The 230,686-nt window shown below is 68.9% G+C and carries 198 protein-coding genes, 5 tRNA genes, 2 pseudogenes and 1 riboswitch (1 of these 206 cut by a window edge); of the genes and pseudogenes, 112 read left to right on the top strand and 93 right to left on the bottom strand.

Translation table 11 applies throughout. The annotated features are described in order from the left end of the window. The 5 genes from AB0J78_RS24115 to AB0J78_RS24095 form a co-directional block, all read left to right on the top strand. A protein-coding gene (locus tag AB0J78_RS24115; RefSeq protein WP_363792660.1) for a cell division protein FtsK crosses the window boundary here: on the top strand, positions 1-1,909 show its 3' portion. 212 nt of this gene lie to the left of the window's left edge; 1,909 of the gene's 2,121 nt are visible here — the last part of the coding sequence; its start codon lies off the left edge, out of view; it ends in the stop codon at positions 1,907-1,909. 109 nt (positions 1,910-2,018) lie between these two features. Then, positions 2,019-2,393, top strand: a complete 375-nt coding sequence (locus AB0J78_RS24110) for an SAV_915 family protein (protein ID WP_363792658.1) — start codon at positions 2,019-2,021, stop codon at positions 2,391-2,393. 13 nt (positions 2,394-2,406) lie between these two features. Further along, positions 2,407-2,694, top strand: coding sequence for a hypothetical protein (locus AB0J78_RS24105; protein ID WP_363792656.1), 288 nt, complete (start codon positions 2,407-2,409; stop codon positions 2,692-2,694). A gap of 38 nt (positions 2,695-2,732) precedes the next feature. Next, positions 2,733-3,971, top strand: coding sequence for a hypothetical protein (locus AB0J78_RS24100; protein WP_363792654.1), 1,239 nt, complete (start codon positions 2,733-2,735; stop codon positions 3,969-3,971). 94 nt (positions 3,972-4,065) lie between these two features. After that, positions 4,066-4,593, top strand: coding sequence for a hypothetical protein (locus AB0J78_RS24095; protein WP_363792652.1), 528 nt, complete (start codon positions 4,066-4,068; stop codon positions 4,591-4,593). Positions 4,594-4,824: 231 nt separating this feature from the next. Here the strand turns inward: AB0J78_RS24095 and AB0J78_RS24090 are convergent, their stop codons facing one another. Beyond that, positions 4,825-5,040, bottom strand: a complete 216-nt coding sequence (locus AB0J78_RS24090) for a hypothetical protein (protein ID WP_363792650.1) — start codon at positions 5,038-5,040, stop codon at positions 4,825-4,827. Continuing rightward, complete coding sequence (locus AB0J78_RS24085; protein WP_363792648.1) at positions 5,037-5,249, bottom strand: zinc finger protein; 213 nt, start codon at positions 5,247-5,249, stop codon at positions 5,037-5,039. The genes AB0J78_RS24090 and AB0J78_RS24085 overlap by 4 nt, the downstream gene beginning before the upstream one ends. 270 nt (positions 5,250-5,519) lie before the next feature. Here AB0J78_RS24085 and AB0J78_RS24080 point away from each other — a divergent pair, with 270 nt between their 5' ends. Beyond that, on the top strand, positions 5,520-6,620 hold the full coding sequence (locus tag AB0J78_RS24080) for a hypothetical protein (protein WP_363792646.1): 1,101 nt from the start codon (positions 5,520-5,522) through the stop codon (positions 6,618-6,620). Between the two features lie 629 nt (positions 6,621-7,249). Here AB0J78_RS24080 and AB0J78_RS24075 read toward each other — a convergent pair. From AB0J78_RS24075 to AB0J78_RS24040, 8 genes are all read right to left on the bottom strand, one after another. After that, positions 7,250-9,061, bottom strand: a complete 1,812-nt coding sequence (locus tag AB0J78_RS24075; protein WP_363792645.1) for a hypothetical protein — start codon at positions 9,059-9,061, stop codon at positions 7,250-7,252. Then, a complete protein-coding gene (locus AB0J78_RS24070; RefSeq protein ID WP_363792643.1) occupies positions 9,058-9,540 on the bottom strand; it encodes an ABC-three component system middle component 2 in 483 nt (160 codons plus the stop codon). The genes AB0J78_RS24075 and AB0J78_RS24070 overlap by 4 nt, the downstream gene beginning before the upstream one ends. Beyond that, positions 9,537-10,667, bottom strand: coding sequence for an ABC-three component system protein (locus AB0J78_RS24065; protein WP_363792641.1), 1,131 nt, complete (start codon positions 10,665-10,667; stop codon positions 9,537-9,539). The genes AB0J78_RS24070 and AB0J78_RS24065 overlap by 4 nt, the downstream gene beginning before the upstream one ends. A 301-nt stretch (positions 10,668-10,968) precedes the next feature. Continuing rightward, the gene (locus AB0J78_RS24060; protein ID WP_363792639.1) at positions 10,969-13,977 is read right to left on the bottom strand and encodes a type I restriction endonuclease; all 3,009 of its coding nucleotides are present in this window, start codon (positions 13,975-13,977) and stop codon (positions 10,969-10,971) included. Between the two features lie 134 nt (positions 13,978-14,111). Then, positions 14,112-15,293, bottom strand: coding sequence for a restriction endonuclease subunit S (locus AB0J78_RS24055; protein WP_363792637.1), 1,182 nt, complete (start codon positions 15,291-15,293; stop codon positions 14,112-14,114). 50 nt (positions 15,294-15,343) lie between these two features. Beyond that, positions 15,344-17,089, bottom strand: a complete 1,746-nt coding sequence (locus tag AB0J78_RS24050) for a class I SAM-dependent DNA methyltransferase (protein WP_363792635.1) — start codon at positions 17,087-17,089, stop codon at positions 15,344-15,346. Positions 17,090-18,160: 1,071 nt separating this feature from the next. After that, the gene (locus tag AB0J78_RS24045; RefSeq protein WP_363792633.1) at positions 18,161-19,102 is read right to left on the bottom strand and encodes a DMT family transporter; all 942 of its coding nucleotides are present in this window, start codon (positions 19,100-19,102) and stop codon (positions 18,161-18,163) included. 492 nt (positions 19,103-19,594) lie between these two features. Continuing rightward, on the bottom strand, positions 19,595-19,795 hold the full coding sequence (locus tag AB0J78_RS24040) for a cold-shock protein (protein WP_132621185.1): 201 nt from the start codon (positions 19,793-19,795) through the stop codon (positions 19,595-19,597). 355 nt (positions 19,796-20,150) lie between these two features. On the opposite strand from AB0J78_RS24040, the gene AB0J78_RS24035 reads away from it, so the two are divergent. Further along, complete coding sequence (locus AB0J78_RS24035) at positions 20,151-21,230, top strand: hypothetical protein (protein WP_363792631.1); 1,080 nt, start codon at positions 20,151-20,153, stop codon at positions 21,228-21,230. Positions 21,231-21,260: 30 nt separating this feature from the next. On the opposite strand, the gene AB0J78_RS24030 is transcribed toward AB0J78_RS24035, so the two are convergent. From AB0J78_RS24030 to AB0J78_RS24015, 4 genes are all read right to left on the bottom strand, one after another. Beyond that, entirely contained in the window at positions 21,261-21,959 is a 699-nt protein-coding gene (locus AB0J78_RS24030) for a class I SAM-dependent methyltransferase (RefSeq protein WP_363792629.1), read from the bottom strand. A 43-nt stretch (positions 21,960-22,002) separates the two neighbouring features. After that, positions 22,003-23,175: a 4-hydroxybenzoate 3-monooxygenase gene (gene pobA, locus AB0J78_RS24025; protein WP_363792627.1), complete on the bottom strand. Its 1,173-nt coding sequence runs from the start codon at positions 23,173-23,175 to the stop codon at positions 22,003-22,005. 169 nt (positions 23,176-23,344) lie between these two features. Beyond that, entirely contained in the window at positions 23,345-23,551 is a 207-nt protein-coding gene (locus AB0J78_RS24020) for a YbdD/YjiX family protein (RefSeq protein WP_132621189.1), read from the bottom strand. After that, the gene (locus AB0J78_RS24015) at positions 23,548-25,686 is read right to left on the bottom strand and encodes a carbon starvation CstA family protein (RefSeq protein ID WP_363792625.1); all 2,139 of its coding nucleotides are present in this window, start codon (positions 25,684-25,686) and stop codon (positions 23,548-23,550) included. The genes AB0J78_RS24020 and AB0J78_RS24015 overlap by 4 nt, the downstream gene beginning before the upstream one ends. A gap of 402 nt (positions 25,687-26,088) precedes the next feature. Here AB0J78_RS24015 and AB0J78_RS24010 point away from each other — a divergent pair, with 402 nt between their 5' ends. The 3 genes from AB0J78_RS24010 to AB0J78_RS24000 all read left to right on the top strand — a co-directional run bounded on the left by AB0J78_RS24010 (position 26,089) and on the right by AB0J78_RS24000 (position 28,357). Continuing rightward, complete coding sequence (locus AB0J78_RS24010; RefSeq protein WP_363792624.1) at positions 26,089-26,619, top strand: SigE family RNA polymerase sigma factor; 531 nt, start codon at positions 26,089-26,091, stop codon at positions 26,617-26,619. Continuing rightward, entirely contained in the window at positions 26,616-27,623 is a 1,008-nt protein-coding gene (locus tag AB0J78_RS24005; RefSeq protein WP_363792622.1) for a hypothetical protein, read from the top strand. The genes AB0J78_RS24010 and AB0J78_RS24005 overlap by 4 nt, the downstream gene beginning before the upstream one ends. A 131-nt stretch (positions 27,624-27,754) precedes the next feature. Then, on the top strand, positions 27,755-28,357 hold the full coding sequence (locus tag AB0J78_RS24000; protein ID WP_363792827.1) for a hypothetical protein: 603 nt from the start codon (positions 27,755-27,757) through the stop codon (positions 28,355-28,357). 92 nt (positions 28,358-28,449) lie between these two features. Here AB0J78_RS24000 and AB0J78_RS23995 read toward each other — a convergent pair whose 3' ends face one another. Continuing rightward, on the bottom strand, positions 28,450-29,694 hold the full coding sequence (locus AB0J78_RS23995) for a hypothetical protein (RefSeq protein ID WP_363792620.1): 1,245 nt from the start codon (positions 29,692-29,694) through the stop codon (positions 28,450-28,452). A 382-nt stretch (positions 29,695-30,076) separates the two neighbouring features. On the opposite strand from AB0J78_RS23995, the gene AB0J78_RS23990 reads away from it, so the two are divergent. Both AB0J78_RS23990 and AB0J78_RS23985 read left to right on the top strand, forming a co-directional pair. After that, complete coding sequence (locus AB0J78_RS23990; RefSeq protein WP_132621199.1) at positions 30,077-30,592, top strand: DUF3145 domain-containing protein; 516 nt, start codon at positions 30,077-30,079, stop codon at positions 30,590-30,592. Between the two features lie 60 nt (positions 30,593-30,652). After that, a complete protein-coding gene (locus AB0J78_RS23985; RefSeq protein WP_363792618.1) occupies positions 30,653-31,237 on the top strand; it encodes a hypothetical protein in 585 nt (194 codons plus the stop codon). 181 nt (positions 31,238-31,418) lie between these two features. Here AB0J78_RS23985 and AB0J78_RS23980 read toward each other — a convergent pair whose 3' ends face one another. The 5 genes from AB0J78_RS23980 to AB0J78_RS23960 all read right to left on the bottom strand — a co-directional run bounded on the left by AB0J78_RS23980 (position 31,419) and on the right by AB0J78_RS23960 (position 36,294). Next, on the bottom strand, positions 31,419-32,663 hold the full coding sequence (locus AB0J78_RS23980; RefSeq protein WP_363792616.1) for a beta-ketoacyl-[acyl-carrier-protein] synthase family protein: 1,245 nt from the start codon (positions 32,661-32,663) through the stop codon (positions 31,419-31,421). Next, the gene (locus AB0J78_RS23975) at positions 32,660-32,899 is read right to left on the bottom strand and encodes an acyl carrier protein (RefSeq protein ID WP_132680878.1); all 240 of its coding nucleotides are present in this window, start codon (positions 32,897-32,899) and stop codon (positions 32,660-32,662) included. Before AB0J78_RS23975 ends, AB0J78_RS23980 begins: the two co-directional genes overlap by 4 nt. 78 nt (positions 32,900-32,977) lie before the next feature. Continuing rightward, positions 32,978-33,958, bottom strand: a complete 981-nt coding sequence (locus tag AB0J78_RS23970) for a beta-ketoacyl-ACP synthase III (RefSeq protein WP_363792614.1) — start codon at positions 33,956-33,958, stop codon at positions 32,978-32,980. After that, positions 33,955-34,875 (bottom strand): ACP S-malonyltransferase, encoded by a 921-nt coding sequence (locus AB0J78_RS23965; RefSeq protein ID WP_363792613.1) that lies wholly within the window; start codon positions 34,873-34,875, stop codon positions 33,955-33,957. Before AB0J78_RS23965 ends, AB0J78_RS23970 begins: the two co-directional genes overlap by 4 nt. A 204-nt stretch (positions 34,876-35,079) precedes the next feature. Then, entirely contained in the window at positions 35,080-36,294 is a 1,215-nt protein-coding gene (locus AB0J78_RS23960) for a helix-turn-helix domain-containing protein (protein WP_363792611.1), read from the bottom strand. Between the two features lie 243 nt (positions 36,295-36,537). On the opposite strand from AB0J78_RS23960, the gene AB0J78_RS23955 reads away from it, so the two are divergent. Both AB0J78_RS23955 and AB0J78_RS23950 read left to right on the top strand, forming a co-directional pair. After that, entirely contained in the window at positions 36,538-37,287 is a 750-nt protein-coding gene (locus AB0J78_RS23955; RefSeq protein ID WP_363792609.1) for a hypothetical protein, read from the top strand. Positions 37,288-37,412: 125 nt separating this feature from the next. Beyond that, the gene (locus AB0J78_RS23950; RefSeq protein ID WP_363792607.1) at positions 37,413-38,276 is read left to right on the top strand and encodes an N-acetylmuramoyl-L-alanine amidase; all 864 of its coding nucleotides are present in this window, start codon (positions 37,413-37,415) and stop codon (positions 38,274-38,276) included. 55 nt (positions 38,277-38,331) lie between these two features. Here the strand turns inward: AB0J78_RS23950 and AB0J78_RS23945 are convergent, their stop codons facing one another. After that, on the bottom strand, positions 38,332-38,559 hold the full coding sequence (locus AB0J78_RS23945; RefSeq protein ID WP_093420858.1) for a DUF3263 domain-containing protein: 228 nt from the start codon (positions 38,557-38,559) through the stop codon (positions 38,332-38,334). A gap of 162 nt (positions 38,560-38,721) precedes the next feature. Further along, positions 38,722-38,849, top strand: a riboswitch (FMN riboswitch). 98 nt (positions 38,850-38,947) lie between these two features. Between AB0J78_RS23945 and AB0J78_RS23940 the strand changes: the two genes are divergently transcribed. Beyond that, positions 38,948-39,595, top strand: a complete 648-nt coding sequence (locus tag AB0J78_RS23940) for a nicotinamide mononucleotide transporter family protein (protein ID WP_363792605.1) — start codon at positions 38,948-38,950, stop codon at positions 39,593-39,595. Here AB0J78_RS23940 and AB0J78_RS23935 read toward each other — a convergent pair. Both AB0J78_RS23935 and aceE read right to left on the bottom strand, forming a co-directional pair. Further along, positions 39,582-40,625: an isocitrate/isopropylmalate family dehydrogenase gene (locus AB0J78_RS23935; RefSeq protein ID WP_363792603.1), complete on the bottom strand. Its 1,044-nt coding sequence runs from the start codon at positions 40,623-40,625 to the stop codon at positions 39,582-39,584. The genes AB0J78_RS23940 and AB0J78_RS23935 overlap by 14 nt on opposite strands. Positions 40,626-40,881: 256 nt before the next feature. Beyond that, positions 40,882-43,656 (bottom strand): pyruvate dehydrogenase (acetyl-transferring), homodimeric type, encoded by a 2,775-nt coding sequence (gene aceE / locus AB0J78_RS23930; RefSeq protein ID WP_363792601.1) that lies wholly within the window; start codon positions 43,654-43,656, stop codon positions 40,882-40,884. A gap of 302 nt (positions 43,657-43,958) precedes the next feature. Here aceE and AB0J78_RS23925 point away from each other — a divergent pair, with 302 nt between their 5' ends. From AB0J78_RS23925 to AB0J78_RS23915, 3 genes are all read left to right on the top strand, one after another. Next, a complete protein-coding gene (locus tag AB0J78_RS23925) occupies positions 43,959-44,393 on the top strand; it encodes a DUF3052 domain-containing protein (RefSeq protein WP_093420851.1) in 435 nt (144 codons plus the stop codon). 110 nt (positions 44,394-44,503) lie between these two features. Continuing rightward, the gene (locus AB0J78_RS23920; RefSeq protein ID WP_132627083.1) at positions 44,504-44,968 is read left to right on the top strand and encodes a peroxiredoxin; all 465 of its coding nucleotides are present in this window, start codon (positions 44,504-44,506) and stop codon (positions 44,966-44,968) included. Between the two features lie 94 nt (positions 44,969-45,062). Next, positions 45,063-45,137, top strand: a tRNA-Val gene (locus AB0J78_RS23915). A 559-nt stretch (positions 45,138-45,696) separates the two neighbouring features. On the opposite strand, the gene AB0J78_RS23910 is transcribed toward AB0J78_RS23915, so the two are convergent. After that, positions 45,697-48,480 carry an EAL domain-containing protein gene (locus tag AB0J78_RS23910; RefSeq protein WP_363792599.1) on the bottom strand — a complete coding sequence of 928 codons (2,784 nt, stop codon included), beginning with the start codon at positions 48,478-48,480 and terminating at the stop codon, positions 45,697-45,699. Positions 48,481-48,975: 495 nt separating this feature from the next. Here AB0J78_RS23910 and AB0J78_RS23905 point away from each other — a divergent pair, with 495 nt between their 5' ends. Further along, complete coding sequence (locus tag AB0J78_RS23905; RefSeq protein WP_363792597.1) at positions 48,976-50,136, top strand: beta-ketoacyl synthase N-terminal-like domain-containing protein; 1,161 nt, start codon at positions 48,976-48,978, stop codon at positions 50,134-50,136. Positions 50,137-50,314: 178 nt separating this feature from the next. Here the strand turns inward: AB0J78_RS23905 and AB0J78_RS23900 are convergent, their stop codons facing one another. The 5 genes from AB0J78_RS23900 to AB0J78_RS23880 all read right to left on the bottom strand — a co-directional run bounded on the left by AB0J78_RS23900 (position 50,315) and on the right by AB0J78_RS23880 (position 53,757). Further along, complete coding sequence (locus tag AB0J78_RS23900; protein WP_363792595.1) at positions 50,315-50,893, bottom strand: dihydrofolate reductase family protein; 579 nt, start codon at positions 50,891-50,893, stop codon at positions 50,315-50,317. A 76-nt stretch (positions 50,894-50,969) separates the two neighbouring features. Beyond that, positions 50,970-51,602 carry a LysE family translocator gene (locus AB0J78_RS23895; protein ID WP_363792593.1) on the bottom strand — a complete coding sequence of 211 codons (633 nt, stop codon included), beginning with the start codon at positions 51,600-51,602 and terminating at the stop codon, positions 50,970-50,972. Between the two features lie 170 nt (positions 51,603-51,772). Next, positions 51,773-52,267: a DUF1059 domain-containing protein gene (locus AB0J78_RS23890; RefSeq protein ID WP_363792591.1), complete on the bottom strand. Its 495-nt coding sequence runs from the start codon at positions 52,265-52,267 to the stop codon at positions 51,773-51,775. Positions 52,268-52,280: 13 nt separating this feature from the next. After that, positions 52,281-52,778 carry a methyltransferase domain-containing protein gene (locus AB0J78_RS23885; RefSeq protein WP_363792589.1) on the bottom strand — a complete coding sequence of 166 codons (498 nt, stop codon included), beginning with the start codon at positions 52,776-52,778 and terminating at the stop codon, positions 52,281-52,283. Continuing rightward, a complete protein-coding gene (locus tag AB0J78_RS23880) occupies positions 52,702-53,757 on the bottom strand; it encodes a DMT family transporter (RefSeq protein WP_363792587.1) in 1,056 nt (351 codons plus the stop codon). Before AB0J78_RS23880 ends, AB0J78_RS23885 begins: the two co-directional genes overlap by 77 nt. A 64-nt stretch (positions 53,758-53,821) precedes the next feature. Between AB0J78_RS23880 and AB0J78_RS23875 the strand changes: the two genes are divergently transcribed. From AB0J78_RS23875 to AB0J78_RS23855, 5 genes are all read left to right on the top strand, one after another. Continuing rightward, positions 53,822-54,397, top strand: coding sequence for a helix-turn-helix domain-containing protein (locus AB0J78_RS23875; protein ID WP_363792586.1), 576 nt, complete (start codon positions 53,822-53,824; stop codon positions 54,395-54,397). Between the two features lie 236 nt (positions 54,398-54,633). Continuing rightward, complete coding sequence (locus AB0J78_RS23870; RefSeq protein WP_363792584.1) at positions 54,634-55,032, top strand: hypothetical protein; 399 nt, start codon at positions 54,634-54,636, stop codon at positions 55,030-55,032. A 211-nt stretch (positions 55,033-55,243) separates the two neighbouring features. Beyond that, positions 55,244-56,047 carry a thioesterase family protein gene (locus AB0J78_RS23865; RefSeq protein WP_363792582.1) on the top strand — a complete coding sequence of 268 codons (804 nt, stop codon included), beginning with the start codon at positions 55,244-55,246 and terminating at the stop codon, positions 56,045-56,047. A 195-nt stretch (positions 56,048-56,242) separates the two neighbouring features. Next, complete coding sequence (locus AB0J78_RS23860) at positions 56,243-56,992, top strand: D-Ala-D-Ala carboxypeptidase family metallohydrolase (RefSeq protein WP_363792580.1); 750 nt, start codon at positions 56,243-56,245, stop codon at positions 56,990-56,992. A gap of 144 nt (positions 56,993-57,136) precedes the next feature. Further along, on the top strand, positions 57,137-58,342 hold the full coding sequence (locus AB0J78_RS23855) for an EAL domain-containing protein (protein ID WP_363792825.1): 1,206 nt from the start codon (positions 57,137-57,139) through the stop codon (positions 58,340-58,342). A 59-nt stretch (positions 58,343-58,401) separates the two neighbouring features. Here the strand turns inward: AB0J78_RS23855 and AB0J78_RS23850 are convergent, their stop codons facing one another. After that, complete coding sequence (locus AB0J78_RS23850; RefSeq protein ID WP_363792823.1) at positions 58,402-59,841, bottom strand: hypothetical protein; 1,440 nt, start codon at positions 59,839-59,841, stop codon at positions 58,402-58,404. Between the two features lie 174 nt (positions 59,842-60,015). Here AB0J78_RS23850 and AB0J78_RS23845 point away from each other — a divergent pair, with 174 nt between their 5' ends. Then, the gene (locus tag AB0J78_RS23845) at positions 60,016-60,624 is read left to right on the top strand and encodes a DUF305 domain-containing protein (RefSeq protein WP_363792578.1); all 609 of its coding nucleotides are present in this window, start codon (positions 60,016-60,018) and stop codon (positions 60,622-60,624) included. A gap of 109 nt (positions 60,625-60,733) precedes the next feature. Here AB0J78_RS23845 and AB0J78_RS23840 read toward each other — a convergent pair whose 3' ends face one another. From AB0J78_RS23840 to AB0J78_RS23820, 5 genes are all read right to left on the bottom strand, one after another. Then, on the bottom strand, positions 60,734-61,090 hold the full coding sequence (locus tag AB0J78_RS23840) for a GntR family transcriptional regulator (protein ID WP_363792576.1): 357 nt from the start codon (positions 61,088-61,090) through the stop codon (positions 60,734-60,736). Between the two features lie 265 nt (positions 61,091-61,355). Beyond that, positions 61,356-62,342, bottom strand: coding sequence for a methylmalonyl Co-A mutase-associated GTPase MeaB (gene meaB, locus AB0J78_RS23835; protein WP_363792574.1), 987 nt, complete (start codon positions 62,340-62,342; stop codon positions 61,356-61,358). Continuing rightward, complete coding sequence (scpA, locus tag AB0J78_RS23830; RefSeq protein WP_363792572.1) at positions 62,342-64,546, bottom strand: methylmalonyl-CoA mutase; 2,205 nt, start codon at positions 64,544-64,546, stop codon at positions 62,342-62,344. Before scpA ends, meaB begins: the two co-directional genes overlap by 1 nt. After that, positions 64,543-66,411, bottom strand: a complete 1,869-nt coding sequence (gene mutA / locus AB0J78_RS23825) for a methylmalonyl-CoA mutase small subunit (protein ID WP_363792570.1) — start codon at positions 66,409-66,411, stop codon at positions 64,543-64,545. Before mutA ends, scpA begins: the two co-directional genes overlap by 4 nt. Positions 66,412-66,621: 210 nt before the next feature. Then, the gene (locus tag AB0J78_RS23820; RefSeq protein WP_363792568.1) at positions 66,622-66,819 is read right to left on the bottom strand and encodes a hypothetical protein; all 198 of its coding nucleotides are present in this window, start codon (positions 66,817-66,819) and stop codon (positions 66,622-66,624) included. Between the two features lie 152 nt (positions 66,820-66,971). Here AB0J78_RS23820 and AB0J78_RS23815 point away from each other — a divergent pair, with 152 nt between their 5' ends. The 3 genes from AB0J78_RS23815 to AB0J78_RS23805 all read left to right on the top strand — a co-directional run bounded on the left by AB0J78_RS23815 (position 66,972) and on the right by AB0J78_RS23805 (position 70,705). Further along, complete coding sequence (locus tag AB0J78_RS23815; RefSeq protein WP_363792565.1) at positions 66,972-69,497, top strand: DUF3516 domain-containing protein; 2,526 nt, start codon at positions 66,972-66,974, stop codon at positions 69,495-69,497. Positions 69,498-69,568: 71 nt separating this feature from the next. Further along, on the top strand, positions 69,569-69,982 hold the full coding sequence (locus tag AB0J78_RS23810) for a universal stress protein (protein ID WP_363792563.1): 414 nt from the start codon (positions 69,569-69,571) through the stop codon (positions 69,980-69,982). A 138-nt stretch (positions 69,983-70,120) separates the two neighbouring features. Next, on the top strand, positions 70,121-70,705 hold the full coding sequence (locus AB0J78_RS23805) for a DUF1349 domain-containing protein (protein ID WP_363792561.1): 585 nt from the start codon (positions 70,121-70,123) through the stop codon (positions 70,703-70,705). Positions 70,706-70,715: 10 nt separating this feature from the next. Here the strand turns inward: AB0J78_RS23805 and AB0J78_RS23800 are convergent, their stop codons facing one another. From AB0J78_RS23800 to AB0J78_RS23775, 6 genes are all read right to left on the bottom strand, one after another. Next, positions 70,716-71,051, bottom strand: coding sequence for a YnfA family protein (locus AB0J78_RS23800; protein WP_363792558.1), 336 nt, complete (start codon positions 71,049-71,051; stop codon positions 70,716-70,718). 170 nt (positions 71,052-71,221) lie between these two features. Further along, complete coding sequence (locus AB0J78_RS23795; RefSeq protein WP_363792556.1) at positions 71,222-71,956, bottom strand: copper homeostasis protein CutC; 735 nt, start codon at positions 71,954-71,956, stop codon at positions 71,222-71,224. Then, a complete protein-coding gene (locus AB0J78_RS23790) occupies positions 71,953-73,650 on the bottom strand; it encodes a formate--tetrahydrofolate ligase (protein WP_363792554.1) in 1,698 nt (565 codons plus the stop codon). Before AB0J78_RS23790 ends, AB0J78_RS23795 begins: the two co-directional genes overlap by 4 nt. A gap of 25 nt (positions 73,651-73,675) precedes the next feature. Further along, on the bottom strand, positions 73,676-74,512 hold the full coding sequence (locus tag AB0J78_RS23785; RefSeq protein WP_363792552.1) for a methylenetetrahydrofolate reductase: 837 nt from the start codon (positions 74,510-74,512) through the stop codon (positions 73,676-73,678). 10 nt (positions 74,513-74,522) lie between these two features. Continuing rightward, positions 74,523-75,716 carry a glycine cleavage T C-terminal barrel domain-containing protein gene (locus AB0J78_RS23780; protein ID WP_363792550.1) on the bottom strand — a complete coding sequence of 398 codons (1,194 nt, stop codon included), beginning with the start codon at positions 75,714-75,716 and terminating at the stop codon, positions 74,523-74,525. A gap of 234 nt (positions 75,717-75,950) precedes the next feature. Beyond that, entirely contained in the window at positions 75,951-78,395 is a 2,445-nt protein-coding gene (locus tag AB0J78_RS23775; RefSeq protein ID WP_363792548.1) for an FAD-dependent oxidoreductase, read from the bottom strand. A gap of 211 nt (positions 78,396-78,606) precedes the next feature. Between AB0J78_RS23775 and AB0J78_RS23770 the strand changes: the two genes are divergently transcribed. From AB0J78_RS23770 to AB0J78_RS23750, 5 genes are all read left to right on the top strand, one after another. Beyond that, complete coding sequence (locus tag AB0J78_RS23770) at positions 78,607-79,821, top strand: sarcosine oxidase subunit beta family protein (RefSeq protein WP_363792547.1); 1,215 nt, start codon at positions 78,607-78,609, stop codon at positions 79,819-79,821. Between the two features lie 15 nt (positions 79,822-79,836). Continuing rightward, a complete protein-coding gene (locus AB0J78_RS23765; RefSeq protein WP_363792545.1) occupies positions 79,837-80,073 on the top strand; it encodes a sarcosine oxidase subunit delta in 237 nt (78 codons plus the stop codon). Beyond that, positions 80,073-82,808: a 2Fe-2S iron-sulfur cluster-binding protein gene (locus AB0J78_RS23760; protein ID WP_363792543.1), complete on the top strand. Its 2,736-nt coding sequence runs from the start codon at positions 80,073-80,075 to the stop codon at positions 82,806-82,808. Before AB0J78_RS23765 ends, AB0J78_RS23760 begins: the two co-directional genes overlap by 1 nt. Beyond that, positions 82,792-83,292 (top strand): sarcosine oxidase subunit gamma, encoded by a 501-nt coding sequence (locus tag AB0J78_RS23755; RefSeq protein ID WP_363792541.1) that lies wholly within the window; start codon positions 82,792-82,794, stop codon positions 83,290-83,292. The genes AB0J78_RS23760 and AB0J78_RS23755 overlap by 17 nt, the downstream gene beginning before the upstream one ends. A gap of 113 nt (positions 83,293-83,405) precedes the next feature. Continuing rightward, the gene (locus AB0J78_RS23750) at positions 83,406-84,164 is read left to right on the top strand and encodes an IclR family transcriptional regulator (RefSeq protein WP_363792539.1); all 759 of its coding nucleotides are present in this window, start codon (positions 83,406-83,408) and stop codon (positions 84,162-84,164) included. Here AB0J78_RS23750 and AB0J78_RS23745 read toward each other — a convergent pair. Beyond that, on the bottom strand, positions 84,147-85,712 hold the full coding sequence (locus AB0J78_RS23745; RefSeq protein WP_363792537.1) for a Na+/H+ antiporter: 1,566 nt from the start codon (positions 85,710-85,712) through the stop codon (positions 84,147-84,149). The genes AB0J78_RS23750 and AB0J78_RS23745 overlap by 18 nt on opposite strands. Positions 85,713-85,762: 50 nt before the next feature. Between AB0J78_RS23745 and AB0J78_RS23740 the strand changes: the two genes are divergently transcribed. Further along, positions 85,763-86,035 carry a UBP-type zinc finger domain-containing protein gene (locus AB0J78_RS23740; RefSeq protein WP_363792535.1) on the top strand — a complete coding sequence of 91 codons (273 nt, stop codon included), beginning with the start codon at positions 85,763-85,765 and terminating at the stop codon, positions 86,033-86,035. A gap of 4 nt (positions 86,036-86,039) precedes the next feature. On the opposite strand, the gene AB0J78_RS23735 is transcribed toward AB0J78_RS23740, so the two are convergent. Together AB0J78_RS23735 and AB0J78_RS23730 are read right to left on the bottom strand one after the other, a co-directional pair. After that, positions 86,040-87,542, bottom strand: coding sequence for an amino acid permease (locus tag AB0J78_RS23735; RefSeq protein WP_363792533.1), 1,503 nt, complete (start codon positions 87,540-87,542; stop codon positions 86,040-86,042). 101 nt (positions 87,543-87,643) lie between these two features. Beyond that, the gene (locus AB0J78_RS23730) at positions 87,644-88,027 is read right to left on the bottom strand and encodes a hypothetical protein (protein WP_363792531.1); all 384 of its coding nucleotides are present in this window, start codon (positions 88,025-88,027) and stop codon (positions 87,644-87,646) included. Between the two features lie 382 nt (positions 88,028-88,409). Here AB0J78_RS23730 and AB0J78_RS23725 point away from each other — a divergent pair, with 382 nt between their 5' ends. Next, complete coding sequence (locus tag AB0J78_RS23725) at positions 88,410-88,784, top strand: hypothetical protein (RefSeq protein WP_363792529.1); 375 nt, start codon at positions 88,410-88,412, stop codon at positions 88,782-88,784. On the opposite strand, the gene AB0J78_RS23720 is transcribed toward AB0J78_RS23725, so the two are convergent. After that, a complete protein-coding gene (locus AB0J78_RS23720; protein WP_363792527.1) occupies positions 88,732-89,511 on the bottom strand; it encodes a cupin domain-containing protein in 780 nt (259 codons plus the stop codon). The two genes, AB0J78_RS23725 and AB0J78_RS23720, sit on opposite strands and share 53 nt — an antisense overlap. A 94-nt stretch (positions 89,512-89,605) precedes the next feature. On the opposite strand from AB0J78_RS23720, the gene AB0J78_RS23715 reads away from it, so the two are divergent. Together AB0J78_RS23715 and AB0J78_RS23710 are read left to right on the top strand one after the other, a co-directional pair. Then, on the top strand, positions 89,606-90,553 hold the full coding sequence (locus tag AB0J78_RS23715) for a D-2-hydroxyacid dehydrogenase family protein (RefSeq protein ID WP_363792525.1): 948 nt from the start codon (positions 89,606-89,608) through the stop codon (positions 90,551-90,553). Between the two features lie 91 nt (positions 90,554-90,644). Continuing rightward, positions 90,645-91,958: an MFS transporter gene (locus AB0J78_RS23710; protein ID WP_363792523.1), complete on the top strand. Its 1,314-nt coding sequence runs from the start codon at positions 90,645-90,647 to the stop codon at positions 91,956-91,958. A gap of 192 nt (positions 91,959-92,150) precedes the next feature. On the opposite strand, the gene AB0J78_RS23705 is transcribed toward AB0J78_RS23710, so the two are convergent. Then, positions 92,151-93,197, bottom strand: a complete 1,047-nt coding sequence (locus tag AB0J78_RS23705; RefSeq protein ID WP_363792521.1) for an LLM class F420-dependent oxidoreductase — start codon at positions 93,195-93,197, stop codon at positions 92,151-92,153. 211 nt (positions 93,198-93,408) lie between these two features. On the opposite strand from AB0J78_RS23705, the gene AB0J78_RS23700 reads away from it, so the two are divergent. Genes AB0J78_RS23700 through AB0J78_RS23690 form a run of 3 tightly spaced genes read left to right on the top strand, consistent with a single transcriptional unit; the run spans position 93,409 to position 95,511 of the window. Further along, positions 93,409-94,365, top strand: a complete 957-nt coding sequence (locus tag AB0J78_RS23700) for an exopolyphosphatase (protein ID WP_363792519.1) — start codon at positions 93,409-93,411, stop codon at positions 94,363-94,365. 53 nt (positions 94,366-94,418) lie between these two features. Further along, complete coding sequence (locus AB0J78_RS23695) at positions 94,419-94,805, top strand: phage holin family protein (RefSeq protein ID WP_363792517.1); 387 nt, start codon at positions 94,419-94,421, stop codon at positions 94,803-94,805. A gap of 4 nt (positions 94,806-94,809) precedes the next feature. Then, positions 94,810-95,511: an ESX secretion-associated protein EspG gene (locus AB0J78_RS23690; protein ID WP_363792515.1), complete on the top strand. Its 702-nt coding sequence runs from the start codon at positions 94,810-94,812 to the stop codon at positions 95,509-95,511. A gap of 6 nt (positions 95,512-95,517) precedes the next feature. Here AB0J78_RS23690 and lhgO read toward each other — a convergent pair whose 3' ends face one another. Then, positions 95,518-96,711, bottom strand: a complete 1,194-nt coding sequence (lhgO, locus tag AB0J78_RS23685; protein ID WP_363792513.1) for an L-2-hydroxyglutarate oxidase — start codon at positions 96,709-96,711, stop codon at positions 95,518-95,520. A gap of 59 nt (positions 96,712-96,770) precedes the next feature. Between lhgO and AB0J78_RS23680 the strand changes: the two genes are divergently transcribed. From AB0J78_RS23680 to pip, 5 genes are all read left to right on the top strand, one after another. Then, positions 96,771-97,052, top strand: coding sequence for a hypothetical protein (locus AB0J78_RS23680; RefSeq protein WP_363792511.1), 282 nt, complete (start codon positions 96,771-96,773; stop codon positions 97,050-97,052). Further along, positions 97,049-99,325: a nitrate- and nitrite sensing domain-containing protein gene (locus tag AB0J78_RS23675; RefSeq protein ID WP_363792509.1), complete on the top strand. Its 2,277-nt coding sequence runs from the start codon at positions 97,049-97,051 to the stop codon at positions 99,323-99,325. Before AB0J78_RS23680 ends, AB0J78_RS23675 begins: the two co-directional genes overlap by 4 nt. A 28-nt stretch (positions 99,326-99,353) precedes the next feature. Next, positions 99,354-99,779: a roadblock/LC7 domain-containing protein gene (locus tag AB0J78_RS23670; RefSeq protein WP_363792507.1), complete on the top strand. Its 426-nt coding sequence runs from the start codon at positions 99,354-99,356 to the stop codon at positions 99,777-99,779. Positions 99,780-99,789: 10 nt separating this feature from the next. Continuing rightward, positions 99,790-100,161: a DUF742 domain-containing protein gene (locus AB0J78_RS23665; RefSeq protein WP_363792505.1), complete on the top strand. Its 372-nt coding sequence runs from the start codon at positions 99,790-99,792 to the stop codon at positions 100,159-100,161. 82 nt (positions 100,162-100,243) lie between these two features. Then, positions 100,244-101,200, top strand: coding sequence for a prolyl aminopeptidase (pip, locus tag AB0J78_RS23660; protein WP_363792504.1), 957 nt, complete (start codon positions 100,244-100,246; stop codon positions 101,198-101,200). A gap of 100 nt (positions 101,201-101,300) precedes the next feature. On the opposite strand, the gene AB0J78_RS23655 is transcribed toward pip, so the two are convergent. Next, entirely contained in the window at positions 101,301-101,786 is a 486-nt protein-coding gene (locus AB0J78_RS23655; protein ID WP_363792502.1) for a GNAT family N-acetyltransferase, read from the bottom strand. A gap of 82 nt (positions 101,787-101,868) precedes the next feature. Between AB0J78_RS23655 and AB0J78_RS23650 the strand changes: the two genes are divergently transcribed. Next, complete coding sequence (locus tag AB0J78_RS23650; RefSeq protein WP_363792500.1) at positions 101,869-102,225, top strand: VOC family protein; 357 nt, start codon at positions 101,869-101,871, stop codon at positions 102,223-102,225. 43 nt (positions 102,226-102,268) lie between these two features. Here AB0J78_RS23650 and AB0J78_RS23645 read toward each other — a convergent pair whose 3' ends face one another. Then, complete coding sequence (locus tag AB0J78_RS23645; RefSeq protein WP_363792498.1) at positions 102,269-103,174, bottom strand: SDR family NAD(P)-dependent oxidoreductase; 906 nt, start codon at positions 103,172-103,174, stop codon at positions 102,269-102,271. A gap of 128 nt (positions 103,175-103,302) precedes the next feature. Between AB0J78_RS23645 and AB0J78_RS23640 the strand changes: the two genes are divergently transcribed. After that, positions 103,303-104,175, top strand: coding sequence for a helix-turn-helix transcriptional regulator (locus AB0J78_RS23640; protein ID WP_363792496.1), 873 nt, complete (start codon positions 103,303-103,305; stop codon positions 104,173-104,175). Between the two features lie 56 nt (positions 104,176-104,231). Here the strand turns inward: AB0J78_RS23640 and AB0J78_RS23635 are convergent, their stop codons facing one another. The 5 genes and pseudogenes from AB0J78_RS23635 to AB0J78_RS23615 form a co-directional block, all read right to left on the bottom strand. Further along, positions 104,232-105,629: a hypothetical protein gene (locus AB0J78_RS23635; protein WP_363792494.1), complete on the bottom strand. Its 1,398-nt coding sequence runs from the start codon at positions 105,627-105,629 to the stop codon at positions 104,232-104,234. 117 nt (positions 105,630-105,746) lie between these two features. Continuing rightward, a complete protein-coding gene (locus tag AB0J78_RS23630) occupies positions 105,747-107,204 on the bottom strand; it encodes a hypothetical protein (RefSeq protein ID WP_363792492.1) in 1,458 nt (485 codons plus the stop codon). 205 nt (positions 107,205-107,409) lie between these two features. Beyond that, the gene (locus AB0J78_RS23625) at positions 107,410-108,903 is read right to left on the bottom strand and encodes a hypothetical protein (RefSeq protein WP_363792491.1); all 1,494 of its coding nucleotides are present in this window, start codon (positions 108,901-108,903) and stop codon (positions 107,410-107,412) included. Positions 108,904-109,548: 645 nt separating this feature from the next. Continuing rightward, complete coding sequence (locus AB0J78_RS23620; RefSeq protein WP_363792489.1) at positions 109,549-109,944, bottom strand: single-stranded DNA-binding protein; 396 nt, start codon at positions 109,942-109,944, stop codon at positions 109,549-109,551. 227 nt (positions 109,945-110,171) lie between these two features. Further along, positions 110,172-111,342 (bottom strand): annotated as a pseudogene (locus tag AB0J78_RS23615) (IS3 family transposase). Positions 111,343-111,518: 176 nt separating this feature from the next. On the opposite strand from AB0J78_RS23615, the gene AB0J78_RS23610 reads away from it, so the two are divergent. Further along, positions 111,519-112,310, top strand: a complete 792-nt coding sequence (locus AB0J78_RS23610; protein ID WP_363792487.1) for a transposase family protein — start codon at positions 111,519-111,521, stop codon at positions 112,308-112,310. 214 nt (positions 112,311-112,524) lie between these two features. Here AB0J78_RS23610 and AB0J78_RS23605 read toward each other — a convergent pair whose 3' ends face one another. Next, positions 112,525-113,640: a hypothetical protein gene (locus AB0J78_RS23605; protein WP_363792485.1), complete on the bottom strand. Its 1,116-nt coding sequence runs from the start codon at positions 113,638-113,640 to the stop codon at positions 112,525-112,527. A 385-nt stretch (positions 113,641-114,025) separates the two neighbouring features. Between AB0J78_RS23605 and AB0J78_RS23600 the strand changes: the two genes are divergently transcribed. Together AB0J78_RS23600 and AB0J78_RS23595 are read left to right on the top strand one after the other, a co-directional pair. Continuing rightward, positions 114,026-114,520 carry a Gmad2 immunoglobulin-like domain-containing protein gene (locus tag AB0J78_RS23600; RefSeq protein WP_363792483.1) on the top strand — a complete coding sequence of 165 codons (495 nt, stop codon included), beginning with the start codon at positions 114,026-114,028 and terminating at the stop codon, positions 114,518-114,520. A gap of 568 nt (positions 114,521-115,088) precedes the next feature. Further along, positions 115,089-115,601 (top strand): tyrosine-type recombinase/integrase, encoded by a 513-nt coding sequence (locus AB0J78_RS23595; RefSeq protein ID WP_363792481.1) that lies wholly within the window; start codon positions 115,089-115,091, stop codon positions 115,599-115,601. Positions 115,602-115,699: 98 nt separating this feature from the next. On the opposite strand, the gene AB0J78_RS23590 is transcribed toward AB0J78_RS23595, so the two are convergent. Beyond that, positions 115,700-115,771, bottom strand: a tRNA-Val gene (locus AB0J78_RS23590). 57 nt (positions 115,772-115,828) lie between these two features. Next, a complete protein-coding gene (locus tag AB0J78_RS23585; protein ID WP_363792821.1) occupies positions 115,829-116,218 on the bottom strand; it encodes a TIGR02611 family protein in 390 nt (129 codons plus the stop codon). A gap of 953 nt (positions 116,219-117,171) precedes the next feature. Between AB0J78_RS23585 and AB0J78_RS23580 the strand changes: the two genes are divergently transcribed. The 12 genes from AB0J78_RS23580 to AB0J78_RS23525 all read left to right on the top strand — a co-directional run bounded on the left by AB0J78_RS23580 (position 117,172) and on the right by AB0J78_RS23525 (position 125,851). Further along, a complete protein-coding gene (locus tag AB0J78_RS23580; protein WP_093412952.1) occupies positions 117,172-117,597 on the top strand; it encodes an SsgA family sporulation/cell division regulator in 426 nt (141 codons plus the stop codon). 135 nt (positions 117,598-117,732) lie between these two features. Continuing rightward, positions 117,733-117,805 (top strand) — tRNA-Gly (locus tag AB0J78_RS23575). Between the two features lie 46 nt (positions 117,806-117,851). Further along, a tRNA-Cys gene (locus tag AB0J78_RS23570) sits at positions 117,852-117,923 on the top strand. 1 nt (position 117,924) lies between these two features. Next, positions 117,925-117,999, top strand: a tRNA-Val gene (locus AB0J78_RS23565). A gap of 370 nt (positions 118,000-118,369) precedes the next feature. Further along, positions 118,370-119,374, top strand: coding sequence for a lysozyme (locus AB0J78_RS23560; protein WP_363792479.1), 1,005 nt, complete (start codon positions 118,370-118,372; stop codon positions 119,372-119,374). Positions 119,375-119,614: 240 nt separating this feature from the next. Continuing rightward, positions 119,615-120,202, top strand: coding sequence for a methyltransferase domain-containing protein (locus AB0J78_RS23555; RefSeq protein WP_363792477.1), 588 nt, complete (start codon positions 119,615-119,617; stop codon positions 120,200-120,202). A gap of 120 nt (positions 120,203-120,322) precedes the next feature. Further along, positions 120,323-120,778 (top strand): hypothetical protein, encoded by a 456-nt coding sequence (locus tag AB0J78_RS23550; RefSeq protein ID WP_363792475.1) that lies wholly within the window; start codon positions 120,323-120,325, stop codon positions 120,776-120,778. A gap of 102 nt (positions 120,779-120,880) precedes the next feature. Beyond that, positions 120,881-121,933, top strand: a complete 1,053-nt coding sequence (locus tag AB0J78_RS23545; protein ID WP_363792473.1) for a sulfite exporter TauE/SafE family protein — start codon at positions 120,881-120,883, stop codon at positions 121,931-121,933. A gap of 19 nt (positions 121,934-121,952) precedes the next feature. Next, a complete protein-coding gene (locus AB0J78_RS23540; protein ID WP_363792471.1) occupies positions 121,953-122,174 on the top strand; it encodes a heavy-metal-associated domain-containing protein in 222 nt (73 codons plus the stop codon). Positions 122,175-122,303: 129 nt separating this feature from the next. Continuing rightward, positions 122,304-122,513, top strand: a complete 210-nt coding sequence (locus AB0J78_RS23535; RefSeq protein ID WP_363792469.1) for a heavy metal-associated domain-containing protein — start codon at positions 122,304-122,306, stop codon at positions 122,511-122,513. Positions 122,514-122,567: 54 nt separating this feature from the next. Beyond that, positions 122,568-123,521, top strand: coding sequence for a hypothetical protein (locus AB0J78_RS23530; protein ID WP_363792467.1), 954 nt, complete (start codon positions 122,568-122,570; stop codon positions 123,519-123,521). Positions 123,522-123,535: 14 nt separating this feature from the next. Beyond that, on the top strand, positions 123,536-125,851 hold the full coding sequence (locus AB0J78_RS23525; protein WP_363792465.1) for a heavy metal translocating P-type ATPase: 2,316 nt from the start codon (positions 123,536-123,538) through the stop codon (positions 125,849-125,851). Positions 125,852-125,997: 146 nt separating this feature from the next. Here the strand turns inward: AB0J78_RS23525 and AB0J78_RS23520 are convergent, their stop codons facing one another. From AB0J78_RS23520 to AB0J78_RS23505, 4 genes are all read right to left on the bottom strand, one after another. Next, positions 125,998-128,496, bottom strand: coding sequence for an MFS transporter (locus AB0J78_RS23520; RefSeq protein ID WP_363792463.1), 2,499 nt, complete (start codon positions 128,494-128,496; stop codon positions 125,998-126,000). Then, a complete protein-coding gene (sbnA, locus tag AB0J78_RS23515; RefSeq protein WP_363792819.1) occupies positions 128,493-129,455 on the bottom strand; it encodes a 2,3-diaminopropionate biosynthesis protein SbnA in 963 nt (320 codons plus the stop codon). The genes AB0J78_RS23520 and sbnA overlap by 4 nt, the downstream gene beginning before the upstream one ends. Before the next feature lie 1,032 nt (positions 129,456-130,487). After that, complete coding sequence (locus AB0J78_RS23510) at positions 130,488-131,120, bottom strand: DUF305 domain-containing protein (RefSeq protein WP_363792461.1); 633 nt, start codon at positions 131,118-131,120, stop codon at positions 130,488-130,490. A gap of 73 nt (positions 131,121-131,193) precedes the next feature. Continuing rightward, a complete protein-coding gene (locus tag AB0J78_RS23505; protein ID WP_363792459.1) occupies positions 131,194-131,595 on the bottom strand; it encodes a hypothetical protein in 402 nt (133 codons plus the stop codon). Positions 131,596-131,758: 163 nt separating this feature from the next. Here AB0J78_RS23505 and AB0J78_RS23500 point away from each other — a divergent pair, with 163 nt between their 5' ends. Continuing rightward, positions 131,759-132,475: a VTT domain-containing protein gene (locus AB0J78_RS23500; RefSeq protein ID WP_363792457.1), complete on the top strand. Its 717-nt coding sequence runs from the start codon at positions 131,759-131,761 to the stop codon at positions 132,473-132,475. 258 nt (positions 132,476-132,733) lie between these two features. Continuing rightward, complete coding sequence (locus AB0J78_RS23495; RefSeq protein WP_363792455.1) at positions 132,734-133,567, top strand: aldo/keto reductase; 834 nt, start codon at positions 132,734-132,736, stop codon at positions 133,565-133,567. 63 nt (positions 133,568-133,630) lie between these two features. Here the strand turns inward: AB0J78_RS23495 and AB0J78_RS23490 are convergent, their stop codons facing one another. Next, positions 133,631-134,197 carry a TetR/AcrR family transcriptional regulator gene (locus AB0J78_RS23490; protein WP_363792452.1) on the bottom strand — a complete coding sequence of 189 codons (567 nt, stop codon included), beginning with the start codon at positions 134,195-134,197 and terminating at the stop codon, positions 133,631-133,633. A gap of 100 nt (positions 134,198-134,297) precedes the next feature. Here AB0J78_RS23490 and AB0J78_RS23485 point away from each other — a divergent pair, with 100 nt between their 5' ends. The 4 genes from AB0J78_RS23485 (at position 134,298) to AB0J78_RS23470 (ending at position 137,312) form a co-directional block, all read left to right on the top strand. Then, positions 134,298-134,459, top strand: a complete 162-nt coding sequence (locus tag AB0J78_RS23485; protein ID WP_363792450.1) for a hypothetical protein — start codon at positions 134,298-134,300, stop codon at positions 134,457-134,459. Next, positions 134,459-134,986: a DUF2269 domain-containing protein gene (locus tag AB0J78_RS23480; protein ID WP_363792448.1), complete on the top strand. Its 528-nt coding sequence runs from the start codon at positions 134,459-134,461 to the stop codon at positions 134,984-134,986. The genes AB0J78_RS23485 and AB0J78_RS23480 overlap by 1 nt, the downstream gene beginning before the upstream one ends. 268 nt (positions 134,987-135,254) lie before the next feature. After that, positions 135,255-135,929 carry a response regulator transcription factor gene (locus AB0J78_RS23475; RefSeq protein ID WP_363792446.1) on the top strand — a complete coding sequence of 225 codons (675 nt, stop codon included), beginning with the start codon at positions 135,255-135,257 and terminating at the stop codon, positions 135,927-135,929. Between the two features lie 3 nt (positions 135,930-135,932). Then, positions 135,933-137,312 carry a HAMP domain-containing sensor histidine kinase gene (locus AB0J78_RS23470; RefSeq protein WP_363792444.1) on the top strand — a complete coding sequence of 460 codons (1,380 nt, stop codon included), beginning with the start codon at positions 135,933-135,935 and terminating at the stop codon, positions 137,310-137,312. Here AB0J78_RS23470 and AB0J78_RS23465 read toward each other — a convergent pair. Both AB0J78_RS23465 and AB0J78_RS23460 read right to left on the bottom strand, forming a co-directional pair. Further along, entirely contained in the window at positions 137,291-138,247 is a 957-nt protein-coding gene (locus tag AB0J78_RS23465; protein WP_363792442.1) for a TAXI family TRAP transporter solute-binding subunit, read from the bottom strand. The genes AB0J78_RS23470 and AB0J78_RS23465 overlap by 22 nt on opposite strands. Before the next feature lie 31 nt (positions 138,248-138,278). Then, a complete protein-coding gene (locus AB0J78_RS23460; RefSeq protein WP_363792440.1) occupies positions 138,279-139,571 on the bottom strand; it encodes a dicarboxylate/amino acid:cation symporter in 1,293 nt (430 codons plus the stop codon). A 301-nt stretch (positions 139,572-139,872) separates the two neighbouring features. Here AB0J78_RS23460 and AB0J78_RS23455 point away from each other — a divergent pair, with 301 nt between their 5' ends. The 5 genes from AB0J78_RS23455 (at position 139,873) to AB0J78_RS23435 (ending at position 145,439) form a co-directional block, all read left to right on the top strand. After that, positions 139,873-141,276, top strand: a complete 1,404-nt coding sequence (locus tag AB0J78_RS23455) for an aspartate ammonia-lyase (RefSeq protein WP_363792438.1) — start codon at positions 139,873-139,875, stop codon at positions 141,274-141,276. Positions 141,277-141,391: 115 nt separating this feature from the next. Next, the gene (locus tag AB0J78_RS23450; protein ID WP_363792436.1) at positions 141,392-142,303 is read left to right on the top strand and encodes a glutaminase; all 912 of its coding nucleotides are present in this window, start codon (positions 141,392-141,394) and stop codon (positions 142,301-142,303) included. Positions 142,304-142,555: 252 nt separating this feature from the next. Beyond that, positions 142,556-142,855, top strand: coding sequence for a circadian clock KaiB family protein (locus AB0J78_RS23445; protein WP_363792434.1), 300 nt, complete (start codon positions 142,556-142,558; stop codon positions 142,853-142,855). A 3-nt stretch (positions 142,856-142,858) separates the two neighbouring features. After that, positions 142,859-144,358, top strand: coding sequence for a circadian clock protein KaiC (kaiC, locus tag AB0J78_RS23440; RefSeq protein ID WP_363792432.1), 1,500 nt, complete (start codon positions 142,859-142,861; stop codon positions 144,356-144,358). Between the two features lie 67 nt (positions 144,359-144,425). Then, positions 144,426-145,439 (top strand): PAS domain-containing sensor histidine kinase, encoded by a 1,014-nt coding sequence (locus tag AB0J78_RS23435; protein WP_363792430.1) that lies wholly within the window; start codon positions 144,426-144,428, stop codon positions 145,437-145,439. Positions 145,440-145,443: 4 nt separating this feature from the next. Here the strand turns inward: AB0J78_RS23435 and AB0J78_RS23430 are convergent, their stop codons facing one another. Together AB0J78_RS23430 and AB0J78_RS23425 are read right to left on the bottom strand one after the other, a co-directional pair. Next, on the bottom strand, positions 145,444-146,412 hold the full coding sequence (locus AB0J78_RS23430; RefSeq protein WP_363792428.1) for an ABC transporter substrate-binding protein: 969 nt from the start codon (positions 146,410-146,412) through the stop codon (positions 145,444-145,446). 15 nt (positions 146,413-146,427) lie between these two features. After that, the gene (locus AB0J78_RS23425; RefSeq protein ID WP_363792426.1) at positions 146,428-147,507 is read right to left on the bottom strand and encodes an LLM class flavin-dependent oxidoreductase; all 1,080 of its coding nucleotides are present in this window, start codon (positions 147,505-147,507) and stop codon (positions 146,428-146,430) included. Between the two features lie 113 nt (positions 147,508-147,620). On the opposite strand from AB0J78_RS23425, the gene AB0J78_RS23420 reads away from it, so the two are divergent. The 3 genes from AB0J78_RS23420 to AB0J78_RS23410 all read left to right on the top strand — a co-directional run bounded on the left by AB0J78_RS23420 (position 147,621) and on the right by AB0J78_RS23410 (position 149,556). Then, entirely contained in the window at positions 147,621-148,100 is a 480-nt protein-coding gene (locus AB0J78_RS23420) for a cupin domain-containing protein (protein WP_363792424.1), read from the top strand. Beyond that, the gene (locus tag AB0J78_RS23415) at positions 148,088-148,858 is read left to right on the top strand and encodes an IclR family transcriptional regulator (RefSeq protein WP_363792422.1); all 771 of its coding nucleotides are present in this window, start codon (positions 148,088-148,090) and stop codon (positions 148,856-148,858) included. Before AB0J78_RS23420 ends, AB0J78_RS23415 begins: the two co-directional genes overlap by 13 nt. Positions 148,859-149,019: 161 nt before the next feature. Further along, a complete protein-coding gene (locus AB0J78_RS23410) occupies positions 149,020-149,556 on the top strand; it encodes a sigma-70 family RNA polymerase sigma factor (protein WP_363792420.1) in 537 nt (178 codons plus the stop codon). Between the two features lie 4 nt (positions 149,557-149,560). Here AB0J78_RS23410 and AB0J78_RS23405 read toward each other — a convergent pair whose 3' ends face one another. After that, entirely contained in the window at positions 149,561-151,378 is a 1,818-nt protein-coding gene (locus AB0J78_RS23405; protein ID WP_363792418.1) for an Hsp70 family protein, read from the bottom strand. Positions 151,379-151,525: 147 nt separating this feature from the next. On the opposite strand from AB0J78_RS23405, the gene AB0J78_RS23400 reads away from it, so the two are divergent. Genes AB0J78_RS23400 through AB0J78_RS23390 form a run of 3 tightly spaced genes read left to right on the top strand, consistent with a single transcriptional unit; the run spans position 151,526 to position 154,556 of the window. Continuing rightward, positions 151,526-152,074: a hypothetical protein gene (locus tag AB0J78_RS23400; protein WP_363792417.1), complete on the top strand. Its 549-nt coding sequence runs from the start codon at positions 151,526-151,528 to the stop codon at positions 152,072-152,074. Then, positions 152,065-152,730, top strand: a complete 666-nt coding sequence (locus tag AB0J78_RS23395; RefSeq protein ID WP_363792415.1) for a response regulator transcription factor — start codon at positions 152,065-152,067, stop codon at positions 152,728-152,730. Before AB0J78_RS23400 ends, AB0J78_RS23395 begins: the two co-directional genes overlap by 10 nt. 2 nt (positions 152,731-152,732) lie before the next feature. Continuing rightward, positions 152,733-154,556 carry a hypothetical protein gene (locus AB0J78_RS23390; RefSeq protein ID WP_363792413.1) on the top strand — a complete coding sequence of 608 codons (1,824 nt, stop codon included), beginning with the start codon at positions 152,733-152,735 and terminating at the stop codon, positions 154,554-154,556. Here AB0J78_RS23390 and AB0J78_RS23385 read toward each other — a convergent pair. Further along, positions 154,534-155,481 carry an ATP-binding protein gene (locus AB0J78_RS23385; protein WP_363792411.1) on the bottom strand — a complete coding sequence of 316 codons (948 nt, stop codon included), beginning with the start codon at positions 155,479-155,481 and terminating at the stop codon, positions 154,534-154,536. The genes AB0J78_RS23390 and AB0J78_RS23385 overlap by 23 nt on opposite strands. 158 nt (positions 155,482-155,639) lie before the next feature. Here AB0J78_RS23385 and AB0J78_RS23380 point away from each other — a divergent pair, with 158 nt between their 5' ends. The 5 genes from AB0J78_RS23380 to AB0J78_RS23360 all read left to right on the top strand — a co-directional run bounded on the left by AB0J78_RS23380 (position 155,640) and on the right by AB0J78_RS23360 (position 160,936). After that, a complete protein-coding gene (locus tag AB0J78_RS23380) occupies positions 155,640-156,803 on the top strand; it encodes a 4-oxalomesaconate tautomerase (protein ID WP_363792409.1) in 1,164 nt (387 codons plus the stop codon). Continuing rightward, complete coding sequence (locus tag AB0J78_RS23375; RefSeq protein ID WP_363792407.1) at positions 156,800-157,822, top strand: amidohydrolase family protein; 1,023 nt, start codon at positions 156,800-156,802, stop codon at positions 157,820-157,822. The genes AB0J78_RS23380 and AB0J78_RS23375 overlap by 4 nt, the downstream gene beginning before the upstream one ends. Before the next feature lie 103 nt (positions 157,823-157,925). Next, entirely contained in the window at positions 157,926-158,609 is a 684-nt protein-coding gene (ligK, locus tag AB0J78_RS23370; protein ID WP_363792405.1) for a 4-carboxy-4-hydroxy-2-oxoadipate aldolase/oxaloacetate decarboxylase, read from the top strand. After that, positions 158,599-159,507, top strand: a complete 909-nt coding sequence (locus tag AB0J78_RS23365) for an amidohydrolase family protein (protein WP_363792403.1) — start codon at positions 158,599-158,601, stop codon at positions 159,505-159,507. The genes ligK and AB0J78_RS23365 overlap by 11 nt, the downstream gene beginning before the upstream one ends. A gap of 76 nt (positions 159,508-159,583) precedes the next feature. Further along, positions 159,584-160,936, top strand: coding sequence for an MFS transporter (locus tag AB0J78_RS23360; RefSeq protein WP_363792401.1), 1,353 nt, complete (start codon positions 159,584-159,586; stop codon positions 160,934-160,936). 12 nt (positions 160,937-160,948) lie between these two features. Here the strand turns inward: AB0J78_RS23360 and AB0J78_RS23355 are convergent, their stop codons facing one another. From AB0J78_RS23355 to AB0J78_RS23345, 3 genes are all read right to left on the bottom strand, one after another. Beyond that, positions 160,949-161,524: a thiamine pyrophosphate-dependent enzyme gene (locus AB0J78_RS23355; protein ID WP_363792399.1), complete on the bottom strand. Its 576-nt coding sequence runs from the start codon at positions 161,522-161,524 to the stop codon at positions 160,949-160,951. Continuing rightward, positions 161,524-162,066 (bottom strand): thiamine pyrophosphate-binding protein, encoded by a 543-nt coding sequence (locus tag AB0J78_RS23350; RefSeq protein WP_363792397.1) that lies wholly within the window; start codon positions 162,064-162,066, stop codon positions 161,524-161,526. Before AB0J78_RS23350 ends, AB0J78_RS23355 begins: the two co-directional genes overlap by 1 nt. Before the next feature lie 175 nt (positions 162,067-162,241). After that, positions 162,242-162,613 carry a metalloregulator ArsR/SmtB family transcription factor gene (locus tag AB0J78_RS23345; RefSeq protein WP_363792395.1) on the bottom strand — a complete coding sequence of 124 codons (372 nt, stop codon included), beginning with the start codon at positions 162,611-162,613 and terminating at the stop codon, positions 162,242-162,244. 454 nt (positions 162,614-163,067) lie between these two features. On the opposite strand from AB0J78_RS23345, the gene AB0J78_RS23340 reads away from it, so the two are divergent. Continuing rightward, entirely contained in the window at positions 163,068-164,282 is a 1,215-nt protein-coding gene (locus AB0J78_RS23340) for a S8 family peptidase (protein WP_363792393.1), read from the top strand. 48 nt (positions 164,283-164,330) lie between these two features. Here the strand turns inward: AB0J78_RS23340 and AB0J78_RS23335 are convergent, their stop codons facing one another. Then, a complete protein-coding gene (locus AB0J78_RS23335) occupies positions 164,331-165,239 on the bottom strand; it encodes a hydroxymethylglutaryl-CoA lyase (RefSeq protein ID WP_363792391.1) in 909 nt (302 codons plus the stop codon). A gap of 126 nt (positions 165,240-165,365) precedes the next feature. Here AB0J78_RS23335 and AB0J78_RS23330 point away from each other — a divergent pair, with 126 nt between their 5' ends. The 5 genes from AB0J78_RS23330 (at position 165,366) to AB0J78_RS23310 (ending at position 169,736) form a co-directional block, all read left to right on the top strand. After that, positions 165,366-166,025, top strand: coding sequence for a GntR family transcriptional regulator (locus AB0J78_RS23330; protein WP_363792389.1), 660 nt, complete (start codon positions 165,366-165,368; stop codon positions 166,023-166,025). Continuing rightward, on the top strand, positions 166,022-167,227 hold the full coding sequence (locus AB0J78_RS23325; protein WP_363792387.1) for a CoA transferase: 1,206 nt from the start codon (positions 166,022-166,024) through the stop codon (positions 167,225-167,227). The genes AB0J78_RS23330 and AB0J78_RS23325 overlap by 4 nt, the downstream gene beginning before the upstream one ends. Positions 167,228-167,391: 164 nt before the next feature. Beyond that, the gene (locus AB0J78_RS23320) at positions 167,392-167,586 is read left to right on the top strand and encodes a hypothetical protein (RefSeq protein WP_363792385.1); all 195 of its coding nucleotides are present in this window, start codon (positions 167,392-167,394) and stop codon (positions 167,584-167,586) included. Further along, the gene (locus tag AB0J78_RS23315) at positions 167,583-169,097 is read left to right on the top strand and encodes a sodium:solute symporter family protein (protein WP_363792383.1); all 1,515 of its coding nucleotides are present in this window, start codon (positions 167,583-167,585) and stop codon (positions 169,095-169,097) included. Before AB0J78_RS23320 ends, AB0J78_RS23315 begins: the two co-directional genes overlap by 4 nt. Before the next feature lie 84 nt (positions 169,098-169,181). After that, complete coding sequence (locus AB0J78_RS23310) at positions 169,182-169,736, top strand: ATP-binding protein (protein WP_363792381.1); 555 nt, start codon at positions 169,182-169,184, stop codon at positions 169,734-169,736. 54 nt (positions 169,737-169,790) lie between these two features. Here the strand turns inward: AB0J78_RS23310 and AB0J78_RS23305 are convergent, their stop codons facing one another. Further along, positions 169,791-170,681 carry a dienelactone hydrolase family protein gene (locus AB0J78_RS23305; protein ID WP_363792379.1) on the bottom strand — a complete coding sequence of 297 codons (891 nt, stop codon included), beginning with the start codon at positions 170,679-170,681 and terminating at the stop codon, positions 169,791-169,793. 186 nt (positions 170,682-170,867) lie between these two features. Between AB0J78_RS23305 and AB0J78_RS23300 the strand changes: the two genes are divergently transcribed. Then, a complete protein-coding gene (locus AB0J78_RS23300) occupies positions 170,868-171,455 on the top strand; it encodes a TetR/AcrR family transcriptional regulator (RefSeq protein ID WP_363792377.1) in 588 nt (195 codons plus the stop codon). Between the two features lie 79 nt (positions 171,456-171,534). Continuing rightward, a complete protein-coding gene (locus tag AB0J78_RS23295; RefSeq protein ID WP_363792375.1) occupies positions 171,535-172,971 on the top strand; it encodes a M28 family metallopeptidase in 1,437 nt (478 codons plus the stop codon). 87 nt (positions 172,972-173,058) lie between these two features. Here the strand turns inward: AB0J78_RS23295 and AB0J78_RS23290 are convergent, their stop codons facing one another. The 4 genes from AB0J78_RS23290 to AB0J78_RS23275 all read right to left on the bottom strand — a co-directional run bounded on the left by AB0J78_RS23290 (position 173,059) and on the right by AB0J78_RS23275 (position 177,374). Beyond that, positions 173,059-173,883 carry an SAM-dependent methyltransferase gene (locus AB0J78_RS23290; RefSeq protein ID WP_363792373.1) on the bottom strand — a complete coding sequence of 275 codons (825 nt, stop codon included), beginning with the start codon at positions 173,881-173,883 and terminating at the stop codon, positions 173,059-173,061. 74 nt (positions 173,884-173,957) lie between these two features. Further along, the gene (locus tag AB0J78_RS23285; RefSeq protein ID WP_363792371.1) at positions 173,958-175,436 is read right to left on the bottom strand and encodes a SulP family inorganic anion transporter; all 1,479 of its coding nucleotides are present in this window, start codon (positions 175,434-175,436) and stop codon (positions 173,958-173,960) included. A 296-nt stretch (positions 175,437-175,732) separates the two neighbouring features. After that, the gene (locus AB0J78_RS23280) at positions 175,733-176,935 is read right to left on the bottom strand and encodes an SPFH domain-containing protein (protein ID WP_363792369.1); all 1,203 of its coding nucleotides are present in this window, start codon (positions 176,933-176,935) and stop codon (positions 175,733-175,735) included. Positions 176,936-176,945: 10 nt separating this feature from the next. Further along, positions 176,946-177,374, bottom strand: coding sequence for an NfeD family protein (locus AB0J78_RS23275; protein WP_363792367.1), 429 nt, complete (start codon positions 177,372-177,374; stop codon positions 176,946-176,948). Positions 177,375-177,516: 142 nt separating this feature from the next. On the opposite strand from AB0J78_RS23275, the gene AB0J78_RS23270 reads away from it, so the two are divergent. Next, on the top strand, positions 177,517-177,771 hold the full coding sequence (locus tag AB0J78_RS23270) for a DUF3040 domain-containing protein (RefSeq protein ID WP_363792365.1): 255 nt from the start codon (positions 177,517-177,519) through the stop codon (positions 177,769-177,771). Positions 177,772-177,783: 12 nt separating this feature from the next. Here AB0J78_RS23270 and AB0J78_RS23265 read toward each other — a convergent pair whose 3' ends face one another. Beyond that, positions 177,784-178,905 (bottom strand): aromatic ring-hydroxylating dioxygenase subunit alpha, encoded by a 1,122-nt coding sequence (locus AB0J78_RS23265; RefSeq protein ID WP_363792363.1) that lies wholly within the window; start codon positions 178,903-178,905, stop codon positions 177,784-177,786. A 288-nt stretch (positions 178,906-179,193) separates the two neighbouring features. On the opposite strand from AB0J78_RS23265, the gene AB0J78_RS23260 reads away from it, so the two are divergent. After that, positions 179,194-179,535: a bifunctional 3-phenylpropionate/cinnamic acid dioxygenase ferredoxin subunit gene (locus tag AB0J78_RS23260; protein WP_363792361.1), complete on the top strand. Its 342-nt coding sequence runs from the start codon at positions 179,194-179,196 to the stop codon at positions 179,533-179,535. On the opposite strand, the pseudogene AB0J78_RS23255 reads toward AB0J78_RS23260, so the two are convergent. Together AB0J78_RS23255 and AB0J78_RS23250 are read right to left on the bottom strand one after the other, a co-directional pair. Beyond that, positions 179,536-180,009: pseudogene (locus AB0J78_RS23255) on the bottom strand (N-acetyltransferase family protein); the annotation flags it as partial. It abuts the gene before it with no gap. A 40-nt stretch (positions 180,010-180,049) separates the two neighbouring features. Beyond that, a complete protein-coding gene (locus AB0J78_RS23250) occupies positions 180,050-182,479 on the bottom strand; it encodes a PEP/pyruvate-binding domain-containing protein (protein WP_363792360.1) in 2,430 nt (809 codons plus the stop codon). 158 nt (positions 182,480-182,637) lie between these two features. Here AB0J78_RS23250 and AB0J78_RS23245 point away from each other — a divergent pair, with 158 nt between their 5' ends. Both AB0J78_RS23245 and AB0J78_RS23240 read left to right on the top strand, forming a co-directional pair. Then, positions 182,638-183,120: an Lrp/AsnC family transcriptional regulator gene (locus AB0J78_RS23245; RefSeq protein WP_363792358.1), complete on the top strand. Its 483-nt coding sequence runs from the start codon at positions 182,638-182,640 to the stop codon at positions 183,118-183,120. Positions 183,121-183,248: 128 nt separating this feature from the next. Then, positions 183,249-184,397: a PLP-dependent transferase gene (locus AB0J78_RS23240; RefSeq protein WP_363792356.1), complete on the top strand. Its 1,149-nt coding sequence runs from the start codon at positions 183,249-183,251 to the stop codon at positions 184,395-184,397. Between the two features lie 48 nt (positions 184,398-184,445). On the opposite strand, the gene AB0J78_RS23235 is transcribed toward AB0J78_RS23240, so the two are convergent. Together AB0J78_RS23235 and AB0J78_RS23230 are read right to left on the bottom strand one after the other, a co-directional pair. Further along, positions 184,446-184,835: a VOC family protein gene (locus tag AB0J78_RS23235; protein ID WP_363792354.1), complete on the bottom strand. Its 390-nt coding sequence runs from the start codon at positions 184,833-184,835 to the stop codon at positions 184,446-184,448. Further along, complete coding sequence (locus AB0J78_RS23230; protein ID WP_363792352.1) at positions 184,801-185,115, bottom strand: metalloregulator ArsR/SmtB family transcription factor; 315 nt, start codon at positions 185,113-185,115, stop codon at positions 184,801-184,803. The genes AB0J78_RS23235 and AB0J78_RS23230 overlap by 35 nt, the downstream gene beginning before the upstream one ends. Before the next feature lie 314 nt (positions 185,116-185,429). Between AB0J78_RS23230 and AB0J78_RS23225 the strand changes: the two genes are divergently transcribed. Beyond that, on the top strand, positions 185,430-186,206 hold the full coding sequence (locus AB0J78_RS23225; protein ID WP_363792350.1) for an adenylate/guanylate cyclase domain-containing protein: 777 nt from the start codon (positions 185,430-185,432) through the stop codon (positions 186,204-186,206). Positions 186,207-186,265: 59 nt separating this feature from the next. Then, the gene (locus AB0J78_RS23220) at positions 186,266-187,456 is read left to right on the top strand and encodes a glycosyltransferase (protein WP_363792348.1); all 1,191 of its coding nucleotides are present in this window, start codon (positions 186,266-186,268) and stop codon (positions 187,454-187,456) included. On the opposite strand, the gene AB0J78_RS23215 is transcribed toward AB0J78_RS23220, so the two are convergent. Continuing rightward, on the bottom strand, positions 187,453-188,232 hold the full coding sequence (locus AB0J78_RS23215; RefSeq protein WP_363792346.1) for an arylamine N-acetyltransferase: 780 nt from the start codon (positions 188,230-188,232) through the stop codon (positions 187,453-187,455). The two genes, AB0J78_RS23220 and AB0J78_RS23215, sit on opposite strands and share 4 nt — an antisense overlap. 42 nt (positions 188,233-188,274) lie before the next feature. Beyond that, positions 188,275-188,709 carry a MarR family transcriptional regulator gene (locus AB0J78_RS23210; RefSeq protein ID WP_363792344.1) on the bottom strand — a complete coding sequence of 145 codons (435 nt, stop codon included), beginning with the start codon at positions 188,707-188,709 and terminating at the stop codon, positions 188,275-188,277. Between the two features lie 65 nt (positions 188,710-188,774). Here AB0J78_RS23210 and AB0J78_RS23205 point away from each other — a divergent pair, with 65 nt between their 5' ends. The 4 genes from AB0J78_RS23205 (at position 188,775) to AB0J78_RS23190 (ending at position 193,414) form a co-directional block, all read left to right on the top strand. Further along, positions 188,775-189,410: a helix-turn-helix domain-containing protein gene (locus AB0J78_RS23205; RefSeq protein ID WP_363792342.1), complete on the top strand. Its 636-nt coding sequence runs from the start codon at positions 188,775-188,777 to the stop codon at positions 189,408-189,410. Continuing rightward, a complete protein-coding gene (locus tag AB0J78_RS23200; protein ID WP_363792340.1) occupies positions 189,407-191,011 on the top strand; it encodes an MDR family MFS transporter in 1,605 nt (534 codons plus the stop codon). The genes AB0J78_RS23205 and AB0J78_RS23200 overlap by 4 nt, the downstream gene beginning before the upstream one ends. Before the next feature lie 16 nt (positions 191,012-191,027). After that, entirely contained in the window at positions 191,028-191,993 is a 966-nt protein-coding gene (locus AB0J78_RS23195) for an alpha/beta hydrolase (RefSeq protein WP_363792338.1), read from the top strand. 416 nt (positions 191,994-192,409) lie between these two features. Then, the gene (locus AB0J78_RS23190) at positions 192,410-193,414 is read left to right on the top strand and encodes a LacI family DNA-binding transcriptional regulator (protein WP_363792336.1); all 1,005 of its coding nucleotides are present in this window, start codon (positions 192,410-192,412) and stop codon (positions 193,412-193,414) included. A 114-nt stretch (positions 193,415-193,528) separates the two neighbouring features. Here the strand turns inward: AB0J78_RS23190 and AB0J78_RS23185 are convergent, their stop codons facing one another. The 5 genes from AB0J78_RS23185 to AB0J78_RS23165 form a co-directional block, all read right to left on the bottom strand. Then, a complete protein-coding gene (locus tag AB0J78_RS23185; RefSeq protein WP_363792335.1) occupies positions 193,529-195,370 on the bottom strand; it encodes a hypothetical protein in 1,842 nt (613 codons plus the stop codon). Between the two features lie 299 nt (positions 195,371-195,669). Further along, positions 195,670-197,148: a helix-turn-helix domain-containing protein gene (locus tag AB0J78_RS23180; protein ID WP_363792333.1), complete on the bottom strand. Its 1,479-nt coding sequence runs from the start codon at positions 197,146-197,148 to the stop codon at positions 195,670-195,672. A 418-nt stretch (positions 197,149-197,566) separates the two neighbouring features. Continuing rightward, positions 197,567-198,256: a type 1 glutamine amidotransferase domain-containing protein gene (locus AB0J78_RS23175; protein WP_363792331.1), complete on the bottom strand. Its 690-nt coding sequence runs from the start codon at positions 198,254-198,256 to the stop codon at positions 197,567-197,569. 115 nt (positions 198,257-198,371) lie between these two features. Continuing rightward, positions 198,372-198,998, bottom strand: coding sequence for a nucleoside/nucleotide kinase family protein (locus tag AB0J78_RS23170; RefSeq protein WP_363792817.1), 627 nt, complete (start codon positions 198,996-198,998; stop codon positions 198,372-198,374). Further along, positions 198,998-200,377, bottom strand: a complete 1,380-nt coding sequence (locus AB0J78_RS23165; protein WP_363792329.1) for a sugar porter family MFS transporter — start codon at positions 200,375-200,377, stop codon at positions 198,998-199,000. Before AB0J78_RS23165 ends, AB0J78_RS23170 begins: the two co-directional genes overlap by 1 nt. A gap of 167 nt (positions 200,378-200,544) precedes the next feature. Here AB0J78_RS23165 and AB0J78_RS23160 point away from each other — a divergent pair, with 167 nt between their 5' ends. Continuing rightward, on the top strand, positions 200,545-201,540 hold the full coding sequence (locus AB0J78_RS23160; protein ID WP_363792327.1) for a LacI family DNA-binding transcriptional regulator: 996 nt from the start codon (positions 200,545-200,547) through the stop codon (positions 201,538-201,540). A 97-nt stretch (positions 201,541-201,637) separates the two neighbouring features. On the opposite strand, the gene AB0J78_RS23155 is transcribed toward AB0J78_RS23160, so the two are convergent. The 4 genes from AB0J78_RS23155 to eccCa all read right to left on the bottom strand — a co-directional run bounded on the left by AB0J78_RS23155 (position 201,638) and on the right by eccCa (position 210,722). Further along, positions 201,638-202,144, bottom strand: a complete 507-nt coding sequence (locus tag AB0J78_RS23155) for a sigma-70 family RNA polymerase sigma factor (RefSeq protein WP_363792325.1) — start codon at positions 202,142-202,144, stop codon at positions 201,638-201,640. 510 nt (positions 202,145-202,654) lie between these two features. Next, positions 202,655-205,498, bottom strand: a complete 2,844-nt coding sequence (locus AB0J78_RS23150; protein ID WP_363792323.1) for an AAA family ATPase — start codon at positions 205,496-205,498, stop codon at positions 202,655-202,657. A 146-nt stretch (positions 205,499-205,644) separates the two neighbouring features. Next, positions 205,645-206,799: a S8 family serine peptidase gene (locus AB0J78_RS23145; RefSeq protein ID WP_363792320.1), complete on the bottom strand. Its 1,155-nt coding sequence runs from the start codon at positions 206,797-206,799 to the stop codon at positions 205,645-205,647. Further along, entirely contained in the window at positions 206,796-210,722 is a 3,927-nt protein-coding gene (gene eccCa, locus AB0J78_RS23140) for a type VII secretion protein EccCa (protein WP_363792318.1), read from the bottom strand. Before eccCa ends, AB0J78_RS23145 begins: the two co-directional genes overlap by 4 nt. A gap of 295 nt (positions 210,723-211,017) precedes the next feature. On the opposite strand from eccCa, the gene eccD reads away from it, so the two are divergent. From eccD to AB0J78_RS23095, 9 genes are all read left to right on the top strand, one after another. Then, positions 211,018-212,439, top strand: a complete 1,422-nt coding sequence (gene eccD, locus AB0J78_RS23135) for a type VII secretion integral membrane protein EccD (RefSeq protein WP_363792316.1) — start codon at positions 211,018-211,020, stop codon at positions 212,437-212,439. 102 nt (positions 212,440-212,541) lie between these two features. After that, positions 212,542-213,969, top strand: coding sequence for a type VII secretion protein EccB (eccB, locus tag AB0J78_RS23130; protein ID WP_363792314.1), 1,428 nt, complete (start codon positions 212,542-212,544; stop codon positions 213,967-213,969). A gap of 66 nt (positions 213,970-214,035) precedes the next feature. After that, entirely contained in the window at positions 214,036-214,347 is a 312-nt protein-coding gene (locus AB0J78_RS23125) for a hypothetical protein (RefSeq protein ID WP_363792312.1), read from the top strand. Between the two features lie 233 nt (positions 214,348-214,580). Further along, complete coding sequence (locus tag AB0J78_RS23120) at positions 214,581-214,868, top strand: hypothetical protein (protein ID WP_363792310.1); 288 nt, start codon at positions 214,581-214,583, stop codon at positions 214,866-214,868. Between the two features lie 285 nt (positions 214,869-215,153). After that, on the top strand, positions 215,154-215,537 hold the full coding sequence (locus tag AB0J78_RS23115; protein WP_363792308.1) for a hypothetical protein: 384 nt from the start codon (positions 215,154-215,156) through the stop codon (positions 215,535-215,537). Positions 215,538-215,619: 82 nt separating this feature from the next. Next, positions 215,620-218,418 carry a hypothetical protein gene (locus AB0J78_RS23110; RefSeq protein ID WP_363792306.1) on the top strand — a complete coding sequence of 933 codons (2,799 nt, stop codon included), beginning with the start codon at positions 215,620-215,622 and terminating at the stop codon, positions 218,416-218,418. A gap of 170 nt (positions 218,419-218,588) precedes the next feature. Further along, entirely contained in the window at positions 218,589-219,026 is a 438-nt protein-coding gene (locus tag AB0J78_RS23105) for a YbaB/EbfC family nucleoid-associated protein (protein ID WP_363792304.1), read from the top strand. Further along, a complete protein-coding gene (locus AB0J78_RS23100) occupies positions 219,016-219,348 on the top strand; it encodes a hypothetical protein (RefSeq protein WP_363792302.1) in 333 nt (110 codons plus the stop codon). Before AB0J78_RS23105 ends, AB0J78_RS23100 begins: the two co-directional genes overlap by 11 nt. Before the next feature lie 71 nt (positions 219,349-219,419). Beyond that, a partial coding sequence (locus AB0J78_RS23095) for a hypothetical protein (protein WP_363792300.1) occupies positions 219,420-230,686 on the top strand: 11,267 nt, incomplete at its 3' end.

The raw sequence follows: 230,686 nt of genomic DNA, 5'->3' as shown, positions 1-230,686 counted from the left end.
CGTGTTGCTGTGGTCGCCGTGGTGGTTCGTGGGCGCAGTCGGACGTGGTGCAGTCGCGGTGTTCCTGACCTGGCGCAAGTGGGTCCGCGTGTACGACTACCGGGAAGCCGCGGAGCAGTCCGAGAAGCTCGCGGACAAGTTCATCGAGATCCGCGAACTCACCTTGTTCCGCTGGAAAGTCACCGGCATGACCGTGGTCGCGGTCGTTACGGCCGGAGCCGTCGTTTATCTGCTCTACGGCGGACGGGCGTTGTGGATCGCGGCGGCCGTCGTCGCGTTTGGGATGGCCGTGTTCGGTCGACGCAAGGACGGCGCTCCCGGCCGCACCCCGACGTTGTCCGGACCGCGCTCCCTCACGTGGATGATGGATCCGCAGATGCTCGTCGACGCGTTCCGCGACGCGAAGCTGATCGGCAAAGACGAGTCGCTGCGGCTCGTCGAGCGAGCCACTCACGATGGAGCGGGGTGGGCCGTGACGGTGGACCTCCCCGCGACTCGCAAGGCCGCCGACGTGATCAAGAACCGGGAAGCACTGGCGTCGGCTCTGGCGGTCGACGAGCTGCAGCTGATCGTCGAGCGAGTCCGCGGCCGTGGCGGGCACGCGGGACGGGTGTTCCTGTGGGTGGCCGACAGCGATCCGTACGCCGGTCCGCCGCTGCGGTTCCCGCTGCTCGATGTCGAGCGCTGGGATGCCTGGCAGCCGATCCCGTTCGGGCGGGACGCACGGAGTCGTCGGGTGGATATGCAGCTCGTGTGGACCTCGCTGCTGATCGGAGCGATTCCCAGACAAGGGAAGACGTTCGCGACCCGGCTACCTGCGGCGGGACTCATCCTCGACCCGCATGCGCGGCTGTACGTCTTCGACGGCAAAGGAGGTAAGGACTGGGAAGCCGCCGCGAACGTTGCGCACCGGTTCGTCTGCGGCGACGAGATCGAGCACGCCGAGACGATCCGGGACCACCTCGTCGAGCTGGTCGCGGAGGTCCAGGCACGCTACGCCCGAATGTCCGCGTTGGATGACGAGCTGTGCCCGGAATCCAAGATCACCCCAGCGATCTCGCGGGATCGCGATCTCGGGATGCCGATCACGGCCGTGATCATCGACGAGGTCCAGGTCTACTTGGAAAACCCTGCGAGGGAGGACGTAGGAGGCAAGAAGAGCACGCTCGGCGCTTACATCGCGGACCTGTTGACCTACCTCGCCCGTAAGGGGCCGGCGGTCGGCATCGTCGTCATCCTGGCGACGCAGCGGCCGGACTCAAACACGATCCCGTCCCGGCTCCGTGCGGTGCTGGGATCGCGGTTCGCCCTGCGGGTCATGGACTGGCGGGACTCGAACATCGTCCTCGGCGAGCAGATGAACACGCGCGGATTCGACGCGTCGACGCTGCTTCCGGGACACAAGGGAGTCGGGATCCTGCGTCCGGACGCCGACACCGACACGGGCGCGGACATGATCGCGAAGACGGTGCGGACGTACTTCATGGCCAACCCGGACTGGCGCACGATCTGCGAGCGTGGCCGCGCCCTGCGACAGGAAGCCGGAACGCTCACGGGCCACGCCGCGGGCGACGACGAACAGCGGGCCGTCGACCCGGCAGCCGTGCTGAAGGCGCTCGGCAGCGGCCTGGTGGCCTCGGAGGACCCCGCGACGATCCCGGAGCCACTGGCGTCGGTGCTCGACTACCTCGGTGACGACCTCGACAACCGCGAGTTCGTCCCGACCGCCGAACTCGTCGACGCCCTCGATGTCGAACCGACGATGTTCGGGCGGCAGATGGGTGACTGCGGTTGCCATCCTCGGCGCGGTCGAGCGGTATCTGAGGACGGGGCAGTTCGACAAATTCGCGGCTACTACACCGCTGATCTACGTACGGCCACAGCCGAAAATAGCGCCGAAGAAGAATGAAATTGGCGATGCTCTATAGGCGAGACCACATTTCGCCGATTTGGTTCCGGGTCTGACTGCACGTATGGGAGCCTCGGGCGAATCGCCAAGAGACGACGAGAGGTACTGCGTGCGCTACGGGGAAAAGAGGGAGCAAGATATTTTTGCCGCTCCTGACTCGGCGGCCATGTCGGGTGTAATCGGCGCAGACAATTCGGATATGGAGGACGAGCCCGACGAGGGCTCACGTCAGCAGGTATTCATTCCGTCCGAACGAGTTCAGGCCGGTAGCGCCGACGTGAAGCTGGAGCTGCGGCGTACCGAAGAAGATCAGCTGGCCTTGCTCTGCTACGAGTCGCTGGACCTGCTTCTCAGCGCATGTGGGAATCAGCAGCCCTGGGTTTCCGTCTATCGGCAACAGCTGGAGGAAGTTCAACGCACCACTTCGGCCGAGGTCGTGCTGTGGAATGCGTTGCTGCCGGAGGAAACCCGGAAGGACGACTGAGAGAGGACGAATCATGGGGGACAAGTTCTACGTAGACCCGGACAGTCTGACGGGTATCATCGGCTCCATGCGGCGTAGCAGCGATGCAATGGGCCGTGGCGCGGATAACCTGCCGAATCCGGCCGATGCGGGGGAGTCCACTGAGGCATCCGCGAAAGCCCTTGAGCTGCTGCTGGAACAAACCGCCGGAACGGTACACGCCGTCGATGAGCTCGTTGAGCGGGTGACGCAAGTCCGCGACGAGTACGTGACCGGCGACCACGCCGGCGCGGAACGAATCTCTCAGATCAACCCGAGCTAAAGACGATTGCGATCCGCCAAGCATTCACGGGAGGGCTCATGGGCGGCGTGAGCACGCGAGTTGAAGGAAGTCCGGAATCGCTGCGTGACACTGCGACCAAGTGCACGCAACTTGCTGATCTGCTGGACACCGAGGCCGCTTCGATACACCGCACATCGGGCGAGTCTGAGCATGCGTGGAAAGGTGACGCCGCCGATAAGGGGCGCACCTTCATCAAAGAATCAGCGAAAACGATCGACACGGTCGTGACGGCCGCGCGGAAGATCTCGGGTGCCCACGACCGGCTCGCCCAGGACCTCGACGGAGTGATCAGCCGGGTGAACCAGGCGCGGGAGTTGGCCCAGAAGGGGAAACTCGCCGTCACCAACGCTGAGATTCTGCCTCCTGGCCCAGAACCGGGACCTGCGCCGGCCGCGCCCCAAGGCCCGACCTCGAAGGAAGCATCGGGGCAGCACCAGAATGCGATGGCCGCACATGGTGCGGCTCTGGCCGATTTTCAGGCCAAGAAGAAGGCATTCGACGAGGCATCCGCGACGGTGGATCAAGCTCGGCAGGACGAACGCGACGCTCACCACCGCTTCCAAGAAGCTGTACGCGAATCGAGCACTCTCCTGGAGACCGTCAAGGGCGGGCTGCTATTCACCTCGCTCGGGATCATGCGGACCTTGGCCAGCAGCCCCAATGCCAACGTGGCGAAGTACAGCGACGAGGCCCGGAGACTCGGTCGCGCGGCGTCCGTGGCCAAGGCCATCGCTTCAAACCCGAACATGTCACCTGACCGGCGTGCAGTGGCTCGGATGATCTTCTTCGAGCGCGAGTTTCCCACCATGCGCGCCACCACCAACACGCTCAGCAGCTGGGCGATCGACCGGCATGTTCCCTTGCCGGACAGCGTGAAGGCCATGATCGCTGCTGCTCCTGGCGAGGAACTGGCGGCGAAGGGGTCGAATGGCTTCCTGCGCGGAGTGGGCTCGGTCGCCAAGGCGTTTCCCTACTCGGCCATTGCTCTCACCGGTGTGAGTACCAGCGTTTCGATCGCGAACGGGACACCGGCTGACAAGGCTGTCGTCTCGAACGTCAGCAGCACTGCTCTTTCCACCGGCGCGTTCGTGGGGGCCGAGGTCGGCTTGGTCGCCCTCGGCGTGGCAGGCGGTCCGGCTACCCTGGCCGCGATCGGTGCCGGTGTTGTCGTCTCGGCCGGCGTGAGCTGGTTCATGGACAACCACTACGACGACATGAAGAAGGGTGCCAGCGACCTCTGGCACGACATCACGTGATCGGACGGGTATGGATCGCACTGACCAGCTACCGCCCAAACCGGACCCGCAGACCGGGCAACCACGCCCGCCCGCCGCTCCGTTGGTGGAGAGCATGGGTAAGGAGCCCGACGAGCGGTCACGGGAGACCAACAGCAAGCGGAAGCCGAAACCGCCAGAAGGGCGTGGCCCGACCTTGGAGTGGTACCAGCCTCGTCGAGGGCCGGTCCTGATCTCCGCTGTCGTCGTCGCCATCGGAATCGTTGCGCTGGCCGCACTTCAGAACTGGACGATGCAAGGCCTGCTGGCGTGGTACGTGTGGCCGTGGCCTCTCGCCTTCGTTGCCATCATGTACTTCAAGTTCCGCGGCCGAGTGATCGCGGCTGGGGCGGACTGGTACTTCGACGGCAAGCACTGGGTCGATACCTACGATCTGAAGCAGGTCAAGGTGAACACAGGACCGGGGCGGCTCGATCTCGTGCTGAAGGACCGGTCGGAACGGATCGTTGTCACGACCTGCCTGGTGATCGAGTCGAACCGCAAACTCTGGGACCTCGTGTACAACGGCATCGCACACTCCGCCCAGGACCATCACGTGGAGACCAACCAGGCGGCCCGGCAGTACCTCCACCTGCCGTTGTGATGTGGCTGTCGGCTGGTGCACACCGGCAGCGCGTTTGATCGCGGACGGGTAGGTGTCACGGCGAGGGCGTAACCCGTCACCGACCTATGAACCCGTCCTCAGCGGCGGGACAGGCCGAAAAGGTCGCTGAACAGGGAAGACAAGAAATGGGACGGGTGGGACGGGTTACTACGAACCCGTCCCACCCGACCCGTTCGTGGTGTCGTCGCCAACCTGGAGAGGTTGGTGCGGTTACGTGTCCCGATCTGTCTCCGTGGCGCCGTCGATGACGTGCGGTGTCTGCTGCTGTTCCTCCCGAAGCAGCGCGATCACGGATTCGAGCAGGTCGATCACACAGGCAATGTCGACCTGGTTGGCTCGCCCAGCTCCGATCTCGAACGCGAGATCGTCGAGCAACCATTGAGTCTTGCGCAGCAACACCGCCAGAGCGGCCGAGCGGGTCGTCATGACTCGCTCGGCGCAAGCAGATGCGCACTCTCATTGCAGCTGACGCAGGTCTCCCACAACCACGCCAGTTCGCTTGGCTCGGCGACCTCGACGGACTGGCCGCACAGCGTCTCGATCTGCTCGGACACCGGATAGCGCCCAGTAAGTCGGCGGCGGTCGGTCGTCGCATGTCGCTTCCCCTCAGCGGGTGTCCAGCGAAACGGGTGCATGGCTGTCCCTGTACGTCGATGTCTGTTCGGTACGCACGCGGCCCGTGCCCGACTGGGGGCCATCGGCACGGCCACGCCCGGGCGTCCGGCGACGGCGCCGAAGCGCGGAGAGGGCGCCGCCGCCGGACTGACGTGTGACCAGCCGGCCAGCGGCGTGTCACACTGAAATAAGCGTCTCAACTAGCCAATATTGGTGGAACGACATCAACACGACATGCGAACGACGTGCATGAGCGGACGGGGGTAGACACGGTGCGACCGCCTCGTACGGTGCTCGAACAGAAGATCAGGGAACGACGCCAGACACTCGAAGAGTTCACCGAGTACGCGGAACGCTTCGCCCGCGAGCACGACGAACCCGGAACACTTAGCCTCCGCCACCTACAACGGCTGATCACAGGACGCGGACCCCACGGACAGCCGCTCGGACCAGTACGAGCGGTGACAGCACGCCTGCTCGAACGAATCTTTGAGCTGTCGATCGACGAACTGCTGTCACCGCCGCAGTGCGACGACGAGACCGCCGAACTACGACAGATGCTCGACGTCTCGCGTCGAATTGACGGGACTCTTTTGGAGCTTCTGCGCGGACAGCTCGACTCGATACGGCGCGTCGATCGGCAACTCGGCGCGATCGTGGCGCACGAGGAAGTCGCTACCAAAGCCAACCAAGTCGAGAAACTCTTCGCTCACAGCATGCCCGGACACACGCGCAAACAACTCGCCGTCATCCTCACCGAACTCCACACGCTCGCAGGCTGGCAAGCCCTCGACCTCGGCAAAATTCACTACTCATGGCAGCACTACGAACGAGCGAAACACGCGGCATGGGAAGCTGACGCCGAGTCGTACGTGATCCACACAGCAGCCGAGCAAGCCTTCGTACTTCTTGATCTCGGTGAAACTAAGAAGGCCATCGACTTGTTGCATGACAGCCGTAGGCGGGCGGATTCGAAATGCCCACCACTTCTCCGCTCCTGGCTCGCCGCCGCCAACGGAGAAGCTCTCGCCGCACTTAAGCAACGATCCCAGTGCCTCGGCGCGTTTGATACTGCCTCTGAACTTCTACCGAGCGAACCAGCGGACACCACCGGCCCATACGTGGCGCTCGACTCGGTACACCTCACCCGCTGGCGAGGGCACGCTCTCGCCCACCTCGCCGATCCGGCTGCAGTCGGCGTACTGTCGCACGCTCTGGACGAACTGGACATCAGCTTCACTCGCGCTGAAACTGCACTACGAGTCGACCTGGCAACAGCGCTGACAGCCATAGGCGACGAAGAAGCGGTACGAGCTGAAGCCATCCAAGCGAAACGTATGGCTGCTTCAATCGGTTCTGTACGACAGCAAAAACGACTTGCCTCGCTGTAGACGACTTTGTAACGCGGATCGGTAGGATCCTACGGAATGCCGCGTCACGAAATCGGTGCGCACGGCACCGAGCTTACGGTGGTTGCCAATTATATCGCCAAATTTGCGCGCTGAAATCCAACAGCCCAAGTGGGCGCAGTTGCGGTTAAACCCAACCCGGCGGCTGCGCATCCCTCGCATGTAGGAGTCACAGATCACAGCGAGCGTGCACGCCCCGAGACGTTACTCTCTTCTAATGCAGCCTAAGCCGAACCTCAAAGTCCTCGCGGTTTTGCAGCATGTGGAAGAAGTCAGTTTCAACGTCACGTAGACATGCCGGTATTTCGGCATCAGTCGTCCGACGTACTGTAAGTAGCTGCACCGATTCGAGTCCGAGGGCGTCGACGGCCTGCGAGATCGGTCGGGCCCCGGACCTGTCTGCACGCGACACGGGCCGAGGTGGTGGACAAGATCGTCCACCTGCAGCGGAGTTCCCACCTCGGGCCAGCCAAGATCGTCATGTACCGCATGGGACTGCGCGCCGGCCCTCTGCGACTAAATCAAAGCACGGGAGCCGGCGACCATACTCAAGGCCTCCGCCAGTACCTGGAAACCACCCCGCAGGGGCTATCGACGAAGCCGGACGACTTCTACACCGGGAAGAACCCGGTGCGATCGGATCCATCCGCGCTGAACGCGTAAACCGTGGCGTCACCCAAATTGGCCGGCGGATTGCCGTTCTCAACTACAATGACCTGACACGGATTGTCACTAAGGAGCCGATCGTAGAAATTCTCAACAACGTTCGCTGGAATTTCAATGTCGTTTTCGTGCGGTTCCCGGTACGTAAGGATCGGCGAGTCGAGCACAACGAACCCAGGGTGTGGCAAGCCTCGGACAGCCGAATACTGAGCAAGAGCAGTCGAAAATGCAGCATGGATCACCGACCGCATCCCCTTACCTCGGCTCGACCTAGGGCGCCCATCCACGGTAATCTCCGCCGTATTTTGATTGTAATTGATGCGGCTCGCTCCAGGAACATTCCACGAACGCAGAACACCCTGGATTGCGCTCTCGAATTCAACAATGTCAGCGGTTGGTATTTCATCGGGGCGAACCCGAGACTCCAACTCAGAAATATTTGACAACCCGTGCCTCAGCTCCTTGAGTCGCCTTATTTGGGCGTAGACAGCAAGGTCCGAGTGAATTTGAGCACGAGACGCCTGAACTTCATCCATATCCGTGTTTACCGGTTCCAGCAACTCGTCGATCTCGGCTACCTCGCGACGAACTGAGCTTAGTTCCTCCTGGAGGGAAGCGTGCTCTTCCTCAAGGATAGAAAGCTCTCCACGGAGGTCCCCAATAGTAAGAAGCAGATCGTGTTTCAGCTCACCGGTTTTTCGTTTCTCCACCGATACTGAATACTGCAGCCGCGTGTTCTCATTTATTCGGTGACTGGCATCCTGATACTCAGGGGCGGCACCGCAGAACGCACAAGTCCCCGTACGAAAATACCCAAGAAGATTTCCGGCTTCGGAAACCATTTCCAGGCGCGCAAGATCGGACTCATATTGATCGTGCAGCAAGTCGAAGCGGGAAACGAGTACCTGCACCTCACCAGCTCGGCCACGGTTTTCAGCCGCATCCTCCTCAAGCAGCCGAATTCGCTGCAACCGGATTGAACGTCGATCCACCAGATCTGAAGCGACGACAGAAATGCTCGCTTGAGCAGCGTCGAGACGTTCCAGCCTCGCCCGCAGCTCTGACTCGGATTCGCTGCTGGTTAGACTGTCTCCGGAATCCGCGATAACCTGATCCAGCAAGTCAAGCTTTCCTTTGCTGACACGCTTTTCCAGATCGCTCGTTCGTGAAACCCGTCCGGAATCATCGTCACCAGTAAGCATGTACCGGAACGCTGACCTCTCCGCCGTAGCACTAGTCTTCTGTCCACTAGTAAGAACTGGCGATGTTTGAGAAGCCATGCGCGTCTCATTTACGACGCTCAATGCGGCAAAGTACCGAAAGCTGAGCGATAGCGTTTCACCACGCTGGTTTTTCAGCAGGTTGCGCTGATCCGCCCCGACACAAGAAAGAAGATACCGGGACAGATTTTCGCTTTTTGCGCTATGCTTCACGGGAAGCGTCTTCGTTGGACGTTCGACATCGAGTGATCGGACGTCACCCTCATAGAGGTCGACCTGCTTACCACTCAACGATCGACAAAGAGTTACGGTCTGGTTCGACGGAAGGCGCATGCCAAGGAGCACGTGGCTGTAGCCGCTAGCTTCAGGAATGTCCTTCAGCTTGCTTGCGCCAAGCATGTAATCGATAGCTTCAACTATATACGACTTACCCGTATCTGAGGCGCCATAGATGACGGTCAGCTTCCGCCCGAATTCGACAACGGCCGACTGTTTGCCAGGTCCAACAAAAGTAAGGTGGAGCAACGTCATGGCATTCACGGGGCTGTTCCCTTCCAATATCCGGAAGCCTCGACGCTTCGTCCGTCGATCCAGTTTCGAGTGATTTGATTCATTCCGTCCCGAACGTCAGCTTCATCGATCTCAAGGATGGACGTCGTCCAAGCCGCGCGTTCTCTGAGCTGACCAACGTAGGGAGCTTCGAAGACATCGAGGAAACTGGTCGCCTTATCAGTCGCGGAGTAAACGAGCCCTCGTTCGGTCGCAAGCATTTCCGCTAGGTCGGCTCGCATCAAGACGGCGAGACCTTGATCTATGAGATGGCGACGCATTCCCAGTTCTCCAGGCCCAATGGGCAGCTCAGGATGAAGGCTAGGCGGCCCACCGTCGTGGTGACCGCTGTGCACCATGGCGTGATCGAGGTAGACGAGCTGAGCGACATCGAGGGAGTCGGGAAAACATTCAACCAAGAGGACCAAGGCCCGAATCCCGACTTCGATAGGACTGTTCAACGGATTCATAGTGGGTCCTCTTTGCACCACGTCAGTCGGCCGTCATTCGCGAGGTGATGACACAGACCTTTTCGGTCCTGGGCAGTCACATATGGTGCGAGGATATTACCCGAGTTCACTTTATACTCTGCGGCAGATTTTAGGACGTTCTGCAACCGCTCGAAGCCAAGTTCATATTCAAGCTCCTCGACTTCAACAACGGTTTCGTAGAGATCCTTTTCTACTGCCGTGTAGGTCTCATCCGGAACGCTCTCACGTGCGAATACCCGGAGCGCTTCAGCGCTATAAAACGCCTCCCGCTGACGTGTGAAGTGTCCCTGCAGCCGAGCATCGTCACGAACATCGCGAATGGTTTTCAATTGCAGACCGAATTTTTCGTTATAGACAGCAAGAAGTTTCTGCACATAAACTGCCTCGTGTTCGCGTTGGTCAGCCGGCGGCCCCTCAACTGCAGGACGTTCTTTGAGGGGTTTCGGAAAACGACGGGCATGGTGCGGAGTCGAGCTATGGAGGTCGAGAATCCACGCTATGTCCGGCGCCGCGAACATGGAAAAGTCAGTTTCCCGAGCCAAGGACTCGACCGCTGCGCGGTCACCAGGACTCAGGCCAGCGCCAAGCTTCTTTGCCCCTTCGTTGTTCCAGGCTTTAAAGAACTCCTTCTTTAAAGTCGCAGGGTTTGCCAGGTGGCGTGAAAGAGACGAGCTGATCCTCGGCGCCACAAAGATATAGCGACTTGGCAGCTCGTACACACCCTGGACCTTGGCCGCAAAGATCTTCACCATTTCTGGCCAGGCTTCTGAGGGGCGGAGCGGCTCGCTGTAATGTTTACATTGATAGCAGTGCCAGTCGCCGTTGGTTCCTTGCCTTGTTAGGCACGCAGCGACATCCGCCCCTCGGTCCCCGGACCCACCCATGCGTTGCACAAGAACATACGGCCACTGCAGAGCGCGGACCCACTCGACCGTGAATTCCTCCCACTCGTCGTCAGAGTAGTGGTAAAGATACTGCCGTGGAGTGAGTTGCGGAGCCCCCTGCATCGCGGGAGCAAGCAGGACCATTTGCGACGAGCAAGGCTCCGGGATCCCCTGGAAGACAGGCTCGGTGTCCTCATCCGCTACGTTTCCTGCCTCGACCATGTCCCCCAGCCTGATGTCCAGCAGCGAAAAATAAGCCCCTAACTTTTATCACATTTCCTATCGCGCTCGGAATCCGCCAGTTGGGTCAAATACGAACAGCCACGAAACAGCAAACCACGGACACGGAGGTTGTTGATCACGGAAACATTCGGACGGCTGAACATGTGGCGAAGCCTCCGCACTTCTGCCCTGAGTCGCATACCAGTTGCGCCAAATGGTCGGTTTCATCCGATTTACCTGCGCAGTTGGAAGTTTCGGGACGATAGGTGGAACTGCCTCGCCGGCACTGTCCCCGCTGGCGTTAGCCCTCCTGCTCTCCCGCCGACTGCTGATCACGCGCTGCCTCGTAGAAGGCGTCCGCAAGCGCCACGATAACGGCATTAATACCGGGCCCATCGCTGAAGAAGTAGTCAGCCATTGTGTTGTGGGCCTCTTGGTTCTCGGCGACCGTAGTCGTGACCGCCACCTGAAAATCAGGCGACTCCATGAACTGCTTCTTCGAGTTCACCTTGGTCTGCTTGACCAGGTCAGGGTTCTCCAGGAGCCCCGCGACGATTCCTTGCACGAACTCCCGCACCTGGGACTCGGCGAAAGATTCGGCTCCGAAGAGGTCATTCATCTTGTCGATGACGACCTGGAGCGCTACGTATTTCGGCTCCTTCTTCGCGCCGGTGCCCGCCGCGCTGATGCCTTTCAGCTCGCCGTCGCCGGTCAGTGAAATGTCGACAGTGCTGGCCTTGGTGTGCCTCACACCGACCAGGACGACGTCGGAGAGATCGACCTCGGCTGACCAGGCGGACTCGGCGATCACCCTCTCCAGCAGCCGCAGGAAGATCGATAGTTCCTCCAGGTACGGGTCGGCGTAGTCGACGATCTGACTCATGAAGTCGTAGAGCCGTACGTACGTGGAGACATCTTTGCGAAACAGGTCTAGGTCGTTCAGCGTGACCTTGTCGTCTTCCTCTTTTGCCCTGGCGTAGCGACGTTCGAACTCGTCTTTTGCTGGGCTGATCGCCGCCGAAAGGGCGTTGTTTCCCTTGCGTATGACCCACAACTTGGCGACCTCACGCACCTCGTCCATGCTGTAGATCCCGGCCTGCGCTAGCTTGGTGGCAAGGTGGACGACGACGTACGGGTCGGTCTCGGTCTCCAACGTCGCGTTCTTGAAGTACGGTTCGAAGGCTTCCTTGATGTCCTCGGCCTTGTTCGCGAAGTCCAGGACGAACGTCTTGCGCTTCTGCTCCCCACTTGCGGTGCGGTGCGTTCGGTTGAGCCGCGACAGCGTCTGCACTGCGGTGACGCCGGAGAGCTTCTTGTCGATGTACATAGCCGACAGCAGCGGCTGATCGAACCCGGTCTGGAATTTGTTCGCGACCAGCATGATTTTGTAGGTCTCACCCGCGAACGCTGCGGCCAGGTCGGATCCCGCACCGAGGTTCAAGTTGGCCTCGGTGAACTCGTCGTCCCTCACGGGCGCCGGCCCCCAGTCCGTACCCCACTCCTCGTTCTCGGCCATCGACACGGTTCCGGAGAAGGCAACAAGCGTCCGATAGTCGTATGCCGGGTCCTCGGCGGCGCGTTTGGCGATGTAAGCGTCGATGGCCTTCTTGTACTTCACCGCGGACTTGCGGGAGGAGGTGACGACCATCGCCTTCGCCTTGCCGTCGAGCAGGTACGCGACGTTGGTGTGAAAGTGCTCGACGATGATCTGGACCTTCTGGCCGATGTTCGTCGGGTGCAACTGCACCCACCGCATCAGGCCCTTGCGAGCGGCTGCCTCGTCAACCTCGTCCTCCGCGCTGGTCGCGTTGCCCGCGATCTGCAACGCGGTCTCGTAGGACTGGTAACCCTTCAGGACGTCGAGAATGTAGCCCTCCTCGATCGCCTGCTTCATCGAGTAGAGGTGGAACTCGACCGGCTTGCCGTCCGGACCCTTGCGGCCAAAGAGTTCGAGGGTCTTGTTCTTCGGGGTCGCGGTAAAAGCGAGGTAGGAGATGTTCGGCGACTCGGCCCGCTCGGTCATCTCCGCCGCCAGCATCGACTCGACGTCGACTTCGCCGCCGTCCTCGATCTCCTTGATCTCGTCGGCGGTGAGCACCTGCTTGAGTTTGGAGGAGATCTGTCCCGACTGCGACGAGTGTGCCTCGTCGGCGATGACCGCGAACTTCTTGCCCTTCAACCCGGAATGCGTCCGGATCTCGTCGAGGGCAAACGGGAACGTTTGCACCGTCACCGCGATGATCAGCTCACCGTTCTTCAACGCCTGCGCGAGAAGCCCGGACTTCGACTTCGCCCCCGCCTTCTTGACATCCTCGGGGCTGATCGTGGCCACGATCTTGCCGGAGCCGTCGATCTGCCGGATCGCCTCCTGCAACTGTCCGTCCAGGACTGTCCGGTCGACTACGACGATCACCGAGTCGAAGAGCTTTTCGTCGTCGACGTGCAGCCGCGCGAGCCGGTGCGCGGTCCAGGCGATCGTGTTGGTCTTCCCGGACCCGGCCGAGTGCTCGATCAGATATCGGTGCCCGACACCTTCCTCGGCGACCGCGGCCGCGAGGTTCGTGACTGCCTCCCACTGGTGGAACCGCGGGAACAGCATGCTCGTGCGTCGCACGGAAGTGCCGGTGGTGATGTCCCACTCGTCCTTGGTCTGCACGATCATCAGCCGGCCGATGATGTTCAGCCAGGTGTGCTTCTCCCAGACCCGCTCCCACAGGTACGCGGTCGCGGACTTCCCGTCCGCAGCGGGCGGATTCCCGGCCCCACCGTCGCAACCCGTATTGAACGGCAGGAAGTGCGTCTTCTCGCCCTCCAAGCGGGTCGTCATCGCCGCGAGGTCATTCGAGACCGCGAAGTGCACCAGTGCCCGACGCCCGAACGATAGCAGCGGCTCCGCGCGCCCGTTGGTCTGCGGGTTGCGGTGCTTGCGGTACTGGTTGATCGCCTCGTCGAGCGACTGCGTGAAGTCGGTCTTCAACTCCACGGTCGCCACCGGCAGCCCGTTGACGAAGAACACCAGGTCGATGCTGCGCTGGTCGGCGGTGGAGAAATGCACCTGCCGCATCACCCGCACCCGCATCGCGGCGTACTCGGCGTTCGTGGTCGCGTTCAGCGACGTCTCCGGCCAGAACTGCGCCATCTTCAACTTGCCGCCGCCGATGTAGTGCACACCGTTGCGGAGGATGTTGAGCGTTCCGCCGCCGTGTTCGAGGGGTTTGTTCAGGGCCGTGGTCAGCACGTCCAGGAACTTCGCTTGCGAACCGGCGGCTTTCAATGCCTTCTCGTACGCGGGCTTCTGCGTCGCCTCCAACCACGCGAACAGGTCATCCGGAAACAGGGCACGTTCGCGGTCGTAGCCGGTGTCGTCGGCCGAGTACAGCCAGCCGTGAGAGTGGAGGTACTCGCAGATCTCGGACTCGAAGACGAACTCGTTGTGATCGGCCATCAGGCAGCCTCCCGCACGTCGATCCGGCCGGTGACGGCAGCGGTGATCAGGGCCGACCGACGCTCCTTCGACAGCTCGATGAACCGCTCCGACTCTTCGATGAGCGTGTCGATCTTTGCGGTTTGCTCGTCCAAGTGGGCAGCAATCCGCCGTTGCTCGTCGAGTGCAGGCAGCCTCAACTCGATCTCGCGGAGCTTCTCACCGGTCAGGTGAACAAAGGACACGGAACTGTAGTGATTCGCGTAATAGTCAGACTCGTACAGCCGAAGCATCGACCAGTAGACGAATCGCGGGTCCGCACGGCCCCCAACTCGGAGCCTGTTGACCGTCTTCTGAAACGCGACTCCCGGCGCCGCGTCGAAGAGGAAACCGGGCCGCCCGACCGTCGCACCGCCTTCGATCAGGAGCACGTCCCCCGCGCGTAGGTCAAAGGTTGCCATCTCGTCGGCTGAGAACGGCATCTCGTTGAGGTCGACCAGATTCACAGACCCGTTAGCGCGCACATCCGCCGCGCGTACATACGGCCTGAGCTCGTCACCCTCTCGGATCGCGCGGCCCGCGTCGAGCATCTTGCCCAGACTTGTCTCGCCGATGTACTTGATCCGATAGCAGCCCCACGCGCCCGTCGGTTCCAATGACGACGAGAGCACGGCTGAGCGTCGCTCGCGGAGCATCTCGATCAGGCGCTGCTGCTCCTCGATGAGGGTGTCGATGCGGGCGGTCTCGCGGTCGAGGTAGTCGGCGATGGCGCGCTGCTCAGGAAGTGGTGGTCTCCGAAACCAGATGTCGCCGACCTGCCTGGCGTTGAGATTCGACTGTGTATTGCTCCGAACGTCCCGGAGCAAATCGTCCCGCATGTCAAGGAGCACATATCGCAGGAACCGCGAGTCGACCTTGTCGGGGTCGGGCGTGATCCCGAGAAGGGCTTGATTCCAAGTAGCGCTGATATCAAGAAACGCTACTTCTCCGACACTCGCATACATCGCGAATAGCAGGGTTCCCGGCTGGCCGATGGGCATGCTACGAGATTCGAGGGCGCCCGAGGATAGTGACTTTGCCGTTGCCGAGACGTGCTCGCGGCGGCTCATGTCGGCGATACTAACGAAGGGAGTTCCATTCGGATCGTCACCTTCAAGCCAGAAACCAGCCTCCTCTGTCGACGGCGTGGCACCAGCGATCATGGCCGTGTCCCACTTGATTCGCCCACGCTTCCAATAGGAAGGCACTGATGTCATGCTTCGACCTCCCGAAGAAGATCCATGATCTTCGCGACTTGCTTCTCTAGATCGGCGTCGATCTCAGCCAACGGCCGGGGTGTCACGTACTTGTAGAAGTGCCGGTTGAACGGGATTTCGTAGCCGACCTTGATTTTGGTCCAGTCGATCCAGGCGTCGGGGACGTGCGGCTTCACCTCGGTGTCGAAGTAGGCCTGGACGACGTCGTGCTTTCCGGCCTCGCCGGCGGTAGAGCCGCCGTAGGTGAAGGGCACGTTCTCGGTCTCGCGCTTCTTAGCGTCCGGCTTCCGTTTGCCCTTGCGGTCGGTGACTGGGTTGCCGTCGCCGTCAAGGAGTGGGCGTTCGACGGTGACGGTCCAGTAGCCAAACTCGTCGGCGCGCAGGACCTTGGAGGTGTCGGGGTCGGCGTCGGTATAGTCAGCGTAGAGCTGGACGATCTTCGCGCGATCGTCGCCGCTGATCTCGCGGTTCTTCGCGCCCAGGCTCTTGCGCATTTTGGTCCAGAACCCTGAGCCGTCAATGAGCTGGACGGTGCCCTTGCGGTCGGTATGTTTGGTGTTGTCGAGGATCCAGATGTAGGTGGCGATGCCGGTGTTGAAGAACATGCTGGTCGGCAGCGCGACGATCGCCTCGACGAGGTCGTTCTCCAACAGCCATTTGCGGATGTTCGACGGGCCGGACTCGGCGGCGCCGTTGAACAGCGGTGAGCCGTTCATGACGATCCCCGCCCGGCCGCCGCCGTCCTCGGGCTTGCGCATCTTGTGGGCCAGGTGCAGCAGGAACAGCATCTGCCCGTCAGAGGTGGAGGGGAGACCGGGCGCGAAGCGGCCGTATGGACCCGCGGATTCGCGCTCCTGCTTGACTGCCTTGGCGTACTGCTTCCAGTCCACGCCGTAGGGCGGATTAGACATGCAGAAGTCGAACTGGCGATCCTTGAACGCATCGTCGGTCAGGGTGTTGCCGAACGCGATGTTGGTTGCGTTGTGCCCCTTGGCGAGCAGGTCGGACTTGCAGATGGCGTAGGACTGCGGGTTGTACTCCTGGCCGTACAAGGTCAGGCTAGCGTCTGGGTTGTGATCGAGCAGGTGCTCCTCGGCGAGTGAGAGCATGCCGCCGGTGCCCGCAGTGGGGTCGTAGAGCGACCGGATGATTTCCGCCTCGGTGAGGTCGGCGTCCTTCTCCGCGAACAGCAGGTCGACCAGGAGCCGGATCGCGTCGCGTGGGGTGTAGTGGTCCCCGGAGGTCTCGTTCGCTGCCTCGTTGAACTTGCGGATGATGTACTCGAACGCATCACCCATATCCGAGTTCGACACGACGTCGGGATGCAGGTCGATGGCGCCGAAGGACTTGACGACCTCGCGCAGCAGGCCGGCCGCCTCCAGCGCGTCGATCTCTTCCTTGAATTTGAAGTACGTGAACACATCGACGTCGTCGGAGAAGCGGTCGATGTAGTCGGTGAGGTTGTCGGCGAGGCCGTCCGCGTCAGCGAGCAGGTTCGCGAACGAGTACTTCGAGGTGTTGTAGAACGAGCGGCCGGTAGCCTTGCGGACCTCGACCTTGAGCCGGTTCGGGTTGTCGAACTTCGCAGCCAGCTGCCGCACCGTCTCGCGGTCGGGTTCGAGGATGCAGTCCAGGCGACGCAGGATCGTCAGCGGCAGGATCACGTTGCCGTACTGGTTGGGGCGGTAAGGGCCCCGAAGCTGGTCGGCGATCGACCAGATGAAGCTACCGAGAGTGCTCACAACAATCCTTACGAAGATCAGCTAGACGACTGTCATCTTGCCGGAGACGGACGCCGCACGTCCGGCATTCAAGCATGGTCGGACTCAACACCCTATACGCACAGCCAACGCATCCCCACCGTCCGTAAGTGCATGGCCCATTCGGATTGCAGAGTGACAGGTCCTCAGGTCCCCGCGGTGACGCAGCGAGACGCGGTCCGGCGACAGCGTGGTCTGTGGACAGCCTCGTAGCCAGCTGCAACGGTCTTAGGGCCCTGCCAGTCAAGGCGACCTTTGTGTGACCTTGGCAGAGACACCGTATCGGGCTGTTGCACGGTTACAGCCTTCGAGGTTCGGCGTCTACTCGATGTACAAGCATCTTCGGGGGTTCTAATGAAATGCCCAATGTGCGGAGCGCCACTGGGAGCGTGCCGTCTGTGCGGTCGATACGGATGTCTGAACCCGAACTGCGGGAGTGGGCATAAGCACTAGCTCAGTCGTAGGCGCTGATCAGGTTGGTTTGTCAGGTTTGCAGATCGACCACAGGCTGGTGAGTACCTTCGCGGCCGGCACTTTCGTGCTTGCTTGAGTGGTTAGGGAAACTGCGGCTGGCATGGTCTGCTTCGGCGTGCTTCTGCGGGGTCGCCTGCCACCGCTGTGCCTGCGTGAAGCTGCCGACCTTCCGCTTGTGCCCGGCCTGGCTGGGCACGGCGACACCGATTTCGGGTGGATCGCTGGGTGCCGGACTGGGTGCGAACTCCTGCGAATGATGCCCGCTGGGGCATTCAGACGTACTCGGCACGCCCGATTTGCCCCTGTTTTACAACGGAGCGGTAACAGATGGCCGACTCATAATCCGTCAGGTCGTGGGTTCAAGTCCCACCTGCCCCACGTATTCGCAGGTGAAACATGTGGCGGGGAAAGGGCAGAGAGATCATCTCCACACTTTCCCCGCACTTCAATTCCCTCACCGCCTGATCTCCGATCCCGCGGCCTGGGTGGTCGAGACCTTCCTGCGCCCAAGCTGATCCGCGATGTCTCGGGTGGAAAGCCACCAGTCGCGCGAGATCGTTCGCGGGTCTCCGGGCTCAATCAGCAAAATCGCTCCGGGTGCGCCGCAGTCTTCTTCTGACGCCTCCAGCCGCCGTCGGGGCCGGGTTCTCGCCTGCTGCTGGCGGTCACCAGGTAGGCGCTGCCGAGCACGAGGGCGCATCCGAGGATCTGCAGGGCCGAGGGGACTTCTCCGAGCGCAACGGCGCCCAGCAGGAGCGCTCCGACAGGAGTGAGCAGCAGGAGGGCGGATCCCACCTCGACGCGCAACCGGGGGCTTCCCACGGCGACGAGCAGCCATCCGAGCACCTGGCCGCAGACGGCGGTCAGAGCCAGCCAGCCGAGCGGTCCCCAGCCCGGTGCCGCGTCGAAGCCGCCCCACATCGAGCCGACCACTGCCGCGAACACCGCGGCCGAGGCCATGATGATCGAGTAGGACTGAACCAGCGGCCGGTCGGGTCCACCGCGACGCAGCAAGAACAAGAAACCCGAGTAGCACAGCGCGGCCAGAACCGCGTGCACCGTGCCCGCCACCGGGGACGAGCCGGTCGCTCCGGTCTCGAAGACGCCGCCGGTCAGGAACGTGCCCGCGACGATCACCGGAAGGATCACGAGGAACCGGCGGCTGAGCGTTTCGCGGTCGATGACGACCGCCAGCAGGGGCACCATCACGACCTGTGCGTTGACCAGCACGGCGGACAGCCCCACGCCGACCTCGTAGATCGCCTGCGTCCACAGCAGGGCGTCGGCTGCGAACAGGGCCCCGGCCGTCGCAGCCCATGCTGTCTGAACAGGTGATATGCGTCCGCCAGAGGCGCGCTCGGCCAGTGCGAGCGGCGCCAGCAGCGGGAGCGCGAGGATGCATCGGAAGAACGACGCCGTCCCCGGCGAAGTGGCGGAGAGCGCCACGAACAGTCCGGAGGTGGCCACGCCGAGAGCTCCGACCGACGTCGCCAGCACCGGTCGAGACGGAGAAGCCGCCACGAGCCCTCCACCTCGACGGACGAGCCAGGAGAACATCGCCAAATGCTACGGGCGCCGCCCTCGACACCGCACCGCATTTTCGCCGTCTTCGGGGGCTCACCTGCTGGTGATCAGGGCGAGCAGCTCAACAGGATCGGACTGGAGACGCGAACCTGGGACAGGCGCAGTCGAATCGGGCCTCCGCGAGGCTGAGAGGCCTGTCGAGATCGAGCACCTCGAGGGTGCTTCGGCGCGTTCTACGCGGTGAAAGGGCTGCGGAGATCGAGCATTCCGGCTTCGCTGTGGTCGGCGACCGGTTGAGGTTGTTCTGCTTCGGCGGCGTGTTCTGGCTCGACGAACTGGACCGGGGCGATCTCGTCCGGAGCGGCCTGCCTGGGTGCCGGTGTCCCGGAGGACACGGGTGTTGCGGTGGTTATGAGAAACCTTCCTGATAGCAGCGCGCCGGCTGCTCGCCCGAAGGTGAGCAGCCGGCGGCGTTCATGCGTGCGAGGCTCAGACGCGAACCGAGCTGGCCTGCGGGCCCTTCGGGCCCTGGGTGACCTCGTAGGTGACCTGCTGGTCCTCTTCGAGGCTGCGGAACCCGCTGGCGTCGATGGCCGAGTAGTGGACGAAGACGTCCGGGCCACCGTCGTTGGGGGCGATGAAGCCGAAGCCCTTTTCAGCGTTGAACCACTTCACAGTTCCCTGTGCCATGTCTGTCTCCTCCTGGGAGCTGGAGCGTTTGACGGGAGCCCACACTTCGTGGGAGCCCGGGCCGGGGATCTCGAACGGCGGCTTTCCAGCTACAACCACGGACAAGCTGCTCGCTCGCATCAAATCCTGCGAGCGTGCGCAAACACGAACCCAGAAAAACAACGACCAGCGCCAAGCTTACACACCACCCGCGGCGGCCTCACCGGACATCAAGCTGTCCACTCGTTTGGGGGAACGCGGGAGGCCGTGAACAGGCTTTTCCGCTTCAGCGCAGACTGAAAAAATTCTCCCGCGCGCTGGAGCGGCTGCGAAAATTCCGCCTCGTGGAGGCGCGGCGGTCGCTACCGTCCCGGGTATGGGCTTCGCCGAGGAGTTGGTGGCGGCACCGCGGGGCCGGTGGCTGTGCTTCAGCGCGGCCTCAGGCGGGCGGTTGCCGACGCTCGACGTCGACGTGGAGGAGATCGTCGAGCGGGTGGACCCGCGTGAGATCGAGGCCCTGGCGGCCTTGAACGAGCTGGAACTGCTTGCGCGGCTCGCGGATTCGGCCGACAGGGCGATGTACTGGCAGGAGCCGTACGAGGTCGATCGGGCGTTGGCGTCGCCGCGCATCGCCCCGCTGCTGCTGCCCGCCGCGCGTGCGATCGCCGCAGCTCCGGCGGCGAGGTGGTGGTCCTCGGCGGTCGATCTCGACGCCCAGGTCCACGTGCGGATGCGGCCGGGCGGGGCACCCGCGGACCGGCCGGTGGCCGAGGTGCTGGCCGAGTGGCGGGCCGGTGTGGTCGAGGACGAACGTCGCGAGCGGCCGTCGGACGTGACCGCGCCCCTGAGCGGCTGCTGGTGGTCGTCGCCAGCAGGCGACTTCATCACCAGCACCCGTGCTCGGCCCGCTCCGCTCGGTCTGTGCCTCCAGGAGGACGGGCTCGGCTCGGAGTGGGCGTGGTGCCGGGAAGTCCGCTCGACACGGCGGCCCCGCGTCCACGAGATCACCGGGCCGGAGGCGTGGTGCGAGCTCGTGGAGCGCTACCCGCTCGAGGTCACCAGGTCCCGCAGGCACGACTGGTGGCGGGTCACCGGCTGGGCCGGCCGCTGGTTGATCCCCGACTGGGAAGCCGTGGCCGCCGACCACGACGCCGTGCACCTCACCTGCGCCGGCTACCTCACCACGGCGGGGCGGGCCCTCTCAGTCGGCGGCGCGCGCACCATGCTCGCGGGATGGGACCCCGACCAGACCTGCTGGTTGACCGACGACCTCGACATCGGCGAGCCCGTCTTCTGGCGCGGAACCCCCGGTGACCTCGCCACCTGGGCGCCCGCCGATCCCGACGAGCCCCTGCCCGAACCACCCGCACCACCACCGCTCCCACGAGGCCGTCGGTGGCGGTGGCGGGCGTTGCGGGCGCGCCCAGGACAGTCGGCCAGGTACTGGAAGGGCTGAGAACCGCAGCACCGCCGCATTCCTGACCCGCTAGGCGTCCTTGCGCCAGGTGTAGGCGGCTGAGAAGGGGTGGTTGCGGAAGCGCTCCCACTTGGGCTTGATCTTCAGCCAAACGTCGTCGATGACGTTCTCGTGCAGCTCGGCCAGCCGCCAGCCCGCGCCGAGGCCTGCTGCGATGTGGTCGCTGATCAGGTGCACGTTGGTGGCGATCGCGACCGGTTCGCCTTCGGCGTTGGTGTAGTGGGTGGGCATGCCCGAGGTCATGATGAAGTGCGGGTGGAACGTGACCAGCACGAACGCCGCCCCGGGCGCGGCCAGCCGGTGCGCCTCCGAGTAAAGCGGACGCAGGTCGTCCAGGTGCTCGTCGATCAGCGAGCAGATCACCAGTTCGTAGGCGCCGCCGGGAAGTCCGGTGGCCGTGGCGTCGGCCTCCTCCAGCCGCTCGTGCGCGCCGCGGCGGCGCGCCAGGTCCAGCATCTCCGGGGTGACGTCCACGCCGTCGATGTGCTCGACGCCGTGCTCCCGAAGCCACTGCCCGGTGCGGCCGGTGCCGCAGCCGAGGTCGGCGGCCCTGCTCACCGCCGACCACCTCGGCTCGGCCAGGCGCTCCAGCAGCGCCAGGTCCATCACGTCCTCGACGGTGTTCTCGTAGTCGGCGACCCACTCGCCGTATCCCGTCCGGACGTCGACCGTCCGGTATCCCCGCGCGTCAAAGCTCTCGAAATCCACTCGCCGAATTGTTCCGCCCGGGTGAACGGTGCGAAACCGATTTTCAGCGCAGCGGCATGCCGACGTAGTTCTCCGCCAGCGTCGTCGCCGCTGCCGTCGAGGAGCGCAGGTAGTCGAACTGGGAGCGCTGCAGGCGGCGCTCGAAGTCCTCGTCCGGGCCCTCGAAGCGGTGCGTCATCGACGTCATCCACCACGAGAAGTGCTGCACCCGCCAGACCCTTTCCAGGCACTTCGCCGAGTACTCGTCCAGCCCGGCGTCGCTGCCCGTGCGGTAGTGGTCGACGAGCGCCTCCGCGAGCCGGTCCACGTCGGCCACCGCCAGGTTGAGGCCCTTCGCGCCGGTCGGCGGCACGATGTGCGCCGAATCGCCCGCGAGGAAGAGCTTCCCGTGGCGCAGCGGCTCGGCCACGAAGCTGCGCATCGCGGTGACCGACCGGTCGATGATCGGGCCCTCCCGCAGCTTCCAGCCCGGAGCGGCCAGGCGCGCGTGCAGCTCGTCCCAGATGCGCGCGTCGGGCCAGTTCGCCAGCGTCTCGTCCGGCTCGCACTGCAGGTAGAAGCGGCTGATGTCGGCCGAACGCATGCTGTGCAGCGCGAACCCGCTCGCGTGGTTGGCGTAGATCAGCTCATCGGTGGAGGGTGCGATCTCGGCGAGGATGCCCAGCCAGCCGAACGGGTAGACCCGCTCGTAGACGCGGCGCACGTCCGGCGGGATGACGTCCCGGCACACCCCGTGGAAGCCGTCGCAGCCGGCGACGAAGTCCGCGTGCAGCACCTGCGCGCGGCCGTCGTGGGTGAAGGTCACGCTCGGGCTCTCGGTGGTCACGTCGTGCACCGCGACGTCGTCGACCTGGAACAGCACCTGACCGCCGTCGGCTCGCCGCCGCTCGTTGAGGTCCTTGACGACCTCCTGCTGGCCGTAGACGGTGATCGCGCGACCGGTGAGCTCGGTGAACGGGATGTGCAGCCGCTCGTCGTCGAACTGCATGTGCACGCCCTCGTGCCGGTCGCCCTCGCGCAGCATCCGCTCGCCCACGCCGACCTCCCGCAGCAGGTCGACCGTGCCCTGCTCCAGCACGCCCGCGCGGACCCGCTGCTGGACGTACTCCTGGCTTCGCCGCTCCAGCACGACCGAGTCGATGCCCTGCAGGTGCAGCAGGTGGGACAGCAGCAGACCGGCGGGACCACCGCCGACGATCGCGACCTGGGTGCGCAAGGTGGGGCCTCACTTCTTCGGGGACCACGGACAAGCATCACTGTCCGATCCGCGACCGCCCCTGAGGATGCCTCGCTACCGCTCAGTGGAAACCCGCTGACGGGGAATGTCCTCGCGAACGACGGAGGGCGGGAGTTCCCGGTGGAACTCCCGCCCTCTCGATCTCAGATCAGCAGCAGCGCGATCCGGGATCGATCTCCTTGCGGTCGATGTGGGCCCGCCAGAACTCGCGCTCGGACATCGGCTGCTCGGTGCCGTGGTGAGCGCGGTGGTGCTCCAGGTAGGTCTCGTAGGCCGTCTCGCCCACGACACCGCGCACGATCTGCCAGGCCGCGCGGACGGATCCGCGCAGCCTGGTCAGCGTCGTGCCGCTCAACTCCCGCCACTCCCGGAGGAAGCGAGCTCCTTCTGCTTCTGGCGTTCCTCGGCCGTGGGGATGAGGCCGGAAGGCGCCCACAGCTCCGACTTCACGTACTCGGCCTCGGTGCTGGGCAGCGGCTCGGTGGAGCGCAGGGCCTTGATCCAAACCCGGACCGCGTCCACCAGCACGATGATGATCAGCACCGCGAACAGCACGCTCAGCACGCCGTCCACAGTGGAGTTGACCACCACCTTCTGCATCTCCTCGACGGTGTCGGCCGTGCCCTTGCTGGTCTGCCCGGCGTCGAGCGCGGCCTGGTAGGAAGCTCGCTGGGCGAAGAACCCGATCTTGGCGTCGGACGAGAAGATCTTCTGCCAGCTCGCCGTCAGCGTCACCGCCGCGTCCCAGGCCAGCGGGATCAGCGTCACCCAGGCGTACTTGGCCTTGCCCGCCTTGATCAGCAGCGTCGTGGCCACGGCGAGCGCCACCGCAGCCAGCAGCTGGTTGGCGATGCCGAACAGCGGGAACAGCTGGTTGATGCCGCCCAGCGGGTCGTTCACGCCGGCCCACAGGAAGTAGCCCCACGCGCCGACGATGACCGCGCTGGCCAGCCAGTTGCCCGGCTTCCAGCTGACGTCGCCGAAGCGCTTCCAGACGTTGCCGACCGTGTCCTGCAGCATGAACCGGCCCACTCGGGTACCGGCGTCCACAGTGGTCAGGATGAACAGCGCCTCGAACATCACCGCGAAGTGGTACCAGAACGCCTTCATCGCGTCCCCGCCCATGACCTGCGAGAACACCTCGGACAGGCCCAGCGCCAGGGTCGGTGCGCCGCCGCTGCGGCCCACCAGCGTCTCCTCCTCGACCGCCGCCGCGGCAGCCGTTAGCTGCTCCGGGGTGACCTGGAAGCCGATGCCCGCCACCGCCTGCGACGCCGACTGCACGGTGTCGCCGAGCGCGCTGTCGGGCATGTTCATCGCGAAGTAGATGCCCGGATCGATGATGCAGGCCGCGGCCAGCGCCATGATCGCCACGAACGACTCGGTGAGCATGCCGCCGTAGCCGATGACCCGGATCTGCGATTCCTTCTCGATCATCTTCGGCGTGGTGCCCGAGGAGATCAGCGCGTGGAACCCGGACAGCGCACCGCAGGCGATCGTGATGAACACGAACGGGAACAGCGCACCGGAGAACACCGGCCCCTGACCGTTGAGCGCGAAGTCGGTGACCGCAGCGGTCTTCATCCCCGGCATCGCGACCAGGATCGACACCGCCAGCAGCACGATCACGCCGACCTTCATGAAGGTGCTCAGGTAGTCGCGCGGAGCCAGCAGCATCCACACCGGCAGCACCGAGGCGACGAAGCCGTAGATGATCAGCGCGAAGGTGACCTCGTTGCCGGAGAGGGTGAAGAACTCCGCCATGCCGGACTCGGCGACCCAACTGCCGCCCGCGATGCTCAGCAGCAGCAGCGCGATGCCGATCACCGACACCTCGACGATCTTGCCGGGCCGCAGGTATCGCAGGTAGAAGCCCATGAACAGGGCGATCGGGATCGTCATGCCGATGGAGAACGCGCCCCACGGCGAGCCCTTGAGCGCACCCACCACGACCAGCGCCAGCACCGCCAGCAGGATGATCATGATCGCGAGCACGGCGATCAGCGCCGCCACGCCGCCCACCGGGCCGATCTCCTCGCGGGCCATCTGGCCGAGGCTGCGGCCGTTGCGGCGGGTGGAGAAGAACAGGACCACCATGTCCTGCACGGCACCGGCGAAGATGACGCCGATGATGATCCAGATCGTGCCGGGCAGATAACCCATCTGCGCGGCCAGTACCGGACCCACCAGCGGACCGGCGCCCGCGATCGCGGCGAAGTGGTGGCCGAACAGCACCCGCCGGTCGGTCGGGTGGAAGTCGGCTCCGTTGTTGAGCCGCTCGGCCGGGGTCGCCCGCTCGTCGTCGGTCTTGAGGACCCGGTTTGTGATGAACCGGGCGTAGAACCGGTACGCGATGGCATAGGACGCCAGGGCTGCGAAGACCAGCCAGGCGGCCGAGATCTCCTCACCGCGCACCAGCGCGATCACACCCCAGCTGACCGCGCCGACCAACGCGACCAGCACCCAGATGGTGATTTCCTTGGGACTCATTCTGCGTTTCCGAGCCGATCCACCGCTCGGGGCCGTTGTCGTAGCCACCGTCTCGGACTCCAATCCTGCTGCGCGAGATGCGGTTGCACAGCAGTTCTAGAGCATCGGCTCGCGCGTCTGGAATGTCCAGCCTGTTGCGCGAGAGTAATCAGGATGTGAAGCGGCGGGCAGCCTGCTCGGGTGAGATCTCCGGAAAGCGGCATGTCGGCTTCCACTCCGGAGCCGGCGCCGCAGCCGATCTTGGTCCACTGGCGTGAAGTCGCCGGATGGCCTGATCAACGGCGCGCCGCGTCGGTAGAGTCGCCGCCGTTGATCACAGCCGATTCGGTAACGACCGGATTCCGGCCACAACCCAGAAGGGGGTCTCGGGCGTCGTGCACAGATGTGACGGTGTCGATCGCAATGCCTGTGACCGTCCGGCCGGGTGACGGGCTGGCGGCAATGGACGAGCTGACGAGCAAGCTGACCGACCTCTACCAGGAGCACTACGCGCAACTGCTGCGGATCGCGGTGCTGCTGGTGGACGACCGAGCCTCCGCCGAGGACATCGTGCAGGACGCCTACCTGCGGGTCTTCGATTCGCGGACCAGGCTGCGCGATCCCGACAAGGCGCTGGCCTTCCTGCGGCAGGCGGTGCTCAACCGGGCGAGATCGACGTTGCGCAGACGGCTGGTCGCCCGCAAGTACCTGCCGAAGCTGGCCGTGGCCGACAGCCTTCCCGACGACACCGGGCGCGGACTCGATCGCGCCGTCCTCGCCCAAGCCCTCGCGCGGTTGCCGCGGCGGCAGCGGGAGGCCATCGTGCTGCGCTACTACGCCGACCTGAGCGAACTCCGCACCGCCGAGGTGATGGGATGCAGCCAGGGGTCGGTGAAGTCCTACTGCTCGCGCGGGGTGGCCAGGCTGTCGGAGTTGCTGGGGGAGCGGGTGTGAACGAACTCGATCGCGACACCGAGCTGGTGCGCGCCCGGATGCACCGGGCCGTCGCCGATGTCGAACCCGCGCCGGACTCGTTGCCGCGGCTGCTGGCCGCGGCCCGGCGCCGTCGGGCGCCTTTCCGCCGACCGACTTTCCTGGTCGTCGCCGCAGCCGCGGTGGCGGCCGTCTTCATCGGCGTGGCACTGGGATTCCAGACGCCGGACCCGCAGCCGGTGAGCGTGCGGCCGGGCAACTACGTCGCCGCCGTGGGAGCCGGGGCGATCGCGTCGTTCGACGTGGCGTCCGGGCGCAGGCAGGACGACGTCGCCCAGGTGTCCGGTGGCGAGGTGACCGATCTGGCGGAGGACCAGGGCCGGGTGTTCGCGCTGGTGTCCACATCGGATGGTCATCGGGTCGTCGAGGTGACCGCCGACGGCGGGCAACGGGACCTCGACGAGGCCGGAGACGCGCGTGCGCTGACCTCGGCGGGCGGCCGGGTCGCCTACGCCGACGGCGACCGGATCGTGCTGTGGATCGGTGGCGACCGCCGGGAACTTCCGACCCCCGGGCTGCGGGTGATCGATCTCGCGCTGTCCGGTGACGGGCGGCTGGCAGTGCTCGCCGCACGCGGCGGACCGGCCGAACTCCTGATCACCGACCCGGATCCGACCACCGTCGACGCAGGTCGCGCGATCCCGACGGGCCCGTGCGGGCCGCTGGCCATCGCCGGAACTGGCCCGGACATCGCGGCCCTCGAACCCGCCGACTGCACCGCCCCGGGCCGCGCCCGGGTCGCGACCTACGCCGCCGACACCGGCCAGAAGCTGGCCGCGGGCGTGCCGTTCGCGACCCCGCCGCTCGACCCGGCGCACCCCGGCCTCTCCGCCGACCCCCAGGGCCGGGTCCTCGTCTCCGTCCCGGGCCGGGCCCAGTGGCTGGTCGACGGCACCGAAGTCCTGCAGATCCCGTTGCCCTGCGCGGCATCCGGGCCCTGCACCGCTCTCCCCGCAACCTTCTGACGACGCGTCATCCCCGCGCTTCACCCGAGCGGGCGAGACATGGGCGATGTGCTGGTCGGCGAGGAGGGGGTGGCTCATCCTCGGAAGATCGGCCGACGGTTGGGGTGGTTGTGCGGGGATTGCGGCGGTTGGTGCTCGTGGCTCTGGACCGGCCTAGGTGGCAGCAGTTCGTGGCCTGCTGCGTGTCGCTGTGGGCGCTGGCGTGGATCGTCGGTCAGTTCATCTCTCCCGCGCACGGACCGAGCGCGCTGGGCGTGCTCGGAGAGCTCGCCGCGCGCGTCGGGATGACCGGCGGCGGCTGGGCGGAGCGGGTCGCCGAGACCTGGCAGCACAGCGGCGGCGGACTCGCGATCTTCGGCGGGCTGCTGTGGGCGGCCACCACTGAGCGAGGTCAGCTCCCGGCCCTGCTCGGCTGGGTCGCGGTGATGCTGGGCGCCGAGCGGCTCGGTTACCGGCCCGCGATGCTGGTCGCGGTGGCGAGCATGGTCGGGTTCGTGGTGCTGCTGTGGATCACCGCGCAGATCTCCCGCCGCTTCCTCGACCGCACCACGTTGTTCCCGAACGACGTGATGCGAGCAGGTGTCACGGCCGCCGCCCTGTCGGCCGTGGTGCCGCTGTTCGCGCCGACGTTGTTCCTGGCCAGGCTCGGAAACCCCTACCTCACCAAGGGACCGCGTCCGGTGCCCGCGCAGCGGCTTGAGGAATCGCGCGTCCAGGACCCGGAGCGCTCCTGAGCCCGTTCAGGAATGAGGCGGCCGTTGTTTTCAGGTGTGGGATTCAGCTCGCACCGCTACCCGCACCGCCAAGCGAAGCAAGTCCTCAGCTGCTAGACGTCGAGCCGCAGGCCGCGTTCGGCCATCGCGCGCAGTTCCAGGTCATCGGGGTTGGAGGCCCGTTGCGACCACACGGCCTGCACGACCCGGACCTGGCTTCCGCGCTGCTCCACCGACTGCGCCGCGTCACCGAAGTCCCGCGGTGCCCCGGGCCAGCTCCGGCCCTGCGCGACGAGGTCGCTGATGCCGCCCGTTCCCGCGGACTCCAGCAGCCCTCGCAGCTCCGTCGCCGATCTCGGGTCCGCCAGATCAACCGCGGCGATCGAGACCGCCACCGACGAGGTGCCCAGGCGCGCCTCGAAGGCACCGCGCCGCAGGCTCCGGCACGACTGCTGCTGGAACCACCGCTGCACGTCCCCGTAGGCGTTCGGTCCGCAGGCGTTGCCCTGGTCGATCGCGTGCTGCGTGAACTCCACGCCGTCGACCCGCTGTACCGCCAGTTCGGGCGGGCTCGCCGAGGGCGACCCCAGCGTCAGGACGCCGAGCAGCGCGCACACCACCGCCACCGCGGCCACCGCGGCGAGCAGCTTGCCGCGCGGGAACGTCCGGGACTCCGCGGCCACGCGCTCGTGGTCGACGGGGCGGTCCTCGGAGTACTTCGGGATGAGCATCGTGTCGATGCTGGAGAGGTCGACCTCCGGCGACTCCGGAAAACCCTCCTCGACCAAGGTCTCTCCGGTCGCTTCAGCTCCCAGCACCCGGAGCAGGCCCAGCGCGGGCGCCGCTCCGCACGGGCTCTCGTAGGTCGCCAGCTCCCGCGCCGCCGACAGGATGGAGGTCGTGTTCGGCGAGACCACCCGGACGCCGCGGTGCAGGTCGGTCGTCGGCTGCATGACCTGCCCGACGTAGGGGCCGACCGCGACGACCGCGGCCACCGGCAGCGGTTCAAGCCCGCGGGTCTGCAGGCTGCGGGCCAGCGCGGCGGCCGATTCCAGCCCTTCCTGCGCCGGGTTGACCTTGCCCTCGGTGCGCAGCAGCGGCCAGCCGTCCACCGTCCACGGCGTGCCGACGGGGGCGTCGAGCTTCAGCGCCGGTTCCGGCAGGTCCACACCCAGCACCACGATCACCCCGCGCGGCAGCACGATCACCGCGTCCAGCGGGCGGGGGCTGCCCGGAGGGCGGCAGCCGAACACGGTGATGCCGCCGAGCACCGAACGGCCGGCGCCCCACGCGGCGATGGCCGCCCGGATGTCGGCGCCGACCTCGGTCGGTTCCGCTCCGAGCCGCACCAGGTGCATCAGGCCTCCTCGAGAGTTCCGGTGTGCCGGGTCCTTTCGGGCCGACCGGGAAGACGGTAGCGGGGCCGACCAGGCCACGTCCCTCGGATTGCGCATTAACCCGTTCGAGTGGTAATCGCCACTCGTCCGCCGAGGGGGCGTTGGTGCGTCCGAGGGACGTCGATCGTCCGGTGCGGCGCTGGGATCAGCGATTTCAGTGAATCACCGTCACCGAAGGACGAGTGGTCTCGGCTGGTACCGGGCTTCGTCGCAGATGGACGGTTGACGATCTCGCGGTGGCGGAGATCTCCACCGGCGATGCAGAATGGCGCCGCAGCTGGTGATCGTCGAGTTCGCGAGGTCGTAGGGGAAGACGTCCCTCGTCGAATAGCGGAGGTCAGCAGTGAGCACCCGTGGCAGCGACAGTGGCCTCACCTGCGGTGTGGTCTACATCCACTCGTCGCCGTCTGCGGTCTGCCCGCACGTCGAGTGGGCGATTTCCGGCGCACTCGGCACTCGGACGGAACTCCGCTGGACGGCGCAACCGGCAGCCCCAGGACAACTCCGCGCGGAGTGCACCTGGACAGGCGAGCCGGGTACTGGAGCACGCCTGGTGACCGCGCTGCGCGCGTGGCCCATGTTGCGCTTCGAAATCACCGAGGACCCCAGCCATGGGGTCGACGGGCAGCGGTTCTGCCACGCGCCCGGACTCGGCCTGTGGCGTGCCTGCACCAGCGCCAATGGTGACATCGTCGTGAGCGAAGATCAACTGCGCACGCTCGCGGCGAACGCCAAGGGCCCGGAGGCCTTCTCGCACCGAGTCGGCCAGCTGCTCGGCGCGGAGTGGGACGACGCCCTGGAGCCGTTCCGCCGCGCGGGCGACGGCGCACCGGTCACGGTGCTGCACCGCGTCGGTTGATTTCCGGCCGATCGCGGGGAAGGGCTCACCCGGCTGATCAGGTTGTGCGAAGCTGAGCCGGTGCGCTCTTGGCTGAAATGGGGGATTCCGCTCGCCGTCGTCGTGCTGCTCGCGGCGGGCGGCGGTGGAGTCCTGCTAGCCCAACAGGTCTACTACGGCGAGCGCGAGTCGCGTTCCCCGGGCATCGAGTCCGCACCGGGCGGCGTCGTCGTCGCGCAGCAGAAGGTGTCGCGCTCCGGCGTCGAGTACTCACCTGACGCCGCCGCGTACCCGGACCAGCGGATCATCGAGGGTCTGCTGGACAACTACTTCGACGGCATCAACCGCAGGAACTACGAGCTGTGGAAGTCCACGGTCCCGCCCAGCAAGTGGCGGGAGCTGCCCCTGAGCAAGTGGTTCGACGACTACGGCAGCACCACGGACTTCGACATCAAGGTGCACCGCATCGATCCCGGTCAGGACCGCTCCGCGCTGGTCATGCTGAGCTTCAAGAGCGACCAGGACATCGTTGACGCGCCGCCGCAGGCCAAGGCCCGCTGCGTGCAGTGGGACGTCGTCTACCCGGTCGTCGTCGACGAGGACGGCAACGCGGTCCTCGACATCAGCAAGCTGCCCAACAGCGCCACCGCCGTCCCCTGCGGGTGACGCCGGCGCCCCCGGGCGCGTGCCGGGAGTCCTGTTCAGAGGGTCCGCAGGAGTTCGAGTCGCGACGCCGTGCGCGCGGAACCTGCGATGAGTCCGAGCTCCGGGCGGTCTTCACCGGATCGCGCGGGAGGAAGCGGGCCGTGGCGGGGACGGGATTGTCACCCGTCCCCGCGGGCCGCGATCATGCCCTGGCGAAGGCGAGCGCGACGTTGTGCCCGCCGAAGCCGAAGGCGTTGTTGATGGCGGCGGTCTGCTCGACGTGACGCGGCTTGTCGGCCACCACGTCCAGCTCCACCTTGGGGTCGATGTTCTCGAGGTTCTGCGTCGCCGGGATGACGCCGTGGTGCAGCGAGAGGATCGTGACGATGCTCTCCACCGCACCGGCCCCGCCGACCAGGTGCCCGAGCGAACCCTTCGGAGCGGTCACCACCGTGCCGTCCCCGATGGCCTTGCGCACCGAGTTCGCCTCGCCCACGTCGCCGACCACCGTGGAGGTGGCGTGCGCGTTGACGTGCCCGATGTCGGAGGGCTGCAGATCGGCTGCGGCCAGCGCCTTGCGCATCGCCGCGACCTGGCCCAGACCGTCGGGGTGGCTACCGGTGATGTGGTACGCGTCGGAGGTGATGCCGGAGCCGGCCAGCCGGCCGTAGATCCGAGCACCGCGCGCCTTGGCGTGCTCGGCGCTCTCCAGGATCACCACACCGGCGCCCTCGCCCATCACGAACCCGTCGCGGTCCACGTCGAACGGGCGGGAGGCGCGCTCCGGCTCGTCGTTGCGGGTGCTCAGGGTCCGGGCCTGGGCGAAACCGGCGATCGTGACCGGGTGGATGCAGGACTCCGCACCACCGGCCACCACCACGTCGGCGTGTCCGTACCGGATCATCTCGGCGGCCTTGGCCAGGCCCTCGGCGCCGGACGCGCATGCCGAAGCCGGCGAGTGCACACCGGCGCGGGCGCGCACCTCCAGGCTGACCATGGCGGCCGGGCCGTTGGGCATCAGCATCGGGACGGTCAGCGGCGAAACCTTGCGCAGGCCACCCGCTTCCAGCTGGTCGTCCTGCTGCAGCAGGGTCAGCGGGCCGCCGATGCCGGTGCCCAGCGACACGCCGAGCCGATCCGGGTCGACCGGTTCGGACTCGTCCGTGGGCATCTCGAAGCCGGCATCCGCCCACGCCTCGCGGGCCGCGATGACCGCGATGGCCTCGCAGCGGTCCATCCGGCGCAGCTGCACGCGGGGCAGCACCTCGCTCGGATCGACCGCCAGCGGTGCGCCGATCTTGGCGGGCAGCTCGTAGGTGTCGAGCCATTCGGCCTCCAGGCGGCGGATGCCGCTGGCGCCGTTGAGCAACCCGTCCCAAGTGGACGCGACGTCACCGCCCAGCGGTGTCGTCGCGCCCAGCCCGGTGATGACGACTTCGGTGGTCATGCGTTCTTGGTGATGTAGTCCACCGCATCACCGACGGTCTTGAGGTTGGCCAGCTCGTCGTCCGGGATCTTGACGCCGAACTTGTCCTCGGCCTGCACGGCGATCTCCACCATGGACAGCGAGTCGATGTCCAGGTCGTCGACGAAGGACTTGTCGATGGTCACGTCGGCCGCGTCGACACCCGCGACCTCCTCGACGATGGTGGCGAGACCCTTGGTGATTTCTTCGTTCGACACTGGTTTTCCTTCCTGGTTCTTACGTCCCTACCGCTGGGTTGCGTCACCCGCGGTGGCTTTTCCGGTTGTGGAACGGCATCAGGGGCAGATGGCGACCTGGGCGGCGTAGGACAGCCCGGCACCGAAGCCCACGAGGAGCATCACGGCGCCGCTGGGGATCTCCCCGGCCGCCCGCATGTGGTCGATGGACAGCGGGATCGACGCCGATGACGTGTTGCCGGAGTAGACGATGTCACGCGCGACGACGAGGTCGTCGCGGGCACCCTTGCTCTGCAACTTCTTTCCGATGGCCTCGATGATGCGCAGGTTCGCCTGGTGCGGCACCAGCACGTCGATGTCGGAGAGCTGCAACCCGGCCGCCTCGACGGCCTCGATGGCCACCGGCGCGATCTGCGTGGTCGCCCACCGGAAGACCGACTGGCCCTCCTGGTGGATGTACTTGCCCTCGCGCAGGTAGATGGTGTCCACCAGGTCACCGGCGCTGCCGAGCACACCCGGTCCGAGCTGCGGCTCGTCGGACGCGCCGACCACGGTCGCACCGGCGCCGTCGGCGAAGATGATGAGGTTGGAGCGGTCTTCCCAGTCCATCCACTCCTGGAAGCGCTCGGAACCGATCACCAGCACGTTGCGGGCGGAACCGGCGCGCACCGCATCGGAGGCGGTGTTGAGGGCGTAGACGAAACCGGCGCAGGCGGCGTTGAGGTCGTAGGCGCTCTTGGCCTTGATGCCGATCTGGTCGGCGACCTGGGCCGCGGCGTTGGGGATCCCGCCGGGCATCGTGCAGGTGGCCACGATGACCTGGTCCACATCGGACGGCGTGAGGCCCGCGTCGGCGATCGCCTTGGCGCCGGACTCGACGGCCATGTTGACCACCGTCTGGTGCTCGTCGCCCATGCGGCGGTGGATGATGCCCACCCGCTGGCGGACCCACTCGTCGTTGGTGTCCACCAGCTTGGCCAGGTCGTCGTTGGTGACGATCCGGTTGCCCTGGGTGCTGCCGAAGCCCAGCAGCTTGGTTCCCGCGACGGCGGGCTTCGATGCGATGTGGGGCAGGCTCACGCGGCGCTCCCGAGCTGTTCGGCGACCTTGTCCAGGTCGGCAGGGGTCTTGAGGGCGATGGTCTGGACGCCCTTGAGCGCGCGACGCACCATGCCGGTCAGCGCACCGGCCGGGGGGAACTCCACGACGGCGTCCACACCGCGCTCGCCGAGCGCGGTCATGCAACTGTCCCAGCGCACCGGGCTGGTCACCTGGTTGACCAGGCGGCTCAGGATGTCGTCGGAGGACGAGACCACCGAGCCGTCCGCGTTGGACAGCAGCGGCAGCACCGCGTCGGTGGCTTCGACGCTCTCGGCGTGCTTCGCCAGGGTTTCCTGCGCGGACACCATGAAGCGGGTGTGGAAAGCGCCGGCGACCGGGAGCGGGCGGACCCGAGCGCCTTCCGGCGGCTCGGCGGCCAGTTGCTCCAGCGCGCCGGTCTTGCCGGCGGCGACGATCTGACCGCCGCCGTTGCGGTTGGCCGGGTCCAGGCCGAGGCGTTCCAGGGTCTCCAGCACGGTCTGCTCGTCACCGCCGAGCACCGCGGCCATGCCGGTCGGCTCCAGCGCGCAGGCAGCGGCCATCTCCCGGCCGCGCACCGCTGCCAGCGCCACGGCGTCGTCCGCGCTGAGCGCGCCCGCGACGGCCGCTGCGGCGAGCTCGCCGACGGAGTGGCCGGCGACCGGCGTGTCGGCGGGCACCTCGAAGCGGCGGCGCAGTTCTTCGGCTGCGATCAGCGACAGCGCCACGACCAGCGGCTGCGTGACCGAGGTGTCCTTGATCTCATCGGCCTCCGCGGTGGTGCCGAGTCTGATCAGGTCCAGGCCGGTGAGCTCCGACCAGCGTCCGAGGCGGTCCTCGACGCCGTCGAGCTCCAACCAAGGGTTGAACATCCCTGGGGCCTGAGACCCCTGTCCGGGGGCGAGAAGCGCGATCACTCTTGCTACTGAACACCCGGTGGCGGGATCGGGGTGATGCCGATGAGGACTAAGTCCTGCGCGCAAACTTGTGGAGTGTCTACAAGCGCCACCTGCGGCGGTCGGTCTTAACTGGGGAATCGTTGTTGGCCGTGTCCGGTCGGTGACAGCCCGGTGAACCCCACGCCACCGAATTCGCCCTGCGTTCGCGGTCTCGTCGCGAGCTCACCACAGCCCCCGGGCCTTGGCGAGCCGGCCGACCGCGAGCCCGACCCGCAGCACGTGGGCGTCGCGGGCGTTGGACGGGGTGCGCCCGGTCAGCTCGGCGACGCGGCGGAGTCGATATCGGACGGTGTTGGGGTGGACGTAGAGCTGGCGGGCGCAGTTCTCCAGCACGCCGCCGACCTCGAGGTAGGTGTCGACCGTCTCCATCAGCGCACCGCCCGCGTCGACCAGCGGCAGCACGATGCGCTCGACCAGCTGCCGCTCGGCTTCGGGGTCACCGGCCAGCGCGCGCTCGGGAAGCAGGTCGCCGGAGGGGACCGGGCGCGGCGCGGTCGGCCAGGCCACCACCGATCTCAACGCCGACATCGCGTCGGAGGCGGAGCGGTGCGCGTCGGCCAGGCTCGGCATGCTCGGTCCCGCCACCACCGGGCCCTCGCCGAACGCCTCGGTCAGCCCGATGGCGATCTGCTCGTTGTCGCGACCGTCGCCGGTACCGCCGAAGACGACCACGAGCCGCGTCCCCTGCACGCCCAGCAGCACCGCGCAGCCGACCCGGGCGGCGCGACTGCGCACCTGGTAGACGACGGTCGGCGGGTCGTCGGAGGGGGCGTTGCCGACCAGCACGGTGGCCTCGGAGGCGGGGTCCCAGCCCAGCGCGGCTGCCCGGGACAGCAGTGACTCCTCGGCGTCGCCGCGCACGATGCCGTCGACGACCAGCGCTTCGAGCCGGGCGTCCCACGCGCCGCGCGACTCGGCCGCGGCGGCGTAGGAGGTGGCGGCGGCGAAGGCGATCTCGCGGGTGTAGCGCAGGATCGACTCCAGCAGCACGAACCGCTCGTGCTCCTTCTCGGCGAGCTCCGGCAGCTGCTGCTCGAAGACGTCGATGGCGACGCGGACCAGTTCCAGGGTCTGGCGGAGGCTGACCCAGCGGGAGAGGTCGCGGGGCGCGTTGCGGAACGCCTCGGCGGTCAGCCGGATGGACTGGTTGGGGTCCTGCATCCAGGAGACGAAGTTGGAGACCCCGGTCTGGGTCACCAGCTGAACGCTCGCCCGCTGGTCGGCCGGAAGCCGCTGGAACCAGGGGAGTCGTTGCTCCATCGCGGTGATGCTGGCGCCGGCGAGCCCTCCGGACGCGCGTTCGAGCCGGCGCAGCGTCGCCGCGCACACTTGATCTTGTGTACCGGTGTCCCGCTCACCAGCGTCTTCGGTACTCATGCCGACAGAATCGCATGTCCGAGATCAGCGTGTTCGCGGGGAGCACGGAGAAGCGAGCAGCCTCACCCGGTGGGTATTCGTATTCATGGCGTAATTGAACTGGTCAAACAATTCAATCGAAAGAGCGACGAAAGTCGTCCGAACGTGGCGCCTGTCGGAGTTGCTGCGGAGTTGATGTTCGAGAACGATTTCCGAGACGCGAATTCGCCATTGATTTTCCGGTTTCACCGAGGAGCAAGGACTATGGGAGCTCTCCAGCAAGGATTGTCCGCGGCGTGGTCCGCGGTCGCCACCTTCGTGCCGAAACTCATCGTTTTCCTGATCATCCTGCTGGTCGGCTGGCTCATCGCCAAGGCCGTTTCCAAGGCTGTTCAGATGGTGCTCAACAAGCTGGGATTCAACAAACTCCTGGCGAAGTCCGGTTTGCACGACATGACGTCCGGGTCGGGAATCGACATCGGCGGGATCCTCGTCAAGCTGATCTACTACTTCATCCTGCTGATCTTCCTGCAGCTGGCGTTGAGCGCGTTCGGCCCGAACGCCGTGAAGGACCTCATCGACCAGGTCGTGCTGTTCCTGCCGCGGGTCGTCGTCGCCGTCATCCTGGTCCTGGTGGCCGGTGCGATCGGTCGCGCGGTCGGCGACCTGATCACCAGCTCGCTGGGCAACCGCTCGTTCGGCCCGATGCTCGGCAAGATCGCCTTCGGCTTCATCCTGGCGCTGGGCATCATCTCGGCGCTGAACCAGATCGGGATCGCGGTCACCGTGACGACCCCGGTGCTGGTCGCGGTCCTGGCCGCGGCCGCGGGCGTGGTCATCGTCGGTGTCGGTGGCGGCCTCATCCAGCCGATGCAGCAGCGCTGGAGCCGGTGGCTGGACAACGCCGAGTCGCAGTTCGGCGGCAAGGGCAACGCCGGGGACCAGGCCACCCAGCAGATGCCCGCTCCGGGACAGCCCGGACAAGGCCAGCAGGGTCACAGCGGAACCCTCTGACACGAGGTTGAGAGATCGGGGCTCACCCATCGGGTGGGTCCCGATTTTTCACGCTCTTGGCCGTTCCGGGCGGGTGCGGGGAACCGACACCATGGTTCGCGGGATCTCATTGGGGGTGATCACCGATGGCGCTACCTCTCGTGTGGCTCGCCGACGTGCTCCGGGCGGCCGGTCTGGCCGTCGTGGAGACGTCCGGCTGGAAGGAACGCACCGCCTCGGGCGTGCAGCCCACCGCAGCGGTCGGCGTGCTCGAACACCACACCGCGACTCCGGCCTCGTACGAGAACCCGGCTCCGAGCGTGCAGCTGTGCATCGATGGGCGCAGCGACCTCAAGGGGCCGCTGTGCCACGCGGTGATCGGCTTCGACGGCGTGGTCCACGTGATCGCCGCGGGTCGCGCCAACCACGCGGGCGAGGCCAAGGCCTCCGGGCCGAACCCGGCCGGCGACGGCAACACCCTCTACGTCGGGTTCGAGTGGGACTACCAGGGCGTCGATCAGGGGCCGAGCCCCGAGCAGCACGCCGCGGCGATCACCGCCACCGCCGCGGTGCTGCGTCACCTCGACCGGCCGCTCGAAGCGGCGCGGGGCCACAAGGAGACCAGCGTCACCGGCAAGATCGACCCGGGCTACGTCGACATGGACCGCTTTCGCGCTGACCTCGTGACCAAGGACCAGGAGGACGAGATGACCCCGGAACAGGACGCGATGCTGCGGCGCTTGGAGCACGAACTGCTGGGGCCGCGCGGCCCCGAGGGGCAGATCCAGGGGTGGCAGACCGCGCTCGGTCCGCGCACGATCGTCGCGATGCTGGTGGACCTGGTCAACAGAACGGCCGCGAACGACCAGCCCGCCGCACCGCAGGGAGCCGTCCAGGGGCCGGAGGCGATCAAGGCCGCCTTCGAAGCCATGCCTGCCGATCAAGCCGCGCCGCTGCTCGCCGAACTGGTCCGGATCCAGCAACAACGCCAACCGGCGCCGGGGGCTTGAGAACTCGGGGCGGTGCGGGCTGAGTCCCGCACCTGAAGCAGCGGCTTCGCAGCGCCTAGACCGCGCGGCGCCGTTGGGCGCGTTGGTCGCGCCGGTTGAGGAGGCGCTTCACCAGTGCGGGCTGCTGGGCTAAGGCTTCGGGCTCGTCCAGCAGGCGGTTGAGGCGCTGGTAGTAGCGGTTCGGGGAGAACCCGAAGCGCTCCTGGATGACCCGTTCCTTGTTGCCCTGGTACTGCCAGTGCTCCAGCTCGAAGGCGAGGATGGCGCGGTCGGTGTCGTTCATCCGGCGTTACCCCCTCGTTCAGCTTCGGACGATCAAGTCTAGGTGATCGGGGTACGGGTGTTCGATCGGCCATCAGTGGTGTCGGCCCGTTGTGATCCGACCCACGTCTCAAGCGCGGAACAGATCGACCGGCGCAGGATGTTGGCCAGTGCAGTACGAACTCGTGCGCTCCGGGGTCGGTGAAACTCCGAACCGGCGGTGAAAGTCCGCGAACCGGCACCTCGTGGGTGCCGGCCGATCCGGTGGAATTCCGGAACCGACGGTCAAAGTCCGGATGAGAGGCGCGCACGGGCCACCGCGGTGCGCGAAACCCGGCGGTTCACGCCGTGTTTCGCCGGTTCCGCGGTCGCCCGCGCACACCCCGGCGCACCCGGCGGGAGGAGCGGGCGTGCAAGCGGTGGCGGAATGGCTGCTCGGCAACGGGATCACCGTGCTGGGTCAGAAGATCTCCTGGGCCGAACTCGTGGGGCAGCTCTGCGCGCTCGCGGTGGTCTTCCTGGCGCAGCGGCGCTGGGTGGCGACCTGGCCGGTGCAGGTGTCGGCGACCGTGCTGCTGTTCGCGGTCTACGCCTCCGCCCACCTCGGCGGTCTGGCCGTCCGCCAGGTGGTGATCCTGCTGATCTCCGTCTACGGCTGGTGGGCCTGGAAGCGCCGCAGCGACCCGGTCTACGGCGTGGCGATCCGCAAGGCCACCGGTGTCGAACGGCTGGTGCTCGTCGGAGTTCTGGCCCTGGGCACCTCGGCGTTCGCGCTGCTGCTGAGCGCGCTGGACGCCTCGTGGGCGCCGTGGCCGGACGCCTGGATCTTCATCGGCACCGGTGTCGCGTTCTGGGCGCAGGGTCGGGGTCTGGTCGAGTTCTGGCTGGTCTGGCTCGCGGTCGACGCGGTCGGAGTGCCGCTGCAGATCGCCTCCGGCCTCTACTTCAGCGCCGCCATCTACCTGGTGTTCGCGGCCCTGGTCATCCACGGCTGGTGGAGCTGGACCCGCACAGCCCGAGCCCAGCGCGAACTACCCACCCCGATCACAAGCGGCTGAGGACCGCTGCTGTCACGCCCTGGGTGCCGCAGGTGGGGGTGCCGTTCGGGTTGAGGCGGACGGCGCCGTCGGCGTAGGCGGCCTCGACGGCGCCGGTGATGCGCTTCGCGGTGGCGGCGGCGCCCACGTGGTCGAGCAGCATCGCCGCGGTCAGCAGCTGCGACGTCGGGTTCGCCTCGTCCTTCCCGGCGATCGACGGGGCGCTGCCGTGCACGGGTTCGAAGTAGGCGGTGCGCTCGCCGATGTTGCCCGACGGGCACGTGCCGAGCCCGCCCACGGTCGCCGCGCCGAGGTCGCTGAGCATGTCGCCGACGAAGTTCTCGGTGACCAGCACGTCGAAGTGGCCGGGATCGGCGACGAGGTCGTGCGCGGCGGCGTCGGTGTAGCGGTGATCGGCTTCGACGTCGGGGTAGTCGGCGGCGATCTCGTCGAAGATGTCCCGGAAGAACGCGAAGCTGCGCAGCACGTTGCTCTTGTCCACGCAGGTCACCCGGCGAACTCCGTCGCCGGGGGCGCCGTCGCGCGTTCGCGCTGTCTCGAAGGCGAACCGCACGATCCGCTCGACGCCGACCCGCGTCATCAGCAGCTGGTCGCTGGCCGCCCGCTCGTTGCGCACTCCGGAGCCGCGCGAGAGGTACAGGCCCTCGGTGTTCTCCCTGACGATCACGTAGTCGATCGGGCTCGCCGAGTCCCGGACACCGGGCAGCAGCCGGACCGGGCGCACGTTGGCGTAGGTGTCGAGCCCGCCGCGCAGCACCCCGCCGAGCACCCCGGCCTCGGTCCCGTCGGGCTTGCGCACCTCCGGCAGCCCGACCGGTCCCTTGAGCACGGCGTCGTACTCGTTCCGGAACCGCTCCAGGGCCCCGGCTACCAGCGGTTCTCCGGTTTCGAGGTAGGTCTTGGCCCCGCCGGGTTCGCTGCCGAACTCCACCGTCAGCCCGTCCATCGACGCGGCGGCGGCCAGCACCTCCCGGGCGCTGTCCATCAGCTCGGGCCCGATCCCATCGCCATCGATGCACGCGATTCGCACCGCCCCACTCCACCACACGACGTCCCGGCGGATCTCCCTCCTGAAACCGGCTTCACAACCCGCCCACGGCACGACGCATCGCACCTCGTCCACGTGGAGTTCCGGACTTCAGTGGAAATCCGAGCCCCGAGTTCAGTGGAAATCCGACTCCCGATTCCACTGAAATCCGAGACCTCCAGGACGTCGGCACGACGAAGGCCCCGGTGACCACCGCGTTCCGAGCGGGGTATCCGGGGCCTTCGGGGAGCGACCGGGGTCAGGAGACTCCGGGGTCCGACGTCTGCGGGCCCGCGGCCTGGACGTCGTCGATGCGGTACTTGCGGGCGGCCTCGACCACCGTGGCCTTGTCGACCTGGCCCGTCCGGGCCAGCGCGGCCAGGGTCGCGACCACCGTGGACTCGGCGTCGACGAGGAACACCCGACGCGCCGCGGGACGGGTGTCGGAGAAGCCGAAGCCGTCCGCGCCGAGGCTGACCATCTCGCCCGGCACCCACGGGCGGATCAGGTCCGGCACCGCCCGCATCCAGTCGCTGACCGCAACCACGGGACCCTCGGCCTGCGACAGCGCGCGCGTCACGTACGGAACCTGCGGTTCGGCACCGGGGTTGAGCAGGTTGTGCCGGTCGACCTGCTCGGCCTCCCGGCGCAGCAGCGCCCACGACGTCGCCGACCACACGTCGGCCCGCACACCCCAGTCCTCGGCCAGCAGCCGCGCGGCCTTGAGGACCTCCGGCAGCAGCACGCCCGACCCCATCAGCTGGGCGCGCGGCCCGGACCCCGAAGGGGCCTGCTGATACCGGTAGAGCCCGCGCAACAGCCCGTCCACGTCCAGCTCGGACGGCTCCGCGGGCTGCTGGTACGGCTCGTTGTAGACGGTCAGGTAGTAGAAGACGTTCTCGGCGTTCTCGCCGAACATCCGCCGCAGACCGTCCTTGACGATGTGCGCCACCTCGAACGCCCACGCCGGGTCGTAGGCCACCACCGCCGGGTTCGTCGCGGCGATGAGCTGCGAGTGCCCGTCGGCGTGCTGCAGGCCCTCACCGGTCAGCGTCGTGCGGCCCGCCGTGGCACCGAGCACGAACCCGCGCGCCATCTGGTCGGCCGCCGCCCAGAACCCGTCACCGGTGCGCTGGAAGCCGAACATCGAGTAGAAGATGTAAACCGGGATCATCGGCTCGCCGTGCGTGGCGTAGCTGGTGCCCGCGGCGGTGAACGAGGCGGTCGAACCGGCCTCGTTGATGCCCTCGTGCATGATCTGCCCGGATTCGCTCTCCCGGTAGGCCAGCATCAGCTGGTAGTCCACCGGCGTGTAGAGCTGGCCCTGCGGGTTGTAGATCTTCTGCGACGGGAACATCGAGTCCATGCCGAAGGTCCGCGCCTCGTCGGGGATGATCGGCACGATCCGCGCCCCGATCTCGGCGTCCTTGGCCAGGTCCTTGAGCAGCCGGACGAACGCCATCGTGGTGGCGACCTCCTGCTTGCCGGAGCCCTTGCGGATCACCTCGTAGACCTTGTCGCCGGGCAGCACCAGCGGCTTGGACTTGGCCCGGCGCTCCGGCAGGTATCCGCCCAGCTGACGGCGGCGGTCCTGCAGGTACTGGACCTCCGGCGAGTCCTGACCGGGGTGGTAGTACGGCGGCTCGTAGGGGTCGAGCTGCTCGTCGGAGATCGGGATGCGCAGGCTGTCGCGGAACAGCTTGAGGTCGTCCAGCGTCAGCTTCTTCATCTGGTGCGTGGCGTTGCGGCCCTCGAAGTGCGGTCCGAGGCCGTAGCCCTTGATCGTCTTGGCCAGGATGACCGTCGGCTGCCCGTGGTGCTCGGTGGCCGCCTTGTAGGCCGCGTAGACCTTGCGGTAGTCGTGGCCGCCGCGCCGCAGACCCCAGATCTCGTCGTCGGTCAGGTGCTTGACCATCTCCTTGGTGCGCGGGTCGCGTCCGAAGAAGTGCTCGCGCACGAAGGCGCCGTCGTTGGCCTTGTAGGTCTGGTAGTCGCCGTCGGGCGTGGTGTTCATCAGGTTGACCAGCGCCCCGTCGCGGTCGGCGTGCAGCAGCGAGTCCCACTCGCGGCCCCACACGACCTTGATGACGTTCCAGCCCGCGCCGCGGAAGAACGCCTCCAGCTCCTGGATGATCTTGCCGTTGCCGCGCACCGGCCCGTCGAGCTGCTGCAGGTTGCAGTTGACCACGAAGGTCAGGTTGTCCAGGCCCTCGTTGGCCGCCACGTGCAGCAGACCGCGCGACTCGGGTTCGTTCATCTCGCCGTCGCCGAGGAACGCCCACACCCGCTGCTGCGAGGTGTCGGAGATGCCCCGGTCGTGCAGGTAGCGGTTGAACCGGGCCTGGAAGATCGCGTTCATCGGGCCCAGACCCATCGACACGGTCGGGAACTCCCAGAAGTCCGGCATCAGCCGCGGGTGCGGGTAGGACGGCAGACCGCCGCCGGCCCCGGCGTGCGAGTGCTCCTGGCGGAATCCGTCGAGCTGATGCTCGGTGAGCCTGCCCTCCAGGAACGCGCGCGCGTAGATGCCGGGGGAGGCGTGGCCCTGGATGTAGAGGTGGTCGCCGCCTCCGGGGTGGTCCTTGCCGCGGAAGAACCAGTTGAAGCCCACCTCGTAGAGGCTGGCCGAAGAGGCGAAGGACGAGATGTGCCCGCCGACGCCGATGCCGGGCCGCTGCGCGCGGTGCACCATCATCGCGGCGTTCCAGCGCATCAGCGCCCGGTAGCGGCGTTCGGTCTCCTCGTCACCGGGGAACCACGGTTCCTGCTCGGTGGGGATGGTGTTGACGTAGTCCGTGCTGGTCAGCGACGGGACGCCGACGCCGGTCTCGCGGGCGCGCTGGAGCAGCCGCAGCATGAGGTAGCGGGCGCGCTGCTGCCCGTTGGCCGACAGCACCGAATCGAAGGACTGCAACCACTCGTCGGTCTCCTGCGGATCGATGTCGGGCAGGTGGGAGGCGAGGCCCTCCCGGATCACCCGGACCCGCTGGGCGGAGACCGCGTCGTTGGTGGCGTCGTTGTTGAGCGCGGACAAGGGAACTCCTCGACTACGTCGGGATTCGTGGCAGGGTTTTTGGAGCCGGACGTGACGTCCGACACCGCTATCGTCCCTCATGTTCGGGCCTGATGGGCGCATCCGACACCCACGACGACGCACCGCAGGCTGTTGGTGCGAGCGATGCCGGTCTAGAGTCGGACCTCAACGCGTTGCTACGGCGTGTCGTGCGCCTAGCAGTTGCGCCGGTGGCGGTCCGCAGTGTTCGCTATCGGCCAGGTTTGAAAGTCGTGTGGGGCCAGATGGTCACCGCACCGGTGCATTGGAGGAGTGAGCAAACCGTGGTCGCCGCGGGAGACGCCGGTAAAGGCGAAGCCGACGTCGCCGAGAGGCTCGACATCGAGCCGGAGATGGTTGTCCAGGAAATCGGCTGGGACGAGGACGTCGACGACGACGTCCGGGCCTCGATCGAGGAGCGTTGCGGGAGCGATCTCCTCGACGAAGATGCCGACGAAGTGGTCGATGTCGTGTTGCTGTGGTGGCGCGAAGACGATGGCGACCTCACGGACACGCTTCTCGATGTGATGACGCCCCTGTCCGACGACGGGGTCATCTGGGTGATGACCCCCAAGACCGGCCGCGACGGATACGTCGAACCGGCCGACATCGCCGAGGCCGCCTCTACGGCGAACCTGGCACAGACCGCGAACGCAAGCGTCAGCGAAGGCTGGATGGGAACCCGGCTGGCATACCGCCGGGCCAAGGCCCGTCGCTGAGGCGGTTCGTGTTTCGAAACGTGGGCACCGATGTCGCCATCGGTGCCCACTTTCGCTGCGAAGTGTAGGTTCGGCCGGGACAAGGTCAAGTCGAACAGGAGGGTGCTCTCATGACTGTTGAGGTCGGTGCACAGGCGCCGGACTTCACGTTGCCCGACTACAACAAGGAAAAGGTCTCGCTGGCCGATTTCCGGGGCAAGAAGAACGTCCTGCTGGTCTTCTACCCGTTCGCCTTCAGCGGTGTCTGCGAGGGCGAGCTCTGCCAGGTCCGCGATGACCTGAGCGAGTTCCAGAACGACCAGGTGCAGGTCATCGGCGTTTCGGTGGACACGCCGTTCTCGCTGAAGGCGTGGGCCGAGCAGCAGGGCTACACCTTCCCGCTGCTGTCGGACTTCTGGCCGCACGGCGAGATCGCGAAGGCGTACGGCGTGTTCAACGACGCCGCCGGAATGGCCAACCGCGGCACGTTCCTCATCGACACCGAGGGCAAGGTCCGCTTCGCCGAGGTCAACCAGCCCGGCGAGGCCCGCGACCAGAACGTCTGGAAGAAGGCCGTGGCGGAACTGACCGCCTGACCTGCTCTTGGACGGGTCGACCGGCCACCGAGCCGGCCGCGACATCCCGGTAGTGTTACCGAGGTGTCCGACCGGCTCAGCCGTTCGACCACCAGGGCGCATAGCTCAGCGGAAGAGCACCTGCCTTACAAGCAGGGGGTCGTTGGTTCGAACCCAACTGCGCCCACCATCTGTGACCTGGTGTTCTGGAGATTCTTTCTCCTCAGATCGCGTCTTCATGGCCCCATTCATGGTGCGAACCGCTCTTGAACTTGGTCCATGGCCAGGTCGAGCACACGGCGCAAGCGCCCTCGGGGAGCGGTTGAAGAACTGCCGAGCGGAGCCCTGCGGGTCAAGGTCTACGCGGGCTTCGACTCCGTGACGAAACGCCGGCACTACCTTCGCGAGACGGTGCCGGTCGGACCGAACTCCGAGCGCGAAGCCGAGAAGGTCCTGACCCGGCTGCTGAACGAGGTCGACGAGCGCCGGAACCCGCGGACGAGTGCCCCAGTCAAGAAGCGGGCCATCGCAAGGGATCCCGAGCGGCGCGTCTGGTTTGAAAGGACACCAAGACCCACCAGCAGCGACGCGTCGCACTGGACCCGGTCACCGTCGGGCTCCTCAACGAGCACCGCGAACGCTGTTCCTCACGAGCCGCGGCTATCGGTATCGACGTCACGTCCAGTGGGTTTATCTTCTCGCACGTCCCGGACGCCTCCGCGATCCAGAAGCCCAGTTCAGGCTGTCTGCTACTCGGGTCCCGATTCGGCGGGGGGCGGCTCATCCCGCGGTGGGAAACAGGAGAAGGGGAGGAGTTCTTCGATCGGGGCGGGTTTGCCGAGGTAGTAGCCCTGGGCTTGGTCGCTGCCGAGGTCGCGAAGGAGCTCGAGTTGGTGGGCTGTTTCGATGCCTTCTGTCACGACGGTGAGCCCGAGGGTGTGGGCCATGGCGATGATGCTGGTGACGAGGACGTCGAGCTCGTCGGAGTCCTCGAGGCCGGTGATGAACGACCGGTCGATCTTGAGGCTATCGAAGGGGAGTCGCCGCAGCTGGGCCAGCGAGGAGTGCCCGGTGCCGAAGTCGTCGATGGCCAGTGACACTCCCAGCTCGCGGAGGGCGTGGAGCACGGGTGTTGCTGCCGCGGGGTCGCACATGATCGCGTTCTCGGTGAGCTCGAGGCACAGAGCGCGGGCCGGCAGGCCGGAATCCGCGAGCGCCTGCTGGACGGTGGCCTGCAGGCCGGGGTCTTCGAGTTGGCGTGGGGAGAGGTTCGCGTGCAGTCGGAGCTCGAGCCGGTGGCGCTCGCGCATGGCGGCGAGTTCGCGGACGGCCGTGCGCAGCATGTGCGCGCCGAGGGAGTTGATCAGGTCGCTTTCCTCAGCCAGCGGGATGAACTCCCCCGGCGAGACCGTGCCGTGCACCGGGTGCTGCCACCGCAGCAGGCCTTCTACTGCCACCGTGCGCTCGGTGCGCAGGTCGACGACGGGCTGGTAGGCCACCCAGAGCTGGTCTTGTGCCACGGCGTGGTGCAGGTCCTGCTCCAGGACCATGTGCCGCTGCACGCGCTGGCGGAGCTCAACGTCGAAGAACGCGTAGCGCCCGCCCCCTCTTGCCTTGGCCTTGTACATGGCCACGTCGGCATCGCGCAGGAGGTCCTGGCCGGCGCGGGTATCGGATGGGTGCGAGACCACGATCCCGATGCTGGCGCGGAGGTGCAGTTGCCTGCCCTGCGCGTGGATCGGCTCGGTGAGGGCGGCGAGTAGGCGTTGGCTGAGTTCACCGAGGGCGCCGCGGGTGTTCTCGTGTTGGGTGAGGACGACGAATTCGTCCCCGCCGAGGCGACCCACCAGAGCCTCGTCCCGGGTGGCCTGCACCAGGCGTTGCCCGACGGTGCGCAGCACGTCGTCGCCGACGACGTGGCCGAGGGAATCGTTGATGCGCTTGAAGTTGTCCAGGTCGAGGAACAGCAGAGCCAGTGGGCGCGTGGGCTGCCACAGGTGCCCGAGGCGGCGCAGCACCAGCGTGCGGTTGGCCAGCCCGGTCAGCGGGTCGTGGGTGGCCTCGTGCTCCAGGCGCTCCCGGGCGGCGCGCTTCTCGGTGACGTCGGTGAACGACGTGACCACCGCGTGCGGCGGCTGGTCGTGAGGGCCCAACAGACGGGTGGTGACCGACGTCCACACGCTGCGCCCGTCGGGCCGTTCGAGCCGGAGCACCCGTGCGGTCTGCGACACTCCGCTGCGCTGGGTCGACACCGTAGGGTGGGCTCGCAGCGGCTGCCCGGCCTCGTCGAACACCGACCAGGTCTCGGGCGCCGAGCCGACGATGGCCGAGCGGGGCGCGCCCAGGATCTGCTCGGCGGCGGGGTTCGCCGAGACGATGAGGCCGGTGGGGGCGACCACGAGGATGCCCTCGTTGAGCGCGTCGACGACGGTGGCGAAGTCCTGTTCGGCCCGGCGGCGCGCGGTCTCGTCGGCACACACCAGCACGAACCCGGAGTCCATCTTCGCGACCGAGAGCCGGATCACCAGGGCGGTACCGTCGCTGCGGCGGTGCCGCGCCTCGGTGACCCCACCCGCGGCCAGCAGCGCTTCGGGCTGCAGGGGGGCACCGACCAGCTCGGTGACGGGCCGGCCCAACGCCTGATCGGCGGGCACCCCGTACACGGTTTCGGCGGCGGGGTTCACGCTTGTGACCACGCCCTTGCGGTCGAGGGCGATGATCGCGTTGTTGACATGATCCACCAGGGCTGCTTGGTAGCGCAGGGTGGCCTCGGCCGCTTGTTCCCTCGTGACGTCGCGTCCGATGACCTGCACCGCCGGATGTCCCTCCCAGGTGATGCGCACCGCCACCAACTCCACCGGAACGGCGGTGCCGTCGAGGCGCTGCAGCTCGGCCCGCGCCCGCGGTGTGGCGGTGCCCGGGGTCGCCAGCGACTTGATCCGGTCGCGCATCGGGGGGATCGAGTCCGGAGCGACGAAGTCGGTCAGCGCGCGCCCGAGGAGCTGCGCGCTGGACTCGGCACCGAGGATGGTGCTCATGGCGGGGTTGGCGTACTTGATGACCTCGCCCTGATGCACGCAGATCGCATCGGGACTGAGCTCGACGAGCAGCCGGTACCGGCCGGCGAGATCGGTCAACGCCTGCCGGTCCCGATGCAGGGCGGTCACCTCGCGGACCAGCCCGACCAGGGCGCTGGGGTGTGGGTCACCGACAGGGCGGGCGTGGAAGTGGAGCACCCGCGTCTGCCCCTCCGCGGTGACCACGGGCTGCTCCAGGTCGAGGCCCTGGCCCTTCCCGGTCGTCCGCGCGGCCACGGTCCACGGCGCGAGGAGCTCCACCAAGCGAGCCCGTATCTCCTCCTCACCGGCGCTGGGCATGCCGAGGAGCGTCTCCATCCCGGCTGTCCAGGTGAGCTGATCCTCAGCGAAGTCGAACGTCCAGCTGACCGCGCCCTGCGCGGACAACGCCACCTCGAGGAGCTCGCGGTCGAAACCAGAACCGCCTGGGAGCCCGCCGTTCGGGTCAATCTCCATGAGCCATCCAAGGAAGACTTCGCGCCTGCGCTCGCCACCTGGGCCATTCGGCCCGTGGTGGCCCTAGCCCCCACGAACCGGCGCGAGCACTCCTGAGTGCTGTGCCGACGCCGCCCCCTTCACCCCAGGGGTCCCCATCAGAGCTGGTCATCAACCGTTCGTGGAGGTGGCGACGACAACCGGGACCGAGCGCGGGGATGACCGATCTTGCACGTGAAGCCAAATATGGACACGCAATGTAGCGGGCTAGAGGGTTCTCCGATTGATCTTCACGCAAAAGAGTGAAATCGGCGAGAGTGCAAACACAGCCGGTAGCCAATCGTGCTTCTGTTCTTCACTCTGGCGTGAGAGACCGGGGTTCTCCCGCAGGAACCACAGCGCTTCGATCCCAGCAACACCGCGGCAATGTCGATCGAGCTCAGCGAGCTGCGGCGACCCGGGGGTTGTCCGCCACCCGCAGGGTGCAGCGGTGATCGCAATCCGGAAGGACGAGCAATGATCGACCAGCACTGCGGAATCAACGGCATCGGAGCGGTGACCGGTTACGGCTGGGGGCGCGAATCCCTGTGGAACGGGTTGGCCACTGGTCAGGTGGCCGCTCACCTGGCCGAGGGGCACGGGCCGCACCGGGACCAAGCGGCGTGGGTGGCGACCGTTCCGGACGGCGGCGACGAGCTGGACGGGCCGAGTCGCTTCGCCAGGGCCATGCGAGCCGCCGGCCGCGAGGCGATCCTCGACGCCGAACGCCGGGGCTGGGAGCCCGGACGGCGGGTGGGGCTGCTGCACGCGGCCGTGCTCGGCGACGTGGAGCTGTGGCGGGACTTCTACGGCACGCGGGACGCGGACGTCTCGGTCCGCGACTACCTGGCGCTGATGCCGTCGACCCCGGTGTCGACGTTCATGCAGGAGTTCGGCTTCCACGGCCCGGCGATGAACATCTCGACAACGTGCGCCTCCGGCAATGCGGGCTTGATCACCGCGAAGGCATGGCTGGAGGCCGGCGTGGTGGACGACGTGATCCTCCTGGCCACCGACCTGTCCTCCGCGCCCGAAACCGTGCTGCACTTCAACCGGCTCGGGGTGGCGGTCACCGACACTGAGCCGCTGCAGGCGTGCAGACCGTTCCAGGAGGGCAGCAGGGGCTTCATCATGGGCGAGGCGTCGATCGGCATGGTGCTGTCGAACCGGTCGCCGAACCCGTACCTGCGGGTGCTCGGCGGCGCGATGTCGCACGACGCCCACCACGTCACTTCGGTGGATCCGGGTTTGGCCGAGCTGAGGCGGTGCTTCTCCGAAGCGCTGTCCAACGCCGGGGCAGAGCTATCGCAGGTGCGCTACCTCAACGCCCACGGGCCGGGGACCCAGCAGTGCGACCGCGCCGAAGCCACCGTGGCCGACGAGCTACTGCCCCCCGAGGCCGAGCTCTACTCGGTCAAACCCCTCGTGGGCCACTGCATGTCCGCAGCCTCAGCGGTGGAGATCACCGCGACCGCCCTGGGCTACGACCGCGGGCTTATCCCGGCCCCACCGCAGGTCGCCCCCGCCCACCCGCGACTGCTGAACGGCCCCACAACCCCCGCCGACGGCCTCACCCTGAAGTCTTCGCTCGGCATGGGCGGCCACAACTCCGCGGTCGTGCTAGCTCCGCCGGCCTAAACCACGGTTTCCGAGGACATGAACGTCGAGCACCGCAACCGGTGTATCGATGTTTGGAGCGAGGAGAACATCCGACGGTCCCGGTTTGCCGCGGATTAGGCGCTATGTGCGGGACCCGGTGTCACGTAGGAGGACCTTCTTGCGTGAGACCACCGGGAGCGACGGCCACGCACCGGGCTCAAGCGTGCAGTCGGGGTCGGTAGGTGAGTTCTTGGACGTGCTCGTCGAGGGTTCGGTGTTCGAGGAGTTCCAGGTCGAAGTCCGCCGCGTTCTTGAAGATCGGGTCCAGACCGGTGCGGCCGGTGATCACGGGGAAGTGCGTGACCTGAACGCGGTCGACGAGGCCGGCGGCCATCAGCGCGCGGTTCATCGAGAGGCTGCCGTGCGAGCGGAGCGGCACATCGGACTCCTCCTTGAGCCGGGCGACGACGTCGACGGCATCTCCTCTGGCGATCCGCGCGTCAGGCCAGTCGAGCGGTTCCTCCAGCGTGTTGGACACGACCGTCGCGGGCTTCTTCCTCATCAGCGTGACCCACGCGTCGCGCACGTCGGAATCCTCGTCGCTCGCGGCGAGCATCTGCGCGAACGCCCGGTACGTGTTCGCGCCGAAGACCATCCGCTGCTCGCCCTCGTGCAGGGCGCGCCGGTGGTCGAGGAGTTCGGGTCCCTGCTTTCCCCAGTAGCCGGTCCAGTCGCCTCCGGCGGCGCCGAAGCCGTCGAGGCTGGAGAAGACGTCGAACGTGTAGGTCGCAGTCATGATCCGTTCTCCCAGCGCAGTCGTCTCGCGTCTCGGAGATGAGGACCGGAGCCCGGCGCGAAACTCATCGCTCTCGTCAGTTCTGGATCGCCAGACCCGTGCCGAGGGTGATGAGGGCCGCGGCGGAGGCGCCGGTGATGGTCCGCTGGACCTTCCGGCGCTGCAGCCAGGCCTGGACCTGGCCGAGGACCGCGATCAGCAGGACGTACCAGGCCAGGGAGAGCAGGCAGAACAGCGCGGCGAGCAAGGTGTGCTGCGCCAGCGTCGGCATTCCCGGCAACGTGAACTGCGGGAACAGGGCGAGGTAGAAGGCGGCGACCTTCGGGTTGAGCAGGTTGCTGAGCAGGCCCTGCCGGAACGCGTGACGACTGGGGAGGTTCGGGCGGGCCGGCGCCTCCTCGGCACCTCGCGCCGGTGCGTCCCTGCGGATGAGGCTGATCAGCGCGCGAACGCCCAGGTAGATCAGGTACGCCGCGCCCGCGAGGCGAATGACGTTGTAGAGCGGTCCGGAGGCTTGCAGCAGTGCGGTCAGGCCCGCGACCGCGGCCGCGGCGAGGATCGTGTTGCCCGTCATGATCCCGGTGGCGGTGGCGATCGCCGCCGATCGTCCGGCGACGGCGGCGTTGCGCAGCAGCAACGCCAGATCGGGTCCGGGAACGATGATCACGGCCAAGCACGCTCCGACGAACGCCAGCAACTGCCCCGACACCCCGCACCTCCTCGTCTCCACCGCCGGTCAGGCGTTGGCGATGAGATCGTCCAACGGACCGCGGTGGTCGGGCGAGGCGGGGTCCCGCAGCCGGCGGCGGACTCACCGAGCGGGTGCGGCAGACCAACGCGCCTGGCACCCGAAGTGGGGGCCAGGCGCGTTCGATTCGCTCAGAGCGCTTCGGCGCGGACGACGTCGAGGTTGTGGAACGTCGGTTCGCCTTCGCAGAGGCTGCGCATGCGTTCCGAGAGCTCCTCGGTCTCGGGCAGGTGCGAATTGCGGATCGCCTCGTCGTAGGAGGGGAATTCGACCAGCTCGTAGTAGAGGTCCGGTTGTTCGTGGTCTTCGGCGAGCACCGCTCGGGTCGCCGTGCGCTTGCCGCCGGTGCGGTCCTCCCACTCGGTCATCAGCTCGCTGAGCTCCTCGCGCCGGTGGGTCTTGAACTCGATCAGCTGGACGAACTGCATCGCGCTCTGGGACGCTTCGGCCTCGTTCTCGAGCATGCCGCGGACCTGTTCGCGCAGCTCCGGGGTGTCCTCGTGGGCGTGCGCGGACACCGCGTGATCGACGGCCGCGCGCACCACTTCGTCCTCCTCGCCGATGATGGTCAGCGAGCAGTTGATGTCGCTGGGCGTCTTGCGGCAGTCCGCTACTTTCCTCGTCATCGTGGTTCCCTCCTCATCTTGCTCCGCGCAGCCACGCGATTTCGCGCACGTACTGCGGATCCGGGTGCGTCGCGACGCCCTGCACCAGCGGTGTTCTCGAGCGGGGCCAGGACCAGTCGACGTCGTGCGTGATGAGCCCGCCGTGCCGGAGGTGCATGAGGGCGTCGACGTCGAGCCGCGTGGTGGGAGCGGTGTCCAGGAACAGCAGCTGCCCGGTCCGGCGGAGCACTCTGGCGATCTCCCGCGCTGCGAGGGCCGGACGCTTCGCGCGGGTCAGCGCGAAGCGGCAGACCACGACGTCGAAAGCCCTGTCCGGGAACGGGAGGTCCTCCGGTTCGGCGTCGACCGTCTCCGCCTGCAACGGGAGTTCGGCGACTCGGCGATCGCCGGCGCCGACGAGCGCCAGGTGGCTGATGTGCGCGTAAGGGGGCAGATCATCGGTGCGGCCCGCGCCGATGTCGAGAACTCGGCCGGACGCCCGTCGCCCGGCCAGCGCCCGGAACCGCTTCAACGGCCCCGACGTTCGCTCGCTCGACACGCTCGGCAGGAGTTCCGTCATGCACGCAGCATGTGCCCGACCCGACCGACCGACCAGAGGCTTTGGTCCGGCCCGGCGCGCCGAGGTCGCTGGCGGGGCTCGGGGTCCGGCGGAGGGCGAGGACTCCGATCAGGGCCAGGAGGAATCCGGGAATGGTGGTGAGCTGGAAGGGCTGATCGAGGGCGAGCGCGCTCCAGGTAGCGGCGACCGCCGGGGTCAGGAACAGCAGGGCGCTGACGGCCAGCGACCCCGATCGGTCCAAGACCAGCAGGTAGCAGCCGTAGCCGCCGACGAAGGGGAGCAGGACCAGGAAGGCGACGGCGGTCCAGAACTCGGGTGTGGCGGGCGGGACGAATCCGCCGCCCGCGGTGGCGACGAGGCCGAAGCCGGCCAAGGCGGCGGAGGACTGCACGGTCAGCGAGTCGAGCAGGTCGTAGCCGCTGGGGCGGGGACGGCGGTCGCCGAGCAGCGTCGCGGCCGTGAGGGCGACCATGCCCGCGACGACCGCCAGCACGCCGAGCACGCCCCCTCCCGCGCCGATGTCGGCCACGACCACCAGCCCGACACCGGTGATCCCGGCGGCGAGACCGAGAACCCTTCGCGCGCCGAGTGATTCGTGCGCGGCTCTGCTGGTGATCACCGCGACGAGCACGGGTTGCAGCGATGCGATGAGCGCGCTGGTGCCTGCCGGAACCCCGAGCGACGCGCCGTGGAAGACGCCGGAGAGGTAGACGGCCTGGCCGAGCACGCCGAGGACGATCTCGTGGACCAGGAACGCGCGGCCGTACCGGCGGCGTCGCGCGATCGCGATGACCAGCAGGACCCCGGCCGTCACCGCGTAGCGCCAGAACAGGCTGGTGTTGGCGGAGGCGCCGGTGTCGGCCGCCATGCCCGCCCCGACGAAACCGGAACTCCAGAAGACGACGAAGGCGATCGGAAGAAGTGCTCGCATGTCGCCAAGTAACCATACCGGTCGGTATACTCGCAGTGTCCTGTTCTGAGACGGGGGAGTGACGATGGCGAGGACGGCGAATCCGGACACACCCGCGGGGAGGAAGATCCTCGAAGTCGCCGGGGTGCTGTTCTACGAGCGAGGCATCGGCGCCGTCGGGGTCGACCTGATCGCCGATGAGGCGGGCACGACCAAGAAGACCCTCTACGACCGCTTCGGCTCGAAGGACGCCCTGGTCGCGGCCTACCTCAAGCGTCGCGAGCAGCGCTGGGAGGAGTTCCTCGACGAGTGGATGCGCGCTCACCACCCCGAGTCGGGGCTCGACCGGGTGCTGGCCGTGCTCGACGCCGAGGAGGCGTGGTGGGCGGGCAGCAGGCGGGGCTGCGCGTTCGTCAACGCCCACGCCGAGCTCGGCGAGAGCGACCACCCCGGCCGCGAGGTGCTGCGCGAGGGCAAGCTCCGCGCCCGCGCGAAGTTCGTCGCCCTGCTCGCCGAATCCGGGGTTGCCGACGCGGAAACCCTCGGTGCGCGACTCCACATGGTGTACGAGGGGGCGATGGTCAACCTCACGGTCGGCGGGATGAGCGACGCCTTCGACGAAGCCAGGGAGACGATCCGCGTCCTGGTGGGGGAGAGGTGATGGTGTCCGCGGTTCGCTCGGGCGGTTCTGGTCCGAACTGGCCGGGCATGACGGACTTCGATCATGGACGGTTCGGACCAGAACCGGCCACTGGCGACGCTCCCGGAAACCCGGCGGATCAATCGCCCTGCGTTTCACCTGCTCAATCGGCCGGGGTCGCCTGCTCAATCGGTCGCGAGCCGGACCTTCTCGCCGTGAGGTGCCCGCGCTCCGGTGATCGGCCGTTCGGGTGGCGGATGACCGATCTTCCGCGCGCGGGCGCCTTCGTCGCGGATGATCAACTCCGCCGCGCCGAACCGGGCACGGTGAGAACCACTGGGGAGAAGAACATGCCGAAGATCAAGCTGACCAGGCTCAAGGCCATCAACAACGAGGACAACGTCGGGTGCGACCACCCGTACCTCAAGCTCGACGGGGACGTCGTGTGGGGCCCGCAGCGGGTGTGCGAGGAGTTCGACATCGAGATCACCGACGTCAACCGCTCCTTCTCGGGGTCCGTCACCGTGGAGCTGTGGGAAGAGGACGACGTCGACGGCGATGACCTGCTGGGCAGGCACAGCCTGAAGAGCGGCAGCGGCTCGGTCGAGTTCACCCGCGACGGCGCCCACTACACGCTGGGCTACGCCATCAACTAGCGGCAGCGCTCGGCGGAATCCGCGCTCCGCCGCGGCTTCCGCCGAGCTCCCGCCCGTCCGGACCTGAGCACGACGGGCGGCGGTTCGCGCTGTTCCGGTGCGCTCACGTCAACCTTCCCGGGGTCGTGATTCCGGTCCTGTTCGGGCCTTGCGGCTGCGGTTGGCCCATATCCTGGGGCGGCACGATTCCGCTGAACGGGGGCGCAGTTCGTTGGTCGACACGGTTGGGGTCAGGTCCGGGTACTTCGAGCGCACCGGAGAGGGCCGGTACAAGCCGACCGCGCACGTGGGTGGCGCTTGGCGGGCCGATGAGCAGCACTTCAGCCCTCTCGGCGGCCTCATCGTGCACGCCATCGAGCAGGTTCGGGCCGCCGAGGGTCGTCCGGAACTGCTGATGAGCCGGATCAGCTTCGACATCCTCGGCAAGATCGCGCTGGAGGAGTTCGACGTCCACGTCGAGACCGTCCGGCCCGGCAAGACCATCGAGCTCACCGAGGCCACCGTGGTCATCGGCGGGCGGGCCGTCGTGCGGGCCCGCGCCTGGCTGCTGGCCGCCGTGGACACCGACATCGTCGCGGGTGGCGCGCCGGACGCGCTGATCCCGCCGGAGCGGTTGGAACCGTGGCCGATGGACTCGGTGTGGTCCGGCGGTTTCATCGAGTCGCTGCACACCCGCGTCGTCGGTCGACCGCAGCCCGGCCGCACCACTGCGTGGGTGTCCGCCGGTCACGACCTCGTCGCGGGTGAGGAGGTCAGCTCGCTCGCCTCCTTCGTCGCGCTGATCGACACCGCCAACGGCATCGCCGTGCGCCAGGAACCCACGAAGTGGATGTTCCCCAACGTCGACCTCACCATCCACCTCCACCGCCAGCCCGGGGGAGACTGGACCGGTCTCGACACCAAGGTCACCTTCGGATCCGACGGCCAGGGCCTGACCAGCACCGATCTGCACGACGTCCACGGCCCGGTGGGTCACGCGGAGCAGATCCTCACCGTGCGTCCCCTGACGACCTGAGCGGCACCCCGCGCTAGGGGTTGCTGCGGGGTGGGGTGTGGGCCGCCGGTGCCGCGGCGGATCGGCCGTCTGGACGGCGGGATTCGACCGGAGCGTGGCTTTTTTGGTGAATTCCTGACAGAACGGCGAGTTCGCCGGTTCCTTCCGGGAGTATCCGCAGCTGCAGATGATCCTTTGCAGCGAGAGGTGTCCCGCATGAAGACCCGATTAGCCGGTGTGACCGCCGCACTCGTGGCCGGTGCCGTCGCATCCTTCGTCGCGCCAGTGGCGGTCTCGGCCCCGGCCGCTGCTCCCGCGCCGACCGCCGACGGCTGCTACTCCTGGAGCAAGACGCTCAGCGAGGGCGCCTCCGGTGACGACGTGCGCAACCTGCAGATCAGGGTGGCCGGGTACCCCGGCAACGGCGGAAGCCTCGCCATCGACGGCGTTTTCGGCCCCGGCACCAAGGACGCCGTCGTCCGGTTCCAGCAGGCCTACGGCCTGCCTGCGGACGGCGTCGCCGGCGAGTCGACCTTCGCCAAGATCTACGAGCTGCAGGACGACGACTGCTCGCCGGTCAACTTCGACTACTCCGAGCTCAACACCTGCAACTCCGACTGGTCCGGCGGCAAGCTCTCGGCCGACGAAGCCAAGTCCAACGCGCTGGTGACCATGTGGAAGCTGCAGGCCATGCGGCACGCGATGGGTGACGCGGCGATCCAGGTGAACGGCGGTTTCCGCAGCGTCTCCTGCAACGACTCCGTCGGTGGTGCTCCGAACAGCCGCCACCTCTACGGCGACGCCGCCGACCTCGGCGCGGGATCGCAGGGCTTCTGCGCGTTGGCGCTGCAGGCCCGCGACCACGGCTTCGGCGAGATCCTCGGACCGGGCTACCCCGGTCACGACGACCACGTGCACGTCGCCGGTGGGGCCGACACCTGGTCCGCGCCGGACTGCGGTCTCTGACAAGCGCTTTCGCGCTGCGGGCACCTGGGTTCGCCGGGTGCCCGCCTGCGTCGGTGGGCGAACGGCAGGTGTTCGCGCGATGACGGCGTGGTGTTACGCGGGTGTGGCGGGCATGACGTGTGACGCGACTATCCGCGGTCTTCGCTGACAACGCCGCGCCGGCTCGCGCTCTACCAGCTGGCGCTGGACGGCTTCGAGCTGATCAACGACGGGCTCGGCTACCCGGTCGGCGACCAGCTGATCAGGACCGTCGCGCGCCGGCTGGAGAACCTCGTCGAGGACGAGGAGGCGCTGGTCGCGCGCTTCGGCGGCACCGAGTTCGCACTGCTGGTCTGGGAGCAGGCCGAGACGCCGTCGGTCCCGGCGATGACCCAGCTGATCAACGAGATGCTCGCCGAACCCGTCTACGTCGGCGGACGCGGCATCGCCGCCTCCGCCAGCATCGGCGTGGTGCAGCGGGTCGTGGGGGAGGCCGACGCGGCGAACATGCTGTGGGCGGCGGACGTCGCGCTGCGGCGAGCGGAAGCCGCGGGCAAGCGGCAGTGGGCGCTGTTCGACCCCGACCTGGCCCCGGAGGAGCGCGAGGAGAGCCAGCTCGCGGCGATCATGCCCGGCGGGCTGGAGATGGGCGAGTTCGACGTCGTCTACCGCCCGCAGGTGGTGATCTCCGGCGGCGCGCTCTGCACCTTGGAAGCCGAGTTCCGGTGGGACACAGGTGATTTCGGCGTCATCGAGCACGGCGACTGCCTGCGCCTCGCGGAGCGCTCCGGGGTGACGCTGTCGATGCGCGACTGGATGCTGCAGACGGCGTGGCAGCACCTCGCGGAGTGGTGCGAGGCCGGCCACCAGGTGCGGTTGTCGGTGTCGCTGAGCCCCGACCAAGGCCGCGACCCGGACCTGGCGGCCGTGGTGCACCGGGTGCTCGACGGTTCAGAGCTCGATCCGCGCTGGCTGCGGCTGTGCATGCCGATCGCCGCGATCAGCGAGAACGAGGAGGCGCGGGACAACCTGCGGCACCTGAGCTCTCGCGGCGTCAAGGCATCGCTGCACGACTTCACCGGCTCGCCCGGCGAACTCCGGCTGCTGCGCGAGTTGCCGGTGGACTCGGTGCGGCTGTCGCGCGACCTCGTCCGCCTGGTGCACGAGGCCGAAAGCCCGGACGTGCCCGAGATCCAGGCCCTCCGCGCGCTGATCCCGCTGATGAACGGCGTGTGGTTGTGCGTCGACGACGTCGAGACGCCGGAGCAGCTCGCCCTCTGGCGCGAGATCGGCTGCACCGTCGCCGCGGGTCCGCACATCGGAGAACCCCTGCTGTCCTTCGACGTCCCGGACAGCCTCACCCGCGCCTGACCACGAACGGCGAAGGCCCCCACCGCGCTTCCTGCGGTGGGGGCCTTCGCCGTTCGTGGTCAGTTCTGGTAGACGGGCTGGGTCTGGGGGTTGAACTCCTCGTAGCGGACCTTCTTGGCGGAGTCGGTCCGCTCGTCCCGCAGGTCGAGGACGTCCAGGCCCTCCTGGATGCCGCTGGAGTAGATGTGGCCGTTGTAGTAGTACGCCGACCACGAACCCGCCAGCTGCAGCTCGTTCGGGTTGAACGCCGAGCGGTCGAAGTAGGCGATCTCCTGCGGCTTGGTGGAGTCGGTGAAGTCGAACACCGAGATGCCGCCCTGGTACCACGCCTGGACCATGAAGTCGCCGCCCGCGACCGGGATCAGAGATCCGTTGTGCGCCACGCAGTTCTCGGTGTCGGCCTGGTGGCGCGGGATCTTGTAGTAGCTCTTGAACGCCAGCTTCGAGTCGGCGCCGGAGCCGGTGATGTCGTAGATGCCGTTGGCGCCGCGCGTCGGGCCGGTGGCCTCGTTGCAGGTCGCGGCACCGCCACCGCCGAGCTCGTCGGTGAAGATGACCTTGGTGCCCTCGTTGTTGAACGTGGCGCTGTGCCAGAACGCGAAGTTCGTGTCGTCGCGGACCTGGTTGATCACGCGCGGGTTCTCCCGGTCGGAGATGTCGAACAGCACGCCGTCACCCATGCACGCGCCCGCCGCGAGGTCCTTCTCCGGGAACGCGGTGATGTCGTGGCAACCGGTGGTGGCGCTGACGCCGTCCGGGGCGCCCGGGTTGCCGCCGTCCGGGAACAGCACCGGGGCGTTGATCAGCTCGGGAGCGGCGGGGTTGGCCAGCGGCACCTTGATGATGGAGATCTTGTCATGCGGCGGCTGGCAGTTCGGGAACTCGGCCTTCGGGCCGTAGGACGAGACGTAGAGGTACACGGCCTCGCCGGCCTTGTCCGGCACGAGGGTGTGGGTGTGCGAACCGCAGTCGGTCGCGATCGCCGAGACGTAGCGCGGCTTGGCCGGGTCGCTGACGTCGAAGACCTTCATGCCCTCCCAGCCGTTGGGGTCGGCGGAGTCGGTCTCCTCGCTGGTGCAGGTGTTGTTGCTGCGTGGGTAGTCCGTCGAGACGAACAGCAGGTTGCCCGAGATGGACATGTCGCCCTGCCCGCCGGGGCACTGCACCTGCGTGATGATGCGAGGCTTCTTCGGGTTCGCGATGTCGTAGACGACGAAACCGTCGTAGTTGCCGACGTAGGCGATGTTCTGCTTGAACGCGATGTCGGTGCCGTAGGCGTCCAAGGTGTTGAAGGGCGCCTGCTTGGGCAGGTTCGCCACGTGATCGATGTTCTCGCTCTTGTCGATCTCGGAGTTCGGTGCCGCGACCTGCTGAGCGGAGTACTGCTCGGGACCATCGCTCGGCGGTGTCGCGCTCGTCGCGGGTGCCAGCGACAAGCCCAGCACCAGCGCTCCGATGGCCGCGCCCAGCGCGCGCCTCCGGCCGGTGGACTGAGGGATCAAGACCGATCAACCCCCTGGTTCGACGAAGTCGCCGCCGCCACCCCTGGGCAGCCGTCGACAGCGGTTTCGGACAACCGCACCTGCCCAGTATCGTGTTGCCAGATTCTAGTCGGAATAGGCTTTTTCGGCAGTTTTTTCACGCTTTTCCCAGAGGGGACGACGATGTTGCGGATGTCGGTAGGCGGAATTCTGCTGGCAGCAGGCGTGCTGGCGGGGTGCGCGACGGAGCCTCCCGCGCCGTCCGGCCCCCCGGTCGTGCTACCCGGCGCCCCGGGCGACCAGCCGCAGGTCGTGGCCAGCGCGGCCCCGGATCGCGGCGGGGCGAGCCAGACCGAGGTCGACTACCTGCGCAACATGATCGCCCACCACCAGCAGGCGGTGGAGATGACCGCGCTGACCGCCGAGCGAGCGCAGAACCCGAAGCTGCGGTCCCTGTCCGACCGCATCAGCGGTGCGCAGGGGCCGGAGATCGGGATGATGCAGGGCTGGCTCAACACCCACGGAGCCGAGCACGCCGGGCATCACGGTCACGACCACGGGACGATGCCGGGAATGGCCACGCCGGAGCAGCTGGCCGAGCTCGGTGCTGCGCGTGGCGCCGACTACGATCGGCTGTTCCTGCGGTTGATGATTGCCCACCACGAGGGCGCGGTGACGATGGCGACGCAGCTGCTGTCCACCGGCCGTGACGAGCAGGTCCACGAGATGGCCCAGGACGTCCTGGTCACCCAGCAGGATGAGATCGCAACGATGCGAGGCCTGCAGGCCGAGGTCGACTAGGTGCTGTTGAGGAACGCGGTGTAACCGCTGCTTCAGGTGAGGGACTCAGCCCGCACCCCCGCAGGTTCTGCCACTGGCACCGCCAAGCAACGCAATCTCTGAACAGCTCCTAGGCCTTCAGCGCGGCCTGGACGATCGCGAGGGCTTCGGTCTTGGGGATTCCCAGCGCTTGGGTGATCTGCGCGTAGGTCGCGGCGGCTTCGGCGGCTCGCGCCGCTGCCTGGTCACCCGCATCGCTGACGAAAGTTCCTGCTCTGCCGCGTGTTTCGATCAGCCCGGCCTGTTCGAGCTCCCGGTAGGCCTTCGCGGCGGTGTTCGCCGCGATCCCGAGCTCGGCGGCCAGCGCCCGCACGGTGGGCAGTTTCGCGCCGACCGCCAGATCACCCGAGGTGATCTGCTCGGCGATGCTGGACCGCACCTGCTCGAAGGGCGGTACTTCGGAGTCCGGATCGACGCTGATCCGCATACGCTCACCGTCCCGATTCGCGCACAACACCATGACCCACCCAGTATCTGCCCCGAAGGTCAGCCATCTCACCCGGGGGTCCCACCACGACAACCCGATTACGGCGGTAATCAGTACCCGGATTACGGCGGTATTCCGTGTTCGACCTGGATTACGGCGGTAATCGGGTACCTGATTACGGCGGTATTCCGGGTTCGTTCCTGAATACCGCGGTAATCGGGTGACTGATCACGGCGGTGATACGGGTTGTGGAGGAGGGGTCGGGTCAGGTTCGGCGGAAGGTTTTGAGGAGGGTTTGGGCTGCTTGGGCTGGGGGGAGTTTGCCCTCGGCGACCTGGGATTCGATGGTGGGGAGGATCGACTGGACCTCGGGGTCGTGGGTGAGGTCGGCGATGAGCTGGTCGCGGACCATCGACCAGGTCCACTCGATCTGCTGCCTGCTGCGCTTGGCCGCCAGTTCGCCGGACTCCGACAGCGTCGTGCGGTGCTGGCGGATCTGCTCCCAGAGGGTGTCCAGGCCCAGGGACCGCAGCCCGCTGCAGGTCAGGACCGGGGGAGTCCAGGAGGCGCTGACCGGCGTGAGCAGTCGCAGGGCGCTGCGGAGCTCGCGGGCGGCCTTCTTGGCCTCCATCTCGTGCTCGCCGTCGGCCTTGTTGACGGCGATGATGTCGGCGAGTTCCAGCACGCCCTTCTTGATGCCTTGCAGCTGGTCACCGGTGCGGGCGAGCGACAGCAGCAGGAAGCAGTCGACCATCCCGGCCACCGTCACCTCGGACTGCCCGACGCCGACGGTCTCCACCAGCACCACGTCGTAGCCGGCGGCTTCCATCAGCAGGATCGTCTCGCGGGTCGCGCGGGCGACGCCGCCGAGCGTGCCCGCCGACGGCGAGGGCCGCACGAACGCGGAGGGGTCCGAGGCGAGCCGGCCCATGCGTGTCTTGTCGCCGAGGATGCTGCCGCCGCTGCGCGTCGACGACGGGTCCACGGCCAGCACCGCGACCCAGTGTCCCTGCTCGGTGAGCATCGTGCCGAGCGCCTCGATGAACGTCGACTTGCCCACGCCGGGCACACCGGTGATGCCGATCCGGTGCGCGCCGCCGCTGTGCGGGAGCAGCTCGGTGAGCATCTCCTGGGTCAGCGCGCGGTGGTCGGCGCGGGTGGACTCCACCAGGGTGATGGCCTGCGCGAGCTTGGTGCGCGAGCCGTCGAGGACGCCCTGGGCGTAGTCGTGGATGTCGATCTTGCGTGGCATCAGTGTTCGAGGCGGGTTCGGAGTTCGTCGAGGAGTCCGGAGGCGGCGTCGGCGATGACGGTGCCGGGCGGGAAGATCGCCGAGGCTCCGGCTTGGCGCAGGGCGTCGAAGTCGGCGGGCGGGATGACGCCGCCGACGACGATCATGATGTCCTCGCGGCCGATCGCGGCCAGTTCCTCCCGCAGTGCGGGCACCAGGGTGAGGTGTCCGGCGGCGAGGCTGGAGACCCCGACGATGTGCACGTCGGCTTCGGCGGCCTGGCGGGCGACCTCGGTGGGGGTCTGGAACAGCGGGCCCACGTCGACGTCGAAGCCGAGGTCGGCGAAGGCGGTGGCGATGACCTTCTGGCCGCGGTCGTGGCCGTCCTGGCCCATCTTGGCGACGAGGATGCGCGGCCGGCGGCCTTCGGCCTCGGCGAAGTCCTCGACCTGCGCTCGGGCGGTGTCGAGCTGGTCGGACGGGCCGGATTCTTCCCGGTACACGCCGGAGATCGTACGGATCTGGCCGGAGTGGCGGCCGAAGACCTTCTCCAGCGCGTCGGAGATCTCCCCGACGGTGGCCTTGGCGCGGGCGGCGTCGACGGCCAGCGCGAGGAGGTTGTGGGCGAGGTCGTCGGGGCGGTCGTCGGACAGCGAGGCCTCGGCCGTCGCGGTCAACCGCCGCAGCGCGTCCTCGCACGCCTGGGTGTCGCGCTCTTCCCGCAGCCGGCGGAGTTTGTCCAGCTGCTGGTTGCGGACGTCGGCGTTGTCGACCTTGAGGACCTCGATCTGCTCGTCGCCGTCGTAGCGGTACTTGTTGACGCCGATGAGGGGCTGGCGGCCGGAGTCGATGCGGGCCTGGGTGCGGGCGGCGGCTTCCTCGATGCGCAGCTTGGGGATGCCGGCGTCGATGGCTTGGGCCATGCCGCCTGCGTCTTCGACTTCGGTGATGTGGGCCCAGGCGCGTTCGGCGAGGTCCTGGGTGAGGCGTTCGAGGTAGTAGCTGCCGCCCCAGGGGTCGATGACCCGGGTGGTGCCGGATTCCTGCTGCAGCACGAGCTGGGTGTTGCGGGCGATGCGGGCGGAGAAGTCGGTGGGCAGGGCGAGGGCTTCGTCGAGGGCGTTGGTGTGCAGGGACTGGGTGTGGCCCTGGGTGGCGGCCATGGCCTCCACGCAGGTGCGGGCGACGTTGTTGTAGACGTCTTGGGCGGTCAGCGACCAGCCGGAGGTCTGCGAGTGGGTGCGCAGCGACAGCGATTTCGGGTTGGCCGGTTCGAACTGCTTGACGAGTTTGGACCAGAGCAGTCGTGCGGCGCGGAGTTTGGCGACCTCCATCGCGAAGTTCATGCCGATGCCCCAGAAGAACGACAACCGGGGCGCGAACGCGTCGATGTCGAGACCGGCCTGCCTGCCGGCGCGGAGGTATTCGACGCCGTCTGCGAGGGTGTAGGCGAGTTCGAGGTCGGCGGTGGCTCCGGCTTCTTGGATGTGGTAGCCGGAGATGGAGATGGAGTTGAACTTCGGCATCTTCTGGCTGGTGTAGGCGAAGATGTCGGAGATGATCCGCATGGAGGGCTGCGGGGGGTAGATGTAGGTGTTGCGGACCATGAACTCCTTGAGGATGTCGTTCTGAATGGTCCCCGCGAGTTGTTCGGGTGCGACACCTTGTTCTTCGGCGGCCACGATGAACAGCGCCATGATGGGTAGCACGGCGCCGTTCATGGTCATCGACACGCTCATCTTGTCCAGCGGGATGCCGTCGAAGAGCTGGCGCATGTCCAGGATCGAATCGATCGCCACGCCCGCCATGCCGACATCCCCGCCGACGCGGGGGTGGTCGGAGTCGTAGCCGCGGTGGGTGGCCAGGTCGAACGCGACCGACAGGCCCTTCTGCCCGGCGGCGAGGTTGCGCCGGTAGAACGCGTTGGAGGCCTCGGCGGTGGAGAACCCGGCGTACTGGCGCACGGTCCAGGGCTGGTTGACGTACATCGTCGGATAGGGCCCGCGCAGGAACGGCGCCAGACCCGGGTAGGTCGACAGGAAGTCCAGACCGTCCACATCGGATTCGGTGTAGAGCGGCTTGACGTCGATGCCCTCCGGCGCCTCCCACGCCAGCGCGTCGGACTCCTTGCCGGTGGCCGCCAGTACCTCCGACCGCCAGCGGTCCTCGTCCGCGCCGGACGGGGCGTCCAGCGGGACGTCGGCGAAGTTCGGGATCTGCGTCATCGTCGGACTCCCAACTCGGCGTGCACGGCGTCGAGGACGGTCAGCGCGTCGCAACCGGCGTGGACGTAGCCGTCGACACCCTCGACGTCGCTCGGTTTCCCGGCCAGCAGAACGGTTTTCGCACCGGCCTGCCGAAGCGCCTGCGCGGTCTCGGCGGCGCGCTCAGCGTAGATCTTGTCGCTGGAGCACAGGCACACCACCGGAGCGCCCGAGTAGGCGGCCAGCACCGCATCGGTCGAGTCGGTCGCACCCGCTTCGGTGGAGTCCAGGCCGCCCGCGGCGAACAGGTTGCGGGCGAACGAGGCCCGCGCGTTGTGCGCCGCCAGCGACCCCAGCGTCGCGAGGAACACCGCAGGTCGCTCACCGGTCTCGGCAAGCCGCGCGTCGGCGGCGTCGCGCAGCGCCTCGAAGTCCTCCGCGTAGCGGTGCACCGGCAAGCCGCCGCTGGGCTGCTCCGGAGCGGGGGTGCGCTCCAACGGCGCCTCGTGCAGGTTCGGGAACTCGGTGACCCCGGTGATGGCGTCGCTGCGGCGGGCGATCGCCGCGCGCCGGTTCTGCCAGGTGTCGGCGATCTCCTCGGCCACCAGACCGGATCGCAGGGCCTCCGGCATCCCGCCGACGGCCTCGATGCGCTGGAACCACGACCACGCCTTGCGGGCGAGCTCGTCGGTGAGCGACTCGACGTACCAGGAGCCGCCCGCGGGGTCGATGACCTGCGCGAGGTGGGACTCCTCCAGCAGCAGCGCCTGGGTGTTGCGGGCGACGCGGCGGGCGAAGTCGTCGGGCAGGCCGATGGCGGTGTCGAAGGGCAGCGTCGTCACCGACTGCGCCCCGCCGACACCGGCGGCGAAGGTGGCGATCGTGCCGCGCAGCATGTTCACCCACGGATCGCGGCGGGTCAGCATCGCCTGCGAGGTCACCGCGTGCTGGGTCTGCGCCCGCGCCTGCTCGCTGATGCCGCAGGAGCGGGTGACCTGCTCCCACAGGCGGCGGGCGGCGCGCAGCTTGGCGATGGTCAGGAACTGATCCGCGGTGGCGGCGTAGCGGAACTCCAGCTGCCCGGCGGCGGCGTCGACATCCATGCCCGCCTCGGTCAGCCACCGCAGGTAGGTCACCCCGGCCGCCAGCGAGCAGCCCAGCTCCTGGGCGTCGGAACCACCCGCGTCGTGGAACGGCAGCGCATCGACGGTCAGTGCCGTGAGCTGCGGGAACTCCGACGCGCAGCGCTGGGCGAGCTCGACGGCGGCGTCGCGGTCACCGGTCTGGCCGGTGCGCGTCTGCACCGCGAGGGGGTCGGCGCCGAGGTTGCCGCGCAGCTCACCCGACGGCACGCCCTGCTCGGCGGCCAGGGCCAGGTACGCCTGCGCGGCGGCGGCGAAATCCGCACCCGCGTCCAGCGTCACGCCGATCATGTCCAGGTGCACGCCGTTCAAGGCGTCGGCGAGGTCGTCGACCGCGATCCCGGCCGCGCCCAGGCGCAGCCACAGCGACGAGACGCCGTTGTAGAGGTCGGCCAGGACCTCGCGGTTGGTCTCGGCGGTGTCGGGGTGCTCGTGGCGCTGGCGCACGTCCCAGCCCTCGGCGACACCGCCCTGCGGTCGGCTGCCGCGCACGAACGGCGCCAAGCCCGGAAGACCCGGGTCGGCGGGCGCGGAGGTGTAGAGCGGGCGCACCCGGATGCCGTCGTGGGTCGTCGAGTTCAGCACGTCCTCGACCGGCCCCGCGGGCGGCTCGTCGCCGACCAGACCGGATCGTTCCAGCACCTTGTGAACCTGCGCTTGCCACTGCTCGCGGGTCGGCTCCGGGAACTCCGCAGCCAGCGGGAGCTCCGGCCGGCCGCCGCTCGTCGTCGAGTGCGCCACCATACGGAGGATGGTAAGCCGCTGCTGGGGCTGTGAAACCGATCAAATCTGTGACGCGTGTCTCTGAATGGTAAACGGCGTTCACTGCTGCACGTCAGGCCACCGACGAAGGCGCTTTCTTTTCCCACGCCCAACCGGCACCGCCGCGGGTTCTCAGAGGACGGCCGCAGCGCGGTGTGTTGCCGAGCAAGAGGACCGCGGATTCTCGAACAGCTACGGCTGGGTGCCGCAGAGGTGGTAGACCCATCCGTGCTCCGGGGTGTAGCGGAGCTCGTACTGGGTCTCGATCTTCGGGCCGTCGTGCAGGTGGATGTGCTTGAGCAGGCGGCCTGCGACTGCTTCGTGGTCGCGCAGGTCCTGGACTCTGCCGTCCAGCGGCCCGCCGACGAAGCGCACGTTGCGGGTCGACATGGCGCCCTCCTCTCGCCCGACACCGAGGCCATCTCCCATGGTCGCTGATCACCAGGGTCTTCCACCAGCAACGACACCGGGCCGGAGGAAGGGTCGTGCCTGGCCACCCCGGGTGACCAGCGCTGGGGATGGCCAGGGACGATGGGGGGACGATGAAGCTCACCGACCAGCTCCCAGCGCTCACCGCCGGCGATCCCGATCCCGATGCCCAGTTCGAGGCGTTCGTCGAATGGACGCTCTCATTGGGCATCGAGCTCTACCCGGCGCAGGAAGAAGCGCTGATGGAGGTCGTGACCGGCGCGAACGTGATCCTGTCGACCCCCACCGGATCGGGTAAGAGCATGGTGGCCACCGGCGCGCACTTCGCGGCCCTGGCCACCGGCAAGCGCAGCTTCTACACCGCGCCGATCAAGGCGCTGGTCTCGGAGAAGTTCTTCAGCCTCGTCGACGTCTTCGGCGCGGAGAACGTCGGCATGATGACCGGCGACTCCAGCGTCAACGCCGACGCCCCCATCATCTGCTGCACCGCGGAGATCCTGGCCAACATCGCGTTGCGCGACGGCGCGGACGCCGACGTCGACCAGGTCGTGATGGACGAGTTCCACTTCTACGCTGAACCCGACCGCGGCTGGGCCTGGCAGGTGCCGCTGCTGGAGCTCACGCGCGCCCAGTTCGTGCTCATGTCGGCCACGCTCGGCGACGTCAGCTCCTTCGAGGAGGACCTGACCCGCCGCACCGGCCGCAACACGGCGGTGGTCACCTCCGCGGAGCGGCCCATCCCGCTGAACTTCCGCTACGCCAAGACCCCGCTGCACGAGACCATCGAGGAACTCCTCGCGGGCCAGCAGGCCCCGGTCTACGTCGTGTACTTCAACCAGGCCTCCGCGCTGGAGCAGGCGCAGGCGCTGATGAGCGTCAAGGTCGCCTCCCGCGAGCAGCGCGACTCCATCGCCGAGGCGATCGGCGACTTCCGTTTCACCGCGGGCTTCGGCAAGACGCTGTCGCGGCTGGTCAGGCACGGCATCGGCGTGCACCACGCCGGAATGCTGCCGAAGTACCGGCGGCTCGTGGAGCAGCTCGCGCAGGCGGGTCTGCTCAAGGTCATCTGCGGCACCGACACGCTCGGCGTGGGCATCAACGTGCCGATCCGCACCGTGCTCATCACCGGCCTGACCAAGTACGACGGGATCCGCACCCGGCACCTCAAGGCGCGCGAGTTCCACCAGATCGCCGGCCGCGCCGGTCGTGCCGGCTACGACACCGCCGGGTTCGTCGTGGTGCAGGCGCCGGAGCACGAGATCGACAACGAGCGGGCGCTGGCCAAGGCCGGGGACGACCCGAAGAAGAAGCGCAAGCTGGTGCGCAAGAAGGCTCCCGAGGGCTTCGTGTCGTGGAGCGAGAAGACCTTCGAGAAGCTGGTGGAGGCCGAGCCGGAGCCGCTGCGCTCCAGCTTCAACGTCAGCCACTCCATGCTGCTCAACGTCATCAACCGGCCCCACTCCGATGGAAGCAGTGACGCTTTCACGGCGATGCGCCACCTGCTCGAGGACAACCACGAGGACCGGCCGACCCAGCGCAAGCACATCCTGCGGGCGATCGCGATCTACCGGGCGCTGCTTGCCGCCGACGTCGTCGAACAGCTCGACACCCCCGACGACCAGGGTCGCAGGGTTCGGGTGACGGTGGACCTGCAGTTCGACTTCGCGCTCAACCAGCCGCTGTCGCCGTTCGCGCTGGCCGCCATCGAACTGCTCGGCACCGAGTCGCCGACCTACGCGCTGGACGTGCTCAGCGTCATCGAGTCCACGTTGGACGATCCGCGACAGGTGTTGTCGCAGCAGCAGTTCAAGGCTCGCGGCGAAGCCGTGGCGCAGATGAAGGCCGACGGCATCGAGTACGACGAGCGCATGGAGCTGCTGGAGGAGATCACCCACCCCAAGCCGCTCGAAGAACTCCTCGAAGCCGCCTACGAGACCTACCGCAAGGGGCACCCGTGGGTCGGTGAGCACGAGCTGTCGCCGAAGTCCGTCGCGCGCGACATGTACGAGCGGGCGATGAACTTCGTCGAGTTCGTCAACCACTACGGGCTCGCCCGCTCCGAAGGGCTCGTGCTGCGCTACCTCGCCGACGTCTACAAGGCGCTGCGGCACACGGTGCCCGACGACGCCAAGACCGAGGAGCTCACCGACATCATCGAATGGCTCGGTGAGCTGGTCCGCCAGGTCGACTCCAGCCTCCTGGACGAGTGGGAGAAGCTGCGCCATCCCGGTGACGATCCCGCCAAGGCGGCACCGGTCGAGCCCGAGCGCGTCACCCGCAACCTGCGCGCCTTCCGGGTGCAGGTCCGCAACGCGCTGTTCCGCCGCGTCGAACTCGCCGCGCTGCGCCGCTACGAGGCGCTCGGCGAACTCGACGCGGACGAGGGCTGGGACGCCGACGCGTGGGCGGACGCGCTGGAGGACTACTTCGACGAGCACGACGAGATCGGCATCGGCCCGGACGCGCGCGGGCCGCAGATGATCATGATCACCGAGGAGTCCGAGCGCTGGCTCGTGCGGCAGATCTTCGCCGACCCGGCCGAGGACCACGACTGGGGCATCAGCGCCGAAGTCGACCTCGCGGCCTCCGACGAAGCCGGCGGCGCGGTCGTCCGCATCACCGACGTCGGCGAGCTCTGACGCGCTGCGGGTCTGCTGGAACCGCCCTACGATCCGGGCGAGATCACCGCAACTCGTGAAGGGGTTTCGTCATGCCGCAGACCGTCGTCGTCGGAGTGGACGGATCGGAGGAGTCGGTGCATGCGCTGCGCTGGGCCGCCGACCACGTGCGACAGGTGGGCGGAATCCTGCACGCGGTCACCATCTGGCACCAGCCGGTGCAGTTCGGCTACCACCTCACGTCCACCGACGCGGAGCTGCAGAAGCAAGGCCAGGAGGCGCTGGATTCGGCGCTGGCCAGCGTCAAGCCCGACTTCCAGAGTGTCGACATCCGCCCGAAGCTGATCCGCGGCCAGGTCATCGACGAGTTCGTCAAGCTGTCCAAGCAGGCCGACCTGCTGGTGGTCGGCGACAAGGGCCACGGCGCGTTCACCGGCATGCTCGTCGGGTCGGTCGCCGTCAAGATCGTGCACCACGCGGCCTGCCCGGTCACCGTGGTCCGCTGACCCGACTCCGGGTGGTCGGCTGATCACGAGGCGTGCTCACCTCGGTCCTCGGGCGCCTGTATCCTCCGTTGCCTGACGGTGCGTCGGGGGAGTGCGGACCGCCACGGCGGTTGCCTGGACCGAACGGAGCGGTGGGCAATGCAGCAAGCCGAAGATCTCACGCTGTTCGAGCTCAACGGGTGGCAGTGGCTCAACGAACCGGCGAACTGGTTGAACTACGCCGGGCTGACGGTCACCAGCGACACCGACACGGACTTCTGGCAGACCACGCACTACGGCTTCAACCGCGACACCGGGCACGCGCTGCTGCAACCGGTCGGCGCCCAGTTCCGGATGTGCACCAGGTTCTTCGGCGACTACCGCGAACAGCACGACCAGGCCGGGCTGATGCTGCGCATCGACGAGCGGAACTGGATCAAGGCGGGCATCGAGTACGTCGACGGCGAGCAGTACCTGTCGGCGGTGGTCACCCGCGAGCACTCCGACTGGAGCCTGCTGCCGCTGTCGGTGGCCCACGGCGAGGTCGAGTCGGTGACCGTCGAGATCGAGCGCTTCGAGGACGCCGTCCACGTCCGCTACGCCGCCGAGGACGGCGAACCCGTGAACATCCTCCGCATGGCCTACTTCCCGCCGGACGTGCCCGCCCACGCCGGGCCCATGTGCGCTTCCCCGGACGGCGCGGGCTTCCCGGTGCGGTTCTCGCAGCTGACGCTGGCGGAGTGAGCGGCGGGGTTCACGCCGGGCGCGGCGCGTACATGATCACCGCGACTCCGATGAGGCAGATCAGCGCCCCGATGACGTCCCAGCGGTCCGGGCGGAAGCCGTCGAGCAGGACGCCCCACACCAGCGATCCGGCGACGAAGACCCCGCCGTAGGCGGCGAGGATGCGGCCGAAGTTCGCGTCCGGTTGCAGCGTGGCGACGAACCCGTAGATCCCGAGCGCGATCACGCCCGCGCCCATCCACAGCAGGCCCTTCTGCTCCCGCACGCCCTGCCACACCAGCCACGCCCCACCGATCTCGGCGACGGCGGCCAGGACGAACAACACGACCGACCGGACGACTCCCATGCCGGCAACGGTAGGCCACCTCGCTCTGCCGGTTCGGAGGAGGGAACGCGAGTTTCGCGCGAAGTTCGACGTCAGATGCGGACAACTGGAACAGCGGGGTCGGTTCGGAACCTCGTTCCGGCGGGGAACGTCGAGCAGGGCGACCCCGAAGCCCGGCAACCGCTCATGGATCACGTCGCTCGGCGGTCCGGGTTGAGTCCCGCACCTGAGATCAGGCGGGCAGTGGCGATCAGGTCGCGGGTTTCGGCCTCGTCGAGGAGGGCGTGGGGGCCGAAGCCGACCTCGCCGCCGGGCGACGGGACCTGTCGGCGGGGTGCCGCGTGGATCTCGTCGATGCCGGCGGCTTCGGCGATGCGGCGGGCGTTGTGCGAGCGGATCCCGCCGCAGGCGGTGAGGGTGATGCCTGCTCCGGCCATGCGCCGCAGCACCGGGACGCCGTCCTCGGCGCGAGTCGCCCCGCCCGAGGTGAGGATCCGCCGGACGCCCAGTTCAGCGGCGATGTGCGCCGCCTCGACCGGATCCGGGCAGACGTCGATCGCCCGGTGCAGGGCGACCGGGACGCCGCCGGCTTCGGAGATGAGCTCGCCGAGCACGGCGGCGTCGAGCCGCCCGTCCGCGCCGAGCGCGCCGACGACGACGCCGGTCGCTCCCGCGGACACGGCGTGCCGGACGTCGGCGCGCATCGCCGCGACCTCGGTGGGCGAGTACGCGAAACCGCCCTCCCGAGGCCGGATCAGCACGTGCACCTGGCTGCGGTGGCACCGATCGAGCACCGCCGACAGCAGGCCCGGCCCGGGAGTCAACCCTCCCAGCGCCCCGGCCGAGCACAGCTCGATCCGGTCGGCCCCGAGGCGATCCGCTGCCACCGCACCGTCCGCGCTGTCGGTGCTGATCTCGACCCTCACATCAGCCCGGTGATGTTGCCGTCGGTGTCCAGGTCGATCGACTCGGCCTGCGGGTGCGAGCCGAGACCCGGCATGGTGCGCATGTCTCCGCAGATCGGGTAGACGAAGCCCGCACCGACCGACGCGCGGACCTCGCGGACCGGCAGGGTCCAGCCCGTGGGGGCGCCCAGCAACGTCGGGTCGGAGCTCAGCGAGAGGTGGGTCTTGGCGATGCAGACCGGCAGGTCGCCGTAGCCGTTGGCCTCGTAGCTGTCGAGGGACTTGGCCGCCGCCGGTGCGTAGCTGACGCCGTCGGCGCCGTAGACCTTCGTCGCGATGGTCTCGATCTTGGTGCGCAGGTCGGCCTCGTCGGGGTAGAGGACCTGGAAACCGGCCGGTTCTTCGCAGGCCGCGACGACGGCTTCGGCGAGCTCCGCGCCGCCCTTGCCGCCCTCGGTGAAGTGGTTGCTGACCGCCACGCGCGCGCCCTCGGCCTCGGCGACCTGCCGGATCGCCTCGTGCTCGCTGGTGAAGTCGCTCGGGAAGGCGTTGATCGCCACCACCGGGGAGACGCCGTGCAACCGGATGTTGTCGATCTGCTTGCGCAGGTTGTCGGCGCCGGCGAGCACGTCGTCCGGGTTCTCCTCCAGCATCTCCGGCGGCAACGGCTTGCCCGCCACCACCTTGTAGCGGCCGGAGTGCGCCTTGAGCGCGCGGACCGTCGCCACCAGCACGGCCGCGTCCGGCCGCAGCCCGGAGGTGCGGCACTTGATGTTGAAGAACCGCTCGGCGCCCATGTCCGCGCCGAAACCCGCCTCGGTGATCAGGTAGTCGGTGCAGCGGCTGCCCACCAGGTCGGCGACGATCGAGGAGTTGCCGTGCGCGATGTTGCCGAACGGCCCGGCGTGCACCAGCACCGGCGTGTTCTCGGTGGTCTGCATGAGGTTCGGCTTGAGCGCGTCGCGCATGATCACCGCCATCGCGCCCGCGGCCTTGAGCTGCTCGGCGGTGATCGGCTGACCGTCGGGGGTGTAGCCGACGACGATGCGACCGAGCCGCTGCCGCAGGTCGGCCAGCGACGTCGACAGCGCCAGCACCGCCATCACCTCGCTGGCCGCGGTGATGTCGAAACCGGTCTGGCGCGGTCCGCCGTCCTGCCTGCCGCCGAGGCCGGAGACGATGTTGCGCAGGTCGCGGTCGTTGACGTCGAGAACCCGGCGCCAGGTGATCCGGTGCGGGTCGATGCCCAGCGCGTTGCCCTTGTGCAGGTGGTTGTCGACCATCGCCGACAGCAGGTTGTGGGCCGCGGTGACCGCGTGCATGTCGCCGGTGAGGTGCAGGTTCAGCGCCTCCATCGGCACGACCTGGCTGTACCCGCCGCCTGCCGCGCCGCCCTTAATGCCGAAGGTCGGGCCCATCGAGGGCTGCCGGACGGCGACCGTGGAGCGCTTGCCGATGTGGTTGAGCGCCTGCCCGAGCCCGACGGTCGTGGTGGTCTTGCCCTCGCCCAGCGGTGTGGGGGTGATGGCCGAGACCACGACGTAGCGGGCGCGTGGCCGGTCGGAGAGCTCGTCGATGGCGTCGAGGGAGATCTTCGCGACGTTGCGCCCGTAGGGCTCGAGCAGGTGTTCCCCGATGCCGAGCTGCGCTGCGATGTCGTCCATCGGACGCAGCTCTGTCGCACGGGAGATGTCCAAATCGGACGGGATGGTCATGCCAGGACCTCCTGCGAGGTGTCGGTTACGCCGGTCGGTCCGCGTAGCCGGACAGCCGGGCCGCCAGATCGTCGCGCCACTGCACCGTCTTGGTGATCTCGTTGAAGGTGAACAGGTGCCAGCCCGCGATCGGCGAACCCGGGTCGCCCAGCTGCGGGGACAACTCGTCGAACAGCTCCTCCGGCGTGTAGCGTGCCAACATCTTCGAGACCGCGCCGTACTGCTTTCGCAGGAACCGCGTCGACTCACCCAACCCGATCTTCAGCGCGATGCGCAACAGCCGATGGGCGTCCACCACCCCCGGGACACCCACGTACACGGATGCTCCCACCCCGCGTTTCCGCAGGTCGCGGGCCCAATCGTTGATCGTCCGGGGATCGAACGTGATTTGCGAGACCACGTAGTCGGCGTAACGAGATTTCTCCGCCATGGCCCGAACGACGCAGTCGTCTGGTATGAACGCGTGCCGTTCGGGGTAGCCGGCGACGCCGATGCGCGCCGGTAGCCGTCCCATCCGCTCCATCGCGCGCAGCAGCGCGAGGGAATCGGCGAACTCGCCCAGCGGCTTCGCGGCGTCCCCGGCGATCACGAACACCTCGCTCACCCCGGCGGCGTCCAGCCGGTCCAGGACGCCCGCCAGCTGCGCGTGATCGCGGATCGAGCGCGCTGCCAGGTGCGGCACCGCGCGCAGGCCCATCGCGGCGAGCCGCTCGGTGAAGTCGATGGTCGGCCCGATGCCCCTGGCCGGCGAGGCCGTCACGGTCACCGTGCTGCCGGGGTCGAGCGCGTCCACCCGCGCGTTGCCCACCGGCAGCACCTCGTAGCGCATCCGGTCGAGGGATCGCCGCAGTTCAGATGCCATCTCGCCCCCTTCACGCGCTCCGCGCCAGGCGCTTGGGGATGTCCTTGGTCGGGTCCAGGAACGGCTTCTCGGACACGACCGCCTGCTGCGGGCCGTGCTGGGTGCGCACGACGAGCTCGGTGCCCGGCTCCTGGTAGGCGATCGGCACCATGGCGTAGCCGATGTTGCCCTCGACGCGCGGGGAGTGGGCGGCGGAGGTGACCTCGCCGATCCGCAGCCCGTGCGGGTCGTGCACCTCGAAGACGTCGATCATCGCGCCGTCGTTGAACGAGCCCACGCTCGGACCGTCGATGCGCACGCCGACGAGCTTGCGGCTCACGCCGTCCTGCTTGATGCGGCGCAACGCGTCCTTGCCCATGAAGTCGGCCTCCTGGTCGAGGTCGACCATCCAGGTCTTCTCGAAGCCGTAGCCGACCTCGAAGGGGTTGGTGTCGGCGGTGATGTCGCAGCCCCACGACAGGATCCCGGCCTCGATGCGCCGGATGTGGCAGGGGCCGATCACGGTGAGGTCGTGCGGCTCGCCGGCCTCCCAGATCGCGTCCCACAGCCGAACGCCCTCGTGGGAGGCGTCGTGCAGGTAGATCTCGTAGCCCAGCTCAGCGGTGTAGCCGGTGCGCGAGACCACCACCCGCATCCCTGCAAGCTCTCGTTCCACCGCGTAGTAATAGGGAATATCCAAGATGGACTCGCCGAACAGGTCCGCCATCACCGCACCGGACTTCGGGCCCTGGACCTGCACCGGGCCGACGTCGGGTTCGCGGATGTCGACGTCCATGCCGAGCCCGTGGGCCAGGGCCTTGGCCCACATCAGCACGTCGCTGTCGGCCAGCGAGAGCCAGAAGTGGTTCTCGCCCAGGCGCAGCAGCACCGGGTCGTTGAGGATGCCGCCGTCGGTGCCGGTGACGAACACGTACTTGCACTGCCCGACCTTGCACTTGGTGAGATCGCGGGGCACGAGCATGTTGGTGAACTCGAACGCGTCCGGCCCGGTGATCTCCACCTGCCGCTCCACGCCGACGTCCCACAGCGTCACGCCTTCCAGCAGCGCCCAGTACTCGGCGACCGGATCCCCGTAGTGCCTCGGGTGGTACGTGTGGTTGTAGACGCTGTACATCGCCACCCCGTGACGCCGCGAGGCGTAGAAGAACGGGGATTTCCGGATCCGCGGGTACAGCAGCACCCCGGGGTTCGAGTTGACGCTCATGATGCTCGCTCCAAGCCTCGGTCGCGCGATTTCAGTGGAACTCCGACCCCCGGTTTCAGTGGAAGTCCGGTTCCGGGTTTCAGTGGAAGTTGGGTTCCGGGTTTCAGTGGAAGTTGGGTTCCGGGTTTCAGTGGAAGTCCGGGTTCTGCGTTCCGCTGAGATCGGGTGGGGGTTGTCGGAGGGGTCGGGATGGTTTTTGGGTGGGGGATGGGTTTTTCGGGTCTGGTGTGGGGTTTAGCGGCGCATTCGGGTCATGTCGGGGTCGTAGGTGGGGTCTGGGATCACCGTGACGGGGTGGGGTTGGTTGAAGTAGGTGACAGTCAGGTGGGTGTCGGGGTGGGCGAGGTCCGCGGGGAGCCAGGCGTAGGCGAGGCTCGCGCCGACCGTGTGGCCGTAGGCGGCGCTGGTGGTGAAGCCGACCGGTTCGTCGCCGGCGAGGACCGGTTCGGAACCCATCAGGACCGTGCCGTCGTCGATGCGCAGGCAGGCCAGGCGGCGAGTGGGTTCTCCCCGGCGGAGCAGGGCTTCTCGGCCGGTGAAGGGGCCCTTGTCCGGTTTCACCGCGAAGGCGACACCGGCTTCGTCCGGGGTGTGCTCGGTCCACATGTCGGTGCCCCAGGCGCGGTAGCCCTTCTCCAGCCGCATGCCGTTGAACGCCCCGCGGCCGGCGGGGAAGATGCCGTGCCCGGCGCCGGCCAGCAGGTCCCACAGGCGTCGGCCGAACTCGGCGGAGGTGTACAGCTCCCAGCCGAGCTCGCCCACGTAGGAGAGCCGCAGCGCCACCACCGGAACCTCGCCGACGTGCAGCCGCCGGGCGCGGAAGAACCGGAACTCCTCGTGCGAGACGTCGACGTCGGCCAGCGCGGCCAGCACGTCGCGGGCGCGCGGACCCCACAGCCCGATGCAGCAGGTGCCGCCGGTGATGTCGCGGACCTGCGTGGTCGCGTCGGCGTTGTCGCGCAGCCACGCGATGTCGCGAGGACCGTTGCAGCCGATCTGGAAGTGATCCCGCTCCAGCCGCGCCACGGTGATGTCCGACCGGATGCCGCCCTCGGGGGTGAGCATCAGCGTGTAGGTCACGTAGCCGGGCTGCCGGTCGATCTTGCTGGTGGTGAGCCGGTCCAACAGCTCGAGCGCGCCGGGGCCGGTGACCTCGGCGCGCGGCAGCGAGGTCATGTCGAACATCGCGACGCCGTCGCGGGTGGCCAGGTGCTCGGCGCCGACGATCGGTGACCAGAACCGGCCCGCCCACTCCCCCGGACGTGCGATCTCCCTGCCCTGCAAGAGCTTCTCGTTGCTCGCGTACCAGTGCGGCCGCTCCCACCCGGAGGCCTCCAGGAACACCGCGCCGAGTTCGCGCTGCCGGTCGTGGAACGGGCTGGTGCGCAGCGGCCGGGGCTGCTCGGGTGGCTGCTGGGGGTGGATGATGTCGTAGACCTCGCGGAAGCTCTGCGCGCTGCGCTGCTCCAGGTAGGCGGGGCTGCGGGCGAAGTCGTCGAAGCGCCGCAGGTCGGCCTGCCGCAGGTCGATGTCCGGGGTGCGCCCGGCCAGCCACTGCGCCATCGCCCGGCCGACGCCGCCGGCGTGGGTGATCCACACGGCCTCGGCGATCCAGAAGTTCTCCACCTCGGACCGGCCCAGCACCGGCATCCCGTCGGAGGTGAACAGGAACAACCCGTTCATGCCCTCGCCGATCTCGGCCTCGCGCAGCGCGGGCAGCAGTCGCCGCGCCTCCCGCCAGGGACCGGCGAAGTCCTCCGGCGTGAACGGGTGCACCGAGGCCATGCCCTTCCAGCCACCCCCTTCGGAGGGAGCTTCGGTGCCGGGCGTGGCGGTGGGCGTGAGCTCGTCGGTGCGCACCGGCATCACCCGGTGCCGGTAGGAGCCGATGCCGTAGCGGTCGTGGACCTGGCGGAAGTACATCGACCGGTCCTGGTGGCGCAGGATCGGTTGCGCCACTTCGGTTTCGCCGTCGTCGAGCACCGGCGTGGTCACCGCGTACTGGTGCGCCAGCGGCTGCACCGGGATCGTCACCCCGGCCATCCGGCCGATCTTCGGGCCCCAGATCCCCGCGCAGCACAACACGGTTTCCGCTGCCACGTCCCCGGACGTGGTGCGCACGGTGGTGATCCGGTCGCCGGTGATCTCGAACCCGGTGACCTCGGTCGCGCCTTCGAAGCGCACGCCGAGCCGCCGCGCTTCGCGCATCATCGCCTCGGCGGCGCGCACCGGTTTGGCGATCCCGTCGGTGGCCACGTGCAGTCCGCCGTGGATCCGGTCGGCGTCGATGCCGGGGATGCGTTCGAGCACCTGACCGGGGTCGAGGAGTTCGCCGCCGATGCCCCAAGCGGTGGCGAGGTCGAGCTTGCGGTGCAGGTCGTCCCAGCGTTCGGGGGTGGTGGCGACCTCGATGCCGCCGACCGGGTGGAAGCAGGGCGACCCGTCGACCTCCAGCGAGGAGTACAGGCGCGCGGTGTCGGCGGCGAGTCGGCTCAGCGTTTCCGAGGCGTTGGTCTGGAAGACCAGGCCCGGCGCGTGCGAACTCGAACCGCCGGTCGCGGGGAGCGGTCCCTGATCGACCACCAGAACATCGGTGATCCCCTGGCGCGCCAAGTGGTAAGCGGTGCTGCACCCGACGATGCCCGCCCCCACGAGCAGGATCTGGACGCGAGAAACCATGGCTGCCGCCTTGTTGCGTCTACGACAACTACCTGCGCATACCGCAACATTGCGCTCGGGGGAAGGGGTGCGTCAAGAGCCCGTCGACACGAATTTTCAGGCGTGGATCTTGTTGTGGGACAACGGGAAGCACCGTCCCCCTTTCGTGAATTGACCCGCTCGTCGCGGCGCTCCTAGCCTGGGTTCACCTCCGAATCGCAGGGAGGTGGCCGTGGTCGCAGCACCGCTTCCGCAACCGCCCGAGAGGCTGTGGCGCAACGCCGAGCCCGCCCGGCACTACGACGTGGTCGTCGTCGGTTCCGGTGGCCACGGGCTGGCCACCGCCTACTACCTCGCGCGCGAACACGGCATCACCGACGTCGCCGTCCTCGAACGCGGTTGGCTGGCAGGCGGGAACATGGCCCGCAACACCGCGATCATCCGCTCCAACTACCTGTGGGAGGCCAGCGCCGGGATCTACGAGCACGCCCTGAAGCTGTGGGAGACGCTGCCCGACGAGCTCGACTGCGAACTGCTGCTCAGCCAGCGCGGCGTGCTCAACCTCGCCCACACCGAGCAGGAGGTGCGCGACTCCCGACGCCGGGTCTTCGCCAACCGCGCCAACGGGATCGACGCCGAGTGGGTGTGGCCCGAGGAGGTCTCGCGGATCTGCCCGATCATCAACACCGACTGCCGCTACCCGGTTCTCGGCGCGACGTGGCAACCGCGCGGCGGCATCGCCAAGCACGACCTGGTGGCGTGGGCCTTCGCCCGCCGCGCCGACGAGATGGGCGTGGACCTCGTCGAGGGTTGCGAGGTCACCGGGTTCCTCACCGACGGCGACCGGGTGCGCGGGGTGCGCACCTCGCGCGGCGACATCGGCGCCGACCGGGTCGCGCTGGCCGCGGCGGGCCGCACCAGCACCCTCACCGACACCCTCGGCCTGCGGTTGCCACTGCAGAGCCATCCGCTGCAAGCGCTGGTCTCCGAGCTGCTGGAACCCGTGCACCCGTGCGTGGTGATGTCCAACCACGTGCACGCCTACTGCAGCCAGGCGCATCGCGGCGAGCTGGTCGTGGGAGCGGGCATCGACTCCCGCATCGGATACGCGCAGCGCGGGTCGGTGCACGTGATCGAGCGCCAGCTCGCCGCTGCGCTGGAGCTGTTCCCGATCTTCGCCCGCGCGCACGTGATCCGGACCTGGGCGGGCACGGTGGACGTCACCCCCGACGCCTCGCCGATCATCGGCCCCACGCCGTGGGAGGGGCTGTACCTCAACTGCGGTTGGGGGACAGGAGGTTTCAAGGCCACGCCCGGGATCGGTCAGGTCTACGCCGACACCATCGCCCACGGACGCCCGCACCCGCTGGCCGAGCCCTACGGGCTGGACCGGTTCGTCACGGGCGCCCTCATCGACGAGCACGGCGCGGCGGCCGTCGCGCACTGATCCCGGGAGGTCGTGATGCTGCGGATCCGGTGCCCCTGGTGCGGGGAGCGCGACGAGGTCGAGTTCCGCTACGGCGGCCAGGCCGTCGACTACCCGGCCGAACCCGGGGCGTTGAACGACCGGGAGTGGGCGGATTTCCTGTTCGTGCGGGACAACCCGTGCGGTTGGTGGCGGGAGCGGTGGGTGCACTCGGCCGGCTGCCGCCGCTGGTTCGAGCTGTGGCGCAACACCGAGACCGACGAGGTGGCGTGATGCGGCTCGACGACGGCGGGTGGATCGACCGGTCCCGCACCCTGCAATTTTCCTTCGACGGGACCGAGTTCTCCGGGCATCCCGGTGACACGCTCGCCTCGGCGCTGCTCGCGTCCGGACGCGTCGAGGTGGCCCGCTCGACCTACCTGGGCCGGCCGCGCGGTGTCCTCACCGCCGACCTCACCGAGCCGAACGCGTTGGTGAGCGTGGACGGAGATCCGTTCGCGCAGGCCACCGAGGTTCCGCTGCGCGACGGGATCGAGGCCGAGAGCATCCCCGGCGTCGGTCGGCTGACCAGCGGCGACGCGCCGAAGTGCCACCGCAGGAACGCTCACACCGACGTCGCCGTGATCGGCGGAGGCCCGGCCGGGGTCGCCGCCGCCCTGGCCGCAGGCCAGTCCGGAGCACGCGTCCTGCTCGTCGAGCACGGCCCGACCCTCGGCGGCGAACGCCCCAACGACTGGATCACCCACGCCGTCACCACCCTGACCGATCACGCCCGCATCCAGACCCCCGATCACGGCGGTTTTCCGGGGACGGATTACGGCGGTAATCGGGTCCCCGAATACGGCGGTATTCCGGGTTCTGATTACGGCGGTAATCGGGCGGACGTGGGGTGGGGTCGTCGGGGTGGAGGTGAGGAGGGGGTTCGAATCTTGTTGGGGGCCACGGTGATCGGGCGTTATGCGGGTGATTACCTGTTGATCGCTCAGGGGAACGTGATGTGGCACGTTCGGGTCGGGCGGGTCGTGCTGGCCACCGGGGCGCACGAGCGGCCTCTGGTGTTCGCCGGCAACGATCGGCCCGGGATCATGCTGGCCTCGGCCGTGTCGACCTACCTGCGCAGGTTCGCCGTGGTGCCCGGTCGCGAGGCGGTCGTTGCCACCACCGGCGACAGCGCGTACGCCACCGCCGCTGAGCTCGCCGCCGCCGGGTGCCGGGTGCGGGCCATCGTCGACAGCCGCAGCGACCCGCCACCCGCCGACGTCCCGGTGATCGCCGGAGCCACGGTCGTCGCCACCTCCGGCCGCTGCCTGGAATCGGTGCTGCTGTCCGACGGCACGGAGATCGACTGCGATCTGCTGGCGGTCAGCGGTGGCTGGAGCCCGGTGCTGCACCTGCACGACGGCGATCGCCTCTGGGACGACGGCATCGCCGCGGTGCGGCCGGTCGACGGGCTGGTCGCCGGTGCCGCGAACGGAACTTTCGACCTCCCCGGCTGCATCACCGAAGGGCTCCGGGCGGGCGCCCGCGCAGCGGGAACGGCCGCGCCCGCGGCGCCGGACCTGCCGCCGAAACCGATCCGCCCGCCCCACCCAGTCTGGCTGACGCCCGGCGACGACACCGAGCAGTTCGTGGACTTCCAGCGCGACGCCACGGTCGCCGACATCCGACGCGCGATCGGCGCGGGGCTGCGCTCGGTCGAGCACATCAAGCGCTACACGACCATCGGGGTCGGCAGCGACCAGGGCAAGACCTCGTGGGTCAACGCGATGGCCGTCATCGCCGCCGAACTCGGAGTCGGACCCGGTGAGGTCGGCACTCCCGCGTTCCGCCCGCCCTACGTCCCGGTCCCGTTCGCGTTGATGGCCGCCCACGAGCGCGGTGACCTCCACGACCCGATCCGCACCACCCCGATGCACTCCTGGCACGTGGCCCACGGCGCGGCGTTCGAGGACGTGGGGCAGTGGCGGCGCCCGCGCCACTACCCGCGGCCCGGCGAGGACATGGCCGCGGCCGTGCACCGCGAGTGCCTCGCCGCGCGCACCGGGGTCGCCATGCAGGACGTCAGCACGCTCGGCCGCATCGAGGTCGTCGGCCCGGACGCGCCGGAGTTCCTCAACCGCGTCTACACCGGCGGCTTCGCGAAGCTGCCGGTCGGCAAGGGGCGCTACGGGATCATGTGCTCCGCCGACGGGATGGTCTTCGACGACGGAGTCGTGCTGCGGTTGGCTCCCGACCACTACCTGCTGAGCACCACCACCGGCGGTGCCGAGAAGGTGCTGGACTGGCTGGAGCAGTGGCTGCAGACCGAGTGGACCGACCTCGACGTGCGCTGCACCTCGGTCACCGAGCAGTGGGCGGCGGTTGCCGTCACCGGCCCCGACTCGGGTGAGGTCGTCGCGCGGCTGGCGCCGGACCTGGGCGAGCTCGGGTTCCTGGAGTTCCGGGACACCGCGCTGCACAACGGGATTCCCGCCCGCATCGCCCGGATCTCGTTCTCCGGCGAACTGGCCTACGAGATCAACGTCCCGTCCTGGTACGGCCTGGCGCTGTGGGAGGACGTCGGCGTCACGCCCTACGGCACCGAGACGATGCACGTGCTGCGCGCGGAGAAGGGCTACGTCATCGTCGGTCAGGACACCGACGGCACCGTCACCCCGCTCGACCTCGGGATGCCCGTCTCGCAGCGCAAGGACTTCATCGGCAAGCGGTCGCTGAGCCGCTCCGACACCGCCCGAGCTGACCGCGAACAGCTCGTCGGCCTGCTGACCGAGGACCCCGCCGAGCTCCTGCCGGAAGGAGCCCGCCTGGCGGGCGGGATCGGCCACGTGACCTCCAGCTACCGCAGTCCGATCCTCGGCCGCACCATCGCGCTGGCGCTGGTCGAGTCCGGGCGGGACCGCATCGGCGAGCGCGTCGGGGTTTCGCTCGACGGCCGCGAGGTGCCGGTGCGGGTGCGCGAGCCGGTGTTCTACGACCCGGAAGGAGCCCGCCGTGACGGTCGACGTTGACCTGCGCCGCAGCCCGCTCGGGGACCGCGCAGCCGAGCTCGCGGAAGTCCTGGTCGAGGAGCCGTTCCTGCCTCAGATCGACGTGCGCACGGACGCCGAGTTCGCGCTGGGACTGCGACTTCCGGAGGTCGACCGGGTCACCGGGGACGAGCATCGCGCCGCCCTCGGTCTCGGACCGGACGAGCACCTGCTGATCGGGGTCACCGGCACCGAGCCGGGCCATCGGAGCCTGGTCGATGTGTCGGCGGCCCGCACCACCCTGCGCCTGCACGACCGCGACGTCCTGGAAGCCCTGTGCTCCCTCGACCTGCACCCCGGGGTGTTCGTCCCGGGGCGCTGCGCGCAGACCCTCGTCGCCGGAGTCCCGGTGATCGTCTGGCGCCTCGACGCCGGCTACCGGGTCCTGGTCCGCAACTCCTACGCCGGCCACCTCGCCACGGCGTTGCTCGACGCTCGCCAAGTGACCTCGGGTGTTGCACAATGAGGAACAGAGATTCCCGCCCATCCCGGATGATCGCGGAATAGGTCCGGCGAGCCGATAGGGTCTGGCCCGTGGCTAGTGCGTCTCAATCACGCGGAAGTAGCTCGGGTGCCCTGGTGCAATCTGTTGACCGGGCGGTGACCGTGCTGGAACTGCTGGCCCGCAACGGCGAGGTGGGCATCACCGAGATCGCCGGCGAGCTCGGCGTGCACAAGTCCACCGCCTCCCGTCTGGTCAGCGTGCTGGAATCGCGCGGTCTGGTCGAGCAGCTGGGCGAGCGCGGCAAGTACGCCATCGGCTTCGGGATCGTGCGGCTCGCGGGCGCGGCCACCGAGCGGCTGGACCTCTCGCGCATCGGCCAGTCCTACTGCGATTCGCTGGCCACCGAACTCGGCGAGACCGTCAACATCGCCATCCGCGACTTCGACGTGGCCATCAACATCAGCCAGGCCAGGGGCACCGCCTCGGTCACCGCGCACAACTGGGTCGGCCAGCGCACGCCGCTGCACGCCACCTCCAGCGGCAAGGTGCTGCTAGCCCACGCTCCCCGCGACGACCAGGACCGCATCCTGGCGCGCAAGCTGGAGCAGTACACCGAGCAGACCGTCACCGCCGCCCGCCAGCAGCGCAAGGACTTCGAGCTGATCGTCCACGACGGCTACGCGACCAGCTACGAGGAGTTCGAGATCGGGCTCAACGCCGCCGCCGTGGCCGTCTACGACCACGAGGGCAACGTGGTGGCGGCGCTGAGCGCGTCCGGACCCACCTACCGCTTCACCCGCGAGCGGGTGAGCGAGGCCGTCGGGTACATGCGGGACGCGTCCGCGGACCTGTCGGCGCAGCTGGGCTTCCTCCCGTCAGTCCCGGGTGAGTGACAGCTCCTCCAGGTCGAGCTGGTGCATGACGCGGCGCAGCACCTCGTCGTCGATCCGGCGGGCGTCGCGGAACTGCACGAAGACCGCCCGCTCGGCGGCCAGCATCTCGCTGCGCAACCTCTGGTAGGCGGCCGTGGGGCTCTCGCCCAGCTCCTCGTCGGAGCGGCCCAGCCGTTCCCACGCCCGGTTGGCGCGCTGCTCCGCGGCCCGCCGGAGTTGATCGGCCACGTCCCCCGGTGGCTCGGTGTCCGCGGTCAGCTCGTCGAGGCGCTCCTGCGAGGCGCGCGCGGCGTTGTGCCTGGCCTGGGCCTCCGCGAGCGCGTCGGTGTAGTCCTCCCCGCCGGTCACGCCGAGCCGCTCGATCAACCGGCGCAGGGTGGTGCCGTGCAGCAGCAGCGTCGTGAGCGTGACGAACAGGGTCAGGAACAGCACCTCGTCGCGGTGCGGGAACGGCTGCCCGGACAGCGTCACCGTCGGGATGGCCGAGGCCGCCGCCAGCGACACCACCCCGCGCATCCCGGCCCACGACACGACCAGCTTGTACCGCCAGTCGGGGCGCTTGCCGCGCAGCCACTCCGGCAGGTACATCGCGCCGAACACCCACACCACGCGCGCCAGCACCACCGCGACCGTCAGCGCGCAGCCCGCCAGCAGCAGCGGCCCGAACCCGGTGCTCACCCCGGCCACGACGCTGCTGAGCTGCAGGCCGATCAGCGCGAACACGACCGCTTCCAGCAGCGTGTCCACCGCGCCCCACACGGCCTTGTCCTGCACCCGCGTCGCCGCGCTGCGCGCGGGCGCCTGGTGGCCCAGGTACAGCCCGGCGACCACCACCGCCAGCACTCCGGAGGTGTGCGCCTCCTCGGCGACGAAGTAGGCGAAGAACGGCACGATCAGCCCGACCGCGCTGTCGAGCATGTCGTCGCGCAGCAGCGGCTTGACCCGGTTGACCACCCAGGCGATCACCAGGCCGATCAGCGTTCCACCCACCGCCGCCAGCAGGAACATGCCCAGGCCCGACAGCAGCGAGGTGCCGGTGCCGATCGCCGCGGCCACCGCGACCCGGTAGGCGGTCAGCGCGGTCGCGTCGTTGACCAGGCTCTCGCCGCTGAGCACCGTCATCAGCCTGCGCGGCAACCCGACCCGGCGGCCGATCGACGTCGCCGCCACCGCGTCCGGCGGGGCGATGACCGCGCCGAGCACCAGCGCCGCGCTCAGCGGCAAACCGGGCACCAGCGACCACGCGACCACCCCGGCGATCGCCGTGCTGAACAGCACGAGACCGATCGCCAGCAGCCCGATCGGCCGCAGGTTCGCCTTGATCCCCACCGTCGAGCTGTGCAGCGCCGCCGAGTACAGCAGCGGTGGCAGGATCAGCAGCAGGATCACGTCGGGGTTGATCGCGTAGTCCGGCACGCCCGGGATCGCCGAGACCCCCAGCCCGACCACGACCAGCACCAGCGGTGCCGACACGCCGAGCCGGCGGGACAGGGCGGTGACGGCCAGCGCTCCGGCGAGCAGGGCCATCAAAGCGGGCAGGTCGTGCATGCTCACTCCCGTCGGGACATGCTGGGCGGCAGGAGAGAAGGGACCAGACGATGTCGGATCGTTGCGCACACCTGACCGGTGCCGCCACTCAGCGGCCGAACCCCAGCAGCGTAAACGGATGCGAGGACTGCCTCGCCGCCGGTGAGAGCGTGTGGGCGCACCTGCGGATCTGCACGGACTGCGGCCACGTCGGTTGCTGCGATTCCAGCCCGAACCGGCACGCCACCGTCCACCACGAGCAGACCCGCCACCCCGTGATCCGCTCCTTCGAGCCGGGCGAGAACTGGATGTGGTGCTTCGTCGACGAGCAGCTCGGCGCCTGAGGTCTCAGTCGGTTTCCTCGGCGGCGTCCTCGATGGTCTCGCCGCGCCCGAGGCGGCTGCGGTGCTTGCTGTAGACGAAGTAGATCAGCAGGCCGAGGACCATCCAGATGCCGAATCGCAGCCAGGTCCAGCCTTCGAGGTTGAGCATCAGGTAGAGGCAGGCCAGCGCGGCGAGGATCGGGATCACCGGGACCAGCGGGACGCGGAACGCGCGCGGCAGGTCCGGTCGCGTCCGGCGCATCACCAGCACGCCGATCGAGACCAGCACGAACGCGAACAGGGTGCCGATGTTGGTCATCTCGGCGAGCACGTCGATCGGCGTCAGCGAGGCGATGATCGCGACCACGACTCCGGTGATCACCGTGATCCGGTAGGGCGTGCGGTACTTGCGGTGGACCTTCGCGAAGTACACCGGCAGCAGCCCGTCGCGGGCCATCGCGAAGCCGACGCGGGCCTGCCCGAGCATGAGGATGAGGATCACCGTGGTCAGACCGGCGATCGCGCCCAGCGACACCAGGCCGACGGCCCACGGAGCTCCGATCGCCTGGAACGCGGTGGCCATGGGTGCGGCGGTGTCGAGCTTGTCGTACTTGACGATGCCGGTCATCACCAGCGAGACCAGCACGTAGAGGACCGAGCAGATGGCCAGCGAGCCGAGGATGCCGATCGGCATGTCGCGCTGCGGCTTGCGGGTCTCCTCCGCGCCGCTGGCGACGATGTCGAAGCCGATGTAGGCGAAGAACACCAGCGCGGCTCCGGCCACCAGGCCGCTGACGCCGAACGAGCCGGTGCCGCCGAAGATCGCGTTGATCAGCGGGTCGTTGAGCGCGGAGCCGGTCTCGGACGGGTCCGGGGGCTGGTGCGGCGGGATGAACGGGTCCCAGTTGGCGGTCTTGACGAAGAACGCGCCGAAGATGATGAAGAACAGCACCACGGCCAGCTTGATCGCCACGACCACGTTGGTCACCGAGGCACTGAGGCGGATGCCGACCACCAGCACGACGGTCAGCAGCAGCGCGATGATCGCGGCGGGCAGGTTCATCACCCCGCCCGCGCCCGGTGCGGCGGTCAGCGCTTCGGGCAGCCCGAGGCCGACCGCGCTCAGCGCCTCGACGAAGTACTGCGACCAGCCCACGGAGACGGTGGAGGCGCCGATGACGAACTCCAGCATCAGGTCCCAGCCGATGATCCAGGCCAGGAACTCGCCGAGCGAGGCGTAGGAGAACGTGTAGGCGGATCCGGCGACGGGCACGACCGAGGCGAACTCGGCGTAGCAGAGGGCCGCGAGTCCGCAGGCGATGCCGGAGATGACGAAGGAGATCGAGATGCCCGGCCCGGCGTCGGTGGCCGCGGCGACACCCGTGAGCACGAAGATCCCGGTGCCGATGATCGCGCCGATCCCGATGCCGAGCAGGTCAACCGCTCTGAGCACGCGGCGCAACCGGAATTCCGGTGCCTCGGCGTCCTGAATCGACTGCTCGACCGATTTGACCCGCATGATCGACATGACTGGCCTCCCGGGTGAACCCGAAACTCAGCCCAGGATGGTGACTCGCGTCACACATCGCAAGGGTTAGGCGGCAAGAACGGCCGCTGAAATGCGACGACTCAGCCCTTGGTGTGCTCGTTGAGGGCGTCGATCGCCGAAGTCCTGGTCTCCTGGTCGACCGAGTCGGATTCCGCCTCCGGCGGGGCGACCGGCTCCAGGTCCGGGCGGGTCGGCTCGCGCCGCTCGGCGACCGGCTGGAACCGCGGGTGCGACGGCGGAGCCGGCGGCATGGGCCTGCGCGGAACGGGACGCGGCGGCTGGCTGGCGCTGATGTAGAAGCCCTGCAGCAGCAGGACGACGATCCCGACGATCAGCGCGGTGATGGCCAGGTATAGGGCGTTGCGGTCCTTGCCCAGCCACCACAGCGCGCCGCCGACGCCGACCACGAGGCCGGCGACGATCGCCAGCAGGTGGAAGAGCAGATGAACGGGATAACCCCGCACGGCCGACACCTCCCCGGATTTGGGAATCGGGCCTCTGGTCAACACGCGCAACGGTGGTGGTGGGTTGCCCGCCGACCAGCTCGGAACGCGGCGACTTCGGGCTCGATGGTAGCCCTGACGACCATCAGATTGCCCGATCAACGATCGTTCGGAGCACAGGATCGATCCGCCGCGAAATCGTTTTCACCCGTTGGGGCGATCGGGCCGGAACGTGTGCGGCGTTCACGGCTTCCCGCACCTACCGTGAAAACAACAGGCCACAGTGGATCTGCTCGTGCATCGGACGACTCGAACGCGAGGCCGCCGACCCGACCGGGGTACCGGGTGGCGTCGCACGGGCAACCGATGGGCGTGGACCGGCTAGGTTTCGGGGGTGTTGCCGGTGCTGAATTCATTGACCGGGTTCGCCGGAGCGGCGGGCATCGGCATTGGAATCGTTCTCGGGTTCTCGATCGTGATGTCGTGGGTGGAGCGAGGGATGCTCGGCTCCGGCACGACACGCCGAGGCAGACACCGCGATCACCAGCGCGGTCTCGTCGCCGCCTACCGCAGGCACCGCGCGGCGCTGCTGGCCAGGGGAGCGTTCCTACCGGCGGCAGCCGCCGTCGTCGCAACAGTGCGCGGCCCGCGCGGTGACGTCGTCGTCGCGGGAGGGCCCGGCGCGATGCGCCGGCCGGGACCGCGGCACTCCTCCTTCGACCCGCCTACAGCACCTCGAAATCGGCGAAGTCGAACCCCGGCGACACCACGCACGTGACCAGCGATTCGACCGTCGCTGCAGCGGAGGCGCACTGCCAGGTCCCGGCCGGGATCACCGCCTGCGGGGTCTGACCCGCACCGGCGCCCAGCACCAGCTGCTCGGGGTGGTCGGAGGGCTTCGCCCCGGTGCCGCCCAGGTGCAGCGTCAGCGGGCCGCCGCGGTGCCACAGCCACACCTCGTCGGAGGCCACCACGTGCCACGCCGAGCGCTGGCCGGGCGGGAGCAGGAAGAAGATCGTGGTCGCGGTCGGCCGGGTGCCGTTGGGGCGCTCGACCTCGACCGGGCTGGCCCAGGTCCGCCGGTACCAGCCTCCCTCGGGGTGCGGCAGCAGGTCGAACTCCTCGGCGGTGCGGCTGCGCGACTCCAGCGACAGGAAGCGGCCCTTGACGTCGCGGCGTGCGTAGCGGATGCCGATCACCGATTCGCGATCCAGCGGTCCGTAGACGTGCGGGAACAGCGCCTCGTCGGACACCCCGGGCGGTGGCGCCGGGTCGGCGGCCTCCCAGCGCACCGGTGCGGACAGCCTCTCCGGGTCCAGCTCGACGGCGACCATCGGTTCCTCGACGTCGCTGTAGAGGTTGTTGGCCACGGCCAGCGTGGTGGGCACGTCCGGGGAGCAGTGCACGAAGCCCTGCGAGGACAGGCTGGAGGCTGTGATGGGCTGGTCGCGGTCGTTGTGGAAGGTGCTCAACGGCAGCAGGTGCAGCACGGTCGATCCGGTCACGCGGCCCAGTGTCCCGCGCCACCCCCGTCGGATGCGATCACCTGCGTAGGATTTTCGCCGTCCCGTGATGCCGGAGCCGAAGCGGAGGGTTGACATGCGGATCGCAGTGCTCGACGACTACCAGGACGTCGCCCGCAGCTACGCCGACTGGGACGGGCTCGACGTCGAGGTGTTCACCGAGCACATCGCCGACGTCGACGAGCTCGTCTCGCGGCTGGAGCCGTTCGACGTGATCGCCGCGATGCGCGAGCGCACCCGCTTCCCGCGCGAGGTGATCACCCGGCTGCCGAACCTCAAGCTGCTGGTCACCACCGGCATGCGCAACGCCGCGATCGACCTGGACGCGGCGCGCGAGCACGGCGTGGTGGTGTCCGGTACCGGCAGCGGCGGCGGGTGGGGCGCGACCTCCGAGCTGGCGTGGGGGCTGATCTTCGCGCTGCTGCGCGACATCCCCGGTCAGGACCGACAGATCCGCACCGGCAGCTGGCAGACCGGCGTGGGCGTGGAGCTCGGCGGCAAGACCCTCGGCGTGCTCGGGCTCGGGCGGCTCGGCTCGCACATGGCCACCGTCGGACGGGCGTTCGGCATGGACGTGATCGCCTGGAGCGGCAACCTCACCGAGCAGCGCGCGGCCGAGGCCGGTGCGCGGCTGGTCGGCAAGGACGAGCTGTTCGCGCGGTCCGACGTGCTCAGCATCCACCTGGTGCTGGGCAAGCGGTCCCGCGGTCTGGTGGGAGCCGCCGAGCTGGCGCTGATGAAGCCCACCGCGTACCTGATCAACACCTCGCGCGGCCCGATCGTCGACGAGGACGCGCTGCGCACCGCGTTGCGCGAGGGCCGGATCGCCGGCGCGGGCATCGACGTCTACGGCACCGAGCCGCTGCCCGTCGACGACCCGTGGCGCGACACGCCGCGCACGGTCCTGACCCCGCACATCGGCTACGTCACCGACGACACCTACCAGGCGTTCTTCGTCGAGACCGTCGAGAACGTCCAGGCCTTCGCGGCGGGTTCCCCGATCCGGGTGCTCAACGAGGGCTGACCGGCCGAAGATTGCCCCTTGACTCTCGACGAGACGGACATCACAGTCATACCAACCGGTCGGTCTGGTCCTAAGACAAGGGAGTCTTTCGATGACTGCACAAGAACCACCCAGAACGCCGAAGAAGCTGCTCGGCGCGGCGCTGATCGCCAGTTCCATCGAGTGGTACGACTTCTTCATCTACGCCACCGCGGCCGCGCTGGTGTTCGGCACGCAGTTCTTCCCGAACGCCACACCGCTGATCGGCGTGCTGCTGTCCTTCGCGACGTTCTGGGCCGGGTTCGTCGCCCGCCCCATCGGTGGCCTGGTCTTCGGCCACCTCGGCGACAAGATCGGCCGCAAGCCCGCGGTCGTGACCTGCCTGATCATGATGGGCACGGCGACGTTCCTCATCGGCGTGCTGCCCGGAGCGGGCACCATCGGAGTCGCGGCTCCGATCCTGCTGGTGACGCTGCGATTCCTGCAGGGCATCGCGGTCGGCGGGCAGTGGGGCGGCATCGTGCTGCTGCTGACCGAGAACAGCGCGAGCGGCAAGCGCGGCATGGCGGGCACGTTCGGTCAGATGGGCGTGCCGTTCGGCGTCATCTTCGGCAACCTCGCGTTCCTCGGAGTCGGCGCGATGATGAGCCAGGAGGCGTTCCTGTCGTGGGGATGGCGGCTGCCGTTCCTGTTCAGCGCGGTGCTCGCGCCGGTGGTGCTCTACATCCAGCTCAAGATCGAGGACACCCCGGTGTTCCAGGAGTTGCAGGAGCGCCAGGAGAAGAAGGTCGTCAAGGCGCCGCTGATGGAGGTCCTGCGCGATCACAAGCGCAGCGTGCTGCTGGGCGCCGGACTCCTGTTCGCCACGAACACGTTCTTCTACATCGGGATCTCGGGCCTGCTCGACTACGGCACCCGTGAGCTCGGCCTGCCCCGCCAGCAGCTGCTCGGCGTCACGCTGCTGACCTCGCTGGTCGGCATCTTCGTGATCTTCTTCTCCGGTTCGTGGTCCGACCGGTTGGGCCGCCGCCCGATGATCCTGATCGGGGCCGGGATGCTCGCGCTGTGGTCGTTCCCGTTCTTCTGGCTGATCGACACGGCGTCGATCTGGCTCATCGCCCTGGCCGGATGCATCGGTAGCGTCGGGCAGAGCATGACCTACGGCCCGCTCGCGGCCTACCTCAGCGAGCTGTTCCACCCGAGGGTCCGCTACTCCGGCGCGTCGCTGGCCTACCAGCTGGCGGCGATCCTGGTCAGCGGTGGAACACCGTTCATCATGACCGCGCTGCTGGCCGCCACCGGCACCTCGGCGTCGGTCTCGGTGTTCCTGCTGGCGATGTCGGTGTGCACCTTCGCCGCGGCGTTCTACCTGCGCGAAACCCACACCAAGCAACCCGCTCCGGCCCGAACCCCGGCCGAAGCCTGACCCCCGCGGGGGTTCCCGATTTCAATGGAAGTCAGAACCCCGATTTCAACGGAAATCCGCCACCACCGGACTTCCACTGAAATCGGGGACCGGACTTCAGTGGAAATCGGGGGCGGGAGTTCCATTGAAATCGGGGACGGGACGGGGCCTGAGGTGGCGAGTGGTCACCTCGGGCCCCGTTCGCGTCGTCGGTCAGACGTCCTCGGCGAGGGTTTTGACCTGCTCGATGAGCTTGGCGCGGCCCGGGGCGTCGCCGGCGAAGGGCGTCACGTTGAGGGTGGTGACACCGGCTTCCTTCATCGCCGCCAGCCGTTCCTTGACGTGCGACTCGGTGCCGATGAGGGAGATCTTCTCCAGCAGGTCGCGCGGCACGGCCGCGGCGGCCTCGTCCTTCTTGCCGTCGAGGTAGAGGTTCTGGATCTCCTCGGCTTCGGCCTCGTAGCCGTAGCGGCGGGCGAGGTTGTTGTAGAAGTTCTTGCCCTTGGCCCCCATGCCGCCGACGTAGAGGGCGACCATCGGTCGCACGAAGTCGACCAGCTCCTCCAGGCCTTCGCCGATGGCCAGCGGCGCCTGCGCGACCACGTCCAGCGGCGGGAGCGAGGCGTCGCGCTTGGCCTTGCCCGCGGCCAGCGGCTCGCCCCAGACGTCACCGGCGCGCTCGGGCAGGAAGAAGATCGGCTCCCAGCCCTCGGCGATCTCGGCGACCATCTCGACGTTCTTCGGGCCGATCGCGGCGATGAGGATCGGGATCCGCTCGCGCACCGGGTGGTTGATCAGCTTCAGCGGCTTGCCCAGGCCCGTGCCCTGCTCGGCGGGCAGCGGGATGTTGTAGTGCTTGCCGCTGTGCTCCACCTTCTCCCGGCGCCACACCTGCCGGCAGATGTCGACGATCTCCCGGGTCCGGCCCAGCGGCGCGTGGTACGGAACGCCGTGGAAGCCCTCGATGACCTGCGGTCCCGAGGCTCCGATGCCGAGGGTGAACCGGCCGTCGGAGACGAAGTCCATCCCGGCCGCGGTCATCGCCGTCAGGGTGGGCGTGCGGGTGTAGATCTGGAGGATGCCGGAGGCGATCTCCAGCCGTTCGGTCTTGGCGGCGATGAAGCCCATCTGGCTGACCGCGTCGAAGGAGTAAGCCTCCGGGACGTAGACGATGTCCAGCCCGGCCTTCTCGTACGTCGCCAGGTCGTCGACGGTTTCCTTGAAGCCTCCGCTGTAGTTCAGCGGCATCCCGATGCGCATCGGCCGTTCCTTCCGGGTCCGGCGGCGGCGGGTCGCGGCGACACCGCCGAGGTCTGCAGGCGAGGTTACCGCCGAGTACGCCCCAGCGGGGAGCCCGCCCGCCCCGTCGCCTCATGTGATGCACCTCGCAATGCGACGCGGCGATTTGGTCGCGCGACGTGCGCCATGCCCATGCTGGTGGCATGTCGTTCATCAAGGCTGTGACTTCGTCATGAGACTCGCCATGCTCGACATCGGCTCCGCTGCGGCACGCCTGGACATCGTCGACCTCGCCAGCCCGCGGATGCCCCGCGCCACCTGGAGCGTCAAGTCCCGCACCCGGCTCGCCGAGCACACCCTGCCCGACGGCCGGGTCACCGAGGAGGGCATCGCCGACGCCGAACGCGCGGTGCGGCACTGCGTGAGCGCCGCGTCCGACAAGCCGACCGAGGCGCTGATCGCCTACGGGACCTCGGCGGTGCGCGACGCGAGCAACGGCGCTCGGCTGCGCAAGCGCCTCGGCGAGGCCGCCGGCGTGCGCATCGGCGTGCTCACCCCGCGCGACGAGGCCGCCGTCGCCTACCACGCGGCCCGCCGCTGGCACGGCCGCAGCGGACAGGCGATGACCACGGTGGACATCGGCGGCGGCACCGTGGACGTCGCGACGGGAACCGGCACCGACCCCGATCTGGTCGTCTCGCTCCAGCACGGAGCCGCCCGGTTGACCAGGCAGTTCCTGCCCGACGACCCGCCGACGCCCGCGCAGCTCGCCGACCTGCGGCGGGAGCTGCACGCCACGATCCCGAAAGCCCTGAGCAGGGTGGAGGGCGGTCACCCGCTCGCGCTGTCGAAGGTGCTGCGCCAGCTCGCGGTGCTCACCGAGAGCTCGCCGGACGAGGTGGCCCGCCGACCGCACCGGCTGCGCCTCAAGCACCTGTCGCGGTGGATCCCCCGGCTCGCCGAACTCGACCACAAGCAGCGCGCGCAGCTGCCCGGCGTCTCCCGCAGCAGGGGCAGGCGGATCCTGGCCGGCGCGATCGTCGCCGAATTGATCATGGAGTCGCTGGAGCTCCCGGAGCTGGAGATCTGCCCGTGGGGCCTGCGCCAGGGCCTGGTCTACCGGTTCCTGGAAGCGCGCACCCGCACCCGCGCCGACGCCCTCGACCTCGTGGGGACGCTGTTCGACTGACCCGCGAGCGCGTTCGGCGGTAGCGTTTCCGGTAGATCGACTAGGGAGGCGCTGTGGGACTGCTGTTGCACATCTTGATCACGATGGTGGCGGTGTGGATCACCACCGCCCTGCCGGGGATCGACCTCTCCGGCGAGGACACCACCACCAAGGTCCTGACGCTGCTGGCCGTCTCGGTGATCTTCGGCCTGGTCAACCTGGTGCTCAAGCCGATCGCCAAAACGCTGGGCTGCCTGCTCTACGTGCTGACGCTGGGCCTGTTCGGGCTGGTCGTCAACGGCCTGCTGTTCTGGCTGACCAGCTACCTCGCGGGCGAGCTCGACCTGCCGTTCCACGTCGACGGCTTCTGGGCGGCCTTCTGGGGCGCGCTGATCGTGTCCATCGTCAGCAGCGCGCTGGCCGGCATCGTCCGCCGCATCGCGCAGCCGGAGGGGGACTGAGTCGGTGCAGTGCGGACTGCGCGAGTTAGCCGCGCTGCTCGGCGACGTGGCCGACGAGGTGGCCGAATTCCTGGGCGTCGCACCGGAACCCGGTGACGTGTCCGAGCAGTGGCGGGAGGTGGCGAGCACGCTCTCGCGCGCGTCGGTCTTCGGCCTGGCCGAGGTGTGCGTCCCGGACGAACCCGAGCTGCGCGCGGTCGTCGCGGTCGGCGATGGCGGGGGAGTGCGGGTCCGGGTGTCCGGTGAGGACGTGACCGCCGAGGTCGTCCGCCCGGACGCGCCCTGGCCCGCGCTCGTCGCGTGCCTGCCCAAGCGCGAACCCGCCGAGGGCTGCGAGGTCACGGTCCCCACGCGCGAACTCGTCGAAGCGCGGGCGGAGACCGCCGAACGGGACCAGGCCGCGGACTGGCTCGCCTACGAGCTCAAGCAGCGCGAGGTCCCCACCGACGACGCCCGCGCCGTGGCCGACCTGCTGGCCCGCGGCGACGACACCGAAGCCCGGCTGGCGGTCGCCTACCGAGGCGAGGGCGGCGAGTTCCAGCGCTGGCGCCACGGCATCGAGATCCGGCACTCGCCCACCGGCCGCTCGGCGGTCATCCCGGAATCGCCGGACGACACCTTCACCATGGTCGCCCCCGCCGACACCTACCTGCTCGGCAAGACCCTGCAGGAATACCTCGAAGACCTCACCCAGTCCCGGGATTGAGCGCGCTCAGCCCCGGGATCGCAGCCGGGCGGCGAGGTCCTTGCCGATCAGCAGGGACGCCGTCGCGGCGGGGGAGGGAGCGTTGAGGACGTGGACCCAGTTCTCGTCCTCCACCACCAGGAAGTCGTCGACGAGGGTGCCGTCGGGGGTGACGGCTTGAGCGCGCACGCCCGCCTCGGCTCGCAGCAGGTCGTGGCCGCGCAGGTCGGGCAGCAGGGTGCGGGCGGCCCGCAGGAACAGGGGTTTCAGGGCGGAGCGGGCGATTTCGGCCGCACCGGTGCGCCAGTACTTCTTGGCCAGCACCCGCAGGCCCGGGTCGGTGGCGAGTCGCTGCAGGTGGGACGGCGAGATCGCGCCCCAGCGGTAGCCCTCGCGCGAGAGCGCCGGCACGGCGTTCGGGCCCACGTGCAGGCTGCCGTCGATCATGCGGGTCAGGTGCACGCCGAGGAACGGGAACGCGGGGTCGGGAACCGGGTAGACCAGCGCGTTGACCAGGTCTCGGCTGAAGGACGTGGTCTCGTAGTACTCGCCGCGGAACGGCAGGACGCGGGCGGGCGGCGTGGTCCCGGCGAGCTCGGCGACGGCGTCGCTGTGCAGCCCCGCGCAGTTGACCGCCCGGCGGGTGCGGATCTCACCCCGGTCGGTGAGCAGCACCAGGTCGGAGCCGTCGCGGCGGACTCCGAGCAGCTCGGTGGCGGGTCGCAGGTCCACTCCGCGCTCGGCGAGGAGCTCTGCCAGCTTCTCGCTGACCGCCGCGAAGTCCGTGATGCCCGCGTCGGGGACCAGCAGCGCCCGCACCCCGCGCACGTGGGGTTCGCGTTCGCGCAGACCGATCTGGTCGAGTTCGCTGACCTGCACGCCGTTGGCGGTGCCGCGGCGTTGCAGCTCCGCGAGCCGGGGCAGTTGATCGGTCGAGGTGGCGACCACCACTTTCCCGGTGCGGCGCACGGGGATTCCGTGATCGGTGCAGAAGCGGTACATCGCTTCACCGCCGGCTCGTGCGAACCGCGCCTTCGCGCTGCCCGGCGGGTAGTAGAGTCCACTGTGGATTACGCCCGAGTTGTGCCCGGTCTGGTGCGCGCCCCAGTGACGTTCCTTGTCCAGCACCGTGATCCGGCGGTCGGGCTGCTGCTCGATGAGCGCGTGAGCCGTGGCCAGGCCCACGATTCCGCCGCCGATGATCGCCACGTCGTTGGTCATGCCGCCATCCTGCGCGATCGGATGCGCGGATTCCAGAATCGACCTCTCGAAATGTCCGCATGATCCTCGGTCGCACGTTTCTCGGGATTGCGCGGGAGATGACGTTCATCGGGGCTCAAGATCACCCTGTGCTAGGGTTCGTTCATCCTGTCGGGCGAACGATGTTCGACGCTGACAGTGGTATCGGCTTGGTCACGAGCGGTGAGTTCCAGACTCGCGTGCCTCATGCTGATGCCAAATTCCGCGCCGCATCCCCGGTCGCGGGCCCTGCTGAGTTGAGTCGCGATTCCGGCGAACGTGCGCCGAACCGCGACCGGTTCGACGGTTACGAGGCGCTGTGACGCGGAGCAGTTCGGGTAGTGAGCACAAGACGATCCGGGCCCGCCTGACCCGCGTCGGGCTGGCACCCAGCATCATCCTGCTGGCCATCTGGCTGGCGTTCTCGGCGGTGCCGATCTACCAGGGCTTTCACTCCCGGTTGATCGCCACCGAGATCCGCGACGCGGCGCTCCCGAGCGCCGACGCCTTCGCGGCCCTGCAGGAGGAGCGGCGGCTCGTCGTCGACGGGCTCAGCGGCCCGGGAGCCGATCCGACCGCCGTGGCCGCCCAGCGGCCCAAGACCGACCGCGCCGTCGCCGAGATGCGCCGCACGCTGCGGGTCGCCGGCGAATCCGCCTCCCCGGAGGTTGCGGGCAAGATCAAGCAGCTGGACGGGCTGCTAGCCGAGCTGCCCGAGCAGCGGCAGAGCGCCGAATCCGGTCAGACCGGCCGCACCCAGGCCCTGGACTACTACAACCAGGTCCTCGACGCCGGGCTCGACGTGTTCGAGTCCTACACCGAGACCGTCGCCGACACCGAGAGCGGCCACGCCGGGCACGTGGGCACCGAGCTGTTCCGCGCCGCCGACCAGATGTCGCGGGCGGCCTCGGTCGGCACCATCGCGCTCGCCGACGGCGAGTTCAGCACCGCGGCCCACCTCGAGTTCGCCCAGCTCGTCGGCTCCTACCGCAACACCCTTGAAGCCGAGATCCCCGCCGCCGAACCGCGCGCCGGAGACATTGCCGAGCGGCTGCGAGGAGGCCCTGCCTGGGCGAGCGTCGCTCAGCAGGAGGACCAGCTCATCGGCCACCCGCCGCAGCGCCCCGGCCGCTTCGCCGTCGACGAGGCCTCCTGGCGGCAGAACTCCGCGCAGGTCGCGGGCGACCTCTCGGCCCTCGCCGTCGAGCAGGTCCGCTCCGGCGCGCTGATGGCCGTCAGCAACACCGGCGGACACCTCATTGGCGTGATCGTCGGCAGCCTCGTCGCGCTCGCCGCCATGCTGCTGGGCATCATGCTGGCCGCCCGCAACGCGCGGGTGCTGGTCAACCGGGTGCTCGTCCGGCGCCTGGAGAAGCTGCGCGACGACACCCTGCTGCTGGCCACCGAGCGGCTGCCCAACGTGATGGAGCGGCTCGAACACGGCGAAGAGCTCGACATCGAAGCCGAGCTGACCCCGCTGAACTACGGCGCGGACGAGATCGGCCAGGTCGCCGACGCGTTCAACACCGCTCACCACACCGCGGTCGTCGCCGCGGTCAAGGAGAACCAGGCCAAGGAAGGCGCCAACAAGGTCTTCCTCGGCATCGCGCACCGCAACCAGGGTCTGGTGCACCGCCAGCTCAAGACCCTGGACAAGATGGAGCGCAGCGAGGAGCACCCGGAACGGCTGGAAGGCCTGTTCCAGCTCGACCACCTCGCGACCCGGTCCCGGCGCAACGCCGAGAACCTGATCATCCTGGCGGGTGAGAAGCCGGGTCGGCAGTGGCGCAAGCCGGTGCGCCTGATCGACGTGATCCGCTCCGCGGTCGCCGAAACCGAGCACTACTACCGGATCCGGGTGCACTCCGCGCCGGAGATCTCGCTGGTCGGCGCTGCGGTCGGCGACGTGATCCACCTGCTCGCCGAGCTGATGGACAACGCCACGTCCTACTCGCCGCCTCGTTCCCAGGTCCAGGTCTACAGCAGCGACACGCCGCGCGGCGTGCTGATCCAGATCGAGGACGAGGGCCTGGGCATGCGCCCCGCCGACCGCGACGAGGCCAACGTCCTGATGGCCACCACGCCGCGCTTCGAGGACATCACGCGTCGCGGGGACTCCCGGCTGGGGCTGTTCGTGGTCGCCCGCCTGGCGGCTCGCCGGGGCATCGAGGTCGACCTCCGCGAAGCCGAGGAGCAGGGCACGGTGGCGTTCGTGCTGCTGCCACCGCACATCGTCGCCGAAGAGGCGGCGCAGGGCGACAAGCAGAGCATGTCGCAGTTGGCCGAGAAGGCCCGAGAACGCGCCACCGGGCAGTCGGTGGTCCGCGAGGCGCGGACCGCCCCGGTGACCGCGGTCGAGGAGCCCGTGGCCGAGTTCGAACCGCGCTTCCCGTCGGACGATCCCGACGCCGAGCGGCCCCAGCTGCCGCGCCGCGACCGCCAGCAGAACCTGGCCCCGCAATTGCGCGACGAACCCGACGGCGGAGTTGCGCAGGACACTGCGGCGCTCCAGCCCGAGCGGACCCGTGGCACCATGTCGGCGTTCCAACGCGGAACCCTGGATGCGCGCCGGGCCGGCGGCCGCGACCGAGCTTGACCCGACGATTTCGAGGAGCAGCGCAGGAATGAGCGAACAGATCGGTTCTGACGATGACCTGAACTGGTTGTTGGACGACCTGGTCAACCGGGTCGTGGGCGCCCGCGACGGGGTGGTGCTCTCCGGTGACGGGCTGCTGCTGGCGAGGTCCGAGGGACTGACCCCGCAAGACGCCGACCACCTGGCGGCCATGGCCTCCGCGCTGCAGAGCCTGGCCAAGGAGACCGGCAGGCACTTCGGCGGCGGTGGCGTCCGGCAGACCGTTGTGGAACTGGACACCGCGTTCCTGTTCGTTACCGCGGCGGGTGCCGGTGCGTGCATGGCGCTGCTCGGTGACGAGAACGCGGACGTCGGCATGATCGCCTACGAGATGAACCTGATGGTGATCCGTGTCGGCGAGTACCTGAGCGCGGCCCCGAGGGTGGATGCCGTGTCGCAGCTGCGCCAGCAGTGAAGGCGCTCCCATGTCTGAAGACGGCCAGCTCTGGCTGGACGAGGAGTCCGGGCCGCTGGTGCGACCGTATGCCATGGTGCACGGTCGCACCCGCCCGGCACGACCGGAACTCGACGTCGCCACCCAGCTGCTGACGTCGTGGAGCGGTGCCGATCGCAGCGGTGTTTCCGTTGAGCACGAGGAGATCCTGCGCCTGTGCGTGCGCCCGATGTCCATCGCCGAGGTCGCCGCGCATCTGGACACGCCCATCGTGGTCGCCAAGGTCCTGGTGTCGGACCTGATCGACCGCGGTGACCTCGTCACGGACAAGGCGTCCCGTCAAGCCCAACGACCCAACCGCCAACTCCTGGAAGCGGTCCTGGAGGGCGTTCGTCGCCTCTGACGGGACGCCCGTGATCACGTCCCGCAGGTCGGGCCGCGAAAACCACCCCCGCGCCGCCGACCGCTGGGGCACGATGGCGGGCATGCGCGATCTCCACCCGCAGCGGGAACCTCATGCCTCCGGTCACCTCGACGTCGGCGACGGCAACCTCGTCCACTGGGAGGAGAGCGGCAACCCGGACGGGAAGCCCGCGGTGTTCCTCCACGGCGGTCCCGGCGGCGGCTGCACGCCCGCGCACCGCGGCCTCTTCGACCCCGAGGCCTACCGGATCGTGCTGTTCGACCAGCGCGGATGCGGTCGCAGCACGCCCGACGCGGGAGCTCTCGGCACCGATTTGAGCAGCAACACCACCTGGCACCTGGTCGCCGACATCGAGCGCCTCCGCGAACACCTGGGCATCGAATCCTGGCTGGTGCTGGGCGGTTCGTGGGGCAGCACCCTGGCGCTGACCTACGCCGAAACCCACCCCGAGCGCGTCTCCGAACTCGTGCTCCGCGGCGTGTTCACCTGCCGCCGGTCCGAGCTCGACTGGCTCTACGCGCGCGGCGCCGCCAACCTGTTCCCCGACCGCTGGGCGGACCTGCTCGCCGTGGTGCCCGAATCCGAGCGGGACGACGTGCTGCGCTCCTACCACCGGATGCTGCACGACCCCGACGACGAGGCCCGCGAACGCGCCGCCATCGCCTGGAGCCGCTGGGAGGCGAGCTTGATCGGCCTGCTGCCACGCCCGGAACTCGTCGAGAACTTCGGCGATCCCGCGTTCGCCGCGGCCTTCGCCCGCATCGAAACCCACTACTTCGTGCACGGCGCCTGGCTCGCCGAAGGCCAGCTCCTCGCCAACGCCCACCGCCTGCACGGCATCCCGGGCACGATCGCCCAAGGCCGCTACGACGTCATCACCCCGCCGTTCACCGCCTTCGAGCTCGCCGAAGCCTGGCCGGAGGCCGACCTGCGGATCATCCCCGACGCGGGCCACGCCTACGACGAACCGGGAATCCTCGAAGCCCTGATCAACGCCACAGACCACTACGCGAGCTGATCCAACGACCCGGGAAACCGCAAAGTGCAAGCGACGCAGGGCATTCCGCACCAGGATCCTTCCTGCACTTCGCAGGCTGGCCGGTTGAACACCTCGCGGCTCAGAGCCTCAGCAGCATGGTGTCGGCGTGCTCGCGGCGTTCCACGACCGTGAACCCCTCGGCCGCGTAGAGCAGCGCGGCCGGGTTCGCGCGCTCGACGCTGAGGCTGATCCGGGCGATGCCCCGCGCTCTCGCGGACTCGAAGAGCGCGCGCAGCAACTTCCGGCCGACTCCGCCGCCTCGGCTCGCGGCATCGACACCGATCGCCAGCTCCGGGACGTCCGGGCCGACGAACCCGTAGGCGGGCGCGGTCTCGTCGAAGTACCGCAGCCACGCGGCCCCGATCGGGCGGGCGGAGCGCTCCGCCACCACTCCGAGATCGGTAGCGCGCGGCCACCCCTCGACGTAGTGCGCGACGGCCGGTTCGGCGAGCGTCTCAGCGCGGCTCCGACCCGGATGGCTGGGCGTGTTCGCCGCCTCCACCAGCATGTCCTCGAGGAACACCACATCATCGGGGCCGGCGGGCCGGATCACGATCTTGTCCATGCCCGACATCATTCGACCCCGCGCGCGCCTGCCGCAACGGAATTCGAGTGCGATCCCCGGGTCCGCTGGTCATACTCGGCGCATGTCGAGTCGGCTGGCCGCTGTCGCCATCGATGCCCACGACACAGAGAAGGTGGCCGCTTTCTGGTGCGACGTGCTCGGTTGGCACGTCGTCGACCGGGAGGAAGGCGGCATCACCATCGGCGCTGCCGACGGCGCGTGGCCGCGCATCGACGTGTTCGAGGTGCCCGAGCCCAAGACGATCAAGAACCGCCTGCACCTCGACCTCCGCGCCGAGGACCGCTCCACCGCTGACGAACTGCGGCGCCTGGAATCCCTCGGTGCCCGCCGCGTGGACGTCGGCCAGCCATCCGGCGTCACCTGGGTGGTCCTCGCCGACCCGGAGGGCAACGAGTTCTGCCTGCTCAGCGGACGCTGAGTCAGCGCTCTCGACGCTCTTCCCGAAGCCGAGCCGATGCGCATCATTCGGCCAGATCGAGTGCGATGAGTCGTTCGGCGGCGTCCCAGAGTTCCTGTTCGCGCTGTGGGTTGTAGGACTCCGCCGACGAGCGGGTCGCCTCGTCCCGGTCGACGTAGGAGCCGGTCGGGGCTTGCGTGCTGCCCAGGACGACCTCGGCGAGGTAGCGGCCCGCATCGTCGCGGTGGGTCCCGAACGGTGTGAAGGCCAGCAGCGGCAGGACTCTGCGCATCAGGAAGCGGTCAAGGGGACCAGCGTTGCGGGCGAGACCGGTGCCGGGGACGAACCCCGGGTTGTAGGAGATGACGTCGACCCCGGCAGGCAGGCGGCGCGCGTACTCGTGCAACAGGTAGATCGCGGCCAGTTTGCTGGTCGAATACGCGGTACGCCCTGCGGCTGCGGTCTCGGGCTTGGGGAAGGCACGCGTCCGGGCGAGGACACCGGGTGAGTCCCATGCAGGGCTGGGCACCATGCCCATGTTGTGCTTGAGATCGCCGAAATGCGTATCGCTGACGGTGACCACGATCCGGCCGCTGCCGGCGAAGCGGTCTTCGAGCGTGCGGACGAACACGTGGTTGGCGAGCACGTTCACCATGAACGTCGACTCGATCCCCTCCGGGCTCTCGGTGAGGTCGTTGGTGTGCTGGATGCCCGCGTTGCCCACGAAGTGGCGCAGCGGTGGCAGGTCACCGCGATCGAGCCGGTCCCGGATCTCGGCAGCGGCCGATCGGACGCTCTTCAGCGAGTTCAGGTCCGCCACGACGTACGAGACGTTGCCGCCGAACTGCGTGTCGGCGGAGTCGCGGGCGACGACGACGAGATGGGTGTCCGGCGACTGGTGCAGGATGTGCTCGGCGGCGATCCGGCCGATACCGCGGCTCGCGCCGGTCATCACGGTGGTGTGCTGCACGGAAGGCTCCCTCGCTGGTTGGTGCACACCGAATTTCCTCGTGCTCGCCGCCGTCGGCCAGTGACTTGGACGTCCCTAGGACTCGCAGTACCCAGGCTCAACGATCGCTGCGCCGCCAGAATGGACTCATGTCTGAATTCGGCGAGCTCCTCCACGGCTGGCGCGACCGCCTTTCACCCGTCGACGTCGGCTTCGCCGCGACGAGCGGCAGGCGTGCGCCCGGACTGCGGCGTGAGGAGCTCGCACAGCTGGCCGGGCTCTCGGTCGACTACGTCCTGCGTCTGGAGCAGGGCCGCGCGAAGAACCCCTCCGCCCAGGTCGTCGGCTCCCTCGCCCGGGCCCTGCAGCTCTCCCGGGGCGAACGCGACCAGCTCTACCGCAGCGCCGGACTCCTGCCGCCGCAGGACGGCACGATCAGCGCCCACGTACCCGCGAGCATCCAGCGGCTCGCCGTGCGCCTGGGCGACGTCCCGATCGGCGTGTTCACGGCGGACTGGACGCTGGTGTGGTGGAACGCCATGTGGTGCGCGCTCAACGGCGATCCCTCCGCGATCCCGGTCGAGCAACGCAACCTCGCCCGAGCCTTGTTCGGCGATGGCCCAGCCCTGCCGCCGGTGGAGACGGAACGCGGATTCGACGTCTTCGAAGCGTCGATCGTCGCCGACCTCAAAGACGCCGTCTCCCGCTATCCCGCCGACGTCCGGCTCAACCGCCTCATCCGAGACCTCCGCGCGGAATCGGAAGCCTTCGCACACCACTGGGTCACGGAGTCCGCTGCTCAGCACGTGAGCGAGCAGAAGACGATCCACCACCCCGACGTCGGCGAGATCAGACTTGACTGCGACGTTCTCCTGTCCCCGGGCGCAGACCTCCGCATGGTCACCTACACCACAGCAACCGGAACCACCGACGCGGGAAAACTCGACCTCCTCCGCGTCACCTGCGGCCAGACCACCCGCTCTGCGCCGCAACGGGTTCCGAGCCCCGGCGGCCCAGCATGAGGGCAACGAGCTGCCTGCTCAGCGGGCGCTGAGCCAGCGCCGTCCGAAAGGGCGCGTCACCGCGGGTCCGAGGTCTTGTTCTTGCCGACCTTGACCTCGCGCGAGCCGTGCAGGGCGGGGCCGCGCTTGGCGCGCTGCACCTTCCCGTCGCCATCGGCCGACCAGTAAGGGGACGAGGGCCAGCGCTCCATGAGGGCGTTGCGGAGTTCGCGACCGCGCACGTTGACGATGCCGGTGCCGAGCAGGGCGGCGACGAACAAGGCCACCGAGACGACCATCCCGACGAGCGATTCGGTGCGATGGGGGGCGAAGACCTCCTCCGAACCCAGTCCCAGACCGCGGCCGACCAGGTAGGAGGACGTGCTGAACACCAGGCCCGCCCCGGACATCGTCGCGCCGACGAGCGCCAGCGGATGCGTCTGCCGCTGCGAGTGGTAGGCCAGCAGGTCCTCGGCAGGGCGGTCGGAGCTCGGGTCGGCCAAACTCGTGCGCAGCTCGGCACGTTCGGACCCGCGCTGCCTCCAGTCGAACAGCACGCCGATGGCCGCGAGCAGCAGGCCCAGCGAGATCAGGACCGCGAAGATCCAGACGCCCCCGGCGATCAGGGTCTCGATCGGCGAGGAGTAGGTGGTCTCCTCGCACTCGTACTTCGTGGTCCCCGGGGAGCCCGCGCAGCGCGTCAACACCGACATCTGCAGCGCGAGGACACCCCCGAGCCAGAGACCCGCGGCACCGTAGAGGCACCGCTTCGCGATCGACGGCCTGGACGGGGTCTTCTTGCCCGCACCGTCACGGCGAGCTTGCTTCGCCGGCTTCCAGGCGTGTCCTTCGTCGTTCGAACTCCAATGCGCGGCGATCCGGGCATGGCGACGTTCGTGGGCCGGGGTGAGCAGATGAGTGCTGGCATAGCCGACGAAAGCCATGATCAAGGCGTAGCCGGTGATGAGGGAGAAGATCACCGCGCTCTCGGCGTCGCCGTCCACCAGCACCACGATCAGCCCGATCACCCCCAGCAAGCCGGCCAGGGCCGCGTTCGCCCAGCCGAAGAAGGCGAGCGCCTCCGCGGGTTTCCCGGTGACAGACCGAACCTGGTCGGGCGAAGGAACGGCGTAGCGGGACGCGCCCCGCTCGGCCGCGTTGACGATCGCCTTGGACGTGGTCGACTCCCGCAGGAAGCTGGCCACCGCACCAGCGGCGCACACGACCAGCACGAACGCCAGCAGAACGCCCATGCTCATGCGGCTGAGGTGGTCGACGGCCTCCTCGAGGCCGGGATCGTCGAGCAGGTCCTCCTCGGCGAGGAAGCCCATTCCAATGATCAGCGCGAACGCGCATCCGAGGCCGATCAGGAACGAGGTCAGGGAGCGAACGCAGGCGCGCGCGATCTCACCGGCCAGTCCGACTTCGTACTCGTACCAATGCCAGGGGTTGGTCTGGTTTCCGTCGTCACTCACCGGGGATCTCCTCCGCCTGCAGCGTTTCTCGCCGCATCATAGAGAGAGCGGTCCCGCGGAGTCCTCGCAACACCGGAAACGGCGCCGCGAGAGTCGAACTCCCCGACGTGGAGCGTCCTAGCGCTTGACCAGTACCAGCTGGTCCGAGCCCCGGGCGGGCAGGTCGACCTGCCAGGTCTTGACGAGTTGGCCGGGCGGGTCCGGGAGGAGCGACGCGAAGTGGAGTTCGTAGTCGAGCCGCGGCGGGCTCGCGTGGTGCTGGTGCAGCCAGTTCAGCCGCAGCAGGTCCTCGCCCGCGGCCCCGCTCCGCTGGTCGAGCAGGATCTTGAACAGTCCCCGGTCGCCGAAGTGGTCGACCACCAGACCGCCCGAACCGTAGGCGAGCGCCCCGATCTCGCCGGGTCCGCGGACCCGGTTGCCGCCGGTGAGCGCGGGAATCTCAGCTCCGATCGCCAGGTACTGGTCGCTGCGCGCGATGTTGAACACCAGCGGCATCGCCGCCCACGGCGCCAGACCGGCGGAGACGAGGGAGAACGCCGCGAGCAGCGCGGTTCCCGCGCAGCAGAGCACGCCATCGATGCGGGCGATGGCGATCGACGCGGTCAGCGCGGAACAGGCCACCAGCGGCGCGAAGTACCAGGTTTGCGGATACGCGCCGATGCTCAGCAGCGCCGCCCAGTGCGCCCACCCCGCGAGCAGGAACGCCAGCGCCACCCGCGCCCAGGTCGATCGGCGGTGGTGCCAAGCCCAGATCCCGCCGCAGAGCCCGGCTCCGACCGTGACGGCGGTGAGCGCCGTGCTCACCGGGTAGAAGCGCGCGAAGAGCCCGAGGGGCGCCGTGAGCATCGTGTGCGAACCGGGTTCGGACACCTTGATGAACGTGCTGTCCGGGACGAACCCGCCGAGGTGGACCCACGACCACACGTGCCACAGCAGGGCGAGCAGCGCACCGATCGCGGCCGCGCGAACCCGCTGCCGCCGGAGCAGCACCACGACGAGCACACCCGCGGGCACCACGAGATCGGGCCGGCACAGCACCGCCAGACCCCACAGCACCCCGGTCGCCCCGGACCGGCCCGCGAGGGCGTGGTGCCCCACCCCGACCAGCATCGCGATCCCGAGGTAGGTCTCCAGCCCGATCGTGGACACCACCAGCGGTGTGCTGACGAGCAGCGCCACCACCGCGAACGGCATCGCGGCCGAAGCCCCGATCCGCTGCGCCAGCCGCGCCGACAACCAGCCGGTGACCGCGAGCGTGACCGCCAGCAGCACCCCGACCGCGACCGCGGGGCTCCTGACCACCCAGAAGATCCCGGCCAGCAACCAGGCGTTCAGCGGCGAGGTCTGCGTGTTGGAGGTCTGGTCGAGCATCAGGCCCCAGTGCCCGTGCTCGGCGAGGTTGCGGACGTAGGTCAGGGTGATCCAGACGTCGTCGGCCAGCGCCCGATGTGCCAGCAGGATCAGACCCGCTCCGGCCGCGGCGCCGAAACCGGCTGCCCACCACTCCAGACGATCTCGTTGCGCCGGGTCGGTTCGTTGCTCGGAGCGCATGACCGAAGGACCCGTAGCAAGCATGAGCGAAGAGTTGCAGCGCGGGTGGGTGTAGACCGCATGCGCATTCGTATGCCCGCGGCTTTCCGATCAACAACCACGCGAAAGGTGATCGCCTTCTCCGGCGGGAACGCGAAAGCGCCGATATGTTCACTTTTCTCAGATCCGCGCTCGTCCTCAGGGGACGGTTCTGGCCCGAACCGATTCGCCACCTCGCGGTGGTCGCCGTTCACGGCGCGTGGAAGGGCACGAGCCGCATCCGCACTTGAGCGTCCGGGTCGGTTGGCAGCCGGGCCGGCCACTGATCGGGTCCGTCAACGGGCTGGTTCTCCCACTCCATGCGGTGTTCGGCGGGAATCGGTTCAGCCGGTGCTCGGTGCAGGTAGTTGATGGACAGCAACGCCCGCGTCACCGGTCCGGCCCGGTCGAGCTGCTCGGAGATGTGCTCCGCGGTGCGGCCGGGATCGGACAGGTCGTCGACGATCCTGCATTCGCAGAAGTAGGAGAGCGTTCCCACCTCGGCGGGGCTCACGATCGTCGAGCCGGGCCTCTCAGCGGAGATCGTCTCGGCCATGCGCTCGTACTGGGCCGCGGTCGCCCAGTTGCCGTTGATGGGCGCCGTGGTCCACGGGAGCCCGTGCCCGAGGTCGACGCCGAGCGCGCCCAGCACGGGCAGCGTTGCGACGGTGAGCACGACGTTGCCGTGCTCGCGCTGCACGAAGGCCGACACCGCGACGGCTGCAGCGAGCCCGAACCCAGCGACGGCCGGACCGTAGTACCAGTGGGCAGGTGGCGGTGCGAGCAGCGCGAACGCCATCGCGTGGGCAGCACCACCGGCGGCGAAGCCCAACGTCGCCTGGGCAGGACCGGGGCGTTTCGCCCTCACCGACCAAGCCCAGCACGCGGCCGCGAGCCCGCACAGCAGGAGCAGGACGGTCACGCCGATCGCCGCGCTCCAGTGCTGGAAGTACCACGCGAGCCCGGTGGCGTACGTCGCTCCCCAAGACTCGTCCATCCGAGTCAGGAGCGTGTCCGGAAGCGCCGACCCCAGGGCAAACCAGCTCACCACGTGCCACGGCAGAGCGATCGCCAAGGCCACCAGTGCGCTGCGCAGCGCGCGACGAGATGCGGAGATGGTCAGCACGACGGCCAGGTCGATGATCGCGAAGTCGGGGCGGGTCAGGATCATCGCTCCGGCCACGACACCCGTGGCGACCCAGTTCCCCGGTAGCGCGTGCCGCACCAACGCGATCAGCAGCGCGATCCCGAGGTAGGTCTCCATGCCGACCGTCGAGGCCAGCAGCGGGTTCGACACCAGCAGCGCCACCCCGAGCAGGGGCAGGACCCGTCGAGGCAATCCGGTCAACCCCGCGATCCGGTGGAGCCAGAAGCCCGAAGCAGCCGTCGTGATCACCAGCAGCAGACCCACCGCCATGACCGGCGCACCGGTGACCGCCGTGAGGAGCGCGAGCAACCAGACGTGCAGCGGTGATGTCGCGGTGTTCGCCGTCTGGGCCGGAATGATTCCCCAGTGCCCGGAGAACGCGAGATTGCGAGCGTAATCAACGGTGATGTAGGCGTCGTCCCCGAGACCGCGACGGGCGATCAGGAACAGCAGCGCCCCGGCCAACGCGGACGTGATCACGACCGCGGTCGGCCGTGCGTGCTTCGACCAGGTTCGGGTTGTCGTTCCTGCTCGCCGCTCAGCGCTCGTCTGGGCCATGCCCGGGATGATCCGCACTGATCTCAGCGGCGGCACGGGCAGAGTTCCATGTTCACAAGTCCGTGTTACCGACTTTCGCCTCGTCACCTGATCGGTGCGACACCAGAACGCGAAACCTGTGAGAAGTTCACGATTCCCGGGTGATCCGGGAGTCCCGCGAACCGTCAATGATCGTTTAGCCCGGTCAGGTTCAGACCAAAACTGCTGCCCTTGACGGCCACGTCGCCGGGGGTGCGCAGGATGCTGCCTGGGAGAGCGTCAGCCGCCAAGCGCTGGATTCCGCATCAATTCCTGCGGGAAGATCGGATTCTGCGAACCCTCATCCGAGAAGGCGAAGCGGTTTCGCTGTCCGACTCGGGCAGGGAATGAAAAAACCCTGGTCATTTCTCCGATTGGAGTTCTGACCAGGGGCTTCGTTCTGTGGGCGATACTGGGATCGAACCAGTGGCCTCTTCGGTGTGAACGGCGTGCTCGGACGCTGACCTGGGGTTTTCTAGTGACGACTCGTGTCGTCCAGTACGGCTGACCTGCTGTTTTGTGTCGGTGGGTATCGGGCTCTGGTGCCCGTGATGCTTACTTTTCGCTGCCTCCTGGGTGGCTCGGATCAGGCCGGATAGCAGCTGTGCGACCAGTGTTCGGCCACGCTCAAAGTGGCACGTCGTCCCTGTTGGCGGTTTGACGGGTGCCTTTGGAGACGGTGGCGGTGGCCCACCGGACTGATACTGCGGCGTCGATGGCGTTGAGCTGTTTGTAGGTGACTCGGATGCCGTCGCGGCGGGATTCCTGGTCTTGTAGATACCCGTAGACGATCAGCCGGCCCTTGGTGACTGTGGCGGCGACGTGCTCAGCGAGGTGCCGCCAGAACACGCACGGCAGGTAGACCGGTTCGGCGTTGCGGTACTTGCCGGTGGTGGGGTCGAGGATACGTGGATGGCACGCGAGCGTGAGCGTGGCCACCGCGTGACCGTTGGTGGTGTACCGCAGTTCGGGGTCTGCGGTGACGTTGCCACGCCGTCCGATCGGGTCGTCGATGTAAGCCATGTGGCTGGACGCTAAAGATTCGGAGCAGAGGCATCCAGGCCAGGAAAAGCCTGACTAGGGGGGTCCGCACCCTAGCACACGTCAACAAATGTGATGTGATTCACACGCAGTGCGTGAACCGCAAACCTTCTGATGGCGTCTCCATGGGCCCCAACGCTTCTCGTTACTGAACGTTTTCCACTTGGTGAGCTGCCGGAAAGACTTCGGACAGCGAGGTTTTGGGTATCTCAGGCTGCCTGGTTCCGGTTGATCCAGTCGGACTCTATCTCATTCGGCGTTTGGTAGCCAAGCGCTGAATGGAGTCGGAGCTGATTGTATCGCAGTTCTATGTAGTGGGTGATGTCTTTTCCGCTTGTTCGCGGGTGAGGTACTTGGTGCGGTGGACGCGTTCGTTCTTGAGGGTTCCGTTAAATGATTCGGCCCACGCGTTATCGTAGCAGATTCCTGTCCGTCCGACAGAGCGGCGGATCTTCAGTTCCGTGGTCGCGGCCGCGAACTCCGCGGATAGGTATTGCGTGCCGCGATCGGAATGGAAAACGGTGTCGTCGTTAACGATACCGACGTTGCTGGCTGCCCTTTTCAGGGCGTCTACGACGAGCGTGGTACGCATGTGCTCGGCCATGGCGTATCCCACGACTTTTTTGGAAAAGCAGTCCAGGACCGTCGCGAGATACAGCCATCCTTCCGCGGTGCGGATATAGGTGATACCGCCGACCAGTTTCACGCCTGGCCGGTCGGCGTCGAAGTCGCCGCGCACCAGGTCCGGTAGGGCGTGTGCGTCGCCGGCGATGGTCGTGACGGGCCGGAACGGGCGCGGCTGGCAGGCGACGAGCCCCGGCTCACGCATGATCGACCGGATGGTCTCGAGATCGGCATCGGTGCCCCATCGGGCCAGCTGAGCATGGACACGGCGGTACCCGTAGGTGCCGTCGGAATGCTCGAACGCATGCTGCACTTGTGCGGACAGGATTTCCCGGCGGGCTGCCGACGTGGATTGCCCGCGCTGTTTCCAGTCGTAATAGCCCGACCGGGACACGTTCGACCACCGGCACATCTGGACGATCGGATAGTTGCCTTCCTCGGATTCGATGAACGCGTACTTCTCGGTCACCGGAACCTCTTCGCGAAGAAGGCCGCCGATTTTCCCAGGAACTCGTTCTCAAGTTCCAGTTCCCGGACTCGCCGCTCGAGCTCTTTCATCCGGGCGCGTTCCGAAACTGACAGCTCCGCCTCATCCTCTGGATGACTCTCACGGTATTTCTTAACCCAGTTCCCCAGAGTCTGTTCCACCACGCCCAGATCGCGCGCGACCTCGGCGACCGGGCGGGACCGCTCGACGACTTCCTTCGCCGCCGCTTCCCTGAACTCGGGCGAGTACCGAGCTTTCTTCCGTGCCACAACAACTCCCGTCAGTGGGTCCCAATCCTACGTTGGGGCCACTGTCCGAGAACTCTCCGGCGGCTCATGGCTTGGTGCGGTCCGGGCGTTGGTGAGGGTGAGTGTGGAGATGAGTGAAGCTCCTGGTAGACGAGTGGATTGACTAGATCAACTCTGTCCGTACCAGGAGCTTCGAGGTGCTTTCTTACCCGTCGGGGATGTCGGTGTCCAGTCGCGCGCTGAACATGCTGGCCGAGGCTCTACGCCACCAGCGCCGTGTTCGCCGAACCCGGTGGCGGCGACTGGAAGCGGGTCAACAGGCGCTGCTGGTGCTGGCTTACCTGCGCAAGGGCGAGACCTACGCGGACCTGGCGGTCGGGTTCGGCATTGGCATCACCACGGTGTTTCGTTATATCCGCGAAGCCCTTCAGGTCCTGGCTGCCCAGGCGGCCGGGTTGAGCGAGGCAATCACCACAGCGGCACGCAAAGCGTTCGTCATCATCGACGGAACGCTGTTGCACATCGACCGGGTCGGCATGGCGACGGGCCGGGATCGCCCGTTCTACTCGGGAAAACACAAGAGACATGGTGTGAACGTGCAGGTCATCGCGGATCCGGTCGGGCGGTTGATCTGGGCCTCGCCCGCGTTGCCCGGAGCCCGGCATGACATGGGCGCGGCCCGTGAACACGGACTCGTAGACGCTCTCGCGGCTGCCGAGATCCGAGTGATCGCCGACAGCGCCTACCGCGGTGCCGGCCGGAATGTCGAAGTCCCGCAACGCCGGCGAGCACGCGACGACGGCGACCAGCGTCCGCGGTTGTCGGCGAATCAGAAGGCCGTCAACTCCGCCCACGCCCGACTACGAGGACCCGGTGAACGGGCGAACGCACAGCTCAAGAGCTGGAAGATCCTGCGTCGAATCCGAGGCTGCCCGCACCACGCGCCCCTGCTCATCAACGCCGTCCAGGTCCTCATCCAGGCAGACTGATCTCAAGTGGAAAAGGCTCACTTGCCGATAACGCCTTCTGCCTGCGCCGACTGACGTTGGGCCACGTCTCGAGAAGGCGTGTCACTTGCCGTCATCAGCGGTCGCTTGTTGGCGATAAGTTGGCATTTTTTCCGTCCCTTATCGCAGCGACGCGCCTTAACGAGACAATGGTCATAGCTTTCATGTGTTGAAGCGGACCGGGAGATGAAGTGCTCTAGCTGGCGCGCCAGAGAACAGCATGGGGGTGACCGTTGGCATCGATTCCGTTGCCTGCGATCGTTCCGTGATCGTTGATGAGGGTGGCTTCCAGGTCATTGAAGCCAGGTGGCGACGGTAGCTCGTCGATCATGCCCGCCCTGGTCCATCGAACCGGACGGGGCTGGCCTGGCGCGTCGAGCGTCCTTGCCCTGCCGACGATGGTGCCGTGGCTGTTGATTGACTGTGCCGCGGCATCGAGCCCGTTAGGCAGGAGCTCGAGTGCGGCGATGTGATCCTCGCGATTCCAACGGACCGCTTGGTAAGTGGTGCCGAACTCGCCGGACTTGCTGGCGTTCCCGATGATGGTGCCCTGGTCGTTGATCACGGCTGTCTGCGTGGCTTGATAGCCCGCAAGAGATGGCAATTCGGTGATTGCACCTTCGGCATTCCAGCGAACAGGCTGGGTCTGCGTGGGGTCGTCGGCAAAACCCACGATCGTGCCATGGGCATTGATCCAGGTGGTCCCGCTCGACGCCCCACCGAGGGTGCCCAGGTCGATGATCTGTCCTTGCCGGTTCCACAGCGTTCCCCGCGTTGGGGCGTCGAGGTCACTCGCGATGGCCGCGAAGCCGATGACAGCGCCATGCGCATTGATCATGGTGGCGTAACTGTAGGAGTAGTCGGGCAAAATGCCCAGGTCGGTGACGTTGCCGTCACGGTCCCACTGAAGCGCCCGATACGGCCCCCCGAAAACGTTGGGCTGGGTAGAGGTGAAACCCACCGAAATTCCGTAATTGTTGATCGAATTTGCGCTGGTGTAGGCATAACCAGGCAAGGACGGCAGCTCTGTGATGTTCCCGTCGGCATCCCAGCGAGCCGCTAACCATCCACCATCGATATCGATGTAGCCAACAGCGATGGCGTGGTCGCTGATCGCCGATGGTGATCCCGCCCAGTTTGCTTGCAGCTCGGTGGGAGTGCCGCTGGCATCCCAACGCACCGCTCGGAACTGCCCAGAGCCGTTGTCAGCAGTGCCGACGCTCGTCCCGTGAGCATTGATCGCCGCCACTCGCGTGTAGGGCAAGCCGGGCAAGCCGGGCAGTTCCGTCGGCACGATCCCCGTCGTTGTCACTTGACATCACCTTCCGCATCTGCGTTGACGAATCACTAATAATTGTGCACGCAGAGTCAATATCGCCTACATGCAGTAATGGGTAAGTGCTCGTACACTCGTTCGGCGCAGCCAAGGGATCAGGGCCATCGCAACTGCGGGAGACGACTGGCCGACACTGCAGCGGTCGTGAGCCAGTACAGGGCTTCCTACCCTGATCAGCCCTTCTATGAAGGACTTCTGGCCGTGGCAAGTGTCTGCGGAGCGACAGCCTGGTCGTGCCGACGCGAACGACGTCAAGAGCATGAACCGGCTAAACAGGGCCGCAGCGTTGACCATGCCGCACGCGTCGTTCGGGGCTTTGTCAGGACAGATGTTGATCCCGCGTAGGACTGGGGGACAAGCCGTGACGATCGATGTGCAACAGCCAAGAACATATGACTTGATAGGTAACAGCATTCAAGTGGCCGGGGTCGCCGGTGGAGCGTTTGAGGCGAACTTCAACTACCGAATCCAGGACGGCCACGACGAGGCCACCGGCAACTTCATGGCTGGCGACGGCAAAGGTGGGCATAGCCAATTTCAGATCGCTGTAGATGTGGCCGGAGCGAGCTTCACGCTGGATCGTCTGTTCCTAGAGGTGTTCCATGTTTCGCCCAGGGACGGCGCCGAGTTGGACAAGGTGATCGTGCCTATCGTCTTCGGACCGAAGATCGTCCCGGGGTATCGCACTTACCTAGAACACGTGGTGGTCTCCGGTGAGACGCTGTGGGGAATTTCTACCAAGTACTTCGGCTCGGGGAGCCTCTACCACCAACTGGTGGCGGCAAACCCCGGCACCATCACGAATCCGAACATACTTCACCCGGGAGATGTGATTAGAGTGCCGCAGGGCTCCTGATCCGAAACCGTTGCCGCCCCGCTCAATTCGGGTGGGCCTTCTGAAGACAGTGAGGGTTAGCGGCAACGTTCAGCATTTTCTGTTTCTCACAAGGGAGGGCCTCTGTCCTCACCCCGTCGACCTGGCGTAGCCCTCATCAGGCCGTGTCAAGGGGGCAACCGCCGAGGCCACCGGGACATGCCGGCACCCAAGCTTGCCCCCTTGACGCGGGCTGATAGCCCTTGTGGAGGTCGATGGGGTGAGGACAGAGCAGCCACGACCGAACCGCAGCCGATTTGCCTGTCTCCTCACCCTGTTGGCCTGCCCGCCCGGCGAGGACATCTCGTTGTGCCTGAGCGTGGAGGCTTCTTCTGGCGGTGCGGGGCCGCCTGCCTTCCCGTGTGGCCGGGGCGCGGGCGCCGGGACCGGCCGGAGGCCGCATGCCCGGGGTCCCGCTGCCCCGGCCAGGGAAACAGCAGGTAGGCGGCCCCGCAGGGGCCGCCCTTGAAGGTCGTCCGGACAGTGGTAGAAGTCAGTGGAAATACCTCATTCAAGGCGTTCCCCAAAAAGCGCGGCGGGTCGGCGTGCGGTGCCGCTGCCGCCCTGGGTTCTCCGAATCATCAGGAAGCACCTCGACGAGTGGCCGACGCTCGACGACCAGTCGCCCGTCTTCGCCAACATGGCGGGTAACCCACATCGCCGGACACTCTTCCGAGCGCGGGTTTGGCGGCCTGCGCTCGTCCGCGCGGGCCTGCTCGGTGGGATCACCAAGGAGCCTGATGGCTCGATCTGGGCCAGCTGGCAGGACCTGACGGGGGAGCGGCAGCGGCAGAAGTTCGCGACCGAGGCACAGGCGGTCAAGGCCGTGGCGCGGCTGGCTCCCGGTGGGCTGAAGTTCCACGACCTCCGTCACTCCTATGCCACGTGGCTTGTCGATGACGGAGTCCCGGTGAACATGGTTCAGCGCGTGCTTGGGCATGAGCGATCGTCGACCACGCTGGATCTCTACACCCGGCGAACGGATGGCGGGGATCGGATTCTGGATGCTCTCCGAGATGATGATGACGATGACGGCGGAATGGGTTCGCTGATCGCTCGCTGATCCGATGCTGACTTTCTGCTGACTTCCACTTCATCGAGGGAATGAAAAAGACCCTGGTTGGATCTCCGATTGGAGTTCTGACCAGGGTCTTTGTTCTGTGGGCGATACTGGGATCGAACCAGTGACCTCTTCGGTGTGAACGAAGCGCTCTCCCCCTGAGCTAATCGCCCTTGTTTTGTTGTTCGTTCGCCGTTCCCGGCGACGAGAAGAACAATACACGATCGTTTCTAGGGGCCGAACAGGGGGGAGGCCAACCACGTCCAGCGCAGGCCGAGCCAGCCGCCGATCGTGCCGAACATGCCCAGCAGCCACAGGGTCACCACGACGACCAGGCCGGTGGCGGCCATGATCGTGAGCTTGGTGGCCAGGTTCTGGCGGCCCAGCCAGTGGACCCATCGCTGGTAGTGCCGCTTGGCGAACATGTTGACCCGGTGCGCCCAGTGGAACTCGGTGGCGAGGATGCCGAGGCCGGCGAAGACCACCAGCCATCCCGGTCCCGGGTAGGGGATCATCAGGAGTCCTGCGATGAGGACCGCCGTTCCGATCGCGCCGAGCACGACGCGGTAGGTGATGTTCAGGGTCCGGCGGCGACGGACGTACGCTCGGTAACCGTGCAGGCGCTCACGCAGCGCGTGCAGGCGCGGGTGCTTGGGGTGCTCGTGGTCGCCCGGTGCCGTACCGGTCTGTCGGGCTTCCGGCTCGGTGTGATCGTTCAGGGCTCTCCACCTAAAGGCTGTTCGTCGGCTCGCGTGCTCAGGATACGGTCGGGGTCGGCCACCGGTGGTGCGGTGGGTCACAGCGCCGACGAGTCGGCAACCGACCATTGTTCCCGGGCCCGGTGAACAGCGGTTTGCTGTCAAGCGGACAGACGGGTGCTCGCCGGTTGATGCCGTGACTGAATTGTGACTGGGATCATTGTCCGGTTCGTCGCAAGCCGGGTCTTTCGACTCTGTGGCGAGTCTTCGATCCTGGTCACACTGTGAGCCGCCTCTCGACCGCGCGTTCGGTGCTGTGCGTGCGCTGTAACCAACGCGGTGAAGACCATTAGCCCGATCCGGTGACATCTCGTGGTGGACATCTCATCTGAGGCATTTTCGGGAAAATGCGAAGGCCCTTCGTCGCTTATTCTTGAGGCACGTCAGGCGAACCCGACGAAGCGTGAACCCGGTGGTCAGCCGGTACGCGGAGGCGGTATTCACCGGGCGTGAGCGACCGATCTGCAGGCCGGGCTCGGACACAGTTGACCTAGTTACAGAAAGTAACGACGGTTGTCACTGGGCGAGGCGGGTCCCTTGGGCCGGCCGCTCTGATCGGGAGAGTTCGCGACGGATCGAGTCTCCGGCGTGGGCGACGGGCCCGTCCGATCGAAAGAGGATCGGCCGGTGCCGGCGACCACCCCGACCCCCGGAGTTTCGACCACGGAGTGCACTCGCTTGGTCGCCCAGCGAATTCGGGCGTGGCCCGACCGGGTGATCTATGCGGGAGTCGCGAGTAAATCTGCCCGATGAGGCGTCACAACTGTGTTGCTCGGTCGATAAACGGACCGGGAGGGAGCAGGAAGGGGAGGACAATGCGTAATGATCACGTGACACTCCGTTCTACGGCCGTGTTCGATCTGCTGGCTCCGCAAGCGCCCGCAGTGCCGGTCCAGGTCGAACTCCGCTACGACACCCAGGACCCGTACGCCGTCGTGGCCGCGTTCCGCACGGGCCGCGCTGGATGGGTCGAATGGGTCTTCGCCCGCGACTTGCTGGCCGACGGCCTAATCGCGCACGCCGGCGAGGGCGACGTGACGATCCGCCCGGCGGTCGACGACCCCGAGGTCGTCGCCATCGAGCTGAGCTCGCCGTCCGGCCACGCCGTGTTCGAGGCTTCGGCGCAGGAACTCGCCGACTTCCTGGACCGCACCTACGACGTGGTGGTCCCCGGCAACGAGAACCTGTGGGTCGACGTCGACGACGCGCTCACCCGCCTGCTGCCCTTCGACATGGGCTGATCAGGTCAGAACCGCTCTGCCCGGTTGTGACCAGGCGGAGGGGGGACCCCCTTTGATCCCGATCTTGGGCGTGGTCTAAAGTTCATTGCAACGCGGCGGACAGGCCCGGGAAACCGGGCCGGGATGTCGCAGCAGGCGGATGTAGCGCAGCTGGTAGCGCATCACCTTGCCAAGGTGAGGGTCGCGGGTTCGAGTCCCGTCATCCGCTCTGGTTCTCTGGCGTTCCAGCCGGCTTTGGTGTGGATGCGGAGTCCGGCGGAGTGGCCGAGTGGCTTAGGCAAGGGCCTGCAAAGCCCTGTACGCGGGTTCGATTCCCGCCTCCGCCTCGCGCGATTAGCTCAGTGGGAGAGCGCTACCTTGACACGGTAGAGGTCACTGGTTCAATCCCAGTATCGCGCACCAATGCTGTTCCCAGGTGAGAGCCCCAACTGATGTGTTTCATCGGTTGGGGCTCTCACCATTCTGGGAGCGATTTGAGGACAGTCGATCCTGGCATGCCGTGTTCGGCCCATCTGTGCTCGGCATTTCAATGCGGGGCCGGGGTCGTCTTCTGCTGACTCCGTGAACGGTTGGAGCGCGCAGCCCTGTCGGTGGCCGTGCCACCACCTTCGTTGTTCCGGGCGCGGTCATCATGATCGTTGCGCTACTCTTCAGTCGTATTACTCTATGTTGACTCGTTGTCCGGACCATTCACCCGAATTGGGGTAATTCAGGTACCTGGATACGTAGAAACCGCGAGGCGAGATCACGCTGTGTACTGAAGTGTGGTTTCGTGATCCCCGAACATACGAACGAAACTGGAAACCCCGAAGACAACGATCATTCCGGCGGGCAAGCACCGGCGGCGCGGCGCTTCCGGGAGAGGGGCGCGCCGTTCCTGACCGTTCTCCGCGAAAAGCTCCCCGCATCGCGGAGGCGTGCGACGCAGGCCGGTGTGGCGGTTGCTGCTGTCGGTGTGATCGGCCTGATGATCGGCTGTGGCAGCCCCGGCCAATCGGAGCCGAACGTGCAAGATGCCGCGCTGCAGGCTCCGATCCCATCCCCCTCGGTCCCGCCACAGCAAGCCGCCCCGGTCACGCCGGAGTCGTCGGCAGCCGCTCCACCGGCGCCCGACGCTCAGGCTGAGCCGGAAGCACCGCCGGGCCCGCCAGTCGAGGGAATCGACGTGTCCAACCACAACGGCGAGATCGACTGGAGCCAGGTCGCAGCCGACGGCAAGAAGTTCACCTTCGTGCTGGCAACGGACGGCACCAGCTTCACGAATCCGCGTTACGGCGAGCAGTACCGCGGAGCCAAGGAAGCCGGCCTGATCGCCGGTGCCTACCACTTCGCCAGGCCCGGTTCGTCCTCGGCCGAGGAACAGGCCGAGCGATTCTTGGACACGGCTGATTACCAGGCTGACGGCAAGACCCTCCCGCCGGTCCTGGACCTGGAGGTCGACCCGAAGGCCGGCGGCTGCTACGGGTTGAGCGTCGACCAGATGCAGCAGTGGACCAAGACGTTCAACGAGAAGGTCAAGGAACGCACCGGCAAGGACGCGATCATCTACGCCAACCCGTCGTTCTGGCGGGAGTGCATGGGTAGTACCGACGCATTCGGAAATCACGCGCTGTGGCTAGCTTCCTATGATGTCGACAGCCCCTCCGTGCCCAACGGCTTCGGCGACTGGGACTTCTGGCAGTACACCAGCAAGGGCAAGGTCGCCGGTATCAGCACCAACACGGACCTCAACCAGTACAAGGAAGGTCTCGCTCGCCTCGAGCGCTTGGCGCGCTGAGGTCCGGGCTTGCCGAGAGGTTCCTTCGAAGCGGGCCGTCTGCGACCAGCAGGCGGCCCGCTCGTGCGTGCGCGCTGTCAGCGACCGCTGAACCGTGCGGAGGAAACGCGTCAACTCATGCGCGATGAGCGTCAGCGCCGAGCCCGCCGACGGTGAGCGCACCAGGATGGTGGGTGTTCCAGGGTTCGCCCTGATGCGCCTGAGGCCCGCAGGTGGTGTTCTCCCCGTATGGCGAAACTGATGATGCAGCTGTTCGACCGAGGTTTCGGTCATCCGTCGGGGTTGGTGGGCCGGCTGGGCGGCGCGCTCATGGCGAAGGCCAACGCCGAGCAGGAAATCCGGGCTGTCGATCAGGCCGGGCTGGTTTCCGGCGACGCGGTCGTCGTGGTCGGGCACGGGCCGGGTGTGGGCCTGAGGCTCGCCGCTGCGGCCGTCTCGCCGCGAGGGACCGTGTTGGGAGTGGACCCCTCAGCGGCGATGCGGGAGATGGCTGCGTCGAGATGCGGAGAGGAGATCGCGCGAGGGTTGGTGAAGATCCGCGATGGCACCGCCGAGCGGACGGGGTGTGCTGATGCGTCTGCGGATGCGGTGATCTCCGTCAACAACGTGATGTTGTGGGAGCGCCCGGAGGGTTTCGCCGAGTTGTTCCGCGTTCTGCGTCCTGGTGGACGCTTGGTGGTCAGCGTTCATCGGCACGTCCTCGATGTGGAACCCGAGGAGCTGCGAAAAGTTGCCGCGCAGGTTGGTTTCGACCGCCTTGAAGTCACCCTGCGTCCGCGGAGGTTCAACAGCCCCGCGATCGAAATCGTCGCGTGCCGAACGGTCTGATGAGGTGTCGCTGTTCCACTGTGGTCTGGCCCGCTCCTCCACGGTGTCTGACCGGTGCGCGGTGACTAGGCGTCCCCGTCCCCGGACGGCTCGTGGACGAACCCGGTAGCCTGCGTGGCGATGGCGAACCCGAATCGTTGGGTACGAGGCGCGCGAGGCACCCTCGCGCGGCTCATCGCAGTGCTCACGGTGGTAGCGGGATTCGCGCTCATGCTCGCCCCGCAGTGCGCCGACGGCATGATGCCCCCGGCGCACCTCGCGGCGAGCGCCGACGAGGCGATGGGCGCCACGGCAGGTCTGGGACACCCCTACGCCTCGGGCAGCCACGATCCGAGCGCCGTCATGCCCAGTTCAACGGCAGACATGACTCACACCAGCAATGACGATGAGTCCACGGGCGGGTCTCTGCTGATGACCTGCTTGGCGCTGTTGGTCACCATGCTCGGAACGCTGGTGCTGCTGCGCCGCTCGCTGATCCCGCTCGGGACCCGCATTCTGCGGCGGACCGATGCGCGCGCTCGGCCGCGTGCACCGTTGCGGCCCAGCCTGATTCAGCTCTGCATCCTGCGAACGTAGAAGAAGTCCGTCCACAGCGCCGCATGTTTCGTATTCGTGCGGTCACTGAGCGCGCCCGTGCGCGCTTCCTCTTCTCTTGCTTCGTTCGTAGGAGTCTTCTTCATGGATCTGATCGCTGTTTTGCTCACCGGATTGTTGGCCGGTGGGGTGTCCTGCGCGGCCGTGCAAGGCGGCCTGCTGGCCGGGATGATCTCCCGCCAACGCCGCGTCACCGAGCGGGGATCAGCCCTCGGTGGCACCCGCCTCCAAGCCCGAGGAGCGCTGGGTCACCTCGCTGACGATCTAGCGCCGGTCGGTGGTTTTCTGATCGGCAAGCTCTTCTCGCACGCGATCCTCGGTGCCCTGCTGGGTGCGTTGGGCGGCGTGGCGCAGCTGTCGGTCGGCCTGCGCACGTGGATTCAGCTGCTTGTCGGCGTGGTGATCATCGCCTTCGGTCTCGCGCAGCTCGGTGTGCCGGGTTTTCGCAACATCGTCATCGAACCGCCCCTGTCGTGGATGCGGATCGTGCGCGACCGCTCGCGCTCCCGGTCGACGCTGGCACCGACGCTGCTCGGGGTGGTCAGCGTGCTCATCCCGTGCGGCGTGACGCTCTCGGTCGAGGCGCTGGCCTTGGCCTCCGGCTCTCCACTGACCGGAGCGACCATCATGGCGGCCTTCGTGATCGGCACCAGCCCGCTGTTCGCCCTGCTCGGCTACCTCGCTCGCAAAGCCGCTACCGCCTGGCGCGGTCGCCTTGCTGCACTCACCGGCATCGTCGTCGTGATCACCGGCCTCTACACCTCCAACGGAGGCCTCGAACTCGCCGGATCCCCGCTGGCGGCCAGCCGGCTCACCCGGGCGGCCACCGCTGAGGAGCCGCCGCCGGCGGGCACCGTGACCGTCCAGAACGGCCATCAGACCGTGGTGATCACCGCGAGCACCGGCGCCTACAGCCCGGCCAACGTCCAGGTCCGCGCAGGTGTGCCGACCACGCTCGTCATCGAGTCCGACAACGCGCAGGGCTGTGTGCGCTCGTTCATCATCCCCGATCGCAACGTCGACAAGATCCTTCCGGTTCGAGGGGCGACCGCCGTCGAGCTCGGTGCACTGCCGCCGGGGCCGGTGGCGTACTCCTGCGGCATGGGCATGTACACCGGCACCCTCACCGCCGCCTGACCGAGCAGAGGAGAACTGCATGGCGACCACCATCGTCACCTTCCGCGTCACCGGCATGCACTGTGGCAGCTGCAGCCTGCTCGTCGACGATGTGCTCGAAGACCTGCCCGGCGTGCACAGCACGACGACCTCGGTCAAGACAGGCCGGAGCGTCGTGGAACTGGACCTCACCAGGTCCAGCACCGCCGACGTCATCGCGGCGATCGCTGAGGCCGGATACCGAGCCGAGCCCACCGGCTGACCGAGCGGCTGGGCTGGCCGCGTGGTGCCGCCGACTCGGTTGTTCCTGGCGTTCGAGCCGTTGACTACCTATACCCCCTAGGGGTATATTTTTTACGAGGGATTCGAGTCAGGCCGGAGAGGAATTGCCATGGCGGAAATGACCTACGCGGTCAGCGGGATGACCTGCGGCCACTGCGCCGCGTCGGTGACCGAGGAGATCAGCAAGATCACCGGTGTGTCGGACGTGGCGGTCGACCTGCCGACCGGCGCGGTGACGGTGACCAGTGATGCGGCGCTCAGCGAGGTGACCGTGCGCGAAGCCGTCGAAGAGGCCGGCTACGAGCTGGCATCCCACTAGGGCCTCGGCCCGCAAGGGCCCGCTGAAGGGCCCGGACTCGCGAGGGGTTGAAAAATGAACACAGCAGCGAAGCTCTCCGCCTACGGTGCGGTGCTCGCGCTCGCCTTCGGCGGGGCGTGGGCGGCCGGAACCGCTGTCGGTCCCTTCACCACCGGCGTCGCGGCGCAGGGTGGGCACTCCGGCGTTGGGCACGCCGGTGGTGGGGACAGCCACAGCGGCACCGTCGCGGGAGTCACGCAGGACCTTCCGGCGGGACTCGCGTCGACCAGGGACGGTTACACCCTCACGTCCACCACGACGACGATCACGCCCGGCAGCATCGAGAACTTCTCCTTCCGCATCATCGGCCCCGACGGGAACCCGGTGACGCGGTTCGACGCCGAGCACGACAAGCGGATGCACCTGATCGTCGTTCGCCGTGACACGGCCGGTTACGAGCACCTGCACCCGGAGATGAGCCCGGACGGCACCTGGAACGTGCCGATGCGGCTACCCCTAGGGGGTACCTATCGGGTCTTCGCCGATTTCGTCCCGACCGGCGGTGCGGATCAGACGCTGGGTCTGGACGTCTCCGCGCCGGGGGTCTTCGAGCCGGTTGCGCACGCGCCATCCCGCATCGCGGAGGTCGACGGCTACCAGGTCAGGTTGGACGGGCAGCTCACGGCCGGGCGATCGTCTCCGCTCACGCTGTCGGTGAGCAAGGACGGGCGACCCGTCACGGACCTGCAGCCCTACCTGGCCGCCTACGGGCACCTGGTCGCGCTGCGCACGGGCGATCTCGCCTACCTCCACGTGCATCCCGAGGGAGCCCCCGGCGATGGCCGCACTCCGGCAGGGCCGGAGATCACGTTCCGGGCCGAGGTTCCTTCTGCGGGCACCTACCGGCTCTTCCTCGACTTCCAACACGAAGGCCGAGTCCGCACGGCGGAGTTCACGGTCGACACGGGACCCGCGGACAGCCGCCAGGCGCAGCCGCCGTCCGGTGACGGCCACGGGAGCCACGGGTGAACAGGAGAACCTCGATGAGCAAGGTCAGTGAGTCCCCGAGCGTGACGGGCCGGGAGATCGAACTCGCGATCGGCGGCATGACCTGCGCTTCATGTGCCGCGCGGGTCGAGAAGCGCCTCGGCAAGCTCGACGGCGTCACCGCCACCGTCAACTACGCCACCGAGAAGGCCAAGGTGTCCTTGCCACCCGGCCTGGACCCGCAGCAGCTCGTGGAGCAGGTCGAGGCCGCCGGCTACACGGCGACCCTGCCGACTCCCGATGCGAGCGCCGAGCAGGAGCGAGAACAGGACGATCCGGTGCGGATCCTGCGCGATCGACTGGTCGTGTCGGCGGCGTTGTCCGTTCCGGTGATCGTGCTGGCGATGGTGCCGGTGTGGCAGTTCACCTACTGGCAGTGGATTTCGCTCGCGCTGGCGGCCCCCGTCGTCGTGTGGGGCGCGTTGCCTTTCCACCGCGCCGCGTGGGCGAACCTGCGCCACGGAGCGGCCACCATGGACACGCTGATCTCGATGGGCACCCTGGCGGCGTTCCTGTGGTCGCTGTACGCGCTGGTTCTCGGCACAGCCGGAACACCGGGCATGACGCACCCCTTCGAGCTGACCGTCCAGCGCATGGCCGGTGACAGCAACATCTACCTCGAAGTCGCCGCTGGCGTGACGACCTTCATCCTGGCCGGGCGGTACTTCGAAGCGCGGTCCAAGCGTCGCGCCGGTGCGGCGCTGCGCGCGCTGCTGGAACTCGGCGCGAAGGACGTCGCCGTGCTCCGCGACGGACGCGAGCAGCGCATCCCGATCGACCAGCTCGCCGTCGGCGATCACTTCGTCGTGCGTCCCGGCGAGAAGATCGCCACCGACGGGGTCGTCGAGGAAGGCAGCTCGGCGGTCGACGCCAGCATGCTCACCGGCGAATCGGTGCCCGTAGAGGTCACCGCGGGAGACGCCGTGACCGGCGCGACCGTGAACGCCGGAGGTCGCTTGGCCGTGCGCGCGGTGCGCGTCGGCGCCGACACGCAGCTGGCGCAGATGGCGAAACTGGTGGAGGACGCCCAGAACGGCAAGGCCGAGGTGCAGCGGCTGGCCGATCGGATCTCGGCGGTGTTCGTACCGATCGTGATCGCACTGGCCATCGCCACGCTCGGGTTCTGGCTCGGCGCCGATGGGGGCGCCACGGCGGCGTTCACCGCCGCGGTCGCGGTGCTGATCATCGCCTGCCCCTGCGCGCTCGGACTGGCCACCCCCACCGCATTGCTGGTCGGGACCGGGCGCGGCGCGCAGCTGGGAATCCTGATCAAGGGGCCGGAGGTGCTGGAGTCCACCCGGCGCATCGACACCGTCGTGCTGGACAAGACCGGCACCGTCACCACCGGGCAGATGTCCCTTGTCGGCGTCCACCTCGCTGAGGGTGCCGACGAGGACGAGGTGCTGCGCTTGGCCGGTGCCGCTGAGCACGCCTCCGAACACCCCATCGCGCAGGCCATCGCCCGCGGAGCTCGCGAACGAGTGGGGGAGCTGCCCGCGGTCGAGGACTTCAGCAACACCGAGGGCTTGGGCGTGCAGGCCGTGGTCGACGGCCACGCCGTCCTGGTCGGACGGCCCGCACTGCTCGAGCAGTGGAGCCAGCCGCTGCCGGACGAGCTCGTCACCGCGCGAAATTCCGCCGAGCGCGCGGGCCGAACGGCGGTCGCGGTGTCCTGGGACGGTGCCGCGCGCGCCGTGCTCGAGATCGCCGACACCGTCAAACCCGGATCGGCGGAGGCGATCTCGCAACTCGGCGAGCTCGGGTTGAGGCCGGTGCTGCTCACCGGCGACAACGAGACGGTTGCCCGCACCGTGGCCGGTGAGGTCGGCATCGACGAGGTCATCGCCGAAGTCCTGCCGCAGGACAAGGTCGAGGTCATCACGCGCCTGCAACGGGAAGGGCGAGTGGTGGCGATGGTCGGCGACGGCATCAACGATGCCGCGGCCCTGGCTCAAGCCGACCTCGGGTTGTCGATGGGCACCGGCACCGATGTCGCCATCGAGGCCTCCGACCTCACCCTCGTGCGCGGTGACCTGCGGGCGGCGGTGGACGCCATCCGGCTCTCGCGGCGCACGCTGGGCACGATCAAGGGCAACCTGTTCTGGGCTTTCGCCTACAACGTGGCCGCGCTACCGCTGGCGGCGCTCGGACTGCTCAACCCGATGATCGCCGGCGCGGCGATGGGCTTCTCCAGCGCCTTCGTGGTCGCCAACAGCCTCAGGCTGCGGAGGTTCCGCACCTCCATCACGAGCAACCCGGCGGCAGGAAGTGCGAGACGCGAACCCGCACTCGCCACCGCCAGGACGAGCTGACCGCCCGGGGCGGCTGCGGCGGTTCCGCACCTCCATCGCGGGTGTGGGTGTCGAGGGTGGCCGGGATCGTCGTCCCGGCCACCCTCTTTTTGCGTGTGAGCCATTTCGAGCGCAGGGCCCGGGTTGTGCCGACGTGAGCGGGCGCCTCACTGGTCGTCGAGGGTCCGGAACACCAGTCCGGGGTGCGGTTTCGGACCGAACGAGGTCGATTTGCGGGGGAGGCGGATTCCTGCGGTGGCGGCGGTTTTGAGGTCGTGCTGGGTCGGCGGATTCGTCAGGACTGCGACTCCTCCGGTGCGTCGGGCCGTTTCGACGGCCGTGGTTGCGTTCGGTTCGAACTCAATGTGACCGGGATGCTCGGGGATTCGCCACAGGTGGCTGATCAGGGCGGTGTCCAGGACCGCGACGTGCGTCGAGCGCAGGGGAGGCGGGGTGCCGTCGAGGGTGGCGTGGAGAAATCGGGGATGCGGTTCGGTGAGCAGGAAGCCGCCACGCGGGGTGGCGAGGATGAAGGCCGGACCGGTGCGGGAGTGGCGTTTCAGCGCGGCGAGCCAGTGGGTCAGCGGTCCGTGCAGCGGGTGGATCCGGAACTGGGACGACGCGGTCCGGAGTGCGTGGTGCGGGTCCAGGTGGGGCAGCACCCGGTGGACGGGCGCGAGTCGCAACGGGGTTGCGGTGACGTCGACCAGCAGGCCCGAGAAGTAGTCCCACGGGCCAGGCCCGTGGCCGTCGGCGTAGGCCGAGCGGCGGTACTGGCGGGCAGCGGAGTAGCGGTGGTGGCCGTCGGCGATGAAGGCCGTGCGCGCGTCCAGTTCGGCGATGATGTCGTCCTGCGTCGCGTGGTCGGTGATGCGCCAGAGCCGATGAAACTGACCGTCGTCGGCCAGGAGATCGGTGACGGGTTCCTGACGCGCCGTGCCTGCGAGATGTCGGGTGGTGCGGCCATCACCCGAGAAGCCGAGCAAGGCGGGGGCGAGGTCCATCTGGCCGCGGTTCATGAGCCGGGTGAGGTCCGCGGCGCGCTCGGGGATGATCTCCTCGTGCGTGCGCAGCCCGCTGTCCAGGTGCACCGCGGCAAGCACTCCGCGGATGGTTCCACGTGGTCCGGTCTGCTCGTAGGCGTAGAAGGAGGGCTGCCGATCCTGCAGGACCACGCCGCTGCGCTGCCAGGCGCTCAGGGTGCCGGGTACGGCGGCTGAAGCCGGACTGGGGCTCCACGGCGTGGCGTAGCGGGCAGCGAGGGAATCGAGATGGCGCGAGCTGATGCGCCAGCCCCGAAACGGGACGACGGCCACGCCGTTGTGCGGCGAGGTGACGGCAGGGATCGGCCCGGTTGCTTCGAATTCGACGAGATCCGCGTTGTCCGCGTCTCCGTCGAGGTCGTGGTCAGGTCTTTCAGCGAGGCAGGGCTTGAGCGCCAGCAATGCCCCGATCCCGCAGACGACCGCCATGACCAGCACGGCAGTGGGAGCGGAGAGGAACCCGACCAGCGGACCGGCCAGCAGCGGACCGGCTGATTGTCCGATGAGCAAGTAGCTGTTGGCGGTGCTGACGAACGCGCTCTTGTGCTCACCGGGCGCGTGCCTGCTGAAGTGCAGGAACAACGATTGGGCGAGGGCGGCGAAGCAGAAGCCCTGCACCAGCCGGAACGGGATCATCGCGAAGGGGTCCAGCGGCAGGGAGACGACGGCGATGGACGCCGCGCACCCGGCGGCGGTGATCGCGAAGGTGCGCAGCGGCCGTCCGGTGAGGTCGTTGTGCTTGCCCCACCAGAACGAGCCGAGCAGGGTCGCACCCCACATCACCGAGTGCAGGACGCCGACCCACACGCTTGCCGCGCGCGCCTCGATGACGATGCCTTGGATGTGTTCGGCGTAGATGGGGATGAGGCCGTAGACGCCGAAGTACGTTCCGATCGCCGCGAGCGCCAGCAACGTTGCGCCCGGAACCCGCATGACCGACCCGCGGCGACGGGGTTGGCCGGTCGTGTGCTTGCGCGCCGCACCGGCTGGAGCTCGATCGGGCTCGCGCAGACCCGCGGCGCAGGCGATGGCGAGGGCGGTCGCGGCGGCGGCGATGGCCAGCATGAGCTGGTGCAGGCCGTCGGAACCGACGACGAGACCACCGGCGATGGGTCCGACCAACGCTCCTGCTGCGGTGGCGCTGAAGGATTTGCCGAGTGCTGAACCGCGTTTCTCGTCGGTACCGGTCGAGCCCGCGAACGCCGCCGCTGCCTCCACGACACCGCCGAGCGTGCCCTGCAGCAGGCGACCGACCACGAGGAGCAGGGGAGTGCTGGCCACGGTCATGACGACCATGGCCACCGCCAATCCCAGCAGAGCGCGCACCACCATCCACTTGCGGCCGATGCGGTCACCCAGCCGTCCCCACAGCGGGGTGGCGACGGTGAGGGCCAAGGCCGGGGCGGCGATGGCCACCCCGGCCCAGGTCTGGGTCTCGGCGACGCCGGTGGTGCCGATCTGCTCCAGGTAGAACGGCATGATCGGCACCAGCATCATCAGCCCGGCGGTGTTGACGAACTGCCCAGCCCACAGCAGGACCAAGTTCTGCCCGCGGCCGCGAGCCGAATCCGCGTGATCCTCTGGTGCGCTACCCGGGGACTGGGTCCGCAGCGTGCGGGTCACGGTGCCACCACCTGGGGCTCCTGCCACGGGTCGGGCAGGTTGGCGACCCATTCGTCGTCGTAGACCAGGTCGAGGTAGCGCTCGCCGCGGTCGGGCAGCACCGTCACGATCCGGGCCGGGCCCTCCAGCCTGGAGATGAGGTGCTCGACCCCGGCGATCACTGCACCCGAGGATCCGCCGGCGAAGACCTTCTCGGTGGCCAGCAGCCGTCGGCATCCGGCGGCGGACTCGGCGTCGGCGACGTTCAGGACGTCGTCGATCTCGGCCGGGTCGTAGATCTCCGGGACGCGGCTGGCCCCGAAGCCGGGGATCTGCCGCGGTCCGGCGGGGGCTCCGAAGATGACCGAGCCGACGGCGTCCACGGCGACGACCTTGAGGTTCGGGTGGTCCTTGCGCAGACGTCGGGCGATGCCCTGGATCGAGCCGGTGGTGGAGACCGCTGCCACCAGGTAGTCGATGGGGCCGTCGACGGCGTCGAGGATCTCCGCGCCTGCGGTTTCGTGGTAGGCGCGCCAGTTGAGCTCGTTGGCGTACTGGTTGATCTGCGTGGCGTTCGGGAGTGAATCCACCAGCTCGCGGGCGCGTTGAACGCGGGAGTGCAGGTATCCGCCTGCCGCGTCCCGTTCGGTCACCATTTCGACCTCGGCACCGAACAGTTCCAGCAGGCGCAGGTTCGTCGGCGAGGTCTTGGGGTCGACCACGGCGGTGAAGGACAGGCCGTGCAAACCGGCTGCCATGGCCAGGGCGATGCCGAGGTTGCCGGAGGTGCTCTCCACCAGCCGCATCCCCGGTCGAAGGGTTCCGCTGGCCAGGCCTTGTTCGATGATGAACCGCGCGGGGCGGTCCTTCATGCTGCCGCCGGGGTTGAGCATCTCCAGCTTGGCGAGCACTTCCACGTCGGGTTCGGGGAAACACCGGCTGAGTCGCACCATCGGGGTTGAGCCGACACAACCGATCACCGAATCGTGGATCACTGCGAACCTCCAGGTCTTCGGGGCGCACTTCGGTGCGCCACCGCGATGAGAAGAAGCGGAAAGCATGAACCGATGCGCATGCGACGACGCAGGAGCCGAAAAACCGGCTGCAGCGGGGTTGCGTCACCGCCGCGCTAAAAGGACATCCCGTTCAGGGAAACGAATTCAGGCAGGCGAGGGAGAACACGGAGAAAGTGCGTGTTCAGGAAGAGTTCGCTTGCGGTTCAGCTGGACGGGAATCCGATTCGGGAATCAGGTTCGTGCGATGCACGCGAAGTGGAGGAAGGCGGTTCCGGATGGTCTCCACGGTGGCCGGGAGAACCAATGCCGAAGACGCCGTGCCCACGCGGGCTCAGCGAACAGCGCTGCGACCGCCGTCGCGGCGAATGCCAGTGCCAGGAGGAGGAACCCCAGTTCAGTCGGGGTGTTCAGCTGCCTGGTAGGTGCGACGGCGCTGTAATCAGGCCCCGCGTCGCAATACGGGGCTTGGTGGCCGTGATCGCCGTCGTGGCTGGTGGCGGCATCCGAGACCGCGGGAACGTGGGTGTCGTGGTCGTGGGTGTGCCCAGGCGCTTCACCGTGGTGCGAACTCGCCGAATTGGTCAGCGACATCATCGCCGCGTGTCCGGGAAGCGCGTGTGCGGGCAGGAGCACGAGCGGAACGAGGAGAAAGCCCAGCACGAGCAGGGGAAGTGCGAGCCACTTCCCCAAGCCGTGTTGCCGTGCCGTTAACTCCTTCACGGGCACCACACTAGAGACGTCGTCCAGAGGCCGCGAAGCCGTATGTCATCTCTCACACGATGGATTCGGGAGTTGATGTCCGCGCTGGGGAATCGGTGCATAGCAAGCTCGAATCGGATGAGGCCGGGCGGTTATTCGTGGTGGATCGAATGAATGGCGCCGAGCGGGTCTCTGCGGCCAGATAAATCGGACATCGCGAGACCGGTGCCCGTTCAGAGTCGTGCACCGGCTCGGGGGAAGAGCGTGTTCTCGTCCCCCGAGCCAGGCCGGGCGAGGTCAGCCCGGGGGAAGCAGCTGCTTCATGGTGTCGATCTCGGCCTGCTGTGCATCGATGATCTGCTGAGCCATCTGCTTGGCCTCGGGGAACTGGCCGGCGCTGAGCTCGGTCCGGGCCATCTCGATCGCCCCTTCGTGATGCTTGATCATCATCGACAGGAAGGCCTGGTCGAACTCCGAACCCGAGGACTGCCCGAGCTGGTTCATCTCCTCGGGCGACATCATCCCGCCGCCGGATCCACCATGGCCGCCGTGACCGCCGTGATCCATTCCCGGCATCCCGGAGGGTGCTCCGACGCCCCAGCTCTGCAGCCACCCGGTCAACTTCTCGATCTCCGGGCCCTGCGCGGCCTGGATCTGCTCAGCCAGTTTCTTGACCTCCGGAGACTGCGCGCGGTCGGCCGCCATGCGCGACATCTCGATGGCCTGCTGGTGGTGCGGGATCATGCCCTGGGTGAAGGTCACGTCCGCCTGGTTGTGGGCTGCCTGCCCAGGTGCCTGCTGCTGGCCGGCGCTGGGTGGTGTTCCATGCCCCGGCATGTTCGCCATGTCGTCCCCGCCGGAACATCCGGCGGTCACAGCCGCCGCCGTGGCGACGACCGCTGCGGCGGTGAGCACACGCGTGCGCTTCATCATGAAGATTCCTCACGTCTTGCTGGTGGATGCGAAAAGGAAATGCGTGTTCAAAGGCTGAAAACGCCGTTGATCAGCACCGCATCACGCACAGCACGGCGAGACGTCGAGCAAGAGGAATCGGAGGGCGCCCGCGCATGCCTGGCGGAGTCGAGCTGCGCGCCGGGCCGGCTGCGGTCGGGCCCGGACCGCGCCGGAACGCCATGCGAACGAACGCGGCGAATCCGATCAGGATCGCCAGGCACAGGTGCAACACATCGTGGCCGGACGAGAACGGGGCGCCGCTGTGCTCACCGGCATGGCGACACTCGCACCCGTCGTCGGCCGTGGCCGTGATCGGCGCCGCGCTCATCGCGAGGGTGTGCGCCGGCGGGCTCTCGGAGACATGCGGCCCCGGCGCGTGATGCATGAGCACCACGCCCAACGCGAGGGCGACCAACAGCCCCCACCGGACGACCCGGGACCGCACGTGCATGCGCCCGACCATACCGGGGGCGGGTATCCACACGCAGGCGGAGGGCGACCCGCGCCCGCTCGTCAGGCGGAAAGGGCCAGGCGGCGACACCAACGGCTACAGTGGGCGGCCGTCGACGAACGTCGACCCTTCGAGCTTCAAGCGCTGGGTGCGAGCAGTGGTGATGTCTTCGATCAGCAAGGCCGCAGCCGTTGCCGGCTCGCCGTACCTGCGGCTCGCCGTCCTCGGCATCGGGCTCGCCGTTGCCATCGTTGCCGGAGTGTGGCTCGGGCCCGATGCGCCGCTGCTGGACATCCGAACCTGGCGAGAAGCGAGTACCTGGTGGACACCGATGCTCTTCGTGCTGTTCTTCGGGGTGGCTGCACTCGTGTTCGCGCCCAGGCCCGCGCTGTCCACCATCGCCGGAATCTTGTTCGCCCCGCCGGTCGCCGTGCTCGTGGTGGTGACCGGCACCGTGCTGGGAGCGGGGTTGGCGTTCGGCATCGCACGCCTGCTCGGGCGCGATGCGCTGGCGCCTCTGCTCCGAAGGGGCCGCTTGAACGCTCTGGACTCCGCGTTCGCGAGGCGAGGCTTCACGGCAACTGTGATCTGCCGGTTGCTTCCGATCCTTCCCTACGGCGTTGTCAACTACGGCGCCGGTGTGACCCGGGTGCGCGTGCTGCACTTCCTCGCCGGAACTGCTGTGGGAACGCTTCCTGCCAACATCGTCTACATCACCGCGGGCAACGCCCTGGCCGCCGGTGCCGGTTGGATGCCCGCGATCTGGCTCGGACTCGCCGTGGCCGCCTTGGTCGGTGCGGGATGGCTGACGCGACGACTCGCGCACGCGCGCTCCGCGCCACCAGATGCCGCCCCTGAGAACGCCGTTCCACAGCGCTGACGCAGCTTGAGATCCCTCACCCCGGGCGCAGTCCCGTCATCGTGACAGCGATGAGCCGCCGCAGAGCGCTAGTCGAGAGGTCTCGCGCGATGGGTTCGCGATTCGGTGTCCCCGCTGGGGAACCGGCGCAGTGGGCGGTCGCGAGGAGACCGACGTTCCGGACCGAACTGGTGCCGCGTGGGTGGGCGACGGGTTCCTTAGACTGGGTTCGCGCCCGGCACGGCCTGTTCGTCGACAACGCGAAACGGAGTGCGAACGATGCGACACCTGCAGCTACCTTCCGGCGGCGACCTGCCTGTGTTGGGGCAGGGCACCTGGGGCATGGGCGAGCGCGGTTCGGACCGCGCGGCGGAGGCCGCGGCGCTGCGACGCGGGCTCGACCTCGGCATGGGTCTGATCGACACCGCTGAGATGTACGGCAGTGGTGGTGCCGAGGAAGTGGTCGGCGAGGCGATCGACGGTCGGCGGGACGAGGTTTTCCTGGTCAGCAAGGTGTTTCCGCACAACGCCGGCCGGCGGGACGCGATCGAGGCGTGCGAGCGCAGCCTGCGTCGGCTGGGGACCGATCATCTCGATCTCTACCTGCTGCACTGGCGTGGCGGAACGCCGTTGTCCGAGACGCTCGAAGCGTTCGAGGATCTGCGCGACAGCGGCAAGATCGGTCATTTCGGGGTCAGCAACTTCGACTCCGACGACATGCGAGAGCTGTGGGCGCAGGAGGGTGGCAGCGGTTGCGCGGTCAACCAGGTGCTCTACAACCTCACGCGGCGGGGGATCGAGTTCGACCTGCTCCCGTGGTGCCGGGAGCGGAAGTTGCCGGTGATGGCGTACTCACCGATCGAGCAGGGCCGGGTGCTCGGGGATCCGGTGTTGGGGCGGGTCGCGGAGCGCCACGGGGTCACGCCCGCGCAGATCGCCATCGCCTGGGTCCTGGCCGGTGAGGGCTTCTGCGCGATTCCGAAGGCCGCGACTCGCGGCCACGTCGAGGAGAACCACGCAGCCCTGGAGATCCGGTTGTGGGCGGACGATCTCGCCGAGCTCGACGCGCAGTTCCCTGCGCCGGACCGGGCGACCCCGTTGGAAATCCTCTGACACCGTGAGGATCAGGCTGCGTGGCTGAGCGGCACCTGCCGGGCCAGGCTCTTCGGCGGCCGGTCAGTCGGGGCGCAGTCCCGCCATCGTGACCGTGACGAGCCGTCGCAGGGCGTCCTGGGAGCTCAGCCCGGCCGCGGCCGTGAGCGAGTGCAGGCAGAAGTTCGCCAGCTCGTCGGGCGCCACGTCATCGCGGAACTCCCCGTTCCGCACGCCTTCGGCGATCAGGTGTCCGAGGAATCCGGTCAGGTGCTGCTGGGCTTGGGCGACGTGCTCGCCGCGGTGCAGCAGCGTGGCGATCTCCGCGCCGTGCCTCTGGTGGGAGATCTGCGCGAACTCCCGCAGCACGGCTTCGAGCCGTTCCGCCGGGGTGCCGGCGCCGTGGCCGATCTTGGCGAGGTGCTGGAGGTGGTCGGAGACCTGGCGCTCGTGCCATGCGAAGAGGATCGCCTCGATGTCCGGGAAGTACTTGTAGAGCGTCGCCCTCCCGATCCCGGCCTTCGTGGCGATCCGCGACATCGTCACCGCGTGCAGGCCCTGCTCGGCCACCAGCTCGGCGGTGGCGTTCAGGATCGCGTCACCGACCTCGCGCCGGTGCTCTTCCACCGTCTCGTTCCACAACCTGGGCACCATGCGAACTATACGCACCGTCACTCCGCAGACATCACGTCGCGATATGGACAACGTGTATCGTAAAAATGTCGAAGCGAGCGAGTGACGAGGACACGACATGGCAGCCGCACCCCAGCCTCCCGAGACCCGCGACGCAGGCGACTCCGGCCCCGCGACGCCGCGCTGGGTGAAGGTCTTCGTGGCCATCGCCCTGGCCCTGCTGGTGCTGTTCGTGGTCGTGCACCTCGCCGGCGGCGGCATGGGCGGTCACCTGCCGTGATGTCGCCGGGTGTTCGCAAGGTCGCGCTGACCGCGCACGTGGCGTCCTCCGTCGGTTGGTTCGGCGCGGTCGCCGCGTTCCTCGCGCTCGCCGTCGCCGGGCTGGCGAGCGGTGATCCCGAAGCGGCCCGAGCCGCGTACCTCGCGATGGAGCTGACCGGCTGGTTCGTCATCGTGCCGTTGAGCCTCCTCTCGCTGATCACGGGTGTCGTGCAGGCGTTGGGCACGCAGTGGGGCTTGTTCCGGCACTACTGGGTTCTGGTGAAGTTCGTGATCACCGCGCTGGCCACCGCCGTTCTGCTCGTGCACATGCGACCGGTGAGCCACCTGGCCGAACGAGCCGGATCCGGCGCCCACGGCTCGCTGCAGGTGCAGGTCCTCGCCGACGCCGGAGCCGCGGCCGTGGTGCTGCTCGTCGCGATCGGGCTCTCGGTGTTCAAGCCGCGAGGGCTGACCCGCCGCGGCTGGCGCGCACTGCAACGACCCGACCGCGCCGGCACCGCTCGAACGACCACGCCCGAGCCCTAGCGGCAGGACCCGGTGCGAGTTCGCAGTCGAGGTGCGGCCTTTCACGCGTCTGTGAGGGGTCTCCTGTGGACTGTGACGGTGACGTCGTGGTCGTTCGCTTCCGCTGCTGAATGACGGCGTCGCACTCGAAGTTCTGAACCCAGGTTCGGTCGACGCTTTGACGAGGAGCGTCGTCACGGAGGGCACCGCGGAGCCGTGGTCGGGCTCGGCTTGGAACTGCGTCACCTACCGGAGCGGGATGCGCGCGAGGCCGGGTGATAATGGACCGGTGCTTCTTCTCATCGTCGAGGATGACGACCACGTCGCGCACGCGCTGATGGCGGTGCTCGTGAAGCACGGCTTCGAGATCGTACGAGCCCGCACCGGCCAGCAGGCGCTGGAGGCGTTGGCGCGCGAACCCGATCTCGTCCTGCTCGACCTCGGGTTGCCCGACGTCGACGGCTTCGACCTGTGCCGGCGGATGCGGCAGCGGTTCGACCGACCGATCCTGGTGGTCACCGCTCGCACCGATCGAAGTGCTCGGATCCACGGGCTCAACTTGGGCGCCGACGACTACGTGGTCAAGCCCTACGATGTCGGTGAGTTGATCGCCCGAATCCACGCTGTGGCAAGACGCAGCGCACAACGCAGCGAGCTGAGCGCCGGAGGTGCGGCCACCTCGAGGACTGCGGGCCCCATCAGCGTTGACGTCGATGCCCGCGAGGTCACCGCCGACGGACGGCCTGTGCGGCTGACTCGGAAGGAGTTCGACTTGCTGGCGATGTTGGCGCGCCAGCCCGGCGTCGTCTTCAGTCGAGAGCAGATTCTCAGCGAGGTGTGGGGTACGCACTGGCAGGGCAGCCAGCGCACGCTGGAGGTGCACGTGGCATCGTTGCGGACCAAGCTCGGCCTCTCCGACGTGGTGCAGACCGTTCGGGGAGTCGGCTACCGGCTGAGGCCCTGAGCCGTGCGCGGCCGGATCAACGTCCTCCTGCTCGGGCTCGTCGTGTGCTTGCTGCTCGCGCTCAGCGTGCCGCTGGCGTGGTCGATCGCGGCCCGCGCGACGGAAGGTGTGTTCGCCGACCGGCTCAACGATGCCGAGCGGTTCGCCGGTCTGGCTGAGCAGGCGACGACCGACGCGGACTTGCCGTGGCTCAACTCCGAGCTGGCGCGTTACCAGCAGGTCTACGGCATCAGCGCCATCACGCTCGACCGCGACGGCGCGGTGCGTGCCGGTGCGGCACCGTCCCACCAGGCGCTCATGGCGGACCCTTCCGTGCACGCGGCCTTGTCCGGACGGCGCGGCGAGCCACCACCGCTGGTGGCGCCCTGGGACCACCGCCCGCTCGTCGTGGCGGTACCGGTGTTGCGCGCAGGCGACGTCGTAGGAGCGGCGGTGACGATCTCGCCCACCACCTCGCTGCGGCAGCAGGTCGCCTGGTGGTGGGGTCTGGTCGCGGGCGGGGTGCTCCTCGCGGTCGCGGTGTGCGCATGGGTGACCGACCGCCTCGCGCGCTGGGTGCTGCGCCCGGTGCGCGATCTTGACGCGACCACCCACGAGATCGCGCAGGGACGCTTTGACGCCCGGGTCGCCGGCACGGCAGGGCCCCCGGAGCTGCGCCGCCTGACTGCGTCGTTCAACTCCATGGCTGACGCCGTGCAGACCGCCTGGCAGCGCCAGCGGTCGTTCGTCTCGGACGCCTCGCACCAGTTGCGCAACCCGCTGAGCGCGCTGCTCCTGCGACAGCAGGCGCTGGGGATGGACCTGCCATCGGAGCTGCGCGGGGAGTGGGCGGACGCGCAGGCGGAGGCTCGTCGGCTGGCCCGCATCCTCGATGAGCTGCTGGCGCTGGCCACGGCCGAGGAGTCCGTGTCGCCGCCGACGGAGATCTGGCTCGGAGAGCTGGTCGATGAGCGGTTCGCCTCGTGGCGGGCGAACGCGGACGAGCGCGCCATCGAGCTCGAACGCACTGGTGCGGAGGTGCGAGGCTTCGCCGACTCGACCGCGCTGAGCAGCGCTCTGGACGCGGTCGTCGACAACGCGATCAAGTTCAGCCCGGACGGCGCGCAGGTGACTGTGGATGTCGGCAGAGCTGGTGACGAGGCGATCATCACCGTCCTCGACGAGGGGCCGGGACTGACCGCGGACGAGTTCGCCAGGATCGGGAACCGGTTCTGGCGCAGCCCGCGTCACCAGAACATCGAGGGCTCCGGGCTCGGAGTGAGCATCTCGAAGGCGCTGCTCGCCTCCTTCGGAGGGCGCCTGGAGGTGCGCAACCGCGAACGGGGGCTAGCGGTCTCGGTGTTCGTTCCCGTGCCCCCTGATCAGCGCTTGACCTCGCGGTAGTAGCGCAGAGCGCCTTCGTGCAGGGGCACGGGGCTGGTGGCGATGGCGGCGCGGCGGTCGAGCTGTGCCGCGGTGGGGACCGCGCGTTCGATGCGCTCCCGGTCCTCGAAGATCAGCTCCAGCACGGCGCGGACCAGTTCCGGTTCAGTCGAAGTGCTGGTCACCAGCAGGTCCGGCACGGCGATGGTGTCGATCAGGGTGCCGTTGCCGTACACGCCGCGCGGGATGCTCGCCGCGCGGTAGTACGGGCCGTGCCGCACCCGCATCGACCCCAGCAGGTCGCCGAGCGGGAGCAGGCGGATGGGACGTCGCCGGGCCAGTTGCACGAGGCTGCCGGTGGGGAGCCCGCCTTGCCAGAACAGGGCGTCCAACGTCCCGCGGTCCAGGGCGGAGAGGGCCTCACCGAAGTCGAGCCGTTCCACGGACACTCGACTGAGCAGCCCGCTGACTTGTAGCAACCGCCCGGCGACCAGCGCGCTCCCGGAACCCGATGGCCCCACCGATACCTTGCGCCCGGCCAGGTCCGAGATCCGGCGCAGGGACGACTCACCCGCCACGACCAGGTGGATGTAGTCGTCGAACAGCCTGCCCACGGCCTGCGGCGGTCGGCGCAGGGCGAAGGGGGACTGACCGTGCTGAGCTGCGGCCGCTGCGTCAAGCGCTGCCAGGCCGAAGGTGCCGGGGATACCAGCGGCCTGGCTCAAGTTGTCCACGGTTCCGCTGGTGGTCACGGTTGAGACCCGCGCTCCGGGCAGCCCGTCTGCCAGGACAGCCGCCAGCTCGCGACCGTACGCGTGGAAGAACCCCGTGGTCTCGCCGGTGGCGACCGCGACAGCCGTTCCGGGGGCACCGTCGTGCGAGTCCGACGCAGAGCAGGCTGCCGTCGCTGCAGCCAGCGACAGCAGCCCGCGCCTGCTCAGCCTGCCTGCGTGCACGGTCCTATCCTCCGTGCCCGGAGCGGATCTGTCATCGGGTGGGTTCCGGGGTGGTCTCGGACTCGTCCCGGGGACCCGTCTTGTCGAGCACGGCTGCAGCCAGCGAGTTGCCGAAGACGTTGACCGCGGTGCGGGCCATGTCGGCGAGGAAGTCCACACCCATCAGGAGCGCGATGCCCTCAACCGGTAGACCGAGGCTCTTGCCGGCGGCCATCAGCACGACGATGGAAGCCGAGGCGACCCCCGCCATGCCCTTCGACAGCACGACCAGCACCAGCACCATGGTCAGCAGAGCACCCGCGCTGAGGTCCATCCCGTAGGCGTTGGCGAGGAAGACCAGGGCGACGGCCTGGTACAGCGTCGAACCGTCGGTGTTGAACGAGTATCCGAGCGGCACGACGAATGACGAAGTGCTGCGCCGAACTCCGTGCTCCTCCAGCTTGCGCAGCAGCGGAGCCAGCACGGACTCCGAGGAACGGGTCACGAAGGCGATACCGGCCAGGCCTCCTACCGCGCGCACCAGCGGAACGTACTTGACCCGGAACAGCGCGGCCACGATCGGGAACAGGACCAGCAGAACGACCGCGAGTCCCAAGTAGACGACTCCGAGGAAGCCCAGCAGTCCCGTCATTCCCGCCAGTCCGTAGTGCGCGACGTCGTAGGCGAGAAAGCCGAGGATGCCCAGCGGGGCCAGCCGGATGACGAACCCGACGACCTTGAACATGACCTCGCTGACGGCATCGAGGACCGAGCGAACGGGCGCCGCCTTCTGTCCGACCGCGGCCAGGCCGACACCGAAGAACACCGCGAACACCAGCACGGCGAGCAGATTGCCCTCCGCGAAGGCCTTGAACACGTTGTCGGGCACGGCGTGCAGGAGGAGCTGCGCGAAGTCAACCTCCGCCGGTTTGCCGTCACCGGGCAGCTTGCTGGTGTCGCCACCGGAGATCGCCATGCCGGTGCCGATGTCGAAGAACTTCGCAAGGCCGATGGCGACGAGCAGGATCACAGTCGTGATGACCTCGAAGTACAGGATCGTTCGCCAGGCCAGCCTGCCGAGGTGCTTCACCGAATCCATCTGCGTGATGCCCAGCACGATGAGGGGGAACACCAACGGCAACACGATCATCTCGACGAGTCGGATGAACACGTCGCCGAGGATCTTCATGTGCTCGCCCACGTCAGGCGCGACGAATCCGATGGTGCCGCCGATGACCATGGCGAGCAGAGCCTGCACGCCCATCGGCAACCGCCACCACCGGCGTCTAGCACCGTTGTTCGCCTGGTCCACGCGCTGCGGGGCCGCCTCGCTGCTCGTGCTCACAGCTACACCTCCTCCGGATTCCACCGTGCTCTCAAACACGGCGTGGGCTTTCGCATTGGAGCGAGACGGTAAGCACCGCGTGTGCCGCCGGTCACCGGAGTTGAGCAAGAGTTGAGCTTTCCTGGAATTGAGGAAGATTTGAGGGTTCTGAGCATTCCGTTTCACGAGCAGGGAAAACCGTTGTGCGCGCGGTGCCGACGTGGCTCCGCGCCCGTTGACCGCCTCAGCCCCGGCGGGCAGCATCCACGTCGCATCACCCCAGTTTGTCCACTATGGACGGGGAAGATCTCCGGGAGGCGTCATGGCATCGCGAACCGAGCACGATCTCATCGGCAATCGGGAAGTTCCCGAAGAGGCCTATTACGGGGTGCACACCGCGCGGGCGGTGGACAACTTCCCCATCAGCGGAACGGCGATCTCGTCGTACCCAGATCTGATCAACGCGCTCGCCTCGGTCAAGGCGGCTGCCGCCAGCGCGAACCGCGACCTCGGGCTGCTCGACGGAGATCGGGCGGGAGCCATCGTTCGAGCGTGCGCCGAGATCCGCGCCGGCGCGCTGCACGACCAGTTCGTGGTCGACGTGATCCAGGGGGGCGCTGGCACCTCGACCAACATGAACGCCAACGAGGTCGTCGCCAACCGCGCGTTGGAACTGCTGGGACGTCCACGTGGCGATTACGAGCACCTCCACCCGCTGGAGCACGTGAACCTCGGGCAGAGCACCAACGACGTCTACCCGACGGCCATCAAGCTCGCGCTGGTGTCGGGCTTGCGGGAGCTCCGCGCGGTCATGGGCGAGCTCGCGGAGGCATTCGGTCACAAGTCCGCGGAGTTCGCTGATGTGCTCAAGATGGGCCGAACGCAGTTGCAAGACGCCGTACCGATGACGCTGGGGCAGGAGTTCGCCTCGTACGCGATCATGCTCGGGGAGGACCGTGAACGGCTCGGCGAGGCCACCGACCTGCTGTTGGAGATCAACCTCGGGGGCACCGCCATCGGAACCGGGATCAACACCCACCCCGACTACGCCGCACGCGCATGCGCGCACCTGGCTGAGATCAGCGGAGTTCCCGTGCGCACAGCTGACAACCTCGTCGAAGCCACCCAGGACGCCGGTGCGCTCGTCCAGCTCTCCGGCGTGCTCAAGCGGGTCGCTGTCAAGCTTTCGAAGACCTGCAACGACCTCCGACTGACCTCCTCCGGACCGCGAGCCGGGCTCAACGAGATCAACCTGCCCGCTGTTCAGGCCGGGTCGAGCATCATGCCGGGCAAGGTCAACCCGGTCATCCCGGAAGTCGTCAACCAGGTCGCTTTCGAGGTCATCGGCAACGACGTCACCGTCACACTGGCCGCTGAGGCCGGTCAGCTCCAGCTCAACGCGTTCGAACCGATCATCGTTCACAGCGTCTTGAAATCGCTGACCCACCTCACTTCCGCTTGCGGAGTGCTCAGGACCCGCTGCATCTCGGGGATCACCGCGAACCGGGACCACCTGGACGAGACGGTTCGCGGTTCCATCGGCCTGGTCACGGCCCTGACACCCTACCTCGGCTACGCCAACGCGACCGCGATCGCCCAGCAGGCCCTGAACAGCAAACGCACGATCACCGAGCTCGTCCTCGAAACCGATCTGATGTCACCGGCCCAGCTCGACACCCTGCTTCGACCTGAACAGCTCACCCGGCCCCGCGCCATTTCCGAGTGACGTGATCGCGGGTCAGGGGAATTCGACTGCCTCGTGCCCCTCGCCTGCCGGTGCCCGGTCGCCTTCGTGATCGCGGGCTGCGGCCCGTCGAGCGCCGGTGACATGATGGTCGCTCGTGGAGCTGAACCAGTTGCTCGGGCGGATCGTCGATGAGGTCGCACCGCTGCGCGGGAGCGGGGTGGTCGCGGACTACATCCCGGCGCTCGCGAGGGTCGATCCCGCGCATTTCGGCATCGCGATCGCGGATCTCGAGGGGCTCGTTCGCGGGGTCGGCGATTGGCGGATGCCGTTCTCGGTGCAGAGCATCTCGAAGGTCTTCACCCTCGCGCTCGTGCTGGCAGGCAGCGATGAGGCGCTGTGGCGCCGAGTCGGCCGGGAGCCCTCCGGAAACCCCTTCAACTCCCTGATCCAGCTGGAGCACGAACGGGGCATCCCGCGGAACCCGTTCATCAACGCGGGTGCGCTGACGGTCACCGACGAGCTGATCTCGCAGGTAGGCGACGCCAGCGGCGAGCTGCTGGCGTTCCTGCGCGCCGAGAGCGGAAACCCGGACCTGCGGGCCGACGGGGAGGTATCGGCTTCGGAGGCCGCCCACGCAGACCGCAACCTGGCGCTGACCCACTTCATGGCGTCCTACGGCAACATGCGCAATCCGGTGGCGACGGTGCTCGACCAGTACGTCCGGCAGTGCTCGATCGAGATGAGCTGCCGCGACCTGGCGCTGGCGGGGCGATTCCTCGCCGCGCACGGCGTGCGCCGGGACGGTTCGGAGCTGCTCACCCGCAGGCAGGCCAAGCGGGTCAACGCGATCATGCTCACCTGCGGGACCTACGACGCCGCAGGCGATTTCGCCTACCGCGTGGGGATTCCCGGCAAGAGCGGTGTCGGTGGCGGAATCCTCGCGATCGTGCCGGGCCGCTGCGCGGTCGCGGTCTGGAGCCCGGGGCTGGACGCGCGCGGCAACTCGGTGGCCGGGGTGGCGGCCCTCGACCACTTCACCACCCTGACCGGCTGGTCGATCTTCTGACCGGAGAGGTCAGTTCAGGGCGTTGGCGAGGCGGGAGCCGAGGTCGGTGAGGGTGTTCTCGTCGCCGGGGACGTCGGGTTGCCAAGGCCGCGTCAGACCTTCGTCCTGGTGGGCCTCGGGGCAGCGTCTCCTGATCGGGGGTTCGCGGAGGGCGGTGTCCTGTGGGTTGGGGGACGATGGGGTTCCGGTCGGCGGCGTGAGGCGCGGTCGCACATCCGTTCGGCTCCGTTGTGGGCGGGAGCGCGTGATCAGGTGGCTGAATTTACGTTCAGGTTGTTCGTGGTCGGGCAGACGGAGCGCTCCCAGGCCGCGAAGACCAACCTGCGCGCCGTGTGCGAACACCGGGTTCCCGGCCGGTACGAGATCGAGGTCGTCGACGTCGTCGACCGTCCCGACCTGGCCGGGGAACAGCGCATCCTGGCCACGCCGACGGTGGTCAGGCTCGCGCCGTTGCCGCAGCGTCGGGTGATCGGGGACCTCTCGGACCACCACCGCATCACGGCCGCCCTCGGCCTGCCCGATGCCGACGTGCTGTTCTCGGAAGGAGGGTGACTCGTGGGCAGCGACGATGCGATCGAGCGGCTTTCGACGGGCATCAGCGGTTTCGACCAGGTCGCGTTGGGCGGGCTGCCCGCCGGGCGGTCCACGCTGGTGACCGGGACGACCGGCAGCGGCAAGACGCTCTTCGCCGTCGAGTTCCTCGCCCACGGCATTCGCGCTCACGACCAGGCCGGGGTCTTCGTCACCTTCGAGGAGACCGCCGCGGCCATCCGCCGCAACGCCCGGTCCATGGGCAAACCCATCGAGCTGTGGGAACGCGAGGAGAAGTGGACTTTCGTCGACGCTTCGGAGGACGTCGAGGAGACCTCCACCGTCGGCGACTACGACTTCGCAGCGCTGGTCGCCCGCATCGAACACGCGGTCCGCCGCACGGGAGCGACGCGCGTCGCACTCGACTCGCTCGGCGCGGTCCTCACCCGGTTCAGCGAGGCCGGAAACATTCGCCAGGAGTTGTTCCGCATCGCCTCCTCCCTCGAGAAGATCGGCGTCACGTCGGTTCTGACCGCTGAGCGAACGGCGGAGCACGACGGGGTGTCGCGGTTGGGAGTCGAGGAGTTCGTGCTCAACAACGTGATCATCCTCCGCAACGTCCTGCGCCACGAGCAGCGCCGCCGCACCGTTGAGATCGTCAAGTTCCGCGGTGCCGCCCACCGGACCGGCGAGTGGTTGTTCGCCATCGACCCGGAAGAGGGGATCGTCGTCATGCCCCTGGCGTTCCTCGGGACGCGGGCGCAGGCCTCGCGGTCCCGGGTGTCCTCGGGCAACGCCGAGCTGGACGAGATGTGCGGTGGCGGTTTCTACCGAGACGCGATCGCTCTGCTCAGCGGCTCAACCGGTGCGGGCAAGACGTTGACCGGACTGCACTTCGCCGCCTCCGCGCTCGACGCCGGGGAGCGATGTCTCTTCTACACCTTCGACGAGACCCGCGAGCAGCTCGTGCGCAACGCCGCGGGCTGGGGTCTGGACCTGGACGCCATGGAGGGGACCGGGCTGCTGCGGGTGGTGTCGGAGTACCCGGAGGAGTCGTCGATGGAGGACCACTTCATCCGGCTGCGGCGCAACGTGACCGAGTTCGAGCCCCGCCGGATGGTGATCGACACGGTCTCCGCGCTCGAACGGATCACCACCTCGCGGGCGCTGCTCGACTTCCTCGTGGCGCTGGGGGCCGTGCTGCGTCCCCGCGAGATCACCGCACTGCTCACCTCGGCGGCCGGCCCCCGCCTCACACCCTCGCTTACACCTGACCTAGCCGTGGAGATCGCCAGCCTCGCCGACATCACGATCCTGCTCCGCGACTTCGAGCAGGGTGGCCAGGTCCGGCGGGCGATCGCCGTCGTCCAGGCCAGGGGCAGCGCGCACGACCACCGCATCCGCCAGGTGGGCATCGACGGACTCGGCATGCACATCGGCGAACCCCTGCACGGCGCGTCAAGCGCGCTGTTCGCCAACCCGTTGGTTCCCGAGCAGCCGCAACGACCAGCAGAGCCGCGTTAGCGGGCGGAACGGTGATCGGATGAGCGACCGGCTGAACGCTCGATCCAGGGGAGGAGGCGAGGGACGGATGTCCGGCACTCCGTTCCAGCACGTGGGGGACCAGCACCTGGCGACGGCCTCCCCGGACGGGATCGTCGCGGTGGACCACCGAGGAATCATCCGCTCGTGCAACCCGGCCGCCGAGGTGATGTTCGGCCGGTCGGCGGGAGAGCTTGTAGGATCACCGTTCGGCTTCCCGGTGGTCGTCCACGAGACCAGCGAGATCGACCTGCTCGCACCCGGCAGGTCACCGCGGGTGGTCGAGATGCGCGTGACCGCCACGACCTGGCAGGGCGAACGCGTCCACGTCGCGGCCCTGCGCGACGTCACGCGCCGCAAGGAGGTCGAGCACGACCTCGAAAGCGCCCTGGAACGCCAGACGACGATCGTCGCGGTCGCCGCTCACGAGCTCCGCACACCGGTCGCCGAGATCAAGCTGCTCGTGCACCTCCTCCGGGACCACCTCTCCGCGAGCAGCGATCAGCGCGGCGTCGAGATGGTCAACCAGGTGATCAACCGCGTGGAGAGCCTCCAGGCGCTCATGCGCAAGCTGCTCACCGCGTCCCGGATCGACGCGGAGGAATCGCGCTCCTTCCCCAAACCCGTGGCGGTGCTCGCGCTCATCCTCGAACGGCTCGCCGACTGCGGGGACAAGGCCCAGGACGTGAAGGTCACGTGCGGCCCGGACATCGTGGCTTTCGTGGACCGCCAGGACTTCTCCGAGATGCTCATCATCTACCTCGAGAACGCGTTCATCCACGGAAGTCCACCCATCGAGGTTCGAGCCACCGAGCAGCCGGGCCGGGTGGAGATCCGGGTGCGCGACAGCGGGCCGGGAGTTCCGGCGGAGTTCGTCCCTCACCTCTTCGAGCGCTTCAGCCGCGAGCCGAACGCCGCGCGGGAAGTCGAAGGAACCGGTCTCGGCCTGTGGATCGTCCGCAACCTGGCGGAAGCCAACGGCGGCAGCGCCTGGTACGAGCCCGACGACGGGGGAGGCGGCTCCTTCTGCCTCCGCCTCCGGAAACCCAGGCCCCCGGATTGAGCGATCAGGGTGCCGTGACGGTGGGGTCCACGTAGTCGTGGAGGTTCCTCCTGCCTTGCAGGACTCCCGCTCGGGTCCAGGTGTCGAAGGTCGTCTGGAGTTGCTCCGCGAAGACCCCGTCGAGGGGGATTCGGCGGTAGCCGGTTTGCTCCGGGCGGATCTGGGCGGCGACTTCCAGGGGTTGGCGGGCGAACTTCGAGTACCAGCGGTCGAAGTCCTGCGGGTTCTGCCTCGCCCACTCGTAGCTGCGGTCCACGCGGTCGGCGAAGTCGGCGATGGCCGCGCGCTTCGCGGGATCGCCCGCGGCCGCGTCGGTGGCGCTGAGGACGCTCAGCCCGCTGTTGATGCCCGCGCCGTCGGTGAGCACGCGTGCGCCCAGCTGGCCTCGGGTGCGGGCCGCGTAGACGCCCCACGTGGCCCAGGCGTCGATGCTCCCGGTGGAGAACGCCGAGCTCGCGTCGGTGGGGGCGAGGTAGTTGAGGGTGGCGTCGGATTGGCTGAGCCCGGCCTTCTGCATGGCGCCCAGGACCAGGTAGTGGGCGACGCTGCCCCGGGTGCTGGGGGAGATGCGCTTGCCCTTGAGATCGGCGAGGTCGCGGATCGGGCTGTCCTTCGGCACCAGGATGAACGTGCCCTTGCCGCCGTTGTTCCAGGCGGCGACCGCCTTGATCCGCGAGCCTCCGGCGATGGCCGACACCGTCGGGGAGTCCGCAGCGGAACCGATGTCGATCGCGTCGGCGCGCAGCGCCTCGTGCAGGTTGACGGCCGCCGGGAACTGGGACCACTCGATCTCGTAGGGCAGGTCGTCCAGGAGCCCGGCCGCGCGCAGCCGGGACTGCGTCTCGCCGGTCTGGTCGCCGACGCGGAGCACGACCTCGTCGTCGGAGGAGCCGCAGGCGGTCAGCGTCGCGACGGCGGTGAGCAGGATTGCGAGAACGGCGATGAGCCGGCGTTTCGTCGGGAGGGAGAACACCGTGTTCCTTCCAGGTCAGCGGTTGGCGAGCTCTTGGCGGACCAGCGGCAGCAGGTGGTGGCCCCAGTCGACGACGTCCTCCAGCGGCTCGTAGCCGCGGATCAGCAGCGTCGTGACGCCGATGTCGACGTAGTCCAGCAGCGCTTGGGCGACGGTCTCCGGACTTCCCACCAGCGCAGTGGAATTCCCGGCCGCACCGGTGGCCTTCGCCGGTGCCGTCCACAGTGCTCGGTCGTGCCGGTCGCCCTTGTCGGCGGCGTCGAGCAGCCGCTGCGAGCCGACGCCGCGCTCCGCCGACGGGAACGCCAGCATCGCGCCCGGCGAACCGGGGTTGCGCGAGGTGATCGTGTCGAGGATGCCGTGCGCGCGTTCCCACGCCTCGGCGTCCGTGCGCCCGATGATCGGCCGGAACGACACCGAAATCCCCACGTCGTCGGGGTTCCTGCCGTGCTCGGCGGCGGACTTGCGGACCGCGGCGATCTGCGCCGCGGTCTCGGCCAGCGGCTCTCCCCACAGCGCGAACACGTCGGCGTGCTTCCCACCGACGCGGTAGGCGTCCGCCGAAGACCCGCCGAAGTAGATCGGCAGCCGCCCGTCGACCGGCTTGACCTCGGAGTGCGAACCGGCGAAGCGGTAGAACTCGCCCTCGTGATCGATCGGCTCCTCGGCCTCCCAGACCCGGCGCACGACGTCCAGGTACTCGTCGGTGCGCCGGTAGCGGGCGGATTTGTCCGAGTAGTCGCCGTCGCGGCGCTGCTCGGTGTCGCTGGCGCCGCTGATGACGTGCACCGCCAGCCGCCCGCCGGTGAGCTGGTCGACGGTGGCGAGCTTGCGCGCGGCCAGCGTCGGAGCGACGAAACCCGGCCGGTGCGCGAGCAGGAAGCCCAGGCGCTCGGTGTGGGCTGCGGCGTGGCCGGCGACGGCGAAACCGTCGGCGTCCCACGAGTGGTAGCCGATCAGGACCCGGTCGAACCCGGCTTCCTCGTGGGCCCGGGCGAACCGGCGGACGTAGTCGGGGTCGACGGCCGGGCCGCTCGGCGGGCGGATCTCCGAGGTGTCGGCGGTGCGGATCATTCCCACGAACTCGACGGCCATCTGGCATCTCCGATCTGCCGTCCCACATTGCAATATTGACGTCCCACACGGTATGAACGTGGCAGGGTGGGCATCAAGGCCGACCACTATGTAGGAACAGCGAGGAGAAGTCCTTGTCAGGAAACGAGAACCGGCCCGGCGGCACCGCGGACTGGCACCAGAAGCTGGAGCACGTGCGCGGCGGCGGACTCACCTCCGACACCAACCAGACCTCCGGGATGCGGCGCTTCGAGGCCATCTCGGGCAAGACCGTCGGCTCGGAGAAGCTGTGGATGGGCCGCACCCACGTGGGCCCGGCCACCAACTCCGGCGACCACCACCACGGCGAGGCCGAGACCGCCATCTACGTGGTCTCCGGGCACCCCGTGTTCGTCTTCGCCGAGGGTGCCGAGGAGGTCCGGGTCGAGACCGAGCCGGGCGACTACATCTTCGTGCCGCCCTACGTCCCGCACCGCGAGGAGAACCCCTCCGCCGAGGAAGAGGCCGTGGTGGTCATCGCCCGCAGCACCCAGGAGGGCATCGTGGTGAACCTGCCGAGCCTGTGGGCCGAGGTCGACCCGAACGCCGGGAGCGACGGCGCATGTCAGAGCTGACCGCGGAACGGCGCTCGGGCACCCAGAGCGTGGACCGGGCGATGGCCGTCCTGCGCTGCTTCGAGAAGGCCGAGCAGCTGACCCCCACCGCCGTGGCCACGCAGCTCGGCCTGACCGTCAGCACCGCGCACCGCATCATGCGGGCCCTGCACACCGCCGACATGCTCGCGCAGGACCCGGCCACCGAGCGCTACTTCCTCGGTCCGACCACCGCGATCCTCGGCAGGCTGGCGCTGGAGCGCATGGGAACCACCGTCATGCACCCGGTCCTCACCGCGCTGCGCGACCGGACCGGCGAAGCCGTCAGCCTCGGCACGCGCATCGGCGACGAGGTGGCGGTGCTGGTGCAGATCCCGTCGACGCACCCGCTGCGCTACGACCAGGAACCCGGCGCCCGCAACCCGATCCACGTCTGCGCCATGGGCAAGACCCTGCTGGCCTTCGGCACCGAGCCGGCCACCATGCCCGAGCCGTTCCCGCGTCACACGCCGACCACGATCACCACCCACGCCGAGCTCGCCGAGGAACTCGCCCGTATCCGGTCGCGGGGTCACGCGTTGAACAACGAGGAACGTCTCGTCGGCGTGCGGGCCGTGGCGGCCCCGGTGCACGACCAGACCGGGCACGTCATCGCCTCGGTCGTCGTCCAGGGACCCACCGTGCGCTTCGGCGACGACAGGATGGACGATCTGGTCGGCGCGGTCACCGACACGGCCCGAGAGCTGTCGTCGCTCTACCGGACGTCGGGTGGGGGTTAGCCCTACCCCCTCGCGCGGGGCAGCCTCCCCCGAAAGTGCGGGACAGCACCGGGGAACGGAGGGACAGACCCGACGATTCCAGCCGCGAAACGCGAAAGCATTCCTCTTAGTCACGGCCGGGTAGGGCTTCCCGGATCATCCGTCGAGAGAGGAATGGCGAAATGGACACCAAGAGCACCATTCGGCCCGTAGCCACCGACATGGACGGTGTCATTCGCGAGCACGGCGCCGCGCTGATCTCCTACGCCACTCGTTTGACGGGGGACAGGTACCTCGCCGAGGACATCGTGCAGGAGACCTGGCTGCGGGCGTGGCGGCACGCCGACCGGCTCAGCAACGGCAACGGCTCGGTGCGCGGCTGGCTGCTGCGCGTCGCCCACAACGTCGCCGTCGACCAGCACCGCAGCCGCAAGGCGCGACCCACCGAGGTGGCGTTCGAGAGCGAGGAGCTGGCGAACCGGGCCGTGCAGTCCGCGCCCAGCGACGAGGTCGAGAGCCGGATGGTCGTCGACGAGCTGCTGGACCACCTCTCCCCGGCGCACCGCAGCGCGGTCGTCGAGGTCTACGTCACCGACCGCACCACCGCGTCGGCCGCCACCGCCCTCGGCGTTCCTGTCGGTACGGTGAAAAGCCGCCTGCACCACGCGATCCGATCGCTGCGCACCCGGTTCGCGCCGCGCGTGCTGGAAGCCGCGTGACGCCTCAGCTCAGCGCGTCGCAGGGCGTCGCGTCGGGCACCTGGGCCTCGATGCGCACGTCGGCGAAGGTGATGTCCATCCGGCGCTGGGACCACACCAGGAACGGCGTGTTGACCCGCCGCTGGTCGAGCCCGCCGCCGACGAAGCACGACAGCGGGATCTTCACCGTGGTGCGGTGCTCCGGCTGGAGGTTGGCGAGCAGGTGGCTGGCCGGGACCTCGGAACGGCAGGGGAACTCGCAGTGCATCCCGATCTTCGTGGTCTCGCCGGTCGGCGGGGTGTGCACGATCGCGTCGAAGACCAGCGCCCCGTCGTTCGCGGAGTAGGCCGTGAGGTCCAGCGGACCGCGAGGGCTGTTGGTCTGCAAGTACACCTGGGCGGGATTGTCCTCCATCCAGGACACCCGCAGGCCCTCGTTGGCCGGGTCGGTCACCGCCTTGATCACCGAGCCCTGCTCGGTGCCCTCGTCGAAGATGTAGGAGCCGCCCCAGTTGACGTCGGAGCCGAGGTAGCCGGCGAAGGGTTCGAGCACCTTGCCGTCGAAGACCGGCAGCGGCCCCTCGGGCGGAGCCGGTTTCTCGGCGACCGCGCCCCTGGTTCCGTCGGTGTCGCTGCCGGTGGTGGCGAACACGGTCACGCCCACGCCGATGACCAGGGCCGCCAGGGCCGCCACGGCGGGCACCAGCCAGCTCTTCTTGCGCGCGGGTTCCTCCGGAACGATCTGGGGGACAACGGGTTCCGGAGTCCCTTCGGGGATGGGAGCGGGTCGCGGCTGCGTCGCGGTGCGCGCGGCGCCCAGCGCGACGGTGAACTTCGGGTGCAGCGTGATCCGGACGGGCTTGTTGAACTCCTGGGACAGCATCTGCGCGACCAGCGGGACGCGGGACGAGCCGCCCGCGAGCAGCACCGCCGAGAGGTCGTCGGCGCGCAGCCCCGCCGAGGCCGTGGTCCGGTGTAGCGCCTCCGTGGTCAGCTGCACCGAGGGCCGGATCATCTCGTTGAACTCCAGCCGCGTGATGGTCACGCCGCGCGGGCCGGAGGGCAGCGGGATCGTGAGGTTCACGTCCGGTTCGGTGGAGAGCTCTTCCTTGGCGCGCACGCACATCGACTGGATCGTGGCGAGCGCGGACGCCGCTCTGGGCTCGGTCGCGTCGAGCCGGCTGATCGCGCCGTCGAGCCGCTGGTCGATGTGGGCCAGCAGCGCCTCGTCGAAGTCGATGCCGCCCAGGTGCTCGATCCCCTCCGGCGTGCCCAGGATCTCCATGCTTCCGGCGCGCATTCGCAGGATCGTGGTGTCGAACGTGCCGCCGCCGAGGTCGTAGACGGCGACGACCTCGCCGTCTTCGAGCCTTCGCTCGGTGGAGTAGTGGGTGGCGGCCGCTTCCGGCTCGGTGATCAGGCGGAAGTCCTCCACGCCCGCCAGCCGGGGAACCTCGGTGAAGTGCTCCTGCCGGTAGGGGCCCCAGATCGCCGGGTAGGTCAGCGCGACGGATTCCGGCGCTGCGCCCATCTCCCGGGTCACGATGTCGAGGACGTCGCGCAGCTGCGCGGCCATCAGCGCCGCGGGCGAGTAGGCGGAGCCGCCGAGCACGAGCGGTGTGGGATCGCCCAGCCTGCGCTTGAAGTTCCGGGCCACCTGAGCCGGGTCGGACACCGCGCTCAGGGCGGAGTTCCCGGTCAGCAGCGCACCGTCCGGAGCCGGGTGCGCGACTGAGGGGATGACCACCTCGGATGACAGCGACACCATGCGGGTACCGCCCTCGCCGCTGACCGCGGCGGAGGTGAACGAAGTCCCGAGGTCGATGCCAACGCCGTAACGCACCTTGTGTGCTCCCTTCGCGTCAGCAAAAGATAATCACAACTCAGTTCGCGTCAACCCTATGTGAGCCGGGGAACCGTGGGGATAGCCCTACCATCGCAACGGGCTGGCACCCTTTTGCCGGGCAGCCGCTCGCGCGAGGCTGGGACGATGGTCGGGAGTGTGGGCAGGTACAACGTGCGGGGCGGCAGGTGGCTGCCCGGCTGGCTGCGCGTGCCCGGCCGCGGTGCCGCCGAGTACCGGTTCGAGCTGGAACGTGCGCTCAACGACGGCCCCGCGGCGGGCTTGTCGGCGCTGGCGGTCGAACTGGACCTGTTCTCCGCCGGGGTCGCCGACCTCCGCGTCTCCACCCGCATCGAGACGCTGCGGGAGACCGTCATCTCGCTCATCGAGAACCTGCGCCAGCTCGGCGGGGTGATCCACCCGCCGTTGCTCGCCGAAGGCCTGGAACCGACGTGCCTGTCCCTCGCCGAGCGCTACGACCTGCTGATTCGGCTGGATCTGCCGGAGCACGAGCTCGGCCCGCAGGCACGAGTGCGGACCGGTCTCCTCGTCGCGGATCACCTGGCTAGTCTGGAACCCGGTACGACCGTGCGGGTGCGAGTGCGAGGCAGGAGGGTCGTGCGCGTGCGCATAATCGAGCAACGGCCGGGTTCGTCGACCTGGCGCAACCTGCGGGCGGTGCTGCTGTGCGGGTAGCCATCGCCGAGGACGGCGCGCTGTTCCGGGAAGGGCTGGTCCTGCTGCTGCAGGCCGCCGGTCACGAGGTCGTCGGCTGCGTCGGCGACGGTGATTCGCTGCTGGGGATCGTGGCCACCGAGAAGGTGGACGTGGCGGTCCTCGACATCAGGATGCCCCCGGAACCCGACGGCGGGTTGACCACCGCCGAGAAGATCCGGGCGCGCAGCCCGGAAACGGGCCTGCTGCTGCTGTCGCACTACGCCGAGACGCACTACCTGATGCGCGTGCTGGAGATCGGCGCCGAACGCATCGGCTACCGGCTCAAGGAGCGCATCGCGGGCGTTCAGGTGCTGGCCGACACGCTGGACCGCATCAGCGCCGGCGAGATCGTGATCGAGCCGACGCTGGCGAAGCGCCTGGTCGAGGCGCCCGCCCGGCGGGCCGACAGCCCCATCTCGTCGCTGACGGAACGGGAAGTGGACGTGCTGCGCCTGATGGCCGAGGGCCACGCCAACAACGCGATCGCCAAGGAGCTGTTCGTCTCCGCCAAGGTCGTCGAGAAGCACACCGCATCGATCTTCACCAAGCTGGGACTCCCGCGCGACCAGGCCATGCACCACCGCAGGGTCCTGGCCGTCCTCGCGTACCTGAGGTCGAGCCGGATCGAAGGTTAGAGGTGAAGCGGAAGAACCGGCGCGCGCACGACGTGGTGGCGTCCGCCCCTCAGGAGCGGTTGGCCGGTGCCCTGGTCGACCAGCTGGCCGACGCCGTCGGCGGCCAGGCCGCCTACTGCGTTCCCGCGGTCGACCGGCCCGAGCACTTCGACGTCGTCGCCGCGTCCCCGGCGGAGGACCGCACCGGACCCGTCGAGGAGTCCGCCCGGGAACCGGTGCGCGGCGGGGGAGTGCTGCTGGTCGCCGGTGCCCGTCGCTGGGGGGCCAAGGAGCAGGCCGCGTTGCGCGACACCGCCGGTTGGCTGGCGGTGACGGCCGACGTGGACCGGTTGCGCGAGGACCACGCCCGAGCCGAGGAGCGCTTCCGCGCGCTGCGCGGTAAGGTGACCGCCGCGCGGGAGCGGCTGGCGCACGTGCGAGATCTGGAGCGGCGACGGCTCGTCCGCGCGATCACCACCTCGACGCTGCGCGACCTCGACGAGCTCCGGCGGCGGCTGCGCGGTTTCGGCGAGCACCTCGCCGAGGGCGGCGAGATGGCGCGCATCGCCGAGCTCGGCACCGCCGTGGACGACATGCTCGACAACTTCCGCACGGTCGTGCGCGGCGTGTACCCGGCGATGCTGCCGGACAAGGGTCCGCGGGCGGCGCTGGAGGAGCTGGCGGCGACTTTGCCGCACCCGGTCCGGTTCTCCGGCGATCTGGGCAGGCGCGTCGGCTGGCAGATCGAGTCGGGCTTCTACCACGGGGTCGCGGCGGTGGTGAACCTGCTGGCCGGCGAGGGGATCAACCGCGAGAACCCGGCCGTGGAGGTGGAGTTCGGGCGCGACGAAGCGCTCTGCGCGCGGCTGCGGACCTCGATCGGTGAGCTGTCGGCGGCCGATCTGCGCGCCGCGCTGCACCAGGACGCCGAACGCCTCGCCGTCCTCGGCGGCGCGATGGAGTGCTCGGTGACCGGGGGCGTCGCGGTGGTGTCGGTGCGCCTGGCGGACCGGACGACGACCACCATCTCCTCGCGGGGCGAGGCGAGCGCGCTGTTCCAGCTGGTCACCGACCTGGTGAAGCAGGGGCAGGAGGCGGCGGGCTCAGGGCCGGGCCGAGCGGGCTGGGACGCCGTCGCCGCACGGCTGGTGCAGCCGCCGCGCCTGGCCGTGGTCTCCGGCGCCGGCGGACCGGATTCGTCCGAAGTGGACAGCGCGTCCGTGCTCGGGGTGACCGTGGTGTTCGCCGACGGCCCCGCCGACCGCGCGCTGGCCGAGGAGGTCCTGGCCGATGACGGACCGCGCGGCTCGGTCGACGCGGTGCTGTGCCGGGTGCCGCCCACCTCCGGGTTCCGGGCGGCGCTGCGCAGCGACCGGCACCGGGTGGAGCTCAGCGAGACCGCGAGCGCCGACGAGCTGGCGCGCAGGCTGATCACCTGGGCGCCGGTGATCGCGGCCCGGCGCGCGATCGTCTCGGTGCGCGCGCTGCTGCCGGGGCTGCCCGCCGATCACTCGCTGCGGTGGTCGGTGGACCGGATCGCCGCCGAGGCCCACGAGATCACCGAACTGGACCTGCTCGACGAACTCCTGGGCGGGGACACGCGCCTGCTGCGCGGGGTGTCCGAGGACGCCGCGCGGCTGCTCGGCGCGGAGGGCACCGACCCGCGCTCCCGCCTCGGCCTGGAGCCGGAGGCCAACGACGAGCAGGTGCGCGTCGCCGCGCAGCGAGCCGCGGAGCGGTGGCGTGCGCACGCCGTCCGGCCCGTCACCGGCGGCCGGGACGCGTCGGTGTGCGAGGCGCTGGTGCGCACCGCAGAGGGGCTGCTCAGCGCGGGACGACGCCCGTGATCGTGGTGCCCTGACCGGGCGCTGAGCGGACGTCGATGGTGCCGCCGACGGTGGCCATCCGGGCGGAGAGGTTCGGCAGTCCGGGATTGCGGTCGGTGATGGCGAATCCGGGGCCGTCGTCGGAGACCACGAATTCGAGTCCCCGCGCGGTGTCCCGGATGACGACGGTGATGGTCGCGCCGGGCGCGTGCTTGTGCCCGTTGTTGACCGCTTCCAGGCACGCGAAGTACACGGTGGACTCCACCAGCGGCGGGTAGCGGCGGTGGAATCCCGCGGTGTCGAGGGAGACGTCGGCGTGCGCGTCGAGTTCGGCGGCCAGCGCGCCCGCGAGACCTTGGGTGGACAGCGGGATCGGCAGGATCCCCGCTGCGGTGTCGGTCAGCGCCTTCTCCGCCGCGTCCAGTTTGGACTCCAGCTCGGCGAGCCGTTCCGGGGTTGCGCCGGTGTGCTCGACCAGCGCCATCGACATCTTCAGCGCGACCAGGTGGTGCTGGGCCCCGTCGTGCAGGTCGCGTTCCAGGCCGCGCCGTTCCTGCTCCATCTCGACGGTCGTGCGCCACCGGTCGTCGACGAGTTCGCGCGCGGCCGCGTCGCCGTCGCGGCGGAGCCGGTCGGTCTCGGCGGCCAGTCGCAGCGCCGTGAGCGGCGGGCCGAGGACGGTCGCCAGCGAATCCACCGGCCCGGCCGATTCGGGGGCCACGGCCAGCACCGCCTGCACCTCGCCGTCGTGCTCGACCGGTCGGCTGAGCCAGCGCTCGGCTCCGTGCCCCCACTGGTGGCGCTCGCCGGCGATGGTGAGCGCGCAGCCGGTCGCCCCGAGCGCGGTGCCGATGACCTGCGCGAGCGACAGCGCGTCGGGGGCGAGGTCGAGGTGGACGAGGTGGTCGGTCACGGCCTCGACGGCTCGTTTCTCCTGAGCGCGCATCCTCCGAACGGTAGCGGGGCGCGAGGAGGTCGTCGCGGTGCGGTCCGGCTGATCGGAAGTGGTGCGCAATCTGGAGACTAATTTTGTCGAAAAGATTGTGAACAATCGTGTCCATCGTTTAGGTTCCTGGCAACGAGATGACCCGATGGAGGACTGCCATGCCAGCCGACACCGCGCGCCGCCGCGGGTCGCAGACCGCGATCCCGTGCCTGCTCATGAGGGGTGGCACCTCGCGTGGGCCGTTCTTCGACGAGCGCGCGCTGCCCGCGGACCCCCGGGCCCGCGACGCCGTGCTGCTGGCCGCCCTCGGCTCGCCCGACGAGCGCCAGATCGACGGGATCGGGGGAGCGCACCCGCTGACCAGCAAGGTCGGCATCGTCGCCCCGGGAACGCGGCCCGGCGTCGACGTCGAGTGGACCTTCGGGCAGGTGCAGCCCGGCGGCACCGATGTGGACGTGACCGCCAACTGCGGGAACATGCTGGCCGCCGTGCTGCCGTTCGCCGTCGAGACCGGCATGGTCGAACCCGCCGGCGAGCTGACCACCGCCCGCGTGCTCACCCGCAACACCGGCATGATCGCCGAGATCACCGTCCGCACGCCCACCGGACCCGACGGCCGACGCCACGTCGAGTACGCGGGTGAGGCGCGCATCGACGGCGTTCCCGGCAGCGCGGCACCGGTCGAGATCGGCTTCCTCGACACCGCGGGCTCGGTCGCGAGCTCCCTGCTGCCCACCGGCAACGTCCGCGACACCGTCGAGGTCGCCGAGATCGGGCAGGTCGAGGTGACGCTGATCGACAACGGCCAGCCGCTGGTCGTCGTCGAAGCCGCCCGGCTCGGCGCCACCGGCTACGAGACGCCCGCCGAGATCGACGCCGACGAGACGCTCAAGTCCAAGGTGGAAGCCCTGCGCCTGGTCTGCGGACGCGTCATGGGGCTCGGCGACGTCACCGGCCGGAACTACCCGAAGATGACGCTCGTGGCTCCGCCGATACACGGCGGCAGCGTGTCCACCCGCAGTCTCATCCCCCGGGTCGCCCACCGGTCCATCGGCGTGCTCGCGGCCGTCACCGCCGCCACCGCCTGCGTGCTGGAAGGCAGCGTCGCGCACGGCGTCGCCACCGGCATCACCGGAACCGAACCGACGGTGTCGGTCGAGCACCCCTCCGGCGAGTTCAGCGTGACCCTCGGGCTCGACCCCACCGATCCCCAGCGCGTCGTGCGCTCGGCGCTGCTGCGCACCGCCCGCCTGCTGATGTCCGGCGACGTGCTCGTCCCGTCGTCCCCGCTCACCCCCGCCGCGAAGGAGCGCTCCGCGTGATCATCGACGTCCACGGTCACTACACCACCGCCCCGGCCCCGCTCGGCCGCTGGCGCGACGCCCAGGTGGCCGGACTCGCAGACCCGGCCCGGCGGCCCGACCCGGCGGGGCCGGTCATCAGCGACGACGAGATCCGCGAGTCGCTGGAAACGCAGCAGCTGCGCCAGATGGACGAGCGCGATATCGACGTCACCGTGTTCTCCCCGCGAGCCTCCTTCATGGCGCACCACGTCGGCGACTACGAGACCTCCTCGACCTGGGCGCGCATCTGCAACGACCTGTGCCACCGGGTCGCCGAGCTCTACCCGCGGCGCTTCGCCTTCGGCGCGATGCTGCCGCAGTCGCCCGGCGTCGACCCGGCCACCGTGGTCTCCGAGCTGGAGCGGGTCGTGGACCTGGGCGCGGTCGCGGTGAACATCAACCCCGACCCGTCCGGCGGGCACTGGACCTCGCCGCCGCTGACCGACCGCCACTGGTACCCGGTGTGGGAGAAGCTCGTCGAGCTGGACGTGCCCGCCATGGTGCACGTCTCGACCAGCTGCAACCCGGCCTTCCACACCACCGGCGCGCACTACCTCAACGCCGACACCACCGCCTTCATGCAGCTGCTGCAGGGCGATCTGTTCACCGACTTCCCCGGGCTGCGGCTGGTGATCCCGCACGGCGGCGGCGCGGTTCCCTACCACTGGGGGCGTTTTCGCGGTCTGGCGCAGGCGCTGGGCAAGCCCGAGCCCGAGGAGGCGCTGCTGGGCAACGTCTTCTTCGACACCTGCGTCTACCACCAGCCGGGCATCGACCTGCTGCTGGACGTGATCCCGCACTCCTCGGTGCTGTTCGCCTCGGAGATGATCGGCGCCGTCCGCGGTGTCGACCCGCGCACCGGTCACCACTTCGACGACACCCGCCGCTACGTCGAGAACGCCGGCCTGTCCGCCGAATCCCGCACCGCGATCCAAGAGGGCAACGCCCGCCGCGTCTACCCGCACCTGGACGCCCGCCTGACCGCCCAAGGCCGCTAGGAGGTGCTGTGCGTGCCGGTGCGAGCTGAGTCCCGCACCTGAAGCAGCGGCTCGGCAGCACTTTTCACCACCGCATGACCCGCCACCGACGAAGGAGTTTCCCGTGCACGAACTCGGAGTCGTCCACCGCACCGTCGAGCGCGCCGACCGCGACGCCGTCGAGGCCCTGTCCCGGTTCGGCGTGGCCACGGTGCACGAGGCCATGGGCCGGGTCGGCTTGATGCGCCCCTACATCCGGCCGGTCTACCAGGGGGCGAAGCTCTGCGGCACGGCCGTCACCGCGCTCCTGCAGCCCGGCGACAACTGGATGCTGCACGTCGCCACCGAGCAGGTGCGGGACGGCGACGTCGTCGTGGCCGGCTGCACCACCGAGAGCGAGGACGGCTTCTTCGGCGAGCTGCTCGCGACCTCGATGCGCGCCCGGGGCGCTCGCGGCCTGATCATCGACGGCGGGTGCCGCGACGTCGACGACCTGCGGGAGATGGACTTCCCGGTGTTCTCCCGCGCCGTCAACGCCAAGGGCACCGTCAAGGCCACCCTCGGCTCGGTCAACGTGCCCGTCGTGGTGGCGAACGCGCTGGTCAACCCGGGTGACGTCATCGTCGCCGACTCCGACGGCGTCGTCGTGGTGCCCGCCGCCAAGGCCGCCGACGTCGCCGCCGCCTCGGCCGCGCGCGAGGCCAACGAGGCGGGCAAGCGCGAGAAGTTCCAGGACGGGGTGCTCGGCCTGGACCTCTACGGCATGCGCCCCGACCTCGCCGACCTGGGGCTGACCTATGTGGACTGATGTGACGCCGGGGTGGTTGCCCTGGCACCCGAACCCGAGCGAACCGGCCTTCACCGCCCCCGAAGGCGCCGTCGACGCGCACTGCCACGTCTTCGGCCCGGCCGAGGAGTTCCCGTTCGCGCCCGAGCGCAAGTACACGCCGGTGGACGCGGGCAAGGAGCAGCTGTTCGCGCTGCGCGACCACCTCGGCCTGTCCCGCAACGTCATCGTCCAGGCCACCTGCCACGGCAGCGACAACAGCGCCCTGGTCGACGCGCTGCGGGCCTCGGACGGCCGAGCGCGCGGGGTGGCTTCGGTGACCCCCGACGTGACGTACGACGAGCTGGAACGCCTGCACGCGGCGGGTGTCCGGGGCGTGCGCTTCAACTTCGTCAAGCGGCTCGTCGACGCCGCGCCGACCGACGCGCTGGAGACCATCGCCGCCAAGATCGCCCCGCTGGGCTGGCACGTGGTCCTCTACTTCGAGGCACCGGACCTGCCCGATCTGCGGGACTTCTTCCTGTCGCTGCCGGTCACCCTCGTGATCGACCACATGGGGCGGCCCGACGTCGGCGCGGACCCCGACGGGCCCGAGTTCACCGGGTTCCTCGACTTCGTCGCCCGCAGCGGCGCGTGGGTCAAGGTGTCCTGCCCGGAACGGCTGACCAAGACGGGACCGCGCGCGCTGGACGGCGAGCAGCACGCCTACGCCGACGTCGTCCCGTTCGCCAGGAAGGTCGTCGAGGCCTTCCCGGACCGCGTCCTGTGGGGAACGGACTGGCCGCACCCCAACCTCACCGACCACATGCCCGACGACGGCCTGCTGCTCGACCACGTCCCGCGGATCGCCGTCACCGCCGAGCAGCAGCGAGCGCTGCTCGTCGACAACCCGATGCGCCTGTACTGGCCGGAGGGGTGACCTCGTTCTCGGACCTGCGTGCGAGCCGCACCGCCGCGCAGTTCAACCGCACAAGTGCTTCCAGTAGGAGACCGCAGTGCCGCACTCCGCTACCAATTCGGCCAACCGGCTCGACCGGTTGCCGATCTCCACGTTCCACAAGACCACGATCGTCGCGCTGGCGTTCGCCTACTTCTTCGAGTTCGCCGACATCAACACCTTCGCCATCACCGCGCCCAAGGTGCGCGTGCTGTGGGGGTCGGACGTCAGCCACATCGCCTACGTGACGTCGTTGTCGTTCGTGGGCATGTTCATCGGCTCGGTCGTGGCGGGCGGACTGGCCGACCGGCTCGGCCGCAAGCGGACCCTGATGCTGACCACGATGTGGTTCTCGGTGTGGTCGCTGGCCACCGTGTTCGCCTGGGACATGCTGTCGATGGGCGTGTTCCGCGTCCTGACCAGCGCAGGCCTGTCCGCGATGACGGTGGTCGCCGTCGTCTACCTCAACGAGATCTTCCCGCGGGCCAAGCGCGGCAAGTTCCAGGCGTACGTCATCATGATCGGCATCTGCGGCACCCCGGCGACCAACCTCATCGCCTCGCTCGTGGTGCCGATGGGGGAGCAGACCTGGCGCCTGGTCTACCTGTGGGGCGCGATGGGCGTGCTGTTCCTGCTGTTCCTGCGCAGGCTCGTGGAATCGCCGCAATGGCTGGAATCCCGCGGTCGCCACGACGAGGCCGAGGCCGTCCTGCGGGATCTGGAGTCCCAGGCCACCGCCGAGCACGGGGAACTGCCGGCCGCCGACGAGCCGGTGGCGGCCGAGCCCGCGGCAAAGCCGGGACTGCGGATGCTCAAGCAGAAGAAGTTCCTGTTCCCGACGATCCTGCTGTCGGTGCTGTGGATCACCCAGACCATCGGCTTCTTCGGCTTCTCCTCGTGGGCCCCGACGCTGCTGGCCGCCGAGGGCGTCAGCGTCGAGGACTCGATCTTCTTCGTCGCCCTGACCACCGTCGGCGCGCCGCTGGGGTCCTTCCTGGCCGCGCAGGTCACCGACCGCTTCGAGCGCAAGTGGTGCCTGGTGGTGTTCGGCCTGGTCATCGCCGGGTCCGGGCTGCTGTACGGGTTGACCTTCCTGCCCGTGCTGGTGGTCGTCTTCGGCTTCATGGTCAACCTGTTCGAGCGCGGCTACACGGCCCTGGCCTACGCCTACTCGCCCGAGCTCTACGACACCCGCGGCCGCTCGTTGGGGACCTCGATCTCCTACGGCGTGGGCCGGCTGTCCAACGCCGTCGGTCCGCTGATCATCGCGGCTCTCTACAGCGGCTACGGCTACATGACCGTCTTCTACTTCATCGCGGGCACCTGGATCGTGGGCGCGCTCGCCCTGGCGGTCTTCGGTCCCGCCACCCGCAAGCTCCGGTTGGAGGCCGCGGCAGCGCAGACCGCCTGATTCCCACGGAGGTCAGCCGAGCTCGGCGGTGAGCCAGGTCTGGAAGCGGTGGGTGAGGGCGACCGGGTCCGCGAGCAGCTTCGGGATGTCGGAGGCGTTGCCCGGTTCGATGCGCACGTGCAGGAACGCCGGGCCCGGAGTGCCGAGCAGACGGGTGAACTCCGTGCGCAGCGTCCCGGGATCGGTGGCGAGGCCGGTGTTCCAACCGCTGGCCTCGGCCATCGCGCGGAGGTCGATGCGGTCGGTGTAGGTGGGCAGTCCTGCGGTGGAGCCGTACGAGCGGTTGTCCAGCAGGACCATCAGCAGCGCGCGGGGCGCGGTGAAACCGCCGGTGGGGAGGACGTTCGGGTTCATCAGCAGGGAGCCGTCGCCCTCGACCGCGATGACCTTCTCCACCGGCGAGTCCTCGACGGCCATCGCCAGCCCGGTGGCCACCGATCCGGCCAACCCCATCGAGTCCAGCAGGTAGAGGTGGTTGTCCCGGTCGGCAACGGAGGCGAGTTCGCGGCTGGTCGCCGCGCAGGTCACCACCAGCGGGCGATCCTCGGTGAGCTCGACGAGCTGCCGCAGGGCTTCGATCCGGCGCATCAGGCGACCTTCCCGTCGGTGTTCCAGAACGAGGCGAGGATGACGACGGGCCGGTAGGTCATCCGCGCGTGCACGCCGGCCTCGGCGGTGGCCTCCTGCCAGTCCTGCGGGGACGAGCGGCGGTCCAGCTCGAACACCGGCAGCCCGACGGTGCGCAGCAGGGCGGGCGCGTGCTGGCTGATCGAGTGGATCATCGAGTTGTACTCGCCGAGTCCGCCGCGCGTGTTGGCGAAGATCAGCAGCGGCAGGTGGTAGGAGATCGAGAAGGTGGTCAGCGCGGTCAGCGCGTTGCCGAAACCGTTGTCCTGCATGACGACCGCCCCGAACCGGCCCGCCAGCGGCAGCGCCCCGATGACCCCGATCGCCTCCTCCTCGCGCGACAGCGGGGTGACGTGCGGGGAGACGCCGTCCGCGCCCCCGTCGGTCTCGACCAGCGCGGAGACGACCGGCGCGACGGTCACCGACGGGATGTAGCCGACCCGCTCGGCTCCCGACCCCCAGATGCCCGCCGCAGCGGCCTCGGCATAGCTCGATGTCGTCACAGTCCCACCGTTCGTCGACAGCGTTCACCGGAGCGGCCATGCTAACGGCTCGTCAAGCCGCTGAGCGGGCTCCGAGCCTGCGGATTCAGCGGACCGAACCCACGCGGACGGCGGAGAGCTCGTCGGAGCGCCGCAGCGGTCCGCGGGTGGTCGCCGAGCGGGTTGTTCTCGCAGTTCAGGCCGGAGGTGATTCCCTCCTGGTCCGGGACTCGGCCTCGGACGTCGCGATCCGCAGGTCTTCGAGCAGGTCGGCCTGCCCGGCCAGCACTCCCGTGAGGATGCGGCGCGCGACGGTCAGCAGCTCGGCGATGTGCGGGCTGGTGAGCGAGTAGAAGACCGTCGCTCCTTCCTTGCGCGTGACCACGAGTCCGGCGCGGCGCAGCACGGCCAGGTGCTGCGAGAGGTTCGCGGCCTCGACGCCGACTTCGGGCAGCATCTCCGACACCGCCTGCTCGTCTTCGCTGAGCAGCTCCAGCACGCGGATCCGGGCGGGGTGTCCGAGCGTCTTGAAGAAGTCCGCTTTAACTTGGTAGAGGGGCCTGCTCACCGTGGGCCCTCCTCGCGGACTCGGGTCGCGGCGCGGCGCTCGTTCGTGGTCATGCCACTGATCTTCTCGCGTCCTCGGCCGGCGCCGCGCACCACCTCGTCGGGTTCGGCGCGTCATCGGGCGGTTCTGGTCCTAACTGACCAGGCAAAACGGACATCGATCATGGCGGTTCGGACCCGGGAGGTCGGTACCGCCCGCCCCTCCAGGTGCCCAGATCGGAGAGGGGGTGTCCGGTTGTTCGGCCGAACATTACTGGTGAATCGTAAGAAGCGGAGGGTCGGGTGTCGAAATAGCACCCATGGCTGCCGTTTTGAGTGATCGAGATCTGGACACGGTTCTCCTCGCGTGCCATGGTCTTCAGCCCATGCTCGTACCGACTGGACGGTCTGCCGTCGTGGGTTGATGCCGCATGCCGTCGTGGTCGGCGAGAGGTCGGATCAACGGAGGGGTTTCGATGCGAAGACGAACCACGGCGATCCTGCTCGCCTGCTCCTTGGCGGGTGCGACGGGGCTGACCGCGCAGGCCGCGCCCACGCCCGAGGGCGACTACATCGTGGTGCTCAAGGACGGCACCGACGCGAAGTCCAAGGCGGACAAGCACTCCCAGGACAACGGCGCCAAGGTGGGGCACCTCTACCAATCGGCCCTGAAGGGCTACTCCGGCCGGATGAGCGAGCAGTCGCGCGACCGCATCGCGGCGGATCCGGACGTGGCCTGGGTGGAGCCGGTCCGCCAGGTTCGCAGCACGGCGCAGTCGCTGCCCACCGGCGTCGACCGCGCCAACGCCGACGCCAGCCCGACCGCCGGGATCGACGGCACCGACCAGCGCACCGACGTCGACGTCGCGGTCATCGACACAGGCGTGGACAGCGACCACCCGGACCTCAACGTGGTGGGCGGCAAGAACTGCACGCTGCCGGTGCTCCCGCCGGAGGACGGTCACGGCCACGGCACGCACGTCGCGGGCACGATCGGTGCGCTCGACAACGGCGACGGCGTGGTCGGCGTGGCCCCGGGTGCGCGGATCTGGCCGGTCAAGGTCCTCAACGACGCGGGCATGGGCACCACGGCCGACGTCGTCTGCGGCATCGACTACGTCGCGGCCAACGCCGGGCAGATCGACGTGGCCAACATGAGCCTCGGCGGTGCGGGCACCGATGACGGGCAGTGCGGGCGCAGCAACGGCGATTCCGAGCACCAGGCCATCTGCCGCGCGGTCTCGGCCGGTGTCACCTTCGCGGTCGCCGCGGGCAACGACGCCGCCGACGCGCAGGACAGCGTGCCCGCGGCTTACGACGAGGTCATCACGGTCAGCGCGCTGGCCGACTTCAACGGGCAGCCGGGCGGCGGCGCTCCGGCGACCTGCCGGGACGACGAGGACGACACCTTCGCCGACTTCTCCAACTTCGGCGCCGACGTCGACCTGATCGCACCGGGCGTGTGCATCAACTCCACCTGGCCGAACGGCACGTACAACACGATCTCGGGCACCTCGATGGCCACTCCGCACGTGGCGGGCGGCGCCGCACTCCACAAGGCCACCCACCCCGATGCCTCCCCGGACCAGGTCAAGAACGCCCTCCAGCGAGCGGGCACGGCCGACTGGACCTGGCCGTCCCAAGACCCCGACGGCACCCAGGAGCCGCTGCTCGACGTCTCCGGCTTCTAGAGCCGGGTCCGGGAGCGCCGAGCACCCCGCTCGGCGCTCCCGAGCCGGTCACCACTGCGGGAACGGTCCTGCCCTGCCGAGCAGTGCGGGAACCTCCTTGCCCAGCTGCTCGCCGATCCAGGTACCGGTCCGCGACAACGCTTCCAGGTCGAGACCGGTGCGCACGCCCATTCCCGCCATCAGGTGTTCGAGATCCTCGGTGGCGATGTTGCCGGTGGCGTCGGGCGCGAACGGGCAACCGCCGATCCCGCCCACGCTGGCGTCCAACGTGGACGCACCGGCTGTCGCGGCGGCGAAGGCGTTGGCGTAGCCGGTGTTCCGGGTGTTGTGGAAGTGGCAGCGCAGGCGGGCGCCGGTGTCCTCGCGGATCCTGTCGACCAGCTCGCCGACCTGGGTGGGCACGCCCGCGCCGATGGTGTCTGCCAGGGCGAGCTCGAACGGGCCCGCCTCGGCGATGCGTCGCGCCAGCGCGACCACGTGATCGCTGCTCACCGGCCCCTCGAACGGGCAGCCGAAGGCCACGGCGATCGTGGCCACCGGGCGCACCCCGGCCGCGTGAGCGCGCGCTGCGATGTCCTCCCAGGTGCGCAGGCCCTCCTCGGTGGTGACGCCCTGGTTGCGCTCGCTGAACTCGTCGGTGGCCACGACCACCACGTTGACCTCGGTCAACCCGGTGTCCAGCGCGCGGTCGAAACCGCGCCGGTTGAGCACCAGACCCGAGTAGGAGACGTCGTCGCGCTGCGGGACTGCGGCCATCACCGCCTCGGCGTCGGCCATCTGCGGGACGAGCCGGGGATGCACGAAGGAGACGGCCTCGATCCGGCGCGCACCTGCTGCGATCGCCCGCTCGATGAGCGCCACCTTCGTCGTCGTGGACAGCAGGGTGCTCTCGTTCTGCAGGCCGTCGCGCGGCCCGACCTCCACGATCTCGATGCTGGACGGCAGCGTTGCGGTCACGATCGCCTCCTTTTGTGCACAATCTGCGCGAGAAGCAATCCTGTGTTCTCCATCAACCTGGCGCAAGGTCTGTTCAGAACCAATTCCGATTGCTAGGTTGTGCACAATTCAGAAGGGAAGTGGGACGTGTCACAAGCCGCCGCGCGGGCCTACCGGGCGCTTCGCGAGGACATCCTCACCGGCATGCGCCCGGCCGGGACCCGGCTGCGCGAGGAACAGCTCGCCGAGGACTACGGCCTGAGCCGCACCCCGGTGCGCGAGGCCATCCGCCGGTTGCAGGCCGATGGCCTGGTGCAGGTGGTGCCCAACCGCGGCGCCGAGGTCGTCTCGCTCAGCCCGGAGGACTTCGAGGAGATCTTCGGGCTGCGCAGCGTGCTGGAGAGCTACGCCGCCCGCAACGCCGCCCTGCGCGGCGACGCCGACGTGGCACGGCTGCGCGAGCTCTGCGGCGCCATGGAGCGGCAGCTGGAGCGCCTCGACGACGACGGGGCCCACGACGAGATCACCCGGCTGAACATGGAGTTCCACCAGGCCATCCACCAGGCGGGCGGGCGGCGGCTGCTGCCGGAGCTGCTGTCGCGGGTGATCGAGGTGCCGCTGGTGCGCCGCACGTTCCACCGCTACACGTCCGTCGAGCTCAACCGCAGCTTCACCCAGCACCGCGAGTTGACCGACGCCATCGAGGCAGGTGACGGCGACTGGGCGCACGCCGTCATGCAGTCGCACGTGCTGGCCGCACGGGCGACGCTGCTGCGCCCGGAACCGGAAGAGGAGGAAACCCAGTGACGGCAACGAGGAGCGGTCCGCTGTCGGACGTCCGCGTCATCGAGGCGGGAACGCTCATCGCCGGCCCGTTCTGCGGCCAGCTGCTGGCCGACTTCGGAGCCGAGGTCATCAAGGTCGAGGACCCGGGCGCGGGCGATCCGATGCGCCAGTGGGGACAGGTCAAGCACGAGGGGAAGTCCCTGTCCTGGCCGGTGATCGCCCGGAACAAGAAGTCGGTGACCGCCAACCTGCGCATCGCCGAGGGGCAGCGGATCCTGCGCGAACTCGTGGCCGGTGCCGATGTCTTTGTGGAGAACTTCCGGCCGGGCACGCTGGAGCGCTGGGGCCTGAGCTACGACGAGCTGCAGGAGATCAACCCGCGACTCGTGCTGGTCCGCGTCACCGGCTACGGCCAGGACGGTCCGTACGCCTCCCGTGCCGGGTTCGGCGCCATCGGCGAGGCCATGGGCGGCATGCGGCACGTGACCGGCGAGCCGGACCGCCCGCCGAGCCGCGTCGGCGTGAGCGTCGGCGACTCGTTGGCGGCGACGTTCTCGGCGCTGGGCGCGGTGATGGCGCTGCACGCGCGCAACCGCACCGGGCGGGGCCAGGTCGTCGACACCGCGATCTACGAGGCGGTCCTGGCGTTCATGGAATCGATGCTGCCGGAGTGGGAAATCGCCGGCTACCAGCGGGAGCGCACCGGTTCGGTGCTGCCGCGCATCGCCCCCAGCAACGCCTACCCGACCGCCGACGGTGCCGAGATCATCATCGGCGCGAACCGGGACACCGTGTTCACGCGGCTGTGCGAGCTGATGGGCGAACCGGAACTGGCCACCGGCGAGCGCTACGGCACCCACGACGCGCGGGGCGAGAACCAGGTGGAGCTCGACGAGCTCATCGCCGCCTGGACTCGCGGGTTCGACGCCGCCGACGTGCTCGACAAGCTGCACGAAGCGGGGGTTCCGGCCGGCCGGGTGTACACCGCGGCCGACATGACGGCCGATCCGCACTTCGCGGCGCGGCAGGCCATCGTCCGGCTGATGCACCCCGAGCTGGGGGAGTTCCCGATGCAGAACGTCGTGCCACGCCTGTCCGACACCCCGGGAGAGGTCCGCTCGCTCGGCCCGGAGCTCGGCGAGCACAACGCCGAGATCTACGGCCGGCTCCTCGGCGCCGACGAGGAGCAACTGCGCTGCTGGCGCGCCGACAACGTCATCTGACCAAGCGATCCCGCGTGACCGGCCGTGCCCCGAGCGCGGCCGGGCGGGCGAACCCGCGCGAAAACCGCACCGGAAGAACCGATTCGGAGTCCACGATGGATCAACGAAGATCTCAGGACCGACCCAGGTACGAGCCGATCCGCATCCGATCGCTGTGGTACGCCATGGCTTTCATCGTGCTTGCCGGGGTGCCGTTCTACCTGCCGCCCGGCTCCACGCACCCGATGGTGCTCGGAATCCCCTACTGGATGGTGATCTCGCTGCTGTTCACCTTCCTGTTCGCCGCGCTGACCAGTTGGGCCTGCCTGCGCCGCTGGAACATCGACGAGCCCGAAGAAGAAGCCGGAGGTGGAGTGTGAACGGTCTGAGCTTCGCCGGCCTCAGCGGAATCCTGGTGCTGGCCGCCTACGCGATCATCATGCTGGTCATCGGCTACTTCGCCGGACGCGGCCAGCCCGAGGGGGAGCAGAAGACCTCCCGCGGCTACTACCTCGGCGGATCCGGACTAGGTTTCGTCGCCCTGTTCTTCACCCTCTACGCCTCGCAGTACAGCGGGAACTCGATCGTCGGCTACGCGCCCGAGGCCTACCGCTCCGGCTTCACCTGGTGGCAGTCGGTCCCGTTCATGATCGCGGTGATCGCCGCGTACCTGCTGTTCGCCCCCCGGCTCTACGCCATCGCCAAGCGCGAGAAGTTCGTGACCCCCACCGACTGGGTGCGCCACCGCTTCCAGTCCACACCGGTGTCGCTGCTGGTCACGGTGCTCATGCTGTGGGGCCTGGCGAACTACCTGCTGGAGCAGCTGGTGGCGATGGGCCAGGGCATCTCCGGGCTCACCGGCAACACGGTCCCGTACCAGATCGGCGTGATCGCCTTCGTCGTCGTCATGCTCGTCTACTCGTGGTCGGGCGGTATGCGCGCGGTCGCGCTCACCGACGTCATGCAGGGCATCGCGCTGCTGGTGGGCGTGGCGGTGCTGCTGATCGGCGCGCTGTACCTGGTCGGCGGTGACCTGGGCGCGGTGACGCAGTACCTGGCCGACAACGAGCCCGAGAAGCTCGGCGTGCCCAGCAGCGAGGACTCGGTGAACTGGCTGTCGATGATCATCATGATCGGCATCGGCGCGGCGGTCTACCCGCACGCCATCCAGCGCATCTACGCGGCCCGCAGCGAACGCACCCTCAAGCGGTCGCTGGCGATCATGGCGTGGATGCCGCTGGCCACCACCGGCGTCGTGTTCGTGGTCGGCATCGTCGGGATCCAGCTGTTCCCGGGCCTGTCGGAGGACGACTCCGAGCAGCTGGTCGGGTTGATCGCCAACGAGGTCGCGGGCATCAACCTGTTCTTCTACGCGCTGATGATCCTTCTCTTCGGCGGTGTGGTGGCCGCGATCGTGTCCACTGCGGACTCCGCGCTGCTGAGCTTCTCGTCGGTGATCTCGCGGGACCTCTACGGCCGCTACATCGCGCCGAACTCCTCCGAGCGCAAGCAGGTCATGGTCGGCAAGGTCGCGGGTGTCGTCGCGATCGGCCTGCTGCTGGTGCTTGCCTGGAACCCGCCGAGCACGCTGTACAACATCTTCGTGCTCAAGTTCGAGCTCATCGTCCAGATCGCCCCGGCGTTCATCCTGGGCCTCTACTGGCGCAGGCTTTCCGCGGGACCGCTGTTCTGGGGAATGCTCGCGGGCGCGCTGCTCTCCGGTGCCTGGACGGTCTTCGACATCGACAAGCTCCACGGCATCCCGGCAGGCCTGCTCGGCCTGGGCCTCAACCTCACGATCTGCGTCGTGGGCTCCCTGCTGGTCCCCGTCCGGGAAGCCCCGAACGAAGATCCCCTACCGGCAGAACCGACCCGGCAAACCGCGACCTGATCCCGCGGCGCCGCCGCGTCCCTTCATGAGCCGAGGGCGTACATTTCGCGCGAAATGTACGCCCTCGGTGCTTAGGGTGGGGGAATGGCTGCTCGGTTGGTGCTTCTCAACGGTCCTCCCGGGATCGGGAAGTCGACGTTGGCCCGGCGGTACGTGGACGAGCACGCGGGGGTGCTCAACCTCGACGTGGACGTGCTGCGCGGTTTGATCGGGGGATGGCGGGAGCGGTTCGCCGAGGTCGGGGAGATCGTTCGGCCGTTGGCCCTGCGGATGGCCGAGGAGCACCTGCGCGGCGGGCGGGACGTGGTCCTCCCGCAATACCTGGCCAGGCCGGCGGAGATCGAGCGGTTCGAGGCCGTGGCGCGGGAGAGCGGAGCCTCGTTCGTCGAGATCATGGTGCTCGACACCCGGCGGCGCTCCGTGGAGCGGTTCGCCCGGCGGGGCGGTGGCGGTGACCCGGACTGGCACGAGCAGGTCAAGAAGATCGTGGCGCGCGAAGGCGGGGCCGAATTCCTGGCCCAGGCCTACGACCAGCTCGCGGAGGTCGTTCGGAGCCGGCCCGCGGTGACGGTGGTGAGCAGCGAGGAGGGGGCCGTCGAGCGGACCTACGACGCGCTGCTCTCCGTCCTCTCGCGATGAACGCCACCGCGGCGCCGGATGTCCGGCGCCGCGGCGTTCACCAGTCCGCTCAGGTCAGTACGGGCAGGTGGACTGGTAGTCCGAGATCGCCGGGTCGCCCTCCGGGGGAGGGCACAGGAACTGGTCGTAGCGGGTGTCGTCGTCGAGGAACCGCTTGAGCCAGGAGATGCTGAACTTGGCGATCGTGGTGTTGTCCGTGTTCGGCGCGAAGTGGCTGGCCCCGGCCAGTTCCAGGTAGGCCTTGCCCGGGTCGTCGGGCAGGCTCTCGTAGAACGGCTTGGAGTGCTGGGAAACCGGCGCGACCGTGTCGTTCTGCGCGCCGATGACCAGCGTCGGCGCGCCCACTCCGGAGAAGTCCTTGGTGGTGTGCCACGGGGTCATCGGGACCACGGCCTTGAGCGCCGGGTTGTCCAGCGCGGCCTTCAGCGAACCTCCGCCGCCCATCGAGTGGCCCATCACGCCGAGCCGGGCCGGGTCGATGAGGTCCTTCACGCTGCTGTCGTCGGTGAGGTAGTCCAGCGACGCCTGCAGTTGCTGGGCGCGGGAATCGGGCTGGTCGGAGGTGGAGTTGGTGTCGATCGTGAACACCACGAAGCCCTGCGACGCGAGCCTCGGGCCGAGCCACGAGATCGAGTCCTGGGTCCCGGTGTAGCCGGGGGAGATCGACACCGCGGAGAACAGCCCGTCGGTGGTGTCGGTGGGGTAGTAGATCGTCCCGCCGCCGAAACCGGTGACGCTCAAGCGCGACACGGATTCCTCGGCGACCTCGAACGGCCCGCGCGGGGCGGTGACGCTCTCCTCCGTCGGGTCGGGACCGTGCACGTCGTCGGGTTCGGCCGCCTGGGCCAGCGTGATGCTGCCGCTGACCAGCCCGAGCACGGCCGCGGAAACGACCAGTAATCGGCGGAATCGGGGAAGGGGACCGGTGGAACGTTTCAATTCCATGGACACGTCCTCTTGGGGAGGCGCCCTGCGAGCGGGCGCACCGGATGGGTTTCCTCGCGAAGTTCCTCGGGTCACGCGACCGTCGAAACACGTTCGGCACACGAGCAAGAGTTCCGGAACGCGATCGACTTTAAAGTAGCTCTACCAAATGGTCAATCAATCTTTCGGACCAGCTACTCTGGCGTCATGGAACAGGTCGACGGACGGAAGCTGCGCTTCCAGCACCGCCGAGGCGAAGTGCTCGCCGCCGCGACGGAACACGCCCTGGAGAAGGGCCTCGACGACCTGTCGCTGCGCAAGGTCGCCCAGTCCGCCGGGGTCAGCCACGCGACGCTGGTCCACCACTTCGCGTCCAAGGACCGGCTCGTCGCCGAGATCGTCGATCGGGTGCTGGCCGAAACGCTGTCGCTGCCGGACATGCCGCGCGATGACCCCGATCCGCTGCGGGCCATCTGGCGACGGGCCGTCAGCGAGCGCGGGCGCAGGTACGTCCGGCTGTTCGTCGCGATCACCGGCCACGCCATGTACGGCGACCCCGCGCTGGCCACCGCCGTCGCGGCCTCGATGCGGCAGCGCAACGACCTCATCGCCGCCGGACTGGTCCGCTACGGCTGCCCGGAATCGCGAGCGCAGGCCGTGGCGACCTCGATGATGTCGACCTTGCGCGGCCTGTTCGTCGACCTGCTCGCCACCGGCGACGAGCAACGCGTCGCAGCCGCGTTCGACGACTTCGCCGCGGACGTCCAGCGGCGCACCCGCGACAACTTCAGCTGACGGAGTGCTCCGTTCGGCCGCACCCGGTGACCTCTTCGGCCGCTTCTTCGGGTTCGTGCGGACACGTAGAAAACTGTGCATGGGTCTCACATCCGGTGCTGGTCACAGCCGTCGCGCCTTCCTGTCCGCCTCCGCCGGCATCACCGGCGCCGTCGTGCTCACCGGCACCGCAGGGGCCGCCGACCTGCGGCCGACCGGAGGGGGAGCGCTGCCGCCCGGTGATCCGATCTCGCCGCAGGAACCCGACGCGCGGCTGCGCGCGCTGCTCGCGCGGGTCGACGAACGGCGCATCGAGGAGGTGGTGCGCGCGCTGGTGAGCTTCGGGACGCGGCACACCCTGTCCAGCCAGGACGATCCGCAGCGCGGCATCGGAGCCGCCCGAGACTGGTTGTTCGCCGAGATGCAGGCCTGCGCCGCCCGTTCCGGCGGGCGGATGACCGTCGAGCTGCAGTCCTACGACCAGGAGCCCGCCAGCCGCATCCCGGTCACCACCCGGATCACCAACGTGGTCGCCACCATCCGCGGCACCACCGACCCGGATCGGGTGCACGTGGTCAGCGGGCACTACGACTCCCGGGCCACCGACGTCATGGACGCCGTCAGCGATGCGCCCGGTGCCGACGACGACGCCTCCGGCGTCGCGGTCGTGCTCGAACTGGCGCGGCTGCTGGCCGAGGAGCCGATCGAGTCCACCGTGGTCCTGGCGGCCGTGGCGGCCGAGGAGCAGGGGCTCTACGGCGCGAACCACATGGCCGAGCGCTTCGCCGCCGACGGCGTGGACGTGCGCGCGATGTTCACCGACGACATCGTCGGAGCCAGCCGCGCGGACGACGGCACCTCCGATCCGCGCACCATCCGGTTGTTCGCCGAAGGCGTGCCCACCTCGGAAACCCCCGAGGAGGCCCAGATCCGGCGCTCGGTCGGTGGCGAGAACGATTCGCCGTCGCGCCAGCTCTCCCGCTTCGTCACCGACGTCGCCGCCAACACCGCGACGGGGATGGACGTGCGGGTCATCTACCGCCGAGACCGCTTCCTGCGCGGTGGTGACCACATCCCGTTCCTCGAAAAGGGCTACCCCGCAGCGCGGTTCACCGAGCCGAACGAGGACTTCCGGCACCAGCACCAGGACGTGCGCGAGGAGGGCGGCGTCCGCTACGGCGACCTGCCGGAGTTCTGCGATTTCGGCTACATCGCCCGCGTCGCCAAGGTCAACCTGGCCGCGATCTGGTCGCTGGTGCAGGGGCCGGGCGCGCCCACCGGCGTGGTCGTGCGCACCGCGAACCTGACCAACGACACCGAGCTGGTCTGGGAACGCGGTCCGGAGCCGGACCTGGCCGGGTACGAGGTCGTCTGGCGCGAGACGACCGACTCCGACTGGACGCACCGCATCGACGTCGGCGACGTCACGACCGCGGTGATCGACCTGTCGAAGGACAACGTCTTCTTCGGCGTGCGCGCCATCGACACCGACGGCCACCGCAGCCCGGTGACCTTCCCCCGACCGCTGCGGGACTAGGAGCTGCGTGGGAATAGCGATTGCTCGGCGGTGCGGGTGGCAGGACCTGAGCGGCTTCGTGGTCCCGCCCCTGCCCCGCTGGGAACGTCAGGGCTTCGCCGCCACCGCACCGTAGATGAGGTTGGTGATCTCGGACCTCGGCGCGAGAGAGGGGCCTTCGGGCCACCAGTCGACCGTGCGGACCAGACCGGGAGCCACGACGTCCAGGCCGTCGAGGAAGGACAGGACCTCCTCGTTGCTGCGCCACCAGCAGGACGCGACCATCTCGTGCAGCGTGCCCTCGATCGTGGCGGCCATCTCGCGGTACTTCTGCGACTCCGGCGGCCAGCTGAAGTGCGACATCGCCACGTACGACCCCGGGGCGAGCGCCTCGACGTAGCGCTGCATGACCTCGCGCGGCCGGTGCTCGTCGGAGACGTGGTGCATGGTCCCCGAGTGGATCAGCGCGATCGGGCGCTCGAAGTCCAGGTTGTTGGTGATCACCGGGTCGCTGAGGATGTCGTCGGGGTGACGCAGGTCGTTGATGGAGAAGTGCGTGTTCTCGTTCTCCGCCAGCATCGCCCGCCCGTAGGCGGCGACGGTCGGGTCGTTGTCGACGTAGACCACGACGGCGTCCGGGTTGTTGGCCTGGGCGACCTGGTGCACGTTCTGCATCGTCGGAAGCCCGCAGCCCAGGTCCAGGAACTGGTCGACGCCGGCGTGCAGCGGCGAGCTCAGGAACCGCGCGGCCCGGATCAGCCAGTACCGGTTCTCCTGGGCGAGCGGCCGCGCCTCGGGCACGATCTCCTCGATGGCCTTGAGGATCGTCCGGTCGACCTCGAAGTTGTCCTTGCCGCCCAGCCAGTGGTCGTAGCCGCGGGCGACGCTGGGCGAGGAGGTGTCGATGTCGGTGACGGGACGTTCGTCGTGCATGTCGTCATGATCGCGCGTCGTGATCTCGGTGTCGACGCCACGACATCTCACTTGACGAACATTTCCTCTGCCCCTCAATGGCTTCCGGTGAGTTCTCCCGTGAGGCGGCCGTGCATGGCGGCGCTGCGCTCGTCGAGGCCCACGATGTCGACCCGCTTGCCGCGCGCCTCGTACTTGGTGGTGATGGCGTCGAGCGCGGCGACGGTGGACGCGTCCCAGATGTGGGCCTCGGTGAGGTCGATGACGACCTCGGCGGGGTCGGTCGCGTAGGCGAACTCGTGGACGAGCTCGTTGCTGGAGGCGAAGAACAGCTCACCGGTGACGTGGTAGACGACCTGGCCGCCGTCGGGGTCGGTGACGGCGGTGACCTCGACGAGGTGGGCGACGCGGCGGGCGAAGATGACCATCGCGGTGATCGATCCGACGACCACGCCGATCGCGAGGTTGTCGGTGGCCACGACCACGGCCACCGTCACCAGCATCACGATGATCTCGCCCGCGGGCATCCGCTTGAGGGTCTTCGGCGCGATGCTGTGCCAGTCGAAGGTGCCCACGGAGACCAGCACCATCACGGCGACCAGCGCGGCCATCGGGATCTGCGAGACCAGCGGCCCGAAGGCGATGCACAGCACCATCAGGAACGCGCCGGCCAGGAACGTCGACAACCGCGTCCGGGACCCTGCCGTCTTGACGTTGATCATGGTCTGGCCGATCATCGCGCACCCGCCCATGCCGCCGAAGAAGCCGGTGACGATGTTGGCGATGCCCTGCCCGATGGACTCGCGGGTCTTGTTCGATCGCGTGTCGGTGATGTCGTCGACGAGCTTCGCCGTCATCAGCGACTCCATCAGCCCGACCAGCGCGAACGCCAGGGCGTAGGGAGCGATCAGCGCGAGCGTGTCCAGCGTGAACGGCACCTCTGGGATGCCGGGCGCTGGGAGGGAGGACGGCAGCGCGCCCTTGTCGCCGACGGTGGGCACGGCGATGCCCGCGGCGATCGTCACCGCGGTCAGGGCCACGATCGACACCAGCGGTGCCGGGACGACCTTGGTGAGCTTCGGGAACAGCACCATGATGACCAGCCCGGCCGCGAACAGCGGGTAGACCATCCACGGCACGCCGATGAGCTCGGGGACCTGCGCCATGAAGATCATGATGGCCAGCGCGTTGACGAACCCGACCATGACGCTGCGCGGCACGAACCGCATCAGCTTCGCCACGCCCAGCGCACCCAGCGCCACCTGGAACACCCCGCCCAGGATGACGGTGGCGACCAGCACGCCCATCCCGTGCTCGCGCGCCAGCGGGGCCACGACCAGCGCGATCGCGCCGGTGGCGGCCGAGATCATCGCGGGTCGGCCGCCGACGACCGAGATGACCACCGCCATGGTGAACGAGGCGAACAGGCCCACGCTGGGATCGACCCCGGCGATGATCGAGAACGAGATCGCCTCGGGGATCAGGGCGAGCGCGACGACGAGGCCACCGAGGACCTCGGTGCGGGCCACCTTCGGCGACAGCCATGCAGGACGGGACAGCGACAGCTCGGGCACGCGACAACCAGACGGGTTTCAGCGCCGCGTCGTCACCGATCGCGGCGGGAGAGCAGGGGGAGAGGGGCGGCGCTGCCCGGCAACTCTTCCCTCACGTTAGATGAGGGTTCCCGGCACTCCCGCAACCGGCAGGCCGGGTGAGGCCGACCTCCTCCTCGTAGTGAGCGGGCCGTGCGCTCGCCGATCTGCATCCGCTCACCCACGCCCGAACCACTCCTCGATCGACATCGCCCTGACGGCGCCTGAACACGTCCGGATGGCATCACGGTACGCACAGCGGCGCCCCGGAGCGGACGTCAGGTCTGGTCGGGCCCGGCGGTCTCCGAGGTGGATGTCGACGGTCGTTGCGCGATGCCCGGCCGCGGCGCGGGGACCTGCGTGCCGAACTCGCCCGGGGCCGGGACCTCCTTGCGCGCGACGGCTTCGGCCGCGCGGACCGCCTCGGCGACCTCGGGGTTGGTGGAGGTGTCGAACCAGTCCTGCACCGCGTCCTCCACGGCTTCGGCCGGGGGAGCGTCCTCGGTCTGCTCCGGCGGTTCGTAGCGGAAGACGCCCTCCTCGTCGGCCTTGCCCAGGCTCCGGGCGAAGCCCTCCAGCGACTTGGTGAACTCGCTGGGCACGACCCACACCTTGTTGGCGTCGCCCTCGGCCATCTTCGGCAGCGTCTGCAGGTACTGGTAGGCGAGCAGTTCCGGTGTGGGTTTGGCGCGCTTGACCGCCGCGAAGACCTTCTCGATGGCCTTGGCCTGCCCCTGCGACTTGAGGTACTGGCTCGCGCGGTCGCCCTGGGCGCGCAGGATGCTGGACTGCCGGGCGGCTTCCGCCGTGAGGATGGCGGCCTGCTTCTGACCTTCCGCGCCGAGGATCGCCGCCTGCTTCTGGCCTTCGGCGGTCTTGATGGCCGATTCGCGGGTGCCTTCGGCGTTGAGGATCATCGCGCGCTTCTCCCGGTCGGCGCGCATCTGCTTCTCCATTGAGTCCTGGATGGACGGTGGCGGGTCGATGGCCTTGAGCTCCACGCGCGCGACGCGGATCCCCCACCGGCCCGTCTCTTTGTCCAGCACCCCGCGCAGCTGCGTGTTGATCGCATCGCGCGAGGTCAGCGTCTCCTCCAGGCTCATGCCGCCGACGACGTTGCGCAGCGTCGTCGTGGTGAGCTGCTCGACGCCGGTGATGTAGTTGGAGATCTCGTAGACCGCCGAGCGCGCGTCGGTCACCTGGAAGTAGACGACGGTGTCGATGGAGACGGTCAGGTTGTCCTGGGTGATGACCGGTTGCGGGGGGAAGGAGACGACCTGCTCGCGCAGGTCGACGCGGGCGCGGACCCGGTCGAAGAACGGCACCAGCAGGTTGAGGCCCGGCTGCGCGACGGTCCGGTAGCGGCCGAGCCGCTCGATCACCGATGCGGTCGCCTGCGGCACCAGCAGCACGGTCTTGGCCACGAGCACGACGACCAGCAGGATGATGACGGCCAGCACGATCAGTGCGGTCGGGTCCATGGCGGTCTCCTCACAGTTCGCCCGAAACGACGGCCGTCGCTCCGGAGATGTCCATGACGGTCACCGTCTCGCCCGCTCGGTGGACCTCGTTCTCGTCCAGCGGCCGTGCCGACCAGCTCTGCCCGTCGATCAGCACCAGGCCGCCGGTGGAGTTCACGGTGGATTCGACGAACGCCTTCTTGCCGATCAGGGCTTCGGTGTTGGTGCGGAACTCGATGCCCCGCATCAGCCGCCGCTTCAGCGCCGGACGCGCGCCCAGGACCAGCCCCAGGCTCAGCGCGGCGAACACAGCGGCGTCGACGGCGAGTGGTGCGCCCAGCACGGCGGCTCCGGCGGCTCCCAGTGCGGCGACGCCGAGCATCAGCAGCACGAGTTCACCCGAGATGACCTCGGCCGCGACCAGCACCACGCCGGCGATGAGCCACAACAGCGCGACCACGCCTTCAATATGCCAGACAAGGGCATGATCAGGCGTTTCGCGAGCTACCGCACTTCACAGAGGGTGAGCGGGAGGTCTACCTTGATTGGTATCGCATCTCGAACAGCCCGACGGCTTCCTGACCGCGTTCGGGGAGGACGTGATGTTGAGTCGATACGAGCGTCGGAGGCTTCACGAGATCGAGCGGTGGTTCGAGGAGAACGACCCCCGGTTCGCGGCGTCGGTCAGGCACCCACCGCCGGACACCCTCACCGTCCGCCGGCGGCGGCTGGCGATCGCGGTCGCCCTGCTCGGCGCACTGGTGTTCGCTGCCGGCCCCGGACTGATCTTCATCGGCATCAGCCTCGGAGTCGGAGCCCTCGCGGTCCGCTACCTCCTGCTGGACACCCGCTCCTGAGCCCCGGCGGGGTCAGCCGGTGAGGCGGGTGCGGACCCAGTCGTGGAACTCGGCGATGTGGTGCTCGCTGGGAACCAGGACGCCGCCGGAGGCGTAGGAGCGGGAGTTCATGGCCAGCTGGCAGCGCTCGCAGGCGTCGAAGTCCTGCTGGTTGACGCGGTGGAACAGCTCCACCGACCGGGACAGGTCCTGGCCGGAGGCGATGACGTCCGGCAGGTACAGCCAGTCGCAGTCCACGAGGGTCCGCTCCGCGGTGAGCGGGAACATCCGGTGGATGATCACGTGGTCGGGGACCAGGTTGATGAACACCTGCGGGCGCACGGTGATCGCGTAGTAGCGCCGGTCCTGGTGCTCGGCCACGCCCGGCAGCTGCTGCAGGCCGTCTCCGCCGTCGACGGTGAAACCCCGCACGTCATCGCCGAATTCGGCTCCGTGCCCGACGTAGTACTGGGCGGCGAACCCGTCGGCGAACTCCGGGAGCACCTCGGTGAGCTCCGGGTGGATCGTGGCGCAGTGGTAGCACTCCATGAAGTTCTCGATGATCTGCTTCCAGTTCGCCTTGACGTCGTAGCGGATCCGCTCGCCGAGTTCGAGCGCGGCGATGTCGTAGGCGTCGAGCTCACCCGCGTCGCCGAGGCGCTGGGCGACGTCGGCCACCACCGTGTCGTCGAAGGACGGCGGTTCCTCGGCCAGGCAGACCCAGGCGTAGCCGAGCCATTCACGCAGGTGGACGCGGTTGAGTCCGTACTGGTCGCGGTCGACGTCGGGCATGCCGCCGAGATTCGGCGCCGCGATCAGCTTGCCGTCCAGGCCGTAGGTCCAGGCGTGGTACGGGCATTGCAGCGACCGCTGCACCTCTCCGGACTCCTCGGTGCACAGCCGGGCGCCCCGGTGGCGGCACACGTTGAGGAAGGCGTTGAGGTTTCCCTTGCGGTCGCGGGCGATGATCACGCTCTCCCGCCCGACCTGCACGGTCTGGAAGGCGCCGGGTTCGCCCAGATCGGCGCTGCGCACCGCGCAGAACCAACCGGCCTCGAAGATCCGCGACTGCTCGAGGGCGAAGATCGACGGATCGGTGTAGTGGTGGCCGGGGAGAGTGGCCAGCAGGCTGTGCGGCAACTCCGCAGCGGTCATCTCGGGGCGCCTTTCGGCTCGGTCCGCAAGGGTGTGAATTGTTGCGCGATGAGCACTGCGTTGCTCGATCGACAACACGATGCGGGTGCGCCTCGGGCGCTGTCAAGACGTCCGGGCGGGTTACCGCGAGGTAGTCATAGCGGCGGCGGGTTACCGGAGGATGTCGTGCGTTAACAGGAAATCCATCGGGAAATCGACGCCTTCGACGTCTTGACGAGCCTCGGAGTTGACCCTCACGCTGTTGCGCATGGCGGTACAAGTTCTCTGATGCGCAACACAGGAGGTTCGATGTTCGCTGTCTGCCGTGCCGACGAGCTCGCCCCGGGTGAGTCGACCCGGTTCGTCGCCGACGTCCCGATCGCCGTATTCAACGCCGACGGCGTGTTCTACGCGGTCGACGACACCTGCACCCACCAGGACGCGTCGTTGTCCGCCGGATTCCTCGAAGGCTGCTTCGTCGAATGTCCGCTGCACGCGGCGTTCTTCGACCTGCGCAGCGGAGATCCCACGGGCCCGCCGGCCAAGCGGGCGCTGCGCACCCACCAGGTCCTCGTCGAGGGCGGCACGGTGTACGTCCAGCTCACCCCGCGCGAGGTCGAGCTCCCCCTGGAGGCCGAAGGCGCGGCCTGATCAGTCGGCGCGGCGGCGTTCCAGCAGGACGGTGTCGCGCCAGACCCCGTGGTGCAGGGCGATGCGCTCCCGGGTTCCGACCACGCGGAACCCGGCGGCGCGGTGCAAGGCGATGCTGGCCTCGTTCTCCGGGAAGATCGAGGTCTGCAGCGTCCACAGCCCTCCGGCGTCGGCGGCGCTGACCTGCTTGTGCAGCAACGCCTTTCCGACTCCGAGACCGCGGAACCCGTCCCCGACGTAGAGCGAGGTCTCGGCGACCCCGGCGTAGCACTCGCGTGCCGACACCGGTGTCGCCGCTCCCCACCCGGCAACCCGGCCGTCGATCTCGGCGACCCACCGGTGCCCCGGAATCCACTTGGCGTCCAGGGATTCTCGCCGAGGTACCTCGGTCTCGAACGTCGCGTTCCCGGTCGCGATCCCCTCGGCGTAGATGCGGCGCACCGCGTCCCAGTCGGCGTCCGCGAGTTCCCTGATCACCGGTCCAGGCTGGCGTTTCGCGCTCGTGCGGGCAAGCTCATCGCGGTGTGACGGTGCCCGAGGTCGCGTCGACGGTGATGATCTGGCCCGTGGTGATGTCGGTGGTGGCGTCGCGGACGCAGATCACCGCCGGGATGCCGTACTCGCGGGCCACGGTCGGGCCGTGCGCCATGGGCGAACCGGTCTCGGTGACCAGACCGGCCGCGGTCATGAACAACGGGGTCCAGCCGGGGTCGGTGGTGGTGGCCACCAGGATCTCGCCTGGCTCGATCCGCGCGGTCGCCGGGTCGTGCACGACGCGAGCGGGCCCGGTGACCTTGCCCGGAGACGCCCCCAGCCCGACCAGCGCGCCGTCGGCGGCGGGTGCGGGCGGTGCCGTGGCCTCCAGGTCAGTGCCGTCGGAGAGGACCGCGATCGGAACCGCGCGGCGGCGGACCTCCCTGTCGTAGCGTCCTTTTCGCTCGGTGGCGAGCGCGCTCTGATCGGACCCGGCCACTGCGGCGCGGATCTCGTCGAGTTCCAGGAACAGCACGTCGGCGGGCCGTTCCAGCAGACCGCGACGGCTCAGGTCGTCGCCGATGAGCAGCAGCTGTTCGCGCATCGCCTGCAACGAGTACAGCCACGCGAACTTGCCCAGCTCCCGCAGCCCGGTGAGCTTGCGGGCGCGGCGCATCAGGAAGCGGGAGAGGCGGGCGCGGATCGGGCGCTTGCGGCGGGCGCGCTCGAACAGCTCGTCGATCATGGCTTCCGCGCGGGCCGCGGCCTTCTCGAACCGCCGCTCCGGTGCCTGCTCGGGATCGGTGATCCGCAGGTAACCGGCGATGGTGGCGAAGATCTGCGTCGGGTCCTCCGACCAGCGCGGCATCCCGACGTCGACCTCCGCCGGTGCGCGGTGGCCGTAGCGGGCGAGGAAGTCGTCCAGCCCCAGGTCGGGCAGTTCACCCGCCCGGTAGCGGTCGGTGAGCTCGGCCGGGGGCGTGCTGCGCAGGAGTTCCCGGGCCTCGTCGTCGAGGCCGGTGGTCAGCCGCCACAGCGCGAGGTCCATCTCGGTGGTGACGTTGTGCGGCAGCCCGCCGAGGACGGTGTCCAGCTCGCTCGTCGTGGCGACGCCCTTGAGCAGCGACTTCGGGAGCTGGCCGAGGAGGATGCCGATGAACAGCGGCCAGATCACCTCCGAGGCGGTCATGAAGTCCCGCTGCACCTCCTCGGCGAAGCGCAGGCGCTGCTGCGAGTTGGCGAACTCCGGCGCCCTGGCCTGGCGCTTGAGCTTCTCGGTGGCGCGGAAGGCGCGCTCGCGCGCGGCGTCGGGTGCGATCAGCGTGCGGATGAGCTCGAACTTCGCCTTCGGCACGACGACGATGCCCTTCTTCAGCAGCGGCGCGACCGGGAAGGGCATGCCGCTGCTGGTCGGCGCGAACCGCGGGTCGGTGAGCAGCCGCTGCACGATCTCGACGTTGCGCGGGCCGTAGACCTCCATCACCTGCGGCATCCGGGAGCGGAAGCGCTTGTTGCGCAACAGGTCCGAGAAGTCCATGAACAGCCGGCCGCCCACGGGAACGATGCCCATCGCATCGCCGAACGCGCCACCGGAGAGGCCCGCGGAGTCCATCCACAGCTTCGCGCCGTGCGTCATCGCCGACATGCCGGCCGGGGTGAAGGGCCGCAGCATCCCCTGCATGTGCCCCATCTCGAAGTAGACCCGCAGGTCGTCGGTTCGGGGCGGGAGCGGGAAGAGCGTCGTGATGGCCCGCGACTGCAACAGCCACAGCTCGCCGTCCCGGTCGATGGCCCACTCGATGTCCTGGGGCGAGCCGAAGCTCTCCTGCACCCGCGCGCCCGCGTCGCGCAGCGCGTCGAGCTGCTCGTGGTCCAGGCACCCGTCGGTGCGCGGCGGGGTCCCGTCGAGGACGTAGTGATCGGCGATGACCGATCCGTCGACGACCACGTCACCCAGGCCGGGCGCGGCGTCGACGACCATCTCCGAGCGCGTCCCGGTCAGCGGGTTCGCGGTGAACAGCACCCCGGCGGCCTTCGCGTCGACCATCCGCTGCACCACGACGGCCATGTGCACGTCGGTGCCGATCTCGTTGGCGTCGCGGTAGGCGACGGCCCGATCGGAGTGCAGCGAGTCCCAGCAGCGGCGGATCGCCGACAGCAGTTCCTGCTCGCCGCTGACGTTGAGGAACGTGTCCTGCTGCCCGGCGAAGCTCGCATCCGGCAGGTCCTCGGCGGTCGCGCTCGACCGCACCGCCACCCGGTCGGCCCCGAGCCGCCGGTAGGCGTCGAGGACCTCCTGCTCGGGGATCTCGCCGGTCACGTGCGCCCGGGTCGTCAGGCAGAACCCGTCGGGCACCCGGAACCCGGCTCTGACCAGTTCACCCAGCCCTGCGGCCTTGCCGCCCACCAGTCCGAGCATGCTCGCGTCAACCTGCGCGAGTTCGAGCACCTGAACGTCGTTGCCGGTCACGATCACCACTCCAGTCCGAACGGCGCACACCATTACAACGCCGACCAGACTTCCCGGCACACCACGGCCGAAGGGCCGATGCCCAGATGCTAGGCCCGCGATCAGCGTTCAGCCGTCAAGAAACCGTCAAAATCCTGACGCCCCGTACGCTGCGGCCCGTGGCTGCACAGGTGGAACTGGACGTCGTGGACATGCGGTTGCTGCGGGCGTTGCAGGAGGACGCCCGGTTGACCAACCGCGAGCTGGCGGGGAGAGCGGGCATCGCGACCTCGACGTGCTCGGACCGGTTGGCGCGCCTCCGGGACGCGGGTGTGATGTGCGGATCGGCGGTGCGGATCGAACCGAGCGCGGTCGGTCGCCCGCTGGAGGCGATGCTGGCGGTGCGGGTGCACCCGCACCGGCGTCCGCTCGTGGACCCGTTCGTGCAGCACGTCCTCGCCCAGCCCGAGACGCGGCACCTCTACCACCTGACCGGCCCGGACGACTTCCTCATCCACGTGACCGTCGTCGACGCCGCCGACCTGCAGCGGCTGGTGCTGGACGAGCTCACCGCGCGGGACGAGGTGGTCATGGTGCACACCCACCTGATCTTCCACCAGTGGCGCGGTGGCCCGCTGCTGCCGCCGGGCGCCGAGGGCTGACCGGACGATCGCCGGGTGAACGCACTCTCAGACGGGAGCGGCCGGACCGACGCGGTCCAACACCGCCATCGGCCGATGTTCGTCCGGAGATCCGATCGCGAGGCCGTAGGACCGCTGATCCTCGGGTGGTGACCGAACAGACGTTTTGGACCCGTGCCGTGCACGCAGGCCGCGACGACCTCACCGATCAGGGCCTGCACGCCGTTCCGCTGGACCTCTCGACGACCTACCCCAGCCGGGACAGCAGGGACGAGGCCGAGCGCCTCGACGCGATGACCACCGGAGCCCAGGTGCCGGGCACGCCGATCTACGCCCGGCTCGGCAACCCGACGGTCGCCCGGTTCGAAGGAGCGATCGCCGAGCTCGAAGGCTGCGAGTCCGGTGTCGCCTTCGCCTCGGGCATGGCGGCGCTCTCGGCGTGCCTGCTCGCCACCGTCGCCGCCGGCCGTCCGCACGTGGTGGCGGCGAGGCCGCTCTACGGCACCAGCGACCACCTCATCGCGTCCGGGCTGCTGGGGAACCGGCTCACCTGGGCGGACCCGGCGGATGTCGGTGCCGCCGTCCGGCCGGACACCGGGCTCGTCATCGTCGAGACCCCCGCGAACCCGACGCTCGCGGAGATCGACATCCGCGCGGTCGTGGACGCCGCGGGCGGTGTTCCGGTGCTCGTCGACAACACCTTCGCCACACCGGCTCTGCAGCGGCCCACCGACTTCGGCGCCGCCGTGGTCCTGCACAGCGCGACGAAGTTCCTCGGCGGGCACGGTGACGCCATGGGCGGTGTGGTGACCTGCGCGGAGGACTTCGCCCAGCGCCTGCGCCAGGTCCGCATCGCCACGGGCGGAGTGCTGCACCCCTCGGCCGCCTACCTCCTGCAGCGCGGCCTGGCGACGCTGCCGGTCCGCATGGAGCGCTCATCGGCCACGGCAGCGGTTCTCGCGGAGCGGCTGCTCGCGCACCCGAAGATCAGCGCCGTGCACTACCCGGACCCGAACAAGCTCGGCCAGCTCACCACCGGCGGGGCGATGCTGTCGTTCGAGCCGGAAACTCCGCCGCATGAGGTGATTTCCGCCGTCCGCCTGATCACACCGGCGGTCAGCCTCGGCAGCACCGACACGCTGCTGCAGCACCCGGCATCGCTGTCGCACCACATCGTCGCCCCGCAGGACCGCGCGGCAGGGGGCATCCCGGACACCCTGCTCCGCCTGTCGGTCGGCCTCGAATCCCCGGAAGACCTCTGGCGAGACCTCGACCAAGCCCTCAGCGGAACGACCTGAGCCGTTCAGCGATCGGGCGTCCGTTCGGAGTTCGAGCGGACGCCTCGGTCAGGCCTTCTCGTGGGCGATCTGGATGAGGTTGCCGCAGGTGTCGTCGAGGACCGCTGTGGTGACCGGACCCATGTCGGTGGGCTGCTGGGTGAAGCGCACGCCCTGGGCGGTGAGGCGGTCGTACTCGGCCTGGACGTCCTCGACCGCGAACGAGGTGAAGGGGATCCCGTCGGCCACCAGCGCCTGCTTGAAGGGCTTGGCCGCCGGGTGCTGGTCGGGTTCGAGCACGAGTTCGGTGCCGTTGGGCTCCTCGGGCGAGACGAGGGTGATCCAGCGGAACTCGCCCATCGGGATGTCGTGCTTGAGTTCGAAACCGAGGACCTCGGTGTAGAACCGCAGCGCCTTGTCCTGGTCATCGACCATCATGCTGTGCAGGTTGATCCTCATGCTCCCGGCCCTTCCTCAGCCACCGCTCGACGATCGGTTCGAGCGGCGCGGTGTCGATGTGGTGGAACTTGTAACGGCCTTCTCGGCTCGCCCTGACCAGCCCCGCTGCTTCCAGGGCGTCCAGGTGCTGCGAGATCGCCTGCCGTGACGAGGCGAGCCCGTGCTTGGTGGCCAACCGTGCGCAGATCTCGAACAGTGTCTGCCCGTTCTGCTCGGTCAGCTCGTCGAGGATCGTGCGCCGCGTGCCATCGGCCAGCGCCTTGAACACGGCGTCATCCACACCGCGAACAATAGGCAAGCCGCGACTTGCATGTCAACTCGGCCCGGTGCCGTGAACTGGGGAGGTGTCCTGGGGGCACGATTTCAGTGGAAGTCGGAACACGGATTTCCACTGAAATCGGGTTTCGGCATTCCACTGAAATCCGGAACTTCACCCGCGTGGGGAGGGTCTGGGTGGAGGGCCCGGGGGTTTCCAGCCAGCGGGTGATCTTGGTGGGGTGATTCCGGGTGATCTGCGCTGCACCTCGGGGTCGGCTGAAACCTACTTCGGAGTAGGTTGCCGGTAGTCTGGCTCGGTGCGAGGGACGGTGTGTGATGGTCGGTGAGTCGCGGCCCGCGGGGTTCTGGGGTCGTGCCGGGGATCGAGCGCGGCAGGTCAACCAGAGCCGGCGGGTGGTCGGAACGCTGCGCGGGGTCCGACGGATGCTGCCCGGGTCCGGCGAGCTCGCCTTCTCCGACTCGGGAAAGCCCTCCGACCGCGTGGCGCGGCTGATGATGCAGGTCGCGGGCGATCAACCGAGCGCGGTGCGCGAGCTGGGCCTGGTGACCGTGCAGGCGTGGCAGGCGCTGACCAGCCGGCGTGCCGCCGACGGAGCCGTGACGATCATGTTCACCGATCTCGTGGGATTCTCCACCTGGGCGTTGCGCGCCGGTGACGACCAGGTCCTGCGGTTGCTGCGGGAGTTCTTCGGCGTCAGCCGCGAGGTCGTCGGCGGGTACGGCGGCGTGGTGGTCAAATCGCTCGGCGACGGCGTGATGGTGGCCTTCTCCGACGTCGACAAGGCGATCGAGGCCGCCGCCGCGCTGGGGTCAGCGGTCAGCGCCCTCAACCACGACGGCTACCGCCCGTCGCTGCGCGTGGGCCTGCACCGCGGTTGGCCGCGCAAGGTCGGCAAGGACTACATCGGGGTGGACGTCAACATCGCCGCGCGCGTCGCCGACGCCGCCAACGGCGGTGAAGTGCTGGTCACCGAGCACGTCCTGGAGGCCGCCGACCGCGAGCGGTACGTGGCGCGCAGCCGCCGGTTCCGGGCGAAGGGGACGCCGAAGGACCTGGTCGTGTACGCGGTGGTTCCCCGTCACGAGCGGTGACGAGTCGGGTGTACCGTCGCAACTAGACAGCATGCTGTCCAGTTCGTCGTCGAGCCCGAATGGGATTCCCCGTGCGCATCGTCCTGACCGCAATGCCCGCCTACTCGCACCTCGTTCCGCTGCTGCTGCCGGTCGGCCGCCAGCTGCGCGACGCCGGGCACGACGTCCGCGTCGCCACCAGCGAAGCCATGGCGGAGACCATCGAGCAGGCCGGTCTCCGGCCCGTGGTCCTGCCGGACCTGGTCACCATGCGCGACCTGGCCGCGGACCCGCAGCGCTTCGGCGCGAAGGGGCTCACCGACGTCGCGGAGCGGCGGGGCACCGAGACCCTCGGTGTCACCCCGGAGGTCTTCGGCGGCAACTTCATCGGCGTGCTCGGGCGCCACTTCGGCGAGAAGCTCCTGGAGCACGTGGAGCGCCCGGACCTGATCGTCCGCGAGGCGACCGAGTTCGGCGGCTACTACGCGGCCGAGAAGTGGGGCATCCCCAACGCCGTGATCGACATCAGCCCGATGGCGCCGTTCGGCGACGTCCTCGACGAGATCAACGCCGGTCGCGCCCACTTCGGGCTCGACCCCGTCGACGACCCGTGGCAGCCGATGAGCGCGTTCCGGGCCGGAGTCGTGCCCGAGACCTTCTACCCGGACGGCGCGCGACTGGAATCCGCGCACCACTACCGGATTCCCGACGGCGACGCCCAGCGGCTCGACCCGGCCGTCGCCGATCTCCCGGACCGCCCGCTGGTGCTGGCCAGCCTCGGGTCCAACGCGCCGATGATGCTCGGCGAACGTCCCCAGCTGCTCGACACGATCATCGAAGCGCTCGGCAAGCTCCCGGTCACGGGTGTGGTCGCGCTCGGAGCCAACCGCGACCCGGGGGAGTGGACCGGGGTGCGCGCGGAGAACGTGCACCTGACCTCGTTCGTCCAGCAGCAGACGTTGTTGCCCGCCTGCGACGCGTTCATCACCCACTGCGGCTTCAACAGCACCCGCGAATCGCTCTACGCCGGGGTGCCGATGGTGGGGCTGCCGATGTTCGCCGAGCAGCCCAACAACGCCGCCCGCATCACCGAGATCGGCGCGGGACTGGCGTTCAACATCGAGGACGTGTCCGTGCCGCTGCTGCACGAGGCGGTGTCCCGCGTGCTGGAGGAACCGTCGTTCCGCAGCGCGGCCCGAGGCGCGCAGCGCCGAGTCATGGCGCTGCCGCCCCTCTCCCAGATCGCCGCGGACCTGGAGGAGCTGGTCTAGAGGCCGGCCAGTTCGTCGTCGGTGAGCACGACGTCGAGTGTGCGGAGCGTCTCCGCCGGGTCGGCGACCGGGGTCATCTCCTGCGAGCCGTCCGGTCGTTCGACGACGAGGGTGTCGCCGATGAGCTTGCGGCTGATGCCCTCGTCGAGCCGCATCACGACGAGCCTGCCGGTGAACGGCGAGTCCGGGTGCGTCGCGGTGTAGTGGTTGAAGACCTCGTAGTCGATGAGCCGTTGCGGCTGGTCGTCGAAGGCGTGCAGCGGCTCCCAGCCCTCGGAGGTCTCCTTCTCCAGCGTCCACAGTCGACCGTCGCGGGCCAGCCGGTGGTTCCAGCCGGCCTGGTCGACCACCTCGCCCTCGGCCAGCCTCATGGGGCGCAGCACGCCCGCGCCGAAACCGACGTCGGCCAGGTGCTCGTCGCCGTCGACGGTGACGACGAGGTTCATGTGGGTTCGCGGGCCGTCGCGGTGCGGCTGGACGCGCGCGGCCCGTCGGGACACGGCGTAGCCGAGCCGCTCCAGCACGGCGGCGAACAGCAGGGAGTGCTCGAAGCAGTAGCCGCCGCGCTGCCTGCGCACCAGCTTCGCCGTGATCGATCCCAGGTCGAGGCGCGGTGTGCGCCCGAGCGCCGGGTCGACGTTCTCGAAGGGGATCGCGCGCACGTGCGCCTCGTGCAGAGCGGCGAGCGCCTCGGCGGACGGCGGCGCCGCCTGCTGCCCGGTGCGGGCGAGGTACGCGTCGAGGTCGAGCGACTCGACGTCCCAGGGATCGGTCATGGTCGCAGCCTCGCACTTCCAGCGCGGTGGAGGTCAACGGTGTCAGCCGAAGTTCCGCGAGATCCGGGTGAGCAGCTCGCTGAGGTGGTCGATCTCCTCGGAGGACAGGCCCGCGACCAGCTGCTCGTTGGCCTTGCGCGACGCCCGCTGGAGGCGGCGGTGGGCGGCGCGACCGGCATCGGTGAGGTGCAGGCGCACCGCGCGGCGGTCGCCTTCGTCCTCGCCGCGCTCCAACCAGCCGGTCTCGACCAGCCGGTCCACCTGGCGCGCCAACGTCTGGCCGCTGACGTGCAGCGATCCGGCCAGGTCCCGCTGGATCAACGGCCCGTGCACGGTGAGGGCCTCCAGGATCGTCCAGGTCGTGAAGCTCGCCCCGGCCTCGCCGAGCCGTTGCTCGAAGTTCGCTCGCGCTTGCCGAGCGATCATGTTGAACCGGTATCCGAGGCTGCCCAGACCGGTGCCGATGGCGTCCACCATGCGGCCAGTTGTACCCCAGGCCACCAGTTCTGCACCATCTAAAGCAGAGTGCAATAATGCACTCCGTGGTTGATGGTGCAACTCCTGCTCTGAAGCGTCGGGTCCACACGGCACATCGGCTGACCGCCGCAGCGCGTCGCCGCACGGCCGAGGACGGGCTGTCCGGCTTCACCGTCGACGAGGTCTGCGACGAGGCGGGCATCTCCAGGCGCACCTTCTTCAACTACTTCGCGTCCAAGGAGGACGCGGTACTGGGGTTCACAACGCTGTGGGACCAGCACGAGATCGAGGAACGGTTCACCGCGGGCGCCGACCCGGACGAACCGGGGGTCTCGGCGAGCCTGCTCGACGACTACGCCGCGCTCCTGGTCGACCGCTGGACCGAGGTCGGGCTCACGCCCGAGCACGTCGCGGACCTGGTCGCGGCCATGGACCGCGAACCCCGGCTGCTGTCGCGGGTGTTCGAGCACGTCCAGACGCGCGAACGCGCCGACATCGAACTGGTGCGAGCCAGGGAAGGGCTCCCGGAAGGGGACCTCCGGGCCTCCGCCGCCGTCCAGGTGGTGTGCGCGCTCGCCGGCGCCTGCATGGGGCAGTTCCTCGACCCAGCCAACTCCGAGCCGCTGAACACGATCATGCAACGCCGCTTGGTGGCCGCTCGCGAGGTTTTCGCCGCCACGCTCACCGGAGGGACCCGATGACCGAGACCGAACCCAAGTTACTGCTGACCAAGCGGCGGATCTGGATCATCTTCAGCGCGCTGATCGCGGGTATGCTGCTGGCCAGCCTCGACCAGACCATCGTGTCCACCGCGATGCCCACCATCGTCGGCGACCTCGGCGGCGTCGCGCACCAGGCGTGGATCACCACCGCCTACCTGCTGGCCACCACCATCGTCATGCCGATCTACGGCAAGTTCGGCGACGTCCTCGGCAGGCGCAAGCTGTTCCTGATCGCCATCGCGCTGTTCACGCTCGCCTCGGTCGGCTGCGCCGTGGCCGGCGACTTCTGGACCTTCGTGATCTTCCGCGCCGCGCAGGGCCTCGGCGGCGGTGGCCTGATGATCCTCTCCCAGGCGATCATCGCCGACATCGTGCCCGCCAGCGAGCGCGGCAAGTACCTCGGTCCGCTCGGCGGCATCTTCGGCCTCGCCGCGGTCGGCGGCCCGCTGCTCGGCGGCTTCTTCGTCGACCACCTGTCCTGGCACTGGGCGTTCTACATCAACATCCCGATCGGCATCGCCGCGTTCGCCATCACCTACTTCGCGCTGACCCTGCCCAGCAAGAAGGCCACCAAGCCGCTGGACATCCCCGGCGTGGTGCTGCTGGCGCTGGCCACCACCAGCCTGATCTTCTTCACCGACTTCGGCGGCGACTCCGCGCACGGCTGGAGCGCACCCGAAACCTGGCTGTGGGCGGCGGGTCTGGTCATCGCCGCGGCGCTCTTCGTGCTGGTCGAGTCCCGGGCGAGCGACCCGGTCATCCCGCTGTCGCTGTTCCGCAACCCGATCTTCGTCAACGCCACCAGCATCGGTCTCGTGCTCGGACTGGGCATGTTCGCCGCGCTGGGCTTCCTGCCCACCTTCCTGCAGATGTCCACCGGGACCTCGGCGGCCGTGTCGGGCATGGCGATGCTGCCGATGATGGCCGGGCTGATGCTGACCTCCATCACCTCCGGCGCGCTGATCACCAAGACCGGCCGCTACAAGGTGTTCCCGATCCTGGGCACGCTCATCACCGCGGGCGGGATGCTCGCCATGACCACGCTGTCGGCCGACACGCCGGTGTGGCTGCTGTGCGTGTTCCTGTTCGTCTTCGGCGCAGGCCTCGGGCTGATCATGCAGGTCGTGGTGCTGGTGGTGCAGAACTCCGTCGACCCGTCGATGATCGGCACCGCGACCAGCACCAACAACTACTTCCGCGAGGTCGGCGGCGCGCTGGGCGTCGCGGTGTTCGGCACGATCTTCTCCACCCGGCTGACCGAGAACCTCACCGGGATCTTCGCCGGGGCCGGTGCGTCCGCGCAGCAGGCCGAGCAGTCCGCGGTGTCGCTGTCGCCGAACATGCTGCAGCAGCTGCCCGAACCCGTGCGGGACGCGATCGTCGCCGCCTACGCCGACGCGCTGGCGCCGGTGTTCTGGTACCTGGTGCCGTTCATGGCCATCGCGTTCCTGCTCTCGCTGCTGCTCAAGCAGATCCCGCTGTCGGAGGTGGCCGGGCTGGTCGCCCGCGGCGAGGCCATCGGCGGCGACGAGGCCGAAGAGCTCGAAGCGCGGCAGCGCGCCACCACCCAGACCCACTGATCGCGGAGGGAATCGCATGGCGGAGATGGATCTGCGAGTCCGGCTGCTGGGCAAGGCGTTGAGCCTGGCCCCCAGCGTCACCGGCATGACCGACGAGCAGCTGATCGCGCGGCAGCGGAAAGCACTGCCGCGCAACAGGGTCACCGACTTCCTGCTGGGCTCTCGCGCTCCCGGCATCGTCACCAGCGACCTCACCGCCGCCGGGGCCGACGGCCGCATCGGGATCCGGGTGTACCGGCCGATGCGGGAGACCGGACCGCTGCCGCTGATCGTCAACATCCACGGCGGCGGCTGGGTCAGCGGGAACCTCGACATCGCGGACTGGTTGTGCGGCCGGGTCGCCAAGGAGGTCGGGGCGGTCGTGGCGTCGGTGGACTACCGGCTCGCGCCCACCCACCGGTTCCCGGTGGCCGTGGAGGACTGCTACGCCGCGCTCGTCGACGTCGCCGGGCGCGCGGCCGAGCTCGGCGCCGACCCGGACCGGATCGCGGTCATGGGCGACAGCGCGGGCGGCAACCTCGCCGCCGTGATGTGCCTGCTCGCGCGGGACCGCTCCGGCCCGGAGATCGCCTTCCAGGGCCTGATCTACCCGGCCACCGATCTGACGCTGGGCAGCCAGTCGCTGGAGGACAACGCCGAGGCCCCGGTGATCACCACCCGCGAGGCCCGGAAGATGCGGGACGCCTACCTCGGCGGTCACGACCCGGCGGACCCGCTGGCCTCACCGCTGAAGGCAGCGACGCACGAGGGACTGCCGCCGGCGCTGATCCAGGTCGCCGAGCACGACCCGATCCGCGACGACGGCCTGCGCTACGGCGAGGCGCTGCGAGCCGCCGGGGTCCCGGTCCGCACCACCACCTACGTCGGCATGCCGCACGGGTACCTGTCCTTCCCGAACGTCTGCCGCAGCGCGACGCAGGCGCTGGGCGAGCTCTGCTCGGAGCTGTCGGCGGCGCTGGCTCCGGCTCGCGTCGCCGACTAGAAGCGGCTCAAGAGCGCGGCGCAAGCCGCTGCTCCAGGTGTGGGACTCACCCTGCACCGCCGAGCAGAGAAACCCCAGCAACTCCCCAAGCAGGTCCGGGGCGCGTCCGCGCGGGAGGGTGCGGACGCGCCCCGAGTCTTCAACGTGGAGGTCGTCACCAGCCGACGGCGACCACCAGCCCTGCGGGCCTTCGTGGGAGACGTAGGAACGAGTCGCAGACTTTCTCGATGCCGAACGGAAGTCAACATTCCGATTCTGGGCTGTCCGCATCTCGCCAGCGACGACGCCGGAGTTCGCACTTCTCGGGCGTTCTGCGGCTTTTCGGCGCGCGGCCGGTGGTTGCCCGGTTCCGCTGACCGCCCCCGGCCGATCTGGGTACCGTTCCCCCTCAGTTCGCTCCACCGAGGGGGAGGGTCATGGCCAGAGGCGATCGTCACCCGACCCTGGAGACCGTTGCGGCCCGCGCCGGCGTCTCCCGCGCGACGGTGTCCCGGGTGATCAACGACCAGCCCGTCGCGCCGTCCAGCAGGCGAGCGGTGGAACGCGCGATCGCCGAGGTCGGCTACGTGCCCAACCAGGCCGCGCGCAGCCTCGTCACCCAGCGGACCGGCCTGATCGCGCTGGTGCTGCCCGAATCCTCCACGCGCGTGTTCTCCGACGACCAGTTCTTCCCGCGGCTCATCCAGGGCGTCAGCCAGGAGCTGGACGACGAGGACGAGCAGCTGGTGCTGATGCTGGCCGGATCTCCCGCGAGCCGCGACCGGATCGAGCGCTCGGCCGTGGCCGGGCGGGTCGACCGTGTCATGCTCGCCTCGTTGCACGGCACCGACCCGCTGTCGGAGGCGTTGGCGAAGTCCGGGATCCCGGTGGTCAGCAACGAACGCGTCCTCGGCCCGGTTGAGGTGCCCAGCGTCGGCGTGGACAACCGGGGCGGTGCGCGGGCGGCCGTGGAGCACCTGATCGCCTCCGGGCGCAGGCGCGTCGCGACGATCACCGGGCCGACCGACATGATCGCCGGGATGGACCGCCTCGACGGGTACCTGGACGCCGTCGGCGGCTCTCAGGAGCCGGTCGTCGCGGCCGGGGACTTCACCCGCGCTTCCGGCGAGGCCGCGATGAAGCGGCTGCTGGACGAGGGGTCCGGGGTCGACGCCGTCTTCGCCGCCTCCGACCTGATGGCCGAGGGAGCGCTGCACGTGTTGCGCCAGAACGGTTTCCGCGTTCCGGACGACGTTGCGCTGGTCGGCTTCGACGACATCACCAGGGCCCGCTACACCGAGCCGGCGCTGACCACCGTGAGCCAGCCCATCGACGGCATCGGTCGCCACCTCGCGGCCCAGCTGCTGCGACTGATCGCCGGCGAGCCCGTCGAATCGGCGATCACCCTGACCACGGAGCTCGTCGTCCGCGAGTCCTCCTGAGCGTCGCCGGCGGGCGGTTGATCATGGACGGTCCGGACCAGAACCGCCCCCGACGCGAAAAGTCCGGGCGAGGCCGCGATGCCCCCGCCCGGACTTCGATCGCCGGTGATCAGATCACGGGAAGTTCGCCAGGTTCGACGGCGTGGTCTCCGGCGGGGTCACATCACCCGTGTCGTTGATGACGTGGGTGATCGATCCCTTCTCGTTGAGCGAGACCGTCGCCATGCTGTGGAACTTCACGCCCGGCACCGCCGGAACCTCGAAGGCGTGGTGGTTCTTCACCTCGGGGTTGGTGTTGAAGAAGCAGTAGCTCCCCAAGCCCCACGCCTCGTGGTTGGTGACCTGGTCGCCCACCTTGTAGGCGGCCCAGCCCTCCAGACCGTTGTCGTTCATGTACGAGGCCTGGTCCGGAACGTCGTAGGGCATCTCGTTCTGGAAGAAGACCGTCTTGCCGTTGTTGCCGTTCCAGATGACCTGGTACTTGTTGTAGTGCTCGACGAACAGGCCGGTGGCCGTCACGTCGTCGCCGTTGACCAGCACACCCGTATCACCCGGGTTGACGTCCCAGCCGAACGAGCCCTCGTTGCCGTGGTCGGCGCGCCAGGCCCAGACGTGGTCCATGACCGCGTTCTTGCTGTTGACGATCAGGCTGTTGGTCGCCTTGCCCGCGACGGTGCCGCCCAGCCGGAAGAACACGTCCTGCATGATCGTCGGGTTCTGCGAGTGGTCCGCCGAAGCGCCTTCCTCGCCGACGGTCAGCAGGCTCGGCGAGTTCTGGGTGCCCGCGTCGAACAGCACGCCCTTGATGCGCACGCCGTCGACGTCGGCGACCTCCATCGCCGTCTTGCCGGTGTCGGGCATGAGCGTCGGGTAACCGATGCCCAGCACGATGGTGTCCGGGTTGGTGATCTTGATCGTGTCGTCGAGGTGGTACACGCCCGGGGTGAAGAACAGGTTGCAGCCCGAGGCCACGGCGGCGTTGATGTCCGCGGCGGTGTCGGTCGGCTTGGCCACGTAGAACTGGCTCATCGGCACCGACTTGCCGGGGGTTTCACCGTTGGCCCAGCTCGGGCCGGTGGCGGCGGTGCGCACGTCCGGGCGGAACACCTGGAACTTGCCCGCGTCGTCGACGTAGAGGTACGGCACGTCGGCCGACACCGGGGTCGACTCCAGCGTGGTGTGCGGCGGGGTCGGGAAGGCGGTGGGCGGTGCGCCCTGCACGCCGGAGAACGTCATGTTCCAGACGCCGCCGTCCCAGGCGCCCAGCTGCGAGTCGCGGGTGTACCACTGCTGCTGCGAAGAGGACTCGGTGGTGCCCGAGACCTTGGTGTCGGCGAGGTAGCCGCCGCTGGCCCAGCCGTAGCTCTCCGGGTACAGGTCCAGGTCGCCCTGGATGTCCATGCGGCGCATCGGCGCGGCCTGCGACACGCCCCAGCGGTTGGCGCCGTTGGGCTTGACGGTCATGTTCTCCGCCGAGCGCCAGAAGTTCTGGGTCGCGTTGCCCTGGTCGGACTCGTTGAACGCGTCGACCGTGATGTTGCCGTTGATGGTGACGTCGCCAGGGTTCTTGCCCAGTCCCGCCACCGAGGTGTAGTAGCCGACGTTGTCGTTGACGGCGTACTCACCCGGCTTGAACAGGTGCGCGACCCTGTCCTCGGACATCTGGTCGGCCAGCGTGTCCTTGAGGTTGTTGAAGTCGTCGTCGAGCTGCTGCTGGATGCTCTCCGGCGACATCGACGGGTCGAAGATCCGCACGTTCGGACCGAAGTCCGGCGTGTCGGTGCCCGCGCATGCCTGAGGTCCGGGTGCCGGAGCCGCGGGCTTCGCGGGTTGAGCGTGGTTCGCGCCGGGCATCGCCGCCGCACTGGGCGCGACGGCGGTGACGGCGGCGACAGCGGCCATTCCCGCGAAGAACGGGAACCGGCGTCGCCCACGCCGCTGTGAGACGGGAGTCATGTTTCAAGCACCTCCGGAAAAGGACAATGCGACGAACGCACTGCATGAGAGCGCTCTCAGATCGGGACCCTAGACCGATCAAGAGCAATTCCGGAAGGTGGTCGTCGTGAAACCGCCAGCGCGGCAGCGGATTCCCGTTTTCCCAGCTGAGGTGTCCGCCGTGGGCAGGGCGGTCATCGCGGTGCCGCATTCACGGATTCGATTGCGCTTCCCCTTTTTCGATTTCCGTCCGCAGGGCGGAAAGAAGCGGGGGCACGTATTCGAGCCTACTGCGGTTCAATTCTCGGGTCACGAATTTTTCAATCCCCGATCCGCGCGGCTTTCCCGGTTGTCGGGTCGAGCGCGCGGAACGCGAAGTGCAGGTCGTAGCTCAGCGAGGGGGAGTTCAGCAGCGACCGCTCCAGCAGCTGCTCGGCGCTGACCAGTCGCTTGCGGACCGCCGCGGCGGAGATGCCCAGCGCCTCGGCCGCGAGGCTCGTCCTGGTGTCGGCCAGCAGCCAGGTCCGCACGGTCTCGACCAGTCGCGGTGAGTCCCGCAGCGGCGCGATCAGCACCTCCGCCCAGCGGCGGACGTCCTCGCCGCGCAGCAGCTCGTCGATGTCGCGCGGCGAGTGCGGTGCCTCGGGGCCGCCGCGCAGCCGCAGCGCGAGGTCCAGGTGCGCCTGATCCGGGAGCCGGTGCAGGTCGCAGCCCAGCAGCGAACCGATCTTCTGCAGCCGGGCGCTGAGGGTGTTGCGGTGGATCTTCAGGTGCCGGGTGGCCTGCTGGTGGAACGCCAGCCACGACGTCAGGGTGCTGCGCAGGTCGTCGAGCGACGGGTCCTGCGGCCGCGCGGGCTCGAACTCCTCCAGCGGTGCCAGCACCCGCCGCGCCCAGTCCCGCCCGTGGTCGGCGAGTTCGGCGGCGAGGTCGTGGCTGCGGCGGAAGGTCGCGAAGCGCTCGGCGTTGCCGCGCGCGTGCGCCAGCGCGTGGAACGCCTGCTGGTAGCCGGTGGGGAAGTCCCGCAGCGGGAGCACGGTGCTGATGCCCGCGCTGATCCGGCCGATGTCGGTGCTGGCCTTCGCCACCAGCTCCCGCAGGCAGGCCTGCTCCTCCTCGTGGCTCATGGGCGCGACCGCGGGGATGAGGTGTCCGCTGTAGACCGGGCACTTGATCATCCAGGCCCGGCCGCCGGTGATGCGGATCAGCTCGTCGGCGATCGCGTCACGCTCGCCCTTGTCGATGGAACCGACTTCGACGACCCACACCCGCATCGGATCGGGCAGCGCATCGCCGAGCGCCTCGGCCGCGCGGTGCGCGGTGGCGAGCCCGTCGTCCATCAGCAGGTGCAGCACGGCCTCGCGGACCTGGTCGTTGGCGGCCTCGACCCGCCTGGACCGCTCGTGCGCGTGCTGGGCCCTCCAGACCAGGGCCAGCACGCGGAGGGAGTCGGTGCGCCTCGGTTCGGAGGTGAAGCGGTCGATCGCCGATCCGGACAGCGCCAGCGTCGGCGCGTCGGGTTCGCCGCTGATGGCGAACGCCGCGAGCTGGTCGTGCCCGTCGCGCTCGACGACGGACCGGTGCCGGCCGTGCACGCGACGCGCGACGTCGACGACCGCCTCGGGCAGGGCGTGGCCGGGTGCGCTCGCGATGGGCTTGCCCGCCGCGTCGAACAGCGCCGCGCATCCGCCGACCTCGTCGGCGAAGCGGGCGAGCAACCGGCGCAACCCACCGGGCTCGGCGGCTTCGCGCTGCATGTCGCGAAGCCGACCCAGGCACTCCCGATCGTCGCCGGACAACACCAAGACACACCCCTTTTCGCGATGTCGAGGGAGCGATCCTACGGGGGAGGGGGATCCTGGTGCAGCAATCGGAACCCGAATTCCGGCGCTGACTGTGCGAGAACGAACTGGAGTCCGGATGATCAACGGCCATACGCTGGAGGCGTCGCCGCAGTGCCGGGCGAACGGCGCGCGGATCCCGCGCACGGGAGTCAGCTCGACGCCCCACCGTTGGCGACCGGTTGACGCAGCGCCACGTCACCCTGGGGGTCGGTGTTCGCGAGCAGCAAACACCACGCTGAGGCGAGGGGGAGAGGGAAGCCTCCTCGCCTCAGCGCTACCCCCCTGACCCGATAGCCCCCCGAACGAGGCCGGTCCCGACACGCGTGTCGTGTCGGGACCGGCCTCGTTTCAGGACGGGTGAGAGCGGCTGGGGTCAGAGCGCTTTGAGGACTCGCTGGGCGAGCGGCGCCGAGGAAGCCGGGTTCTGGCCCGTGTGGAGGTTGCGGTCCACCACGACGTTGGGCGACCAGGGCGTGCCCTCGTCGAAGGTGACGCCGAGCTCGTCGAGGCGGTCCTGCAGCAGCCACGGGGCCTTGTCGGCCAGACCGGCCTGGATCTCCTCGGAGTTGGTGAAGGCGGTGAGCGCGTAACCCCGGAACGGGGACTCGCCGCCCTGGGCGGTGGCCAGCAGCGCGGCCGGGCCGTGGCAGACGATCGCGAGGGGTTTGCCGGAGCCGAGGGTCTCGTTGAGGACGCGAGCGGAGTCGGCGTTGACGGCGAGGTCCTCCATCGGGCCGTGCCCGCCCGGGTAGAACACCGCGTCGTAGTCGGCCGGGTTCACGGTGGCCAGGTCGATCGGGTTCTTCAGCTCGGTGGCGTCGTCCAGGATGGCGGCGACGCGGTCCGCGGCTTCCTGCCCGCCGTTGGCGTCGGCGCTCAGGCTGGCTCGGTCGACCGGGGGCTGCACGGCGCCCGGGGAGGCGATCACGACCTCGTGGCCCGCCTCGGTGAACGCCTCGTACGGCGCGGCGAACTCCTCGGCCCAGAACCCCGTGGGGTGCTTCGTGCCGTCGTTGAGCGTCCAGTGGTCCGCGCCGGTGAGCACGAACAGGATCTTCGCCATGGGGTTTCGCTCTCAAACTAGAGGTGTGCGGTTCCGCCTCCGACCGTATGCGCGAGTTCGCCACCCGTGCCAATCGACGAAGCGATGCCCTCGATCACCCCCGCCCCGGCCCGGGTTAGAAGTCCGTGACCAGGAGGTCTGCCCGGATGCTGGTGGGGGTGATGAGCCGGGCGTTGCGCATGTCGCTGCGGTGGACCCAGTCCTCGGCCTCGGCGCGGGTCTTGCCGTGGTGCACGTGGCGCTCGACCAGGCGGGAGACGAGCTCGTCGTCGGACTGGTGCAGGAACCAGGACTCGTCGAGCAGGGACCGGACTCCGGACCAGGGGGCCTGGTCGAGCAGCAGGTAGTTGCCCTCGGTGATGACCAGCGGGACGTCGGGGTCGACCGGGATGGAGCCGGCGTAGGACTCCTCGACCTCGCGGTGGAACCGCGGCGCGTAGACCGTTCCGGCGCCCTCGCGGATCCGGCGCAGCAGCGCGACGTAGCCGGCGGCGTCGAAGGTGTCCGGGGCGCCCTTGCGGTCCCGCCGGCCGAGGCGGCGCAACTCCGCCTCGGCCAGGTGGAAACCGTCCATCGGCACCACCACGGCCGCCGAACCCAGTTCGCCGACCAGCTTCTCGGCCAGCGTGCCCTTCCCGGAACCGGGACCGCCGACGATGCCCAGGACGCGGCGCGAGCCGGTCGAGGCCAGCGCGCGGGCGCGGTCGAGCAGGCCGGGCAGGCCGTCGTGGTGCCGGGGGATCACGCCCGCTTCCCCTTGCGCAGCGAGCTCTCGATGTCCTCCAGCGTGCGGTTCTTGGTCTCCGGCAGGTTCCGCCACAGGTAGACCAGGCCGAGGATGCCCAGCAGGCCGTAGATCCAGAACAGGCCGGTCGGGGTCAGCGCGTTGATCAGCGTCAGCACCGAGATGGAGATCAGGAAGTCCAGGCCCCAGTGCGTCACCGTGCCGACACCGGCGGCCTTGCCGCGCACCGCGGTCGGGAACACCTCGCTGTTGATCAGCCAGATCGCCAGGCCCAGGCTCGCCGCGAACGCCGCCTCGTAGAGCATCAAGCCGCCGGTGAGCAGCAGTCCCAGCCCGTGCACGCTGGGCAGCAGGTACAGCGCACCCAGCCCGAACAGCACCAGGATGACCACGCTCGTGCCGCCCAGCAGCAGCGGGCGGCGGCCCACCTTGTCGATGAACAGCAGCGCGATCATCGTGAAGATCATGTTGGCGGCGCCGATGCCGACCGAGGACAGGATCGCGGCGGAGTCGCCGAGCCCGGCCTGCTTGAGGATCGTGGGCGCGTAGTAGATGACCGCGTTGACGCCGACCAGCTGGTTGGTGGCCGCCACCGCGAAGCCGAGCAGCACGGCGGGACGCAGTTTCGGGCTCAGCAGGTCCCGGTAGCTGAACTTGCTCTCCTCGCGCATCGCCTCGGACATCTCCGCCAGCGAGGCGTCGGCGTCGGCCGCTGAGTGCGTGCGCAGCAGTGCCTTGCGGGCGTCCTCGGTCCGGCCGCGCGAGAGCAACCAGCGCGGGCTCTCGGCCAGCGTGAACAGGCCGATCAGCATGACCAGCGACGGCACCACTGCCAGTCCGACCATCCAGCGCCAGCCGCCGCTGCCCGCGAAGGCGTAGCCGACGAGGTAGGAGGCGAAGATGCCGATGGTGATCATCAGCTGGTTCATCGACACCAGCCGGCCGCGCAGCGTCGGCGGGGCGATCTCGGCGATGTAGGTCGGCACCACCAGCGACGAACCGCCGATGGCCAGGCCCAGCAGGATCCGCGCCAGGACCAGGATCGAGGTGTCCGGTGCCAGCGCCGACAGCAGCGCGCCCGCGGAGAACACCGCCGACAGGATGATCAGGGTGACCTTGCGGCCGATGCGGTCGACCACGGGTCCGGCGCCGATCGAGCCGACGATCGCGCCGAGCAGCAGGGACGCGACCACGAACTGCTGCATGCCGTCGGACAGTGCGAACTCCGGGGCGATGTAGAGCAGCGCCGCCGAGATCACGCCGGTGTCGTAGCCGAAGAGCAGACCGCCGAGGGCGGCGATGGTCGACGCGCCGAGCACGGCCCCGCGCCGGGCTCGAGGGGGCGCGGACGTCTCCGGGGCCCTTGATGTGGTCATGGGTGTGCTCGTCCTCCCCGGACCCGCGGCGATGCGGGTCGATGTGCGCGCCTCGGCGCGGCCTCCGCTTTGAGTGCTCGGCACTGTAGGTTGAAGTTAAGCGCTTGCGCAAGCGGTTGCCGGGTATGCTTCCCATCACCCGATCGAGCCCGAAGGAGTGCTTGTCGATGGCGACCATGGCCGACGTGGCGCGCGTCGCGGGAGTGTCCACCGCGACGGTCTCGCACGTCATCAACGGCACCCGCACGGTGCGCGAGGAGACCCGGCAGGTCGTTCAGGCCGCCATCGCCGAGACCGGGTACAGCCCGAACACCCTCGCGCGCTCGCTGGCCACCGGCGGATCGCGCTCCATCGCCGTGGTGATGTCGGCGATCTCCAACCCCTACTTCGGCCAGGTGCTGCAGGGCATCGAGTCGGAGGCGGTGCGGCAGGGCTACACGCTGCTGCTGGCCGACCCGCGCGACGACCCCGACCACGAGCTCACCGTGGCGCGCAGCATGCACGAGCGCCGGGTGGACGGGGTCATCCTGGCGCCCTCGGCCGAACCGGCGCGGGCGCTGGAATACCTGGACGCGCAACGGGTTCCGGTGGTGCTGACCGACCGGCTCAGCGACGACCGCTACGACCAGGTCGGGCCGGACAACGCCGAGCCCACCGCGATGCTGGTCGACCACCTCGCCGAGCTGGGGCACGCCCGGATCGCGATGGTCTCCGGGCTGGGCGGGCTGACCACGACCGAGGAGCGGCTGCGCGGCTACCGGGACGGCTTGGCGCGCAACGGGATCGCCTTCGACGAGCAGCTGCTGGTGGAGGGCGCCTCGGAGAGCGAACGCGCGACGCGGGTCACCGCCGGGCTGCTGGCGCGGCCGGACGCGCCGACGGCGGTCATCGCGGCCAACAACAGCATGACCATCGGCGCCATGCGGGCGATCAGCGAGGCCGGCCTGCGAGTTCCCGAGGACGTGGCGCTGGTGGGATTCGACGATTTCCCGTGGGCGGATTGGTTCTCGCCCCGGTTGACCGTGATCGCTCAACCGAGTGCGGAGATCGGCACCACGGCCGCCCGGTTGTTGTTGCGCCGAATAGCCGATCCCGATTCCTCGCCGCAAACACATAGATTGGAGTCGAGTCTCATCCACAGGAATTCGTGCGGCTGCCCTTGAACCGTTCCGAGAGCCGGGAAATTCGGTGGGACGGTCGCCGTCTCAATGTCACATCGCAATGGGACGCGGGACGTTTCCGCCCGTGGTGGGGGCGCTCTCAGGATTTGAAGCGGAAAGGATCCCGGGAACGGGGTTCCATGGTGGTCTTGAGGTTCCGCAGCGCGTGGTGCAGCCGGGATTTCACCGTTCCCGGTGGAATGCCCAGCGAGCTCGCGGCGCTGCTCGCGGTGTGGTCGGCGAAGTAGACCTCGTAGAGCACCGAGCGGTGCGCGGGGACCAGCTTGTTGACCATGGTGGCCACCACGACCCGGTTGACCACCGCGTCGGCGTGGTCGGCGTCGTAGTCGGCGGAGCCGCTGCCTGCGGATTCGTCGACCTCGGTGGGGCGCGCGCGGCGGGCGCGGATGCGGTCGATGGCGATGTTGTGCGCCACCCTGGTCAGCCAGCCCCAGACCGAGCCGCGCTCCGGCGTCAGGGAGTCCGCGTGCTGCCAGGCTCGGAGCATCGTCTCCTGCACGACGTCCTCGGCGTGGTGCGGATCGGAGAGGATTCTGTTCACGTACGACAGCAATCTCACGTAGTAGTCGTCGTAGAGCGACTTCAACGTCGTTTCAGTGTTCCGAATCGTGTGCTCATCACCTCTTTTCGTCGAGGAGGCGTGGGCCCGTTCGAATGCGATCGCGGATCGCGGATCTCCGACTAGCGTCATGTGGCTTCTTCATTCGGTTGTCTGCCCCGTCGGTGAATCGTTCACAAAACCCCGGAAAGATCGGGAGAAGAACGACCGGAAACGGGGTCTCCGGATGGCAGCGATGAGCTTGCCCGTTAGCTCGAACGGGGGAAATCCGGGAGCTCACGTAGTTTTTCTGCGTGGTCCTCGCGTGACGCTCAGATGAGCAAGGCGGTGGTGGATTTGCCGGGTTCCGTCCCCATGTGCCGGACCAACCAGTCGGTTCGAAAGATAAAGCTACTGTGAACGAACGATGACGGAGCCGTGATTCGGTGACATGGCGTGAGTTCTTCGGCCCGCGGAATCGCGTCGGGTGCCGTGCGCGCTCGACCTAACGCGTGAGAGCCGCGGGGAGACCGTGACGCTGCGGTACCGGTGGGGGCGTCACGCGGATCTGGAACCGCTGCGCATCTCCTCGCCGCCGTGCCGCGTCGCCTCCACCGCGATCTCCACGCGCGACCGCACCCCGAGCTTGGCCAGGATGTGCGAGACGTGGACCTCCACCGTGCGCCGGGAGGAGAACAGCGCCGCCGCGATGTCCGGGTTGGGCAGCCCGTCGGCCACCAGGTGGGCGATCTGCCGCTCCGTCGGCGTCAGCGATTCCCAGCCGTTGGTGGCGCGGTGCCGCCGGCCCCGCGCGTGCCGCACGCCGTGCGGGCGCATCCGCGCATCCGCGCGCCGCAGATCCCAGGTCGCACCGAGCTTCTGGTAGATCTTCACGGCTCGCCCGTAGGCGGTCCGCGCCTGCGCCGACTCGCCGCGCTCGGCCAGCACCACCGCCATGTCCTCCAGCGCCCGCGCGTACCTGGGCGGCTGGCTGGTCTTGCTGTAGAGCTCGATCGCGGCCCGCAGCGCCGTCGGATCCCGTTCCAGCAGACCGCGGCAGTGCTGCGAGGCGGCGACGATGTTGGGCACCGCGCCGACCGCCGCGTCCTCGGCGCACGCGTCCGTGGCGCGGCCCGCGATCTCGGTCTCGCCGGTCTCGATCGCCAGCCGCACCAGGCTCGGCAGCCACAGGTAGCGGGTGCCGAACCGCTTGCCCTCGGTCAGCGCTTCCGCCAGCAACCGCACGGCGCGCCGCGGATCCGACTCGGCCTCGGCGCGCATCGCACCGGCCAGCAGCAGGAACTCCGATGCGGAGCGGGTGGCCGGGTTCTCCTCGCAGCCCGCGGCCTGCAGGCTGCGCAGCAGCGTCGACCTGTCGTCGCGGTGACCCGCCAGCAAGGCCGAAAGCCCGTGCAGCCAGCGGCGTCCCGCCCCGTCGAGCCGATCGGCGAGCTCGGTGGCCGCGTCCAGCTCGGCGGTCGCGTCCTCCCATCGGCCGATCGTGTAGTAGTGGTTGGCCGCCGACAGCCGCACCGCGGCCAGCCGCGCCGGGGTCGCGGAACGCTCGGCGATGGCCAGCATCTCGTGCAGCGCGCCCTCGGCCTCCGCCGCTTGACCGAGGCCGAACAGCAGCATCATCCGGTTGCCGAGCACCGTCAGCCGCAGGTCGGTGTTCTCCGGCGCGTCGCCCAGGGCCGCGCCCGCCTGCTCGTAGCAGATGACAGCCTCGGCCAGGTCGCACCGGCGCGCCAACGCCGCCCCGCGCACGTGCAGGGCGAGACCGAGCGCGAAGCCGTCGCGGGCGGGACGCGCCTCGGCCAGCGCGCGCTCCACCGCCGCGTCCGCGGCCTCGAAGTGCCCGCGCGAAAGCATGACCTGCCCGAGCACCGCGTGCATCCGCGCCAGCCACGGGCGGTCGAAACCCGGTGTCCGCAAGGCCTTCTCGACCACCTCGGTGGCGAGGTCGTCGAGCCCGAGCACGGCCAGCGACCACGCCAGGTACCAGCTGAGCTCCGCAGCGCAGGACGGGTCGTGGGTGTCGGCCAGCGCGCGTTCGCTGAGCTCGCGGGCCTGCTCCGGGCGCCCGAGCTGCACCATCGCCAGAACCCTCGCGGTGCGCAGCGGTTCACGCCGCAGATCGTGCGTGGACAGCAGCGGGATCGCGCCGCCGAGCAGCGCTTCGGCGCAGTCCGGCGCGCGGTGGGCCAGCATCCGGCTGTTGTCGACCAGCCAGTCCAGGCCCCAGTCGTCGATCTCGGCGTCGTCGACGGAGATCGAGGCCAGCAGCTGCTCACCGGTGCGCTCGACGGGAGCGCCGGAGGACGCCAGCGCGCGGGCGGCCTGGTGGTGCAGCGCCAGCCGCAGGGCGGTCGGCGTGGTCTCGTGCAGCGCCTGGCGGATCAGCCCGTGCTGGAAGGTCAGCCTCGATCCCGACTCCACCAGCAGACCGGCGGTCAGAGCCTCCTCCACGCAGCCCACCAACGCCACCACCGGGCGCTCGGAGACGGTGCGCAGATCGGTCACCGAGAACGTGGGACCCAGCAGCGCGGCCATCCGCAGCAGCCCGATGGTGTCGCTGCCGACGAAGCCCAGCCGCGCGGCGATGGCCTCGGCCAGCGAGCGCGGCAGCGCGCCGTCGGTGATCTCCGGGGTGAGCTCGGCGCGCGCCCCGTCGGCGTCGAGGTGGTTCTCGCGCGCGAGCGCCAGCACCATCTCCCGCACGTAGCGGGGGTTTCCGGCCGCGCGGCCCAGCGTCTCCAGCAGCGCGGGCCCGACCTCGGCGGCACCGGTGAGGTGCGCGGCCAGATCCGCCGTGGCCGCCTCGTCCAGCGGGGGAACCGAGATCCGCACCGACGCGCGGTCCTCGCCGCGCACCACGCCGAGCTCCGTGCGGCTGCCGGACGGGCGGATCGCCGCCACCAGCAGCAGCGGCAGGTGCTCGGCGAGACGGCTCAGCCGGTGCCACACCAGCAGGCTGGACTCGTCGGCCCACTGCACGTCGTCCACGGCCAGCACCAGGGAGCCCGCCGCGCACAGCTTCTCGACCAGCGAGATGAGCTGCTCGGCGATCGCCGGGACCGGGTCGTCGCTGGCCAGGCGCAGGCGCTCGTGAATCCCGAGGACCTCGGGATCGTCGGACTTCGGGTGCACCGCGAGGCAGTCCAGCAGCACGCGCAGCGGGAAGCGCTGGGAGAGCTGGTCGGCCGCGGCGTGGTGCACCGCGCAGCCGAGGCGCTCGGCCTCGGCGAGCAGCGCGCGCAGCAGCGCCGTCTTGCCGATGCCCGGTTCACCTTCGAGCCAGAGCACGTTGCCGCGTCCGGCGACCACCTCGCCGACCAGCCCGCGCAGCTGCGCCAGCTCCGAGTCCCGTCCGAAGACCTCCGCTGTTCCGCCCGACGTCATCAACGCGCCCCTGCCTGGTCCCGGACCGGTGCCGACCGGCCACCGGTGCGCCGCGCGTTCGAACTCCTCGGTGGGGCGTCTCGCGGTTCGCGACCGATGCGTGCCCCCGCACCCCGGGTTGATCGAGTTCTGCTCGCGCACGTGGCCTAGCCCCCGCTCTTCGGAGTGCCGTGCCACGCCGACCGCCAGCCCCGCCGGCGGGCTCGCGGCAGCAGCACCGCGCCGATCGCACCGAGCACCGCCAGCAGTCCGACCGAGCCGGTGACCAGCAGCGCGACGAGTCGCGGCAGCGGATCGACGAACGGCGTCGGTGGCAGGTGGGCCGGTGGAGCGGCAGCGGCCATCGGCTTCTCGCCGGACTCTGCGGGAAGCACCGAGGTGACCGCGGCGGCCGGGTTGACCACGCCGTAACCGCGCTGCGGGTCGGGCAGCTCGGCAGGCGGGTGATCGGCGGTGTCCTGCAGGCGTTCTCGCACCTGGGACGCGGACAGCCGCGGGTGGTAGGCCCGCACCAGCGCGGCCGTGCCCGCGACGAACGCGACGCCGATGCCGCCACCGGAGGCCACCAGCTGGCCGGTGCCGCGCGGGGCGATGCCGACCACCTCGTTGCCCGGCGCGACCAGCGCGGGCGGGCCCGCTGCGTGCTGGATCGGCTCGCCCTCGCCGGTGATCCCGGTGACCGCCAGCGCCTCCGGGAAAGCGGCGGGGTGGGGGATCGCGTCCTCGCCCACGTCCACATCGGACGGTGCGATGACGAGAGCGTCACGGCTCAGCGCGTACGACACCGCCGCCCGCAGCCCGCCGTCGGCGACGGCCGAGCCGACCGACACGGCGATCACCTTCGCGCCGCCGTCGGCCGCCGAGCGGATCGCCGAGGCCAGCTTGCCCGCATCGACCTCCTTCGGGTCGTCGGTGATGCGGATCGGCAGGATCCGCGCGCCCGGCGCGATGCCGGTGAAACCGGTGCCCGCCGCCGGACGCGCCGCGATCACCCCGGCCATGAAGGTGTCCCGGCCCGCGCAGTCGTCATCGCCTGCACCGCCGCTGAGGCTCTGCCCGGGCAGCACCGCTCCGGACAGCGCCGGTGCCGCAGCGCTGACCCCCGTGCCGATGACCGCGACGGTCACCGACTCCCCGGTGGTCAGGTCCCACACGCGGCTCGGGTCGAGGCGATGCAGGGCCCAGCCCTCCTGCGGCACCACGTGATTCGCCGGTTGCGCGCACTGCTGCTGTTGCGCGGCGGCCGGAACCGGTGCCATCGCGAGCACCACCCCGGCCACCACCGCCACCGCCGCCCTCACGCCCGGTCTCCCGCCGGACGCGGCTCCAGCCAGCCCGCCTGCATCAGGGTCGCGCTGCGGCGGGTCACCAGGTGCGCCCGGCCCGCGGGCAGCACCTGCGCGCGCATGCCGTTGAGCAGCGGCATCTCCGTGGGCGGGCAGGAGAACGCCAGGTCCGGGGTGTTGGACTCCTGCATCCGCCGCACCACCGAGTCCATCGACAGCCGCGAGGAACCGGCGGCGCTGCGGGTGAGGATCACGTGCAGACCGATGTCGGCGGCCTGCGGCAGCAGGTCCAGCAGCGAGTCCAGCGGACCGCCCATCGTGCTGGCCAGCAGGTCGTAGTCGTCGACCAGGATGAACACCTCCGGACCCGACCACCAGTCGCGCCGCTGCAGCTGCTGCGGCGTGACGTCCGCCCCGGGCAGCCGCTCGCGCAGCTCGTTGGCGGCGGTGCCCACGATGTCCTTCGCCGCGGTCGCCGAAAACGCGAAACCCCGCCGGTAGGCGTCGGGAACCGCGTCCAGCAGCACGCGGCGCGAGTCGACCAGGATCAGCTCGGCCTCGCCCGGGGCGTAGTTCTTCGGGATCGCGTCGGCGACCAGCCGCAGCAGCGCGGTCTTGCCGCTCCCGGTGTCGCCGAGGACCGTCAGGTGCGGCTGGGTGGAGAAGTCGTGCCACACCGGCTGCAGGTCCGCCTCGCCCCAGCCCAGCGCGACCCGCAGCTTTCCCTGCGGCTCGGGCAGCTGCTCGGCGGGCAGCACCGACGGCAGCATCCGGACCCCGGCGGCATCCTCGCCGTCCCAGTTGTCTGCCACCGCCTCGGCCAGCATCCGGACGCCCTTGGCCAGGTCGTCGACCCGGCGCAGACCGTCCAGGCGCGGGACCGCGGACAGGAAGTGCAGCTTGTCCATCGTCAGACCGCGACCCGGCTGGCGCGGAACGCCCGCCGCCGCGCGCATGTCGATCACCGAGTCGATCGAGTCGCCCAGCCGCAGCTCCAGCCGGGTTCCCAGCTGGTCGCGCAGCTGGCTGTGGATGTCGGCCCAGCGGCCGGTGGTCAGCATCAGGTGGATGCCGTAGGTCAGGCCGCGCGAGGCGAGCGAGCGGATCGTCTGGTCGTGCTGCTCGAAGTCGCTGCGCAGCGTGCCCCAGTTGTCGACCACCAGGAACACGTCACCGAAGGAGTCCTCCGGGATCTCGCCCTTGCGGCGCAGCTCCCGGTACTCGGCCATGTTCTCCACGCCGTGCGCGGCGAAGATCTCCTCGCGCTTGGCCAGCACGCCCTGCACCTCGGCCACGGTGCGGCTGACCCGCTCCTTGTCCATGCGCCCGGCGATGCCGCCGATGTGCGGCAGCTCGCCGAGGGTCTGCAGGGTGCCGCCGCCGAAGTCCAGGCAGTAGAACTGCACCTCGGCGGGCGTGTGGGTCAGCGCGAGACCGGCGATGAGCGTGCGCAGCATCGTCGACTTGCCCGCCTGCGGGCCACCGGCGATGCCGACGTGCCCGCCGACCCCGGACAGGTCCACCATGTACAGCTCGCGGGCCTGGTCGAAGGGCTTGTCGATGACGCCCACCGGGACCTGCAGCTTGCCGCGACCCGGCCAGCTGATCGGGGTCAGGCCGTGGTCGGCGTCCGGGACCAGCGGGGGCAGCAGCTCGTCGAGGGTCGGCGGCTCGTCCAGCGGCGGCAGCCACACCTGGTGCGCCGGCGGCCCCTGGCCCTTGAGGCGGCTGACCGCGACCTGCAGCAGGGTCTCGGTCGTCTCCTCGTCCTCGGTCTCGGGTTCCGGCTCCGTGACCTGCTCGGTGGGCGCGTCGGGCAGCCGCGCAGCGCCGAAGGTCACCACCTGACGGCTGATCTCGGCCTTGCGCTGCTCCGCGGTGCGCCGCTTGAACGGCGCCGAGACGTAGGCGGCCTTGAACCGCGACAGCGTCGCCACGTCCGAGCGCAGGTAGCCGTTGCCCGGTGCGCTCGGGAGCTGGTAGGCGTCGGGGACACCGATCACCGAACGGCTCTCCATCGCGGAGAAGGTGCGCAGGCCGATCCGGTACGACAGGTGGCTCTCCAGCTTGTGCATCCGGCCGTCGTCGATGCGCTGCGAGGCCAGCAGCAGGTGCACGCCCAGCGACCGGCCCAGCCGACCGATCATCACGAACAGCTCCGCGAAGTCCGGGTGCGAGGCCAGCAGCTCGCTGAACTCGTCGACCACCAGGAACAGGCTCGGCATCGGAGCCAGCTGAGCGCCTGCCGCGCGGGCCTTCTCGTACTCCAGCAGCGAGCTGTAGTTGCCCGCCGAGCGCAGCAGCTCCTGGCGGCGCACCATCTCGCCCTGCAGCGCGTCCTGCATGCGAGTGACCAGCGGTGCCTCATCGGCCAGGTTGGTGATCACCGCCGAGGTGTGCGGCAGCTCGTCGAGGCCCAGGAACGTCGCGCCGCCCTTGAAGTCCACCAGCACGAAGTTGAGGAACTCCGAGGAGTGCGTGATCGCCATCGCGACGACCAGCGTGCGCAGCAGCTCCGACTTGCCCGACCCCGTCGCGCCGATCAGCAGGCCGTGGGGGCCCATGCCGCCCTGCGCGGACTCCTTGATGTCCAGCTCGATCTTGGTGCCGTTCTCGGCGATGCCGATCGGCACCCGCAGCCGGTCCTGCGGCGAGGTCCGCGCCCAGGTGCGGGCGGCGTCGAGCTTGTCCATCTCGCCGACCTCCAGCAGCGCGGCGAGGTCGAAGTCGGTGACCATCGGCTCGACGATGTCGGTGGTGGCGCTGAGCCGGAACGGAGCCAGCGTGCGCGCCAGCGAGGTGACCTGCGACAGGCTCAGCGAGTCCGGGGTGCCCAGCTCGGTGCGCACCTCGGCGCCGGAGCGGTTGAGCCGGATCATGTCGATCTGGTCGCTGGCCAGCTCCAGGCGCAGCGTCGTGCGCTGCGCGGAACCGGACATGTCCAGGTTGAGCACGGTGGCGTTGCGGTAGCCGGCACCTGCCAGCCGGGACTCCGCCGGGGTGGTGATGCCGTCGAGGACGACCACCACGAACGGCTCGTCGCGGGTCGGGCTCGCACCGGCCTCGAACCGGCCCCGGTCGTTGAGGTCCGGGCCGACCACCGCCTCCAGCTCGGCGAGCGTGCTGGTCAGCATCCGGACGTGACCGGCGCCGTCCTGCTGGCTGGCGTGCTGGGCGTGCGGGAGCCACTTCACCCAGTCCCACTCGGAGGCCCGGTCCGGGCTCGCGCACACGACGATCTTGAGGTCGTCGGGGGAGTGGAAGGTCACCAGCTGCGCCAGCACCGCGCGCAGCAGGCCGCGCGCGGCCTCGGCGTCACCGCGCATCTGCACCTGCGAAAAACCGCGCAGGAACAGGGCCGTCGGCAGATCGTCCACAGTGGTGTAGGCCTTGATGAACCGGCGCAGCGCCCGAGCGGACAGCGGCTCCAGGTCCTCCACCGGCTTGGACTGCACCGGCGTCATCTTCATCGCCAGCCGCTGCGCGGACCGGCCGATGCGGACCTCGGCGAAGTCGGCGTGTGACAGACGTCGCTCCCACAGCCGTCCGCTCATCGCCACCGACCACAGGCCCGTCGGGTCAGGATGCCGCCACGACAACGCCTTTCGCTGGTCCACCGCGACCTGGCGGACCTGCTTGCGCATCTGGCCCAGGTAGCGCAGGTAGTCGCGGCGCTCGCCCTTGAGGCGGCGCTTGCGCTCCCCGATGTTGCGACCCATCTGGCCGAAACCCATGGCCAGCATGGACACCGCCATCAGCGCCACCACGATGAGCCCGATGCCGCCGAAACCACCGGATCCACCGCGGCCCATGAACATCAGCATCATGGCCCCGGAGCCCAGCGCCATCGGCAGGTACATCAGCAGACCGCCGAAACCGCCACTGACCTGCTCGGGTATGACGGGCGGCTCCTGCAAGGACAGTTCCCCGTCGGGCATCGCGGGGGGCTTCTGCCTGGCCGGTCGCCGAAACGGCGTCACACTCAATGCGATCAGATCCTTTCCCTGCTACCCCTCATCCCTTACACGGTTGTGGGACTCCAAACGGGTCAAAGCGGCAGCGGGAAACCGGCCGACCGAAATGCCGACCATCGTCCGGAACTGCGCGGAGCGGGTCGAGTTCGGCCGATCGGCGGTGCGCGAACCGCCCGGTGCAGGTGGACGAGCTGCTGCCGGAGAGGGACGTTCGGCAAATTGGTTGAACTGTTCCTAGGCCGGGGCCCGTGTGGTGGGTATGACGGGAACGACGGCTCAGCCCGCGGTCGCCGCGGGCGAGGTGTGTCGACTGACGATTCAGGGCCCCAGCTCGCGGGTCGAGCTCGCTGTACCCGCCCACATTCCGCTCGCGGACCTGCTGCCCACCTTCCTCGACCACCTCGGGGGAGGGCTCGGCAACGCGGGTCTGGAGCACGACGGTTGGGTCCTGCAGCGGCTCGGTGAGCCGGCCCTGCAGGAGGATCTCGGCACCGCCGCCCTGGGCCTCTACGACGGCGACATCCTCTACCTCAGGCCGCGCAACGACCAGTTGCCGCCTGCCGACTTCGACGACCTCGCCGACGGCGTGGCCACCGGAATCCGCGACCAGCGCCGCGACCTGTGGCGCCCGGAGAGCACCCGCCGCGCGTTCCTCGCGCTGCTCGGCGCCTCGCTGGCGCTCGGGCTCGTCCTGCTGCCCACCGTCGGAGCGGGGCAGTGGGTGGCGATCACCGCGGGTGGCGTCGCGCTGCTGCTGCTCGGCGCCGCCACCCTGGCCTCGCGGGCGCTCGGCGACCGGGCCGCCGCGGAACTGCTGTTCTCCGGCAGCGCCGCGTTCGGCGCCGCCGCCGGGTGGGCGCTGCCGATGATCGGCCGACCCGTCATCGCGATGAACCCGCAGCTCGTGGCGCCCTGCCTGACCGCCGCGGCCGTGTGCACCAGCGCCATCGTACTCGGCCGCTTCCTGGTCGGCGGCGGATTCGGCGCCGGGTACCTCGCCGCCGTGCTGGCGACCGGCCTGACCGCGCTCGTCGGCCTGCTCAACACCTTCGACATGCTCTCCGCGGGCGGTGCCGCCGCCGTCGTGCTGGCCGTGACGCTGCTGGTCGGAACCCGCGTTCCGCGCATCGCCGCCTGGATGGCCGGTCTCAAGGTCCCGCCGCTGCCCACCTCCGCCGAGGAGTTCCAGGAAGGCATCGACCCGGAACCCGGCCGCGAGCTGATGAACCGCACCGCCGCAGCCGACTTCAACCTCACCGCGCTGTGCTTCGGGCTCGGCGTCGTCATCGCGGGCTGCCTCGGCATCCTCGCCTTCACCCCGGGATGGGCGTCACCCACCCTGGCCGCGATCGCCTCGCTGCTGCTCCTGCTGCACTCCCGCGAATTCGTCAGCTCCCGCCAACGCGTCGCCGTCATGGTGCCCGGCTTCCTCGGGCTCGCCGCCGTGATCTCCGCGATGTGCCTGCTGATCCCCGGAACCTGGCGGATCTTCATCATCGGCGGACTCGTCCTGCTCGCCGGACTGCTGCTCGCCGGGGCCCGCGGCCTGCCCGGCCGCAAGATGCTGCCGCACTGGGGCCGCGCCGGCGACTGGGCGCACACCACCCTGGCCATCGCGATCATCCCCATGACCTTCGCGGCCCTGGACCTCTACGCCCTGGTGAGGGCCTCATGGTCGTGAAGAAGGACTTCCAGAGGTTCGCCTGCTCCGCGGTTCGTGAGCCGCTGATCGCGGCTGCGGATTCCGCGCTGACCCCTCACCCCCTGCTGCGGGGAGGTCGTCGTGCACTCGCGAAGTGATCAGGTCCAGGCGCACTCCTTCATGTCGGCGCGGGTCGTCTCCGCGCTGGTGCAGGCCGAACCCGACGCACCCGACCCGCCGCTGCGGCGGACCCCGCTGGGCTACGTGATCGGCCTGATGCTGTCGATGCTCATCGTCGCCGGATTCGCCGTGGCCGGCGTTCTCGGCTTCGGGGGAGCGACCGACTGGTCCAAGCCAGGCAAGCTCATCGTGGAGAAGGAGACCGGCAGCCAGTACGTGCTGGCCTCCGACGGCACGCTGCGCCCGGTGCTCAACTACGCGTCGGCGCGGCTGCTCGGGGCGAAGGAGGTCGCGGAGGTGTCCCGCTCGACGTTGAGCGACGTCCCGCGCGGCACTCCGATCGGCATCATCGGCGCCCCCGACGGGATCCCGGCAGGCGGCGCGGGCGGCGCCGCCCAGGCGTGGCTGGTCTGCGCGACCACCACCCGCGACGCCGCCGGGGCTCCGCACGCCACCGTCACCCTGCACGTCGGCGACACGTCCGATGTGGAGCCCGCGCGGCAGGACGAGGCCGTCCTCGTGCGCTCCAGCAGCGGCGACCAGTACCTGGTGTGGCGCGACAAGCGGATGAAGCTCAGCGCACCGTGGGTGGCCGCGGTGCTGGGCTACGACGCCTCCACCGCGCTGCCGGTGCGAGACGCGTTCATCAACGCCTTGCCCGCCGGACCGGACCTCGGGCCGCTGCGGATCCCCGGAGCCGGACAGCCCGGCCCGTCGCTCGGCGGCCAGCCCACCCGCATCGGGCAGATCTTCTCCGTCAGCGTCGTCGGCCGCCCGCAGACCCTCCACATGCTCACCACCGGCGGGCTGATGCCGGTCAACGGCACCACCGCGGCCCTGGCGATGGGCGACCCGGCCGGCGGCGGGCAGCCGAGCCCACGAATCCTCTCGCCCGCGGCGATGGCCTCGGTCGGGCAGATGCCCTCGTCGCCGCTGATGTCGCAGCTGCCGGACGAGCCGCCCTCGCTGCTGCCCACCGCCGGAACGTCCGACTCCTCCGACCGCGGAGCGCCCTGCGCCCAGGTCGAGCCCGGACCGCGCGGCGCCAAGTCCACATTGGTCAGCGGATGGCCCGAAGCCGGCGTGATCGTCGGCGGACCCGGCATCGAACGCGACGAGTTCACCGCCGACCGCATCGACGTCCAACCCGGCGCGGGTGTGCTCGCTCGCACGCTGCCCGCACCCGGCGTGCCAGGCGCCGGCCTCTACCTGGTCACCGACTCGGGCGCCAAGTACCCGGTGCCCGGCCAGAGCGCGGCCGAAGCCCTCGGCTATCGGCTGCCCGACGCGGTTCCGGTTCCAGCACACCTGCTCTCGCTGCTGCCGACCGGACCGGTTCTCGCACCGGAGCGAGCCGCAGGTGGTGGTGGTGTGCAAGCAGCACCATGACATGCCGTCCTCGTGGGCGGCGCACATCGAGCAAGTCCAATCCCGCACATACGCAAGGAGAACCCGATGACCGCACCAGGCGCCCAGTACGGCCTCAACGACTCGCAGCTGCAGCAGATCATCGAAGCGACCAACCAGTCGCTGTCGCAGATGCGCCAGCTCAACAACCAGGTCCAGGCGCAGGCGTCCTCGCTGGGCCAGGCCAACGTGTCCGACTCCGGTCGCATGCTCGTCGACAAGTTCGGCGTGTGGGCCGGCGACTTCTCGCGCATCGAGAACGAGCTCAACCAGCTCAACCAGCGCGTGATGGACGTCCGCAACGCATCGCTGCAGGCTGCCCAGCAGGCCGCAGACAACGCCTCCGGCGCCGACCTCTGATCATTGCTTGGCGGTGCTGGTAGCGGAACCTGAGCGGCTCTGTGGACTCCGGGCGCCACTCCTGATGTTTACCTCTTACCCCAGGGGTGGACATCGGCGTCGCGTCGTCCTCGCCACAGAGCTGCTCAGAACCCGCGGCGGTGCCGGTTGCTCAGGTGGGGCAAGGAGAAAGCACCTTCGGTGCTTGCGTCGAAGCAGGGCGAGCAAACCTTCTACCTAGAACGGAGATTGAGATGACCCAGTTCAGCGTGCAGCACGGGGCCTATGAAGAGGTCAACATGGGGCTGCAGCAGGCCGTTCGTCAGATGGGGACCATCCTCGACGAGCTCAACGGCTTTCTGAAGAACATGGGCGAGGCCACCCAGGGTAAGGCCGCGCCGCTGTGGGCCGAGAAGCAGCAGAAGTGGAACCAGGCCTACACCGAGATGAACACCCGCCTGAGCAGCGGCTCCACCTCCTCGAACAACGCCGCTCAGGCATTCCAAGACGGTGACAACCGCAGCGCCCAGATCATGGCGTAAGGGAGTTCCTGCGGTTGGTTTGCTCAGCGGTGCGGGTGGCGGAACCTCAGCGGCTCTCTGGGTCCGGGCGCCACTCCTGATGTATGCCAATACACGGCGTCGCGGCGTCCTCCCCAGAGAACCGCTGAGAACCCGCGGCGGTGCCGGCTGAGTCCCACACCTGAAGAAGCGGAGGCGGCCTTGGTCGCTGAAGTGCTTCAGGTGGTTGAAGTTTCGGGTGCGGGTCGCAACGCGCAGCGGCCCGCGCCCGATTCCCCTTTCCCTCCCTGAGAAAAGGAGAGTCTCGTGGCTGACGAGACGAAGACGAAGTTCGACAGCGGTCAGTACGAGAAGCTGATCAAGAACGTCGACACCCACGAGGACGAGCTGCGCAAGCAGTTCCTGGGCGCCAGCTCGGGAATCCGCCTCGCCGCTGACCTCGGCGAGCGGGTCCACGCGGGCAACCCGGAGTGGCCCGCAATCCAGTCGCTCAACGAATCCCTGGGCGCGCTGGGAAAGTCCGCCGAGACCATGAACGAGAAGACCAGCAAGGACTGGCGCAAGTTCACCGATGCCCTCAACGACGCCAAGCGCGTCTTCGAGGACACCGACGACCTCGCCAGCTACTCCGCGACCGAGTTCGTCCAGGACTACCCGGACATCTCCGGAACGCAGACCCCGGCCGCGTGACTTCCGGTCCCCAGCAGCTAGTCCACGACCCTCGTTGATCGACCTCATCTGACGGCATCAGCCCTGGAGCAGGAGAAAGCCCATGCCCGAGAACGCGGACCTGTCAGGCCCCAGCAGTGACTGGACGTTCTTCCAGGCCCTCAACGCGTTAACCGGAAAAGGGCCGGACCTGAAATCCATGGCCGAAGGCGTCAAGTGGTTCGAGGTCGCCGGTGGTGGGGACGGTGGTGCCGGCGGCAAGGACGCCGACTTCACCGGGGACAAGCTCAAGGAAGACCTGACCAACCGGGTCGCCCCCACCGAAGACCTCACCTACACCGCGTTCGACCGGGTCTACTACCGGGTCAACCGCAACACCGCGGCGGCCGACGCGTGGACCAAGGCGATCAACGACGCCGGGACCATCGTCGCCGAGATGTCCTCGGGCAAGAGCGGCACCCTCGACCTGCCGACCCTGCGCCAGGCGCAGGACCTGGTCGGCAAGTACGAGAAGTGGCTGGAGAGCACCGGCAAGGACTTCCGGACCTGGGCCAAGTCGCTGGACTCAGATGACTCCGGGTTCAGCGGCAAGGCCGCCTCGGTCATCCAGGGGCGCATGGACCAGAACGCCGACAAGCTGGAAGGCTTGCACGAACAGCTCACCATCGACCGCGGCGTCGCGGTCTCGGTGGCGCTGAAGAACCTCGGCGACAAGATCGAAGCGGCGGTCAACGGACTGGCCCAAGCCTTCTACGACTTCCGCAGCCGCGCGCTGTACCTGCCCAACAACAAGCGCGTCGACTACGAGAACCAGCTCTACGAATTCCTGACCAACGGCGTCGGCCTGGTCAACGGCGCTCCGAACTACCAGCTCGACGGCAAGAGCACCTCCGAAGCCCAGGAGTACATCAACACCTCGCTGGCCAGCTTCAAGGAAGGCAACCTGGTCACCGCCGGTCCGTGGGACAAGATGAACACGGAGATCACCAACGCCGCGCTCACCGAGCTCAAGACGCTCGACACCGCGGCCGCTGCGGCGCTCAAGCCCCTCGAAGAGGAGCTGAGGTACACGCAGTCGGCGATCAAGGAGCTCACCGAGCCGGAGACGAGCGCCCCGAACACCCCGCCGACCACGCCGCCTGGCGGCAACACCAACGTTCCGCCTCCGCCCGGCGGCAACACGAACATCCCGCCGCCGCCCGGGGGCAACACCAACGTGCCCCCACCTGGCGGCAACACGAACGTGCCTCCGCCCGGCGGGAACACGAACGTCCCGCCACCCGGTGGCGGCGATGGCCTCGGCGGCGACCCGGCCAACGGTGGTGCGGGCGGTGGTGACGGGCTCGGTGGTCCCGGTGGCGGTGATCTCGCCAACGGCGGTGCCGGTGGCCTGGGTGGCGGCGACGGCCTCGACGGTCCCGGCGGAGGCGACCAGGCCAACGGTGGCGCGGGTGGTCTCGGCACAGGTGACGGGCTCGGTGGTCCCGCTGGCGGCGACCTCGCCAACGGCGGTGCCGGTGGTCTCGGCGGTGGCGACGGGCTCGGCGGTGACTCCGGTCTGGGAACCGGCGACAACGGTGCGAACGGCGGTGCGCCCCCGCCGATGGTCGGACCCGGCGGTCTCGGCCTGGCCGGTGGCACCGGCGGCGGCGCGAGCAACAAGTCCGGCATCAGCCCCAACGGCGACCCGGCGAACGGCGGCGCGGGCGGTTTCGGCGACTTCGGCCAGACCGACCCCGCCAACGGTGGCGCCGGCGGCCTCGGCGACGGGACCCAGCAGCCCGGCCTGGTCGACAGCGGCCTGACCGAGAGCTCCTTCAACCCCGCCAACGGAGGTGCCGGAGGCTTCGGCGACACCCCCGGCCAGCAGGACCAGGATCGTCCCGGCGGCATGGCCGGGGTTCCCCTGGACTCCAACGGCAACCCGATCCCCGGTGCCGGTGAAGGCATCGGTGACCTCGCCAACGGCGGTGCCGGTGGTTTCGGTGACGCGGATCTGCCCGGTGGCGCGGATTCGGGCCTGGGTGCGGGTCAGGGTCTGGGTGATCCGGCGAACGGTGGTGCCGGTGGTTTCGGTGATCTGCCTGGTGGCGCTGATGGTGGTGTGGGTGCGGGTCAGGGTTTGGGTGATCCGGCCAATGGTGGTGCCGGAGGCTTCGGCGATCTGCCCGGTGGGCAGGGCGGTTTCGATCCCGGTGGCCTCGGGTCCGACGCCGGTGCAGGCCTGGGCGACCCGGCCAACGGCGGCTTGGGCGGTTTCGACCCCGGCGGCCTCGGGTCCGGCGCGGGCGCGGGCCTCGGCGACGCCGCCAACGGCGGAGCAGGTGGGTTCGGCGAGGGCGCAGGCGGTCTCGGATCCGGTGGCTTCGACGGCGTGTCCGATCCGGCCGAGGGCTACGGCTTCGACAGCGTCTCCGACGGATTCGGCGCGCCGGACGGTTCGGCCGACGGTCTCGGCGGCTCGGGCAGCGGCTCCGAACAGCAGCGCGGCGGAGCGGGTGGCGGCACGTCCGGCTTCGGCATGGGTTCCGGTGCGGGCTCCGGTCTCGGCGGCTCGCAGTCCTCGGCGCTGCCGCCGGGCATGAGCCAGCTCAACGGCCCCTCCACCCAGCAGGGAATGGGCGGGATGCCGTTCATGCCGCCGATGATGGGCGGAATGGGCGGCCAGCAGGGCGACAAGAACGAACGCGAACGGCAGACCTGGCTGTCCGAGGACGAGGACGTCTGGGGCACCAACGCCGACGCGGGCATGGGCGTCATCGGGCTGCCCGACGAAGCGGACTTCGACGTCGACGAGCAGGTCGCCGCGGGTCCCGTTCGTCCGCCGCGCCAGCCGCAGACGCAGCCGACGCCCGCCGAGCAGGAGCAGACCACCCAGGCAACGACGTCCGGGCAGGGCTGAGGAGCTGTTTGAGAAATGGGCCAACGCACGGCGCTTCGGCCGTCCTCACCAGGAGACGTCTGAGAACCGGTGGCTGTGCGAGTTGAGTCCCGCACCTGAAGCTGCGGCTGCAACCGCGTTGTGAGAACTCTTTCGTCAGGCAGGTACCGGGAAGGAGGGAGTGACCAGCGATGTCATCTCCCCTGTTCAACCAGATGGAAAACGCGCTGGCCGACCTCCGGGAGCAGCAGGAGCGCATCCGCGAGGCGCAGCAGCGGGCCGAGAAGGAGACCACGACGGTCTCCAGCAAGGACCGCTCGATATCCGCGACGGTGGACCACCGGCAACGGCTCACCGGCCTGAAGTTCTCCGGCACCCGCTACCGCACGATGGCGCCCGCCGAACTGGCCAACAAGATCGTCGAGCTGGTCCGGCAGGCCCAGGACGAGGCGAGCCAGAAGTCCATCGCGACCTACAGCGCGATGGCACCCGCGGGTTTCGGCTCCGCGCTGACCGAGATGGTCAACGGCGAGTTCGACCTGGACAAGATGTTCGACGAGGCGGTGCGCGAGGCCGACAGCACGTCCGACGCCGCCGACGAGGGGGAGGGGACCGATCGTGGCAAGTGAGGACAACGACCTCGTCGCAGCGGACATCGAGGCGCTCAAGAAGGGCGGTGTCGACCTGACCCGCATCGCCGAGACCGCGAACTCCATCTACGCCGACCTCGCCCACGACTGCAACGCCTTCGCCATCGAGGGCGACGACGACATCGCCAAGACACTGCGGACGAAGTACGAGCCCGGCGAGAAGGACGGGCTGGAATTCCTCCGCATGCTCGGCATCACCATCGGCACCGACGGCGAGAAGGTCGTCGACGTCGGCAAGACCTTCGACGACATGAACGAGACCGCGAACAGCGAGGTGAGCCAGGGCGGCAGGAAGGCGTGAGCGCAGGCCCGGCGTGATCGACGAGTCACGCCGAGGCCGTTCGCGCACGGACGAGGGCGTGGGGGCTGACGATGGCGATCATGGTTCCGGAAGAGGTCGGAAACCTCTTCATGGTCTTGACCGGTGAGAAGTGGCCGCAGATCAATGAAGATCAACTTCGGAAGCTGTCGGATTCGTGGCGCAACACCTCCGCACGGCTGCGAAGCGAACTCACGCCAGAACTCGCCCAGGCCATCAAGCTCATCCGCTCGGAGTTCTACGGCAAGGCGGCGATGCGCTTCGCCGACCGGATGGCGCCGTACGTCGAGAGCAACGGCTACATCGAAACCGCGGCCACCGGTTACGAGCAGATCGCCGGGTTCCTCAAGCAGCTCTCGGTGCAGACCGAGTACGTCAAGCTCGTCAGCCTGCTGTCGCTGATCGAGCTGCTCGCCGAGATCGCCTGGGCCATCGCGATGGCCGGCCCCACCTTCGGCGCGAGCATGGCCTGGCTCGCCGGCCGCTACGCCATCGTCCGCTTCCTGCTGAAGAACATCTGGGGCCGACTGCTGATGCGCGTCATCCAGGCGCAGGTCTTCGGCATCGCGTTCCAGGTCGCCATCGACGCCGCCGCCCAGGGCATCCAGATGGCCAAGGGCACCCGCGACGACTGGGACGAGGACTCCACCAAGCAGGCCGCAGCCGTCGGTGCGCTCGGCGGTGCGCTGGCCCTGCCCTTCGCCGCGCTCGGCGGCGCGATGGGCAACATGCTCGCCAAGGGCCTGGTCAAGGGCGTCGGCGACCAGATCGACAACGACATCCTCAAGGCAGCCGCGGAGGCCGCGTCCAAGAACTTCGCCGACGACTTCCCGAAGGCGCCGTCGCTGGCCAAGTTCGCCACGCAGGTCTCCGACCACATGAACACCCACATCGCCCGCGACCTCGGTGCCCACACGCCCGGCAACTACGCGGGCATGAGCCTCAAGGGCATGTGGGCCGAGAAGTTCGGTCGCGGTCTGGCCGACGCGGTCGAGGAGGGCCTGCACGAGTTCTTCACCGAGGGCCTCTACAGCGCGATGACGGGCAAGGGCTTCCAGGCCAACCCGTACTCGTTCACCGCGGGCATGTCCGCCGGTCTCTCGGAGAACCTGGGCAGCGTCATCGGCGCCGGCATCTACAGCAACCTCACCCCGGGCAGCGGTGAGAACCCGTTCCTGGCCGCGCAGCGCGAGGGAGACGGTCCCCACTCCGACACCTCGCCGCTGCTGGGCGGCGACGGCGACCTGGACACGTCCGACATCGACAGCGACGCCCAGAGCATCTCCTCCGACGGCGGTCTCGCCGGGGGAGGGGGCGTCGCAGGCGGCGGATCCGATGGTTCGAAGGGGCAGGGGAACCAGGGCGGGGGAAGCCCCGGGCCGGACGGCGCCGGAACGAACCCGTCGTCGCTCGGGCAGTCCCAGACGCAGGTCCCGGGCCAGTCGGGCGGTCAGAACGCCCAGTCCGGCCCGGGTTCGGACTCGTCGAACGGGTCGATCACCGAGTCGCAGACCCAGGTCCCGACGCAGCCGGGGTCGGAGACCGGCGATTCGTCGGGGCCGGAGACCGTCAGCGTCGGCGCCGGTGGCACGGACGGTGGGCTCGGGAGCTCGTCACCGTCGAGCTCCAGCCCGGAGATCTCACCGGGGAATCCGTCGTCGAGCTCTTCGTCGAACCCCGAGAGATCGCATGGCCTTCCATCGCCGAGCCCGTCCAACGCGGACATCTCGCCAGGGCTCCCACCGGCCGGTCAGCAGTCGAACACCGATGGCACCAGCGGACTTCCTCCGTCCACACCGGAATCCGCGCCTCCCGGCCAGGGTGATGCGCAGGGCACTTCCGGTCAGGTCAACGACGAGGATTCCACTCCGACCTCGCAGGCCGGAGGTTCCAGCGGCGCCCAGACGCCGATGAACTCGGGTGCTCAGCAGTCCGGTCAGATCAACCCGGACGGGCCTGACTCCGTCGCGCAGGGCACCGAATCGACCTCGCAGTCGAGCTCGTCGGGCACCAACCCGGCGCAGCCCGCTCCGCAGAACAACGCGCCGCAGCAGAGCGGTTCGGACCCGACGGCGCCGCAGCAGTCCACAACGGACTCCGTCTCCACCGCGGCCACCACACCGGAGAGCGCTCCGCCGAACGACGCCGGGACGCAGCCGACGACGACACCGGTCGGCACCGGCGCGGACACCGCGCAGGTCGACCAGACCGGTCAGGTCGCGCCGAACTCGGCGCAGTCGCAGACCGACCTGGCCCAGCACCAGGTGAACGAGACCGGACAGCAGGACCTGTCCGGCGACAGCACCACCTCGACCACGCCCGAGAGCTCGACCGACGGTCGCACTCAGCCGGACGGTCAGACGCGGTCGAACACCCAGGCCCAGGACGCGAACACCCAGGTTCAGCAGAACGAGCAGACCGGCAACGGTGCCGCGACCGGCCAGCAGCCCATCGGCGGGATGGCCGGCACGGGACAGACCGGGCAGACGCAGACATCGACGAGCACCGCGACGAACTCGACCACCCCGACGAGTTCGACACCGTCGCAGAGCCAGCCGCAGTCGGGCGCGAACTCGTCGACCACGCGCGGTGGCACGGCCGGCACCGGTCAGGCCTCCCCGTCGGTCACCGACGTGGCGGCCACTTCGCAGACCGCGGTGCCGGAGATCCCCGGCTCACCCGCCCCCGAGTTCTCGGATGCCGCGGTCACCGTCGACTCCAGCGGCAACGTGGTCGAGAACGCGCAGAACCAGGAGACGTCGGAGAGCACCGCGAACGACCAGCAGTCCCAGAGCCAGGACACCGGTCGGCAGCAGCGGTCCACTCAGGACCAGAGCACGCCCCAGGACACCAACGACGACCAGAGCACGGCGCAGCAGGAGCACACGCAGCAGGGCACCGGCACGACCGCGAACGACGACCCCTTCGCCGCGTTGGACCAGGACCCGCAGTTGGACCTGACGCTGACCGACCCGTCGCAGGTCACCCCGGCACCCGTGCTGCCGGAGACGGCGCGGGCCGCGGATTCCTTCGCCGCCGACATGGCCGCGCACGTCGACGAGACCCCGCGTCCCGCGGAGCTCACCCGCGACGGCGTCATCTCCCACAACTCCCGACTGCTGCCCAGCGACGGCGTGTGGTCCCCGAACCAGAACGCGCCGCTGGCGGCCAACGTCGCCGCCAAGATCGACATCGCCCCGCCGGTGAGGGCCGGGCTGCAGCAGCAGTTCCAGCAACTGGTCGACACCCGCGGCGAGCTCGGCCTGCTGCAGATCCTCTCCAGCGGACGCAGCTTCCAGGTGCCCACCCGCGACGGCGTCCAGAGCGTGTTCGTGCGGATGGCCCCCGACACCGTGGCGCCGGTCGCCACCTCCGACACCGCCGTGCACAACACCCCGGCGCAGAGCAGCAAGCACGAAGGCGCCAGCCGGTCCATCTCCAGCCACGGGGTTTCCCGCAAGCTGCGGCAGAACGCGGTCGTCGGCTGGGTGGACTCGGCGATCGAGGTGGCGGCGACCTCGCTGAACCTGCGCGTGATGCCGTTCCTCGGATGGGGCGAGAGCCGCAGCAACACCGTCTCGGACAAGACCGGCAACACCAGGGAACGCACCGCGAAGCTCGGCGGCCACCACAAGGCGTTCGACGTCAACTTCCAGGTCCAGTGGGAGGCTGACGGCAACCGGGGCAGCTCCCGGTTCGACCCCACGGTCCGCTTGGCCTACCCCGAGACGGTCCTCGAGAAGCCCCGTCCGGCACCCGTCCCCGCCGGCACGAACCCGACCACCGCCCCCGACGTGCCGGGTGCCCAGAACGCCCCGGCTCCGCGGGCACCGGTGCCGGTGCCCGCCGACGTCCAGCAGCTGATCGCCAACCTCGACGGCTACGCGGGTATCGGCGACCTCAACCGCAACGTCATGTCCACGCTGCCCGACTGGGTCCGCGAGGACACCGCGCTCCGGGACGGCGTTGCCACCAAGGTCGACACCGCGCAGTTCGTGGAGGAGACCTCCGAGGGCCTGGTCAACGGCATCGACATCAGCCAGCGCACCACCTACCCCAAGTGGCTGCGGATGCCGGGCAAGAACTGGTCGAAGCACCCCGAGGTCAAGGTGAAGGTCGAACCGCAGGTGCGCGGTTTCGAGAAGATCGGCGACCCGCAGCCGATCCGCACCGGCGAGATCCTGCGCAACACCAAGGACACCAGCGTCTCCAACGGCATCGGGTCGCGCGCCGTCGGCGGCATCCGCCTCCGAGGCCTGTTCACCTCGGGCGAGGCGAAGATCGACGGGCACGGCAGCCCGCTGCAGATCGGTCCCATCGGCGTCCTCTCGCTCACCTCCAACCGCAAGGAGTCCCAGACCGGCCGGGAAGCGGGCACCAACAAGGACAAGTCGCTGGAGAGCGACGGCGCCCAGCGCTACCGGATCGATCTGTCGCTGGCCGCGGAGATCACCTCGCGGCCGGGTGGCAAGGCCGAGTCCGACCCGGTCGCGGTGCAACCCACCGACGGCGCCACCTACGTGTGGGTGCGCAACGAGGACGTGCCCGAGTTCGAGCGGCTGCTCGACGACGCCCTCGACCCGAACGGCACGACTCCCACCGCCCAGCCGACCACCGCGCCCGAGCACGGCGAACGCATCCGCACCGTCCTCGACGGCGAGGGCATGTTCAAGAACGTGGTCCGGGTGGGCGGAACCGGACAGCTGCGTGACCAGGCCCGGCAGCACATCCAGCAGCAGCTCACCTCGCGGGGCGTGGACACCGGCGCGGTCGACTGGAACCAGGTCAACCGCGACCTGAGCAGCTTCGGCCCCTACAAGGTGATGACCAAGTTCGACGACCTCACCGGCGACGGCAAGCCGGTGACCGTCGACGTCACGGCCGGCGGGCGGAAGTTCCACTTCGAGCTCACCGCCGACCTCGGCGACGTGACGGGACGGCGCACGCTCGACAACGACGTCAGGTTCAGCGCCACGCGCAAGCACGGCACCGGCTGGAAGACCGGGTTCACGACCAGCTTCGGCGTCGGCGCGCTGCTGGCGGGCATGGTCCGCACCACGATCCGGCCCGCCGGGTACGGCTCCAACAGCTACGTCGGCGGCATCGCCGGGCTCGGCGGCAGCTGGAGCCGCGGCAAGTCCAGCGGGCACGGCGACAGCCTCGAATCCGAGCAGCGCATCAAGTACGAGGGCAAGGCCGACCGGGTCACCCGCGACATCACCTGGGACCTCAGGGCCACCGACACGTCCGCGCGAAACCCGTTCAGCCGCAGGACGCAGCCCACCGAGATGCAGGTCCCGGGGCACGCGGACTACCGGGTGGCCAGCTTCATGCTCGACGCCGACGCGGGCTGGAACCCGGGCGACCCGGAGCCCGCGGCCACGCGCGACCTCAACGACGGCAACCGCGTCGACATGAACAACACCGCCGTCGTCTCGGTGGTCGACCTCTACGGCAAGGCCAACGACGCGTTCCACGAGATGCAGCGCGACGCCGTCCGCAGCGCCAAGGAAGGCAGGTTCGAGCGGTTCCGCCGCTGGATCGCGCACACCGGCAGCACCGACCCGAAGCACAGCAACCCGAAGCACCTCGTCGACGTCGACCCGCAGTGGTGGCAGACCCGGCTCGCGGGCATGTTCCACGCGCCGCAGGTGCGCGACGACGGCGCGCACGGCGGCGTGCTCTTCGACCGCATGCAGCGCGGCGCGTTCGAGATGCGGGTGCACAACGAGCGGCCGCTCGGCCCGGTGCCCGGCAACTCGACGTGGGAGACCACCAACAGGACGGGCGTGTCGATCTCCCACGGCACCAGCAGCGGCACCGAGGGCGAGATCGGGCTCAACTTCTGGGGCAGCATGGCCGACGCCGGCGCCGGGGCGTCCCTGTCGACCGGACGTGGGACCGATGATTCGCTGGGCGGCTCCACCAAGGCCGCCTCGCAGGTGAAGACGCCGATGCAGCTCTACACCGGCGACCTGGTGCTCTCGGTGCGCGCCGACGCGTGGCAGCAGCTGTTCGGGCAGCCGAACCACCGCTGGGACGCGATCAGCCCCTACCCGACCGGGGCGCAGGGCGACCACGTCGAGATCGTCGTCCCCGACGGCCTGCTCTACGTCAAACCGCAGAACCCGGTGACCACGCACGCGGACGGCCGGCTCACCGAGGACCTGCCGCTGCTGCGAGACCTCGGCAAGGGCCTGGACCGCTCCGTCGTCGTCTCCGGGTTCACCCGGGACGCGCCGGACCCGGCTAGCATGACCCAATCCGATCAATCGCAGAGCGACCAGACGCAGTCCGATCAGACGCCGCAGCCGGGAACTCACGATCGCTTGTCGGACGACGCGATCCGCGCGCTCTGGCACGCCGCGCCCGAGCTCTTCCCCGGCTGGAAACCGGATTCCGGCCGCCCGGCACCGCTCTTCGACGCCACCAACGCGCTGCGCGCGCTCGACAACCCCGCCGACGTCCGCGAGATGCTCAACGGCGGCTGGCAGCGCACCATGTTCCGCTCCCGCTGGTTCGGCTCGGACTACTACACGTTCACCGCGACCGCCGAGCAGCAGCCGGGGGCGGAGATCATCGACCGCGGCGACGTGGCGACCGGCGGCTACGCCGAGACCCAAGGCGTGCGCGGGCAGGGCCAGGACTCATCGCGCGACGTGGCCACCTCGCTGTCGCTGACCGCGTGGCCCATCGTCCCGACGACCGCCAACGGCGGGGCCATCGCCCCCATGCCGGTCGTGGGCTGGTCGAACCAGAGCGGCACGCAGCAGGCCAACGAGGTCGGCACGTTCGGCCAGGACCGCTCGGACACCGACGACCACGTCGGCGTGCGGGCGCCCGTGAAGATCAACTTCACGGTGCACCGGTTCCGAGTCCCGCCGCTGCTGCTGTCGACCTTCACCGAAGGCTCGGTCGGCTCCAGCGCCTACCGCCACCCCGAACTGCGCGAGGTGACGCTGCCCCCGCAGGTGTCCCAGACCCAGGGCAACGTCGACCTGAGCCTGCCCGAGTTCCTGCTCGACCAGCCCACCGACCACACGCCCGCCTCGACCGGCCGCGACATCACCGACACCGCCAAGCAGACCCCGTCCTTCCAGCTGGCCAAGGGCACCAGGGACCCGCAGCTCACCGAGCAGGTGGTGGACGCCATCGTCGACGCCCGCGGGCACAAGGACCTGGTGAACCGCTGGTTCGGCGAGGGAACGCCGAACCGGGGCAAGATCGACACGCTGTTCTCGCCGGACATGATCGTGCCGAACATCGGCCACGACCGGCGGCTGCTCAGCGACGACGGCTACACGACCTCGTTCAAGGTGCACGACCGGTTCCTCTCGGTGGACTACGAGGTGCAGGTCAAGCCCCGGCTGACCGATCCGCAGTTCATGCACTCCTGGACCGAGGCGCAGCACGAGGAGAAGCACGGCCAGGAAGCCGGGCAGTCCTCCAGCGACGCCAACGCCCGCAGCGCTGACGCTGGCCTGGGCCTGATGGCCATCCACGGCACCAACTGGAGCAACGCCGAGAACGCGGCCTCGCGCGGTGTTGCGGGCTCCGAGACGGCAGCCGCCGCGCTGGAGCAGAGTCACAACTCCCGCACCCGCCAGCAGGACTGGCGCCGCTACACCGCGATCCCGCACTACGACGTGGTGATCCGCTCCAAGCCGCACTTCGCGCCCTCCTGGTCCGAGCACCGGATGGAGGGCCCGAACGGGTTCACCGGCACACCGGTCGAGTTCGACGTCCGCGAAGGCGAGCACACCCCGTTCGACAACCCGCCGCGGAACGCCCCCGCGACGACCCGGACCGCACCGGTCCCCACCGCCCAGGACACGGCCGCGGGGAACACTCGGACGCCCGAGCAGGCGCAGCAGGAGATCCAGACACTCGAAGACCAGATCGCCGAGCTGACCTCGCAGTACGACCGGGTGACCAACAGGATCAACCAGCTCGCCGACGCCGCGCGGGCCATGGCCGAACCGCACCTCGATGGCGGGCCGCGTCCCGACCCGCGCCAGGTCGAGATCATCCACCGCGCGGGCGTCGAGGTCACCGAGCCGGACGTGCAGCGGCTCGACCAGCTCGGCAGGCAGATCGCCGAGAACGAGTTCGAGCTGCAGGACCTGCGGCGCGATATCGGACCCGGAATCCCGCCGAACACCGCTCAGGACAACGGGATCCACCCGGACGAGAGCAGGACCGACACCGACGGCCAGCGCTTCGACCGGTCAGGCAACCTGCTCGAACGAGGGCAGGACGGCCAGTGGCGCAAGCAGAAGTACTTCGCGCTGCCCTGGCTGGACGACAACACGGTGGTGCTCGGCGTCCGGCCCGAGACCAACCCCTACACCGGACAGCCCAACCACATGGGCGGATTCCCGACCGTCCCCGGCGGCACCGCCCAGCAGCACCACGGCACCGGCGGAGACATCGTCGGCGGCGCGCTGTCGAACCAGATCGCCCAGGACCTGCGCGGCACCTACCAGATCACCGGCCACGACGGCATCGCGCACTCCACCCCCGGCAGCGGTAACGCGAAGGCCGATGCGCACTACGTCCCGGTGAACCTGGAACGCACCGGAAGCACGCAGTCCACCACCAGCACCCAGGAGACCGGGCGCAGCGTCGAGATCGACGTCCGCGACCTCGGGGTGACGAAGCAGAGCACCGGCCGGGAGATCCTCGCCGCCGTGGCCTACGCCTCGGGCATCGACGACTTCGGGTCGCAGCGCGCCGCGGAGTTCTTCGCCGACCCCGCCAGTGCCCAGATCGCCGAGTCCATCCGCGACCGGCTGCCGACCGCAGCACCGCAGCCCGCACCGGTCCAGCAGCCGGTGGACGTCGACGAGCCGTTGCCGAGGTTCACGGTGGAGGCCGAGCGGTGGAAGCCCCTGGACAACGCCTTCGTCTTCGGCAACACCGACGGGCAGCCGAGCGTCCAGCGCGGCCCGGGAAGCGGCATCCGGCAGGAGATCCGCTACAGCCTCACGCCGGAACCGGGGCGCTGGAACCTGGAGACGAAGCTGCACTTGCGTCCGGCTGATGGCGTGAGCGCGGCGGATCTGGCGGCGGTGCGCGCCAACACCGCCGCGGGCATCGAACGGCTGCTCAACCAGCAGGCCCACCTGTTGCCCGGACCGGACGTCGAGGCCCACGCCAACGTGGTCTTCGTAGACGACCCGGCTGATGCGGATGGTGTCGTCGAGGTGGTGCCGGGTCGGCCGGATGATGTGCAGAATCCGATGGATCAGCATCGGTGGGCGGCGGGTGCCACTCCGTCGGAGTTCACCCACGAGGTCATGCACTTCTTCGGTGTCCGGGATGCTTATCCGCATCCGCGTCAGTTGTTGAGCACTTCGGACAGTCCGGTGCCGGGCGATCTGATGGACACCCGCTGGGATGGTGTCGATTACCGGATTCTCGATCGGCACATGCAGCAGATCATGGACGTGGCTTCGCCGCATCTGCCGGGTTCGCTGGTGACCGATGGTGTGGTTCCGACTTCGTCGGGCACCACGACGTCCTCCCAGCGCGAGACCAACCCGGCCGACGTCTCACCGGCGGTCCCGCCGAGCGACCGGCCCCGGAGGCACCGCGGCAGCCACCACGACCCGTACGCGGGCTCGTCGAGGCTTTCCCGCTCGTCGCACGCGCCGCGTTCGCACAACTCCTCCTACGCGACCACCTCGTCGCCCGCGTACCCGACCGGGCCCGTCACCCTCGACAACCCGCAGTTGCGGGCGAATCCGCCACGTCCGCAGTGGATGTACCGGGGTGATACGCGTCCGCCGGAGGAGATCTTCCGCGATGGCATGACGTCATGGGGCCGGGACTACAACCTGGTGTCGCACGTGCACGGTGGCGAGCACGCGCGCAACTCCGGCTACGTGTCGGTGACTCCCAGCTCGACCGCCGCGCACCAGTTCGTCGTCCCCGACGGTGGCGAACCGATCCGCCACAACGGTCGCTGGTACGTGCCCATGTCGGGGCAGATCTACCAGATCCAGTCCTCCGGCAACATGATTCACATGGCGTCGCAGAACCTGCCGCAGGATCTGCTGGAGCGGATGCAGTACCAGACCGAGTGGGACTCGGTGCGTCACGTGGACCGGCGCAACATCCACTCCGCGATGGCCGTGAGCGGGCACTTCCACCAGGGGCCCGACGGTCGCCGCACGATCCTGCCGGGCACGACACCGAGGCTCACCAACGTCGACAACGACGGATTCGTCGACGGCTACCGGGGTTACGACCCGCACGCCGACCGGGACAGCGGGTTCACCCGCGACACCGATCTCGGACTCGGTCGTTCGCCCAGGCGCCGCTCGCCGTCCGACGACGGTCACGACTACCCGGCCACCACGAGCTCGTCGTCCTACTACCCGAGGTACTCGAGCTCGTACGACAACTACTACGACCGGAGGCCCGGACTGCCGCCCAGCGCGGAGAGCTCCAGCACCGGTTCCCTGACGTCTCCCGACGTTCAGCAGAACGCCAACGACGAGGTCGCGCTCGACAACCCGCAGCTGCGGGCGAACCCGCCGCGACCGCAGTGGATGTACCGGGGTGACACGCGTCCGCCGGAGGAGATCTTCCGCGACGGCATGACCGCCTGGGGCAGGGACTACGACCTGGTCGCCCACGTGCACGGCGGAGACCAGGCCATGAGCTCCGGCTACGTGTCGGTGACCCCCAGTTCCGTTGCGGCGCACCAGTTCGTGGTGCCCAACGGCGGCCAGCCGATCCAGCGCGACGGCAAGTGGTACTTCCCGATGGCCGGGCAGATCTACCAGATCGAGTCCTCGGGCAACATGATTCACATGGCCTCGCAGAACCTGCCGCAGGCGCTGCTGGACCGCATGCAGTTCCAGACCGAGTGGGACGCCGTCCGCCACATCGATCCGGAGAACATCCACTCCGCGATGACCGTCGAGGGCTACTTCCACCAGGGCCCCGACGGCAAGCGCACCATCCTGCCCGGCACGACGCCGAACCTCACCAACGTCGACAACGACAACTTCGTTCCGGGCCACCGGGGTTACGACCCGCACGCCGATCCCACCAGCGGTTTCACCCGCGACAGCGATCTCGGACTCGCCGAGGACTCCCAGGCCGGTCGCAACACCGACTCGGCTGACATCTCGCCCGGTCTGCCGCCGTCGGATGGGTCCCGGCACTCCTCGCACTCGCGTCGTTCGCACGAGTCCTCGCGGTCGCATCACTCGTCGAGGTCGCATCATTCGTCGGGGTCGCACCGTTCGTCGTCGGGTCGGCCGTCGTATTCGACGTACACGGCGGTTCCGTCGTCTTCGGCTCAGGC

It is taken from the genome of Saccharopolyspora sp. NPDC049426 (assembly GCF_040676935.1).
Classification (GTDB): Bacteria; Actinomycetota; Actinomycetes; order Mycobacteriales; family Pseudonocardiaceae; genus Saccharopolyspora.
The sequence above is the reverse complement of the archived record's forward strand: the minus strand, read 5'-3'. Positions and strand labels throughout refer to the sequence as shown.

Bases quoted from the DNA above. Each gene is read 5' to 3' on its own strand.
- AB0J78_RS24105 (WP_363792656.1), top strand. From the start codon at position 2,407: ATGGGGGACAAGTTCTACGTAGACCCGGACAGTCTGACGGGTATCATC.
- AB0J78_RS24100 (WP_363792654.1), top strand. From the start codon at position 2,733: ATGGGCGGCGTGAGCACGCGAGTTGAAGGAAGTCCGGAATCGCTGCGT.
- AB0J78_RS24095 (WP_363792652.1), top strand. From the start codon at position 4,066: ATGGGTAAGGAGCCCGACGAGCGGTCACGGGAGACCAACAGCAAGCGG.
- AB0J78_RS24090 (WP_363792650.1), bottom strand. From the start codon at position 5,040: ATGACGACCCGCTCGGCCGCTCTGGCGGTGTTGCTGCGCAAGACTCAA.
- AB0J78_RS24085 (WP_363792648.1), bottom strand. From the start codon at position 5,249: ATGCACCCGTTTCGCTGGACACCCGCTGAGGGGAAGCGACATGCGACG.
- AB0J78_RS24070 (WP_363792643.1), bottom strand. From the start codon at position 9,540: ATGAATCCGTTGAACAGTCCTATCGAAGTCGGGATTCGGGCCTTGGTC.
- AB0J78_RS24065 (WP_363792641.1), bottom strand. From the start codon at position 10,667: ATGGTCGAGGCAGGAAACGTAGCGGATGAGGACACCGAGCCTGTCTTC.
- AB0J78_RS24055 (WP_363792637.1), bottom strand. From the start codon at position 15,293: ATGATCGCTGGTGCCACGCCGTCGACAGAGGAGGCTGGTTTCTGGCTT.
- AB0J78_RS24040 (WP_132621185.1), bottom strand. From the start codon at position 19,795: ATGGCACAGGGAACTGTGAAGTGGTTCAACGCTGAAAAGGGCTTCGGC.
- AB0J78_RS24035 (WP_363792631.1), top strand. From the start codon at position 20,151: ATGGGCTTCGCCGAGGAGTTGGTGGCGGCACCGCGGGGCCGGTGGCTG.
- AB0J78_RS24015 (WP_363792625.1), bottom strand. From the start codon at position 25,686: ATGAGTCCCAAGGAAATCACCATCTGGGTGCTGGTCGCGTTGGTCGGC.
- AB0J78_RS24010 (WP_363792624.1), top strand. From the start codon at position 26,089: ATGCCTGTGACCGTCCGGCCGGGTGACGGGCTGGCGGCAATGGACGAG.
- AB0J78_RS23995 (WP_363792620.1), bottom strand. From the start codon at position 29,694: ATGCACCTGGTGCGGCTCGGAGCGGAACCGACCGAGGTCGGCGCCGAC.
- AB0J78_RS23980 (WP_363792616.1), bottom strand. From the start codon at position 32,663: ATGACCACCGAAGTCGTCATCACCGGGCTGGGCGCGACGACACCGCTG.
- AB0J78_RS23960 (WP_363792611.1), bottom strand. From the start codon at position 36,294: ATGAGTACCGAAGACGCTGGTGAGCGGGACACCGGTACACAAGATCAA.
- AB0J78_RS23955 (WP_363792609.1), top strand. From the start codon at position 36,538: ATGGGAGCTCTCCAGCAAGGATTGTCCGCGGCGTGGTCCGCGGTCGCC.
- AB0J78_RS23950 (WP_363792607.1), top strand. From the start codon at position 37,413: ATGGCGCTACCTCTCGTGTGGCTCGCCGACGTGCTCCGGGCGGCCGGT.
- AB0J78_RS23945 (WP_093420858.1), bottom strand. From the start codon at position 38,559: ATGAACGACACCGACCGCGCCATCCTCGCCTTCGAGCTGGAGCACTGG.
- AB0J78_RS23920 (WP_132627083.1), top strand. From the start codon at position 44,504: ATGACTGTTGAGGTCGGTGCACAGGCGCCGGACTTCACGTTGCCCGAC.
- AB0J78_RS23910 (WP_363792599.1), bottom strand. From the start codon at position 48,480: ATGGAGATTGACCCGAACGGCGGGCTCCCAGGCGGTTCTGGTTTCGAC.
- AB0J78_RS23905 (WP_363792597.1), top strand. From the start codon at position 48,976: ATGATCGACCAGCACTGCGGAATCAACGGCATCGGAGCGGTGACCGGT.
- AB0J78_RS23900 (WP_363792595.1), bottom strand. From the start codon at position 50,893: ATGACTGCGACCTACACGTTCGACGTCTTCTCCAGCCTCGACGGCTTC.
- AB0J78_RS23890 (WP_363792591.1), bottom strand. From the start codon at position 52,267: ATGACGAGGAAAGTAGCGGACTGCCGCAAGACGCCCAGCGACATCAAC.
- AB0J78_RS23880 (WP_363792587.1), bottom strand. From the start codon at position 53,757: ATGCGAGCACTTCTTCCGATCGCCTTCGTCGTCTTCTGGAGTTCCGGT.
- AB0J78_RS23875 (WP_363792586.1), top strand. From the start codon at position 53,822: ATGGCGAGGACGGCGAATCCGGACACACCCGCGGGGAGGAAGATCCTC.
- AB0J78_RS23870 (WP_363792584.1), top strand. From the start codon at position 54,634: ATGACCGATCTTCCGCGCGCGGGCGCCTTCGTCGCGGATGATCAACTC.
- AB0J78_RS23860 (WP_363792580.1), top strand. From the start codon at position 56,243: ATGAAGACCCGATTAGCCGGTGTGACCGCCGCACTCGTGGCCGGTGCC.
- AB0J78_RS23845 (WP_363792578.1), top strand. From the start codon at position 60,016: ATGTCGGTAGGCGGAATTCTGCTGGCAGCAGGCGTGCTGGCGGGGTGC.
- AB0J78_RS23840 (WP_363792576.1), bottom strand. From the start codon at position 61,090: ATGCGGATCAGCGTCGATCCGGACTCCGAAGTACCGCCCTTCGAGCAG.
- meaB (WP_363792574.1), bottom strand. From the start codon at position 62,342: ATGCCACGCAAGATCGACATCCACGACTACGCCCAGGGCGTCCTCGAC.
- scpA (WP_363792572.1), bottom strand. From the start codon at position 64,546: ATGACGCAGATCCCGAACTTCGCCGACGTCCCGCTGGACGCCCCGTCC.
- mutA (WP_363792570.1), bottom strand. From the start codon at position 66,411: ATGGTGGCGCACTCGACGACGAGCGGCGGCCGGCCGGAGCTCCCGCTG.
- AB0J78_RS23820 (WP_363792568.1), bottom strand. From the start codon at position 66,819: ATGTCGACCCGCAACGTGCGCTTCGTCGGCGGGCCGCTGGACGGCAGA.
- AB0J78_RS23815 (WP_363792565.1), top strand. From the start codon at position 66,972: ATGAAGCTCACCGACCAGCTCCCAGCGCTCACCGCCGGCGATCCCGAT.
- AB0J78_RS23810 (WP_363792563.1), top strand. From the start codon at position 69,569: ATGCCGCAGACCGTCGTCGTCGGAGTGGACGGATCGGAGGAGTCGGTG.
- AB0J78_RS23805 (WP_363792561.1), top strand. From the start codon at position 70,121: ATGCAGCAAGCCGAAGATCTCACGCTGTTCGAGCTCAACGGGTGGCAG.
- AB0J78_RS23800 (WP_363792558.1), bottom strand. From the start codon at position 71,051: ATGGGAGTCGTCCGGTCGGTCGTGTTGTTCGTCCTGGCCGCCGTCGCC.
- AB0J78_RS23790 (WP_363792554.1), bottom strand. From the start codon at position 73,650: ATGACCATCCCGTCCGATTTGGACATCTCCCGTGCGACAGAGCTGCGT.
- AB0J78_RS23785 (WP_363792552.1), bottom strand. From the start codon at position 74,512: ATGGCATCTGAACTGCGGCGATCCCTCGACCGGATGCGCTACGAGGTG.
- AB0J78_RS23780 (WP_363792550.1), bottom strand. From the start codon at position 75,716: ATGAGCGTCAACTCGAACCCCGGGGTGCTGCTGTACCCGCGGATCCGG.
- AB0J78_RS23775 (WP_363792548.1), bottom strand. From the start codon at position 78,395: ATGGTTTCTCGCGTCCAGATCCTGCTCGTGGGGGCGGGCATCGTCGGG.
- AB0J78_RS23765 (WP_363792545.1), top strand. From the start codon at position 79,837: ATGCTGCGGATCCGGTGCCCCTGGTGCGGGGAGCGCGACGAGGTCGAG.
- AB0J78_RS23760 (WP_363792543.1), top strand. From the start codon at position 80,073: ATGCGGCTCGACGACGGCGGGTGGATCGACCGGTCCCGCACCCTGCAA.
- AB0J78_RS23745 (WP_363792537.1), bottom strand. From the start codon at position 85,712: ATGCACGACCTGCCCGCTTTGATGGCCCTGCTCGCCGGAGCGCTGGCC.
- AB0J78_RS23740 (WP_363792535.1), top strand. From the start codon at position 85,763: ATGTCGGATCGTTGCGCACACCTGACCGGTGCCGCCACTCAGCGGCCG.
- AB0J78_RS23735 (WP_363792533.1), bottom strand. From the start codon at position 87,542: ATGTCGATCATGCGGGTCAAATCGGTCGAGCAGTCGATTCAGGACGCC.
- AB0J78_RS23715 (WP_363792525.1), top strand. From the start codon at position 89,606: ATGCGGATCGCAGTGCTCGACGACTACCAGGACGTCGCCCGCAGCTAC.
- AB0J78_RS23710 (WP_363792523.1), top strand. From the start codon at position 90,645: ATGACTGCACAAGAACCACCCAGAACGCCGAAGAAGCTGCTCGGCGCG.
- AB0J78_RS23705 (WP_363792521.1), bottom strand. From the start codon at position 93,197: ATGCGCATCGGGATGCCGCTGAACTACAGCGGAGGCTTCAAGGAAACC.
- AB0J78_RS23700 (WP_363792519.1), top strand. From the start codon at position 93,409: ATGAGACTCGCCATGCTCGACATCGGCTCCGCTGCGGCACGCCTGGAC.
- lhgO (WP_363792513.1), bottom strand. From the start codon at position 96,711: ATGACCAACGACGTGGCGATCATCGGCGGCGGAATCGTGGGCCTGGCC.
- AB0J78_RS23680 (WP_363792511.1), top strand. From the start codon at position 96,771: ATGATCCTCGGTCGCACGTTTCTCGGGATTGCGCGGGAGATGACGTTC.
- AB0J78_RS23670 (WP_363792507.1), top strand. From the start codon at position 99,354: ATGAGCGAACAGATCGGTTCTGACGATGACCTGAACTGGTTGTTGGAC.
- AB0J78_RS23665 (WP_363792505.1), top strand. From the start codon at position 99,790: ATGTCTGAAGACGGCCAGCTCTGGCTGGACGAGGAGTCCGGGCCGCTG.
- pip (WP_363792504.1), top strand. From the start codon at position 100,244: ATGCGCGATCTCCACCCGCAGCGGGAACCTCATGCCTCCGGTCACCTC.
- AB0J78_RS23655 (WP_363792502.1), bottom strand. From the start codon at position 101,786: ATGGACAAGATCGTGATCCGGCCCGCCGGCCCCGATGATGTGGTGTTC.
- AB0J78_RS23650 (WP_363792500.1), top strand. From the start codon at position 101,869: ATGTCGAGTCGGCTGGCCGCTGTCGCCATCGATGCCCACGACACAGAG.
- AB0J78_RS23640 (WP_363792496.1), top strand. From the start codon at position 103,303: ATGTCTGAATTCGGCGAGCTCCTCCACGGCTGGCGCGACCGCCTTTCA.
- AB0J78_RS23630 (WP_363792492.1), bottom strand. From the start codon at position 107,204: ATGCTTGCTACGGGTCCTTCGGTCATGCGCTCCGAGCAACGAACCGAC.
- AB0J78_RS23625 (WP_363792491.1), bottom strand. From the start codon at position 108,903: ATGGCCCAGACGAGCGCTGAGCGGCGAGCAGGAACGACAACCCGAACC.
- AB0J78_RS23620 (WP_363792489.1), bottom strand. From the start codon at position 109,944: ATGGCTTACATCGACGACCCGATCGGACGGCGTGGCAACGTCACCGCA.
- AB0J78_RS23580 (WP_093412952.1), top strand. From the start codon at position 117,172: ATGCGTAATGATCACGTGACACTCCGTTCTACGGCCGTGTTCGATCTG.
- AB0J78_RS23555 (WP_363792477.1), top strand. From the start codon at position 119,615: ATGATGCAGCTGTTCGACCGAGGTTTCGGTCATCCGTCGGGGTTGGTG.
- AB0J78_RS23550 (WP_363792475.1), top strand. From the start codon at position 120,323: ATGGCGAACCCGAATCGTTGGGTACGAGGCGCGCGAGGCACCCTCGCG.
- AB0J78_RS23545 (WP_363792473.1), top strand. From the start codon at position 120,881: ATGGATCTGATCGCTGTTTTGCTCACCGGATTGTTGGCCGGTGGGGTG.
- AB0J78_RS23540 (WP_363792471.1), top strand. From the start codon at position 121,953: ATGGCGACCACCATCGTCACCTTCCGCGTCACCGGCATGCACTGTGGC.
- AB0J78_RS23535 (WP_363792469.1), top strand. From the start codon at position 122,304: ATGGCGGAAATGACCTACGCGGTCAGCGGGATGACCTGCGGCCACTGC.
- AB0J78_RS23530 (WP_363792467.1), top strand. From the start codon at position 122,568: ATGAACACAGCAGCGAAGCTCTCCGCCTACGGTGCGGTGCTCGCGCTC.
- AB0J78_RS23525 (WP_363792465.1), top strand. From the start codon at position 123,536: ATGAGCAAGGTCAGTGAGTCCCCGAGCGTGACGGGCCGGGAGATCGAA.
- AB0J78_RS23510 (WP_363792461.1), bottom strand. From the start codon at position 131,120: ATGAAGCGCACGCGTGTGCTCACCGCCGCAGCGGTCGTCGCCACGGCG.
- AB0J78_RS23505 (WP_363792459.1), bottom strand. From the start codon at position 131,595: ATGCACGTGCGGTCCCGGGTCGTCCGGTGGGGGCTGTTGGTCGCCCTC.
- AB0J78_RS23500 (WP_363792457.1), top strand. From the start codon at position 131,759: ATGTCTTCGATCAGCAAGGCCGCAGCCGTTGCCGGCTCGCCGTACCTG.
- AB0J78_RS23495 (WP_363792455.1), top strand. From the start codon at position 132,734: ATGCGACACCTGCAGCTACCTTCCGGCGGCGACCTGCCTGTGTTGGGG.
- AB0J78_RS23485 (WP_363792450.1), top strand. From the start codon at position 134,298: ATGGCAGCCGCACCCCAGCCTCCCGAGACCCGCGACGCAGGCGACTCC.
- AB0J78_RS23480 (WP_363792448.1), top strand. From the start codon at position 134,459: ATGTCGCCGGGTGTTCGCAAGGTCGCGCTGACCGCGCACGTGGCGTCC.
- AB0J78_RS23455 (WP_363792438.1), top strand. From the start codon at position 139,873: ATGGCATCGCGAACCGAGCACGATCTCATCGGCAATCGGGAAGTTCCC.
- AB0J78_RS23435 (WP_363792430.1), top strand. From the start codon at position 144,426: ATGTCCGGCACTCCGTTCCAGCACGTGGGGGACCAGCACCTGGCGACG.
- AB0J78_RS23425 (WP_363792426.1), bottom strand. From the start codon at position 147,507: ATGGCCGTCGAGTTCGTGGGAATGATCCGCACCGCCGACACCTCGGAG.
- AB0J78_RS23415 (WP_363792422.1), top strand. From the start codon at position 148,088: ATGTCAGAGCTGACCGCGGAACGGCGCTCGGGCACCCAGAGCGTGGAC.
- AB0J78_RS23410 (WP_363792420.1), top strand. From the start codon at position 149,020: ATGGACACCAAGAGCACCATTCGGCCCGTAGCCACCGACATGGACGGT.
- AB0J78_RS23400 (WP_363792417.1), top strand. From the start codon at position 151,526: ATGGTCGGGAGTGTGGGCAGGTACAACGTGCGGGGCGGCAGGTGGCTG.
- AB0J78_RS23385 (WP_363792411.1), bottom strand. From the start codon at position 155,481: ATGCGCGCTCAGGAGAAACGAGCCGTCGAGGCCGTGACCGACCACCTC.
- AB0J78_RS23380 (WP_363792409.1), top strand. From the start codon at position 155,640: ATGCCAGCCGACACCGCGCGCCGCCGCGGGTCGCAGACCGCGATCCCG.
- AB0J78_RS23365 (WP_363792403.1), top strand. From the start codon at position 158,599: ATGTGGACTGATGTGACGCCGGGGTGGTTGCCCTGGCACCCGAACCCG.
- AB0J78_RS23355 (WP_363792399.1), bottom strand. From the start codon at position 161,524: ATGCGCCGGATCGAAGCCCTGCGGCAGCTCGTCGAGCTCACCGAGGAT.
- AB0J78_RS23340 (WP_363792393.1), top strand. From the start codon at position 163,068: ATGCGAAGACGAACCACGGCGATCCTGCTCGCCTGCTCCTTGGCGGGT.
- AB0J78_RS23320 (WP_363792385.1), top strand. From the start codon at position 167,392: ATGGCTTTCATCGTGCTTGCCGGGGTGCCGTTCTACCTGCCGCCCGGC.
- AB0J78_RS23310 (WP_363792381.1), top strand. From the start codon at position 169,182: ATGGCTGCTCGGTTGGTGCTTCTCAACGGTCCTCCCGGGATCGGGAAG.
- AB0J78_RS23305 (WP_363792379.1), bottom strand. From the start codon at position 170,681: ATGGAATTGAAACGTTCCACCGGTCCCCTTCCCCGATTCCGCCGATTA.
- AB0J78_RS23300 (WP_363792377.1), top strand. From the start codon at position 170,868: ATGGAACAGGTCGACGGACGGAAGCTGCGCTTCCAGCACCGCCGAGGC.
- AB0J78_RS23295 (WP_363792375.1), top strand. From the start codon at position 171,535: ATGGGTCTCACATCCGGTGCTGGTCACAGCCGTCGCGCCTTCCTGTCC.
- AB0J78_RS23290 (WP_363792373.1), bottom strand. From the start codon at position 173,883: ATGCACGACGAACGTCCCGTCACCGACATCGACACCTCCTCGCCCAGC.
- AB0J78_RS23280 (WP_363792369.1), bottom strand. From the start codon at position 176,935: ATGGACCCGACCGCACTGATCGTGCTGGCCGTCATCATCCTGCTGGTC.
- AB0J78_RS23270 (WP_363792365.1), top strand. From the start codon at position 177,517: ATGTTGAGTCGATACGAGCGTCGGAGGCTTCACGAGATCGAGCGGTGG.
- AB0J78_RS23265 (WP_363792363.1), bottom strand. From the start codon at position 178,905: ATGACCGCTGCGGAGTTGCCGCACAGCCTGCTGGCCACTCTCCCCGGC.
- AB0J78_RS23260 (WP_363792361.1), top strand. From the start codon at position 179,194: ATGTTCGCTGTCTGCCGTGCCGACGAGCTCGCCCCGGGTGAGTCGACC.
- AB0J78_RS23235 (WP_363792354.1), bottom strand. From the start codon at position 184,835: ATGAGGATCAACCTGCACAGCATGATGGTCGATGACCAGGACAAGGCG.
- AB0J78_RS23225 (WP_363792350.1), top strand. From the start codon at position 185,430: ATGGTCGGTGAGTCGCGGCCCGCGGGGTTCTGGGGTCGTGCCGGGGAT.
- AB0J78_RS23220 (WP_363792348.1), top strand. From the start codon at position 186,266: ATGGGATTCCCCGTGCGCATCGTCCTGACCGCAATGCCCGCCTACTCG.
- AB0J78_RS23215 (WP_363792346.1), bottom strand. From the start codon at position 188,232: ATGACCGATCCCTGGGACGTCGAGTCGCTCGACCTCGACGCGTACCTC.
- AB0J78_RS23210 (WP_363792344.1), bottom strand. From the start codon at position 188,709: ATGGTGGACGCCATCGGCACCGGTCTGGGCAGCCTCGGATACCGGTTC.
- AB0J78_RS23200 (WP_363792340.1), top strand. From the start codon at position 189,407: ATGACCGAGACCGAACCCAAGTTACTGCTGACCAAGCGGCGGATCTGG.
- AB0J78_RS23195 (WP_363792338.1), top strand. From the start codon at position 191,028: ATGGCGGAGATGGATCTGCGAGTCCGGCTGCTGGGCAAGGCGTTGAGC.
- AB0J78_RS23190 (WP_363792336.1), top strand. From the start codon at position 192,410: ATGGCCAGAGGCGATCGTCACCCGACCCTGGAGACCGTTGCGGCCCGC.
- AB0J78_RS23185 (WP_363792335.1), bottom strand. From the start codon at position 195,370: ATGACTCCCGTCTCACAGCGGCGTGGGCGACGCCGGTTCCCGTTCTTC.
- AB0J78_RS23175 (WP_363792331.1), bottom strand. From the start codon at position 198,256: ATGGCGAAGATCCTGTTCGTGCTCACCGGCGCGGACCACTGGACGCTC.
- AB0J78_RS23165 (WP_363792329.1), bottom strand. From the start codon at position 200,377: ATGACCACATCAAGGGCCCCGGAGACGTCCGCGCCCCCTCGAGCCCGG.
- AB0J78_RS23160 (WP_363792327.1), top strand. From the start codon at position 200,545: ATGGCGACCATGGCCGACGTGGCGCGCGTCGCGGGAGTGTCCACCGCG.
- AB0J78_RS23150 (WP_363792323.1), bottom strand. From the start codon at position 205,498: ATGACGTCGGGCGGAACAGCGGAGGTCTTCGGACGGGACTCGGAGCTG.
- eccCa (WP_363792318.1), bottom strand. From the start codon at position 210,722: ATGCCCGACGGGGAACTGTCCTTGCAGGAGCCGCCCGTCATACCCGAG.
- eccD (WP_363792316.1), top strand. From the start codon at position 211,018: ATGACGGGAACGACGGCTCAGCCCGCGGTCGCCGCGGGCGAGGTGTGT.
- AB0J78_RS23125 (WP_363792312.1), top strand. From the start codon at position 214,036: ATGACCGCACCAGGCGCCCAGTACGGCCTCAACGACTCGCAGCTGCAG.
- AB0J78_RS23120 (WP_363792310.1), top strand. From the start codon at position 214,581: ATGACCCAGTTCAGCGTGCAGCACGGGGCCTATGAAGAGGTCAACATG.
- AB0J78_RS23110 (WP_363792306.1), top strand. From the start codon at position 215,620: ATGCCCGAGAACGCGGACCTGTCAGGCCCCAGCAGTGACTGGACGTTC.
- AB0J78_RS23105 (WP_363792304.1), top strand. From the start codon at position 218,589: ATGTCATCTCCCCTGTTCAACCAGATGGAAAACGCGCTGGCCGACCTC.